The sequence below is a fragment of the Pseudomonas mangiferae genome, from assembly GCF_007109405.1.
In the GTDB taxonomy this organism is placed as follows: Bacteria; Pseudomonadota; Gammaproteobacteria; order Pseudomonadales; family Pseudomonadaceae; genus Pseudomonas_T; species Pseudomonas_T mangiferae.
Genome location: NZ_VJOY01000004.1, coordinates 169,178 through 374,715, shown reverse-complemented (window position 1 = coordinate 374,715; position 205,538 = coordinate 169,178). Strand labels below are relative to the sequence as shown.

At 66.2% G+C, this 205,538-nt stretch carries 203 protein-coding genes, 3 tRNA genes and 3 pseudogenes (1 of these 209 cut by a window edge); 86 read left to right on the top strand and 123 right to left on the bottom strand.

Annotated features, from left to right (window positions below; all coding sequences use genetic code 11):
* Both FM069_RS07975 and FM069_RS07970 read left to right on the top strand, forming a co-directional pair.
* Positions 1–606: DODA-type extradiol aromatic ring-opening family dioxygenase (locus tag FM069_RS07975; protein ID WP_143487761.1), on the top strand; the 606-nt coding region annotated here is incomplete at its 5' end.
* An 84-nt stretch (positions 607–690) separates the two neighbouring features.
* Positions 691–1,800: a bifunctional transcriptional activator/DNA repair enzyme AdaA gene (locus FM069_RS07970; RefSeq protein ID WP_143487760.1), complete on the top strand. Its 1,110-nt coding sequence runs from the start codon at positions 691–693 to the stop codon at positions 1,798–1,800.
* Positions 1,801–2,025: 225 nt separating this feature from the next.
* Here the strand turns inward: FM069_RS07970 and rimO are convergent, their stop codons facing one another.
* Positions 2,026–3,351 carry a 30S ribosomal protein S12 methylthiotransferase RimO gene (rimO, locus tag FM069_RS07965; RefSeq protein WP_143487759.1) on the bottom strand — a complete coding sequence of 442 codons (1,326 nt, stop codon included), beginning with the start codon at positions 3,349–3,351 and terminating at the stop codon, positions 2,026–2,028.
* A 207-nt stretch (positions 3,352–3,558) separates the two neighbouring features.
* On the opposite strand from rimO, the gene FM069_RS07960 reads away from it, so the two are divergent.
* Positions 3,559–5,457 (top strand): potassium transporter Kup, encoded by a 1,899-nt coding sequence (locus tag FM069_RS07960; protein WP_143487758.1) that lies wholly within the window; start codon positions 3,559–3,561, stop codon positions 5,455–5,457.
* Positions 5,458–5,546: 89 nt separating this feature from the next.
* On the opposite strand, the gene FM069_RS07955 is transcribed toward FM069_RS07960, so the two are convergent.
* The 4 genes from FM069_RS07955 to FM069_RS07940 form a co-directional block, all read right to left on the bottom strand.
* A complete protein-coding gene (locus tag FM069_RS07955) occupies positions 5,547–6,821 on the bottom strand; it encodes a virulence factor family protein (protein WP_143487757.1) in 1,275 nt (424 codons plus the stop codon).
* A complete protein-coding gene (gene mprF, locus FM069_RS07950; RefSeq protein WP_143487756.1) occupies positions 6,821–9,475 on the bottom strand; it encodes a bifunctional lysylphosphatidylglycerol flippase/synthetase MprF in 2,655 nt (884 codons plus the stop codon). The genes FM069_RS07955 and mprF overlap by 1 nt, the downstream gene beginning before the upstream one ends.
* A 194-nt stretch (positions 9,476–9,669) precedes the next feature.
* Positions 9,670–9,906, bottom strand: coding sequence for a glutaredoxin family protein (locus tag FM069_RS07945; protein WP_143487755.1), 237 nt, complete (start codon positions 9,904–9,906; stop codon positions 9,670–9,672).
* Between the two features lie 45 nt (positions 9,907–9,951).
* Entirely contained in the window at positions 9,952–11,100 is a 1,149-nt protein-coding gene (locus FM069_RS07940) for a DUF5610 domain-containing protein (RefSeq protein WP_143487754.1), read from the bottom strand.
* A gap of 777 nt (positions 11,101–11,877) precedes the next feature.
* Between FM069_RS07940 and FM069_RS07935 the strand changes: the two genes are divergently transcribed.
* From FM069_RS07935 to FM069_RS07920, 4 genes are all read left to right on the top strand, one after another.
* A complete protein-coding gene (locus FM069_RS07935; RefSeq protein WP_143487753.1) occupies positions 11,878–13,479 on the top strand; it encodes a M28 family metallopeptidase in 1,602 nt (533 codons plus the stop codon).
* A 259-nt stretch (positions 13,480–13,738) separates the two neighbouring features.
* The gene (locus FM069_RS07930) at positions 13,739–13,978 is read left to right on the top strand and encodes a zinc ribbon domain-containing protein (RefSeq protein ID WP_143487752.1); all 240 of its coding nucleotides are present in this window, start codon (positions 13,739–13,741) and stop codon (positions 13,976–13,978) included.
* 103 nt (positions 13,979–14,081) lie between these two features.
* Positions 14,082–14,759, top strand: a complete 678-nt coding sequence (locus FM069_RS07925) for an XRE family transcriptional regulator (RefSeq protein WP_143487751.1) — start codon at positions 14,082–14,084, stop codon at positions 14,757–14,759.
* Between the two features lie 548 nt (positions 14,760–15,307).
* Positions 15,308–15,982, top strand: a complete 675-nt coding sequence (locus tag FM069_RS07920) for a polysaccharide lyase family 7 protein (RefSeq protein ID WP_143487750.1) — start codon at positions 15,308–15,310, stop codon at positions 15,980–15,982.
* A gap of 932 nt (positions 15,983–16,914) precedes the next feature.
* Here FM069_RS07920 and FM069_RS07915 read toward each other — a convergent pair.
* From FM069_RS07915 to FM069_RS07890, 6 genes are all read right to left on the bottom strand, one after another.
* Positions 16,915–17,634 carry a hypothetical protein gene (locus FM069_RS07915; protein WP_143487749.1) on the bottom strand — a complete coding sequence of 240 codons (720 nt, stop codon included), beginning with the start codon at positions 17,632–17,634 and terminating at the stop codon, positions 16,915–16,917.
* Between the two features lie 10 nt (positions 17,635–17,644).
* The gene (locus FM069_RS07910; protein ID WP_143487748.1) at positions 17,645–18,310 is read right to left on the bottom strand and encodes a hypothetical protein; all 666 of its coding nucleotides are present in this window, start codon (positions 18,308–18,310) and stop codon (positions 17,645–17,647) included.
* Positions 18,311–18,467: 157 nt separating this feature from the next.
* Positions 18,468–19,418, bottom strand: a complete 951-nt coding sequence (locus FM069_RS07905; protein ID WP_143487747.1) for an ImmA/IrrE family metallo-endopeptidase — start codon at positions 19,416–19,418, stop codon at positions 18,468–18,470.
* Position 19,419: 1 nt separating this feature from the next.
* Positions 19,420–19,731: a hypothetical protein gene (locus FM069_RS07900; protein ID WP_143487746.1), complete on the bottom strand. Its 312-nt coding sequence runs from the start codon at positions 19,729–19,731 to the stop codon at positions 19,420–19,422.
* A 7-nt stretch (positions 19,732–19,738) separates the two neighbouring features.
* On the bottom strand, positions 19,739–19,975 hold the full coding sequence (locus FM069_RS22265) for a colicin E3/pyocin S6 family cytotoxin (protein WP_143487745.1): 237 nt from the start codon (positions 19,973–19,975) through the stop codon (positions 19,739–19,741).
* A gap of 308 nt (positions 19,976–20,283) precedes the next feature.
* Entirely contained in the window at positions 20,284–20,556 is a 273-nt protein-coding gene (locus FM069_RS07890) for a DNA-binding protein (protein WP_143487744.1), read from the bottom strand.
* A 120-nt stretch (positions 20,557–20,676) separates the two neighbouring features.
* On the opposite strand from FM069_RS07890, the gene FM069_RS07885 reads away from it, so the two are divergent.
* From FM069_RS07885 to FM069_RS07825, 14 genes are all read left to right on the top strand, one after another.
* Positions 20,677–20,892, top strand: coding sequence for a DNA-binding protein (locus FM069_RS07885; protein ID WP_143487743.1), 216 nt, complete (start codon positions 20,677–20,679; stop codon positions 20,890–20,892).
* 2 nt (positions 20,893–20,894) lie between these two features.
* Positions 20,895–21,119 carry a DNA-binding protein gene (locus FM069_RS07880; protein WP_143487773.1) on the top strand — a complete coding sequence of 75 codons (225 nt, stop codon included), beginning with the start codon at positions 20,895–20,897 and terminating at the stop codon, positions 21,117–21,119.
* Positions 21,120–21,422: 303 nt separating this feature from the next.
* Positions 21,423–21,734: a lysogeny maintenance protein PflM gene (gene pflM / locus FM069_RS22260; protein ID WP_178106683.1), complete on the top strand. Its 312-nt coding sequence runs from the start codon at positions 21,423–21,425 to the stop codon at positions 21,732–21,734.
* A 7-nt stretch (positions 21,735–21,741) separates the two neighbouring features.
* Entirely contained in the window at positions 21,742–22,386 is a 645-nt protein-coding gene (locus FM069_RS07875; protein WP_143487742.1) for a DNA cytosine methyltransferase, read from the top strand.
* Positions 22,383–22,586, top strand: coding sequence for a hypothetical protein (locus FM069_RS07870; protein WP_143487741.1), 204 nt, complete (start codon positions 22,383–22,385; stop codon positions 22,584–22,586). Before FM069_RS07875 ends, FM069_RS07870 begins: the two co-directional genes overlap by 4 nt.
* 610 nt (positions 22,587–23,196) lie before the next feature.
* Positions 23,197–23,577: a DNA-binding protein gene (locus FM069_RS07860; RefSeq protein ID WP_143487739.1), complete on the top strand. Its 381-nt coding sequence runs from the start codon at positions 23,197–23,199 to the stop codon at positions 23,575–23,577.
* Between the two features lie 140 nt (positions 23,578–23,717).
* Entirely contained in the window at positions 23,718–23,843 is a 126-nt protein-coding gene (locus FM069_RS22035; protein WP_267904178.1) for a hypothetical protein, read from the top strand.
* Positions 23,844–23,846: 3 nt separating this feature from the next.
* The gene (locus FM069_RS07855) at positions 23,847–24,149 is read left to right on the top strand and encodes a hypothetical protein (protein ID WP_233282000.1); all 303 of its coding nucleotides are present in this window, start codon (positions 23,847–23,849) and stop codon (positions 24,147–24,149) included.
* Between the two features lie 70 nt (positions 24,150–24,219).
* The gene (locus tag FM069_RS07850) at positions 24,220–25,680 is read left to right on the top strand and encodes a hypothetical protein (RefSeq protein WP_143487738.1); all 1,461 of its coding nucleotides are present in this window, start codon (positions 24,220–24,222) and stop codon (positions 25,678–25,680) included.
* Positions 25,680–26,027, top strand: a complete 348-nt coding sequence (locus FM069_RS07845) for a hypothetical protein (protein ID WP_143487737.1) — start codon at positions 25,680–25,682, stop codon at positions 26,025–26,027. The genes FM069_RS07850 and FM069_RS07845 overlap by 1 nt, the downstream gene beginning before the upstream one ends.
* A 9-nt stretch (positions 26,028–26,036) precedes the next feature.
* Positions 26,037–27,152, top strand: coding sequence for a zonular occludens toxin domain-containing protein (locus FM069_RS07840; protein WP_143487736.1), 1,116 nt, complete (start codon positions 26,037–26,039; stop codon positions 27,150–27,152).
* 11 nt (positions 27,153–27,163) lie between these two features.
* Positions 27,164–28,519 (top strand): type II secretion system protein GspD, encoded by a 1,356-nt coding sequence (locus tag FM069_RS07835; RefSeq protein WP_143487735.1) that lies wholly within the window; start codon positions 27,164–27,166, stop codon positions 28,517–28,519.
* 106 nt (positions 28,520–28,625) lie between these two features.
* Positions 28,626–29,903 (top strand): hypothetical protein, encoded by a 1,278-nt coding sequence (locus tag FM069_RS07830; protein WP_143487734.1) that lies wholly within the window; start codon positions 28,626–28,628, stop codon positions 29,901–29,903.
* Positions 29,903–30,916: a phage integrase gene (locus FM069_RS07825; protein ID WP_143487733.1), complete on the top strand. Its 1,014-nt coding sequence runs from the start codon at positions 29,903–29,905 to the stop codon at positions 30,914–30,916. The genes FM069_RS07830 and FM069_RS07825 overlap by 1 nt, the downstream gene beginning before the upstream one ends.
* A 52-nt stretch (positions 30,917–30,968) precedes the next feature.
* On the opposite strand, the gene FM069_RS07820 is transcribed toward FM069_RS07825, so the two are convergent.
* From FM069_RS07820 to dapA, 5 genes are all read right to left on the bottom strand, one after another.
* A tRNA-Ser gene (locus tag FM069_RS07820) sits at positions 30,969–31,058 on the bottom strand.
* 85 nt (positions 31,059–31,143) lie between these two features.
* Positions 31,144–31,854, bottom strand: coding sequence for a phosphoribosylaminoimidazolesuccinocarboxamide synthase (purC, locus tag FM069_RS07815; RefSeq protein WP_143487732.1), 711 nt, complete (start codon positions 31,852–31,854; stop codon positions 31,144–31,146).
* Between the two features lie 29 nt (positions 31,855–31,883).
* Positions 31,884–32,642 (bottom strand): MBL fold metallo-hydrolase, encoded by a 759-nt coding sequence (locus tag FM069_RS07810; protein WP_143487731.1) that lies wholly within the window; start codon positions 32,640–32,642, stop codon positions 31,884–31,886.
* The gene (gene bamC, locus FM069_RS07805) at positions 32,643–33,761 is read right to left on the bottom strand and encodes an outer membrane protein assembly factor BamC (protein ID WP_143487730.1); all 1,119 of its coding nucleotides are present in this window, start codon (positions 33,759–33,761) and stop codon (positions 32,643–32,645) included.
* A 17-nt stretch (positions 33,762–33,778) separates the two neighbouring features.
* Positions 33,779–34,657, bottom strand: coding sequence for a 4-hydroxy-tetrahydrodipicolinate synthase (gene dapA / locus FM069_RS07800; protein ID WP_143487729.1), 879 nt, complete (start codon positions 34,655–34,657; stop codon positions 33,779–33,781).
* A gap of 167 nt (positions 34,658–34,824) precedes the next feature.
* On the opposite strand from dapA, the gene FM069_RS07795 reads away from it, so the two are divergent.
* Together FM069_RS07795 and FM069_RS07790 are read left to right on the top strand one after the other, a co-directional pair.
* Entirely contained in the window at positions 34,825–35,382 is a 558-nt protein-coding gene (locus FM069_RS07795; protein WP_143487728.1) for a glycine cleavage system protein R, read from the top strand.
* A 10-nt stretch (positions 35,383–35,392) separates the two neighbouring features.
* Positions 35,393–35,878: a peroxiredoxin gene (locus FM069_RS07790; protein ID WP_143487727.1), complete on the top strand. Its 486-nt coding sequence runs from the start codon at positions 35,393–35,395 to the stop codon at positions 35,876–35,878.
* A 4-nt stretch (positions 35,879–35,882) separates the two neighbouring features.
* Here the strand turns inward: FM069_RS07790 and FM069_RS07785 are convergent, their stop codons facing one another.
* Together FM069_RS07785 and FM069_RS07780 are read right to left on the bottom strand one after the other, a co-directional pair.
* Positions 35,883–36,956, bottom strand: coding sequence for an AI-2E family transporter (locus FM069_RS07785; RefSeq protein ID WP_143487726.1), 1,074 nt, complete (start codon positions 36,954–36,956; stop codon positions 35,883–35,885).
* 47 nt (positions 36,957–37,003) lie between these two features.
* Positions 37,004–37,246, bottom strand: a complete 243-nt coding sequence (locus FM069_RS07780; protein ID WP_143487725.1) for a sulfurtransferase TusA family protein — start codon at positions 37,244–37,246, stop codon at positions 37,004–37,006.
* A 110-nt stretch (positions 37,247–37,356) separates the two neighbouring features.
* On the opposite strand from FM069_RS07780, the gene FM069_RS07775 reads away from it, so the two are divergent.
* Complete coding sequence (locus FM069_RS07775; protein WP_143487724.1) at positions 37,357–38,796, top strand: M48 family metalloprotease; 1,440 nt, start codon at positions 37,357–37,359, stop codon at positions 38,794–38,796.
* Positions 38,797–38,890: 94 nt separating this feature from the next.
* Here FM069_RS07775 and nadA read toward each other — a convergent pair whose 3' ends face one another.
* The 16 genes and pseudogenes from nadA to aspS all read right to left on the bottom strand — a co-directional run bounded on the left by nadA (position 38,891) and on the right by aspS (position 52,107).
* A complete protein-coding gene (gene nadA / locus FM069_RS07770; protein ID WP_143487723.1) occupies positions 38,891–39,949 on the bottom strand; it encodes a quinolinate synthase NadA in 1,059 nt (352 codons plus the stop codon).
* A 107-nt stretch (positions 39,950–40,056) separates the two neighbouring features.
* Positions 40,057–40,132, bottom strand: a tRNA-Lys gene (locus tag FM069_RS07765).
* A 56-nt stretch (positions 40,133–40,188) separates the two neighbouring features.
* A complete protein-coding gene (gene queC, locus FM069_RS07760) occupies positions 40,189–40,863 on the bottom strand; it encodes a 7-cyano-7-deazaguanine synthase QueC (protein ID WP_143487722.1) in 675 nt (224 codons plus the stop codon).
* Positions 40,864–40,874: 11 nt separating this feature from the next.
* Positions 40,875–41,522, bottom strand: a complete 648-nt coding sequence (gene queE / locus FM069_RS07755; RefSeq protein WP_143487721.1) for a 7-carboxy-7-deazaguanine synthase QueE — start codon at positions 41,520–41,522, stop codon at positions 40,875–40,877.
* A 137-nt stretch (positions 41,523–41,659) separates the two neighbouring features.
* Complete coding sequence (gene ybgF, locus FM069_RS07750) at positions 41,660–42,481, bottom strand: tol-pal system protein YbgF (RefSeq protein ID WP_143487720.1); 822 nt, start codon at positions 42,479–42,481, stop codon at positions 41,660–41,662.
* 6 nt (positions 42,482–42,487) lie between these two features.
* Positions 42,488–42,994, bottom strand: coding sequence for a peptidoglycan-associated lipoprotein Pal (gene pal, locus FM069_RS07745; RefSeq protein WP_143487719.1), 507 nt, complete (start codon positions 42,992–42,994; stop codon positions 42,488–42,490).
* A gap of 58 nt (positions 42,995–43,052) precedes the next feature.
* Entirely contained in the window at positions 43,053–44,351 is a 1,299-nt protein-coding gene (gene tolB, locus FM069_RS07740) for a Tol-Pal system beta propeller repeat protein TolB (protein ID WP_143487718.1), read from the bottom strand.
* Complete coding sequence (tolA, locus tag FM069_RS07735; RefSeq protein ID WP_143487717.1) at positions 44,348–45,427, bottom strand: cell envelope integrity protein TolA; 1,080 nt, start codon at positions 45,425–45,427, stop codon at positions 44,348–44,350. The genes tolB and tolA overlap by 4 nt, the downstream gene beginning before the upstream one ends.
* The gene (gene tolR, locus FM069_RS07730) at positions 45,427–45,879 is read right to left on the bottom strand and encodes a protein TolR (protein ID WP_143487716.1); all 453 of its coding nucleotides are present in this window, start codon (positions 45,877–45,879) and stop codon (positions 45,427–45,429) included. Before tolR ends, tolA begins: the two co-directional genes overlap by 1 nt.
* A gap of 53 nt (positions 45,880–45,932) precedes the next feature.
* The gene (gene tolQ / locus FM069_RS07725) at positions 45,933–46,628 is read right to left on the bottom strand and encodes a protein TolQ (protein ID WP_143487715.1); all 696 of its coding nucleotides are present in this window, start codon (positions 46,626–46,628) and stop codon (positions 45,933–45,935) included.
* Positions 46,579–47,104 (bottom strand): annotated as a pseudogene (ybgC, locus tag FM069_RS07720) (tol-pal system-associated acyl-CoA thioesterase). The gene tolQ and the pseudogene ybgC overlap by 50 nt, the downstream one beginning before the upstream one ends.
* Before the next feature lie 50 nt (positions 47,105–47,154).
* Entirely contained in the window at positions 47,155–48,207 is a 1,053-nt protein-coding gene (gene ruvB, locus FM069_RS07715) for a Holliday junction branch migration DNA helicase RuvB (RefSeq protein ID WP_143487713.1), read from the bottom strand.
* A 53-nt stretch (positions 48,208–48,260) separates the two neighbouring features.
* Positions 48,261–48,866: a Holliday junction branch migration protein RuvA gene (ruvA, locus tag FM069_RS07710; RefSeq protein WP_143487712.1), complete on the bottom strand. Its 606-nt coding sequence runs from the start codon at positions 48,864–48,866 to the stop codon at positions 48,261–48,263.
* Between the two features lie 19 nt (positions 48,867–48,885).
* Positions 48,886–49,410 (bottom strand): crossover junction endodeoxyribonuclease RuvC, encoded by a 525-nt coding sequence (ruvC, locus tag FM069_RS07705; RefSeq protein WP_143487711.1) that lies wholly within the window; start codon positions 49,408–49,410, stop codon positions 48,886–48,888.
* 118 nt (positions 49,411–49,528) lie between these two features.
* Positions 49,529–50,275 (bottom strand): YebC/PmpR family DNA-binding transcriptional regulator, encoded by a 747-nt coding sequence (locus FM069_RS07700; protein WP_143487710.1) that lies wholly within the window; start codon positions 50,273–50,275, stop codon positions 49,529–49,531.
* Positions 50,276–50,331: 56 nt separating this feature from the next.
* Positions 50,332–52,107: an aspartate--tRNA ligase gene (gene aspS, locus FM069_RS07695; protein WP_143487771.1), complete on the bottom strand. Its 1,776-nt coding sequence runs from the start codon at positions 52,105–52,107 to the stop codon at positions 50,332–50,334.
* Positions 52,108–52,535: 428 nt separating this feature from the next.
* Between aspS and FM069_RS07690 the strand changes: the two genes are divergently transcribed.
* The 3 genes and pseudogenes from FM069_RS07690 to FM069_RS21580 all read left to right on the top strand — a co-directional run bounded on the left by FM069_RS07690 (position 52,536) and on the right by FM069_RS21580 (position 53,805).
* Complete coding sequence (locus FM069_RS07690) at positions 52,536–53,006, top strand: Dps family protein (RefSeq protein WP_143487709.1); 471 nt, start codon at positions 52,536–52,538, stop codon at positions 53,004–53,006.
* Between the two features lie 211 nt (positions 53,007–53,217).
* A pseudogene (locus tag FM069_RS22140) lies at positions 53,218–53,478 on the top strand (cold shock domain-containing protein membrane protein); the annotation flags it as partial.
* 105 nt (positions 53,479–53,583) lie between these two features.
* Complete coding sequence (locus FM069_RS21580) at positions 53,584–53,805, top strand: cold-shock protein (RefSeq protein WP_178106690.1); 222 nt, start codon at positions 53,584–53,586, stop codon at positions 53,803–53,805.
* 49 nt (positions 53,806–53,854) lie between these two features.
* Here the strand turns inward: FM069_RS21580 and FM069_RS07680 are convergent, their stop codons facing one another.
* Positions 53,855–54,061, bottom strand: a complete 207-nt coding sequence (locus FM069_RS07680) for a SlyX family protein (RefSeq protein ID WP_143487707.1) — start codon at positions 54,059–54,061, stop codon at positions 53,855–53,857.
* 5 nt (positions 54,062–54,066) lie between these two features.
* Positions 54,067–54,492 carry an HIT family protein gene (locus tag FM069_RS07675; protein WP_143487706.1) on the bottom strand — a complete coding sequence of 142 codons (426 nt, stop codon included), beginning with the start codon at positions 54,490–54,492 and terminating at the stop codon, positions 54,067–54,069.
* 720 nt (positions 54,493–55,212) lie between these two features.
* Here FM069_RS07675 and FM069_RS07670 point away from each other — a divergent pair.
* The 3 genes from FM069_RS07670 (at position 55,213) to FM069_RS07660 (ending at position 59,641) form a co-directional block, all read left to right on the top strand.
* Positions 55,213–56,478: an OprD family porin gene (locus FM069_RS07670; RefSeq protein WP_143487705.1), complete on the top strand. Its 1,266-nt coding sequence runs from the start codon at positions 55,213–55,215 to the stop codon at positions 56,476–56,478.
* Positions 56,479–56,961: 483 nt separating this feature from the next.
* Positions 56,962–58,677, top strand: a complete 1,716-nt coding sequence (locus FM069_RS07665) for a proline--tRNA ligase (RefSeq protein ID WP_143487704.1) — start codon at positions 56,962–56,964, stop codon at positions 58,675–58,677.
* 10 nt (positions 58,678–58,687) lie between these two features.
* The gene (locus tag FM069_RS07660) at positions 58,688–59,641 is read left to right on the top strand and encodes a hypothetical protein (protein WP_143487703.1); all 954 of its coding nucleotides are present in this window, start codon (positions 58,688–58,690) and stop codon (positions 59,639–59,641) included.
* Between the two features lie 14 nt (positions 59,642–59,655).
* Here the strand turns inward: FM069_RS07660 and FM069_RS07655 are convergent, their stop codons facing one another.
* Positions 59,656–59,931: an acylphosphatase gene (locus FM069_RS07655; RefSeq protein ID WP_143487702.1), complete on the bottom strand. Its 276-nt coding sequence runs from the start codon at positions 59,929–59,931 to the stop codon at positions 59,656–59,658.
* A gap of 5 nt (positions 59,932–59,936) precedes the next feature.
* On the bottom strand, positions 59,937–60,416 hold the full coding sequence (locus tag FM069_RS07650; protein WP_143487701.1) for a TlpA disulfide reductase family protein: 480 nt from the start codon (positions 60,414–60,416) through the stop codon (positions 59,937–59,939).
* A gap of 30 nt (positions 60,417–60,446) precedes the next feature.
* Here FM069_RS07650 and FM069_RS07645 point away from each other — a divergent pair, with 30 nt between their 5' ends.
* The gene (locus tag FM069_RS07645; RefSeq protein ID WP_407681564.1) at positions 60,447–61,883 is read left to right on the top strand and encodes a PilZ domain-containing protein; all 1,437 of its coding nucleotides are present in this window, start codon (positions 60,447–60,449) and stop codon (positions 61,881–61,883) included.
* A gap of 110 nt (positions 61,884–61,993) precedes the next feature.
* Positions 61,994–62,386: a hypothetical protein gene (locus tag FM069_RS07640; protein ID WP_143487699.1), complete on the top strand. Its 393-nt coding sequence runs from the start codon at positions 61,994–61,996 to the stop codon at positions 62,384–62,386.
* A 48-nt stretch (positions 62,387–62,434) separates the two neighbouring features.
* Here FM069_RS07640 and FM069_RS07635 read toward each other — a convergent pair whose 3' ends face one another.
* Entirely contained in the window at positions 62,435–62,620 is a 186-nt protein-coding gene (locus tag FM069_RS07635) for a hypothetical protein (RefSeq protein WP_143487698.1), read from the bottom strand.
* 162 nt (positions 62,621–62,782) lie between these two features.
* Positions 62,783–64,012: a YihY family inner membrane protein gene (locus tag FM069_RS07630; RefSeq protein WP_143487697.1), complete on the bottom strand. Its 1,230-nt coding sequence runs from the start codon at positions 64,010–64,012 to the stop codon at positions 62,783–62,785.
* A gap of 108 nt (positions 64,013–64,120) precedes the next feature.
* Here FM069_RS07630 and arsC point away from each other — a divergent pair, with 108 nt between their 5' ends.
* Genes arsC through FM069_RS07615 form a run of 3 tightly spaced genes read left to right on the top strand, consistent with a single transcriptional unit; the run spans position 64,121 to position 65,482 of the window.
* Entirely contained in the window at positions 64,121–64,474 is a 354-nt protein-coding gene (gene arsC / locus FM069_RS07625) for an arsenate reductase (glutaredoxin) (RefSeq protein ID WP_143487696.1), read from the top strand.
* Positions 64,471–65,079 carry an NAD(P)H:quinone oxidoreductase gene (wrbA, locus tag FM069_RS07620; RefSeq protein WP_143487695.1) on the top strand — a complete coding sequence of 203 codons (609 nt, stop codon included), beginning with the start codon at positions 64,471–64,473 and terminating at the stop codon, positions 65,077–65,079. Before arsC ends, wrbA begins: the two co-directional genes overlap by 4 nt.
* Positions 65,072–65,482 carry a DUF2069 domain-containing protein gene (locus FM069_RS07615; RefSeq protein WP_143487694.1) on the top strand — a complete coding sequence of 137 codons (411 nt, stop codon included), beginning with the start codon at positions 65,072–65,074 and terminating at the stop codon, positions 65,480–65,482. The genes wrbA and FM069_RS07615 overlap by 8 nt, the downstream gene beginning before the upstream one ends.
* A 22-nt stretch (positions 65,483–65,504) precedes the next feature.
* Here FM069_RS07615 and hda read toward each other — a convergent pair whose 3' ends face one another.
* Positions 65,505–66,209 (bottom strand): DnaA regulatory inactivator Hda, encoded by a 705-nt coding sequence (gene hda, locus FM069_RS07610; RefSeq protein ID WP_143487693.1) that lies wholly within the window; start codon positions 66,207–66,209, stop codon positions 65,505–65,507.
* Between the two features lie 227 nt (positions 66,210–66,436).
* On the opposite strand from hda, the gene modA reads away from it, so the two are divergent.
* From modA to modC, 3 genes are read left to right on the top strand one after another with little or no spacing between them, the layout of a single operon-like run.
* Positions 66,437–67,192 carry a molybdate ABC transporter substrate-binding protein gene (modA, locus tag FM069_RS07605; RefSeq protein ID WP_143487692.1) on the top strand — a complete coding sequence of 252 codons (756 nt, stop codon included), beginning with the start codon at positions 66,437–66,439 and terminating at the stop codon, positions 67,190–67,192.
* Positions 67,193–67,197: 5 nt separating this feature from the next.
* Complete coding sequence (gene modB, locus FM069_RS07600; protein ID WP_143487691.1) at positions 67,198–67,878, top strand: molybdate ABC transporter permease subunit; 681 nt, start codon at positions 67,198–67,200, stop codon at positions 67,876–67,878.
* A gap of 1 nt (position 67,879) precedes the next feature.
* A complete protein-coding gene (modC, locus tag FM069_RS07595; RefSeq protein WP_143487690.1) occupies positions 67,880–68,965 on the top strand; it encodes a molybdenum ABC transporter ATP-binding protein in 1,086 nt (361 codons plus the stop codon).
* 49 nt (positions 68,966–69,014) lie between these two features.
* Here modC and FM069_RS07590 read toward each other — a convergent pair whose 3' ends face one another.
* From FM069_RS07590 to zwf, 3 genes are read right to left on the bottom strand one after another with little or no spacing between them, the layout of a single operon-like run.
* On the bottom strand, positions 69,015–69,674 hold the full coding sequence (locus FM069_RS07590) for a bifunctional 4-hydroxy-2-oxoglutarate aldolase/2-dehydro-3-deoxy-phosphogluconate aldolase (protein WP_143487689.1): 660 nt from the start codon (positions 69,672–69,674) through the stop codon (positions 69,015–69,017).
* Complete coding sequence (gene pgl, locus FM069_RS07585) at positions 69,671–70,408, bottom strand: 6-phosphogluconolactonase (protein WP_143487688.1); 738 nt, start codon at positions 70,406–70,408, stop codon at positions 69,671–69,673. The genes FM069_RS07590 and pgl overlap by 4 nt, the downstream gene beginning before the upstream one ends.
* Positions 70,395–71,867 (bottom strand): glucose-6-phosphate dehydrogenase, encoded by a 1,473-nt coding sequence (gene zwf, locus FM069_RS07580; RefSeq protein WP_143487687.1) that lies wholly within the window; start codon positions 71,865–71,867, stop codon positions 70,395–70,397. Before zwf ends, pgl begins: the two co-directional genes overlap by 14 nt.
* A 181-nt stretch (positions 71,868–72,048) precedes the next feature.
* Here zwf and hexR point away from each other — a divergent pair, with 181 nt between their 5' ends.
* Positions 72,049–72,906 carry a transcriptional regulator HexR gene (gene hexR / locus FM069_RS07575; protein WP_143487686.1) on the top strand — a complete coding sequence of 286 codons (858 nt, stop codon included), beginning with the start codon at positions 72,049–72,051 and terminating at the stop codon, positions 72,904–72,906.
* A gap of 70 nt (positions 72,907–72,976) precedes the next feature.
* Here the strand turns inward: hexR and FM069_RS07570 are convergent, their stop codons facing one another.
* The 3 genes from FM069_RS07570 to edd form a co-directional block, all read right to left on the bottom strand.
* Positions 72,977–73,768, bottom strand: a complete 792-nt coding sequence (locus tag FM069_RS07570; RefSeq protein ID WP_407681566.1) for an aldose epimerase family protein — start codon at positions 73,766–73,768, stop codon at positions 72,977–72,979.
* A 192-nt stretch (positions 73,769–73,960) separates the two neighbouring features.
* Positions 73,961–74,959: a glucokinase gene (locus tag FM069_RS07565; RefSeq protein ID WP_143487685.1), complete on the bottom strand. Its 999-nt coding sequence runs from the start codon at positions 74,957–74,959 to the stop codon at positions 73,961–73,963.
* Between the two features lie 76 nt (positions 74,960–75,035).
* Positions 75,036–76,862: a phosphogluconate dehydratase gene (gene edd / locus FM069_RS07560; protein WP_143487684.1), complete on the bottom strand. Its 1,827-nt coding sequence runs from the start codon at positions 76,860–76,862 to the stop codon at positions 75,036–75,038.
* 118 nt (positions 76,863–76,980) lie between these two features.
* Between edd and gap the strand changes: the two genes are divergently transcribed.
* Positions 76,981–77,985 (top strand): type I glyceraldehyde-3-phosphate dehydrogenase, encoded by a 1,005-nt coding sequence (gene gap, locus FM069_RS07555; protein ID WP_143487683.1) that lies wholly within the window; start codon positions 76,981–76,983, stop codon positions 77,983–77,985.
* Between the two features lie 3 nt (positions 77,986–77,988).
* Here gap and FM069_RS07550 read toward each other — a convergent pair whose 3' ends face one another.
* Entirely contained in the window at positions 77,989–79,107 is a 1,119-nt protein-coding gene (locus tag FM069_RS07550; protein WP_143487682.1) for an AI-2E family transporter, read from the bottom strand.
* Between the two features lie 42 nt (positions 79,108–79,149).
* Positions 79,150–80,169 (bottom strand): DUF2066 domain-containing protein, encoded by a 1,020-nt coding sequence (locus tag FM069_RS07545; RefSeq protein ID WP_143487681.1) that lies wholly within the window; start codon positions 80,167–80,169, stop codon positions 79,150–79,152.
* 182 nt (positions 80,170–80,351) lie between these two features.
* Here FM069_RS07545 and purM point away from each other — a divergent pair, with 182 nt between their 5' ends.
* Genes purM through FM069_RS07530 form a run of 3 tightly spaced genes read left to right on the top strand, consistent with a single transcriptional unit; the run spans position 80,352 to position 82,800 of the window.
* Positions 80,352–81,413 (top strand): phosphoribosylformylglycinamidine cyclo-ligase, encoded by a 1,062-nt coding sequence (gene purM / locus FM069_RS07540; RefSeq protein WP_178106689.1) that lies wholly within the window; start codon positions 80,352–80,354, stop codon positions 81,411–81,413.
* Positions 81,413–82,063, top strand: coding sequence for a phosphoribosylglycinamide formyltransferase (gene purN / locus FM069_RS07535; RefSeq protein ID WP_143487679.1), 651 nt, complete (start codon positions 81,413–81,415; stop codon positions 82,061–82,063). The genes purM and purN overlap by 1 nt, the downstream gene beginning before the upstream one ends.
* An 11-nt stretch (positions 82,064–82,074) precedes the next feature.
* On the top strand, positions 82,075–82,800 hold the full coding sequence (locus tag FM069_RS07530) for a DUF3108 domain-containing protein (protein WP_143487678.1): 726 nt from the start codon (positions 82,075–82,077) through the stop codon (positions 82,798–82,800).
* Positions 82,801–82,860: 60 nt separating this feature from the next.
* On the opposite strand, the gene FM069_RS07525 is transcribed toward FM069_RS07530, so the two are convergent.
* Positions 82,861–83,400: a DUF2058 domain-containing protein gene (locus tag FM069_RS07525; RefSeq protein ID WP_143487677.1), complete on the bottom strand. Its 540-nt coding sequence runs from the start codon at positions 83,398–83,400 to the stop codon at positions 82,861–82,863.
* Between the two features lie 162 nt (positions 83,401–83,562).
* Between FM069_RS07525 and FM069_RS07520 the strand changes: the two genes are divergently transcribed.
* Positions 83,563–84,498, top strand: a complete 936-nt coding sequence (locus FM069_RS07520; RefSeq protein WP_143487676.1) for an aspartyl/asparaginyl beta-hydroxylase domain-containing protein — start codon at positions 83,563–83,565, stop codon at positions 84,496–84,498.
* Positions 84,499–84,501: 3 nt separating this feature from the next.
* Here the strand turns inward: FM069_RS07520 and mazG are convergent, their stop codons facing one another.
* The 4 genes from mazG to cysM form a co-directional block, all read right to left on the bottom strand.
* Complete coding sequence (mazG, locus tag FM069_RS07515) at positions 84,502–85,332, bottom strand: nucleoside triphosphate pyrophosphohydrolase (protein ID WP_143487675.1); 831 nt, start codon at positions 85,330–85,332, stop codon at positions 84,502–84,504.
* Positions 85,333–85,387: 55 nt separating this feature from the next.
* Positions 85,388–87,631 carry a GTP diphosphokinase gene (gene relA, locus FM069_RS07510; protein ID WP_143487674.1) on the bottom strand — a complete coding sequence of 748 codons (2,244 nt, stop codon included), beginning with the start codon at positions 87,629–87,631 and terminating at the stop codon, positions 85,388–85,390.
* Between the two features lie 134 nt (positions 87,632–87,765).
* A complete protein-coding gene (rlmD, locus tag FM069_RS07505; protein ID WP_143487673.1) occupies positions 87,766–89,118 on the bottom strand; it encodes a 23S rRNA (uracil(1939)-C(5))-methyltransferase RlmD in 1,353 nt (450 codons plus the stop codon).
* Between the two features lie 70 nt (positions 89,119–89,188).
* On the bottom strand, positions 89,189–90,094 hold the full coding sequence (cysM, locus tag FM069_RS07500; protein WP_143487672.1) for a cysteine synthase CysM: 906 nt from the start codon (positions 90,092–90,094) through the stop codon (positions 89,189–89,191).
* A 253-nt stretch (positions 90,095–90,347) separates the two neighbouring features.
* On the opposite strand from cysM, the gene FM069_RS07495 reads away from it, so the two are divergent.
* The 4 genes from FM069_RS07495 to FM069_RS07480 all read left to right on the top strand — a co-directional run bounded on the left by FM069_RS07495 (position 90,348) and on the right by FM069_RS07480 (position 95,200).
* Entirely contained in the window at positions 90,348–93,104 is a 2,757-nt protein-coding gene (locus tag FM069_RS07495; protein WP_143487671.1) for a response regulator, read from the top strand.
* 61 nt (positions 93,105–93,165) lie between these two features.
* Positions 93,166–94,155, top strand: a complete 990-nt coding sequence (locus FM069_RS07490) for a 2-hydroxyacid dehydrogenase (RefSeq protein WP_143487670.1) — start codon at positions 93,166–93,168, stop codon at positions 94,153–94,155.
* A gap of 200 nt (positions 94,156–94,355) precedes the next feature.
* Positions 94,356–94,796, top strand: a complete 441-nt coding sequence (locus tag FM069_RS07485) for a hypothetical protein (protein ID WP_143487669.1) — start codon at positions 94,356–94,358, stop codon at positions 94,794–94,796.
* A complete protein-coding gene (locus tag FM069_RS07480; protein WP_143487668.1) occupies positions 94,793–95,200 on the top strand; it encodes an META domain-containing protein in 408 nt (135 codons plus the stop codon). Before FM069_RS07485 ends, FM069_RS07480 begins: the two co-directional genes overlap by 4 nt.
* 3 nt (positions 95,201–95,203) lie before the next feature.
* Here the strand turns inward: FM069_RS07480 and dinB are convergent, their stop codons facing one another.
* Complete coding sequence (gene dinB / locus FM069_RS07475; RefSeq protein WP_143487667.1) at positions 95,204–96,262, bottom strand: DNA polymerase IV; 1,059 nt, start codon at positions 96,260–96,262, stop codon at positions 95,204–95,206.
* A 168-nt stretch (positions 96,263–96,430) separates the two neighbouring features.
* Entirely contained in the window at positions 96,431–96,970 is a 540-nt protein-coding gene (locus FM069_RS07470; RefSeq protein WP_143487666.1) for an MAPEG family protein, read from the bottom strand.
* 130 nt (positions 96,971–97,100) lie between these two features.
* Between FM069_RS07470 and FM069_RS07465 the strand changes: the two genes are divergently transcribed.
* From FM069_RS07465 to FM069_RS07450, 4 genes are all read left to right on the top strand, one after another.
* Positions 97,101–97,400 carry a hypothetical protein gene (locus tag FM069_RS07465; protein ID WP_143487665.1) on the top strand — a complete coding sequence of 100 codons (300 nt, stop codon included), beginning with the start codon at positions 97,101–97,103 and terminating at the stop codon, positions 97,398–97,400.
* Between the two features lie 199 nt (positions 97,401–97,599).
* Complete coding sequence (locus FM069_RS07460; protein ID WP_233281998.1) at positions 97,600–98,016, top strand: response regulator; 417 nt, start codon at positions 97,600–97,602, stop codon at positions 98,014–98,016.
* Positions 98,017–98,133: 117 nt separating this feature from the next.
* Positions 98,134–98,367: a DUF3203 family protein gene (locus tag FM069_RS07455; protein ID WP_143487663.1), complete on the top strand. Its 234-nt coding sequence runs from the start codon at positions 98,134–98,136 to the stop codon at positions 98,365–98,367.
* Between the two features lie 104 nt (positions 98,368–98,471).
* Positions 98,472–98,548: transfer RNA gene (locus tag FM069_RS07450), tRNA-Met, on the top strand.
* A gap of 341 nt (positions 98,549–98,889) precedes the next feature.
* Here FM069_RS07450 and moaE read toward each other — a convergent pair.
* The 4 genes from moaE to FM069_RS07430 all read right to left on the bottom strand — a co-directional run bounded on the left by moaE (position 98,890) and on the right by FM069_RS07430 (position 101,719).
* Positions 98,890–99,345, bottom strand: a complete 456-nt coding sequence (moaE, locus tag FM069_RS07445; RefSeq protein ID WP_143487662.1) for a molybdopterin synthase catalytic subunit MoaE — start codon at positions 99,343–99,345, stop codon at positions 98,890–98,892.
* A 1-nt stretch (position 99,346) separates the two neighbouring features.
* Complete coding sequence (locus FM069_RS07440; protein WP_143487661.1) at positions 99,347–99,595, bottom strand: MoaD/ThiS family protein; 249 nt, start codon at positions 99,593–99,595, stop codon at positions 99,347–99,349.
* Complete coding sequence (moaC, locus tag FM069_RS07435) at positions 99,592–100,068, bottom strand: cyclic pyranopterin monophosphate synthase MoaC (protein WP_143487660.1); 477 nt, start codon at positions 100,066–100,068, stop codon at positions 99,592–99,594. The genes FM069_RS07440 and moaC overlap by 4 nt, the downstream gene beginning before the upstream one ends.
* A gap of 259 nt (positions 100,069–100,327) precedes the next feature.
* A complete protein-coding gene (locus FM069_RS07430; protein ID WP_143487659.1) occupies positions 100,328–101,719 on the bottom strand; it encodes a PhoH family protein in 1,392 nt (463 codons plus the stop codon).
* A gap of 581 nt (positions 101,720–102,300) precedes the next feature.
* Between FM069_RS07430 and yaaA the strand changes: the two genes are divergently transcribed.
* The 16 genes from yaaA (at position 102,301) to FM069_RS07350 (ending at position 122,393) form a co-directional block, all read left to right on the top strand.
* On the top strand, positions 102,301–103,077 hold the full coding sequence (yaaA, locus tag FM069_RS07425; RefSeq protein WP_143487658.1) for a peroxide stress protein YaaA: 777 nt from the start codon (positions 102,301–102,303) through the stop codon (positions 103,075–103,077).
* A gap of 623 nt (positions 103,078–103,700) precedes the next feature.
* Positions 103,701–105,011 (top strand): GDP-mannose 6-dehydrogenase, encoded by a 1,311-nt coding sequence (gene algD / locus FM069_RS07420; protein ID WP_143487657.1) that lies wholly within the window; start codon positions 103,701–103,703, stop codon positions 105,009–105,011.
* Between the two features lie 82 nt (positions 105,012–105,093).
* Positions 105,094–106,575 carry a mannuronan synthase gene (gene alg8, locus FM069_RS07415; RefSeq protein WP_143487656.1) on the top strand — a complete coding sequence of 494 codons (1,482 nt, stop codon included), beginning with the start codon at positions 105,094–105,096 and terminating at the stop codon, positions 106,573–106,575.
* A 28-nt stretch (positions 106,576–106,603) separates the two neighbouring features.
* A complete protein-coding gene (locus FM069_RS07410; RefSeq protein WP_143487655.1) occupies positions 106,604–107,764 on the top strand; it encodes a PilZ domain-containing protein in 1,161 nt (386 codons plus the stop codon).
* 13 nt (positions 107,765–107,777) lie between these two features.
* Positions 107,778–109,172, top strand: a complete 1,395-nt coding sequence (gene algK, locus FM069_RS07405) for an alginate biosynthesis TPR repeat lipoprotein AlgK (protein ID WP_143487654.1) — start codon at positions 107,778–107,780, stop codon at positions 109,170–109,172.
* A gap of 8 nt (positions 109,173–109,180) precedes the next feature.
* Positions 109,181–110,629, top strand: a complete 1,449-nt coding sequence (locus FM069_RS07400) for an alginate export family protein (RefSeq protein ID WP_143487653.1) — start codon at positions 109,181–109,183, stop codon at positions 110,627–110,629.
* Between the two features lie 29 nt (positions 110,630–110,658).
* Positions 110,659–112,218, top strand: a complete 1,560-nt coding sequence (gene algG, locus FM069_RS07395) for a mannuronan 5-epimerase AlgG (protein WP_143487652.1) — start codon at positions 110,659–110,661, stop codon at positions 112,216–112,218.
* Between the two features lie 15 nt (positions 112,219–112,233).
* Positions 112,234–113,691: an alginate O-acetyltransferase gene (locus tag FM069_RS07390; RefSeq protein ID WP_143487651.1), complete on the top strand. Its 1,458-nt coding sequence runs from the start codon at positions 112,234–112,236 to the stop codon at positions 113,689–113,691.
* An 11-nt stretch (positions 113,692–113,702) separates the two neighbouring features.
* A complete protein-coding gene (locus tag FM069_RS07385) occupies positions 113,703–114,848 on the top strand; it encodes a mannuronate-specific alginate lyase (protein WP_143487650.1) in 1,146 nt (381 codons plus the stop codon).
* Between the two features lie 128 nt (positions 114,849–114,976).
* Complete coding sequence (locus FM069_RS07380) at positions 114,977–116,530, top strand: MBOAT family O-acyltransferase (RefSeq protein ID WP_143487649.1); 1,554 nt, start codon at positions 114,977–114,979, stop codon at positions 116,528–116,530.
* A gap of 10 nt (positions 116,531–116,540) precedes the next feature.
* Positions 116,541–117,707, top strand: coding sequence for an alginate O-acetyltransferase (locus FM069_RS07375; RefSeq protein ID WP_143487648.1), 1,167 nt, complete (start codon positions 116,541–116,543; stop codon positions 117,705–117,707).
* Positions 117,708–117,750: 43 nt separating this feature from the next.
* Entirely contained in the window at positions 117,751–118,407 is a 657-nt protein-coding gene (locus FM069_RS07370; protein ID WP_143487647.1) for an alginate O-acetyltransferase AlgF, read from the top strand.
* Between the two features lie 81 nt (positions 118,408–118,488).
* Positions 118,489–119,952, top strand: a complete 1,464-nt coding sequence (locus FM069_RS07365) for a mannose-1-phosphate guanylyltransferase/mannose-6-phosphate isomerase (protein WP_143487646.1) — start codon at positions 118,489–118,491, stop codon at positions 119,950–119,952.
* Between the two features lie 274 nt (positions 119,953–120,226).
* Positions 120,227–120,694, top strand: coding sequence for a multidrug transporter (locus FM069_RS07360; RefSeq protein ID WP_143487645.1), 468 nt, complete (start codon positions 120,227–120,229; stop codon positions 120,692–120,694).
* Between the two features lie 33 nt (positions 120,695–120,727).
* A complete protein-coding gene (locus FM069_RS07355) occupies positions 120,728–121,108 on the top strand; it encodes a hypothetical protein (RefSeq protein WP_143487644.1) in 381 nt (126 codons plus the stop codon).
* Between the two features lie 124 nt (positions 121,109–121,232).
* The gene (locus tag FM069_RS07350; RefSeq protein ID WP_143487643.1) at positions 121,233–122,393 is read left to right on the top strand and encodes an AAA family ATPase; all 1,161 of its coding nucleotides are present in this window, start codon (positions 121,233–121,235) and stop codon (positions 122,391–122,393) included.
* Between the two features lie 31 nt (positions 122,394–122,424).
* On the opposite strand, the gene FM069_RS07345 is transcribed toward FM069_RS07350, so the two are convergent.
* The 4 genes from FM069_RS07345 to FM069_RS07330 form a co-directional block, all read right to left on the bottom strand.
* On the bottom strand, positions 122,425–122,715 hold the full coding sequence (locus FM069_RS07345) for a DUF3509 domain-containing protein (protein ID WP_143487642.1): 291 nt from the start codon (positions 122,713–122,715) through the stop codon (positions 122,425–122,427).
* A gap of 198 nt (positions 122,716–122,913) precedes the next feature.
* On the bottom strand, positions 122,914–123,234 hold the full coding sequence (locus tag FM069_RS07340) for a DUF3325 domain-containing protein (RefSeq protein ID WP_143487641.1): 321 nt from the start codon (positions 123,232–123,234) through the stop codon (positions 122,914–122,916).
* Positions 123,234–124,766 carry a PepSY-associated TM helix domain-containing protein gene (locus FM069_RS07335; RefSeq protein WP_143487640.1) on the bottom strand — a complete coding sequence of 511 codons (1,533 nt, stop codon included), beginning with the start codon at positions 124,764–124,766 and terminating at the stop codon, positions 123,234–123,236. The genes FM069_RS07340 and FM069_RS07335 overlap by 1 nt, the downstream gene beginning before the upstream one ends.
* Entirely contained in the window at positions 124,763–125,056 is a 294-nt protein-coding gene (locus FM069_RS07330; RefSeq protein WP_143487639.1) for a DUF3649 domain-containing protein, read from the bottom strand. Before FM069_RS07330 ends, FM069_RS07335 begins: the two co-directional genes overlap by 4 nt.
* A 540-nt stretch (positions 125,057–125,596) precedes the next feature.
* On the opposite strand from FM069_RS07330, the gene FM069_RS07325 reads away from it, so the two are divergent.
* Entirely contained in the window at positions 125,597–125,929 is a 333-nt protein-coding gene (locus FM069_RS07325; RefSeq protein WP_143487638.1) for a DUF3509 domain-containing protein, read from the top strand.
* 45 nt (positions 125,930–125,974) lie between these two features.
* Here FM069_RS07325 and FM069_RS07320 read toward each other — a convergent pair whose 3' ends face one another.
* Entirely contained in the window at positions 125,975–126,454 is a 480-nt protein-coding gene (locus FM069_RS07320) for a phosphate-starvation-inducible protein PsiE (protein ID WP_143487637.1), read from the bottom strand.
* 468 nt (positions 126,455–126,922) lie between these two features.
* Between FM069_RS07320 and FM069_RS07315 the strand changes: the two genes are divergently transcribed.
* Complete coding sequence (locus FM069_RS07315) at positions 126,923–127,195, top strand: YebG family protein (protein WP_143487636.1); 273 nt, start codon at positions 126,923–126,925, stop codon at positions 127,193–127,195.
* Between the two features lie 7 nt (positions 127,196–127,202).
* On the opposite strand, the gene FM069_RS07310 is transcribed toward FM069_RS07315, so the two are convergent.
* Together FM069_RS07310 and FM069_RS07305 are read right to left on the bottom strand one after the other, a co-directional pair.
* Positions 127,203–130,265, bottom strand: a complete 3,063-nt coding sequence (locus tag FM069_RS07310) for an efflux RND transporter permease subunit (RefSeq protein ID WP_143487635.1) — start codon at positions 130,263–130,265, stop codon at positions 127,203–127,205.
* Positions 130,266–130,269: 4 nt separating this feature from the next.
* Positions 130,270–131,370, bottom strand: coding sequence for an efflux RND transporter periplasmic adaptor subunit (locus FM069_RS07305; RefSeq protein WP_143487634.1), 1,101 nt, complete (start codon positions 131,368–131,370; stop codon positions 130,270–130,272).
* Positions 131,371–131,459: 89 nt separating this feature from the next.
* On the opposite strand from FM069_RS07305, the gene FM069_RS07300 reads away from it, so the two are divergent.
* Positions 131,460–132,098, top strand: coding sequence for a TetR/AcrR family transcriptional regulator (locus FM069_RS07300; RefSeq protein WP_143487633.1), 639 nt, complete (start codon positions 131,460–131,462; stop codon positions 132,096–132,098).
* Positions 132,099–132,108: 10 nt separating this feature from the next.
* On the opposite strand, the gene FM069_RS07295 is transcribed toward FM069_RS07300, so the two are convergent.
* The 8 genes from FM069_RS07295 to ppc form a co-directional block, all read right to left on the bottom strand.
* The gene (locus tag FM069_RS07295) at positions 132,109–132,894 is read right to left on the bottom strand and encodes a class I SAM-dependent methyltransferase (RefSeq protein WP_143487632.1); all 786 of its coding nucleotides are present in this window, start codon (positions 132,892–132,894) and stop codon (positions 132,109–132,111) included.
* A 59-nt stretch (positions 132,895–132,953) separates the two neighbouring features.
* Positions 132,954–133,613 carry an extensin-like domain-containing protein gene (locus FM069_RS07290; protein WP_233282004.1) on the bottom strand — a complete coding sequence of 220 codons (660 nt, stop codon included), beginning with the start codon at positions 133,611–133,613 and terminating at the stop codon, positions 132,954–132,956.
* A gap of 37 nt (positions 133,614–133,650) precedes the next feature.
* Complete coding sequence (locus FM069_RS07285; RefSeq protein WP_143487630.1) at positions 133,651–134,478, bottom strand: isocitrate lyase/PEP mutase family protein; 828 nt, start codon at positions 134,476–134,478, stop codon at positions 133,651–133,653.
* A 76-nt stretch (positions 134,479–134,554) separates the two neighbouring features.
* The gene (locus FM069_RS07280; RefSeq protein WP_143487629.1) at positions 134,555–135,412 is read right to left on the bottom strand and encodes a DUF72 domain-containing protein; all 858 of its coding nucleotides are present in this window, start codon (positions 135,410–135,412) and stop codon (positions 134,555–134,557) included.
* Entirely contained in the window at positions 135,412–135,768 is a 357-nt protein-coding gene (locus tag FM069_RS07275) for a hypothetical protein (RefSeq protein ID WP_143487628.1), read from the bottom strand. Before FM069_RS07275 ends, FM069_RS07280 begins: the two co-directional genes overlap by 1 nt.
* A gap of 98 nt (positions 135,769–135,866) precedes the next feature.
* Positions 135,867–136,538, bottom strand: coding sequence for a tRNA (adenosine(37)-N6)-threonylcarbamoyltransferase complex dimerization subunit type 1 TsaB (tsaB, locus tag FM069_RS07270; RefSeq protein WP_143487627.1), 672 nt, complete (start codon positions 136,536–136,538; stop codon positions 135,867–135,869).
* Between the two features lie 123 nt (positions 136,539–136,661).
* Positions 136,662–137,309 (bottom strand): adenylate kinase, encoded by a 648-nt coding sequence (gene adk, locus FM069_RS07265; protein WP_143487626.1) that lies wholly within the window; start codon positions 137,307–137,309, stop codon positions 136,662–136,664.
* A gap of 155 nt (positions 137,310–137,464) precedes the next feature.
* Positions 137,465–140,101, bottom strand: a complete 2,637-nt coding sequence (gene ppc / locus FM069_RS07260; RefSeq protein WP_143487625.1) for a phosphoenolpyruvate carboxylase — start codon at positions 140,099–140,101, stop codon at positions 137,465–137,467.
* A gap of 306 nt (positions 140,102–140,407) precedes the next feature.
* On the opposite strand from ppc, the gene FM069_RS07255 reads away from it, so the two are divergent.
* Together FM069_RS07255 and FM069_RS07250 are read left to right on the top strand one after the other, a co-directional pair.
* Positions 140,408–140,827, top strand: coding sequence for a DUF4398 domain-containing protein (locus tag FM069_RS07255; RefSeq protein ID WP_143487624.1), 420 nt, complete (start codon positions 140,408–140,410; stop codon positions 140,825–140,827).
* 44 nt (positions 140,828–140,871) lie between these two features.
* Positions 140,872–141,669, top strand: coding sequence for an OmpA family protein (locus tag FM069_RS07250; protein WP_143487623.1), 798 nt, complete (start codon positions 140,872–140,874; stop codon positions 141,667–141,669).
* 61 nt (positions 141,670–141,730) lie between these two features.
* Here the strand turns inward: FM069_RS07250 and FM069_RS07245 are convergent, their stop codons facing one another.
* From FM069_RS07245 to prfB, 7 genes are all read right to left on the bottom strand, one after another.
* Positions 141,731–142,234: an O-acetyl-ADP-ribose deacetylase gene (locus FM069_RS07245; protein WP_143487622.1), complete on the bottom strand. Its 504-nt coding sequence runs from the start codon at positions 142,232–142,234 to the stop codon at positions 141,731–141,733.
* A gap of 5 nt (positions 142,235–142,239) precedes the next feature.
* Positions 142,240–142,563, bottom strand: a complete 324-nt coding sequence (locus FM069_RS07240; RefSeq protein ID WP_143487621.1) for a hypothetical protein — start codon at positions 142,561–142,563, stop codon at positions 142,240–142,242.
* Entirely contained in the window at positions 142,560–143,501 is a 942-nt protein-coding gene (locus FM069_RS07235; protein ID WP_143487620.1) for an alpha/beta hydrolase, read from the bottom strand. Before FM069_RS07235 ends, FM069_RS07240 begins: the two co-directional genes overlap by 4 nt.
* A gap of 9 nt (positions 143,502–143,510) precedes the next feature.
* The gene (locus tag FM069_RS07230; RefSeq protein ID WP_143487619.1) at positions 143,511–144,806 is read right to left on the bottom strand and encodes a flavohemoglobin expression-modulating QEGLA motif protein; all 1,296 of its coding nucleotides are present in this window, start codon (positions 144,804–144,806) and stop codon (positions 143,511–143,513) included.
* Between the two features lie 139 nt (positions 144,807–144,945).
* Positions 144,946–145,659, bottom strand: a complete 714-nt coding sequence (locus FM069_RS07225; protein WP_143487618.1) for a TetR/AcrR family transcriptional regulator — start codon at positions 145,657–145,659, stop codon at positions 144,946–144,948.
* A 345-nt stretch (positions 145,660–146,004) separates the two neighbouring features.
* A complete protein-coding gene (lysS, locus tag FM069_RS07220; protein ID WP_143487617.1) occupies positions 146,005–147,507 on the bottom strand; it encodes a lysine--tRNA ligase in 1,503 nt (500 codons plus the stop codon).
* Between the two features lie 98 nt (positions 147,508–147,605).
* Positions 147,606–148,701, bottom strand: a protein-coding gene (prfB, locus tag FM069_RS07215; protein WP_143487616.1) for a peptide chain release factor 2 whose coding sequence is annotated in 2 segments (ribosomal slippage) — positions 147,606–148,628 and positions 148,630–148,701 — 1,095 coding nt in all. Because the reading frame shifts where the segments join, the coding sequence is not laid out codon by codon here.
* Between the two features lie 154 nt (positions 148,702–148,855).
* On the opposite strand from prfB, the gene FM069_RS07210 reads away from it, so the two are divergent.
* Positions 148,856–150,481, top strand: a complete 1,626-nt coding sequence (locus tag FM069_RS07210) for a diguanylate cyclase domain-containing protein (protein ID WP_143487615.1) — start codon at positions 148,856–148,858, stop codon at positions 150,479–150,481.
* Between the two features lie 295 nt (positions 150,482–150,776).
* On the opposite strand, the gene FM069_RS07205 is transcribed toward FM069_RS07210, so the two are convergent.
* The 3 genes from FM069_RS07205 to FM069_RS07195 all read right to left on the bottom strand — a co-directional run bounded on the left by FM069_RS07205 (position 150,777) and on the right by FM069_RS07195 (position 154,890).
* Positions 150,777–152,282, bottom strand: a complete 1,506-nt coding sequence (locus tag FM069_RS07205; RefSeq protein ID WP_143487614.1) for a M4 family metallopeptidase — start codon at positions 152,280–152,282, stop codon at positions 150,777–150,779.
* 319 nt (positions 152,283–152,601) lie between these two features.
* Positions 152,602–154,317: a single-stranded-DNA-specific exonuclease RecJ gene (recJ, locus tag FM069_RS07200; protein WP_143487613.1), complete on the bottom strand. Its 1,716-nt coding sequence runs from the start codon at positions 154,315–154,317 to the stop codon at positions 152,602–152,604.
* Positions 154,318–154,350: 33 nt separating this feature from the next.
* On the bottom strand, positions 154,351–154,890 hold the full coding sequence (locus tag FM069_RS07195; protein WP_143487612.1) for a YaeQ family protein: 540 nt from the start codon (positions 154,888–154,890) through the stop codon (positions 154,351–154,353).
* Positions 154,891–155,049: 159 nt separating this feature from the next.
* Here FM069_RS07195 and tsaA point away from each other — a divergent pair, with 159 nt between their 5' ends.
* Positions 155,050–155,742, top strand: coding sequence for a tRNA (N6-threonylcarbamoyladenosine(37)-N6)-methyltransferase TrmO (tsaA, locus tag FM069_RS07190; RefSeq protein WP_143487611.1), 693 nt, complete (start codon positions 155,050–155,052; stop codon positions 155,740–155,742).
* Between the two features lie 72 nt (positions 155,743–155,814).
* On the opposite strand, the gene fpr is transcribed toward tsaA, so the two are convergent.
* Positions 155,815–156,591 (bottom strand): ferredoxin-NADP reductase, encoded by a 777-nt coding sequence (gene fpr / locus FM069_RS07185; RefSeq protein ID WP_143487610.1) that lies wholly within the window; start codon positions 156,589–156,591, stop codon positions 155,815–155,817.
* Positions 156,592–156,705: 114 nt separating this feature from the next.
* Between fpr and FM069_RS07180 the strand changes: the two genes are divergently transcribed.
* Entirely contained in the window at positions 156,706–157,632 is a 927-nt protein-coding gene (locus FM069_RS07180; RefSeq protein ID WP_143487609.1) for a LysR family transcriptional regulator, read from the top strand.
* Between the two features lie 16 nt (positions 157,633–157,648).
* On the opposite strand, the gene FM069_RS07175 is transcribed toward FM069_RS07180, so the two are convergent.
* Both FM069_RS07175 and erdR read right to left on the bottom strand, forming a co-directional pair.
* Positions 157,649–158,014: a diacylglycerol kinase gene (locus FM069_RS07175; protein WP_143487608.1), complete on the bottom strand. Its 366-nt coding sequence runs from the start codon at positions 158,012–158,014 to the stop codon at positions 157,649–157,651.
* A 50-nt stretch (positions 158,015–158,064) separates the two neighbouring features.
* Positions 158,065–158,721 carry a response regulator transcription factor ErdR gene (gene erdR / locus FM069_RS07170; protein ID WP_143487607.1) on the bottom strand — a complete coding sequence of 219 codons (657 nt, stop codon included), beginning with the start codon at positions 158,719–158,721 and terminating at the stop codon, positions 158,065–158,067.
* A 120-nt stretch (positions 158,722–158,841) separates the two neighbouring features.
* Here erdR and FM069_RS07165 point away from each other — a divergent pair, with 120 nt between their 5' ends.
* Positions 158,842–159,726, top strand: coding sequence for a DMT family transporter (locus tag FM069_RS07165; protein ID WP_143487606.1), 885 nt, complete (start codon positions 158,842–158,844; stop codon positions 159,724–159,726).
* A gap of 329 nt (positions 159,727–160,055) precedes the next feature.
* Here the strand turns inward: FM069_RS07165 and FM069_RS07160 are convergent, their stop codons facing one another.
* Complete coding sequence (locus FM069_RS07160) at positions 160,056–160,769, bottom strand: tRNA-uridine aminocarboxypropyltransferase (protein WP_143487605.1); 714 nt, start codon at positions 160,767–160,769, stop codon at positions 160,056–160,058.
* A gap of 221 nt (positions 160,770–160,990) precedes the next feature.
* Here FM069_RS07160 and FM069_RS07155 point away from each other — a divergent pair, with 221 nt between their 5' ends.
* The gene (locus FM069_RS07155) at positions 160,991–161,392 is read left to right on the top strand and encodes a quorum-sensing-regulated virulence factor family protein (RefSeq protein WP_143487604.1); all 402 of its coding nucleotides are present in this window, start codon (positions 160,991–160,993) and stop codon (positions 161,390–161,392) included.
* 157 nt (positions 161,393–161,549) lie between these two features.
* Positions 161,550–162,629, top strand: coding sequence for an LOG family protein (locus tag FM069_RS07150; RefSeq protein WP_143487603.1), 1,080 nt, complete (start codon positions 161,550–161,552; stop codon positions 162,627–162,629).
* A 42-nt stretch (positions 162,630–162,671) separates the two neighbouring features.
* On the opposite strand, the gene recX is transcribed toward FM069_RS07150, so the two are convergent.
* The 3 genes from recX to FM069_RS07135 all read right to left on the bottom strand — a co-directional run bounded on the left by recX (position 162,672) and on the right by FM069_RS07135 (position 164,804).
* Positions 162,672–163,142 carry a recombination regulator RecX gene (recX, locus tag FM069_RS07145; protein WP_143487602.1) on the bottom strand — a complete coding sequence of 157 codons (471 nt, stop codon included), beginning with the start codon at positions 163,140–163,142 and terminating at the stop codon, positions 162,672–162,674.
* 5 nt (positions 163,143–163,147) lie between these two features.
* Positions 163,148–164,206 (bottom strand): recombinase RecA, encoded by a 1,059-nt coding sequence (recA, locus tag FM069_RS07140; RefSeq protein ID WP_143487601.1) that lies wholly within the window; start codon positions 164,204–164,206, stop codon positions 163,148–163,150.
* 85 nt (positions 164,207–164,291) lie between these two features.
* On the bottom strand, positions 164,292–164,804 hold the full coding sequence (locus FM069_RS07135; protein ID WP_143487600.1) for a CinA family protein: 513 nt from the start codon (positions 164,802–164,804) through the stop codon (positions 164,292–164,294).
* Positions 164,805–164,931: 127 nt separating this feature from the next.
* On the opposite strand from FM069_RS07135, the gene FM069_RS07130 reads away from it, so the two are divergent.
* On the top strand, positions 164,932–165,117 hold the full coding sequence (locus tag FM069_RS07130; RefSeq protein ID WP_143487599.1) for a hypothetical protein: 186 nt from the start codon (positions 164,932–164,934) through the stop codon (positions 165,115–165,117).
* Between the two features lie 22 nt (positions 165,118–165,139).
* Here the strand turns inward: FM069_RS07130 and FM069_RS07125 are convergent, their stop codons facing one another.
* Together FM069_RS07125 and ligD are read right to left on the bottom strand one after the other, a co-directional pair.
* Complete coding sequence (locus FM069_RS07125; RefSeq protein WP_143487598.1) at positions 165,140–165,637, bottom strand: hypothetical protein; 498 nt, start codon at positions 165,635–165,637, stop codon at positions 165,140–165,142.
* A gap of 521 nt (positions 165,638–166,158) precedes the next feature.
* A complete protein-coding gene (gene ligD / locus FM069_RS07120) occupies positions 166,159–168,843 on the bottom strand; it encodes a DNA ligase D (protein WP_143487597.1) in 2,685 nt (894 codons plus the stop codon).
* A gap of 125 nt (positions 168,844–168,968) precedes the next feature.
* Between ligD and FM069_RS07115 the strand changes: the two genes are divergently transcribed.
* On the top strand, positions 168,969–169,223 hold the full coding sequence (locus FM069_RS07115; protein WP_143487596.1) for a hypothetical protein: 255 nt from the start codon (positions 168,969–168,971) through the stop codon (positions 169,221–169,223).
* A gap of 115 nt (positions 169,224–169,338) precedes the next feature.
* Here FM069_RS07115 and FM069_RS07110 read toward each other — a convergent pair.
* Both FM069_RS07110 and FM069_RS07105 read right to left on the bottom strand, forming a co-directional pair.
* Positions 169,339–169,479: pseudogene (locus FM069_RS07110) on the bottom strand (general stress protein); the annotation flags it as partial.
* Between the two features lie 223 nt (positions 169,480–169,702).
* Positions 169,703–170,077: a DUF3509 domain-containing protein gene (locus tag FM069_RS07105; RefSeq protein WP_143487594.1), complete on the bottom strand. Its 375-nt coding sequence runs from the start codon at positions 170,075–170,077 to the stop codon at positions 169,703–169,705.
* Between the two features lie 268 nt (positions 170,078–170,345).
* Here FM069_RS07105 and FM069_RS07100 point away from each other — a divergent pair, with 268 nt between their 5' ends.
* The 4 genes from FM069_RS07100 (at position 170,346) to fdxA (ending at position 174,648) form a co-directional block, all read left to right on the top strand.
* Entirely contained in the window at positions 170,346–170,846 is a 501-nt protein-coding gene (locus FM069_RS07100; protein ID WP_143487593.1) for a hypothetical protein, read from the top strand.
* Positions 170,847–170,855: 9 nt separating this feature from the next.
* Complete coding sequence (locus FM069_RS07095) at positions 170,856–171,299, top strand: DUF421 domain-containing protein (protein WP_143487592.1); 444 nt, start codon at positions 170,856–170,858, stop codon at positions 171,297–171,299.
* 319 nt (positions 171,300–171,618) lie between these two features.
* Positions 171,619–174,186, top strand: a complete 2,568-nt coding sequence (gene mutS, locus FM069_RS07090) for a DNA mismatch repair protein MutS (protein ID WP_143487591.1) — start codon at positions 171,619–171,621, stop codon at positions 174,184–174,186.
* 138 nt (positions 174,187–174,324) lie between these two features.
* On the top strand, positions 174,325–174,648 hold the full coding sequence (gene fdxA, locus FM069_RS07085) for a ferredoxin FdxA (RefSeq protein WP_143487590.1): 324 nt from the start codon (positions 174,325–174,327) through the stop codon (positions 174,646–174,648).
* Positions 174,649–175,149: 501 nt separating this feature from the next.
* Here fdxA and rpoS read toward each other — a convergent pair.
* The 8 genes from rpoS to FM069_RS07045 form a co-directional block, all read right to left on the bottom strand.
* Positions 175,150–176,148, bottom strand: coding sequence for an RNA polymerase sigma factor RpoS (rpoS, locus tag FM069_RS07080; protein WP_143487589.1), 999 nt, complete (start codon positions 176,146–176,148; stop codon positions 175,150–175,152).
* 101 nt (positions 176,149–176,249) lie between these two features.
* Positions 176,250–177,155 carry a peptidoglycan DD-metalloendopeptidase family protein gene (locus tag FM069_RS07075; RefSeq protein WP_143487588.1) on the bottom strand — a complete coding sequence of 302 codons (906 nt, stop codon included), beginning with the start codon at positions 177,153–177,155 and terminating at the stop codon, positions 176,250–176,252.
* 100 nt (positions 177,156–177,255) lie between these two features.
* Positions 177,256–177,891, bottom strand: a complete 636-nt coding sequence (locus tag FM069_RS07070) for a protein-L-isoaspartate(D-aspartate) O-methyltransferase (RefSeq protein WP_178106686.1) — start codon at positions 177,889–177,891, stop codon at positions 177,256–177,258.
* A gap of 41 nt (positions 177,892–177,932) precedes the next feature.
* Positions 177,933–178,682 carry a 5'/3'-nucleotidase SurE gene (gene surE, locus FM069_RS07065; RefSeq protein WP_143487586.1) on the bottom strand — a complete coding sequence of 250 codons (750 nt, stop codon included), beginning with the start codon at positions 178,680–178,682 and terminating at the stop codon, positions 177,933–177,935.
* Positions 178,670–179,728 carry a tRNA pseudouridine(13) synthase TruD gene (gene truD, locus FM069_RS07060; RefSeq protein ID WP_143487585.1) on the bottom strand — a complete coding sequence of 353 codons (1,059 nt, stop codon included), beginning with the start codon at positions 179,726–179,728 and terminating at the stop codon, positions 178,670–178,672. The genes surE and truD overlap by 13 nt, the downstream gene beginning before the upstream one ends.
* Positions 179,725–180,198, bottom strand: a complete 474-nt coding sequence (gene ispF / locus FM069_RS07055) for a 2-C-methyl-D-erythritol 2,4-cyclodiphosphate synthase (RefSeq protein WP_143487584.1) — start codon at positions 180,196–180,198, stop codon at positions 179,725–179,727. Before ispF ends, truD begins: the two co-directional genes overlap by 4 nt.
* A 150-nt stretch (positions 180,199–180,348) precedes the next feature.
* Positions 180,349–181,194, bottom strand: coding sequence for an S-formylglutathione hydrolase (gene fghA, locus FM069_RS07050; protein WP_143487583.1), 846 nt, complete (start codon positions 181,192–181,194; stop codon positions 180,349–180,351).
* Positions 181,195–181,290: 96 nt separating this feature from the next.
* A complete protein-coding gene (locus FM069_RS07045; RefSeq protein WP_143487582.1) occupies positions 181,291–182,403 on the bottom strand; it encodes an S-(hydroxymethyl)glutathione dehydrogenase/class III alcohol dehydrogenase in 1,113 nt (370 codons plus the stop codon).
* Positions 182,404–182,526: 123 nt separating this feature from the next.
* Between FM069_RS07045 and FM069_RS07040 the strand changes: the two genes are divergently transcribed.
* Positions 182,527–183,420 carry a LysR substrate-binding domain-containing protein gene (locus tag FM069_RS07040; RefSeq protein WP_143487581.1) on the top strand — a complete coding sequence of 298 codons (894 nt, stop codon included), beginning with the start codon at positions 182,527–182,529 and terminating at the stop codon, positions 183,418–183,420.
* A 10-nt stretch (positions 183,421–183,430) separates the two neighbouring features.
* Here the strand turns inward: FM069_RS07040 and ispD are convergent, their stop codons facing one another.
* From ispD to uppS, 19 genes are all read right to left on the bottom strand, one after another.
* The gene (gene ispD / locus FM069_RS07035; RefSeq protein WP_143487580.1) at positions 183,431–184,147 is read right to left on the bottom strand and encodes a 2-C-methyl-D-erythritol 4-phosphate cytidylyltransferase; all 717 of its coding nucleotides are present in this window, start codon (positions 184,145–184,147) and stop codon (positions 183,431–183,433) included.
* Positions 184,144–184,422, bottom strand: coding sequence for a cell division protein FtsB (ftsB, locus tag FM069_RS07030; RefSeq protein ID WP_143487579.1), 279 nt, complete (start codon positions 184,420–184,422; stop codon positions 184,144–184,146). The genes ispD and ftsB overlap by 4 nt, the downstream gene beginning before the upstream one ends.
* Positions 184,423–184,551: 129 nt before the next feature.
* On the bottom strand, positions 184,552–185,841 hold the full coding sequence (gene eno / locus FM069_RS07025) for a phosphopyruvate hydratase (protein WP_143487578.1): 1,290 nt from the start codon (positions 185,839–185,841) through the stop codon (positions 184,552–184,554).
* Positions 185,842–185,985: 144 nt separating this feature from the next.
* The gene (kdsA, locus tag FM069_RS07020; protein WP_143487577.1) at positions 185,986–186,831 is read right to left on the bottom strand and encodes a 3-deoxy-8-phosphooctulonate synthase; all 846 of its coding nucleotides are present in this window, start codon (positions 186,829–186,831) and stop codon (positions 185,986–185,988) included.
* On the bottom strand, positions 186,828–188,459 hold the full coding sequence (locus FM069_RS07015; protein WP_143487576.1) for a CTP synthase: 1,632 nt from the start codon (positions 188,457–188,459) through the stop codon (positions 186,828–186,830). The genes kdsA and FM069_RS07015 overlap by 4 nt, the downstream gene beginning before the upstream one ends.
* A gap of 179 nt (positions 188,460–188,638) precedes the next feature.
* Complete coding sequence (tilS, locus tag FM069_RS07010; protein WP_143487575.1) at positions 188,639–189,946, bottom strand: tRNA lysidine(34) synthetase TilS; 1,308 nt, start codon at positions 189,944–189,946, stop codon at positions 188,639–188,641.
* A gap of 52 nt (positions 189,947–189,998) precedes the next feature.
* The gene (locus tag FM069_RS07005) at positions 189,999–190,949 is read right to left on the bottom strand and encodes an acetyl-CoA carboxylase carboxyltransferase subunit alpha (RefSeq protein ID WP_143487574.1); all 951 of its coding nucleotides are present in this window, start codon (positions 190,947–190,949) and stop codon (positions 189,999–190,001) included.
* Positions 190,950–191,108: 159 nt separating this feature from the next.
* On the bottom strand, positions 191,109–194,630 hold the full coding sequence (gene dnaE / locus FM069_RS07000) for a DNA polymerase III subunit alpha (protein WP_143487573.1): 3,522 nt from the start codon (positions 194,628–194,630) through the stop codon (positions 191,109–191,111).
* Positions 194,631–194,729: 99 nt separating this feature from the next.
* Positions 194,730–195,392 (bottom strand): ribonuclease HII, encoded by a 663-nt coding sequence (gene rnhB, locus FM069_RS06995; RefSeq protein WP_143487572.1) that lies wholly within the window; start codon positions 195,390–195,392, stop codon positions 194,730–194,732.
* On the bottom strand, positions 195,392–196,525 hold the full coding sequence (lpxB, locus tag FM069_RS06990; RefSeq protein ID WP_143487571.1) for a lipid-A-disaccharide synthase: 1,134 nt from the start codon (positions 196,523–196,525) through the stop codon (positions 195,392–195,394). The genes rnhB and lpxB overlap by 1 nt, the downstream gene beginning before the upstream one ends.
* A gap of 3 nt (positions 196,526–196,528) precedes the next feature.
* Positions 196,529–197,305 (bottom strand): acyl-ACP--UDP-N-acetylglucosamine O-acyltransferase, encoded by a 777-nt coding sequence (gene lpxA / locus FM069_RS06985; RefSeq protein WP_143487570.1) that lies wholly within the window; start codon positions 197,303–197,305, stop codon positions 196,529–196,531.
* The gene (gene fabZ, locus FM069_RS06980; protein ID WP_143487569.1) at positions 197,302–197,742 is read right to left on the bottom strand and encodes a 3-hydroxyacyl-ACP dehydratase FabZ; all 441 of its coding nucleotides are present in this window, start codon (positions 197,740–197,742) and stop codon (positions 197,302–197,304) included. Before fabZ ends, lpxA begins: the two co-directional genes overlap by 4 nt.
* A 129-nt stretch (positions 197,743–197,871) precedes the next feature.
* Positions 197,872–198,930: a UDP-3-O-(3-hydroxymyristoyl)glucosamine N-acyltransferase gene (lpxD, locus tag FM069_RS06975; protein ID WP_143487568.1), complete on the bottom strand. Its 1,059-nt coding sequence runs from the start codon at positions 198,928–198,930 to the stop codon at positions 197,872–197,874.
* A gap of 2 nt (positions 198,931–198,932) precedes the next feature.
* A complete protein-coding gene (locus FM069_RS06970) occupies positions 198,933–199,436 on the bottom strand; it encodes an OmpH family outer membrane protein (protein ID WP_143487567.1) in 504 nt (167 codons plus the stop codon).
* Between the two features lie 48 nt (positions 199,437–199,484).
* Entirely contained in the window at positions 199,485–201,872 is a 2,388-nt protein-coding gene (gene bamA, locus FM069_RS06965; RefSeq protein ID WP_143487566.1) for an outer membrane protein assembly factor BamA, read from the bottom strand.
* 73 nt (positions 201,873–201,945) lie between these two features.
* A complete protein-coding gene (rseP, locus tag FM069_RS06960; RefSeq protein WP_143487565.1) occupies positions 201,946–203,298 on the bottom strand; it encodes a sigma E protease regulator RseP in 1,353 nt (450 codons plus the stop codon).
* A 25-nt stretch (positions 203,299–203,323) separates the two neighbouring features.
* Positions 203,324–204,514 carry a 1-deoxy-D-xylulose-5-phosphate reductoisomerase gene (ispC, locus tag FM069_RS06955; RefSeq protein ID WP_143487564.1) on the bottom strand — a complete coding sequence of 397 codons (1,191 nt, stop codon included), beginning with the start codon at positions 204,512–204,514 and terminating at the stop codon, positions 203,324–203,326.
* On the bottom strand, positions 204,511–205,326 hold the full coding sequence (locus FM069_RS06950; RefSeq protein ID WP_143487563.1) for a phosphatidate cytidylyltransferase: 816 nt from the start codon (positions 205,324–205,326) through the stop codon (positions 204,511–204,513). The genes ispC and FM069_RS06950 overlap by 4 nt, the downstream gene beginning before the upstream one ends.
* Positions 205,320–205,538: the end of a polyprenyl diphosphate synthase gene (gene uppS / locus FM069_RS06945; protein WP_143487562.1), read on the bottom strand. Its footprint extends 546 nt past the window's final position; only the last 219 of its 765 coding nucleotides appear in the window; its start codon lies off the right edge, out of view; it ends in the stop codon at positions 205,320–205,322. The genes FM069_RS06950 and uppS overlap by 7 nt, the downstream gene beginning before the upstream one ends.

Sequence of the window (205,538 nt, the reverse complement as noted above, 5' to 3'; positions counted from 1 at the left end):
CACCCGCACCCGCCCACCTGGCATGACTTCCACGGCTTTCCCGCGCCGCTCTACGCGGTGGACTACCCCGCGCCCGGCGAACCGGCTCTGGCGGCCCGCATCGCCAGCGTGCTGGAGAAGGCGGGCCTGCCGGCGACCCTCGACCCGGAGCGGCCGCGGGACCACGGCGTCTGGGTGCCGCTGTCGCTGATGTACCCCGACGCGGACATCCCGGTGCTGCAATTGTCCCTGCCCACCGCCTTCGGCCCGACCCTGCAGACCCGCATCGGCCAGGCCCTGGGCGCCTTGCGCAAGGAGGGCTTCCTGCTGGTGGGCTCCGGCAGCATCACCCACAACCTGGGCGAGCTGGACTGGCGGGCCGGGCCGGAGGTGGTGGAGCCCTGGGCGCGGGCGTTCCGCGACTGGATCGTCGAGCGGCTGCAGGCCGACGACGAGGCGGCCCTCCACGACTACCGGCAACGCGCGCCCCAGGCCCGCCGCGCCCATCCCCGGGACGAACACCTGCTGCCGCTGTTCTTCGCCCGCGGCGCCGGTGGCCGCTTTGGCGTGGCGCACCAGGGCTTCACCCTGGGCGCCCTGGGCATGGACATCTACCGCTTCGACTGAGCCGGAAAATCCGTGCCCGAAAAGCGGCGGCCCTCGCCCTCGAAATCCTCTACGCTGCCGGCAACCGCTACCGGAGCGTTGCCCATGCTGTTCGACCTGCCCGACGACGACGTGCTGTACCAGGCGCTGCTGACCCGCGATCCGGCCTACGACGGCTTCGCCTACGTGGGTGTCAGCAGCACCGGAGTGTTCTGCCGCCTGACCTGCAGCGCGCGCAAGCCGAAGCGCGAGAACGTGACCTTCTTCGACTCCATCGCGGCCGCGCTGGAAGCCGGCTTTCGGCCGTGCAAGCGCTGCACGCCGCTGGCCCTGCCGGGCGAACAGGACCCGCTGGTGCAGGACCTGCTGGCGGCCCTGGACGCCGAGCCGGAACGGCGCTGGTCCGAGGACGACCTGGTGGCGCGTAAGCTCGATCCCTCCACGGTGCGCCGGACCTTCAAGCGCCAGTTCGGCCTCACCTTCCTGGAAATGGCCCGCCTGCGCCGCCTCGGCCGCGGCCTGGACCGGCTGGCGGCCGGCGAACGGGTCATCCAGGCGCAGATGGAAGCGAGCTTCGCGTCCGGCAGCGGTTTCCGCGCCGCCATCGCCCGTCACCTCGGCACCACCCCGAGCCAGGTACACCGCCGCGCGCTGCTGCGGGCGGATTGGCTGGAAACCCCCATCGGCGCAATGCTGGCGGTGGCCGACGAGCACGGCCTGCACCTGCTGGAGTTCGTCGATCGCCCGGCGCTGCCCGGGGAGCTGACACGCCTCAAGGCGCGCACCGACTCGGAAATCGTCATGGGTCGCACCCCGCCCCTGGACCGGATCGAGGCCGAGCTGGCGGACTATTTCGCCGGGCGCTCGCTGCATTTCGCCACGCCCCTGATGGAGGCCGGCTCGGTCTTCACCCGGCGGGTCTGGGACGCCCTGCGGGAGGTGCCGGCGGGGGAAACCTGCAGCTATGCCGCCCTGGCGGTGAGCGTGGGCCAACCCTCGGCGACCCGAGCGGTGGCCCGCGCCAACGGCGCCAACCAGATCGCCATCGTGATTCCCTGCCACCGGGTGATCGGCTCGGATGGCTCCCTCACCGGCTACGGGGGCGGGCTCTGGCGCAAGCGCTGGCTGATCGAGCACGAACGGCGCCAGGTCGTCGCCGCGACCCATGGCGACGCGCCGCCCGTACCCGAAGCCGGCCAGGCGAGCGCCAGCTAGAGCGGCGGGCAGCCGGAAGATCGACAGGGCTGGAGGCTGCCCAGGACGTCGCAGCACTCGCCAGATGGCGGGTTGGCGTAACGGCAGTCAGTCTAAACACGGGTCCACCCGCGGCGGCTTTCCTCCATGGCCGACGGCCAAGGTGCCGAGGGGCAGCCAATCAGCAGGCTGGCGAGAACCGATCCCCAGGAAGCGCCGGCCCGCGCAGGGTCGACGCGGAGGGCCTCAGACCACCTCGGCCCAGAGGTCGTACTCGTCGGCATCGGTGATGCGCACGCGGATGCGGTCGCCGGGCTTGACGTCGCGGGTATCAATGAACACGTTGCCGTCGATTTCCGGGGCGTCCGCGTGGGAGCGGCCCACGGCGCCCTGCTCGTCCACCTCGTCGATCAGCACGTCCACCTCGCGGCCGATCTTCAACTGCAGGCGCTCGGCGGAGATGGCCTGCTGGTGGGCCATGAAGCGCTCCCAGCGGTCCTGCTTGACGTCGTCGGGTACCGGGTCGAGGCCCAGTTCGTTGGCCGGCGCGCCGTCCACCGGCGAATACTGGAAGCAGCCGACACGGTCCAGCTGGGCCTCGGTGAGCCAGTCCAGCAGGTACTGGAAGTCTTCCTCGGTCTCGCCGGGGAAGCCGACGATGAAGGTGGAGCGGATGGTCAGCTCCGGGCAGAGCTCCCGCCACTTCTTGATCCGCGCCAGGGTCTTGTCCTCGAAGGCCGGGCGCTTCATGGCCTTGAGCACCTTCGGGCTGGCGTGCTGGAACGGGATGTCCAGGTAGGGCAGCAGCTTGCCCGCAGCCATCAGCGGGATCACGTCATCCACGTTCGGGTAGGGATAGACGTAGTGCAGGCGCACCCACACGCCCATGCTGGACAGGGCCTCGCACAGCTCCAGCATGCGGGTCTTCACCGGCTGGCCGTTCCAGAAGTCGGTCTTGTACTTCAGGTCCACGCCGTAGGCGCTGGTGTCCTGGGAAATCACCAGCAGCTCCTTGACGCCCGCCTTGACCAGCCGCTCGGCCTCGCCCAGCACACTGCCCACCGGGCGGCTGACCAGCTTGCCGCGCATGGAGGGGATGATGCAGAAGCTGCAGGAATGGTTGCAGCCCTCGGAAATCTTCAGGTAGGCGTAGTGCCGCGGGGTCAGCTTGACCCCCTGGGGCGGGACCAGGTCCACCAGCGGGTTGTGCTCGGCGCGTGGCGGGACCACCTCGTGCACCGCGGTCACCACCTGCTCGTACTGCTGCGGCCCGGTGACCGCCAGCACGCTGGGGTGGACGTCGCGGATGGAGCCCTCCTCCACCCCCATGCAGCCGGTGACGATGACCTTGCCGTTCTCGGCGATGGCCTCGCCAATCACTTCCAACGATTCGGCTTTGGCGCTGTCGATGAATCCACAGGTATTGACCACCACCACGTCGGCGTCCTGGTAGGTGGGCACGACCTCGTAGCCCTCCATGCGCAGCTGGGTGAGGATGCGCTCGGAGTCCACCAGGGCCTTGGGGCAACCCAGTGAAACGAAGCCGACTTTCGGCGTGGATACGGTGGACATGGCTAACCTCGGACGGGCGCTCAGACGGCGCCTCTGATCAAAAAGTGCGCAATTCTAGCGGCAGCTCGGCGGCTTGACCAGCCTTCCGGTTGCCGTCGGGACGGCTAGGCTGGAAAGGTCGAAACTGCGACATCGCGTCCTCGGGTACTTGCCTGGGCAGGGCGGCTGGCAGAGGATGCGCCACATTTTTCAAGCAGGATGGGTTGCATGAGCGAAATCGCCGCAGAACCGGCCCGGCAGCACGGACAAGCGTCCTCCATGGGCCTGCTGGTGGCCACCATCGGCGTGGTGTATGGCGACATCGGCACCAGCCCGCTGTACACCCTCAAGGAAGTGTTCGCCGGGCACTACGGCGTGCAAGCCAACCACGATGGCGTGCTGGGCATCCTCTCGCTGATCTTCTGGTCGCTGATCTGGGTGGTGTCGATCAAATACGTGCTGTTCATCCTGCGCGCCGACAACCAGGGCGAAGGCGGGGTGATCGCCCTGACCGCCCTCGCCCGCCGCGCCGCGCTGCCCTACCCGCGGTTGAAGACGGTGTTGGTGCTGCTGGGGCTGTTCGGCGCCGCGCTGTTCTACGGCGACAGCATGATCACCCCGGCCATCTCCGTGCTGTCGGCGGTGGAGGGCCTGGAAATCGCCTTCGACGGCCTCGGTCACTGGGTGGTGCCCCTGGCGCTGATCCTGCTGGTGGGGCTGTTCCTGCTGCAGAAGCGCGGCACCGCCCAGATCGGCATCGTCTTCGGGCCGGTGATGGTGCTCTGGTTCAGCGTACTGGGGGTGCTGGGGGTCTATGGCATCCTGCAGCGCCCGGAGGTGCTCAAGGCGCTCAACCCCTATTGGGGCGTGCATTTCTTCATCGTCCACCCGGCCATCGGCCTGGCGATCCTGGGCGCCGTGGTGCTGGCGCTGACCGGCGCCGAGGCGCTGTACGCGGACATGGGCCACTTCGGCCGCAAGCCGGTGGCCCGCGCCTGGTTCGGCCTGGTGCTGCCGGGCCTGGTGCTCAACTATTTCGGCCAGGGAGCGCTGTTGCTGGAGAACCCCGAGGCGGCCCGCAACCCGTTCTACCTCTTGGCGCCGTCCTGGGCGCTGCTGCCCCTGGTGGCCCTGTCGACCCTGGCCACGGTGATCGCCTCCCAGGCGGTGATATCCGGCGCGTTCTCCATCACCCAGCAGGCGATCCAGCTGGGCTACGTGCCGCGCATGCACATCCAGCACACCTCAAGCCACGAGCAGGGGCAGATCTACATCGGCACGGTGAACTGGGCACTGATGGTGGGCGTGGTACTGCTGGTGCTGGGCTTCGAATCCTCCGGCGCCCTGGCCTCGGCCTATGGCGTGGCAGTGACCGGCACCATGCTGATCACCACCTTGCTGGTGACCGCCGTGATGCTGCTGCTGTGGAAGACGCCGCTGTGGCTGGCAATCCCGGTGCTGGTGGGTTTCCTGCTGGTGGACAGCCTGTTCTTCGCCGCCAACGTGCCGAAGATCATCGAGGGCGGCGCGTTCCCGGTGGTGGCGGGCATCGCGCTGTTCGCCCTGATGACCACCTGGAAGCGCGGCCGGCAGATCCTCATGGAGCGCCTGGACGAAAGCGCGCTGCCGTTGCCGCTGTTCATCAACAGCATCCGCAGCCAGCCGCCCCACCGCGTGCAGGGCACCGCGGTGTTCCTCACCGCGCGCCCGGACGCCGTCCCCCACGCGCTGCTGCACAACCTGCTGCACAACCAGGTGCTGCACGAGCAGGTGGTGCTGCTCACCGTGGTCAGCGAGGACCAGCCCCGGGTGCCGCCGGAGCGGCGCTTCGAGGTGGATGCCTATGGCGATGGCTTCTTTCGCGTGCTGCTGCACTTCGGCTTCATCGAGGAGCCGGATGTGCCCGCGGCCCTGGCCCTCTGTCACCTGAGCGAACTGGATTTCAGCCCCATGCGCACCACCTACTTCCTCAGCCGGGAAACGGTGATCCCCACCAAGCGAATGGGCATGGCGCGCTGGCGCGAGGCGCTGTTCGCCTTCCTGCTGAAGAATGCCAACAGCAACCTGCGCTACTTCAAGCTGCCGCTAAACCGGGTGATCGAGCTGGGCACCCAGGTGGAGTTCTGACGTCGAGGCGAAAGCTCATTCGAACGCGCGAGGTCGAGGTAGGCGCGCTGTGAGCGCCCCGTCCTGCGGGCATTAACAGAAACGCGCCCTCAGGCGCGTTTCTGCCGTTTCAGGATCGCCTGGACCAAGCGCTTGGCCAGGGCCGGATAATCCTCGTCGTAGTGATGCCCGCCGGGCAGCCGCAGGTTCTCGCCCTTCGATTCGGGCAGAGTGCAGCCGCTGTCGTCGGCCTCCTCCTCGCCATAGATGCACAGCAGCTTGTCGGTGGGCAACTTGGCCAGCTCCGGCCCCACCGGCGCCTCCTCCCCGGCCTTGCCCAGCCAGCCCTGCACCCTGATCTCGAAGCTCAGGCTGCGCTCCATGGACATCAGGAACACACCATCCACCTGATTTCGGTCGGTGTCCGGCAGCTCCCCGTAAATGGAAGGAAGCACGTTGGCGCCGAAGGAAAAGCCCATCAGCACGAAGCGCTTGGCGCCCCATTTCTCCCGGTAGATGTGCATCAGATGGGAGAGGTCGGCGGCGGATTGCTGCGCGGTCTTGTGCTGCCAGTAGTAGCGCAGGGTGTCCACACCCACCACCGGGTAGCCCAGCTCGGCCATCTGCGCCGCCACGTCACGGTCCAGGTCGCGCCAGCCGCCGTCGCCGGAGTAGAACAGGGTTACGGTGTCGCTGGCCTTGCCCGGCGGGGCCGGAACCTCCACCACCGGGATCGTCTCGCCGGTGCCTTGCAGCAGGCGCTGCAGTTCGCTGTCCAGCAGGGCCGGCAGCGCGGTGTCGTAGTCGGCGATCAGCGTTTCCGCATTGGAGACGTCCCGGGCGAAACGGGCGCTGTCATCGTCCGGGCTGTCGTTCCAGGCCACGCTCCAGCGCCCGTGACTCGCCTGGGTGGGCAGGGGTTGCGGGCAGTCCGGGTGGTCGACGGCGAAATCCACTGACAGCGCCCGGGCCTTGTCGCTGCCCTGCCCCGCCAGCCAGCGCCAGGCCAGCGCCGCGCCGGGCCCGCTGCCGGCCACCAGGGTCGGTTCGCCGTCCAGGTGTTGGCGCAGGGTGCCCAGCCGCGCGGCCTGGGCCGCGCAGTCGCCGTCGCGGGTCTCCACCTGCAGCACCTCGGCACCCGCGGTATCCGCCAGAGCCAGCAACTGGCCTTCGTTAAGACCCTGCCCGGCCGGCACCGCCACCAGCACCCGCTCGCCGCGGGCGGTACCGGGTATGGCGTGTACCGCCGGGCTGCCGTCTTCCAGGGTCAGGGGCTCCACCCGGCTCTTGGGCGGTGGGCGCAGCCAGAGGTACAGGGCGGCCACCAGCACGATCAGGACCAGCAGCACCAGCAGGCCAAGCCCGCGACGTTTGAACGAGGGCATCAGCGTTTCACCAGTCCGGTCAGGCCGCCGGCGATCAGGGCGGCGGTGTCGGCCAGCGCCAGCAACGGATCGAGTCCGGCGGGCACGGCCATGTAGCGGGGCTCCCAGTCGGGCTGGAACTTGTCCTTGAAGCGCCGTAGCCCCTGGAAGTTGTAGAACTGCTCGCCGCGCCGGAACACCAGGGCACCGAGTCGCTGCGGCAGCGGCGCGCCGCGGCGTGGCTGCAGGCCGGCCAGGGGCACCATGCCGAGGCTGAAGTAGGCGTGGCCGCGGGCCTTGAAGTGCAGGATCAGGCCGAGCATGAGGAACTCCATGGTCAGCTTCGGCGCGTCCGGGTGCACCCGCATCAGGTCCAGGCTGGCCATTTCCAGGCTTTCGGTTTCCAGCAGGTTGGCAAAGGCCACCGGCTTGCCCTGGTCATGCACCACGGCGATGCGGAAGTGCTGCAGGTAGGCCGGGTCGAAGCGGCCGAGGGAGAAGCCTTTTTCCCGTACCTGCTTGCCCAGCATCCAGGCGTCGGAAATGCGCTTCAGCTCGTCCAGGGGCGCGGCTCCGGGCTCGTAGAATTCCAGGCTCAGGCCGTCCCGCTGGCCGCGGTTCCAAGTGTAGCGCAGGTCCTTCTTGCCCTTGCTCTCCAGGTCGAAGCGGCTCAAGTCGACGCAGGCCTCCTCGCCCAGTTTGAGGGCAGTGAGGCCGATGTCCATGTAGAACGGCAGGTTCTCCGCCCGCACCTGATAGAACACCGGGCGCGCGTGGTAGCGATCGCAGAGGTCGCGGAACTGCCAGATCAGCTCGGCACGCTGGATCGGCGGGCCCACCGGGTCGAACAGCGACACCAGGCTACGCCCGCGCCGGGCGAACATCAGGAAGGCCTCGTCCTGGGGATGGAACAGCAGGGCCTTGTCGCCGGTGAGCACCAGGCCGCCATCCGGTTGCTCCGAGCGGCGGACGATGGCGGCGGCGCGCTGCAGCTCGTCGGCGGTAGGCGGGTGAATTGTCGGCGGGGCCGGACGCAGCAGCCAGATCAGCGCAATGCCGGCCAGCAGCAGGCCGCTGGCGAGGGTGGCACGCAGGGTGCGGGGTGCCTCGGCGTCCACCGCGAACTGCCACCACAGCTCGTGGCTGTAGGGCACGTCCTGGTAGGCGAAGAACATCAGCCAGATCGCCGCCGCCAGCACGCAGACGCTGGCCACCAGGTTGAACGGCGAGAACGGCATCTCCAGCAATCGACTGGGGCGATAGAAGGCCCGCCGGAATACTGCCAGCAGCGCAGCCGTGAGGATCAGCAGGCTCGCCTCTTCCCAGTCGAAGCCCTTGAGCAGGGACAGCCCGGCGCCGGCCAGCAGCAACACCACGGTGAGTACCCAGGCCGCCGACAGGCGCCGGCGCAGGCCGTGGGCCAGCAACAGGCAGAGCACGCCGATCAGGCTGGCGGCCAGGTGCGAGGCCTCGATCAACTTGCTGGGGATGAGGAAGCTCAGGTGCTCCAGGCGCATGTCCGCGGCGGGGGTGGCCCCCGAGAACAGCAGCACCACCCCGGAGAGGAACACCAGCAGCGCCAGCACCGGCGCCGCCAGGCCCGAGGCCACCCGGAATGCCCGTCGCCCCGTGGAGAAGAAGAACCGCTGCCCTTCGTGGGCCAGCAGCAGCAGGCAGCCTAGCACCAGAGGCAGGCCCACGTAGATCAGCCGGTAGAGCAGCAGCGCCGCCGCCAGGGGCGCCGCACCGATCTGCCCGGCGAAGGCCGCCAGCAGCACCGCTTCGAACACTCCGACACCGCCCGGTACGTGGCTCAGCACCCCGGCGGCCAGGGCCAGCAGGTACACCAGGAGGAACGCCCCCAGGGGCGGCGCCTCGGGCAGCAGCAGGTAGAGCACCATGGCGGCGGCGCACACATCCACCAGGGTAATGAGCAGTTGCAGGGCCGCCAGGCGCAGGCCCGGCAGCCGCACCAGGCGGCGGCCGCCCCGCACGTCGACGCAGCCAGGCACCGCCACGTCCGGCTGGCGGCGACGTGCCAGGTACGCCACCAGCAGGCCGATCGGTACCAGCACGGCCAGGGCCAGCACAGCCACCAGCCCCGCCGGCAGCTTCAGGGCATGGGCGGCATCCGGCAGGTCGCTGAGGGCCGCCAGGGCCGCCAGGGGCGGCAGGGCGCAACCCAGGGACAGGCTGGCGAACAGGGTCATCCGCGCGATGTCCCCCGCGCCCAGGCCCTCGCGGCCATACAGGCGATAGCGCACCGAGCCACCGGACAGCAGCGACAGCCCCACGGCGTTGCCCACGGCGAAGGCGCAGAAGCCGCCCAGGGCCAGGCGCCCAGGCGGCAAGGTCACGCCCGCATACCGGCTGGCGGACCATTCGTAGCCCAGCAGGCTGATGAAACCGATAGCAGTGGCCACCAGCGCGCCCACCAAGCTGCTGCGCGGCACGTCCAGCATGGCGCTGCGCAGGCTGTCCGGGTCCAGTTCATGGAGCAGGTGCCAGCAGGCCAGCAGGCCCACGGTGAACAGCAGCACCGTCAGCACCAGGCCGAACGTCTGCCGGTAGGCGCTGATCCGCTCCAGCCAGCGCAGCCGCTTCGGCTGCTCCACCAGCGGGATGTCCAGGGTGGGGACGACGGGGATGTCGGAGGACGGTGAATCGACGTGCATCAAGGCACCTCTTGCTGATCGCACTTCAGAGTAGGCAGCCGGCCGCCAGCTTTCCAAGGTGCGCGGATTCGATTGGGGACTTTTCGTGGAATACGCTCAGGCTTCGACGTTTCAGGCGCGGGAACGCTCACTCGACATGAAGGCGGCTGAAACAAGAAAGCCACTCGGGCGAGTGGCTCTGGGACGATTGCTCATCAGCATAGAAAGTGGGCGATCCGGGCGGTATCGAACGGCCAGTCCAGCACGGCGTCAGTATCCGCGCGGCGCAGGACGGGAATGCGGGTGCCGTAGGCATCCACCCAGTCGGCACGCTCAACGATATCCACGACCTCCACCTGCAGGCCCTGGCTGACCAGGGGCATCAGCTCGGCTTCGGCCTGCTCGCACAAATGACAACCGAGGGTGCCGAACAGCTGGCATTCCGGCAGCATCGCCCTGCGCTCCTATGCACTGTGAGGCGCGCAGTCTAGCACGCGTCAGGAGAGCACCGCCGCCGGCTTGCCGGTGTCGTGGGCGACCAGTTTCTGCAGGCCGTCGAGCAGGGTGGTGTTGAGTTTTTCCGCCTTGTCCCGCTGGGCATCGTCCAGTTGGTCGTTCAGGCCGAAACCGCCCTTGAGCAGGTCCTGGAGCATGGACTTGCCGTCGGTAGCCACCTGGTTCGCCGAACCCAGGGCATCCAGCAGGCTCTGGGCATAGTCCCGCAGGGTGCCGTTCATGGCACTGGCCGCGCCGCCCTGGGCACCACCCTGCTGGGCCACTTCGCTGTAGGCATCGGTGGCCTGGCGCATGCGGGTCTGGGTGAGGTTGAGGGACATGGAGGCCAGCTGGGTGCCATCCAGGTCCAGGCTGACGGCCTTGTCGAAGGCACCGGCGAGATCGCCGGAGAAGAACTTGCCGGACAGGTCCTGGACCTTGTCCAGCAGGTCGGTCAGCGAGGCTTTCTCCTCGTCGTTCAGGTCACCCTCGACACTTACCTTCCAGGCGCCGATCTGCAACTGACCACTGCTACTCGCGCTGACACCGCTCGAACCATCGCTCACCGACCCGCTCTTCGACCAATCGGCCGAGGCCTGGGCGATGGAGATCTTCAACTTGTCGCCTTCCTTGGTGGTGACCTCCAGGTCGAAGGTCTGGGCAGTGGCGCTGCTGCGCTCGCTGTAGGCGGTGGACAGCGAGGCGCTGTCAGGCTTGGCGGCGGGCGTGCCGCCATAGGTCTTGTCCAGCTTGTCCAGGCCCGCGGTGATCTTGTCGTAGGTGGCATCCACATCCGAGGCGATCTGTCCGGTCAGTACGCCCATTCCCTTGAGGATCTTGCGAGCCTCGGCAAAGCCTTTCTCGATCCCCTCCCGGGCCTGGGAAAGCAGCTTCTCCATTTTTTCGGTGTCGGCGCCGGACGCCGCTTCGCTCTTCAGGCGCCCCTCGATGAACCCCAGCAGGCGGTCGGACACCTTGTCCGGGGTGTAGTCGTCGCGATTGGCGGACAGCGAAGCCGGGTCCATGCCCAGCTTGCTGGCGAGACGGTTGGCCAGGGCGCTCTGGGCGTCTGCGCTGTTCCTCACCGTGGGTTGCGAGGAGAAGGTCTGGCGCGCCGCGTTGTTCAACAAGGGGGAGGTCAAAGCAGCCATGAGCGTAATCCCTGAGCGAAGTCAATATGAGCGGTTGACGGCAGCCCAGGACAAAAGTTGAGCAGGGATGGGATTGCACGGACAAACGGAGCCGAGCAGGACACCCAAGCGGATGAATGGTGCCGATATGGCCGGGGTGAAACGCTTTTTCTCACCCCGTTATGCCGAAACGAACTTGTCAAAATCCATCCGTCTCGTTCTAGCCCTAGCGGTTTCGCATAATCCACAGAAGCTGTGGATAACCTCGTGGAAAACGTGGTGGGAAATCGCTGCACCCCCGCTGTTCAGAGGGCTTCAGACAAATCGTTCATTTTTTAATCAGTTTAAAATTAACTTATTTTTCAATAACTTATAAGTCAATAGCGCAATGCATGGGGGTTATGCCAGAAAAACTTAGCTGTTGGGGGAGCACGTCTGGCGATTGTGCACAAGTTTTCCGTTCGTCAAGTCCTGATCGCGCCAGAAATAGCCGCACGAAGCGTAAAAACAGCGGCGTCGCGGCGTGTATACCTCCTCCATTCTGTCTGCTCGCAAGCTCGCTCAAATCACCTCGAAAGGCCCGGATCTAGGAGGAAGGGACAGCGCCTCGATCCGAAGTGCCGCTTCGCTGCTCAGCCGAAACATGCAATCCATCGCAAATACGAACAAACCCCGCGCGGTTTTCATCGCCGCGTCTACGCTCGTTCCCGTCCGGATGACGCAGTAAAGGACTATGCGGGGCAGCGGCCACAAGCCAACCCCATGAGAAAGGCCTCCATATAAGGATTGGAGATAACAATGACAAAGCACGTGAATCACGCACGACTCGCTGTCAGTTCCCTCGCACTCGCCCTCAGTACTTCGGCCCTGGCCGCGCCCCTCAAACCCAGTGACCTGCTGAACGAATTCTGGAGCCCGGCCCGGGCCAACCCGTTCGAATGCAGCCTGGGCATCCTCAACGCCACCCCGATGGGACTGCCCCGCTGCATGCAGGGCGCCCGGATCAGCCAGCACCTGCAGAACCTGCAGGACATTGCCAAGGCCCATGACGGTAACCGCGCCGCCGGCCTGCCGGGCTACCAGTCCTCCGTGGACTACGTGAAGGACACCCTGCAACGGGCCGGCTACGTGGTCAAAATCCAGCCGTTCCCCTTCACCTCCTTCTACCCGAAGGGTCCGGGCCAGCTGAGCGCCACCGCGCCCTCGAAGGTCAGCTACGAATGGGAAAAGGACTTCAACTACCTCTCCCAGACCGACGCGGGTAACGTCACCGCCAAGGTGGTCCCGGTCGATATTTCCCTGGGCGCCGGCAACACCTCCACCAGCGGCTGCGAGGCGGAAGACTTCGCCGCGTTCCCGGCCGGTTCCATCGCACTGATCCAGCGCGGCACCTGCACCTACCAGCAGAAGGCCGAGAACGCCGCGGCTGCCGGCGCGGTTGGCGTGGTGGTGTTCAACCAGGGCGACAGCGACGACCGCAAGGGCCTGCTCAATGCCACCCTGGGCGACAGCTACAAGGGCGGCATCCCGGTGGTCTTCGCCACTTACGACAACGGGGTGGCCTGGTCCCAGACCGCGGGCCTCACGCTCAACCTAGTGGTCGACGTGATCCGCGAGAAGACCCAGACCTTCAACGTCATCGCCGAAACCCGCACCGGCAACCCGAACAACGTGGTCATGGTCGGTGGTCACCTGGACTCCGTCCCGGAAGGCCCCGGCATCAACGACAACGGCTCGGGCAGCGCGGCGATCCTCGAACTGGCCCTGCAGATGCGCAAGACCTACCCGGTGAACAAGGTGCGCTTCGCCTGGTGGGGCGCCGAGGAATCCGGCCTGGTGGGGTCCACCTACTACGTCAACCAGCTGAGCGACGCCGAACGCGCGAAGATCAAGACCTACCTGAACTTCGACATGATCGGCTCGCCCAACTTCGCCTACTTCATCTATGACGGCGACGGCTCGGTCTATGACCTGAAGGGCCCGCCGGGCTCTGGCGCCGTCGAGAAGCTGTTCGAGAAGTACTACCGCCTGCGTGGCCTGGAATCCGAGGGCGACGCCATCACCTTCCGCTCCGACTACGCCGAGTTCTTCCGGCAAGGCATCGCCTTCGGTGGCCTGTTCAGCGGCGCCGAAGTGGTGAAGACGCCGGACCAGGCGGCCAAGTACGGCGGCGAAGCCGGCAAGGCGTTCGACGAGTGCTACCACCAGGCCTGCGACAACATGAGCAACATCAACAACGAGGCCCTGGAAATCAACGGCGACGCCATCGCCTTCGTCACCAGCTGGCTGGCCCTGTCCACCAAGGTGATCGACGACGAGATCGCCGCGTCGAAACCGAAGGCCAAGCTGGCTCCGGAAGTCCAGGACATCACCCACTGGGGCGACCACTGGATCAAGTAAGCGCCTGAACAGGCCTGGAGGTCGCTCCCTCCTCCAGGCCTGGCGATCCCCCGCAAGGACGCGCCCCCGGGACCTGGGGGATGAAAGCCCCGACGCACGCGTCGGGGCTTTTTTCATGGCTGATGCCCACGACTGGCCCGGATCAGAGAACGGATTGAGAACAGCCACACAGAACGGCGTCCTTCGGACGCAACGAAGCGGTGACGCCGCCCGCGCTTTCGGTCTCAATGCAGACTCCCTCGACGAAAAGTACATGCCCATGAGCTTGATCGACTGCGCCGAGTGCAAGACCCCGATCTCCGACAAGGCGATCGCCTGCCCGAAATACGGCTACCCCCTCAATCCCCCGTCGGGCCGGCCCTTCAGCGAAAAGAACATCGGCCAGATCGCCGGCGCCACCGGCATTTGGCTCACCGCCCCATGGGTCGCCCGTATGGTGGTCGGGGTAGTGACGGTGATCGTCCTGGGCGCGGTGGGCATCGCCTACATCCTGCGCTGAAACAGCACCGCAGCCTTCAGCGCGCAGCCTGACGCCTCCCAGGTTCAAACAGGAATCGCACAGACGGTTGCCAGGCCGGGAGTCCGCTTATAGATTGCGCGGCATGGAAACCCTCAAAGACCGGATGCGACTGGCCAGGAAACACGCTGGCCTGCTGCAGAAAGACCTGGCGCTGCGCGTCGGCATCTCCCAGCCGCTGATCTCCCAGATCGAAAAAGGCGAGAATCGGAACAGCGTCCACCTGCTGAAGATCGCCGACGCGTGTGGCGTGGATCCGCTCTGGCTGGCCGAGGGCAAGGGGGAAATGCGCCCCCAGCCGCTACCTTCCACCCCAGACACCCTTGAGGACGACCGTTTCGTGGAAGTGCCCCAGCTCACGGCGAAAGCCGCCGCGGGCCTGGGCGAGGAAAACCCCCATGTGGAAACGCTCGGCACCCTCGCCTTCAAGAAAGCCTGGATCAAGCGCAAGGGCCTGAAAGCCGAAGACCTTCAGGTGATCTTCGCGTCCGGCCTGAGCATGCTCCCCACCCTCCAGGAATGGGATGCACTGCTGGTGGACCGATCCGCCAGGCAGCTCAAGCATGACCGGATCTTTGCCTTCCTCACCGTCGAGCACGAAACCATCGTGAAGCGCGCCATCCGGCACGGCGACACGTGGTACCTGCGCAGCGACAACGTAGACAAGAGCATCCGTGCCCATCAGGACGTCGCATTGGTCGTGGACGGTGTCCAGCGTTACGAGGTGATCGGCCAGGTGCTCTGGCGCGGCGGGGATTTGTAAGGCCAGGCAATAATTGGCTACACGCCGGCCATGTGCATGACGTGAACCTGTAACGCTGGCTCATTCTGGGACGGGAGCTTCTGCCCGGCTTCGAACCTTACCCGGCCGTTTGGGGTATCGAGCCTGAAACATCGCCGTCCTGCTCCAGCCAATAGCCCTCGCCCCGAGGCACACTCCATTGACGCAGTCATTTGCTCTTAAGGCTCCAGCGAAGCCACTACTTCTGTTTTTCTGATAGCCGCAGCCGGTACACGAAAGCGTATTGACTCAAAATATAAGTATGCTTATATTCTCTCAATGCGGTTCCATTCTTTCAACCTGTAGCTGCCCATACGCTCTTTAACAAACCAGTCCGATGTATTCCGTAATCCAGCCGCTACGCCTCGCCGGAGTCTTCTATCCGCGCTGATTCATCCATCACCTTTCAACCGGTGCCCTCTTTCTACAGCCGTCATCCCGATGCCCATTCACGAGTGGTCATCGGGATGTAGGCCTGCATCACCCAAACGGCCATAGAAGGCCATCAATCCAGAAGTTAGGAGTTGGAAATGCCCGTAAATATCAGCGCCCTCACCCTGTCCGTACCCGCCCCCGCCTCGCCCACCGATCCAGAAGCCGTCCTGGTCTCCGGTGCCGAAGCCCTCGCGAAGTATCCGGACTTCGTAGCCGCCCTGCCGGACGGCTCCGTTCGCCTCTTCGCCCCCACCAAGGCGGCCACCACCGAAAGTGTCAAGCGCACTCGCTGCGAGTGGCGGGAAAACGAATACTGGACCCTCGACAGCGCCCCCGATCATTGGAGCAAGCAGGAAATGATGCTGACCAAGATCAACAGCGCCGGGCGCGTGGTCATCGCCCAGGCCCACGTCAAGAACAGCAACCGTCCGTTGCTCAAGGTCTTCTGGGACAAAGGCGACGTGATCATGGGCTACCGCCTGGTGTTCAACCAGAAAGACCCGGAAAACGTCACATTGCTGAGCGGCGTGAAGTTGAATCAGAAGTTCGAAGTGGTCGTACACCTGAGCTCCTCTGGTGCCCTGACCGTTCGGCCTTCGATCAACGGCAAAGGCAAGGCAAGCGTCGAACTGCAACTGGATCCCTCCTGGACCAAACAAAAACTGGTCTTCCACGGCGGTATCTACAACCAGATAGACTACGACGCCCACACCCCGGTCGATGAAGGCACCATCAGCATCATCGATCGGCTCACCCTCGCTCACGAATGACGTGAGCTGACCCAGCACGGACGAGTCCTGTGGCTAGCGCAGCCAGACCAGACGCATCCGGGGCAGCGCCCGGCGTCCGTTGCTCTCATCTACACGTCACCGCCCTGCGGTTCGCCCCAAGGTGGCGATACGTACTTGCCAAGCTGGCAGACTCACCATCTATGAAACTCTGTTTCCAGCCGCTCACCACGCCAATAAAGCTTCGGCAGTACCGAAGCGCTTTTTGCGTTCGAGAATTGAGTCAATGAGAAAGGGATAGGGAGGGTGCCCAAAGCAAAATATTCATTTGGCGACCACCCATTGGCTGCGCTGGATATCGCCACCATGGCTTTACCTCTCGCCTGAAGTAGATCGACCACCCCAATAAGTGGCATATGAACAGCAGCCAGGAAATCTTTGCAGTGTGGGGATGGCCGGATAAAAATGCACTTTAAGGAAAGAGTGAGTGCTATTCCAAATCTCCAACCGCTTACCTTGCCAGACCAGAAGAATCAACGGTTGTTAATTCAGCCGGCACGTTGCATCGCGAACCGGTCGGTAGACCATCGCTAATTAAGCGATCTCGAGAGGTGTCAGCTTACGTGAGCGGCTCACCAGCTCGGTCCTACTGGTTATCCATGGTGAAGAAACACTATGGCCGCTGGATACCGACTAAAGCGGAGCATGGCGAAAATGGCGGGGGTTTGACCGGTATGGAACGGCCTACAAAACACGTACTTGGTCTAATTACTCTGCCTGAAACGACGAAGCCCCTGAAAACTCTATGAGCATCAAGGGCTTCGACATTTCGCGTTATGGCGGGGAGATAGGGATTTGAACCTGTTTTCAATATGCCCATTACGGGTCAATGCGTAGCATTGCTGGCTTTTTCTTGTTCAAGAAGATCATTTCGGCACTATCGATTTCATTACTTTCGACACTTTTTCGACATCTTACGATTTAGTTTTCAATTGTTCTGCCAGCTCTAATATCTCAATGTGGTAATGATATTTTGACATAGAGAAACGAAGAGCAATTACACCTGCAAAAATACCCACAAAAAATGCCAGTATTAAAGTTATGCTTATATTGGCAATTCCAGCTTTAAAACCTAAAACAAAAATCTTAAATATAGATATATTGTATTTCTCAAGGAGTTGGTAAATGTCTAACATTTTCCCTATGGCGGCCATAATAGCAATACTGCTACTGCTCCCTAAAAATACTGCCGCTCTGCGATCCATATTTTTTAGCTTGGATGCAATCAAATTTTTCGCCAACCCAATGTGTAATTCGCTATAATAATTTGCCACATGCTTTGCGTAGGCAATATCTTTTGTAGCCTCATCTTTAAAACGTCTAAGTGCAGAGCCCTTGTTATTAACAGCATTGAATACAGCGGTAACTATTTCTAAGCCCCAAGCCAGGACAAAGAAAACATTAAGAAGCAAATACAACAAAAAAACCAAAAGTTCAGTTATATCCCCAGGGACTAAACCGAAAATGTATCGCGCTACCAAAAAGCACAGCAAAAATAAGAAAGATAAAATTGAAAACCACATGAATCCTTTAGCGCTATCATTAAGAGTTGACTCTATTCCAGTCTTCTTTTCTACAAAATTATAGCGTTTGTATCTACTTAACTCTTCTAACAAATCTCTCACTTTTTCCATATATGACCTATTAGGGGGTTAAACTTCCAGCCCCGCACGCAGCGGAATAAGATTTACAAAGCCTTGCAAGGTAAACCTTCGCTCCTTTTCTACAATCTCTATATTCTATAGAGCCATATTTATAATCGCCTTTGCACACACTGGAAAGATCGACTCGACCGTTGATTTCCGTCCAGTGGAAAAGGCCATGGCGAGCCTTCTTATGATCTGCACTTTCCCATATCCAGTTTCCCTCATGCGTGGCACGGCGAAACTGCTGCTTGGATATTGGTAGTTCAGCAGAAGAAAAGAATCGCTTTGGTGGGGGCTGAATAGTATTTATGGCCGTCTTAGGCGTGTAATTCTGGTCGTTAAAGACGGTTTGTCGTTGTACTTTTTTTATATTAACTTGCGTGACCTCCTGATCCCAACTTATTAATACTTGGACAGGCTCTTGAGAATAGGTCGGCTGACCAATCCTCGAAGCAGGTACTTGAGCAGATATTTGCGAGAAAGGCTGATTTTCACTATTGAAAACTGGTTGTCCGGCAAATCGGAATGCTTGTTTTATTTTAGTGATATCTATGATGATAGGTTTCGCATATAGCGCCACTAGCCACCAAGTAAGTATTGAGCCCAGAATTAGAGTCAAGATCACTCGCCAAACTCCATTGGAGTTTCTGCGACGCAAATACATAGGCATGTCATCCTTTTCAGCCCTCAAGTTTAGTCATCCTTAAAGTATTGGAAAAATCACTCTTTTAAAATTTGCGCTGCACTCTTGGCTTTCTACTAGCTCATTATTTACTAGGAAAAACCAAAAAATAAATCAGCTAAAGTCTATATGGACTTAGTTAGGTTTTCTTTTGGTCCCGTTTGAATAGCTCTTTAACACGTTTAACAACGTATTGTTTGAACAGAGGGTGACCTACGAGATTTGATAAATCATCTTTTGTGCTGAAGGAATTTATTACAGAGCCGCAAGCATGTTTTTCGTCAAGATGATCTGCTTTACGAAAAGCGGCAGCCATCGTAGAGTTTACGTTTATAAGTTTCGTAGTCATGCCCAAGTCGCTAAGAATTTCTTGAATAATTTCCCGCCACGACCTGTCATCTACTTCTTGAATTTCATCTCCGACAAATACCCATGCGGCATAATTTTGATCTCCTAAAGAAAATTCATAGAAATTATGTTCGGCTTGAAAAATTTTATCAGTATAGACGCTACAAGTATCAAGAATTGACGGATAGGGCGCGGATGAAGTTCGATGCTTTGTTACTGCATAGCCATCCTCATTAATTCGAGCGCATATAATCGAATCTTGAATTGTTGAAAAAATCTTAATAAGCGCAGCATCTCTGGACGCCCCAGACACTTTAATCACACTTTTAAGAAAAAAAGAGAAATCTTTTTCTTTACCATAGCAATCTTTAATCCAAGCAGCTGGCATTAATAGCTCCGCAGCAAAGCGGTTTGCTTCTTGCTCCATTCGTTCATATTCGAACGCATACTCTCCTTTTTTATTTTCCAAATGTGATACGACTGTACCTGTATGCCAAGGTATTATGATATGCCCTAACTCGTGAGCCAAGGTAAACTTACGTCGAGTTGCCGGAGACTCAATGTTTATATATATGGTAGGGCGTTCGGCACTACCAATTCCAACTGTGACGCCGTCGGCTTTAAACGGAAATACAACTTGTTTAATATCACCATAATCACTGGCCAATTTCTCCAGATCATAAGGAGGGTTAAGTTTATGTCTGAGAAGAGTTCTAGCGGCTAGTTTTTCCTCTGGAAACATACTAGAGCTTTCCAATTTTCTCAAGCCACTTTTTCATTTGCGCGGCTTCGCGAGGCTTTGAAGCTCGTGCCGCCATTTTAATACGATCACATTCTAATTCCTGCGCAAGAGTTCTTTGATTGCGGTGAGCGGATACAATCCATGGGAGGATTGATGGTGAAGTCATCCACGCAGAATATTCATCAACAGTCATGCCAAGAAACTCATTGAGTTCAAGGTCTTGACCCTCAACTCCTTCAGACCATGCTTCTACAGCATCATCAATTTCATCTGCAAAAGCATCCCCACTCAAACATTTCTCAATGAAATTCATATATACCTCACTTGAGATCTATCCTACGCCCACGTACGGGAGGCTTAATAAAATCTCCATTAACAGCATCTATTACGCCGAGATGAATGCCTCTGCAGTTAAAAACCTCAATCTCGCCATGCAACGAATCCCAAGTGTAGTATATGTTTTCTTCGGGATCCACATAAACCTGTCTAGTTCCATAGACATGGGACTTTTTTAATTTATCCAAGTAACAGGGTCTCGGCTTTGAAACTCCTCCCATACAAATTATTCTCCATTATTTCTTATTAACTTCTCTACATGAGATTTATTTTACTGGTTTCTGTTTCTATGAAGTTGAGGGTATTCCACGCACCCATGGACAAGTTTTGTTATTTCCTCATTATTGGCTTCTTTTATCGTAAGCATGACGTCTTTTTCTCTTTTTTCGCATTCTTGTTGTGTCTGAAACCTACTCACTTCCAAAATATTTTCCGCGCCTGCATGACCTATATAGAATATCCATTCCATCACTATCCTACTCCTTTCCTTTTCGGGCATACCAACGTCTAGCTACTTCTATAGTTATTGCTATCCCGTGCTTTGACTGATCAAGTTTCGGTTGGCTTCAACATAATCGGGGCTGACCTGTCCCTTATCTGGCATGACCTCCCCGGTCATTAGCCACCAGCGATATTGGGGATATAGCCTCCCTAGAAGCTCTACTTCTTCCGCGCCAACGCGCGCTCTGCCCCGCTTGATGCTCTGCCAGCGCACATAGTCTTTGCTGTTCACCTCTGCCAACTCTTTAAGGCTGGTCGCGTTCAGCAATTGATGCGCCCTATCGGCAATGCCTTGAGCCATTAAAAAATACCATTATGGATTATTGCCATATCTTACCTTTATGGATATTATCCATATGGACTATATCCACCTGGCAGCTTCAATTGCCTCGAATATTGACACGAATAGGCACGGAGCAACATGGGACTTGAGCAGCTAGACCCCGCCAAGCTGATTGGCCCGCAACAGGACGTTGAAACCATCGAAACCTGGGCAGACCGCAACGGCGTGACCTACGACACCGCCCGCGCCTGGGCTATGAGGGGCGTACTACCCACCGTAAAGCTCGGCAAACGCCGCATGGTCAACAGCGCAATGCTCCGTCACTGGCTGCTGGATCAGGAATGGACGGCATGACCATGGAAGTCGAGGAAATCAAGCTCACCGCAAAAGATCTGCTCGCGCCCCCACCGGTGATGCCCTGGCGGGAGTTCGCCGACTGGATTCGCATGGGAAACAGCCACGACATCGTGTGGGGCTGGATTCGTAACGGCTATATCCCCTCTCACAAGGTCGGCAAACACGTGATGGTGAACGTGGCGCTGTTCACGCGGGATCTGCTGGAAAAGGAGTGGATGGCATGACTAGCGACATTCTCCGTGGACTGCTTCACCAGCTCACCACACTCCGCACGAGCAAGCCTTCCCTAAGCGAAAAGGAAGCCGACCTGTATCTGTACCGCGCGGCCTATTTCGAAGGCTATCTGGCCGTTCTGCGGGATCAAGGGCTGATCACTTGGGACGAATGGGACCGCTTGTTCGATCTCCGGTCGAACCTGGGCTTACGCATAGGCGATCCGTTCCCCTCATGCGCTAACGCGGGTCCTGTCATGCCTGTCAGCGTGCGGATGGAACGCGCAAAAAAGCCTCAAGCGGTGGAGCCGGCGCATGAACCTGTCGAGCTACCTGCGGCTGACCCATGCGAGCAACTGCCAGTGCAGCGTGTGCTGGTCTCACCGTTCCATGTCCTCACCTGCCTCTTCGGGAAGCCGGCCCCCCGGCCCAACCGGGCACTTTTCACCCGACTGCACCCCAGCTGGGCGCCCGTTCTTCAAAGACGGCAAATGGTGGTGCAAGCCCGCCAGCTGCGTCTGCCGCTTGGGCTTACGAAAGTCCCGTGCGCCTTACTGGACGGTGATCGAGGACCGCGGCACGCCCGTTCCCTTCGTACCGATCCGCGAACCGTTCGAACTGGAGTGACCGCAGCATGAGCCAACCTACTGCACTTGTGGCCTGTGAATTCTCCGGCCGTGTACGCGACGCCCTGACAGCCGTGGGGTTCTACGCAGTGAGTTGTGATTTGCTGCCGTCAGAAACCGATGGGGAGCATATCCAGGGCGACGTCCTCGAAGTGCTCGATTGGGGCTGGGATCTGCTGATTGCCCATCCACCCTGTACGGATCTGGCCGTTTCGGGTGCTCGGCACTTTCCCGCCAAGATCGCGGATGGTCGGCAACAGCGTGCTCTTGAATTTGTCCGGCAGCTGATGGCTGCGCCTGTTCCCTACAAGGCCCTGGAAAATCCGAAGTCGATCATTTCGACGCAGATACGCAAGCCGGATCAGATCATCCAGCCCTGGATGTTCGGTCATGGCGAGCGCAAGGAAACCCATTTCTGGCTTGAGAACCTGCCGAAGCTTCAATCGACCAATATCGTCGAAGGTCGCGCTCCTGTAGTGCATTACATGGGGTCCGGCCCTGATCGCTGGCGTAATCGGTCCCGGACTTATCAGGGGGTTGCGGATGCAATTGCGCAGCAGTGGGGCGGCCATGTGAAAGAGGCCCTTGGAAAGTCCCGCCGTGCTGTGTGTTTGCTCAAGGCAGGTACTTGCCTCCAGGAGGTCAGGCCATGACATGGCTGTCGCCTCGTATCCTGGACGTCTTCCTGGTCAGCATGAGTGCTTCGTGCTTTGCGGATGCGTCCGCTCTGGCCACATGCAGCCTCACTGGGTGCGACCTGGCTCTGATGCTTGGCGTGGTGCTCTACATGCTGGCACGTGCGTTGTTCTGGTTTTCCTGGAATCTCCTGTTGCTGGAGGACGACACCCAATGACCCGGACACACAAGGCCCTGCGCTGGCTGGGGTTCTGGCTGGTCTACGGCGCGATTCTCCAATGGGTCGTGCCCCTGATTCGGTTCGCCGATGAAGTCGCGGAAGTGTCGCTGCTCCTGGGCGTCCTCACGGGCGCTCTGCTGATGAACGCCTCCATCGGACTGCTCTGGCTGATGATCCCTAAGGACCACCCCAAGCCCGCCCGACCCGGGCCCGCGCCCCCCGCCAAGGCTGAACCGGTCAGGGGCCGCGCTCCCGGCTTGTCCGAATGCGCTTCACCGTTCGGACAAACGGAAGCACGGGCGAAGCGCACCCTTGACCCACCCCGACCCGAAACAGCCTCAGCTAGGGAGTGTGGGGCAGCTCTCCCGCCCCGCGCTCCCGACGCCTCGCGGGCGAGAGTGGGATGACAAGGGCAACGCCCTTGGTGTTAACAGCCCCGCCGATGCACTCGGGGCAATGGTGAAACCGCAGTAGCAAGACTCACGTAGCAATACCCAACCGCCGAACTTCACGAACTGGCCACTTAACCGGCACGGCCCTTTGCACGCCTAAAAACGGCCCAGCACGTCATGAACGGCAACTAAACGCGCAACTAAGAGGACGCACCATGTTGTTTGATATTCCGGCTGCTAAAGCCACCTTGGAAGTGCTGGTCGTACAAACCGACTTCTATACCAAGAAAGACACCGGCGAGATTTTCGCCAGCCTGCAAGGCTTCTCGCCGATCCCGAAAGGCTCGAAAGAACGCCCCAATGCCCGGGGCTTCGAATTCACCGGATACGCCTGCGATCCCTCCGTATTGGAGGAAATCGACTTCGCTAACGGCCCGGTGAAGATGAAGTTTGAAACCGCCGTGCGCCCCACCCGCGACCAATACGGCCGCATCGAAAACAAACAAGTGATCGTCGCCGTGGTGCATGAGTCCAGCGCCCCGCGCCCGGCTGCGAGTACCGCACCGAACAAGCCGGCCGACAAGGTCAACGGCTAACCACGGCCGCCAAGGGAGCGCGATATGAGCACCTATTTGGCGAACGTCACCCTGGGCGATGTGTTCGCCCTCCAGCTCATTCTCGGCATGGTGCAGTGCGCCGTGCTGGGCATGATCCACGGCCACCAGAGGTAAGCGTCATGGCATTTCCCTGGGAGTTCTATAGCGCCATCGCCGGTGTGTTCGTGGGCTGCGCCGGGTTCGGGATCGCCTTCGGGCAATTCCGCCTCGGCATCAAAGAAATCGTCGACTCAACCGGAGCTTAATCCATGAAAACCACCCAACTGGCAATTCTGCCTTCCACCTCCAGCGTCGCGACTCCGGCCGGTAAAGCCGGGGGCCAATCCGTTGGCAAACACCTGTCCCTGGCATCCGTACTGGCTTTGGGCGCGGTCTCCGTGAACGCCCACGCTGCGTTCTCTGTGCCGTCCGAAGTGATTCAGGTCTTCACCGACCTGGGCGCGGCTGTCGGCACCCTGATGGCGGCCGCCGCTATGCTGTTCGGCCTGATCCGTGGCGGTACTGCCATCTTCAAAATCGCCAGCAAGTTCTTCGGCGCTGCCGGCGCGTAACACCCTGGGCCCGGCTGCGCACTTGCGCGCCGGGCTTTCTTTTGCCTGAGATTCGCGAGGCATGTTCTCCATGCGCGCCCTACTTCTTGCACTGCTGCTGGCTGCTGCCGGCAACGCCTTTGCCGAACCCTATACGTGGCTCTTCGGCAGCCAGCGTTTCGGTTCGGCTCAAGCCGCCTGCCAAGCCTGGTTCGACTCGTTTCCCCAGGGCCCGGAATACCACCTCGGTGTTTTCGTTAATGAGGCTCGGGCCGACTGCCTGAGCCTGTTGGGCAACATGGGCCAGAACGCGAGTGCCGTGGTTTATCGCTCGGGTGACTCCTGCCCGGAAAAGACCACCTACAACCCCAGCACCGGAGCTTGCGACCCGGACAAGCAAGCCTGTGAAGTCGGAATGACCGGGCTGTTCCGAAGTACCAATGCACCCATTCTGACGATCAACGGCCGCAATATCGTGGCGTCCACGCCGCCGACCGGGTGCAAAGCCACCTGTGAATACGTGGCGGATTCTTCCAAGCCCACCAGTTGCTACCGCACACCAGGCAGTGACACGGAAGGCTTCTGCAATTACAGCTTGAAAAGCACGGGTAATAACTGCGCGGCCGACTCCAATAACCCTGGCGGCGTAGGCCCGTCCCTGAACGATGCGCCGCCCCCGCCTGACACCCAGGAACCGCCCTCCGATCCCAAAGACCCCGGGTGCGGTCCTGGCTATTCGTGGTCCGGTACGACCTGCGTCAAGACACCCACCGACCCGAATAACCCGAACCCGAACAATCCCAACCCGAACGAACCGCCCAAAGACCCTGGTGATGGTTCGGGGAACGGCAATGGGAACGGCAACGGTAATGGCTCGGGTAACGGAAACGGGAATGGCAACGGGGACGGGTCCGGGAATGGAAACGGCAACGGCAACGGCTCGGGCGACGGCAATGGGGACGGCTCGGGCAATGGCAACGGTAACTGCAACCCCGCGACCGACCCGAACAAGTGCCAGGGCTCGTCGGTAGGCGGTGAGTCCTGCGATGCCCAGCTGGCCTGCACCGGAGACGCCATCACCTGCGCGATCCTCCGCCAGGAAAAGGCGCAGCGCTGCCTCGCCGACAAGATGTTCGGCGAGGACAAGAACACCGATCTGGAAAGCCTCGGCCGGGGCTTCGGTGACAAAGTACAGGAAGGCTTCGCGGACGGTGCCGACACCTATGCCGAGGGCGAAGGGGAAGCGCTAACGGAAACCCTGGGGCAGGCCGACGACAAGCTGGAAGAGGTTTTCGGCAAAGACGGCAGGGGGCTCGATAAGCACAACGTCCTCGACAAGATCATGCCCAAAGCATCCAGCTGTTCCGACATTAAGGTGTCGTTCAACTTCCGTGGCAAGACCTTCAACATCAATTTGCCGGTTTGTGAGCTGTCCCGGATGCGGGCCATCTTGGAATACGTGCTGTACGCGCTGACCGGTATCTACCTGTGGGACATGCTGGTCACGATTGCTGCAACGCCCATGGGAACCGCTAGAAGGGGGCGCCGCTGATGCCTTTCATTCTCGGTTTCCTGTTCCGGGGCCTCGTTGCCTTCTTCGGCAGCATGATCCCCAAAGCGGTAGCGACTTTGTTCGCCATCAAGGCCACCGATCGCATCGTGGACTTCGCCAAGAAGCTCGCGCTGATCGCCGCCATCATGTTGCTGATTGGTCTGGAAATTAAGGCGATCAATGAAGCCATCGCCTTACTGAAAGTCACCGTGCCCGACGAATACACGAAGCTCGGGGCGATGTTCTACCCATCCAACCTGCCGACCTGTGCGTCGATCATTACCGCCGCCAGCCTCTTGCGGATTTTCCTCGTCTGGAAAATCCGCGTCATGGAATATTTCGTCTGAGGGTGCCCCATGGCCGTCTACATCGTGACCGGCAAGCTGGGCGCCGGTAAGACCCTGCTCGCTGTCCAGAAAATTCAGGAATACCTAAAGCAAGGCCGTCCAGTGGCGGTGAACATTGATGTGCGCATGGAAAAGCTCTGCCGGCCGGGCAATCGGTATTCCCGCGTGGTGCGCCTGCCGGATCTGCCCACCGCTGATGATCTGCTCGGCCTGGGCTATGGCTGCGAGCAGTACGACGAAGAGAAATTCGGCGGCATCTTCCTTGACGAAGCCGGCGTGTGGCTCAACTCCCGGGACTGGAACCAGGGCGGCCGTACCGACCTGCTGAAGTTCTTCCTGCACCTGCGCAAACGCCGCTGGGACCTCTGGCTACTGGTGCAGAACGTCGGCGTCATCGACAAGCAAATCCGCGAGTCCATCGCCGAGTTCGTTGTCTACCTGACCCGCTGGGACCGGGTGAAAATTCCGCTGGTCACGCCCATCGGCCGCATGCTGACCCTGGGCATCTGGAAAGGCCGCCTGCCCAAATGGCATTACGCCCTGGTGAAGTACGGGGCCAAGGCCAACGCCCTCAAGGCGGATGAGTGGTACTTCAGCGGCAAGACTTTCTACAGTTTTTACGACACCACGCAGGAATACGACTCCGGCTATGACAAGGGGGCGTATTCGCTGCTGCCCCCGGGCTACCTGCGCCCTCGCTGGCCGGTCTCTCCGCGAACCTGGGGCTTTCTCATGCGTACCACCCGCATCTTCTTCAAGCGCACTCGCGTCATCAACGCCTTCCTCCTGGGCCTAAGCGTCGCCGGGGTGCTGGTGGGGCTGTTCATCTGGCTGGTGCCCATCGAACAGGTGCCGGTGGCCAGCGTCGGCGCCGAGCACACCGCCGCGCCCGCCGCCGAAGCACTCCAGGCGCCGCCCAAGCCCAAGCTCGCCGAGGAATTCGCCGGCCTGCGCGTGTCGGCCTTCCTGCAAGTCCCCGAAGGCCAGCGCTACGTGTTCAAGACCGCCGACGGTCGCCGCCTGACCACGGCCGACCTGGAAGCTCGCGGGATCATTGTGCAGTCGCTTTCGCCCTCCCAAGCGTTCCTGATCCGGGGCGCTGACTACCTGTCCATCTACCGCTGAAGGTGCCCGTGATGCTCCGTCCTCTTGCCGGCCTGCTCGCCCTGGGCCTGACCCTGCAACCGGTGCACGCCACCGAAGCGATCCAGATTGCCGACGGTACCCTGTTCGATTTCGTCGACTGGGCCTCGGCGCACCTGGGCAAGTCCCTGGTGGTAGGTGCTGATATCCGCGCCGCGCCTCTGACCATCTATGCGCAGTACGACTCGCCGGCCCAGCTGGAAGCGCTGGTCAATCAAGCGGTGCGCTCGGCCGGGTTCTACCTGAACAGCGATGCCAAGACCTTGCAGATCACCGCCCAACCGCCTGCGCCTGCGGCCGTGCCCTTCCAGACCGAGGTGATCCAGCTGCAACACCTGCAATCCGACTTCGCTTATCAGGCCGTGCGCGACGTGCTGACTGCCCGCCCCCAGGCCGAAGCGCCCGGCCAGCAGACTCCCACCGCGGCTGCCAGCCAGAACCAGGCCATGGTCACGCCCTCGCCCACCTCCAACGCGCTGATCGTCACCGCCAGCGCCGAGCAGATTGCCGTGATCCGCAAGGTGGTACAGGAAATCGACCGACCACGGCGCCAGGTGCTGATCACGGCGGTGGTCGCCGAGCTGGCCGACGATGACTTCGAATCCCTGGGCCTGAACGTCTCGGCCAAGAACGGCCGGTTCTCCCTGGGTGGTGTTTCCGTGGGCAAGGTGGACCGTTCCGACCTGGGCTTCTCGCTCACCTTCGACGGGCCGACCCTGGGCGCCTTCTTCCAGGCGGTGAAGTCCACCGGGCATAACCGCATTCTCTCAACCCCGCAGTTGCTCACCCTCAACCGCGAGGAAGCCAGCATCGTCGTTGGCCAGAACGTTCCGTTCATCACCGGGACCACCACCTCGGGCGCCACGCCAGCGAACAACCCGTACCAGACCATCACCCGCCAAGACGTAGGCGTCACCTTGCAGGTGACACCCTTCATCACCCCGTCCGGGGCTATTGAGCTGTCCATCAAGCAGGACGCCTCCAGCGTCTCCGGCGACAAGACCGCTGCCGACATCATCACCAACACCCGGCGCATCGCCACCAAGGTGCAGCTCGACAACGGCTCCGGGGTGCTCCTGGGCGGCCTGCGCTCGCAACAAACCGACCGCACTGCCACCCGGGTGCCACTGCTCTCGGATATCCCCGTGGTGGGCCACCTGTTTCGCTTCGACTCCGAACGCGCCAAGGCCACCAACCTCGTCGTGATGCTTTCCGCGCGGATCTTCGACCCCGCCGGGCAGAAGGCGCCGGTATTCATCGACCCCGCCTCCACCCACCCCCTCCAGCTCCCGGATTACTCGGTTTCCGACGAGAAAACAGGTCGGGCTGCGGGAATCGGGCGGCTTTGATCGCAGAGCGAGGCCGCCCGATTTCCGCGGACCGGGCGGACGTCCCTGTAGCACGTCTTACAACCCGCTTTTGAATTCGTCGTTTTTGGACATTAGGAGTGAATACATGAAAAAGGCAGTCGATCAGGTGCGGCTGGACCCGCTCACTGGTCTTGAGGATCGTTACGGGCGTCTGTTCGTCGATCCGGGTACGGCCAAGCTCACCGATTTGTCATCGGTGCGGCTGCTGGGCTGCCGGGTCGATACGGTCCGCCAGCTCTACCGGGGGCGTATCCGCCCTGACGTGATGCTCAAGCTGGAGCAAGGCGGCATCGTCGAGTTCGCCGGCCATGAATGGCATGCAGGCCGCGTGGGCCGCGACTCCGGCTACCAGTTCAAACTACAGAACGCCGACCTGGGCTTCGTGCTGCTGCTGAAGAACTTCAACGTGAAAATCGATGTGATCGGCCCGCACCTGAAAATCGAGGTCAGCCCCCACGCGATCCAGTCGTGCACGCCTGAGGTTCTGCAAGGCTGGTTGGATCGTTTCGCCAGCGAAGCCCTGGAGCACGTCGAGGCGAACCAGTGCGCCGTGCACCTTGCCCTGGATGTGCAGGGCTGGAAGCCGCCTGCGGATCTGATCGACCGCCTGCTGTGCCGTGCCCGCACGCGCCGCGACTTGTCCGGCATCAAGGAAGTGCACTATGACGGGGAAGCGGTCAGCTATGGCCGGGGCCAGTCCTTCCTGTTCGGCTCCGCAGCCGGTATCCAGCTCGCCATCTACGACAAGACCCTCCAGGCGTACAGCATCGACAAGCTGGACTACTGGAAGGCCCGTTGGGCTGAACTGGACAACCCGTTCGATCCGGCCGACTCCATGAACTACGACCCGGACGCGCCCGTCTGGCGGGTGGAGCTGCGCTTCCACCACACCATCGTCCAGCAGTTCGCTGACGGCTCGGAAGTCGCGGGCCAGACCCTGGATAGCTGCACCTTCGTCGAGCTGGCGCCGCATCTAGACGGCCTGTTTCAGTACGGTTTGGAGTCCTTCCGCCTGCCGTCGAGCAAGGGCGTTTTTGATGCCTTCTGGACCCTCATGCGGCAGGACGTGCGGGTCAGCGTACCGGTCGAATCCCTGGCCGAGCAGACCTACTACAAGCGCCACTACAAGACCTCGCGCGGCTTCTCCGGCAAGAACGTCGAACTGTTCCTGGGCAATTTCGTCAGCCTGCTGGCGCGGGAGCGAACCAGCGCGGAAAAGGCGTTCGCCAGCCTCCAGACGTGGGAGTGCTGGCCAGCCATCCGCGACCACTACGCCGATAAGGACATGGGCGAGCGGGACATCTACCGCCATATCCAGAACCTCTTGCGGGACCGCATCGTCCGCTGGGGGCGAGCCGTCTAATGGCGATCACGCAACTACCTGACGGCCGCTGGAAAGTCGATGTGGAGCCCATCAAGGGCAAGCGCTTCCGCAAGACCTTCAAGACCAAGGGCGAAGCCCAGCGCTTCGAAGCGACCTGCCGCGCCAAGTGCATCCACACGCCTGATTGGTCACCCAAGCCCAAGGACCGTCGGCGCCTTTCCGAACTGATTACCCGCTGGGCGGCGCTGCATGGTCACACCCTGGCGGATGGCGATGCACGGCGGCGCCTGCTGATGGACATGGCTAAGGGGCTGGGCGATCCGGTTGCGATCCGCATGACCGGCGATGTGTATGCCGATTACCGGGCTCGTCTCTTGGAAGCCGGCAATAACCCCAAGACGGTGAACAACCGCCTGGGCTACCTGCGTTCGGTCTTCAACGTGCTGTACCAGCTCGGCGATATCGACTACGCCAACCCGCTCGCCAGGGTTCGGCCGCTTCGCCTTCAGGAAAAGGAACTGACTTACCTGACAGACGAACAGGTCGACCTGCTATTCGAGGTCATCCATAACCGCTGCAAGGTGCCGCATGTGGCGATGGTCGCCATGATCTGTCTGGCCACCGGTGCACGTTGGGGCGAAGCGCAGGCGCTCACGCCTGAGCGGGTCCGATCAGGCATGGTGTCCTACGTGAACACCAAGGGAAAACGGGTTCGGTCGATTCCGGTGGACCCGGTTCTCGAAGAACGGATCAGGGACCATTTCAAGCGGCACGGGCTGTTCTCCAACTGCCTGAACAGCTTTCACAAGTCGCTGACCGCTACAGGCATCGTTCTGCCGCCTGGGCAGTCTTCCCATGTTCTTCGGCACACGTTCGCCAGCCGCTTCGTCATGAACGGCGGGAATATCCTGACGCTGCAAAAGATTCTCGGGCACACGTCGCTGGCGATGACGATGCGCTATGCGCACCTGGCGCCGGAGCATCTGCGGGACGCGGTGAGGTTGGGTCCGGTGGCCGACTTTCGACAGTTCTTCGACACATGGCCGGCCTAGAAAGCAAAAGCCCCCGAAACTCTAGGAATTTCAGGGGCTTAGGGAATCATTATGGCGGGGAGATAGGGATTTGAACCCTAGGTGCCATTGCTGACACAACGGATTTCGAATCCGTCCCGTTCGGCCACTCCGGCATCTCCCCGGGGCGGCGCGCATGATAACAGCTGGCGCCGCGGCGGTGAACCCATCAGGCGAATTTTTCGCGTGGTTTCAGGCTGTTGCGGGGTTCAGAGCGGTACACCCAGGCGCACCGCCACTTCCTCGTAGGCTTCGATGACGTCGCCCAGGCCTTGGCGGAAGCGGTCCTTGTCCATTTTCTTGCGGGTTTCCTTGTCCCACAGGCGGCAGCCGTCGGGACTGAACTCGTCGCCCAGGACGATCTCGCCATGGAACAGCCCGAACTCCAGCTTGAAATCCACCAGCAGCAGGCCCGCATCGCTGAAGAGCGCGGACAACACCTCGTTGACCTTGACCGACAGCGCTTTCATGCGCGCCAGTTGCTCGGCGTTGGCCCAGCCGAAGGAGATCACGTGGGACTCGTTGATGAAGGGGTCGCCCAAGGCGTCGTTCTTCAGGAACAGTTCGAAGGTCGGCGGCACCAGCTCGCGGCCTTCTTCGATGCCCAGGCGGCGCACCAGGCTGCCGGCTGTGTAATTGCGTACCACGCACTCCACCGGGATCATCTCGAGCTTCTTCACCAGGCACTCGGTGTCCGACAGCAGGCGGTCGAACTGAGTCGGCACGCCAGCCGCTTCCAGCTTCTCCATGATGAAGGCGTTGAACTTGTTGTTCACCGCACCCTTGCGTTCGAGCTGCTCGACTTTCTTGCCGTCGAAGGCCGAGGTGTCGTTGCGGAACAGGAGGACCAGGCGATCGGCATCATCGGTGGCATACACCGACTTGGCCTTGCCGCGGTAGAGTTCTGCGCGTTTTTCCATGATGGGCTCCGCTTGCTGGAAGGTGGGGCTCAGGCGATCTCGCGCCAGTCCAGCCCCGAATCTTGATCGGCCACCTGCAACCAGTCGGGGTCGCACCCGAGGGTCTCGGTGAAGGCCTGCCGGGCCAGGTGTGGCAGGTTGTTCTTTTCGCTCAGGTGGGCCAGGACCAGGTGCTGCAGGCGCTTCCAACCGGCCTCTTTAACCAGCAGGGCGGCCTGGCGATTGTTCATGTGGCCATGGCTGCCGCCCACCCGCACCTTGAGGAAATACGGATAAGGCCCGCTGGCGAGCATGTCGCTGTCGTGGTTTGCCTCCATCACCAGGGCATCCAGGTCGCTGTAGCGCTCCACCACCCCTGGCGTGCTGGAGCCCAGGTCGGTGAGCAGGCCCAGCCGGCGGCGCCCATCGGAAAACACGAACTGCGTCGGCTCGCGGGCGTCGTGGGCCACGGATACCACATCGATCAGCAGGTCACGTAGGGCCATCGGTCGACCGGCCTGGAGCAGCCCGGCCGGGGGCAGAGGCTTGCGCAGGCCACGGGCGGTGCCGTCGCTCATGTACACCGGGATGCTGTAGCGCCGAGCCAGCAGTTCGGCGCCGTTGCAGTGATCGGAATGCTCGTGGGTGAGCAGGATCGCGCTCAGCTGGCAGGGGCTGCGGTTCAGCCGCGCCAGCCGGCGCTCGATCTCGCGCAAGGTAAAGCCACAGTCCACCAGCAGGCGGGTGGTGCCATGCTCGATCAGCGTCGCGTTGCCACGGCTGCCGCTGCCCAGGATGGCGAAGCGCACTTAACCGAGGTTTTCCTGGATCAGGCTGAGCACCCGGCGGGCCACGTCATCAGGCGCCACGGTGTTGATGTCCTTCTCGACGCTGACCTGCACACTGTCGCCCACATTGGTCAGGCGGACCTGGTAACGCTCGGCGCGGGCGTCAATCTCTTCCTTGGTGGGCTTGCTGCCCCACATGCGACCGAAGAAGCCCGGTTCGTCGGTCTTCTTCTCGGCGCCTTCGGCCAGGTTGATGTAGTAGATGCCGAGGCTGCGGTTGAGGTCGTCGACCCGCACGTTGCCCTGCTCCAGGGCCCGGCTGACGCTGGACCAGGCGCGATCGAAGTCGGCCCCCAGGTTGAGCACCGGGTTGCCGTTGCCATCCTCGGTCAGGGAGACGCGGCTGGGCGCATCGAAGTCGCGGGCGGCCAGCAGGGAGACGGAGCCGCCCTGCTCGGCACCGCGGGACAGGGTGGCGATGAGTTCGTCGAGCAGCGCGGATTCCAGGCTGGAACTGCTGGACTGCTTCGGCCAGCCCGCATCGGCGGTGCTGCCGGCAGGACGGTCGGTGGTCAGCAGGTAGATTTCGCTGGTGTTGCGCTGCACGCCCGGCTCGATACGCACATGAACGCGCACTTCGCTGTCCGGGGAAAGTCCGGAGACACGACCGCCGAAGCGGCGCGCCAGGGGCACCGACAGGCGATCGAGGGATTGCCAGTCGGTGCTGAACTCGCCGGTCTGGGGACGCTCGTCGACGATGCGGAAACCGCCGTCCTCGAAGAACTGGCGGACGCCTGGCCAGGCTTCGGCGGGCACCCGTTGGGCCACGACCCAGCGCGTGTCGCCGCTTTTCTGCAGGCTGAAGTCGCTCGCTTCGCCGCGGACCGACAGGGCCTGCGGGCGCGGCACGTCATACTCGCGATCCTGAGGCAGCGAGGCGACGTTGTTGGGGATCGGCAACAGCTCGTCGAGCCGCTTGGCGTCGACGCCTTCCGGGACCTGCATGGGTGCGGTCTGCCGGGAGGCCTGGTAGTCGTTGCTGCGGTCGCGGAAATAGCCTTCGTCGCCCCACAGCCAGGCACAGCCGCCGGTGCTGGAAAGGACGAGGGCGAGCGCGGAGAGTCCGGCCAGTCGCTTCATTCAGTGGTAAACCTCAATTAAGCCAGGACGCCGGACTGGCGCAGGGCCTGCCGCACGGTCTCGTGACAGCGCGGGCTCAGCCAGGTCAGGGGCAGGCGGATGCCGTCGGGGATCAGGCCCATCTCGTGCAGCGCCCATTTGACGGGAATCGGGTTGGATTCGATGAACAGCGCCTTGTGCAGCGGAAGCAGGCGGTCGTTGATGGCGCGGGCCGCGGCGGCGTCGCCGGCCATGGCAGCCTTGCACAGGTCGCTCATGGCGCGCGGCGCCACGTTGGCGGTCACCGAGATGTTGCCCTTGCCGCCCATCAGCATCAGCTCGACGGCCGTGGCGTCGTCACCGGAGTAGACGAGGAAATCGCGCTCGACCCGGTCGAGGATCTCTTGGGCACGCTGCAGGTCGCCGGTGGCTTCCTTGATACCGACGATGTTGGCCACCTTGGCCAGGCGCTCGACGGTCTCCGGCAGCATGTCGCAAGCGGTGCGGCCCGGTACGTTGTAGAGAATCTGGGGAATCGCCACGGCTTCGGCGATGTGCCGGAAGTGCTGGTAGAGCCCTTCCTGGGTCGGCTTGTTGTAGTAGGGGGTCACCAGCAGGCAGGCATCGGCGCCGACCCGCTTGGCTTCGGTGGAGAGCTCGACCGACTCGCGGGTGGAGTTGCCACCGGTCCCGGCGATCACCGGGATGCGCCCGGCGACCTGGTCCACCACGCGGCGGATGACCTCCACGTGCTCGGTCACTTCCAGGGTGGCGGATTCGCCCGTGGTGCCGACCGCGACGATGGCATCGGTACCCTCCTGGAGGTGGAAGTCCACCAGCTTGCCCAGGCTGTCCCAATCGAGACCGCCCTGTGCGTCCAGAGGCGTCACCAGCGCCACCATACTGCCCGCAATCATGCAACCGCTCCTGCCGGGTGAAAAAGAGCCGTAATGGTACTGGCGCCACCTGTCCAGCACAAGCTGAGCGCGGGTGCTCAAGCATTCCCCTGGCCGGCGCTTTTCGCTAACCTTCCGCCTTCTTCGACAGTCGCTCGGTCGATCCTCTTCGCTTTTAGGAATGCTGCATGTCCACCCCTCCCGTTCGTGAACAATTCCTCGTCATCAGCGCGCTCGGCACCGACCCGATGGAGCTCACCAGCTCGATCTGCCGCGCCAGCCAGGAGAACCGTTGCGCACTGGTCAGCAGCCGACTGACCCGCCACGGCGAATACAGCGCGCTGACGTTGCAGGTGGGAGGCAGTTGGGATGGTCTGGCGCGTCTGGAGGCGGGCCTGCCGAGCCTGGCCAAGCGCCAGGGTTTCACGGTCAGCGTGACCCGCAGCAGCGCGATGGAGCCGCGTCCCCAGGCTTTGCCCTACGTCGCCTACATCAGCGCGGCGTTCCGCCCGGACATCCTCAACGAACTGTGCCAGTTCTTCGCCGACCACCGGGTGGAGCTGGAGAGCCTGACCTACGACACCTACCAGGCGCCCCAGACCGGCAGCACCATGCTCAACGCGACCCTCACGGTGATCCTGCCGGCGGGTACCCAGATCGGCTGGCTGCGCGACCAGTTCCTCGACTTCGCCGACGCCCTCAACCTCGACGCCCTGATCGAACCCTGGCGTCCCCAGCATCAATAAGGATTGCAGCATGGCGATCGCCCTGGACCAGCCGGTAGACGACTTCGAAGCCCAGGCCACGGGTGGCCCGGTGCGCCTCTCGGCGCTGCGCGGCAAGCAGGTGGTGCTGTACTTCTACCCCAAGGACAACACCCCGGGCTGCACCACCCAGGGCCAGGGCTTCCGTGATCGTCACGACGACTTCCTGGCGGCCGACACCGTGGTGCTCGGGGTATCCCGCGACAGCCTCAAGACCCACGAGAACTTCAAGGCCAAGCAGGGCTTCCCGTTCGAGCTGATCACCGACAAGGACGAAGCGCTCTGCCAGCTGTTCGACGTGATCAAGCTGAAGAAGCTCTACGGCAAGGAATACCTGGGCGTCGACCGCAGCACCTTCCTGATCGACCGCGAAGGCGTCTTGCGCCAGGCCTGGCGCGGGGTCAAGGTGCCCGGCCACGTGGACGCGGTGTTGGCCGCCGCCCAGGCCCTATCCCGGGCGGCCCTTTCCCGGGCCTGATGCCTCAGACGGGAGCCGGCGGCGGTAGCGACTCGGGGCGCGGCCAGGCGTCCAGTAGCGCCTTGCAGAGGGTGGCCAGGGGAATGGCGAAGAATACGCCCCAGAATCCCCACAGGCCGCCAAACAGCAGCACGGCGCAGATGATCGCCACCGGATGCAGGCTCACCGCCTCGGAGAACAGCAGCGGCACCAGCACGTTGCCGTCCAGCGCCTGGATCACCCCGTACACCACCATCAGGTAGATGAACTGGTCGCTCCAGCCCCACTGGAACAGCGCGATCAGCGCCACCGGCACCGTCACCACCACGGCGCCGATGTAGGGCACCACGACCGACAAGCCCACCAGCAGCGCCAGCAGCGCTGCGTAGTTGAGCCCGAGCCAGAGGAAGGCCACGTAGGTCACCCCGCCGCAGATGACGATCTCGATGACCTTGCCGCGGATGTAGTTGGCGATCTGCCGGTTCATTTCCACCCAGACCTGGGTCATCAGCCGGCGCCGACGCGGCAGGTAGCCGCCCAGCCAGCCGCCGATGAGCTGGCGGTCCTTGAGGAAGAAGAACACCAGGATCGGCACCAGCACCAGGTAGATCATGATGTTGACCAGCAGCGGCAGGCTGGACAGGGAGAAGGTCAGGGCCCATTGGCCGAACTTGCCGATCTCGCCCCGGGCCGCCTCGATGGCCTGAAGCACCTGCTCGTCGGTGACCAGGTGCGGGTAGCGCTCCGGCAGCACCAGCAACAGCGATTGCCACTCGCCCAGCATCCGCGGCAATTCGTTGAACAGGGTGATCAACTGCTGCCAGAGCAAGGGCAGCAGCACCAGCAGGCCCACCGCCAGCAGGCCGATGAACAGCACGTAGACCAGCCACACGGCCGCCTGCTCGTGCAGGTGCAGGCGCTCCAGCTGGTTGACCAGGCCCTGCATGAGGAACGCCAGCACCAGCCCGGCCAGCACCGGGGCAAGCATGCCGCCCAAGGTAAGGATCGCGGCGAACCCGAGGATCAGCAGCAGCGCCAGCACCACCGCTTCCTCGTCGGAGAAGTAGCGCCGCACCCAGTCTTGAAGCACCTTGAACATCGGGAATCCTTGAGAACGATCGGAAGGCGGGCAGCGCCGCCATGGGGTCAGCCCTTGCGCAGCCAGTAGCGGAACACCCCGCCCTCCTCCTCCTCGTGCTCCAGCACGTGGCCGGCCAGCCGGGCGAAGGCGGCGAAGTCGCGACGTGAACCGGCGTCGGTCGCGGTGACCTTGAGCAAGGCGCCGCGGGGCAGGCGGTTGAGTTCGAGCTTCGCCTTCAGCAGTGGCATCGGGCATTTCAGGCCGCTGGTGTCCAGCTCGACGTCAGGGGTGAGGGCCGTGTCGGTCATGGGCTCGATTCTCCGGGAAGTCGGCTAGGATACCCAAGCCGGCGCGGCCCTGGCCAGTTGGACGGGGCGCCCGCTACAGTAACGACTTTCCGCCAAGGGCCTTCCCTCGCATGAATCTCCTGCGTCCCACCCTGCTGTCGCTCGCCTGCCTGCTCGCCTCGCCCGCTCTGGTCGCCGACGACCTGCCGTCCCTGGGCGACGCCAGCTCAGCCATCGTCTCGCAGGAGCAGGAGCACCAGCTCGGCAGGGCCTGGCTGAGTATGCTGCGCAACCAGGTCCCGCAACTGTCGGACCCGCAGCTCAAGGACTTCGTGGAAAGCAGCGTCTACCGTCTGGCGGAAACCAGCCAACTGCAGGACCGGCGCCTGGAGTTCATCCTGCTCAACAGCTCGCAGATCAACGCCTTCGCCGCCCCCGGGGGCATCGTCGGGGTCAACGGCGGCCTGTTCCTCTATGCCCAGACCGAGGCGGAGTACGCCGCGGTGCTCGCCCACGAACTGGCCCACTTGTCCCAGCGCCATTTCGCCCGCGGGGTGGAAGCGCAGCAGCGCATGCAGATCCCGCTGATGGCAGCCATGCTGGCGGGCATCGTCGCCGCCGCGGCAGGCGCAGGGGACGCCGGCATCGCCGCGATCGCCTCCAGCCAGGCGGCGGCGATCCAGGAACAACGGCGCTTTTCCCGGCAGAACGAGCAGGAGGCCGACCGTATCGGCCTGATCAACCTGGAGAAGGCCGGCTACGATCCGCAGGCCATGCCCAGTATGTTCGAGCGGTTGATGCGCCAGTATCGCTACGACGCCAAGCCGCCGGAATTCCTCCTCACCCACCCGGTGACGGAATCGCGGATCGCCGACACGCGTAACCGCGCCGAGCAGATCAAGCAGCCCGGCGGCAAGGAGGACACCCTGCGCTACCAGCTGATGCGGGCGCGGGTGCAGCTGATCTACGAGGAAACCCCGGGCATCGCCGCCAAGCGCTTCCGCGCCATGCTGGACGAAAATCCCAAGCTGGACGCCGCCCGCTACGGCCTGGCCATCGCCAAGATCAAGGCCGGCCAGCTGAACGAAGCCCGCGACGCACTGCAGGAATTGCTGGCCAAGGCTCCGGACGAAATCACCTACAACCTGGCCCAGGTGGAGCTGGACATCACCGCCAACCGGCTGCCGGACGCCAAGGCGCGCGTCGACCGGCTGCTGACCCTCTATCCCAATAGCTACCCGTTGAAGCAGGCCCGCACCGACCTGCTGGTGAAGATGAGCCAGCCACAGCAGGCGGAGAAGACCCTGAACGACCTGCTGCAGAGCCGCCCCAACGACCCCGATGTCTGGTACCAGGTTGCTGAGGTGCGTGGCCTGGCAGGCAATACCATCGGCTTGCACCAGGCCCGCGCGGAGTACTTCGCATTGGTGGGCGATTACGACCAGGCCATCGAGCAGTTGGATTTCGCCAAGCGCCGCGCAGGCGGCAACTTCCCCCTCGCCTCGCGCATCGACGCCCGGCAAAAGGACCTGATCAACGAGCAGCGGATGGTCAAGGGCATGCTGCGCTAAGGCTGATCGGGTGCGAGCGGGGCTCCTGGCAGCGGCCCCGTCGGATGATCCACCTGCATTCGGGGAAGGCGCGAGAAAGCCTCGCGCCTTTTTCCTAGGCGTTACCGGCCAACTTGAGACGAGCCGCCTGGGTGAAGTCCAGCATGCGCTTGAGCGGGCGGACCGCCCGGGGAATCAGCGCCGGGTCCACGAGGATCTCGTCGCGGCCTTCCCGCAGGCAGAGCAGGGTTCGCTCCAGGGTATTCATCGCCATCCACGGGCAGTGGGCGCAACTGCGGCAGGCGGCGCCGTTGCCGGCCGTGGGCGCCTCGACGAATTCCTTGTCCGGACAGAGCTGTTGCATCTTGTAGAAGATGCCGCGGTCGGTGGCGACGATGAATCGTCGGTTGGGCAGGGTCTGCGCCGCTTTGATCAGTTGGCTGGTGGAACCCACCGCATCAGCCAGGGCGATCACCGCCTCTGGCGACTCCGGGTGCACCAGGACCGCGGCATCCGGGTACAGCGCCTTCATGTCTTCGAGTTGTTTCGCCTTGAACTCCTCGTGGACGATGCAGGCTCCATCCCATAACAGCATGTCCGCCCCGGTCTCGCGCTGGATGTAGCGACCCAGGTGCTGGTCGGGCCCCCAGAGGATGGTTTCGCCGTTGTCCATCAGACCTTCCACGATTTCCAGCGCGCAGCTGGAGGTCACCACCCAGTCCGCACGCGCCTTCACCGCCGCCGAGGTGTTGGCGTAGACCACCACGGTCCGTTCCGGATGCTGGTCGCAGAAGGCCGAGAATGCGTCGACGGGGCAACCCAGGTCCAGGGAGCAGGTGGCCTCCTGGGTCGGCATGAGGATGCGTTTTTCGGGATTGAGGATCTTCGCGGTCTCGCCCATGAACCGCACCCCCGCCACCACCACCGTGGTCGCCGAGTGTTGGTTGCCGAAGCGGGCCATCTCCAGGGAGTCGGAAACGCATCCCCCGGTCTCCTCCGCCAGCGCCTGGATCACCGGGTCGCAGTAATAGTGGGCGACCAGCACGGCGTCGCGTCGCTCGAGTTCTTCGGCGATCTCGGCCCGGTAGCGGGCTTCTTCTTCGGCGGATAACGGCTTGGGTTGCTTGGCAGCCAGGTGCGCCTGGACGAGGAGGCGCTCGGAAATCTGCGTCATGGTTCTCAGGACCTGCATCACGGGGCGGCGAGTATATCACCCTGCAAACCGTGGGCCTGATCGTGAACCGAGGGGGAGATGAAGCGAGGTGGCGCGAGGGGGGAAGGTGGTGGGTCGTGTAGGATTCGAACCTACGACCAATTGGTTAAAAGCCAACTGCTCTACCAACTGAGCTAACGACCCAACGCCGCGCATGATACTGATTTATTTCATAAAATCAACATCCCGCAGCAACTTTTTTATCGATAGGGGGTGGGATCGGCCACGCCGGCCTCCTTGAACCCCGCCGCGCGGAGCCGGCAACTGTCGCATTTGCCGCAGGCGCGGCCTTCCCAATCGGCCTGGTAGCAGGAGACGGTCAAGGAGAAATCCACCCCCGCCCGCGCACCCACCTCGATGATTTCCGCCTTGCCCATGTATTGCAGCGGCGCCTGGATGCGGAAGCCACGGCCCTCCACCCCCAGCTTGGTGGCCAGGTTGGCCAGCCGCTCGAAGCCTTCGATGAAGGCCGGACGGCAGTCCGGGTAGCCCGAATAATCCACAGCGTTCACACCGATGAAGATGTCATGGGCACCCAGCACTTCCGCCCAGCCCAGGGCGAGGGACAGGAAGACCGTGTTGCGCGCGGGTACATAGGTGACGGGAATGCCATCGGTGGGGCCCTCCGGCACGCTGATGCGGGTATCGGTCAGCGCCGAACCACCGATGCCGTCCAGGTCGAGGCCGATCACCTTGTGGGTCACCGCTCCCAGTTGCTGCGCGACCCGCTCGGCGGCACGCAGCTCGGCCCGGTGGCGCTGGCCGTAATCGAAGCTCAGGGTGTAGCAGGCATAACCCTCAGCCCGGGCGAGCGCCACGACGGTGGCCGAGTCGAGTCCGCCGGAGAGCAGGATCACCGCTTTCTTTTCATTCATGTCTCGTTACCTCAACGACCGGGCTGGTCGTTCCAGAGAAGCTTGTGCAACTGCACCTGCAGGCGTACCGGCAGGTTGTCGGTGATGATCCAGTCGGCCAGGGCCGCCGCCTCGACCTGCCGATGGCTCGGCGAGAACAGCACCTCGCCGGCACGCTCGTGCAGGCGATAGCGGATCAGGTGGGAAACCGCCCAGTCATAGTCGTCACGGGAGCAGATGACGAACTTCACCTGGTCGCGGGACGTCAGGCAGTCGAGGTTGTCCAGGCGGTTGCGCGCGGACTCCGCCGAGCCGGGCGTCTTCAGGTCCACCACTCGGCTGACCCGCGGATCCACCGGCGTGATGTCCAGAGCGCCACTGGTCTCCAGCGAGACCTCGTAGCCGGCCTCGCAGAGCGCTTCGAGCAGGGGAATGCAATTAGGCTGGGCCAGCGGTTCGCCCCCCGTGACGCACACGTAGCGAGGCTTGTAGCGCGCCACCTCGGCGAGGATCGCCGCGAGGGTCATGGGCTGGCCGCCGCTGAAGGCATAGGCGGTGTCGCAATACTGACAGCGCAGGGGGCAGCCGGTCAGGCGCACGAACACGGTCGGCAGGCCGACGGTCCGTGTTTCCCCCTGCAACGAGAAAAAGATCTCGGTGATACGCAGGGTACGTTGCATATGAGCCACGGGCGTGACGGCTAAACAGGCCATCCGCCTCCGTTGCGAAAAGAAAGGGCTTTCGGCGATCGATTCGCCAAAAGACAAAGCCCGCGATGGCGGGCTCTATCGGGGTCGGATTCTAGCGTCAGAGACGGTCAGGGTAAACGCTGGATATCACGCTGGGCCAATTGGGCAGCGGAGCTGCCGGGGTACTGGGCGATGACCTGGCGCAGGATGCCCTTGGCCTTGTTGGTATCGCCAAGGCGCTGCTCGACATCGGCGAGCTTGTACAGCGAATCCGGCACCTTGGGATGGCTCGGATAGTTCTGGCTGACCTTGGCGAACGCCTGAGCCGCACCCTGCAGGTCGCCCTTGGTCAGATTGACCTCGCCCAGCCAGTACTGCGCATTGCCCGCATATTGGCTGTTGGGGTACTTGCGCAGGAAGGCGGTGAAGGCCTGGCTGGCCTTGTCGAAGTCCTTGGCCTTGATCAGGTCGAAAGCCGCTTCGTAGTAAAGCTTTTCCTTGGCCGGGTCACCTGGCTCGCCACCCGAGGCGGGTGGTTGCTGGCTGGCACCCGCAGGCGGAGTCGGCACACCACCGGCGTTGATCGCCCCATCGGCCGCTGCGGCACCGCCCGAGGCGGAGCCCGCTGCACCGCTGCTCAAGCGCTGGTCGAGGTCCTGGTAACGCTCCAGGCCTTCCTGCTTGAGCCGCTGAATTTCGTATTGCTGCTCTTCTACCATGCCGTGCAGTTTCGCGACTTCTTGTTGCATCTGTTGCAGTTGCATGAACAGCTCGCCCTGCGCCGAAGCCGGGGCCGAAGCCCCGGCCGCGGCGTAGGTGCCGGTCGTGCCATAACCCGCGGGAGGGTAATTGCCGTTGCCGGAATTACCCTCTACCACCGGAACCTCTGCCACCGCCGCGAACGGCAGGGCGAGGGCCAATACAGTCAAAGCACGACGGCACTTACGCATGGCTTATTACTTGCGCAGTTCTACGCGGCGGTTCTGGGCCCAGGACTGCTCGTCGTTACCAGTGGCAACCGGACGCTCTTCGCCATAGGAAACCAGTTCCAGCTGCGCCGGGGAAACGCCCTGCAGAACCAGGTAGCGTTGAACGGCATTGGCACGACGTTCACCCAGAGCCATGTTGTACTCGCGGGTACCACGCTCGTCGGTGTGGCCTTCCAGAACGACGCGAGCGCCGCTGCCTTTCAGGTCCTTGGCGTGTACGTCCAGAGCGCGCATGGCTTCCGGCTTCAGGTCGGAGCTGTCGTACTCGAAGTAGAACGTGGTGATAGCGCGCAGAGCGGCTTCGTCGCTCAGGCTGCCGTCAACCGAACCACTGTTCATGCCGGACGAGGAACCCGCGTTCGGGTCCATGCCAGCGCCAGCGCCGCTATCGTCGCCGCCTTTGGAGGAGCAACCTACAGCGACGGCCATCGCCAGAGCCAGAGCAGCAAACTTGCCGAATTTCAGCATTTCCATGATGTAACTCCTAGTGAACCCCAGGTGTGTGTTTAAGTATTGAGAGTTGGCAACCGCATCAGTTCAAGTAAGGCGACCATGAAGGCTCACGGACCTCACCTTGGGCGGCAGGCACCGGAATTCTCACGCGCCCGTTTGTGGACACGAGCATCAGAACTCCTCTGCCTTGCTGGCGGGTGGCGTAGATTAGCATGGTGCCGTTGGGCGCAACAGTGGGCGACTCGTCCAGACTGGTGTCGGACAAGACCTTCAAGCCACCGCGCTGAAGATCCTGCGCAGCAACTTTGAAGTTGGTGAAACCATCCTGACGATGAATCATCACGAGGGTTTTTTCATCAGCGGAAAGTTTCGGGTTGGCGTTGTAGTTACCCTGGAACGTCACACGTTCCACCGAACCACTGGCAATGTTCATTTTATAGATCTGCGGTTTGCCGGCCCGGTCCGAAGTGAAATAGATGGTTTGCCCATCTTTACCCCAGAACGGTTCGGTATCGATCGCATAATGGTTGGTCACGCGCTGAAGTTGACGCGAACCGACATCCATTACATAGATTTCCGGGTTTCCATCTTTCGAGAGGACAAAGGCCAGGCGGTTGCCATCCGGCGACCACGCCGGTGCTCCGTTAAGCCCTTCGAAGTTGGTGATCTGCTCGCGGCGGCCGGTATCCACGTATTGGATGAAGATACGCGGGCGTTTCTGCTCGAAGGACACATAGGCGATGCGACGGCCATCCGGCGCATAGCGCGGCGAAAGGATCGGCTCGCGGGATTGCAGCAGGGTCACGGCGCGAGCGCCGTCATAGTCGGAGCGCTGCAGGGTGTAGCGGGTGTTGTTCACCCCGAAGCGTTCGGCCGTCACGTACAGCAGCTTGGTGGAGAACGCGCCTTTGATACCGGTCAGTTTCTCGAATGACTGGTCCGCCACGTGGTGGGCCATGTCGCGCAGTTGATCAGTACCACCACTGACCGAGCCGGTCATGACCTGTTGCTCGGTGGTGACGTTGAACAGCGCGAACTGCACCTGCAGGCGACCGCCCGCCGGAACCACGCTGCCCACCAGCACGTACTGGGCGCCCAGCGCTTTCCAGTCGCGGTAGATCACTTCGCTGGCCTGGGACGGCATGCTGATCATGTTCTGCCGGGGAATCGGCTCGAAGAAGCCGGAGTTGCGCAGGTCGTTGCCGATGATCTCGGCCATGTCGTCCGGCAACACCGTGCCGCCCTGCCAGGCGAACGGCACCACGGCGATGGGCGTGGCGCGGTCGGTGCCCTTGGTGATCACCAAGGGATCGGCCGCTTGAACGGCCCCTGTGAGCATGAACATGCCCAGCAGAACGATACGAATCAGGGTATTCACAGGCCTAAATCCTCCGGTTTGAAGACCATCCGCCGCTGCCGATAGAGGGAATCGAACTGCGCACGGGTCAGTTGTTGCATCTCCGGGATGCGACCCACGTTACGTACCGCCGCGACGGCGGAATTATCGAAGGGCACATCGCCACTGGAACGGGTGACGCTCGCATTGGTGATGGTGCCGTCCGGCAACATCTGGATCAGCACCTCGACACTCATGCCATTGCGCGCCGAGGGCGGGCGTCGCCATTCCTGGCTCACCAGGCTGACGATCAGGTCATCGAGGCTACCCGCGACCTGGTCGCCCACTTCGTCGGCCAGGGTCTGCTCGTTCTGCACGTCTTCCGACAACAGATCGGCCAGCGCCGCCGCCTTCTTGTCCTCGGTCGCCTTGCGGCGCGCATTCTCAGCGGCCTTTTTCTTCGCCAGCTCGGCCGCGGTTTTCTTCCTGGCTTCCTCGACGGCCTTCTTCTTCGCCGCATCGGCAGCCGCTTTCTTCTTGGCGTCCTCGGCGGCTTTCTTGGCGTCCTCGGCCTTCTTCGCCTCGGCTGCCTTCTTGGCGTCTTCGGCCGCTTTCTGCTTGGCCTCTTCCTCAGCCTTCTTCTTGGCGATGTCGGCCTGCTGCTTCTGTTCGTCGGCCTTCTTCTGCTCGTCGGCCTTCTTGGCGTCCGCCGCAGCCTTCGCCGCATCCTCGGCTTTCTTCGCCTCGGCTGCCTTGGCATCGGCCTCCGCCTTGGCGTCCTGGGCCTTTCGAGCTTCCTCGGCTTTCTTTTGTTCCGCCGCCTTGGCCGCCGCTACCTTCTGTTCTTCGGCCTTCTTCTCTTCGACCTGGTCAGTCTCGTACTGGGGCGCAGACGTCTTCTTCGCCTCGCCGGCAATCTTCTTGTTGGTCTGGGTGGTGGCCTGGCTCTGGGATTTGAGCTGGTACAGGGTCGCCTGCACGATGGGCTTGGCCGGCGGCAGCTCGGGCGTCATGGCGAAGCTGACGAACAGCATGGCGAAGATCAGCACGTGCAGCGCGATCGCCCAGAGTGCCGGCCAGAAGTAACTTTCCGATGAGGAACGCACGCGCGTCTGCATCAGGGCGCCTCGGTGATCAATCCGACGTTGCCCACGCCGGCCTGCTGCAGGCCACCCATGGCCGCCATGACCGCGCCGTAGTCGACCGCCTTGTCACCGCGGATGAAGACCTGCACCTGCTTACCCTGGCGCCGGCTCTCGCCCATGATGGCGGTCACCGCCTTAGTCATTTCCGGCAAGGTGAGGGCCTTGTTGGTCTGCTTCTGGGTATCCACTTCGCTGCCCAGGTTCCAGTAGTAGGTCTTGTCGGCCTTGATGGAAATGGTCAGCACCTGCTTGTCGTTGTCCTGAGGCAACGCCTCGCTGCTCACCTTGGGCAGGTCCACCTTCACGCCCTGGTTGAGCATCGGCGCGGTCACCATGAAGATCACCAGCAGCACCAGCATCACGTCGATGTAAGGCACCACGTTCATTTCGGCGACCGGCTTGCGTCTTTGGCGAATTCTGGCCATCACTTAAAACCTATCGAAAGAGTCTGCATCACAGGGTCGGCGCATCCGCGACCTCATTCCTCGCTGGTATGGACCTTGCGGTGCAGGATCGCCTGGAACTCGTCGGCGAAGGTGTAGTAGCGGCCGATCAGCGTCTCGCTGCGGGCGGCGAAGCGGTTGTAGGCGATCACCGCAGGGATCGCGGCGAACAGGCCGATCGCGGTGGCGATCAGGGCCTCGGCGATGCCCGGCGCCACCGTGGCGAGGGTCGCCTGTTGCACCTGGGCGAGGCCACGGAAGGAGTTCATGATCCCCCACACGGTGCCGAACAGGCCGACGTAGGGGCTGGTGGAGCCGACCGTGGCGAGGAACGGAAGGCTCTGCTCGAGCTTCTCTTCTTCCCGGGAAATCGCCACGCGCATGGCGCGGGCCACGCCGTCCATGACCGCGTCCGGGTCAACACCGGCCTGTTGGCGCAGCCGCGAGAACTCCTTGAATCCGGCCCGGAAGATCTGTTCGACGCCGGAATCCGGGTCGGGGTTGCTGCCCGCCTGGCGGTACAACTTGGACAGGTCGATCCCCGACCAGAAGCGCTCCTCGAAATTGTCCAGCGCCTTCTTCGCAGCCCGCAGCATGGTGCTGCGCTGGAAGATCAGGACCCATGACGTGATGGAGGCGGCCACCAGCGCGAGCATGACCAGTTGCACCACGATGCTGGCGTTACTGATCAGGCTCCACATGGAGGTATGGTCGACGGCATTGGCTTCCACGCTTAATCTCCTGCAGGGGACGGTACCCGTCCGGTTGGATCAGGTCCGGTCAGAGCCAGTCCGGCGAAAGCCGAACGCAAGGCGTCGGGTAGGGACCGGGGTTTCAAACTGTCGGCGCGTACGCAAGCCACCAGGAACTGCCCTTCGCAGAGCAGCGCACCATCCGGTTGCCGCCGGACCTGCTGGCGAAAACGCAGGCTGGCCCGGTTCAATTCGATCAATTCGGCGGAGACCGCCAGTTCGTCGTCCAGCCGCGCCGGCGCATGGTAGCGGGCCTCGCTCGAATGCACGACGAAGAGCAGGTTCTCTTCCGCCAACCGCGACTGGATGAAACCCAGCTCTCGCAGTCGCTCGGTCCGAGCCCGCTCCATGAATTTGAGGTAATTGACGTAGTAGACGATGCCGCCGGCATCGGTGTCCTCGTAGTACACGCGACACCGGTAGGCGTGCGGCTGTGCCTCGTTTTGCGCGCGCATACTCTAGTGCTTACTCCCGAGCTTGCCAATTGGTGGACGGCGCTTTTCCACTATGCGTCACCCGGGGAGAACAGATCGGGGGGCGGCACCTCGCCCAGGCGTGCAGGGGTGTTCAGCCCGAAATGCAGGTAGGCATGACGGGTCACCACCCGGCCACGGGGGGTACGCATGATGTAGCCCTGCTGGATCAGGTAGGGCTCCAGTACGTCCTCGATGGTATGGCGCTCCTCGCTGATGGCGGCCGCCAGGCTGTCGACTCCTACCGGGCCGCCGTCGAACTTCTCGATCAGGGTCAGCAGCAGGCGCCGGTCCTGGTGATCGAAACCCCGCTCGTCCACGTCCAGCAGGTTGAGCGCCAGGTCGGCGATGGGCCGCGTGATGTGACCCTCGCCGCGAATCTCGGCATAGTCCCGCACCCGGCGCAGCAGGCGGTTGGCGATGCGCGGCGTGCCACGAGCACGGCGGGCGATCTCGAACGCACCCTCGGCCTCGATCGGCAGGCCGAGGATGCCGGCCGAGCGGCTGACGATGGTGGCGAGGTCAGTGACGTTGTAGAACTCAAGGCGCTGGACGATCCCGAAGCGATCGCGCAGCGGGTTGGTAAGCATGCCGGCGCGGGTGGTGGCGCCCACCAGGGTGAACGGCGGCAGGTCCAGCTTGATCGAACGGGCCGCGGGCCCCTCACCGATCATGATGTCCAGCTGGAAATCCTCCATCGCCGGGTACAGCACTTCCTCGACGATGGGGGACAGGCGATGGATTTCGTCGACGAACAGCACGTCGCCGGCTTCCAGGTTGGTCAGCAGCGCGGCGAGGTCGCCGGGTCGTTCGAGGACCGGACCGGACGTGCTCTTGATGGAGACGCCCATTTCCTGGGCGATGATGTTGGCCAGGGTGGTCTTGCCCAAGCCGGGAGGACCGAAGATCAGGGTGTGGTCGAGGGCTTCCTGGCGGCGTCTGGCGGCGCGGATGAACAGGTCCATCTGCTCGCGCACGTTGGGCTGGCCGATGTAGTCGGCCAGGCTCAGCGGCCGGATGGCGCGGTCGAGCTGTTCCTCGCGGTCGCGACTGGTGGCGGCTATCAGGCGATCGGCTTCGATCATGAGGGTCCGCCCATCAGGGTAACGTCCATCCACATACCTTCGTCATCAGGCTTTCAGACCATCCCCTTGAGGGCGCGACGGATCAGTTCCTCGCTGCCCAGGTCTTCCTCCAGCACGGCGGCGACCGCCCGGCTGGCTTCCTGAGGCTTGAATCCCAGGGAAATCAATGCGCTGACCGCATCTTGCTCCGCGCTTGAGACTGCCGCGCCGGCGCGGGGTTCAACCACGAGGGGGGCGATCGCCGGCATGCTCTCCCACGCCTTGAAGCGATCCTTGAGCTCCACCAGCAGCCGCTCGGCGGTCTTTTTGCCTACACCGGGGATGCGCACCAGGGTGGACGTGTCCTGGGACTGGACACAGCGCACCAGCTCGTCCACCTCCAGGCCGGACATCAGCGCCAGGGCCAGCTTCGGACCGACCCCATTGAGACGGATCAGCTCGCGAAACAGTTCACGCTCACGCTTCTCGAAGAACCCGTAGAGCAGGTGGGCGTCTTCCCGCACCACCAGGTGGGTGTGCAGGGTCACCGGCTCGCCGAGGCCGGGCAGCCGGTAAAGGGTGGTCATCGGCACTTCCAGCTCGTAGCCGACGCCGTTGACGTCGAGGATCAAATGCGGCGGTTGCTTTTCCGCCAGGGTGCCGCGCAGACGTCCGATCACGGGGTTCGACTCTTCTCGTTCACAGCCGCAGGCGACCGCCGCGCCGCTTGGCGGTGGCCAGGCCATGGGGAATCAGGGATTGGCGGTGATGGGCATGGCACATGGCGATGGCCAGTGCGTCCGACGCATCCACCTGGGGTTTCTGGGTGAGCTTGAGCAGGTGCATGACCATCGCCAGCACCTGCTGCTTGTCGGCGCCGCCGGTCCCGGCGACCGCTTGCTTCACCTGAGTGGCGGTGTACTCGGCGATCTCCAGGCCCTCTTCGGCGCCGGCCAGCAGGGCCGCGCCCCGGGCCTGCCCCAGCTTCAGGGCGGAGTCCGCGTTGCGCGCCATGAACACCTGCTCGATGCCCATGGTCACCGGGCCATAGGTCTGGATCACTTCCCGCACGCCGCGGTAGACGATCTGCAGGCGCTCATGGAGGACGCCGTTGCCGGTGCGGATACACCCGGACGCCACGTACTCACAGCCCCGGCTGGTGGCGCGCACCACCCCGTAGCCGGTGATCCGCGAGCCCGGGTCGATGCCCAGCACCAGGGTCATGCCGTGACCTCCGAAGCGGCCGGCGCAAGGCGGGGAAACGTTCTGTCTATCGATGCCTTCATGACTGCCGCTACCCTGCCCCTATCGCAGAAACGCCGGAGCGAGCCCCGGCGTTCCTTCAACCCAGCTGGGCCATCACCTCGTCCGGAATATCCGCGTTGGAGTAGACGTTCTGGACGTCGTCCAGGTCCTCCAGCATGTCGATCATCTTCAGCACTTTCTGGGCGGTTTCCAGATCGAGGGTGGCGGTAGTGGACGGGATCATGGTGACCTCCGCCTCGTCGCCCTTGAAACCCGCGGCGGTCAGCGCCTCGTTGACGGAGATGAAGTCGGCGAAGCTGGTGAACACTTCCACCGAGCCGTCCTCGTTGCTCACCACGTCATCGGCGCCGGCCTCCAGGGCCGCTTCCATCAGCGCGTCCTCGTTGACGCCAGGGGCGAAGCTGATCTGTCCCTTGCGTTCGAACAGGTAGGCCACCGAGCCGTCGGTACCCAGGTTGCCGCCGCACTTGCTGAAGGCGTGGCGCACTTCGGCCGCGGTGCGGTTGCGGTTGTCGGTCATCGCCTCGACGATGACCGCCACGCCGCTGGGTGCATAGCCTTCATAGGTCAGCTCGACCATGTTGTCGGCTTCCCCGGAACCCACGCCCCGGGCGACGGCGCGATCGATGGTGTCGCGGGTCATGTTGGCGGTGAGCGCCTTGTCCACCGCCAGGCGCAGGCGCGGGTTGTCGGCCGGAATGCCCCCGCCCTGCCGGGCGGCGACGGTCAGTTCGCGGATCAGCTTGGTGAAGATCTTGCCTTTCTTGGCGTCCTGACGTTCTTTGCGGTGCTTGATGTTGGCCCACTTGGAATGACCAGCCATAACTCACTCCGTATACGTTGAAGCGACGGCGCTCCGGCGCCGCCGGGATTGATCGATCACTCGGCCTTCTGCTGCTCGCGCAGGCGGATGTGCAGTTCGCGCAGCGCCTTGCCGTCCACGGTCCCCGGCGCCTGGGTCATGACATCGCCCGCGCTCTGGGTTTTCGGGAAGGCGATGACTTCGCGGATCGAAGCGGCGCCGGTCATCAGCATCACCAGGCGGTCAAGGCCGAAGGCCAGGCCACCATGGGGCGGCGCGCCGTACTTGAGGGCATCGAGGAGGAAGCCGAACTTCTCTTCCTGCTCCGCGTCGTCGATGCCCAGCACGCGAAACACCGCCTGCTGCATGGACTTGTCGTGGATCCGGATGGAGCCACCGCCCAGTTCGGTGCCGTTGAGCACCATGTCGTAGGCGCGGGACAGGGCCGTCGCCGGGTTGGCCTCCAGTTCCTGGGGGCTGCACTTGGGCGAGGTGAACGGGTGGTGCAGCGACGTCAGGCTGCCATCGTCGTTCTCCTCGAACATCGGGAAGTCCACGACCCACATCGGCGCCCACTCCTTGGTGAGCAGGTTGAGGTCATGGCCCACCTTGATACGCAGCGCACCCAAGGCGTCGCAGACGACCTTGGCCTTGTCGGCGCCGAAGAACACGATGTCGCCGTCGACCGCGCCAACGCGGTCGAGGATCGTGTTGAGGTTCGGCTCGGCGATGTTCTTGACGATGGGCGACTGCAGGCCTTCCACGCCTTTGGCGCGCTCGTTGACCTTGATGTAGGCCAGGCCCTTGGCGCCGTAGATGCCGACGAACTTGGTGTAGTCGTCGATCTGTTTGCGCGGCATGCTCGCGCCGCCCGGTACACGCAGGGCGGCGACGCGGCCTTTCGGATCGTTGGCCGGACCGGAGAACACCTTGAATTCCACGTCCTTGAGCTGGTCGGCGACGTCCACCAGCTCCAGCGGGATGCGCAGGTCAGGCTTGTCCGAACCGTAGCGACGCATGGCCTCTTCGAAGGGCATGTGGGGGAATTCGTCGAACTCGACGTTCAGCACGTCCTTGAACAGCTGGCGCACCATCTTCTCGGTAATCTGGATGATGTCGCTTTCGTCGAGGAAGCTGGTCTCGATGTCGATCTGGGTGAATTCCGGCTGGCGGTCGGCCCGCAGGTCTTCGTCGCGGAAGCACTTGGCGATCTGGTAGTAGCGATCGAAGCCGGCCACCATCAGCAATTGCTTGAACAGCTGGGGCGATTGCGGCAGGGCGAAGAAATGACCCGGGTAGGTACGGCTCGGCACCAGGTAATCCCGCGCACCTTCCGGAGTCGGACGGCCGAGGATCGGCGTCTCCACATCGAGGAAGCCATTCTCGTCCAGGTAGCGGCGGATGCTGCTGGTGATGCGCGCGCGCAGCTTCAGCTTGGCGGCCATCTCCGGGCGACGCAGGTCGATGAAGCGATAGCGCAGGCGAGTCTCCTCGCCCACGTCGGAATACTCGTCCAGGGGGAACGGCGGGGTTTCGGCTTGGTTCAGTACTTCCAGTTCGTAGCCCAGCACCTCGATGGCGCCGGACGCCATGTTGGCATTGCGCGCACCTTCAGGACGCAGGCGTACCTTGCCGGTGACCTTCACCACGTATTCACTGCGCACGCGGTCGGCCTTGGCGAAGGTCTCGACGCGATCCGGATCGAACACGACTTGGGCCAGGCCCTCCCGGTCGCGCACGTCGAGGAAGATCACCCCGCCATGGTCGCGGCGGCGGTGAACCCATCCGCAAAGGGTGACTTCCTGGCCATCCAGGGTCTCGTTCAACTGGCCGCAATAGTGGCTGCGCATCATGGTGGTCTTCACTTCCCTCAAGTCTTGATTCGTTCCACCGGCCGTTACGGGCGGCGAGCCGCGGGCGGACGCCCCTGCAGCGAATACCACCGGCACGACGGGACCGGACGGCGGAGCGTCGGGGACCCCTTCCTGCCGGGCAGGGCCGGCGGCAAAGCGCGGGATTATATATGGTTCGCCTGCAAGAATCAGCCGCGCCGAGGCGGGCCGAGCGTTCCGCCACGCCCTCTGATCGACTGAACGGCGGCGTCCAGGGCGAGTCTGTCCGGAGGATTGCCCGTCGGGCCGACCCGGGTCGCCGGCCAGCGCTTCATTGTTTTTCCCCATTGCGCTCATTGACGCCACGCAGGGCGAAGCGCCAGCACGCTATGGTAGGCTTTTTTCCAGTTCGGAGCTGACGCTCCGCATCACCTCAGAGGAGATACGGCATGGAAATCAATATCGGCATCTCGGAACAGGATCGTGCAGCCATCGCGGAAGGGTTGTCGCGCCTGCTCGCGGACACCTACACCCTCTACCTGAAGACCCACAACTTCCACTGGAACGTGACAGGGCCGATGTTCAACACCCTGCATACCATGTTCGAGACTCAGTACACCGAACTGGCGGTCGCCGTGGACGACATCGCCGAGCGCATTCGCGCCCTGGGCTTCCCGGCACCCGGCACCTACGCCGCCTATGCCCGCCTTTCCTCCATCAAGGAAGAAGAAGGCGTCCCGGAGGCCAAGGCCATGATCACCCAGTTGGTCCAAGGCCAGGAAGCGGTGGTTCGCACGGCGCGGGGCATCTTCCCGCTGCTGGACAAGGTGAGCGACGAGCCCACCGCCGACTTGCTGACCCAGCGCATGCAGGTGCACGAGAAGACCGCCTGGATGCTGCGCAGCCTGCTCAGCGCCTGACCGTCCACCAGCAAGGCCCGCGATGCGGGCCTTGCTCTTCTGCATCCCTTCTCACCCCCACCGATACGCTAAGCGGCTGATTTGTGAAGCCTCTGCCTTTGCTGTTAAATACGCCCCGGTATTTCTGACCGCCCTTCTTCCTGCGGCTCAGGCCTAGGCCGGGCATCCGGCTTTTCCATCGCGTATCGTTCCCAAGGTGAGTCCATTGAACATGTTGAAGATCGTCCATCTCTTGACGGGCGCCGTCGCCCTGCTGCTGTCCTTCATACCCAGCCTGCGTAGCGAGGCGCTGCCGTACCTGCAGCAACCCGATGCGCTGTACCTGGCCTTCTGCGGCATGCTGAACCTGCTGCTGGCACCGATCGTTCCGATCTGGGCCAAGGGCACCCACCGCCAGTTGCAGATAGTGGTATCTGCCCTGCTGGTGATCGCCGTCGCGGTACAGACGCTGATCCTGCTGGCGCCCCTGCCGACCGTCGGCGTCGTGCCGAGCCTGGTGGCGGTCTTCGTCGCCGTGGCGCTGCACCTGCTGCTCAACCTGCGCAAGGTCACCCTGGCGCCGCCGCTGCCCCAGGACATGACTAACCGCGAGACCGGTACGGTCAAGTGGTTCAACACCTCCAAAGGCTTCGGTTTCATCTCCCGCGACAGCGGCGATGACATCTTCGTGCACTTCCGCGCCATCCGCGGCGAAGGTCATCGCGTTCTGGTGGAGGGCCAGCGGGTCGAGTTCTCGGTAATGCAACGGGACAAGGGCCTGCAGGCCGAAGACGTGATCGCGGCGCCACCCCGGCGCTGAACGATCTGAAAAAAGCCCGCCATCCGGCGGGCTTTTTCTTTCCCTTCTATTAATAGTGGGGTGGCGGTACGTCGTCCTGGGGATCGCCCAGTTGCCCGGCCAGCTCGTCCTGGCGCTTGATCAGCGCGTTCACCTGCAGTTGCAGGCGATCCAGCACACGCTGCTGTTGCACCAGCACGTCGTTCAACGTCTGGAGGGTGTCGTCCTGGAAAGCCAGCCGGCTCTCCAGGTCGGCGATGCGTTCGTCAGGCTGCATGTCTTTCACTCCTCGAGAAAACCTGGCCGCTCGGCAAAAGCCTGGCGCAGGCGTTCGCGCCAAACCGACGCCGCCCCGGCCTCATAGGGCTGGGCCGGCAAGCGTCCCCAGACCGGTCCGGGCCAGGCCGGATCGCCGCCGTGACGGGCGATCACATGCATGTGCAACTGGCCCACGACATTTCCCAGGGTGGCGACATTCATTTTCTCGGCCCCGCACAGCGCCTTGAGGGTCTCGGCCACTCGAGTGGTTTCCTCCCACAGTTGCCGCTGCTCTTCAGGCGCCAGGTCGAAGAGTTCGCTGACGCCAGGCCGCCTGGGCACCAGGATGAGCCAGGGGTACTGGGCGTCGTTCATCAGCAGCAACCGCGACAGCGGCAGGTCGCCGACCGGCAGGGTGTCGCGTTCCAGGCGCGGGTCCAGGGCAAACATGACGTTTCTCCAACAACATCGATTGAAAGGAGTGTTGCCTGCGCAACACCTCGGTGGGATAGAGAATACCTGTTTCGACCAGCATCGATCCGCCCAACCTTAATGAGAAAAATAATCATTAATATAAATCCGCGGTCAGCGCACCATTTTCGAACAGAGCGTTACCAGCCGGCACAATTACGGTTACATCCGAAGCCTGTAAAAGCGGGCTCGTTGCATTAACGGTAACAAAAGACCAAGTGGCGGCCTTTAGCCCGCATACCGATAAAGGGAATGTATCGGGCAATACAACCTGGTTCCTGCGCCCAAGCCACGCCGCTACGTGCTGTTCATCCCCTCCGCCTCCATCCCGGTGACTTTGTGCACGGTTGTTGCTTAGTCATCACCAAGCGCACCTCTCCTCCTCGCCAGGGCCCGTGCCGTCTACGCTTCCGGTGGTTGACAGAAGTTCCGGAATCCGTTTAATGCACCCTCGCTCGGCATGGATAAGAAGTAGTCGCCAGACCGAAACCCGTAGTATTGAAGGGATGCAGGAAAACCTTCGAATATGCGACATGTGTCATTTGCTGCTGCGACACCTCTGTGAAGAATTCGTATGGAATAGGTTTCAACTATCGCCGACCTTGTCCGCGTGCTATAAGTTAGCGCCGACACAAAAAGAAAGAGCCGCACAACCCCAATAAAGGCGGCACGAATCTTCAAACCCAAGGAGCAATCACAATGCAAGTGATGAAGTGGAGCATTATTGCCCTCGCTGTAGCAGCGGGTACCTCTCAAATGGCCGTCGCCGCCGGCCAAGCCGACTCCAAAGGCTTCGTCGAAGACAGCAGCTTCACCGTTCTGAACCGCATCCTCTACATGAACCGCGATTTCCGGAACGGCGGCACCAACACCAACGCCGTCACCGGCAAGACCAACGGTTATCGCGAAGAAACCGGCCTGGGCATCCGCGCACTCTATGAGTCCGGTTTCACCCAAGGCATCGTCGGTTTCGGTCTGGACGCCCACAGCCTGACCAGCGTCAAGCTGGACAGCGGCAAAGGTCGCTATGGCAACGGCCTGTTCGCCCAGGACAGCGAAGGCGCCGGCCAGGACACCCAGAGCGAACTGGGTGGCGCGGTCAAGCTCCGCTTCTCCAACACCGTGCTGAAGTACGGTAACCAGTTCGTCGCTTCCCCGGTGTTCGCGACCGACGACAGCCGCATCCTCCCGGAAGTGGCCACCGGTACACTGATCACCAGCAACGAAATCGAAGGCCTGGAAATCATCGCCGGTCACTTCAGCGGCATGAGCAGCCAGATCCACACCGCTCATGACGACATGGGTCTGAAATCCGCCGACATCGTCGGTGCGACCTACGCGTTCAACGAGAACTTCAGCGCCGCCGTCCACGCGTCCGACGTCGAAGACTACTGGAAGAAGCAGTACGTCAACCTGAACTTCAACCAGCCGCTGTCCGATGAGCAGGCGTTGAACTTCGACTTCAACTTCTACAACTCCGACGACGAAGGCAAGAAACTCGCCGGCGACGTCGACAACCGCATCTGGAGCCTGGCGGCTGCCTACAGCCTGGGCGCCCACAAGTTCACCGTGGCTCACCAGCGCTCCACCGGCGACACCGGCTACCTGTACGGCATCGACGGCGGCGGCACCGTGTACCTGGCCAACTCCGTGCAGTACTCCGACTTCAACGGCAAGGACGAGCGCTCCTGGCAGGCCCGCTACGACATCAACATGGCCTCCTACGGCGTTCCGGGCCTGAGCTTCATGACCCGTTACGTGTACGGCGACAACATCGACGTCGGTACCGGTTCGGATGCCAAGGAACGCGAGCTGAACATCGAAGCCAAGTACGTGCTGCAGGACGGCCCGGCCAAGGACCTGTCCTTCCGCGTGCGTAACTCGATCTACCGTGCGGATAGCTCCTACGGTGGCGACGTGAACGACCTGCGTCTGATCGTCGAGTACCCGCTGGAAATCCTGTAAGACCCAGCGGTAAAAAGCTCCAAGCGCGCGAAAAGCCCGGCCCATGCCGGGCTTTTTGTTTCCCGCCATCATGCAAATCCGGGGCTGGGTTCCAGTCACGCGACTCACTGCGGGGAATCGATCGCATGACGGGAGCGATTTGGAAATGCGCGCCTGCGACCGGCCCTGTTGGCCGCGGAAGAGGCGCTGTCCGGGCGCAAACACCCCGCTCCGGCACCGCGACGTAGCGACGCACATGCACCGTTCTGTTACCAGTCAGGCAGAACACCGCCCGACAGACCGGAAGACACCTCCTTTACGACGCATCAAACGCCATCGCCCGGGCCATGGGGTGGGCAGGCGTCGAGCGGATCAAGACTCCGATTGCCCAGCTCGCTCCTCCGCCTTTGCAGCGTCGGACCCCAGGTCAGCGATCCTGTACGACGCTGTATGAGCGCCGTACAATGCCGGGCCATCACCCTCGCAACGACATAACGGCCCACCATGCGCACCAGCCAGTATCTGCTCTCGACCCTCAAAGAAACGCCTTCCGACGCCGTGGTCATCAGCCATCAACTGCTGCTGCGCGCCGGGATGATCCGCAAGCTCGCGTCGGGGCTGTATACCTGGTTGCCGATGGGGCTGCGTTCGCTGCGCAAGGTAGAAGCGATCGTTCGCGAGGAAATGAATGCCATCGGCGCCCTGGAAGTGCTGATGCCGGCCATCCAGCCGGGCGAGCTGTGGCAGGAATCCGGTCGCTGGGAGCAGTACGGGCCCGAGCTGCTGCGCTTGAAGGACCGTCACGACCGCGAGTTCTGCGTCGGCCCCACCCACGAGGAAGTGGTGACCGACCTGGCGCGCAACGAGCTGAACAGCTACAAGCAGCTGCCCCTCAGCGTCTACCAGATCCAGACCAAGTTCCGTGACGAGATCCGCCCGCGCTTCGGCCTGATGCGCGGCCGCGAGTTCATCATGAAGGACGCCTACTCCTTCCACCTGAATCAGGAATCCCTGCAGAAGACCTACGACGACATGTACGGCGCCTACAGCCGGATCTTCAGCCGCCTCGGCCTGGATTTCCGCCCCGTACAGGCCGACAACGGCTCCATCGGCGGCAGCGGCTCCCACGAATTCCACGTGCTCGCCCAATCCGGAGAGGACGACATCGTGTTCAGCGATGGCTCCGACTACGCGGCCAACATCGAGAAGGCCGAAGCCATGCCCCGGGAAACCGCGCGTGCCGCGGCCACCGAGGAGCTGCGCCTGGTGGAGACACCGGATACCAAGACCATTGCCGACCTGGTGGAGAAATTCGGCGTTCCGGTGGAGAAGACCGTCAAGACCCTGGTGGTCCGCGGCAGCGAAGCCGGCACCCTGGTAGCGCTGGTGGTGCGCGGCGATCACGAGCTGAACGAGATCAAGGCTGCCAACCTGGCCCAGGTCGCCAGCCCCCTGGAATTCGCCAGCGAAGCCGAGCTGCGCCAGGCCATCGGTGCCGGCGCCGGTTCCCTGGGCCCGCTGAACATGCCGCTGCCCTGCGTCATCGACCGCTCGGTGGCGTTCATGAGCGACTTCGCCGTCGGTGCCAACATCGACGACAAGCATTACTTCGGGGTGAACTGGGAGCGCGACCTGCCGCTGCCCGAAACCGCCGACCTGCGCAACGTGGTGGCCGGCGACCCCAGCCCCGATGGCAAGGGCACCCTGCTGATCCGCCGCGGCATCGAGGTGGGGCACATCTTCCAGTTGGGCACCAAGTACAGCGAGGCGATGAACCTCAACGTGCTGGGCGAACAGGGCAAGCCGGTGACCCTCACCATGGGCTGCTACGGCATCGGCGTCTCCCGCGTCGTGGCCGCGGCCATCGAGCAGAACCACGACGAACGCGGCATCATCTGGCCGGACGCGTTGGCGCCCTTCCAGATCGCCCTGATCCCGCTCCGCTATGAAACCGACGCGGTGCGCGAAGCCACCGATGCGCTGTATGCGCAACTCACCGCCGCCGGCTACGACGTGCTGCTGGATGACCGCGACAAGAAGACCAGCCCGGGCATCAAGTTCGCCGACATGGAGCTGATCGGCATTCCGCATCGCCTGGTGATCAGCGACCGCGGCCTGGCCGAAGGCCAGCTGGAATACAAGCACCGTCGCGATACCGAAGCCCAGTCCGTGCCGGTGAACGACATCCTGGCCTTCCTCGCCGCCCGCACAGGTCGCTGATCGAACAGACATGTACACGCGAAGCTCCCTCCGCCTCGCCGGCGCCGCCTTGGGCGGCGTCCTGCTCTGCGGCTGCGCCAACCACCTGCCCCAGCGCAGCGAACACGAAGAACGCACCGAACGCAAACTGCTGGGCCATAGCCTGCAGATCGACGTGGGCGCGCCCCAGGTGCTGGAGTTGCCGCAGCGCCGGGTACGCATCAACGAGCAGAAAACCTTCGAGGTGACCGACTTCGAGGTCACTCGCCGCTACGACCGCTACACCCCCTACCAACCCTGGCGCGAACTCTACGAAGTTCCCCTCGGGGCGGTCGCGGTGGTGGCGGGCGTGGGCGCCAACGTGCTCAACGTCGTGCTGCTGGGCAATCTGCCGGACAGCGTCACCAAGGACTGGATCAGCTACGGCTTCGCCGGGCTCAACCCGTTCATGAACGTCGAATCCAACGGCCGCTCCCAGCAGAATCTGGCGGAGCTGCAGGAAAAACAGCTGGACAAGCGCATGGAGTATTCCAGCCTGCCCTGGGCGGAGCGTCCGGTCACGGTGAAGGCGGGCAACCAGGCGTACGAGCTGCTCACCGACCGCCAGGGCATCCTGCGCCTCAACCTGCTGGATGGTCCGTTCGCCGAGCAGGACGTGAGCCGGGTGCGCAGCCTGGGGTTGAGCGTCGAGGATCCCCAGGACAACACCCGCGCCGATGCGCTGCTGACCGTCAGCCCTTCGCTGCGGGGCAAGCTGCTGGAAGCCCACGGGCTGATCTTCGATGACCTGGAAGACGACGACGTGGCCCACTGGGTGCATCGGGTCAAGCGCCTGTCGGAACTGGGCCTGGAAGAAGAAGCCAGCGAGCTGGAGCAGAGCCTGATCGAACTGACCCGCAACGATCCGGAGCTGCAGCAGCAGTTCCTGCGGTCCCTGCGCAAGGACGCCGGCCGCCTGGCCGTCGACCCGGGCCAGAGCGACTGAGCCCGCGTGCGTCGTCAGCGACGCACGCCGAACCCGGCCATTCCCTCCGGCTGGCAAGGCGCCAGCCGTGCCTCCTCCACCTCCGCCGCCGGCGGGCCCTGGGTCAACCAGTCGGCCAGCCGCGCCACCTCGGGTTTCTGCCCTTCCAGCCAGACTTCCACCCGGCCGTCCTCGCGGTTGCGCACCCAGCCCTGCACGCCGAGACGCTCGGCCTCGCGCAGGGTCGCCTCGCGAAAGCCGACACCTTGGACTTTGCCACTGACGAAGCCGTGCAAGCCGATTCGATTCATGCGGTTCACTCCGTGTCGTGACGCAGCGCCGCCAGCTTGGCGGTGAGGCCGGCGGCGGTCTGCTCGCCCAGCAGGCGTTCCCGCAGGCGGCCCTTGTCGTCGATGAGGTAGGTCACCGGCAATGCCTCGCTGCGAGGCAGTTCGAAGCGCGGTGCGGGGTCCTGGGCGAGGACGGTGAAGCGGATGCCCAACTGCTCGGCGGCCTCCTTCAATTGCACATCCTGCAGGCCATCGAAGTTCACGCCGAAGACCTCCACGCCATGGCCCGCCTGCTGCTCGGCGAACGCATTGAGTTCGGGAATCTCGGTGCGGCAGGGGGCGCACCAGCCCGCCCAGTAATTGATCACCAGCCACTGGCCTTCGAGCCGTTCAGCCGGTACCTTTCGCCCATGCTGGTCGACGCCGGCGTCGTCCGTGCAGCCGCCCAGGAACAGCCCCGCCCCCACCATGAACGCCGCCAAGACTGACCGGAGCCGGATTTCCATGCCTTCGTTCCTCGTACCTGCGGGGTGGACGTGATGCCGGACGCGACCGTCCTGGACGTGTCGACGATCGGTGGCGAAGACGGCACGGTGCTGGTGCGCCTCGCCGAGGTGCTCGCCGAAGCGCGCGCCCTGCCCTGGGAAACCGCGCTGCAGCGCTGCCTGGGCCTGCTGCGCCGGCTCAATCGCAGCGAGCTGACCTTACTCGAAAGGCAGCGGGCGCTGCAAAGCTTCAGCGAAGCGTTCCGCTTCTACGGCAACGATCATCCCGGCGTCGGCGCCCCGCCCCCGGCCTTCCTGCCGTTCTGCGAGGACCTGGCCCGCGGCTTCAAGCGCCTGCTGCTGCAGATCCTCGACAGTGGCCGCGCCTCCCGCCCGCACCTGGCCTGGTGCCTGTACATGGCGGAGCACTTCGTCGTGCAGGCCCTGCTCCGCCACTACCAGCGCTATCAGGAGCCGCCCGCCTCGCTGTGGCGCGACGCCCACCGGCTCTACGCCCTGGCCGACCACCACGGGTGCCTGGACGAACCCATCGCCGCGGCCTTCTCGCCGACGCCGGCGGACAGCGTGCGCGGGCTCTACCAGCAGATCCTGCTGTTCGCCCTGAGCAGCCCGTTCCACCTCACCGAATGCGAAGGACCCCGGCTGTTCGGCGCGCTAGCGCCCCTGGCCCACCTGGCGCGCCTGCTGCCTTGGGACGAGGAGGACGACAGCGAAGGAATCCTGGTGGACCTGGACCAGGACCGGCCCTGGCTGACCGCCGAGCAAGCGATGCCGACAGACCTGGAGCAGCCGGGCGACGGCGCTCCCAGACCCAGTCTGTTCCGCTTCGAGCCCGGCGCCCTGCTGATCGCCCTGGACGAGCCCGCTCCGCTGCAAAGCGAAGCCGAGCATGCACTTCTGGAGCGGGTGCGTTCCCATTGGTCCGGCCGCCACCAGCGTCGCCACCCGCGGGCGGACCACGGCGCGGAATGCGCGCTGGTGGTGGGGCTGACGGGCATCCATGCGCGCCTCCAGGGCGAGGCCATTGCGCCCTCCCAGGTACGGATGCTGGACACCAGTTCCGGCGGCGCGCGCCTGCTCTGCCCCGCTGCGCTGGGAGAGACCGTACCGGTAGGCCAGCTCGCCCTGCTGCTCTCCGCCAGCGGCACGCCAACCCTGGCCCTGGTGCGCTGGCGGCACGTCAACGCCCTGGGGCTGCACCTGGGGTTGCGCTACCTCAAGGGCCTGCCGCGACCGGTCTGGGTGCGTCGGGTGCCCAGTGCCCAGCCGCATCCGGCGGTGCTGCAGAGCACGCCGGCGCCCGGTGCCGGCTGGCACCACGGCCTGTGGCTGCTCAAGAACCAGTTCGTCGAAGGGGAAAGCCTCTGGCTGCAACTGGCCAGCGTCGGCAACCAGGCGACCCTGGTATTGCCCCGGGCCAATCTGGACACCCTGCAGGTGGCTCGGTACCCGTTGCGTCTGGCCTGATACCCGGATTTGCGAGGCGGGTCACACCCGGTCGGGCATACGCCACAGTTCGTCGGGGACGGCCTGTTTATAATCCCCGCTCCCCTGTTCTCACCTCGATTGGAACCTGCATGGCTACTGCACACGACAAGCTGGTCGGCCCGGTACCCGCGCGAATCATCGACGCGGCCCGCCCGATCGTCACGCCCCGGGACGGGCGGGTGGCGGACTTCAATGTCGCGGCCTGGCTGCAACTGCCGGGCCTGAGCGACCTGCCGGTATCGCTGACCCTCAGCTACCGCGACGGCGATCGGCGCCGCGAAGTCCCGGTGGACCACGGTCGCCTCAACGGCCACGGCAAGATCCTGCTTTCCGGCATCGCCCGCCTGCCGGTGCGCCTCAAGCTGGAAGACGTGCAGGTACGGCTGAAGAGCGCGGTGCAGGTCTACAGCCTGATCGTCGAGGAACTCTTCGTGCAGGCCGTGGAGCAGGTGGAAGGCGATAGCCGCCACGCCCTGGCCTGACTCGCCCCGCCAATAAAAAAAGCCCACTGCAATGCGGGCTTTTTCGTTTCAGCGTACGGCGGCGGGCCCGGTGCCGGTGTCGGGTAACCGGCCTTGCTCTTCGGTCTCGTCCGGGCCCGGTACCAGGGACTCCGGCCAGCGAGCGAACTCCAGGCCGGTGATGCGGTTCAGGCGCTCGAGCGCCTCGTGCGGATCGCGCTCGTGCAAGTGAATGACTTTCTTGGTAACGCTCATGGTTCTATCCCCAGCCAGGCGCTGCTTACTAGCAGTGTGACAGCAAGCCTGCCGGGGAATTGCCAGAAGTGTGCCAGGCCATGGCGGCCGGGTTTTCGGCGAAGGGACGACCCCCTTCACGCCGCCGCAAGGCGACGGCCTGCCGCAAACTGACTTTTTTCGTCACTCCTGGCCGGTGTGCAGCCAGCTGGCCAGGCTGCCGCCGAACAGGCTGGCCTGCTCGTTCTGCAGCAACTCCAGCGCATGGCGCAGCGCCGGGTACCAACTCTCGTCGAGGCCTTGCAGGGTCGCCGGCAGGTGCTGCGGCCGCGGCAACGGCCAGGGGCTGTGGGCCAGCAGCTGATGCAGGCTGTAGTGGTTGAGATCGCGGCACAGCACCCAGCTGTCGCCGCCGGTGCGGCAAACCAGCCGCTGGCTTTCCAGGAAGTCCAGCACCTCGCGCCACTCTTCATCGGGCAGCAGCCAACCGGCCCGCTGCACGTCCAGGTGCCGCACGCTCAGGCCCTTCTGCTGGCGCACGTGGAACACCCGCAGGATGCCCAGCGCCACCACCAGCCGCGGCAGCGCCTGGCGCCGCCAGTGGGGCGAGGTGCCCAGGTTGCACACCAGCTCTGCGCCGAACAGCACGATCAGCCAGGACAGGTAGATCCACAGCAGGAACAGCGGCACGGTGGCGAACGCGCCGTAGATCAGCTGGTAGCCGGGAAACAGGCTCACGTAGAGGCCGAACAGCGTCTTGGCCGCCTCGAACAGCACCGAGGTGAACAACGCGCCGAGGAATGCATGCTTGAGCGGCACCCGGGCGTTGGGCACCGAGGCGTAGATCAGGGTGAAGGCCGCCACACTGGACACCAGCGGCATGTAGCCGAGCAGGGTCTTGGCGCCGATCAGCGCGTTGGGGCCGGACAGCAGGGACAGCGAGGTGATGTAGGTGCTGGCGGCGAAGCCGGCCCCCAGCAGCAGCGGCCCCAGGCTGAGGATCGCCCAGTACAGCAGGAAGCTGGACACCCCGCGGCGCACCTGGCGGACCCGCCAGATGGTGTTGAAGGCCTTTTCGATGGTCACCAGCATCATGAACGCGGTGGCGGCCAGGAGCAGTACGCCGACCCAGGTCAGCTGGCGCGCCTGGACGACGAACGCCGAGAGGTATTCCTGCACCGTCTCACCGGTGGAGGGCACGAAGTTGCGGAAGATGAAGTGCTGGATGTCCAGCCCCACGCCCTGGAAGGCCGGGATGGCCGAGAGCATGGCGAAGGTGACGGTCATGGTGGGCACCACGGCGAACAGCGTGGTGTAGGTCAGCGCCGCGGCGCTCTGGGCGCCCCGGTCGGCGAAGAAGCGCAGCACCAGGAAGCGCCAGAATTCCACGATGTCTTGCAAGCGTTGCGGCATGCCGGTTCCTTGGAGACGGAAAGGCGGCGCGGCGGGGCGCCGAAATGGCCGGCGAGCGTCCGGACGCGGTTAGAATAGCCGCCCCCCTTCCGCCGGTGCGACCCCGACATGACCGAACCGACCCTCTACCACAACCCGCGCTGCTCGAAATCCCGGGCGGCGCTCGACCTGCTGGAAGCGCGCGGCGTGACGCCACGGGTGGTGCGCTACCTGGAAACGCCGCCGGATGCCGACACGCTGAAGGCGTTGCTGGCCAAACTGGGCATCGGCGCCCGCCAGCTGCTGCGCACCGGCGAGGAGGACTACCAGACCCTCGGCCTCGCCGACCCGGCCCTCGGCGACGCCGAGCTGATCGCCGCCATGGCGGCGCATCCCAAGCTGATCGAGCGCCCGATCCTGGTGGTGGGCGACCGCGCGGTGATCGGCCGTCCGCCGGAGAACGTCTTGGAGATTCTCCCGTGAGCGCCGGCTACATCCTCGTCCTTTATTACAGCCGCCATGGCGCCACCGCCGAAATGGCCCGGCAGATCGCCCGGGGCGTCGAGCAGGGCGGCCTGGAAGCACGCCTGCGGACCGTGCCACCGGTGTCCACCGAATGCGAAGCGGTGGCCCCGACGATCCCGTCGGAAGGTGCCCCCTACGCCAGCCTGGACGACCTCAAGGGCTGCGCCGGCCTCGCCCTCGGCAGCCCGACCCGCTTCGGCAACATGGCGGCACCGCTGAAGTACTTCCTCGACGGCACCCTCGGCCTGTGGTTGACCGGCGAGCTGGTGGGCAAGCCGGCCGGCGTGTTCACGTCCACCTCCAGCCTGCATGGCGGCCAGGAAACCACCCTGCTGTCGATGCTGCTGCCGCTGCTGCACCACGGCATGCTGGTCACCGGCCTGCCCTACAGCGAGTCGGCGCTGCTGGACACCCAGGGCGGCGGCACCCCTTATGGGGCCAGCCACCACGCCGGAGCCGACGGCAAGCGCGCACTGGACCCTCATGAGACTGCCCTCTGCCGCGCACTGGGCCTGCGCCTGGCACGCACCGCCCACCGCCTGGAGGACCGTGCCCATGGCTAGGAAACCCAAGCCGCTGCCGAGCCTGGACTGGTTGCGGCCGCGCCTGCGCGTGACCCGCGCCCTGGTGCTGATCGCCTTCTTCGGCCTCGCGGCGCTCTTGCTGGGCTGGAACCTGTTCTACGCAGACCTGCACGGCGCCCGTACCTGGGTCGTGCTGTGCGTGCAGCTGCTGCCCCTGCTGCTGGTAGCGCCCGGCCTGCTGATGGCCCATGTACGCACCTACGCCTGGGCGTGCTTCCTGATCAACCTGTACTTCATCCAGGGCGTGCTGGCGGCCTTCGATCCGACGCGCCGGGTGTTCGGCTGGCTGGAGCTGTCGTTCAGCGTGGTGGTGTTCTGCGCCGCCCTGCTGTACACCCGCTGGCGCTTCCAGTACGAGCGCAAGCGCGCCGGCGAGGCCTGAACCAGGGGCGCGCGATGCGCCCCTACCAGCCGAGGGTTTCCTTGAGGAAGGGGATGGTGAGGCGCCGCTGCGCCTGCAGCGACGCCTGGTCCAGGCGTTCCAGCAGCTCGAACAGGGCGCTCATGCTGCGGGCGCCGCGGGTGAGGATGAACCGCCCGACCTCGTCGGTCAGGTGCAGCCCGCGCCGCGATGCGCGCAGTTGCAGGGCCCGCAGCTTGTCCTCGTCGGACAGCGCCTGGAGCTGGAACACCAGGGCCAGCGTCAGCCGCGACTGCAGGTCCGGCAGGGCGACGCCCAGTTCCCGCGGGGCGCGGTCGGCCGCCAGCAGCAGGCGGCGGCCGGCGTCCCGCAGGCGGTTGAACAGATGGAACAGCGCCTCTTCCCACTCGCGATGGCCGGCCACCGCGTCCAGGTCGTCGAGGCATACCAGCTCGCACTGCTCCAGGTTGTCCAGCAAGTCCGGGCCGTGCTGCACCACGTCGTGCAGCGGCAGGTAGACCGCCGGCTCGCCGCGCTGCTCGAACCGCAGGCAGGCCGCCTGCAGCAGGTGGCTGCGCCCGACGCCCTCGCCGCCCCATAGGTAGATCAGGCTCTCCGTCCAGCCGGCATCCTCCCCGCACAGCCGCTCGACGTAGCCGAGGGCCGCCGCGTTGGCACCCGGGTAGTAATTGGCGAAGGTGGCGTCATCGCGCAGACGCACGCCGAGGGGAAGCTGGATCGGTTTCATGCTTGGCGGCCGGGGCCGACTCGGCGGACTGTAGGAAGGCAAAGTCTATACTCCCGCGACGACCCCGTAAAACGACAGGCTAACGCATGAAAATCAAGGGGTTGCGACACAAGCGCAATCGGCCGGACGGTGATCGGCGCAGCCTGGCGTAGCCGGACGGCGAAGCGGCGCTATATAGTCCGTGCCATAGCGCCACCAGCCGGTGGTCTTTCACCAGGAGTTGCCCGATGAGCCGTCGCCTTCTTTCCCTGCTGGCCCTCGCCAGTGCCTTCGCCACTGCCCAGGGCGTTCGCGCCGATGACGTCCAGGTGGCGGTCGCCGCCAACTTCACCGCGCCCATGCAGGCCATCGCCGAAGGCTTCCAGAAGAAGACCGGCCACACCGTGGTGGCCGCCTACGGCGCCACCGGCCAGTTCTACGCGCAGATCCAGAACGGCGCGCCCTTCGAGGTGTTCCTCTCCGCCGACGACACCACCCCGGCCAAGCTGGAGCAGGAAGGCAAGACCGTTGCCGGCTCGCGCTTCACCTATGCCATCGGCACCCTCGCCCTGTGGTCGGCGAAACCCGGCTACGTGGACGACAAGGGCGATGTCTTGAAGAAGGGCGGCTTCCAGCACCTGTCCATCGCCAACCCGAAGACCGCGCCCTACGGCCTGGCCGCCACCCAGGTGATGGACAAGCTGGGCCTGACCCAGGCGCTGGCCGGAAAACTGGTGGAAGGGCAGAACATCACTCAGGCCTATCAGTTCGTTTCCACCGGCAACGCCGAACTGGGCTTCGTCGCTTTGTCGCAGATCTACAAGGACGGCAAGGTCACCGACGGCTCCGCCTGGATCGTCCCGTCCTCGCTCCACGAGCCGATCCGCCAGGACGCGGTGATCCTCGACAAAGGCAAGGACAACAAGGCCGCCCAGGCCCTGGTGGACTACCTCAAGAGCCCCGAGGCCACGGCCCTGATCGAACGCTTCGGCTACGCCCACTGACCGGCATGCCGCTGTCCGCCGCTGACCTCACGGCCATCCGCCTGACCCTGGAGCTGGCCACCCTCACCACACTCCTGCTGTTGCTGCTGGGGATGCCGCTGGCCTGGTGGCTGGCGCGTACCCGCTCCCGGCTGAAGGGGGTGGTCGGCGCGGTGGTGGCCCTGCCCCTGGTGCTGCCCCCGACGGTGATCGGCTTCTACCTGCTGCTGAGCATGGGGCCCAACGGCGCCATCGGCGGGCTGACCCAGGCCCTCGGCCTGGGCACCCTGCCCTTCAGCTTCGCCGGCCTGGTGGTGGGCTCCCTGGTGTACTCCCTGCCGTTCGTGGTGCAGCCCCTGCAGAATGCCTTCGAGGCGGTGGGCGACGGGCCGCTGGAGGCCGCGGCTACCCTGCGCGCCAGCCCGTGGGACCGGTTCTTCAGCGTGGTGCTGCCCCTGGCGCGACCCGGCGTGGTCACCGCGGCCATCCTCGGCTTCGCCCACACCGTGGGGGAGTTCGGCGTGGTACTGATGATCGGCGGCAACATCCCCGGCAAGACCCGGGTGGTCTCGGTGCAGCTGTTCGACCACGTGGAGGCCATGGAGTACGCCCAGGCCCACTGGCTCGCCGGCGGCATGCTGCTGTTCTCCTTCCTGATCCTGCTGGCGCTGTATGGCCGCCGGCAGCACCGCCCGCGCTGGAGCTGAGATGAGCGACGTCATCGAGGCCCGGCTGCGGGTCGCCTACCCCGGTTTCTCCCTGGACACCGAGCTGCGCCTGCCGGGCCGCGGCGTCACCGCGCTGTTCGGCGCCTCGGGCTCCGGCAAGACCACCTGGCTGCGCTGCGTCGCCGGCCTGGAGCGCGGCTGCCGCGGCGTCCTCCAGGTGGGTGGGGAGACCTGGCAGGACGATGGCCGTGGCCTTTTCGTACCGGCTCACCGCCGGCCCCTGGGCTACGTGTTCCAGGACGCCCGGCTGTTCGAGCACCTCGACGTGCGCGGCAACCTGCTGTACGGCTTCAAGCGCGTCGCCGCGGCCCAGCGCCGGGTCGGCCTGGAGCAGGCGGTCGAACTGCTGGGGCTCGGCGCCCTGCTGGAGCGGCGGCCGGCGCACCTGTCCGGCGGCGAGCGCCAGCGGGTGGGCATCGCCCGCGCCCTGCTCAGCGCGCCCCGGGTGCTGTTGATGGACGAACCCCTGGCGGCCCTGGACCACCGGCGCAAGCAGGACATCCTGCCGTACCTGGAGCGCCTGCACGACGAGCTGGACATCCCGGTTCTCTACGTCAGCCACGCGCCGGACGAAGTGGCACGGCTGGCGGACCACCTGGTGGTGCTGGAAGCGGGACGGGTGATCGCCAGCGGCCCCCTGCAGGACACCCTGGCCCGCCTGGACCTGTCCCTGGCGCTGGACGCGGATGCCGGGGTGGTGGTGGAAGGCCGCGCCGGTGCCCATGACGCCGACTACGGGCTGCTGCGGCTGGAGCTGCCGGGCGCGCTGCACCTGAAGGTGGCCCATGACGCGATGGCGCCGGGGCGCCCGCTGCGTTGCCGGGTGCTGGCCCGGGACGTCAGCCTGAGCCTGGAGGAGCCGCGGGATACCAGCATCCTCAACCGCCTGCCGGTGCGGGTGGTGGACGAAGCGCCGGCGGAGCAGCCTGCCCATGTGCTGGTCCGCCTGGATGCCGCCGGGACGCCCCTGCTGGCCCGGATCACCCGCTACTCCCGGGACCGGCTGGAGGTGCACCCGGGGAAAGCCCTGTGGGCCCAGGTGAAAGCGGTGGCGGTACTGGCTTGACCGCGATAGCCGGCCCCGCCCGCTCGACACACTGCCGGCCCGGACGCATTCAGCCCGATCGGGCCTCGTCCACCAGGCGCAGCGCCTCGGCGCTCAGGCGTTCGACCCGGGCCCAGTCGCCATGGGCCAGGGCATCCGCCGGCAGCATCCAGCTGCCTCCGACGCACATCACGTTGTCCAGGGCCAGGTAGTCCTTGAGGTTGCCCGGCCCTACCCCGCCTGTGGGGCAGAACCGCGCGTCGGCGAAGGGGCCGGAAAAGGCCCTCAAGGCCTCGGCGCCCCCGCAGACGCTGGCTGGAAACAGCTTGAAGCGGCGATAGCCGAAGCGGTAGGCGAGCATGATGTCGGACGCGTTGGCCACCCCCGGCAGCAGCGGCACCGGGCTGTCCAGGCCGAGGCGCAGCAGTTCCTCGGTGCACCCGGGGGTCACGATGAACTGCGCACCCGCATCCACCGCCTGGGCCCAGGTCTGCGGGTCCAGCACCGTGCCGACGCCGACGCACAGGCCCGGTCGCTGTGCCCGCAGCTGGCGGATGGCGCCGAGCCCGTGGGGCCCGCGCAGGGTGACTTCCAGGGTCCGTAGGCCACCGGCCGCCAGGGCGTCGGCCAGGGGCAGCACGTCGGCATCCCGGGGAATGGTGATCACCGGGAGGATGCGCGCGCGGGTGCCGAGTTCGTCGATCCGCGCAACGGTCTGCTCGGGGGTCATGATGGCGCTACCTCCTGTGCCGACGGGCACCAGTGGATCGTGAGCGGCGGCCGCAGGAACGCCAGGATCGGCCAGCGCAACGGGTCGCCACCGGCCAGGGCGGCGGCCAGTACGTCGCGCTTGGCCTGGCCCTCCAGGGCCAGGTGCATGCGCGGCGCGCGGGCGAGAAACGCACGGGTCAGGCTCAGGCGGGCATGGGGTACCTGGGGCGCCCACATGGCCACGCAACGCCGGGAGCCCTCTTCGGCCAGGGCCTCGGCCAGGCCGGGGGTGCCAGGGAACAGTGAGGCGGTGTGGCCGTCGGTGCCCATGCCCAGCACCACCACGTCCGGAGCGGGCAAGCCTGCCAAGTCGGCCTCGACCACGCCGGCCGCCGCCTCCAGGCTGCCCGCCGCGCGGTACAGCCCGTGGAAGGTGGCCCGGGAGGCCACTCCCTGCAGCAGGTGCCGGCGCACCAGGCCGGCGTTGCTTTCCGCCTGGTCCTCGGGCACCCAGCGCTCGTCCACCAGGCCGATGCGCACCCTCGACCAGTCGAGCGGCTGCCCCGCCAGCGCCTCGAAGAACGCCACCGGGCTGCGCCCGCCGGAGACCAGCAGGCACGCCTGGCCCTGGCGGGCGAGCGCCTCGTCCAGTTCCCGCGCGACCCGCTCGGCCAGCTGCGCAGCCTGTTGGTCAGGTCCCGGATAGTCCTGCCAGGCCACCCCGGTGGGCAATGCCGGCTCAGAGATCGTCATACCAGCTCCTTCCGTCCCGGGCGATCAGCGCCACCGCGGCGCCCGGCCCCCAGCTGCCGGCCGGGTAGGCCCGCGGCGCATCGCCCAGTTGCTCCCAACCGGCGCTCAGCTGGTCGCACCATTTCCAGGCGTGCTCCACCTCGTCGCGGCGCACGAACAGGTTCTGATTGCCCTGCATCACCTCCAGCAACAGGCGCTCGTAGGCGTCCGGCACCCGCTCGGTGTGGAAGGTCTCGGAGAAATTCAGCAGCAGCGGCACGGTGCGCAGCCGCATGCCCTTGCCCAGCCCCTGGTCCTTGGTCATCACATGCAGGGTGATGCCTTCGTCCGGCTGCAGGCGGATGATCAGCCGGTTGCTCAGCAACGGCCGCTGTTCCGGCGCGAACAGGTAGTGGGGAGGTTCCTTGAAGTGGACGATGATCTGCGAAAGCTTCTGCGGCATGCGCTTGCCGGTGCGCAGGTAGAACGGCACCCCGGCCCAGCGCCAGTTGCGAATGTCCACCCGCAGGGCGACGAAGGTCTCGGTGGTGCTGGCGCGGTTGGCCTTGGCTTCCTCCAGGTAACCGGGCACCGCCTTGCCGTTGCTGTAGCCGGCACTGTATTGGCCGCGCACCACCCGGGCGGCGAGCTGTTCGGAGGAGATCGGTTCGAGGGCCTTGAGCACCTTCACTTTCTCGTCGCGGATGCTGTCCGCCACCAGGTCGCTGGGTGGGTCCATGGCGATCAGGCAGAGCAGTTGCAGCAAATGGTTCTGCACCATGTCGCGGAGCTGGCCGGCCTGGTCGAAATAGCCCCAGCGGCCCTCGATCCCCACCTTTTCCGCCACGGTGATCTCCACGTGGCTGATGTGGTTCTGGTTCCACTGGGTCTCGAACAGGCTGTTGGCGAAGCGCAGGGCGATGAGGTTCTGCACCGTCTCCTTGCCCAGGTAATGGTCAATGCGGTAGATGCGGCTCTCCGGGAAGCAACAGGCCACGGCATCGTTGATCAACCGCGACGACTCCAGGTCGTGGCCGATGGGCTTCTCCAGCACCACCCGGGTACGGTCGCCGAGGCCAGCGTCCACCAGGTGCTGGCAGATGGCGCCGTACACCGAGGCGGGCGTGGCGAAGTACGCCACCAGGGGCAGGTCGCCGGCGGCCAGGTCGCTCAGGGTGCGGTAGGCGTCCGCCTGGCTGAAATCGAAGCTCAGGAAGGCCAGCCGGCCGCGGAAGCGCTCCCACACGTCGGGCGCCCATTCCTCGCTGGCCAGGTGCTCCTGCAGGCGCGTCTCGATCAGCGCGAAGTGGGCCTCGGCGTCCATCCCCTCCTCCCGGGCCAGGGCCAGGATGCGGGTATCGGCGTGAAGCAGGCGGGCGCTCTCCAGGCGGTACAGGGCGGGAATCAGCTTGCGCAGCGCGAGGTCGCCGGACGCGCCGAACAGGGCAAGCACACAAGGCGCTATGAACAGATTGGGCATATAGTTACCAACAATAGAGGGAGAGTCATCGGCTCTTCTCGCCATCGATTAAGGCAAAAATGTAGTAAAAAAACAACATTACTGCCTGAATCACGAGGTTGGTCCGTCCGGGCCATGACGTTAGGATAGCCCGCCGCCGTTTCTGTCCAGGGCGGGCCGAGCCGTACCTGCCGAGGAAACGATGAATAACCTGCTGGAACAGATCCAGGCGCGCCTGGAACAGATGAACAAAGCCGAGCGCAAGGTGGCCGAAGTGATCCTCGCCCGGCCGCAGCAGGCCACCCGCCTGAGCATCGCTGCCCTGGCCCAGGCGGCCCAGGTCAGCGAGCCGACGGTGAACCGCTTCTGCCGGGCCTTCGGCGTCAGCGGTTACCCGGAACTGAAGATCCAGCTGGCCCAGAGCCTGGCCAGCGGCGCGGCCTACGTCAGCCAGGCGGTGGAGCCCGACGACAGCGCCGAGGCCTACACACGGAAGATCTTCAGCAGCACCATCGCCGCCCTGGACAGCGCACGCCAGGTGATCGCACCCCAACGCATCGAGCGGGCGGTGGACCTGCTGAGCCAGGCGCGCCAGGTGCACTTCTGCGGCCTCGGCGCCTCCGCCGCGGTGGCCCTGGACGCCCAGCACAAGTTCTTCCGCTTCAACCTGGCCGCCAGCGCCCAGAGCGACGTGCTGATGCAACGCATGCTGGCGGCCGCCGCCCATACCGGCGACCTGTTTGTGATGATTTCCTACACCGGCCGCACCCGCGACCTGGTGGACGTGGCGCGCCTGGCCCGGGAGAACGGCGCCTCGGTGCTGGCCATGAGCGTCGCCAATTCCCCCCTGGCCAAGGCCAGCACCCTGTGCCTGGATCTGCCCCTGAGGGAAGACACCGACCTCTACATGCCCATGAGTTCTCGGATCGTCCAGCTCGCCCTGCTGGACGTGCTGGCCGCCGGCGTGACCCTGCGCCGTGGCGTGGACCACCAGCCCCACCTGCGCAAGATCAAAGAAAGCCTGCTGCCGACCCGCTACCCACCAGACGAGCCGGCCTGAGGCCATGTAGCGGGCGCAATGCGTCTGGTCCCAGCGAAGGCCGCCCGCCCCACCCCGTCGACGATCCCGACTAACTCAACGCCGCCCGCAGCCCCAGACGCACCCGTTCGCCGGGCGCGACGCTCAGGCCGCCGGGCCGGTAGGCCGCGGCGCCCACGCAAAGGAAGCGCTCGGCGTCGCCGCTCTCCAGCTGATCCAGGGCCCGGCTGCCCGGGTGCCAGACCAGGGTGCTGGCCCCGCCGGTCTTGTCGATGCGCAGGCGCCGCTGCCAGCCGCCGTCTTCCAGGATCAGCGAACCGGGCTGGTGGATCACCTGCTTGGCCGCCCCGCTGGGCCGCCAAGGGCTGGCCAGGGGATGCCCGGCGCTCAGGTCCACGCCTTGTAGCGACGTGCGGCTCAGGGCGCCGACCCGCCAGTAGGGCTGCAAGGCGCAACTGAACAGGCAGTCGCCGTCTTCCTCGTGGTAGCTGCACAGGTCCAGCTCGAAGCCGCGGCCCAGGCGCACGTCGAGGCGCAGGTGCCAGTCCTCCAGGTCCAGCTGCCAGGTCAGCGCCACCTTGAAGTCGTCGGCGTGGAGGTCCGCCAGGCGCCATTCCAGTAGCCGCGCCCAGCCATGCCGGGGTGCCTGGCGATCGAGGGGATGGCTGTCGAACCAGGGCCAGCAGACCACCACGCCGCCGCGGATCGCCACCGAACTGGGCCATTGCCCGGCGCACCAGAGCAGCGGACGCTCGCCCTGGGGCTGGAAGTGCAGGAGCTGCGCGCCCTGGCGGCTGAACACCGCCTGGCACAGGGGATGGTCGATCAACAGCAGGTCGCGGCGCTGGAAGCGCACCCAGTCGAACGGGCGCTTGCCGCCCATGGCGTGGAAGAAGCGCTGCAACGGATGGTCATGCACGCTGGACGGGGCGAGGCCGGCGCGTCTGCGCGTCCGGGCGGACGGGTCGTCGATCATGGAAGCCTGCGGGTCGGCGGGTGCAGGGCGCACACCGGTGGAAAGGCCGGATTGTCCACCGAAACGGCACTGGCGGCCACCGCTACGCCAAGATGCCGCTCAGGCGTGCCGCGCCAGCGCCTGCTCCAGGGCGATGCCAGCGCCGTACAACCCCGGATGCTCGGCCGTCATTACCCACACCGGCACCTCGGCCAGGTAGGCGCCGCTGGTCTTGCCGCGGGCGGCGAAGGCCTCGGCAAAACCGCTGCGCTGGAAGCGCTCCAGGAAGCGCGGCACGATCCCGCCGGTGACGTACACCCCGCCCAGGGCGCCGAGGGTCAGCACCGCGTTGCCGGCCACCCGCGCCAGCCAGTGGAAGAAGTGCTCCAGCACGGCGTCTGCCTGGGCATCGCCGGCCAGCGCCAGGGCCCCTACGTCCTCCGCGCGGGTGGCGCGGGGCGGCGTACCGTCCAGCGCGCAGCTCAGCTCGTAGAGGGTCTGCAGGCCGCTGCCGCACAGCACCCGCTCGGCGGAGACGTGGCCGTGCCGCTCGCGCAGTGCCTGCCAGAGCAGAAAGTCCCGTTCACTGGTCACCGGCAGGTCCACGTGGCCGCCCTCGCAGGGCAGCACCGCCCAGCGGCCCGCCTCCAGGGGCAGCAGGGCCCCGACCCCTAGGCCGGTGCCCGGCCCGATGATCAGCCGAGCGCGATCCGGCTGGGCGATCCCGGGGCGCACCTGAACCAAGTGTTCGGGCCCCAGGCGCGAGGCGGCCCAGGCCATGGTGGTGAAGTCGTTGACCAGCAGCAGGTGACGCAGGCCCAGCTCGGCGCAGAAGGCCTGGCGGTTGATGGTCCAGTGGTTGTTGGTGAAGCGGAAGTCCGCGGCGCCCACCGGGCCGGCGCAGGCCAGGCATACCGCGCTTACCGCGGAGACCGGCACGCCGGTGCGCTGCAGGTAGTCCAGCACCGCCTGCTCGGGGCGGGCGTAGTCGGCGCAGGCCAGCACCTGCACGGCCTGGGGGCGCTCGTCGCGCCACAGGGCGAAGCGGGCATTGGTACCGCCGATGTCGCCTACCAGGGTCACCCCGGTGGGCGGGGCTGCAACGGGGTCTTCGTTCATGGATCGGATCGCGGGTTCGGGGAGGCCGCCCGGCCGCGACGGGGCGTCGCGCCGGTCCTGGCATGTTGAGCGCGGATCAGCGCAAGGCGTTCAATGTGGCGCTGAAGCTGCAGGCGCCCTCTTCCGCGCTGCTCATGGCACCGCGCATGAAGGCGAACAGCTCGCGGCCGAAGCCGATGCCCGGGTCGGTCGGCGGCGCGGCCGGGATACGGGCCTCCCATTCCGCCGGGTCCACCAGCACCTTCAGCTCGCCCTTCACCCCGTCGACCCGCACCCGGTCGCCGTCGCGAATCCGCGCCAGCGGGCCGCCCTTGAGGGCCTCGGGGCTGAGGTGGATGGCCGAGGGCACCTTACCGGACGCGCCGGACATGCGCCCGTCGGTGACCAGTGCCACCTTGAAGCCACGGTCCTGCAGCACGCCGAGGAAGGGCGTCAGCTTGTGCAGTTCCGGCATGCCGTTGGCGGCGGGCCCCTGGAAGCGCACCACGGCGACGAAGTCCCGCTCCAGCTCGCCGGCCTTGAATGCCTCCGCCAGCTGCGTCTGGTCGTGGAAGACCCGGGCCGGCGCCTCCACCACCTGGTGCTCCGGCGCCACCGCCGACACCTTCATCACGCCCCGGCCAAGGTTGCCTTCCATCACCCGCAGGCCACCCTCGTGAGAGAACGGGTTGGACACCGGTCGCAGGATGGCCTCGTCGAGGCTGCCCACCGGGCCGTCGCGCCAGGCCAGTTGGCCGTCCTGCAGCACGGGCTCCTGGGTGTAGCGGTGCAGGCCGCGCCCCACCACGGTGTTGACGTCCTCGTGGAGCAGTTCGCCCTCCAGCAACTGGCGGATCAGGTAGGCGGTGCCGCCGGCGGCCTGGAACTGGTTGATGTCGGCCTGGCCGTTGGGGTAGATGCGCGCCAGGGTCGGCACCACCGCCGACAGGTCGGCCATGTCCTGCCAGGTGAGCTGGATGCCGGCGGACTGGGCCACCGCTACCCAGTGCAGGGTGTGATTGGTGGAGCCGCCGGTGGCCAGCAGCATCACCACGGCGTTGACCAGGGCCCGCTCGTCGACGATCTCCGCCAGGGGCCGGTACTCGCCGTTCTCCGGCGTCGAGCGGCACAGCTGGCGGGTCGCCTCGCGGGTCAGTTCGTCCCGCAGGGGCAGGTCCGGGTTGACGAAGGAGGCCCCCGGCAGGTGCAGGCCCATCACTTCCATCAGCATCTGGTTGGTGTTCGCCGTGCCGTAGAAGGTGCAGGTGCCGGGGCTGTGGTAGGACTTCATCTCCGACTCAAGCAGTTCCTCGCGGCTGGCTTTTCCCTCGGCGAAGCGCTGGCGCACGGCGGCCTTTTCCTTGTTGGAGAGCCCGGTGGGCATCGGCCCGCCGGGGACGAAGACGATCGGCAGGTGGCCGAAGCGCAGCGCGCCGATCAGCAGACCGGGGACGATCTTGTCGCAGATGCCCAGGCACAGCGCGGCGTCGAACATGTTGTGGGACAGGGCGATGGCGGTGCCCATGGCGATCACGTCGCGGCTCGCCAGGGACAGCTCCATGCCCGGCTCGCCCTGGGTCACACCGTCGCACATGGCCGGCACACCGCCGGCGAACTGGGCGGTGCAGCCCATCTCGTGGGCCGCCGCCTTGATCACCGCGGGGAAGCGCTCGTAGGGCTGGTGGGCGGACAGCATGTCGTTGTAGGCCGAGACGATGCCCAGATTGGCCTGGTTCATCAGCCGCAGGCGCTGCTTGTCGCCCTCGCCGCAGCCGGCGACACCGTGGGCGAAGTTGCCACAGGGCAGCGTGCCACGGTGCGGGCCCCGGCTGCCGGCAGCCTGCACTAGCTCCAGGTAGCGCTGCCGGGTCGCCTCGCTGCGGAGCTGGATGCGACGGGTGACTTCGAGGACTCGCGGATTCATGGCTATTCTCACGGACGGAGTGGATGTAGTTTTTATAACAAAAAATTCAGACAAAACCTCGGTAGATAGCCCATGCTTACCGACAAATAGTTATGGTAACCAACAAAGGAACGTCTTCATGGCCATTCGTCTCGCCATCAACGGCTTCGGCCGGGTCGGTCGCAACGTCCTGCGCGCCCTGCACGAGCATCCCCAGCGCGACCAGCTGGAGATCGTCGCCATCAACGACCTCGGCGACGCGCGGATCAATGCCCACCTCCTGAAATACGACAGCGTCCACGGCATCTTCCCCGCCGAGGTGCGCCATGACGAGGAGGCGCTGTGGGTCGATGGCACGCGCATCGCCATCACCGCCGAGCAGGACCCCGCGCAACTGCCCTGGAAAAGTCTAGACGTCGATATCGTCCTGGAGTGCACCGGACGTTTCACCCAGCGCGACAAGGCGGCCGCCCACCTGCAGGCGGGTGCGAAGAAGGTGCTGATCTCGGCCCCCGGCAAGGGCGCCGATGCCACGGTGGTCTACGGGGTCAACGACGACGTGCTGCGCCAGTCCCAGCAGGTCGTCTCCAACGCCTCCTGCACCACCAACTGCCTGGCACCGGTGGTCCAGGTGCTGCAGCGGGAACTGGGCATCGAGAGCGGGCTGATGACCACCATCCACGCCTACACCAACGACCAGAACCTGTCGGACGTCTACCACAAGGACATCTACCGGGCACGCTCGGCGACCCAGTCGATGATCCCCACCAAGACCGGCGCGGCCGAAGCGGTGGGTCTGGTGCTGCCGGACCTGGCGGGTAAACTCACCGGCCTGGCGGTGCGGGTGCCGCTGATCAACGTGTCCTTGGTGGACCTGACGGTGCTGGTGCAGCGCGATACCAGCGTCGAAGAGGTCAACCAGCTGTTCCGCGCCGCCACCGAGGGTTCGGCCACCTTCGGCTACAACGACGCGCCCCTGGTGTCCTGCGATTTCAACCACGACCCTCGCTCGTCCATCTTCGACGCCAACCACACCAAGGTCAGCGGCCGGATGGTCAAGGTCATGGCCTGGTACGACAACGAGTGGGCGTTCTCCTGGCGCATGCTGGACACCAGCCTGGCCTGGTGGAACGCCGCGCCCTGATCGTCAGGACGCCGGATCGTCGGGCGGCGGGGACGGGATGACCGTCACCGGCTCGACGACGGCGCCCGCGGCGTAGGTGTCGGAACGCTTGTACAGGGCGTGGACATGGCGCAGCAGCACCATGATCACTGCCGCCACCGGCAGCGCCAGCAATACGCCGGTGAAACCGAACAGCTGGCCGCCGGCCAGCACGGCGAAGATCACCGCCACCGGGTGCAGGCCGATGCGGTCGCCCACCAGCAGCGGGGTCAGCAGCATGCCTTCCAGGGCCTGGCCGACGCCGAACACCGCCATCACCCCCAGCATCGGGTACAGTTCGAAGCCGCCATGCTGGAACAGCACCGCAACGATGGCCGAGCCGAATCCCACCACGAAGCCCATGTAGGGCACGATGCTCGCCAGCCCCGCCAGCACGCCGATCAGCAACCCCAGGTCGAGGCCGACGACCATCAGCCCCACCGCATAGATCGCCCCCAGGGCCAGCATCACCAGCAACTGGCCACGGATGAACGCCCCCAGCACCTCGTGGCATTCCCCGGCCAGCCCCACTACCTGCTGCTCGCGGCTGCGCGGCAGCAGGCCCTGCAGCTTGGCCATCATCAGGTCCCAGTCCCGCAGCAGGTAAAAGCACACCACCGGGATCAGCAGCAGGTTGCCCAGCCACGCCAGCAGGGCCAGCCCCGAGGCCGTGGCCTGGCTGAGCACCACGCTGACGATGTCGGTGGTCTGGTCCAGGTGGGAGGACAGCGCGGTCTTGAGCCGGTCGAAGCGCCAGAACCCCTCGGCCAGGCCGAAGCGGGCCTGCACCCAGGGCAGCGCCACGTGCTGCAGCCAGTCCAGCATCTGCGGCAGCATCTGGTAGAGCTTCACCAACTGCTTGCCGAGCATCGGCACCAGCACCACCAGCAGGACCAGCCAGAGCGCGGTGAACAGGGCGAACACCGCCACCACGCCCCAGGTGCGGGACAGGCCGGCGCGCTCCAGGCGGTCCACCAGCGGGTCGCCCAGGTAGGCCAGCAGCATCGCCACCAGGAACGGCGAGAGGATCGGCGAGATCAGGTAGATCAGCCAGCCGGCGAACAGCAGGCCGGCCAGCCACAGCCAACGACGGGAATCGGACATGGAGCGCGTCCTCGAAAAAAGGGGCGGGGGCGGAGGCTGGCTTCAGCGGAAGCGCAGCACCCCGTCGTTGGCGGCCGGAGCCGGAGCGGGCTGGCCCTCGGCGGGGGCGGGTGCCGGCTCGCCGGTGACCTCCTGCAGGTGCGCCAGGGCCAGCTGCGCGCGCAGCTGTTCGACGGTGGCGGTAACCCGGTAGCGCAGGCGGTCGCCGTCCACCTGCAGCAGGCGCCCACCCAAGGGGGTCAGCAGACGCTCCAGCTCGGCGTAGCGGCTCAGGTCGACGCCCTGCACCTCCACGGTGAGGTCGCTGCCGGCGCCTGGCGCGGTGACGAAACGCGGCGCCAGCCGCTCGGCCACTGCCAGCATCACTGCATCCGCCACGGCCGCCGGGTTGGCGCCCTCGGCGCTGCCCTGCTCGGCACTTTCCCCCAGCCACAGCCGCCATTGGGCGTGCCAGGCACCGTTTTCCTCGCGGGCATGGACCGCCAACAGGGCATCCGCGGCATAGCGCTCGGAGACCGGCCGCAAGGCGTCCGGCTGGGCGGCTTCCAGGGCCTCGGGGGTCGCCACCAGTTGTTCGCTGAGGTCCGCCAGCGGCAGCCGCAGCGGCAGGCCACGGTAATCGCCCGCCGTGCGCAGCGCGCCGCCGGCCTCCTGGCCATCGCCCACCAGGGTGGCGCCGTCGGCGTTCTCGTTGAGCCACCAGACCAGCAGGCTCGGGCGGTTGGCGCCCCACAGCGGCAGCCCGGCCTGGCGCAGGCTGCGGTCGGTGCTGACCGGGTCGAACTCCACCACCAGGGCGTCGCCCTCGTAGGCGTACTGGCCGATGACCTGCTGGGGGTCCTTGCGCAACCCGGCCAGGGCCGGGTTCTCCGCCGCCTTGCGGTCGCCGGTCAGACGCACCAGCAGCGCGTCGAGGGCACGCGCCAGGCCCTGGTCGCGGGCCTCGGGCTGTTGGCTGGAGACGGGCTCGCGCACCTGGTAGAGGGTGGTGACGTTCTCGGCCAGGGCCGACAGGCTGGACAGCGACAGGCTCAGGACAAGCAGGCGGGCGATGGCGCGCATGGGACTCTCGCAGTTCGACGGCGAAAAAGGCTTATACCTTAAACAGCCGCCCGGCAGGCGGCAACCGAACGCCCATGGGCCGGGGCCGCCGCGATGGCCGCTCACCGGCAAGCCTGATAAAATCCGCCGCCTTCGCAGACCGGCGGACACGCCGCCGACCCGACTTTCCTTCAAGGGCCTGGATCATGAGCAAGCAACCCTCCCTCAGCTACAAGGACGCCGGTGTCGACATCGACGCCGGCGAAGCGCTGGTCGAGCGCATCAAGGGCGTGGCCAAGCGCACCGCGCGCCCCGAGGTGATGGGCGGGCTGGGCGGGTTCGGCGCCCTCTGCGAGATTCCCGCCGGCTACAAGCAGCCGGTGCTGGTCTCCGGCACCGACGGGGTCGGCACCAAGCTGCGCCTGGCCCTGAACCTGAACAAACACGACAGCATCGGCCAGGACCTGGTGGCCATGTGCGTCAACGACCTGGTGGTGTGCGGCGCCGAGCCGCTGTTCTTCCTCGACTACTACGCCACCGGCAAGCTCAACGTCGACGTGGCCGCCACCGTGGTCACCGGGATCGGCGCCGGCTGCGAGCTGGCCGGCTGCTCCCTGGTGGGCGGCGAGACCGCCGAGATGCCCGGCATGTACGAGGGCGAGGACTACGACCTGGCCGGCTTCTGCGTCGGCGTGGTGGAAAAGGCCGAGATCATCGACGGTTCGAAAGTGGTGGCCGGCGACGCCCTGATCGCCCTGCCCTCCTCCGGCCCCCACTCCAACGGCTACTCGCTGATCCGCAAGATCATCGAGGTGTCTGGTGCCGACATCGAAGCCACCGACCTGGATGGCAAGAAACTGACAGACCTGCTGATGGCGCCGACCCGCATCTACGTCAAGCCGCTGCTGCAGCTGATCAAGCGCACCGGCGCGGTCAAGGCCATGGCCCACATCACCGGCGGCGGCCTGCTGGACAACATCCCGCGCGTGCTGCCCGACGGCGCCCAGGCGCTGATCGACGTGGCCAGCTGGGAGCGCCCGGCGGTGTTCGACTGGCTGCAGGCCCAGGGCAACGTCGACGAGCACGAGATGCACCGCGTGCTCAACTGCGGTGTCGGCATGGTCATCTGCGTCGCCCAGCAGGACGTCGAGGCGGCGCTCCAGGCCCTGCGCGAAGCAGGCGAGCAGCCTTGGGTGATCGGTCGCATCGGCGAGGCCGCCGACGACGCGCCGCGCGTCGTGCTGAACAACCTGAAAGGCCGCTGATGGCGACACCCTGCAATGTGGTGGTGCTGATCTCCGGCGGCGGCAGCAACCTGCAGGCGCTGATGGACAGCATCGGCACCGGCGACGTGCCCGCCCGCATCACGGCCGTGCTCTCCAACCGTGCCGATGCCTACGGCCTGCGCCGCGCTGAACAGGCCGGCATCGAGACCGTGGTGCTGGACCACAAGGCCTACGAGGGCCGCGAGGCCTTCGATGCGGCGCTGATCCAGGCCATCGACGCCCGCGGCGCCGACCTGGTGGTGCTGGCCGGCTTCATGCGCATCCTCAGCGCCGGCTTCGTCCGCCACTACGAAGGCCGCCTGCTGAACATCCATCCGTCGTTGCTGCCCAAGCACAAGGGCCTGCACACCCACCAGCGCGTGCTGGAGGCAGGCGAGGCCGAACACGGCTGCAGCGTGCACTTCGTCACCGAGGAACTCGATGGGGGGCCCTTGGTCGTACAGGCGGTGATCCCGGTCCGGCCGGACGACACCCCGGAAAGCCTCGCCCAACGCGTTCACGTGCAGGAACACCTCATCTATCCGCTGGCCGTGCGCTGGTTCGCCGAAGGCCGCTTGCGCCTCGGCGTCGCCGGTGCCGAACTGGACGGTGAACCGCTACCGGCCAGCGGCCGGTCGATTCGTCATTAGGAGACTCGCCAATGCGTCGTGCCTTGCTCTTGCTCCTCGCCTGCTTCGCCCTGCCCGTGGTGGCAGCGGAACCGGCCGAGCCCAAACCCTTCACCGCCAGCTACACCGCGGACTGGAAGCAGGTGCCGTTCAGCGGCACCGCCGGCCGCAGCCTGAAGAAGCTCGACGACGGGCGCTGGCAGCTGGATTTCGAAGCCTCCATGCTGGTGGCCAGCCTCAGCGAAGTGAGCAGCTTCCGCATGGAGAAAGGCGTCTTCCTGCCGCAGAACTACCGCCTCAACCGCAATGGCCTGGGCAAGGGCAAGCAGGTCGAGCTGGACTTCGACTGGAGCCAGAAGCAAGTCATCGGCAATGACCGCGGCGAACCGGTGCGGCAACTGCTCAACCGCGGCCTGCTGGACAAGTCTACCTACCAGATGGCCCTGCAGCACGACGTGGCCGCCGGCAAGAAGAGCATGAGCTACCAGGTGATCGACGGCGAAGACATCGAGACCTACGACTTCCGCGTCCTCGGCGAGGAGCGGGTCGACACCCAGGCCGGCACCGTGGACGCCATCAAGGTGGAGCGGGTCCGCGACCCGACCCAGAGCTCCCGCAAGACCGTGCTGTGGTTCGCCAAGGACTGGGACTTCCTGCTGGTGCGCCTGCACCAGGTGGAGAAGGACGGCAAGGAGTACCAGATCATGCTCAAGGAGGGCACGGTGGGCGGCAGGAAGGTGGTGGGCGCCGCCTCCTGATCCCACCCCTCATGAAAAAAGCCGGGCTAGCCCGGCTTTTTTTCGTCTGCGATCAGCGGCTTACCACATGAGGTCGTCGGGGACCTTGTAGGCGGCGTAGGGGTCGTCGGCATCCGGCTCTTCGGTGGAGGTGTTGAGCAGCACCACGCGACGCGGGTCGCGTTCCTGGATCTTCAGCGCCGCATCGCGCGGGATGACCTCGTAGCCGCCGCCATGGCGCACGATGGCCAGGGAGCCGCGGCTCAATTTGTCGCGCATCAGGGCGTTCACCGAGAGGCGCTTGACCTTCTTCTCGTCGACGAAGTTGTAGTAGTCCTCGGTGGTCAGCTTCGGCAGGCGGCTGCTCTCGATCAGTTGCTTGACCTGGGCGATCCGCGCCTTCTGGTCGGCCTTTTCCTGCTGCTGGCGATTCAGCTCCTGGTCCCGCGCGGCCTTTTCCGCGCGCGCCTGCAAGGCGGCCTGGCGCTGGGTATCGTCCTTCTCCACCTGGTTCTTGTGCTCCAGGCGCTGCTGCTTCTGTTTCTGCTTGGTGGCCTGCTTGGCCTGCTTCTCGTTGACCAGGCCGGCTTTCAGCAGCTGGTCGCGCAATGACATGCTCATCGTTAACGAATCATCCGGCATCCAGGGTGAGGGGTTCGTCGAATCGGGTTCGTCGACGGTCGACCATCCTCCGGCTTGCGCCGTCGATGCGCAAGACCCGGTGGACATCCCGGCCCCTGGCGGCGACACTTCGCCTCCTCCCGCACCACCCTCGGTAGCCCCATGACCGCTTCACTCGCCGCCAAGCTTTCCCTCGTCGGGCTGTTCGTCGCCAGCGTGCTGTTCGTGCACCTGCGCGGGCGCGCCCGCCTGCCGTTCCTGCGCCAGCTGGTGAACTACTCGGCGCTGTTCGCGCCCTACAACTCGCTGATGTACCTGTTCTCCGCCACGCCGTCCCGGCCGTACCTGGAGCGCCGTGACTTTCCCGAGCTGGACCTGCTGCGCGACAACTGGGAAACCATCCGCGACGAGGCCATGCAGTTGTTCGACGAGGGCTACATCCGCGCGGCGCTGCACGACAACGAGGCGGGCTTCGGTTCGTTCTTCAAGAAAGGCTGGAAACGGTTCTACCTGACCTGGTACGACGGCGCACTGCCCTCGGCCCAGCGCCTGTGCCCGAAGACCGTGGCGCTGCTGGAGCAGATCCCCCGGGTGAAGGGCGCGATGTTCACCCTGCTGCCCGGCCCCGGTCACCTGAACCCCCACCGCGACCCCTTCGCCGGCTCGCTGCGCTATCACCTGGGCCTCGCCACCCCCAACTCCGACGCCTGCCGCATCTACGTGGATGGCCAGCCCTACGCCTGGCGCGACGGCGAGGACGTGATGTTCGACGAGACCTACGTGCACTGGGTGAAGAACGAGACCGAGGTGACCCGGGTCATCCTGTTCTGCGACGTGGAGCGGCCGCTGCCGGAGCCGATTCGCACGATCAACCGCTGGATCAGTGGCGTGCTGGGCCGGGCCACCGCGCCGCAGAACGTCGAGGGCGAACGGGTCGGCGCGATCAACCGGGCCTACGGCGGCTTCAAGCGCTTCGGCAACCTGATCGGCAGCCAGGTGAAGCGTTTCAAGCGGCGCTCGCCCCGGGCCTACAAAATCCTCAAGCCCATCCTGGCGGTCGCCCTGCTGACCCTGCTCGGCTGGTGGATCGTTCGCTGAGCCTCAGCAGGTCGGGGCGCCGCGCTCCTGGCGCTTCGCCTCGACCCACAGGGCCTCCAGTTCGTCCAGTTCGCAACGCTCCACGGCCCGACCCTCGCGCCGCAGGCTGTCCTCGATGAAGCGGAAGCGCCGCTCGAACTTGCGGCTGGCGGCCCGCAGCGCTGCCTCTGGCTCCACCGCCAGGTGGCGTGCCAGGTTCACCACGACGAACAGCAGGTCGCCCACTTCGTCTTCGATGTCCGCCTGGTGATTGCGGCTCATCGCCTCCAGCACCTCTTCCAACTCCCCGCGCACCGCGTCCACCACCGGCAGGGCGTCCGGCCAGTCGAAGCCGACCTGGGCGGCGCGTTTCTGCAGCTTCGCCGCGCGACTCAGGGCCGGCAGCGCGGTGGGCACGTCGTCCAGCAGCGACAACTGCTCCGGGGCCGCCGCCTTTTCCGCCCGCTCCTCCGCCTTCAGGTCCTCCCAGCGCCGCTTCACCGCTGCCTCGTCCAGGCGCGGGGCATCCGGGGCGCCGTACAGGTCGCCGTCGGGGAATACGTGGGGATGGCGGCGGACCAGCTTGCGGGTGATGGCGTCCACCACCGTGGCGAACTCGAAGCGCCCCTCCTCCCGGGCCAGCTGGCTGTAGTAGACGACCTGGAACAGCAGGTCGCCCAGCTCGCCGGGCAGGTGGTCGAAGTCGCCCCGCTCGATGGCATCGGCGACCTCGTAGGCCTCTTCCAGGGTATGGGGGACGATGCTGGCGTAGTCCTGCTTGAGGTCCCAGGGACAGCCGTGCTGCGGGTCGCGCAAGCGCGCCATCAGGTGCAGGAGGTCGTCGAGTCGGTACATGGCGAGGTCCTGTGGAAGGAAGGCGCCGGGCACGGGGGTGCCCGGCGGGAGACGGTCAGGCGGCGCGGTTGCGCCGCGCTTCGATGACATTGGGCAACTGGGCGATGCGCGCCAGCAGGCGGCCGAGGGCGTCGAGGCCGGGAATCTCGATGGTCAGCAGCATCGAGGCGGTGTTGTCGTCCTTGTTGGACCGGGTGTTGACCGCCAGGACGTTGATCCGGTCGTTGAGCAACACCTGGGAAACGTCCCGCAGCAGACCGGAGCGATCGAAGGCGCGGACGACGATGTCCACCGGGTAGGTCTGCACCGGCACCGGTCCCCAGTTCACCTGGATGATCCGTTCCGGCTCGCGGGCCTCCAGCTGCAGCACCGAGGCGCAGTCCTGGCGGTGGATGCTGACGCCGCGGCCCTGAGTGATGTAGCCGACGATGGGATCGCCGGGCAGCGGCTGGCAGCAGCCGGCCATCTGCGTGAGCAGGTTGCCGACGCCCTGGATCTGGATGTCGCCGCGCTTGCCATGGCCGACCTTGCTGGGCTTGCGCGGGATCAGCTCCAACTGCTCGTTGCCGCGCTCCGGCTCCACCAGGGACTGGGCGTAGCCCACCACATGGGCCAGGCGCAGGTCGCCGGCGCCGAGGGCGGCGAACATGTCGTCGGCGGTCTTGTAGTTGGCCTTCTCCGCGACCTTCTCGAAGTCCACCGGCGGCAACGCCAGGCGCGCCAGTTCGCGCTCCAGCATGGCCTTGCCGGCGGCGACGTTCTGGTCCCGGGCCTGCAGCTTGAACCAGTGGACGATCTTCGCCCGGGCACGGGACGTGGTGATGTAGCCCAGGTTGGGGTTGAGCCAGTCGCGGCTGGGGGCGCCCTGCTTGCCGGTGATGATCTCCACCTGCTCGCCGGTCTGCAGGCTGTAGTTGAGGGGCACGATGCGCCCGTTGATCTTGGCACCCCGGCAGTTGTGGCCGATCTCGGTATGGACCCGGTAGGCGAAGTCCAGGGGCGTCGCCCCCTTGGGCAGGTCGATGGCGTGGCCATCGGGAGTGAACACATAAACCCGGTCGGGCTCTATGTCGACCCGCAACTGGTCGGCCAGGCCGCCGATGTCGCCCAGCTCCTCGTGCCATTCGAGGACCTGGCGCAGCCAGGAAATCTTCTCTTCGTAGTGGTTGGAGCTGGCCTTGACGTCGGTGCCCTTGTAGCGCCAGTGGGCGCAGACCCCCAGCTCGGCCTCCTCGTGCATGGAATAGGTGCGGATCTGCACCTCCAGCACCTTGCCGTCGGGGCCGATCACCGCGGTGTGCAGGGAGCGGTAGCCGTTTTCCTTGGGGTTGGCGATGTAGTCGTCGAATTCCTTGGGGATGTGCCGCCACAGGGTGTGCACGATGCCCAGAGCGGTGTAGCAATCCCGCACCTCCGGCACCAGCACGCGCACCGCGCGCACGTCGTAGATCTGGCTGAATTCCAGGCCCTTGCGCTGCATCTTCCGCCAGATGGAATAGATGTGCTTGGCGCGGCCGCTGATGTCGGCCTTGATGCCGGTGGCGGTGAGTTCGTCGCGCAGCTGCTGCATGACCGTGGCGATGTACTGCTCGCGGTCCAGGCGGCGCTCGTGCAGCAGCTTGGCGATCTGCTTGTACTGGTCCGGCTCCAGGTAGCGGAAGGACAGGTCCTCCAGCTCCCACTTGATGTGGCCGATGCCCAGCCGGTGGGCCAGGGGCGCGTAGATGTCGAACACTTCCCGGGCGACCCGGTGGCGCTTCTCGTCGTCGGCATTCTTCACCGCGCGGATCGCGGAGGTGCGCTCGGCCAGCTTGATCAGCGCCACCCGCACGTCGTCGACCATCGCCACCAGCATCTTGCGCAGGTTCTCCACCTGCACCTGGGTGCCCAGCACCAGGGTCTGCCGCGGGCTCAGGCTGGTGCTGATGGCGGCCATGCGCAGCACGCCCTCCACCAGCTTGGCCACCACCGGGCCGAAGCGCTGCTGCACCGTGGCCAGGGGAATCTTGCCCTCGCGCACGCCGCGGTATACCACCGCGGCCACCAGGGAATCCTGGTCGAGCTTGAGGTCGGCGAGGATCTCGGCGATTTCCAGCCCGAAGTGGAAGCTGCTGCCGCCCTCGACCCAGGCATGCTGCGCCGGGTTGTCCGGCTGCTCGGCTTCGCGGGCGAATTCGCACGCCTCCCTGAGCGCCGCCCGGTCGAGCACCGGGTCGAGGCCGCAGACGTGGTCGAGCCACGCGTCGAGGTTGATGCTGCCGTCGTGGTTGACCGGCTGGTTCGCTCTCACCTGTACCATCTGAACACCTTCCCTACGGCATGCGCCAGACATGCCGAACGTACGCCAGCCTTCTCCGGGCCGGTCGGATTGACATCAGAGGGCGCGATTCCCTTGCACCCTTGTGACACCGAATGTGTCACTCGCCGGTCGGGTCAACCCGCCCGGCGCACGAACAAGGCCATGGCTTCGGCATGGGCCGTCTGCGGGAACATGTCGAGCAGTCCCGCACGCACCAGGCGAAAGCCCTGCCGCACCAGTTCCGCGGCGTCCCGGGCCAGGGTCGCCGGGTTGCAGGACACGTACAGCACCCGCTGCGCGCCCAGCCGTTCCATCTGTTGCACCACCTCGAAAGCACCGTCCCGGGGCGGGTCCAGCAGCACCGCGTCGAAGCCGCCGGCAGCCCAGGGCATTTCGGCAAGCGCCTTCGACAGGTCGGCCTGGTAAAAGTGCAGGTTGCCCAGGCCGTTCGCCGCAGCGTTCTCCCGGGCCCTCGCCACCATCGTGTCCACGCCCTCCACCGCCACCACCTCGCGGGCTTCCCGCGCCAGCGGCAGGGCGAAATTGCCCAGGCCGCAGAACAGGTCCAGCACCCGCTCGCCGGGCTGGACCGCCAGCCAGGCCAGCGCCTGCTCCACCATCGCCTGGTTGATCCCGGCGTTCACCTGCACGAAATCACCGGGCCGGTATTGCAGCGACAGCGTTCCCAAAAAGTAGCCCAAGCGCGTGCCGGGCCGGTCGGCTGCCGGCTCGCCGGTACCCTGCAGCCAGAGCTGGGCGTCATGCGCCGCGCAGAAGGCCCGCAGCCGGTCCAGGTCCGCCGTCCCCAGGGGCGCGGTATGCCGCAGCAGCACGGCCTGGGCATCGCCGTCGAACAGCTCGACGTGGCCCACGGCCTGGGGCTTGTCCAGGCTGCGCAACACCGCCGGTAACGCTTCGGCCAGTGTTTGCAAGGGACGTACCAGCACCGGGCATTCTTCAATGGAGACGATGGCCTGGCTGGCGGCGGCGCGGAACCCCACGTCCAGGCGGTTCGCCTTGGCATCCCAGCGCACCGCCAGGCGGGCGCGGCGCCGGTAGCCGAATTCCGGCCCGCTCAGGGGCGCAGCCCACTCGTCGGGCTCCAGCCGGGCGACCCGGGCGAGTTGGTCGGCCAGGCTCTGCTGCTTCAGGGCCAGTTGGTCGGCGTGGGGCAGGTGCTGCAGGGTGCAGCCGCCGCAGACCCGGGCATGCCGGCAGGGCTCGGGACGGCGGGGCTCGCGGGCTTCCAGCAGGCGTTCGAGGCGCGCCTCCACCACCTGGGCGCGGGCGCCCAGCACCCGGGCCTCGACCCGCTCGCCCGGCAGGGCGCCAGCGACAAACCAGGTGCGGCCGCCCTCGTGGGCAATGCCGCGGCCGTCCGGCGCCAGGCGCTCGACCGACAGCACCTGCTTCTTGCCCACGGGAAGCGCGGGAGCGCGGGCGCCGCCACTGGGCTGGAAGCGCAGCCCGGCGTTACGTTTGGCCATCGATGCGAACACTCATGTGAAGCGGCTCCCGCGCGGGGAGCGGTCGACGGGCGTCCTCGGACGCCCGGTTTCAATCCTCGGGCTGATCGTAGATCCCGGTGGACAGGTAGCGGTCGCCGCGGTCGCAGATGATTGCCACCATCACCGCGTTTTCCACCTCCCGGGACAGCCGCAGCATCGCCGCCACCGCGCCGCCGGAGGACACGCCGCAGAAGATGCCTTCCTCACGGGCCAGCCGGCGCATGGTGTCTTCGGCCTCGCGCTGGGCCATGTCGATGACCCGGTCCACCCGCTCGGCCTGGTAGATGCTCGGCAGGTACTCCTGGGGCCAGCGACGGATGCCGGGGATCGCGGCGCCTTCCTGGGGCTGCAGGCCGACGATCTGGATCGCCGGGTTCTGCTCCTTGAGGTAACGCGACACCCCCATGATGGTGCCGGTGGTGCCCATGGAGCTGACGAAATGGGTGACGCTGCCGCCGGTCTGGCGCCAGATCTCCGGGCCAGTGCCGTGGTAGTGGGCTTCCGGGTTGTCGCCGTTGGCGAACTGGTCGAGCACCTTGCCCTGGCCGCTGGACTGCATGGACAGCGCCAGGTCCCGAGCACCCTCCATGCCCTCGTCCTTGCTCACCACGATCAGCTCGGCGCCGTAGGCGGTCATCGCCGCCTTGCGCTCGGCGCTCATGTTGTCCGGCATGATCAGCACCATGCGGTAGCCCTTGATGGCCGCCGCCATGGCCAGGGCGATCCCGGTGTTCCCGGAAGTCGCCTCGATCAGGGTGTCGCCGGGCTGGATCGCCCCGCGGTTTTCGGCCCGGGTGATCATCGACAGGGCCGGGCGGTCCTTCACCGAGCCGGCCGGGTTGTTGCCCTCCAGCTTCACCAGCAGGGTGTTGGACGTGTCGCCGGGCAGGCGTTGCAGGCGCACCAGCGGCGTGTTGCCGATGCAGTCGGCGATGGTCGGATACTGCAGGGTCATGGTGGGCTCACGATCCGGGCGACTGAAAAAGGGCGCCCATGATACCGGCAAACCCGGCGGGTCCATATTGCATCGCGTTGTCTGCTTATTTCATAAGGAAATAACGGACCGGCGAAACGACGGCGGAGACGACTGCAGCGCCGGTATTTCGCCCCGTGGCGACGGCCGGTTCCCGGAAAGCCAACGGCGCGGCGACTCACCTTCGACGAATGGTTACACTGCGGACATCTTTACAGGGCAAGGAGAAGCGCCAGTGTTCCAGGATCTCGGCATCAAGGGCCGCGTGCTGCTTCTCACCCTGTTGCCCACCACCCTACTGGCGCTGGTCCTGGGCGGTTACTTCACCTGGATGCAGCTGAGCGACATGCAGACCCAGCTGCTGCAGCGCGGCGAGATGATCGCCGAACAGCTGGCGCCCCTGGCCGCGCCGTCCCTCGCCAGCAAGGACGGCGTGCTGCTGGAGCGCATCGCCAACCGAGCCCTGGACCAGCCGGACGTACGCGCGGTGAGCTTCCTCGACACCGAGCGGCGGCGCCTCTCCTACGCCGGGCCGAGCATGCTCAACCAGGTCCCCAGCGGGGACGGCAACCACGTCGCCCTGATCAGCAGCGCCGACGCCACGCGCTTCCTGCTGCCGGTATTCGGCCGCCATCGCTCCCTGTCCCTGGACGACGATTCCGACGCCGACCAACTGCTGGGTTGGGTGGAACTGGAGCTGTCCCACCAGGGCACCCTGCTGCGGGGCTACCGCAGCCTGTTCGCCAGCCTGCTGCTGATCGCCACGGGGCTGGCGGTCACGGCGCTGCTGGCGGTGCGCATGGCCCGCTCCATCAACGAACCGCTGTGGCAGATCAAGCTGGGCGTGGCGCAGTTGAAAGAGGGCCGCCTGGAAACCCGCCTGCCGGCCCTGGGCAGCCACGAACTGGACGAAGTCGCCAGCGGCATCAACCGCATGGCCGAGGCGCTGCAGAGCGCCCAGGAAGAACTGCAACACAACATCGACCAGGCCACCGAAGACGTGCGGCAGAACCTGGAGACCATCGAGATCCAGAACATCGAGCTGGACCTGGCACGCAAGGAGGCCCTGGAAGCGAGTCGGGTGAAGTCGGAATTCCTCGCCAACATGAGCCACGAAATCCGTACGCCCCTCAACGGCATCCTCGGCTTCACCAACCTGCTGATGAAGAGCGAGCTGAGTCCGCGCCAGCAGGACTACCTGTCCACCATCGGCAAGTCCGCCGACAGCCTGCTGGGCATCATCAACGAAATCCTCGACTTCTCGAAGATCGAGGCCGGCAAGCTGGTGCTGGAAAGCATCCCGTTCAACCTGCGCGACCTGATCCAGGAAACCCTCACCATCCTCGCCCCGGCCGCCCACGACAAGCAGCTGGAGCTGGTCAGCCTGATCTACCGCGACACCCCGCTGCAGTTGGTGGGCGACCCGCTGCGCCTGAAGCAGGTGCTGACCAACCTGGTGAGCAACGCCATCAAGTTCACCCGCGAAGGCACCATCGCCGTGCGCGCCATGCTGGAAGACGAGAGCAACGACGGCCGCGCGGCCCTGCGCATCAGCGTGCAGGACAGCGGCATCGGCCTGAGCGACGAAGACCTGCGGGCGCTGTTCCAGGCCTTCAGCCAGGCGGACAACTCGCTGTCGCGGCAGGCCGGCGGCACCGGGCTGGGGCTGGTCATCTCCAAGCGCCTGATCGAGCAGATGGGCGGCGAGATCGGCGTGTCCAGCACGCCGGGGGAAGGCTCGGAGTTCTGGATCAGCGTGACGCTACCCCGGGCCCGGGACGACGCCGACGACCTGCCGCGGGCGCCACTCACGGGCCGGCGCGTGGCTCTGCTGGAAAAACACGAGCTGGCGCGCCAGTCCCTGCAGCACCAATTGGAAGACTGCGGCCTGGAGGTGCTCCAGGCGGCGAGCCTGGAAGGCCTGCTGGATGCGGTGACCGGCGCCCGCCACAGCGGCCGGCCCATCGACCTGGCGGTACTGGGCGTCACCACACAGGACCAGCCGCCGGAAAGCCTGCGGGAGCGCATCTGGGACCTGGACCGGCTCGGCTGCAAGTGCCTGGTGCTGTGCCCTACCACCGAGCAGTCGATGTTCCATGGCGTGCTGCCGGACGGCAACAGCCAGTTGCAGTCCAAGCCGGTCTGCACCCGCAAGTTGCAGCGGGCCCTGGCCGACCTGATCAGCCCGCGCCTGCCCAGGCCCGACCCCGCGCCCCTGGTCACCAGCAGCCGGGCGCCGCGCCTGCTGTGCGTGGACGACAACCCGGCCAACCTGCTGCTGGTGCAGACCCTACTGGGGGACATGGGCGCCCAGGTGCTGGCGGTGGATAGCGGCCACAGGGCCCTGGAAGTGGTGCAGGAAGAGCGTTTCGACCTGGTGCTGATGGACGTGCAGATGCCCGGCATGGACGGGCGCCAGGCCACCGAGGCGATCCGCCAGTGGGAAGAGCGCCAGGAAAAGGAACCGGTCCCCATCGTCGCCCTCACCGCCCACGCTCTGGCCAACGAGAAGCGCGCCCTGCTGCAGAGCGGCATGGACGACTACCTCACCAAGCCCATCAATGAACGCCAACTGGCCCAGGTGGTGCTCAAGTGGACGGGGCTGTCCCTGCACCAGCAGGGCCAGGAGCGCGCCCCGGAGGCCCCGCCAGCGCCGGAGCTGAGCGTGCTGGACGCCGACGAGGGCCTGCGCCTGGCGGCCGGCAAGCCGGACCTGGCCGCGGACATGTTGAACATGCTGCTGGCCTCCCTGGACAGCGACCGCGAGGCGATCCGCCAGGCCCGGGACGGCGAGGACCGGGTGGCGCTGATCGAGCGCGTCCACCGCCTGCACGGCGCCACCCGCTATTGCGGCGTGCCGCAGCTGCGGGCCGCCTGCCAGCGCAGCGAGACCCTGCTCAAGCAGGAAGACCCGGGCGCCGGACGCGCCCTCGATGACCTGGATGCGGCCATCCTGCGCCTGGCCGAGCAGGCCCGCGCCTCGGCGGCCTGAACGGCGCCCACCGCATCCGGGCCCGCCCCCACTCCATCGACGCGACAAGGAGACCCGCGCCATGCGCATCATGCTGTTCAGCAGCCAACGCTACGACCAGGAAAGTTTCGGTGCCGCCAATGCCGAACGGCGCTTCGACCTGACCTTCCAGGACACCCGCCTCGACCTGGACACCGCGCCCCTGGCCGAGGGCTGTGAGGTGGTCTGCGCCTTCATCAACGACGACCTCGGCGCGCCGGTGCTGGAGCGCCTCGCCGCCGGCGGCACCCGGCTGGTCGCCCTGCGCTCGGCGGGCTACAACCATGTCGACCTGCTGGCCGCCGCACGCCTCGGCCTGGATGTGGTACGGGTGCCCGCCTATTCCCCTTACGCGGTGGCCGAACACGCCGTGGGGCTGATCCTGGCGCTGTCGCGGCGCCTCTACCGGGCTTACAACCGAACCCGCGACGGTGACTTCAGCCTGCACGGGCTGATCGGCTTCGACCTGCGCGGCAAGACCGTGGGCGTGGTGGGCACCGGGCAGATCGGCGCGGTATTCGCGCGGATCATGAGTGGCTTCGGCTGCCAGGTGCTGGCCCACGACCCGTTTCCCCAGCCCGACCTGGAAGCCCTGGGGGTGCGCTACGTGGACCAGGACCAGTTGTTCGCCCGCGCCGACATCGTCAGCCTGCACTGCCCGCTGCTGCCGGACACCCGCCACCTGATCGACGCCGAGACCCTGCAGCGCATGAAGCCGGGGGTGATGCTCATCAACACCAGCCGCGGCGCGCTGGTGGACACCCCGGCGCTGATCGAGGCGCTGAAGAGCGGGCGCCTGGGCTACCTCGGCCTGGACGTGTACGAAGAGGAAGCCCGGCTGTTCTTCGAGGACCGCTCTGATCTGCCGCTGCAGGACGACGTGCTGGCCCGCCTGCTGACCTTCCCCAACGTCATCATCACCGCGCACCAGGCGTTCCTCACCCGCGAAGCCCTGCAGGCCATCGCCGCCACGACCCTGGAGAACGTCGCCGCCTGGTCAGCCGGCGACGTGCGCAACCGGGTCGAGGCCTAGTGCCTCGACGGTGCGATCCGGCGGGGCCTGTCGTCGCGGTCGGCAAATCCGCCCTCGGCACCACCGCCGGCAGCCCGTACACTGGCGACTGTCTCCGGGCGACCGGCCGCCAGGCCCGCCGCCCCGTTCATGCCGGACACGGACGAGCGTTCGTCCCCGTCGCGGCACCACCGCCGGCCCGCCGGCGTTCAGGAAGCGTCATGGTCGAACACGATTTCCGCTACACCCTGCTCAACCCTTCCCACACCCTCAACGAATGCCGCGCCCTGGCGCCGGGCCGCTATCAGGTCACCGGCAGCGGCGGTTCGATCCAGGTGGGCGATGCCCTGCTGGTCACCCTCAAGGGCAGCCGCGACCTGCACATGCGCCTGCAGGTGGAGAAGGTCCGGCACCTGATCAACCCGCCCGGCCAGTGGCTGGCGGTGGCCAAGGGCCCGGCGTTCCGCGAGCTGGCGATCCACCGCTGGGAAGTCCACTGCGACGGTTGCGGCAAGGCCCTGGACCTGGAGTTCGCCGTGGACGCCAGCCTTGGCGAACCCGCCCGGCGCCCCGCCGCCGAGGCGCGCCTGCAGGAACTGGGCTGGGCCGCCCAGGCCGGCCGTCACCTCTGCCCGACCTGCCGCCAGGAGAGCACGCCATGAACCGCCCCCTTGCCGCCGCCCTGCTGGGCACGTTGCTGGCCGGCTGCGCCAGCGAGCCGCCCACCCGGCTCGAACGGGAAGTCGTCTACCAGGTGCAATGGATCGACGAACGCCCGCTGCTGGAACGCAGCCACCTGACCCTCACCCTGGGGGACGACGGCCGTGCCTACGGCACCGCGGGCTGCAACCACTGGTTCGCCCCGTACCAGCTGGAGGGCGAGCGCCTGCGGTTCAGCCAGGTGGGCAGCACCCGCAAGCTCTGCGCGGAGCCGCTGATGGAGCAAGAGCAACGCTTCCTCGATGCCCTGGGTCGGGTGGAGCGCTGGGATGCCTCGCCGCTGGATCAACTGCGGTTGTGGCCCGCCCAGGGCAAGCCCATCCGCCTCGACCCCGAGCGCAGCTGAGGCTCAGTCGAACAGCTCGAGCTGTTCGTGGCGCCCGCGCAGGTCGATCAGGCGCACGCCGATGCCGATCAGCCGCACCGGCTTGTCACCCCGGGCGAAGGCGGCGCCCAGCAGGAGCCGGTAGCTCTCCAGGTCGAGGCCGGCGCCCGCCTGCTCCAGGGTGGTCTGGGTGAAGTCGTGAAACTTCAGTTTGACGAAGGGCTTGTCCGCCCGGTAGCTGCTGTCCAGGCGCGCCCGCCGCTGGTTCAGGGTCTCGTACAGCTCCGGTAGTTGCGCCAGGCACGCCGACAGGTTCGGCAGATCCTGTTCGTAGGTGTTCTCCACGCTCACCGACTGCCGACGGCTGTCCACCTGGACCGGGCGCTCGTCGAGGCCCCGGGCCAGGTTCCACAGCCGTTCGCCGAAGCTGCCGAATTCCCGCAGCAGCGCCCGCTTGTCCCAGTCCCGCAGGTCCGCGCAGGTGCGGATGCCCTGGCGCCCCAGCTTGTCGGCGGTGACCTTGCCGACCCCGTGGAGCTTGTTCACCGGCAGGGCGGCGACGAAGGCGTCCACCTCGTCCGGCTTGATCACGAACAGGCCGTTGGGCTTGCGCCAGTCGCTGGCGATCTTGGCCAGGAACTTGTTGGGCGCCACCCCCGCCGACACGGTGATCTGCAGCGCCTCCCAGACCCGGCGGCGGATGTCCTGGGCGATGCGGGTGGCGCTTCCGGCAAAATGCGGGGTGGCGGTGACGTCGAGGAACGCTTCGTCCAGGGACAGCGGCTCGATCACCTCGGTGTAGTCGCGGAAGATGCCCTGCACGTCCCGCGACACCGCCTTGTACACCTCCATCCGCGGCCGCACGATCAGCAGGTCCGGGCACAGCTTGAGGGCATGGCGCGAGGACATGGCCGAACGCACCCCGTAGGCCCGCGCCTCGTAGTTGCAGGTGGCGATCACCCCGCGCCGCTCGGCCGCCCCGCCCACTGCCAGCGGCCGGTTCGCCAGGCGCGGGTCGTCGCGCATTTCGATGGCGGCGTAGAAGCAGTCGCAGTCGATGTGGATGATCTTTCGCTGAGTCATGGCGCCCCGGACGGATCGCCGGCGACCCGAACGACGGGCCGGCGCGGCGCGAGCGGCCATCATAGCCGGTGCGCCCCGTCGCAGCGACGGCGCAAGGCTCGGCACGCCGCACGTCCTTCCGGCAAGAGCCTTTCACCGGCAGGCCCGGCTCCAGGGGCAGGCGCGACCTCAGGCGAGCCCAAGCCCCTGCAGCCCCCGGCGCCCTACCACCAGCAGCAGGAGCAATACGCTGGGGTAGAAGGTCAGGGCGAACCCCAGGGCGCGGTGCCCGGCACCGGCGGCGTAGCCGCGCCAGAACAGAACCCGCCCCAGGAGGAACAGCAGCACCGCCACCGGCACGGCGCCCTGCCAGTGTGCCGGCATGCTTGCCGCCCACACCCCATGGGTGCCAACGGCCAGGACGGCTTGCTCCAGGGTGTTCTGCAGCAGGGCCTGGTAGCGGCGCACCCGATCCGTGCCAGCCGCAAGGCCGCTGCCCTCGATGTCCTCCGGCGTAAAAAAGCGATGGCGGGCGACCCAGGCGATGTTGCCGGCCACGCACGCCATCACCAGGATGTCCCACGCCAACGCATGCCCCAGCTCGTCTCCCAGCGCAGGCAACACCGCCTGAGGGGGCCACATAATGACCGCGCCCACCGCCAGCAGGGAGATTCCCAGCGCCTGCAACATGCCGCGCAGGACGCCTCGCTGTACCTCGCTCAGCCTCATGCTTCTTTCCCTCCGAGATAGGCTTGGCAGCCTGGAAGACGCGCATTCCATTCGTCCAGCGCAATGGTCTGCTCCGACAGGCGGCATCGATAAGCGTGAAACTGGTTCGCGACCTTCTGTCAAAACAGCCATGAACGTTTCGAACTCACATGATCAGCGCTTCGCCGCTTTCCGCTTCGTGACCCACGGTCTCTCGTTGGCCGAGCATATTCATGTGCGCATCGAACCCACCGGCGGCACCATGGTTGAGATGGTGCTGTACAAGAAGGACAAGACCCTGCGTTTCCTGGTCCCCCAGGTGAAACTCAATGACGCGGTGGAGTTGCGCCGGGTGATTCTGAAGATGAGCCAGGCGCCAGACATCGACGACGATTATCAACCCACCCTGAGCAAGATCACCGAACCGCCGATCAACGACCCGGTGTTCTGACCCCGCCTTTCCCTCTTCCCACTCACCCCGCTCGCCGTTTCCAGGAAACTAAACAGGCGCCGGGGGCTCCTAGGTTCTGTCCGACAATCCCCCTCCGTGTTCATCGACCCTGCCGATGGACGATGAGGGCGGTCGCCGCTTCCGATTTGCCGCTGATGGCGCCCCGCCGCAGCCACCTTCCTCCCCAGGGGTTATACCTTTGAACAACGACGCCACCCGCCTTCACGACACCCACCTGCCCGCCGCCGCTCCGGAACGCACCCTGCTGGTAGTGGAGGACGACGCCAGCATCCGCATGCTGCTGGTGGAGATGCTGGGAGAGCTGGGCTACCGGATCGTCGAGAGCGCCAACGCCTTCGAAGCGTTGCAGGTCCTGGAAAGCGACGACCCCATCCACCTGATGATTACCGACATCGGCATGCGTGGCATGAACGGCATGGTACTGGCGGAGACCGCGCGCCAGCTGCGCCAGGACCTGCCGGTACTGTTCATCACCGGCCACGCCCATGACGGCGACATCGTCAACCGGCAGTTCGGCAATGGCACCGAGATCATCTTCAAGCCGTTCAACCTGGACACCCTGGCGGAAAAGCTGCGCGGCATGCTCAGGCGCTGATCGGCCGTACCTCTCTGCCTCGCAGGGGTTTGAACTCCTCACCCGCCGCCGCTTCTCACTAAGAGACAAGCCCCGCCTTTCTGGCCGGGTGCCATAACAACGAAGCGGAGAAGCCTCATGAACGTGATAATCGACGCCCCCAGCGATACCTGCACCTTCGTGACCGATGACGTGCGGCACACCGGCACGCTGTCCACCCTGGTGGTCACCACCGATCCGGAACGCCGTATGTCCGTGGTGGACGTACAGGGCACCCGGATCCACATCAGCGAACAGGACGCGCAGCAACTGATCGGCGCCGGCGCCAAAGACGATCGCTTCAACGTGGTCACGGACGATCCGGATAGCTGACACCCGGTCAGCGCCTCTCGTTCGGTAAATGTCTGATGAGAAATCAGTTTTTGCAGAAAAGTGTTGACGTGAGTTTTTTTGGCGCTAGAATGCCGACCCACAGACGCGGGATGGAGCAGTCTGGTAGCTCGTCGGGCTCATAACCCGAAGGTCGTCGGTTCAAATCCGGCTCCCGCAACCAACCCTGTTGGCTCGTTCTCGAACCAACGCAGAAAGACCCGCCTAGTGCGGGTTTTTTTGTGCCTGCCGATTCGTATCGCCCTGTCGTGAGGCGGAATCGAAGGCCATGACTGTACGGGGTGTTGCAGTCATCCTCGCCCAGTACGCCATTGCCGCCAGGCGCTTCCTCGTATAAGTCGCACAGCCATCCGAGCGGCGCTGCCCGCAACGGCCTGTCACGGCGTGGCCCCTTTCCAAATTGCACGCGCGCGCTTCGTTTGAGGCGGCGCCCGGTGTCGTGCCGGCTCCTCTACACAGGGCGAGCGCTTGGATTGGACTCGCCCACACCGCCTGTTTTCGACCTCAGCGCTCCCGCCAGCGCTGGGCAGCGTCTAGGTCACTGGCCCGCCCTTCCACCCACCGCGCCCCGTCCGGCGTGGTTTCCTTCTTCCAGAACGGCGCCCGGGTCTTCAACTGGTCCATGATGAACGCGCAGGCCTCGAAGGCCGCCTGGCGATGGGCACTGGCGACGCCGACGAACACGATGGGCTCGCCCGGCTGCAGCGCGCCGACCCGGTGCAGCACCTCGACCCGCAGCAGGGGCCAGCGTTGTTGCGCGTCGTCGGCGATGGCCCCCAGGGCCTTCTCCGTCATGCCGGGATAATGCTCGAGGAACAGCCCGGAGACGTCCCGGCCGTCGTTGAAATCACGGACATAGCCGACGAACCCCACCACCGCGCCGATTCCCACCTGGGCGGCATGCAGGGCGTTCAGTTCGGCCCCGGGATCGAAGGCGGCGGGCTGGACGCGGATGGTCATGTCAGCCTCCGGTCACAGTAGGGAAGAAGGCAATCTCGTCGCCCTCCGCCAGGGCCGTGTCCAGGGCGCACAGTTCCTGGTTGCGCGCGCACATCAGGTTGGCGTCGGCCAGTACCTCCCAGGCGCCGCCACGGGCCAACAGGCGCCGACGGACATCGTCCAGGCAGCGCCAGCCCGGCTCCCAGGCCAGTTGTTCGCCGTCCAGCCCCAAGGCCTCGCGGTAGCGGGCGAAATACTGCACGCGGATCATGCGCCCTCCTCCGCCTGGTAGTCGCCGCTCTTGCCGCCGCGTTTCTCCAGCACTCGAATGCCTTCGATGACCATGCCCCGGTCCACCGCCTTGCACATGTCGTACAGCGTCAGCGCGGCAACGCTGGCGGCGGTGAGGGCCTCCATCTCAACGCCGGTCTGCCCGGCCAGCTTGCAGCGGGCGACGATGCGCACACGGTCTTCGCCATCGGCCTCCAGCTCCACGCGGATGCCGGTGAGCAGCAGCGGGTGGCACAGGGGGATCAGGTCGTGGGTCTTCTTCGCCGCCTGGATGCCGGCGATACGGGCCACGGCGAACACGTCTCCCTTGGGATGGCCGCCCTGCTGGATCAGCCTGAGGGTCTCCGGCCGCATGCGCACCCGGGCTTCCGCCACGGCCTCGCGGGAAGTGGTCGCCTTGTCGGTGACGTCGACCATGTTGGCACGGCCTTGGGAATCGAGATGGGTCAGCACAGCTATCCTCCGCGCGGGCTGGAACGCCCGTCCGGGGATTGTATACAGGCCGCTCGGCCTGCGCCCAGCGAAGGGATTCGTGGCATGCCGAGTGCCCGCTCGACGAGGCACTTTCCCCGATAGGCCCCTTGCGAAACGAGAAGACACCGGCTCCGATGCCCAGGGGTCCGCCCAGGACGAGGGCGCTCGGACCCTCGGCAGCCGGCGCGCTGGAAAAAACGGGGCGCCACCGAGAACGACGGGCAGCGCCCCAAACCCGCTACATGTGAGCCTCAGCGTATTCCGCCAGCACCGAGCGCGGCACGCCCTGCAGGGTCACATGGACCCCGTGGGGGAAGTCCTTGAAGCGCTCGGTGAGGTAGGTCAACCCGGAGCTGGGTGCCGACAGGTAAGGCGTGTCGATCTGCGCCAGGTTACCCAGGCAGATCACCTTCGACCCGCTGCCCGCCCGGGTGATGATGGTCTTCATCTGGTGCGGCGTGAGGTTCTGGCACTCGTCGATGAGGATCAGGCTCTGCTGGAAGCTGCGCCCGCGGATGTAGTTGAGGGATTTGAACTGCAGGGGGACCTTCTGCAGGATGTAGTCGACGCTGCCATGGGTATTTTCGTCATCCATGTGCAGCGCCTCCAGGTTGTCGGTGATGGCGCCCAGCCAGGGCTCCATTTTCTCCGCCTCGGTGCCCGGCAGGAAGCCGATGTCCTGGTCCAGCCCCTGCACGCTGCGGGTGGCGATGATGCGCCGGTAGCGCTTGCTGACCATGGTCTGCTCGATGGCCGCGGCCAGGGCCAGAATGGTCTTGCCGGACCCCGCCGCGCCGGTCAGGTTGACCAGGTGGATGTCCGGGTCCAGCAGCGCGAAAAGCGCCAGCGCCTGGTAGATGTCCCGCGGCCGCAGGCCCCAGGCCTCCTGGTGCAGCAGTGGCTCCTGGTGCAGGTCGAGGATCAGCAGTTCGCTGTCGCGGATGCCCTTCACCCAGCCGACGAACCCCTGGTTGTCGATGATGAACTCGTTGAGGTGAATCGCCGGCAGGTTGTCGGTGAGCTGCACCCGGTGCCAGGTCCGGCCCAGGTCCTGGCGCGTCTCCACCTTGGCGACCCGCTCCCAGAACGAGCCGCTCAGGGCATGGTAGCCCCGGGACAACAGGCTGACGTCGTCCACCAGCTGATCGGTGTGGTAGTCCTCCGCGGCGATCCCGCAGGCACGCGCCTTCAGGCGCATGTTGATGTCCTTGGTCACCAGCACCACGCGCTCGCCGGGAAAGCGGCTGCGCAGTTCCACCAGCTGGTTGATGATCTTGTTGTCGTTGAGGTGCTCCGGCAGCCAGGTGATGGGTTCGGCGCGCTTGCTCATGAGGATGGACAGGCTGCCGCAGGGGCCGCTCTTGCCGCGCTGGATCGGCACGCCCTGCTCGACGTTCTCCGGCTCGGCCTCCCCCAGGACCTGATCGATCAGGCGGATCGCCTGACGGCACTCGGCGGCGACGCTGTGCTTGGACGACTTGAGGGCATCGAGTTCTTCCAGCACGGTCATCGGGATGGCGACATGGTGCTCCTGGAAATTCAGCAAGGCGTTGGGGTCGTGGATCAGAACGTTGGTGTCGAGCACGTACAGCGTGGGCTGGGTGGATCTGGCGCGTCCTTGATCGTCCATACGAGGTCACCTTCTTATAGGAGCTGGCGACGGAATGCCGGACGGCGCTCCGCCACGCGGTGTTCCCGGCGGGAGGCGGATACCCGGCGGGTCACGAGACGGCACGAGCTCCAAAGGGACGCTTCGTTGCCGGCGCTTGAACCGGACAGCACGGAGGCGGCAGGGCCGCTTCCTGTCTGCAGGTTTCAGCGGTCTCGCTCTGGTAATACAGTAAAAAAGATGACGAAAAAAAGTAATTTTTGTCGGGGTCGCGGTTTTTTTATCGGTACGACGAATCACCTTGGCGCCCACCGGCGCGACGGCTAGGGTTAGGAGTCGTATCGACTTGGTTTCGCAGCGGGCGCTCACGCGCCGCCCGCCCGATGCTTCGCCCCTCCTTCCGTTCCCGCCTTGCCTGGCCTCACGCCAACGCCAACCGTCTCTTGGCCCCGCACGCGCTTCCCAGCGTTCCGCCAGGACAGGCGCTCGCGCAGCCCCTGGCCATCAGGCCCTGCCCCAAGCATGTGTGCCCCGGCTTTTTTCTGCGATAGCCGGGCGTTAGCGCCTACAATCGCCCGCAACGATTTGCTGGAGACCGCTCGATGCTGATGGTGATTTCCCCCGCCAAGACCCTCGACTACGACACCCCGCCGACCACCGCCCGCCACACCCTCCCCGAGCATCTGGACGTCGCCGCCGAGCTGGTGGAGCAGTTACGCGGCCTAACACCGGCGCAACTGGGCGAGCTGATGCACCTCTCCGACAAGCTGGCCGGCCTGAATGCCGCCCGCTACGGCAGCTGGACCCGGGCCTTCACGCCGGACAACGCCAAGCAGGCGCTGCTGGCCTTCAAGGGCGACGTCTACACCGGCATGCAGGCCGACACCTTCGACGAAGCCGACCTGGACTTCGCCCAGCGCCACCTGCGAATCCTCTCCGGCCTCTATGGCGTGCTGCGGCCCCTCGACCTGATGCAGCCGTACCGCCTGGAAATGGGTACGCGCCTGGCCACGCCCCGGGGCAAGGACCTTTACGGGTTCTGGGACGACCGCATCACCCGCTGGATCGACGAAGCGGTGAGCGAACAAGGCGACGGCGTGCTGCTCAACCTCGCGTCCAACGAATACTTCGGGGCGATCCGCCGTGGCTCGCTGAACGCCCGGGTGATCGATACGGAATTCCGCGACCGCAAGGGCGACCAGTACAAGATCGTCAGCTTCTTCGCCAAGAAGGCCCGCGGCCTGATGGCGCGTTTCGTGATCCGCGAGCGGCTCACCGATCCGGAGGGCCTGAAGGCCTTCGACCTGGACGGTTACCGCTACGCCGCCGAACGCTCTTCCCCGCAGAAACTGGTATTCCTGCGCGACACACACGCATGATTCGTTAGTTGCCCGACAACTTCCAACTCTCCCCTTATTACGCATTCCGGGAGGGATGCGTAGTTCCTTTATATATTGTCCTACAGTCCGGCACATGAACTTGCCGGATAATGGCCTTATCACATCACCCTCTTCTTAGTCTGTTTGGAGACTAAGTTCCCGCTGATATCAAACCGCAACCATGCAGGCGAATCACAAAAACTGTGCGCCAATGCAAAAACAGGACGAACGGTTTGAACTAACGTTTTTCAGCAGACTCCTAAAGCCCGGAACGAGATTACTTCGCGCTTTCATTGTTGGGTGATTTCAAACTGCCTTTATATTCGAAGTTACATTCGAGGACGTTTGTCAGACTAAGGAAAGCAAACTGCAACCTAGGAGAAACATTGGAAAACTGACCTTTCGATCCAGAATTCCCGGGACAGAGCCCTCCGCTCTCTCCGCGCAACATTCTAAGGGCACGCGTTAATTACAAGCCCACTCAGGTACTTTAATTCAAGTGCCCCACTATTCCTCATGCCTGCGCCTGCCAACTTATTACGCCAATAAGTTTGCCGGGCTGAACGGATGTGGCCGTTAAACGCCACTTAATTTCAAGAGTACCAACGGAAGAGGTGAATGCGATGCGTATCAGCATCTTTGGTCTGGGCTATGTCGGTGCCGTATGCGCCGGTTGTCTGTCGGCACGCGGTCACGATGTCGTGGGCGTGGATATTTCCGCGAACAAGATCGATCTGATCAATCAAGGTAAATCGCCGATCGTCGAACCCGGCCTGGAAGAACTCCTGCAACAGGGGCTTCGCACCGGCAAACTGCGTGGCACCACCGATGTGGCCGCCGCAGTCCGCGACACCGATGTTTCGTTCATCTGCGTCGGCACTCCCAGCAAGAAGAACGGCGACCTGGACCTGGATTACATCGAGTCGGTCTGCCGCGAGATCGGCTTCGTCCTGCGCGACAAGCAGGAACGCCACACCGTGGTAGTGCGCAGCACCGTCCTGCCGGGTACCGCGAAGAACGTGGTGATTCCGATCCTCGAGGATTGCTCCGGCAAGCGCGCCGGCATCGACTTCGGCGTGGCGGTGAACCCCGAGTTCCTCCGCGAAAGCACCGCGATCAACGACTACGACTACCCGCCGATGACCGTCATCGGGGAGTCCGATACCGCGGCCGGTGACGTGCTGGCGGCCATCTACAGCGAACTCGACGCGCCGATCATCCGCAAGGAGATCGAAGTGGCCGAGATGATCAAGTACACCTGCAACGTCTGGCACGCCACCAAGGTCACCTTCGCCAACGAGATCGGCAACATCGCCAAGGCGGTGGGGGTCGACGGCCGCGAAGTGATGGACGTGATCTGCCAGGACCACAAGCTCAACCTGTCCAAGTACTACATGCGCCCCGGCTTCGCCTTCGGCGGCTCCTGCCTGCCCAAGGACGTGCGTGCCCTGACCTACCGCGCCGGCCAGCTGGACGTGGAATCGCCCCTGCTGGGCTCGTTGATGCGCAGCAACTCGGCCCAGGTGCAGAAGGCCTTCGACATCATCTCCAGCCACGAGAAACGCAAGGTTGCCCTGCTCGGCCTGAGCTTCAAGGCCGGCACCGACGACCTGCGCGAAAGCCCCCTGGTGGAGTTGGCGGAAATGCTCATCGGCAAGGGCTTCGACCTGAGCATCTACGACCGCAACGTGGAATACGCACGGGTCTACGGCGCCAACAAGGACTACATCGAATCGAAGATCCCCCATGTCTCCTCGCTGCTCAACAGCGACCTGACCAAGGTGATCGACGACGCCGACATCATCGTGCTGGGCAACAGCGACGAGCAATTCGCCTCGCTGGCCCACGACGCGCCGCACGGCAAGCAGATCGTCGACCTGGTGGGCTTCATGCCGCGCGCCTCCATCCAGGGCGCCGAAGGCATCTGCTGGTAACCCAGGCTTCCCGCCTTTAGCCGAACGTCCGGGCGCGCCCTCGCGGCGCGCCCGGTTTCGGACGAACACGACGGATACGGTTATGCACACGCTGAAGTCCGGCCTCAACGAGGCTGCAGGTTGGCTGTTCTATCTCATCTTGCTGATGCTGCTGGCGCTTGCGCTGCCCCGGACGATCTTCGACCCGGACTCGAAGAACTTCATCTTCCTGATCGGCATCGTCGGCATCTGGCGCTATTCCATGGGGGCCATGCACTTCCTGCGCGGGACCCTGTTCCTCTACGTCGTCTACCCCTATTACCGGCGCAAGCTGCGCAAGCTCGGCTCGGCCGCGGACCCGTCCCAGGTGTTCCTGCTGGTCACCAGCTTCCGCATCGACGCCCTGACCACGTCCATGGTGTATCGCTCGGTGATCCAGGAAGCGATCGCCTGCGGCTACCCGACCACCGTGGTCTGCTCCATCGTCGAGCTGTCCGACGAACTCCTGATCAAGAGCCAGTGGAGCAAGCTGAACCCGCCGGAACGGGTCAAGCTGGACTTCGTGCGCATCCCCGGCACCGGCAAGCGCGACGGCCTGGCCTACGGCTTCCGCGCCATCTCCCGGCAGCTGCCGAACGCCGACGCGGTGGTGGCGGTGGTCGACGGCGACACCGTGCTGGCCGAGGGCGTGGTGAAGAAAACCGTGCCCTGGTTCAAGCTGTTCCCCAACGTGGGCGGCCTGACCACCAACGAATTCTGCGAAGTGCGCGGCAGCTACATCATGAGCGAGTGGCACAAGCTGCGTTTCGCCCAGCGCCACATCAACATGTGCTCCATGGCCCTGTCCAAGCGCGTGCTGACCATGACCGGGCGCATGTCGGTGTTCCGCGCCTCGGTGGTCACCGACCCGGAATTCATCACCGACGTCGAAAGCGACTTCCTCGAGCACTGGCGCCTGGGTCGCTTCCAGTTCCTCACCGGCGACGACAAGTCCAGCTGGTTCAGCCTGATGCGCCTGGGCTACGACACCTTCTACGTGCCCGATGCCGCCATCAACACCGTGGAGCACCCGCCGGAGAAGAGCTTCATCAAGGCCAGCCGCAAGCTGATGTTCCGCTGGTACGGCAACAACCTGCGGCAGAACTCCCGGGCCCTGCGCCTGGGGCCGAAGCGCATGGGCTGGTTCACCACCCTGGTGCTGTTCGACCAGCGCGTGTCGATGTGGACCTGCCTGCTGGGCCTGGCGGTGGCGATCATCGCCAGCTTCAAGTACAGCCTGGCGTTCCTGCTGATGTACCTGCTGTGGATCGGCATCACCCGCCTGATCCTCACCCTGCTGCTGAGCGTGTCGGGCCACCGCATCGGGCCGGCCTACCCGCTGATTCTCTATTACAACCAGATCGTCGGCGCGCTGGTGAAGATCTACGTCTTCTTCCGCCTCGACCAGCAGTCCTGGACCCGCCAGAACACCAAGCTCGACCGTGGACTGGCCAGCTTCACCCAGCGTTTCAACACCTGGTCTTCCCGTGCCATGACCTTTTCCGCATCCAGCGTCTTCATCGCCGCGCTGCTGGCGCTGGTGTGAGCCATAACTCGAACAGGAACCCCAAACCATGAACACAGCCGTCAACGTCAACGTGGTGCACGAAGCCGAAGCCCAGCGCCAGCATGCCCGGGTACGCATCCCGGCCAAGGTGGTCTACCCCGGCGCCAACCGCGAGCCCATCGAGCGCACCATCCGCGACCTGTCCGCCGGTGGCTTCAGCTTCGACATGGGCAAGCTGGAAGCCCGGGTCGGCGAATTCCACCAGGGCCGCCTGCAGTTCCTGCTGGACGGCATGGAGCTGGGGGTCGACGTTGAATTCCAGGTGCGCGCCGTGGACACCGCCAACGGCCGCGCCGGCTGCCAGTTCCACAACCTGCGCCCGCGGGAGATCGCCACCCTGCGCTACCTGATCAGCGCCCACCTGAGCGGTGAGATGGTCAGCGTCGGCGACCTGCTCAACACCCTGCAGCGGGAAAACTTCACCAAGCCGCGTAAGCATGCCGGGGGCGGCATGGACGCCTTCGGCCGGTTCCGCGCGGTGGGCTTCAGCCTCGGTATCTTCGTGGTCGGCGTGGCGGCCTTCGCCTACATCCTCAAGTCGGTCTACGGCCTGTACTTCGTCACTCACGCCGAATCGGCCCAGGTCAGCGTGCCGGGCATGCAGGTCACCATGCCGCGGGAAGGCACCGTGCAGAGCCTGGTGCCCATGGGCGGCATCGTCGAGAAGGGCGCACCCATCGCCTCCTTCTCCGCCACCATGCTGGAAATGCTCAAGGGCCACCTGACCGAGGAGCAGCTGGACCCGGACAACGTCGAGCAGCTGTTCGGCCGGCAGATGAAAGGCACCCTCACCAGCCCCTGCACCTGCAAGGTGAGCCAGCAGCTGGTCGCCGATGGCCAGTTCGCCAGCAAGGGCGCGGTGATCTTCGACCTGGTGCCCCAGGACGTGCAGCCCACCGTGGAGGCGCGCTTCGCCTACACCGACTTCGCCCAGGCCACCCCGGGCACCCGGGTCAGCTTCCAGGTGGCCGGCGAGGACGAGCCGCGCTACGGCAAGATCGCCAGCACCAACCTGCAGAACGGCGGCCTGTCCTCGGACATCCGCGTGGTGATCCAGCCGGAAACCGCCCTGGACAACGGCCTCGCCGGCCAGCCGGTGGAAGTGCGCATCGACCACGGCCCGTCCCTCGGCTGGATGGTCAACAAGGCACTGGCTGCGGCGCGCTGAGGGAGACTGGCCAGTGATCGACACTCGACCCCGCCTGCTCCTGCTCGCCGTGGCCATCGGCCTGGCCGGCTGCAGCGGCCTGCCCGACCAGCGCCTGGCCAACGAGGCGCTCAAGCGTGGCGACACCGCCACCGCCGAGCGCAACTACCGCCAGCTCGCCGACCTCGGCTACGTCAACGCCCAGGTCGGCCTGGCCGACCTGCAGGTGGCCAGTGGCGACCCGGAGCAACTGCGCGAAGCCGAACGCACCTACCGCCGCGCCCTGGACGAATCGCCCCGGGCCAAGGCCCGCCTGGGCCGGCTGCTGGCGGCCAAGCCCGGCGCCAGCGCCGACGAGCGCCGCGAGGCCGGTCAGCTGCTGGAAGCCTCCTTCGCCGAAGGCGAGCAGAACAGCCTGATGCCCCTGGTGATGCTCTATATGCAGTACCCGCAGGACTTCCCGGGCCTCGACGTGCAGGCGCGCATCTCCGCCTGGCGCGCCGCCGGCTACGCCCAGGCCGACCTGGCCCAGGTGGTGTACTACCGGACCCAGGGCACCTACGACCAGCACCTGGGCGAGATCGAAGGCATCTGCGAGAAGGCTCTGAGCCAGGCGGACGTCTGCTACCTCGAACTGGCCACCGTCTACCAGAAGCGCGCCAAGTCCGACGACGCCCAGGCCGTGGAGAAGCGCGACGCCCTGCTGGAACGCATGATGGCCGGCTACCGCAGCGGCAACGTGCCGGCCCAGCGGGTGGACTCGGTGGCGATGGTGCTGGCCGACGCCGAGATCGGCAAGCCGGACGAGAACACCGCGCAGAAGCTCCTGGAAGAGATCGCCCCCCAGTACCCGGCGTCCTGGGTCAGCCTGGCCCGGTTGCTCTACGAGTACCCGGCCCTGGGCGACACCGACAAGATGATGGAGTACCTGGACAAGGGCCGCGCCGCCGCGCAGCCGCGCGCCGAGCTGCTGCTGGGCAAGCTCTACTACGAAGGCAAGCTGGTGCCCCAGGACCCGCAGAAGGCGGTCGAGCACCTGCTCAAGGCGGCGCCCACCGAGCCCAACGCCAACTACTTCCTGGGCCAGATCTACATGCGCGGCTTCCTCGGCGACATCGATCCCCAGAAGGCCCTGGACTACCTGCTGACCGCCGCCCGCGCCGGCATGGTCAACGCCGACTTCGCCCTGGCGCAGCTGTTCTCCCAGGGCAAGGGCTTCGTGCCCAACCCGGTCAACGCCTATGTCTTCAGCCAGCTGGCGTTGCCGAAGAACACGCCCCAGTCCCTCGAACTGGCGCAGCAGATCGACCAGCAGCTGCCGCCCGCGGACCGCCCCCGGGCCGAAACCCTGCTGCGCGAAGAGCGGCAGCTGCGCGGTAACGCGTGGCAGACCTCGCCCGCGCTGCAAGCCATGCAGACACAGCAGTAGGACGCACGATGACTCTGAAACATTGGATCGGCACCGGCCTCGGCCTCGGCATCTCGCTCCTGGCGAGCACCCCGCTGCAGGCGGCGAATGCGCCCGACAAGAACTTCGGCCTGGACCTCAAGTTCACCGGTCAGTCCGAGGACGACCGTGACCTGGGCACCCGCGACGGCGGCGACGTGAACGGCTTCGGTATCGACCTGCGGCCGTGGATCTTCGGCCAGCGTGGCCAGTGGAGCGCCTTCGCCATGGGCCAGGCGGTCGCCGCCACCGACATCGTCGAGACCGACACCATCGAGTCCGGCGACATCGAGGCCGACTCGGACCAGGGCGACAGCCGCGAGCCGGACAAGAGCTACCTGGCCATGCGCGAGTTCTGGGTCGACTACGCCGGCCTGACCCCCTACCCCGGCGAGCACCTGCGCTTCGGCCGCCAGCGCCTGCGCAGCCAGGAAGGCACCTGGTGGGACACCAACATCGAGGCGCTTAACTGGACCTTCGACACCACCCTGCTGCGGGCCAACCTGGGCGCCGCCGAGCGTTTCAGCGACTACCGCACCGACCTGGACGAACTCTCGCCCCGGGACAAGGACCGCCAGCACCTGTTCGGCAGCGTGGGCACCCAGTGGTCCCCGGGCCACTGGGTCGGCATGAAGCTCCACCACAGCCACGACAGCGGCAGCCTGCCGCGGGTCGGCGAGCAGGTCGACGAGCTGAGCAAGACCTACACCGGCGACCTCACCTGGCTCGGCCTGGAAGCCGACGGTGACTTCTTCAACACCCGCTCGCGCCAGCCCCTCAACTACTGGGCGCAGCTCACCTGGCTCACCGGCCAGACCGACGCCATCAGCCAGGGCGTGGTGGACGACCGCCGGGTCGCCACCGGCCGCCACGATGGCGACGTCGATGCCTGGGCGGTGGATCTGGGCCTGCGCTGGAACATCGACGACCAGTGGAAGGTCGGCGGCGCCTACGCCCGTGGCAGCGGCGGCGGCGACGAGGACAAGTCCAAGCAGTTCGTGCAGACCGGCCTGGAGAGCAACCGCTCCAGCTTCACCGGCGTCGAGTCGCGCCTGCACCGCTTCGGCGAGGCGTTCCGCGGCGAGCTGAGCAACCTGCAGGTCGCCACCGCGTTCGGTTCCTGGAAGCTGCGCGAGGACTACGACGCCAGCCTGGTCTACCACCGCTTCTGGCGCCTCGACGGCGACCAGGACGTGGGCGCCAGCGGCATCAACGCCCCGCTGCAGGACGGCGACAAGGACCTGGGCCAGGAAGTCGACCTGGTGGTGACCAAGTACTTCAAGCAGGGCCTGCTGCCGGCCTCCATGAGCCAGCACTTCGACGACAGCTCGGCCCTGGTGCGTTTCCGCGGCGGTGTGTTCAAGCCGGGCGACGCCTACGGCAGCCAGGCGGACTCGCTGATGCACCGTGCCTTCGTCGATCTCATCTGGCGCTTCTGATGCGTCCGTCGCCCAAGGGAGGAACCGCGATGAAACCTCGCATCGGTAATGGCCTGCTGTACGGCGGCCTGCTGCTCGGCGCCCTGACCCTGGTGCCCCAGAGCCAGGCGGACGAAGTGGCCAAGGAACTCAAGCCGGCGAAGAACTACACGGTGACCAGCGCCCCCACCGAGGAGCTGGAAATACCGCCGCCGGTCCTGCCCGACCTGAGCGGCTACACCCGCGCGGCCGCCCTGGCGAAGATTCCCCAGCACCAGGGGCAAGGCCGCATCGCGGTGCGGCGCATGCTCCAGCAGGACGCCCTGAAGGACTTCATCGGCGGCGACGAGCGCCTGCGCGAGTGGGTGACCCGCCAGCACGGCATGCCCCAGGCGATCTTCATCGAGGGCGGCCGGGTGAGCCTGGCCGACCTCGCCCGCCAGCTGCCCAAGGAGCAGTTCGCCGAGAGCGAGCCCGGGGTGTTCATCGCCCGCCTGCCGGTGGTGGTGGCCCAGGGCGCGACTCTGGTGGTGGACAAGCAGGTCAAGGAATTCCGCCTGTCCCAGGAGCGCGGCGCGTTCCTGGTCAACGACGGCCTGCTGTTCCTGGTGGACACCAAGCTGACCGGCTGGCGCGAGGGCGACAACGCCACGGCGACATTCCGCCGGCCCGACGAGTTCCGGCCGTTCCTGGTGTCCTGGGGCGGCAGCCAGCTGTACATCGTCGACAGCCAGGTGGCCAGCCTCGGCTACAGCAACAGCAAGTCCTACGGCGTCAGCGTCACCCAGTACACCCCCGGCATGCACGAGCGCCTCAAGCGCCCGGCACCCACCGGCTGGCTGCTGGGCTCGGAGTTCGTCGACATCTGGTACGGCTTCTACTGCTACGAAGCGGCCAACGTGGTGATCAAGGGCAACACCTACCGCGACAACGTCGTCTACGGCATCGATCCCCACGACCGCTCCCACGGGCTGATCATCGCCGACAACACCGTCTACGGCACCAAGAAGAAGCACGGGATCATCATCTCCCGTGAGGTCAACGACAGCTGGATCATCAACAACCGGTCCTATGACAACAAGCTCTCGGGCATCGTCATCGACCGCAACAGCGTCAACAATCTGGTGGCCTACAACGAGGTGTACCGCAACCACGCCGACGGCATCACCCTCTACGAGAGCCCCAACAACCTGCTGTGGGGCAACCAGATCTTCAACAACACCCGCCACGGCATCCGCGTACGCAACAGCGTGAATATCCGCCTGTACGAGAACGTCGCCGCGGCCAACCAACTGACGGGCATCTACGGCCACATCAAGGACCTGTCCGACACCGACCGGGACATCCGCCTCGACCCCTTCGACACCGAGGTCTCGATGATCGTGGTCGGCGGCAAGCTCGCCGCCAACGGCTCCTCGCCGCTGGCCATCGACTCGCCGCTCAGCGTGGAGCTGTACCGGGTGGAAATGCTGGCGCCGACCAAGAGCTCCGGCATCAGCTTCGCCGGGGTGCTCGGCGACAACCAGGAACAGATTCTCGACATGATGGTGCGCCGCAAGCAGGCGGTGCTCATCGACCCCATAGACAGCCAGGTCGAAATGCAGGACTGAGGAGCCGGAACACCTATGCACGCATTTTTCCTCAAACGCCTCGCCGCTTCGGTATCCGGCGCAGCCCTGGGTGCGACCCTCGGCGCCGGTCTGCTGGCAGCCAGCAGCGGAGTGCACGCCGAGCCGGTCTACCAGGTGCAGCGCACCGGGCCGCTGTGCGCCACCGCCCAGGACCCGAACGTCTACAACACCAAGTACCTGAGCTTCTTCGCCAGCCTGGTGCAGGCCCAGGGCGACTGGCTGTTCCGGACCCGCTACGACCTGCGTACCGACTTCGGCACTACCCCCTACGGCTACAGCGAGTTCAAGCGCCTGCGCGATGCCCTCAAGCGCAAGGGCGTCGAGCTGATGGTGGTCTACCAGCCGACCCGCGGCCTGGTGAACCGGGAGAAGCTCACCCCGGAAGAGAAGCAGAAATTCAACTACGACCTGGCCCGCAAGAACTACCTGAAGACGGTCGAGGACTTCCGCAAGACCGGCATCTGGGTCACCGACCTGTCGCCGCTGTTCGACGAGAAGAACGTCGACACCGCCTACTACTTCCAGGCCGACCACCACTGGACGCCCATGGGCGCGGACCGCACCGCCAAGCTGGTGGCCGAGACCCTCAAGCAGGTGCCGGGCTTCTCCGACATCCCGAAGAAGGAGTTCGCCAGCAAGCGGACCGGCCTGCTGCCCAAGGCCGGCACCCTGCACAAGACCGCCGCCCAGCTGTGCGGCACCAGCTACCCGATCCAGTACGTCGACCGCTACGAGACCGAGCCGGTGGGCGAGGCCAGCGGCGACAGCCTGTTCGGCGACGACTCCGATCCGCAGATCACCCTGGTGGGCACCAGTAACAGCGGCCCGGCCTACAACTTCGGCGGCTTCCTCGAACAGCACACCGGCGCCCAAGTGCTGAACATGGCGGTCAGCGGCGGCGGCTTCGACAGCGCCATCCTGCAGTACATGACCAGCAAGGAATTCCACGACCACCCGCCGAAGATCCTCATCTGGGAATTCGCCACCCACTACGACATGGCGCAGAAGAGCTTCTACCGCCAGGCGGTGCCGCTGGTGGACAACGGCTGCGTCGGCCGCGAGGCGACCCTGAAGAACAAGGTCACCCTGCGCAAGGGCGGCCCCACCGAAGTTCTGGTGAACGGCAAGGGCCAGAACAAGGTGCTGGACCTGCGCGGCGGCGACTACCAGGTGGACCTGACCTTCAGCGACCCCACCGTGCACGAGGCCAAGGCCACCATCTGGTACCTCAACGGCCGCCGCGAGAACTTCAAGATCGAGCAGAGCGACCGGGTCGACACCGGGGGCCGCTACGTCTTCGAGCTGCGCAACGACGAGGACTGGGTCGACCTGAACATGCTGGCCCTGGAGATCGAGGGGCCGGAGGACGCCTCCCCCAGCCTCAGCGTCCAGGCCACCCTCTGCAAACGCCCTGACGCCGGCAGCCACGCGCTGACCGCCCAGGCCGAGTGAGGAGAACCATCATGCGCACCGCCATCCCCCTGCTGCTCCCCTGCCTGTTCGGCGGCCTGCTCTGGGCCGGCTCGGCCTCCGCCGGGCTGGTGCCGCCCACCGGCTACTACCACAAGGTGGACGTCCGGGCGGAGAAGAAGGCCGGTGAGAAGGCGGAGAAGCTGGCCACCCAGGCCTGCCCCTCCGCACCCAAGCCCTACACCGGCAAGCTGGAGTTCCGCAGCAAGTACGAAGGCTCCGACAAGGCCCGGGCGACCCTCAACACCAAGGCCGAGAAGGCCTTCCGCGACGAGACCCAGGACATCACCCAACTGGAGCGTGGCGTCAGCAAGATGGTCACCCAGTACATGCGCACCGGCGACACCCAGCAGCTGGATTGCGGGCTGCAGTGGATGGGCGAATGGGCCCAGGCCGGCGCATTGCTGAGCAGCGACTTCAACCACACCGGCATGTCCATGCGCAAATGGGCCCTGGGCACCCTGTCCTCGTCCTACCTGCGCCTGAAGTATTCCGAGTCGCAGCCCCTGGCCAGCCGCCAACAGCAGGCCACGCTCATCGAGGGCTGGTTCGCCAAGCTCGCCGACCAAGTGGTGCAGGACTGGGGCGACCTGCCCCTGAAGAAGGTCAACAACCACAGCTACTGGGCGGCCTGGTCGGTGATGGCCACCTCCGTGGTGCTGGACCGCCGCGACCTGTTCGACTGGTCGGTGCAGCAGTTCCGCACCGCCGCCGCCCAAGTGGACACCGACGGCTACCTGCCCAACGAACTCAAGCGCCGCCAGCGCGCCCTCGCCTACCACAACTACGCCCTGCCGCCCCTGGTGATGATCGCCGCGTTCGCCCAGGCCAACGGCGTCGACCTGCGCGGCGAGAACCACGAGGCGCTCAAGCGCCTCGCCGAGCGGGTCATCGAGGGCGTCGAGGACCAGGACGACTTCGACAAGAAGGCCGGCCAGGACCAGGACATGGACGACCTGAAGATCAAGAACAAATACGCCTGGCTGGAGCCCTACTGCACCCTCTACGCCTGCAGCGACGACTTCCGCGCGCGCAAGCGCGCCATGGAACCCTTCAATTCGTTCCGCCTGGGCGGCGCCGTCACCCAGGTGTTCGAGTCGGCGGACGCGAAGAAGGACGCGAAGAAGAAGGACGGCTGATCCGGCCGCCCCGAACGGGGCGGTCCCCTGACCGCGCACAGACGCGGCGGGACGAACTCTTGCGTGACCCGGGGAGAAAACGGCGGGCCTGAAGGCCCGGTAACTTGGCGTTTAATGGAGAAACGCGGATGGTCTTTTCATCCAACGTGTTCCTGTTCCTGTTCCTGCCGATCTTTCTCGGCTTGTACTACTTGAGCGGAACCCGCTACCGCAACCTGCTGCTGCTGGTGGCCAGCTACATTTTCTACGCCTGGTGGCGCATCGATTTCCTCGGCCTGTTCGCCGCGGTGACCCTGTACAACTACTGGATCGGGCTACGCATCGGCGCCGCCGGCGTGCGCAGCAAGACCGGCCAGCGCTGGCTGCTGGCCGGCGTGGTGGTCGACCTCTGCGTGCTGGGCTACTTCAAGTACGCCAACTTCGGGGTGGACAGCTTCAACGTGCTGGTCAGCCACTTCGGCGTCGAGCCGTTCATCATCACCCACATCCTGTTGCCGATCGGGATCTCGTTCTACATCTTCGAGTCCATCAGCTACATCATCGACGTGTACCGCGGCGACACCCCGGCCACCCGCAACCTGATCGACTTCGCGGCCTTCGTGGCGATCTTCCCGCACCTCATCGCCGGCCCGGTGCTGCGCTTCCGCGACCTGGTGGACCAGTTCAACCACCGCACCCACACCCTGGAGAAGTTCTCCGAGGGTTGCACCCGCTTCATGCAGGGCTTCATCAAGAAGGTGTTCATCGCCGACAGCATCGCGCCCATCGCCGACCACTGTTTCGCGCTGTCCGACCCCACCACCGGCGACGCCTGGCTGGGGGCCCTGGCCTACACCGCGCAGCTGTATTTCGATTTCTCCGGCTACAGCGACATGGCCATCGGCCTTGGCCTGATGATGGGCTTCCGCTTCATGGAGAACTTCAACCAGCCCTACATCAGCCAGTCCATCACCGAGTTCTGGCGGCGCTGGCACATCAGCCTGTCCACTTGGCTGCGGGACTACCTGTACATCAGCCTGGGCGGCAACCGCGGCAGCACCTTCCAGACCTACCGCAACCTGTTCCTGACCATGCTGCTGGGCGGCCTGTGGCACGGCGCCAACTTCACTTTCATCATCTGGGGCGCCTGGCACGGCGCCTGGCTGGCCATCGAGCGCGCCCTGGGCGTCGACGCCGCGCCCAAGCGCCTGCGCCCCTGGCGCTGGGCCTTCACCTTCCTGCTGGTGGTGGTGGGCTGGGTGATCTTCCGCGCCGAGAACGTCCACGTGGCCCTGCGCATGTACAGCGCCATGTTCAGCTTCGGCGACTGGCACCTGTCCGAGCTGAACAGTGCCCAGCTCACCAGTCTGCAGGTGGCCACCCTGGCCCTGGCCTATGGCGTGATGGCGGTGTGCGGCGTGCTGCAGTTCTACTCCCGCCCCCTCACCGGCGCGCCCAAGGCCCGCGCCACCGACGTGGAAGCCAATGGCCCGGCCACCGCCCAGCCGCGCACGCCGCGGGAAGTGGACGCCGACCCGGCGGCCATCGCCTACGCCCCCAGCGGCGCCCTGGTCTACCAGCAGGCCTGGATTTCCCAGTTGCCGGTCCTGGCGACCCGCGTCGCCCTGCTCCTGTTGTTCGCCGCCTCGGTGCTGAAGCTGTCGGCGCAAAGCTTCTCGCCCTTCCTCTACTTCCAGTTCTGAGGTGTCGATCATGAGCAGAACCCAGCACCTGATCTACGTCGTGGCCTTCTCCGCCCTGCTGCTGGCGCTGAGCCTGTGGTCCCTGAAGGGGCTCTACGGCTTCTCCCCGGCCGAGGGCACCAGCGTCCTGGACGGCAAACTCGCCCAGGCGGTGGAGAAGCACTACGACGCGGAATTCCCGGTGAAGCGCTTCGGCACCAACGTCTGGGCCGCGGTGGACTACACCCTGTTCGGCGAAGGCCGCCCCGGCGTGCTGATCGGCGAGAAAGGCTGGCTGTACTCCGACGAGGAGTTCAAGCCGGTGGCCGACGCCGCCAGCCACCAGCGGGACAACCTCGCGCTGATCCAGGGCGTGCGCGACGAGTTGGCCAAGCGCGACATCCAGCTGGTGATGGCGATCATCCCGGCGAAGACCCGCCTGTACCCGGAATACGCCGGCGACAACCGCCCCACCGAGCAGTACCGCAGCCTCTACCAGCAGTTCCGCGGCACCGTGCGCGGCGCCGGCATCCTCGCCCCCGACCTGCTCGGCCCGCTGGAAGAGGCCAAGAAGCAGGGCGAGGTGTTCCTGCGCACCGACACCCACTGGACGCCCCTGGGTGCCGAAGTGGCGGCCCGCGAGCTGAGCGAGAGCGTGCAGCAAGCGGTATCGCTGCGCGGCACGCCGCAGCGGTTCGTCACCGAGGCGGTGGCGGTGCAGACCCACAAGGGCGACCTCACCACCTTCCTGCCCATGGACCCGCTGTTCGACGAGCTGATGCCCGCCCAGGAACAGCTGCAGCAGCGCGAGACCCGCGCCGCGGACGACGCCGCCAGCGGCGACGACGCGCTGTTCGCCGAGGCCGAGATCCCGGTGGCCCTGGTGGGCACCAGCTACAGCGCCAACCCCAAGTGGAATTTCGCCGGCGCCCTGCGCCAGTCGCTGCAGCGCGACCTGAGCAACCACGCCGAGGACGGCCACGGGCCGATCCTGCCGATGCTCAAGTACCTGCAGAGCGACGAGATCAAGGACAACCCGCCGCAACTGGTGATCTGGGAATTCCCCGAGCGCTACCTGCCCATGGCCTACGACCTGAGCGGGTTCGACCCGGCCTGGATCGCCCAGCTGAAGGCCGGTGCAGGCAACGAACGTCTGGTCAGCAACCTGACCGGCAAGGCTGGCACACCCGCACGGTGATGCCCTTACGCAGGGCTGAAGCCCACAACATGGAGATGCACAGATGACACTGAAGACTCGCCCCCTCGCCAAACGACTGCTCGCCCCCGCCGGCGCCCTGCTGATCGGCCTGATGTCCGTTCATGCCCAGGGCGGCGAAGGCGGCCTCTACGGCCCCACCGCGCCCAAGGGCTCGGCCTTCGTCCGCGCCTACAACGCGGGCAACAGCGAGCTGAGCGTCAACGTCGGCAACACCACCCTCAACGACGTCGGCCCCCTGGGCTCCAGCGACTTCAAGTTCCTCCCGGCCGGCAGCTACAGCGCCAAGGTCGGCAGCCAGACCCTGCCGGTGAAGCTCGACGCCGACCAGTACTACACCCTGGTGGACCAGCCGGGCGCGGCCCCGCGCCTGGTGGAAGACCCGCCCTACAAGAACAAGCAGAAGGCCCTGGTGCGGGTGCAGAACCTCACCGACAGCAAGCTGACCCTGAAGACCGCCGACGGCAAGACCGCCGTGGTGGACGGTGTGGCGCCCCAGGCCCGCGGCGAGCGTGAAATCAACCCGGTGAAGGTCGGGCTGGCGCTGTACGAGGGCGACCGCAAGGTCAGCGACCTGAAACCGGTCACCCTGCAACGCGGCGAAGTGGTCTGCCTGTATGTCACCAGCAGCGGCGGCAAGCTCTCCCCGGTCTGGGTGAAACGCCCGGCCGCCGAGGGCTGACAGCGAACGCCCGGCCCCCCGGCCGGGCACTGATAGTGCACAGCGCCGCGCGTCGCGCGGCCTCATTCAGGGAGAAGCAGCATGATTCCAGTGATCCTTTCCGGCGGCAGCGGTTCGCGCCTCTGGCCCCTTTCGCGCAAACAGTTTCCCAAGCAGTTCCTCGCCCTCACCGGCGACCAGACTCTGTTCCAGCAGACCCTGCAGCGCCTGAACGTCGAAGGCATGCAGCCGCCGGTGCTGGTGGCCAACCAGGAACACCGCTTCATCGTCCAGGAGCAGCTCGACCAGCTGGAGCTGAAGGCGCAGATGCTGTTGTTCGAGCCGTTCGGCCGCAACACCGCGCCGGCGGTGGCCATCGCCGCCATGCAGCTGATGGCCGAAGGCCGCGACGAACTGATGCTGGTCCTGCCGGCCGACCACGTGCTGGACGACCAAGGCGCCCTGCACCAGGCCCTGGAGCTGGCTGCCCAGGCCGCCGAGCGGGGCGAGCTGGTGCTGTTCGGCGTCCCGGCCCGCAAGCCGGAGACCGGCTATGGCTACATCCGCGCCCGCGACGGCGTCGAAGGTCTGCCGGAAGGCGTCAGCCGGGTCGAGCGCTTCGTCGAGAAACCCGATGCCGAGCGCGCTGCCGAGTACGTGGCTTCCGGCGACTACTTCTGGAACAGCGGCATGTTCATGTTCCGCGCCAGCCGCTTCCTCGACGAGCTCAAGCGCCACGACGCCGACATCTACGACAACTGCCTGCTGGCCCTGGAGCGCAGCAGCCACACCGACAACCAGATCAGCATCGACCCGGCCACCTTCGCCTGCTGCCCGGACAACTCCATCGACTACGCGGTAATGGAGAAGACCGAGCGCGCCTGCGTGGTGCCCCTCACCGCCGGCTGGAACGACGTCGGCAGTTGGTCGTCCATCTGGGAAGTGCACGACAAGGACGAGGACGGCAACGTCACCAAGGGCGACGTGATGGTCCACAACAGCCGCAACTGCCTGGTCCATGGCAACGGCAAGCTGGTCTCGGTGATCGGCCTGGACGATATCGTCGTGGTGGAGACCAAGGACGCCATGATGGTGGCCCACAAGGACCACGTGCAGGACGTCAAGAAGATGGTCAACGAGCTGGACAAGGAAGGCCGTCCGGAGACCCAGAACCACTGCGCCGTGTACCGTCCGTGGGGCTCCTACGACTCGGTGGACATGGGCGGCCGCTTCCAGGTCAAGCACATCACCGTCAAGCCGGGCGCGCAGCTGTCCCTGCAGATGCACCACCACCGCGCCGAGCACTGGATCGTGGTCTCCGGCACCGCCCAGGTGACCTGCGACGACCGCACCTTCCTGCTCACCGAGAACCAGTCGACCTACATCCCGATGACGGCGGTGCACCGCCTGACCAACCCCGGCAAGATCCCGCTGGAAATCATCGAGGTGCAGTCCGGCAGCTACCTGGGCGAGGACGACATCGAGCGCCTGGAAGACGTCTACGGCCGCAGCAGCTCCGACACCCCGGAGCCGACCCGCGTGCCGACCCCCGCCGCCTCCCGCTGAGGCCTGCGCCGGCCCGGCAGCGCGCAGCCGCGCGAGGCCGGCCGCGGCGACTCCACCCCGCGCCCGCCTCTCCCCCATCGAGGCATCGCGACCGTCGTACCAGCGGCGGTTGCGGGGCGTCCAGCGTCCCCATCCCTTTCGCATCGCACGCCGGTGGCAACGCCGCGGCAGGCCTGTGCTCCCGTCCCGGCTCGACGGCCGGTGCCACAGCCCCTAGGATGAACGACCCGTTTCCACGAGGTCGCGCCATGCCGTCCCGCTCCCCGTCCCGCCCATGCTGATCGGCCCGCTGCTGGCCATCACCTGGCTGATCCTGCTGCTGCGCTACCCGGGCAAGGCGCTGCCGATCTCCCTGGCCGCGGTGGCCGGGATCGCCCTGGTGGCGACCTGGGTCCTCTGGGAGGAGCGCCAGGAGCACGCGCACCTGGCCCAGCTGGACATCCGCCTGGCCTATGCCGCGCCGCCCCGCTGCCCGGCCGATCGACCCCTGCTGATGCAGGTGCGCAACGGCAGCGCCGAGTCGCTGGTGGAATTGGGCTGGCGGGTCGGCGCGTTCCGCCCCGGCGACGACCTGGACCTGGCCGAGACACCCTACGATGCGCCCCACTACCTCGGGCCCGGCGCCCTGCGCGCCGGCGAGGCCTGGGACGACTGCCTGCCGCTGCCGCCGCTGCGCCCGGGCTACCGGGCATCCAGCCTGGAATACCGCGCCGAGCGCCTGCGGGCGCGCTTCGCCGACTGACCCCTCCCCTGTTCCCTTCGCCGGAGATCCGCCATGCCTAGCGACGCCCCACCCGCCCTCGCCCGCTACGCCTTCGCCGGGGTGATCGCGGCGGTCCTGGCGAACCTGCTGCTGCGCGCCTTCGTGCGGGTGGGCGGGGTGTTCGCCACCGTGTTCATCGCCACCCTGGTGGCAGCCGGACTGGCGTTCGGCTTCCGCCTGCTGGAGCACAGGGCACCCCATCCCGGCGAGCGCTGGCGAATCGTGCTGCTCTACGGCGTCGTGCTGGGGGTGCTATACCTGGCCCTGCTGGGGCTGATGCGCCTGCAGGAAGCCCCGGGCCCCATGGGCACCCTGCTGTTCGTCCTGCACTACCTCTGCTACCCGCTGCTGGCCTACGCCTGCCTGTCGCCGCGGCTGTTTCCCCGCCCGTGAGCGGTACAGGCAAGCGGGCGCCGGCCTGTCGGCCCAGCGCCCGCTTTCATCGTCGCGGCGCTCACTCGACCGTCGCTGACGCGGCATTCCCTGTGCTCCATCCCGCTTCCCAGGAACCCGCTCCATGCTGAATGCCCTGGCCGTCGGCAACTACCGCTCCATCAACCGCCTGGTGCTGCCGCTGGAACGGCTCAACGTCATCACCGGGCCCAACGGCAGCGGCAAGTCCAACCTCTATCGCGCCCTGCGCCTGCTGGCGGAAACCGCCCAGGGCGGCGTGGTCAACGCGCTGGCCCGGGAAGGCGGCCTGGAGTCCACGTTCTGGGCCGGGCCCGAGCAGCTGTCGCGGCGCATGCGCGATGCCGACGTGCCGGTCCAGGGCGGGCCGCGCCGGGAAAGCCTGCGGCTGCGCCTGGGGTTCGCCGGGGAGGACTTCGGCTACGCCATCGCCCTGGGGCTGCCGGAGCCCTCCAGTTCGGCCTTCGCCCTCGACCCCCAGGTGAAGCACGAGGCCATCTGGGCCGGACCGCTGTGCCGGCCGGCGGCGTTGCTGGTGGAACGCGACGGGCCGCTGGTGCGCCTTCGGGAAGGCCGCGACTGGCGGGTACAGGCGCAGCACCTGCCGGCCTTCGACAGCCTGTTCGACCAGGTAGGCAACGACCCGGCCTGCCCGGAGGTCTTCGCCTTGCGGGAGCGCCTGCGCGGCTGGCGTTTCTACGATCATTTCCGCAGCGACCCCGACGCCCCGGCACGCCAACCGCAGCTGGGCACCCGCACGCCGGTGCTGCACCACGACGGCCGCGACCTGGCGGCCGCCCTGCAGACCATCCGCGAGATCGGCGACCGCGCGGCCCTGGATGCCGCGGTGAGCGACGCCTTCCCCGGGGCGCGCCTGCACATCGACCGGCAGGCCGGCGGACGTTTCGCCGTGGAGCTGCACCAGCACGGCCTGCTGCGCCCGCTGAAGGCCGCCGAGCTGTCGGACGGCACCCTGCGCTACCTGCTGCTGGTGGCGGCGCTGCTGACGCCGCGGCCGCCGTCGCTGATGGTCCTCAACGAGCCGGAGACCAGCCTGCACCCGGACCTGCTGCCGGCCCTGGGGCGCCTGATCATCGCCGCCTCGGCCCACACCCAGGTGTGGGTGGTCTCCCATGCCAGCCGGCTGATCGCCACCCTCGCCGAGCACCCGGGCTGCAACACCCTGCGCCTGGACAAGGTGCTGGGCGAAACCCAGGTCCCGGACCTGGGCGCCCTGGATGGCCCGCCCTGGCGCTGGCCGGACTGAGCGGAAGGCGGCCCGCGGCGCCCTGCGCGCCTCAGGCGCGGCGGGGCGCCGCCGGGCTTTCGTTGGCTGCGGGCCGGCTGAGCTCGTCCAGGCAGGACAGGCCGTCGCCGCGGTCGATGGCCAGGCCGAAGCGGATGCTCTGGACCACCCGCTGCAACTGGTGCTCGTCGCCCATCTGCTCGCCGGAGAGGGCACGCCGGGCGACGGCCCCGCTGTCGTCGTAGAGGGTCAGGGTGATGCTGCCGTCGAGGCGTTCGACGCTGAAATGCACGCGCAGCTCATCCTTGAACGAGTCGCTGACGTACTTGAAGGGATTGTCCATGGCGTGGCACCTGCGGGTTTCCTGCGACGGATGACCAGCAAGGCCGGGGCCAGGTTCGGGGTGACGCGGTCGCGAGGTCGCATTCGGTGCCGGTCAGGTCGGTTCCAGCCGGCCGTGCGCCCTTTCGGGGCACGGGCGCCCTGTTACAGACACCGCCGGCGCCCCGTCGCGGGGCGCATGTGTGCGGCAGCTTGGGGTTCAGCCCAGGTGAGTCAGCGCGCTGCTCACCAGCAGCAGCCCGGCCAGGGGCATGGCCCAGCGCTGCCGCCAGGCGAGGGTCAGTACCAGGGCCAGGGTGGCGAGCATCAGCAGCGCCAGCCAGAACAGGATGCCCAGCTCGACGTCGGCGTCGCGGATGCACAGCGCCAGGGACAGCGCCATCAACGGCAACGCGACGAGCCGCAACAGCTGGCGGCGCAGCGGCGAGGGCTCGCCGGTGAACAGCGCCTTGTGGTGCCGGTTCATCGCCAGGCACAGGGCGAGCACGGCGAGGTAGGCGAACGCGAAAGCCGTCAGCATCAGGCGCCCTCCCCCAGTGCATCGCGGCGTGCACGGCGCGGCGCCGGCACGGCAGCAGGACGCCGGCGGGCCAGCAGGCCACAGGCCAGGCCGACCACCAGCAGGGCCAGGTCGATGGCCGCCAGGGCCCAGTCGCCCCGGGGCAGGCTGGCCAGCAGGCTGTTGCCCGGGGTGAGCAACAGGTTCAGCAGCGGCAGGCCCAGGGCCAGCAGCGATCCCAGCGCCAGCATCCGCCGGTCATTGCCGAGGCGGTGGCGGCGCCACACCACCCAGGCCGCCACCAGGGCCCAGGCGCCGAAGAACACCAGGGTCTCGGCCCGGCCACGGTGCACCAGCTGTGCCGGCAACAGGCGGTTGCCGTAGAGCAGCGCCAGGCTCGCCAGGGGCAGGCCACCCACCACCGCGCCGTTCAGCGCCCGCACCAGCACCAGGCCGCGTCCGCCCCGCGCCTCGCGCTTGCTCACCCAGACCCGCAGGCCGCCCACCAGCATGGCGCAGCCGGCCAGGCCCAGCAGCAGGTAGCAGAAGCGCACGAAGTGGCCGCCGAACTGAGCCATGTGCAGGCCGCTCAGCCAGGTGTAGACGTAATAGCCGCCGGCGTAGGGCGTCTGCTCGTGGAGCAGTTCGCCGCTGGCGGCGTCGTAGGCTAGAGTCCACTGATAGTCGGAGACCCGGGTGCGGCCCTCGCGGCGGAATTCCACCACCGCGGCCTCGTCGGCCGGGTGTTCCACGCTGATCCAGCCGGGCTGCGCGCCGCCCCAACGGGTCTGGGCGTCCGCCAGCAACGCATCGAGGGACGCCGCCGGGGCCGCCGGGCGATGGGTTTCCTCGCGATGGAACAGGCTCATGGCGTCGCCATAGAAGGCCATGGCGTCGCCCCGGTAGGCGGTCTGCACCCCCGCCGGCATGTACAGCGAGACGAAGATGGCCAGGCCGGTGTAGGCGATCATCAGGTGGAACGGCAGGCCCGTGACGCCGAACAGGTTGTGGGCGTCCAGCCAGGCGCGCTGGCCATTGGCGCCGGGTCGCAGGGTGAAGAAATCCTTGAAGATGCGCCGGTGGATGATGATCCCGCTGACCAGCGCCACCAGCATGAACATCGCCGCCATCCCCACGATATACAGGCCCGGCGTGCCGGCGTTCAGGTCGTAGTGCAGGCTGAAGAAGAACGCGCCGCCGACGGTTTCCTGCAGCGGCGCGCCGCTCACCGGGTCGAGGGCGAAGCTCTGGAACTCGCCTTCGTCGGCGGGCACGTAGCCGGCCCACCAGAACGGTTGCCGCGGCGCCGGCCCGTGGATGTACAGCGCATGGGCATCCGGCGCCTTGCTCAGCAGCCAGTCGCGTACCTGGTCGAGGCTGAGGGACGAGGCAGCCGTGGCCTCGGCGGCGACCGGCAGGTCCGGGCGCATCCAGCGCTCCAGCTCCTTGTCGAAGCAGGCCAGGCTGCCGGCGAAGAAGATCACGAACAGCAGCCAGGAAGGCAGCAGCCCGCCCCAGGTGTGCAGCCCTGCCATGGCGCGCCGCAGGTTCATGGGCGCACCGCGTAGTCGCCGGCCAGCCAGGTGGCCAGCCCCAGCAGGATGCCCATCCCCAGCAAAACGATCCAGGCGCGGGCGGCGCTGCGGGCGGCGAAGACATAGATCACCGCCGCGGTGTACACGGCGAAGCACAGCAGGCTGGCCACCGCGACCCGGTCGGCGCGGGCCATGGGCAGGAAGGTGGAGAGGAAGGCGGTGCTGGCGTAGGACAGCCCGTAACCACCGAGGACGGCGGCGGACACCCGCGAGGCGGTGCCCCAGGCGGGCGAAGAGTTCTGACTCATGGCGGTTTCCGAATGCAGGACGGACGACACGGCATCCGCGCCAGCCGGGAGCCGCTCGCGGACGCGACATGTTCTCATTCGCGGCCATCGCCGTGCCAGCCTTTACTGCCAGGGGCTGACTACTGGCTGTGACCATATGTTTCCGCACCAACCCCGGACACCCGGTCGATCCGTGCCTGGGCTCGGTCAAGGTAGCCCGTTCATCCGGATCAGGGGGTTTAATAGAGCTTCGCCTCGACCGTCTCTTCCGTACTTGTAAAGGAACGAGGTCGACGCCCTTACCAGGGGCGGCAAGTAATGACGGCCGACGAGAGCCGGCCAAGGCCCGACCGCTCGTCAGCCGCATGTGCGTTCCAGGCCCTTGCAGCAAAGCCGACACAATCGGCTCGGATACTATCGGCCATGGCATATCCAGGACGTTCGCCATACCCCGCCCCGGCCGAGGCTGCGACATTTCGCCACGCGGTAGCTCGACCGGCGGCACGAACCGGACCGGCATTGCCCGGTCCATCCAGAACATGTTTTTGCAGGACGCAGGCGATGTACAACCCATTCCAACTGCTTACCGAAGCATTCCAGGAACACTACCGGGTCAATTTCAGCCTGGAGAGCATGGACGGCGACATCAAGATGACCCTGGCCGACGACCGGGGCGTGGTCGCCCGCCGGCTGATCAAGGCCGCTCAGCGCAACGATCCCCGCCGGCTGCGCCGGGTCATCGACAGCGTGCGCGACGCCATTGCCCAGAGCGAAGGCCACGTCAGCCCCGAGCCGCTCCTGGCCATCAGCCACGGCGGCCAGCTGACGCCGCGCGCGGTACGCCAACCCGGACGGGTCAGCGGCCGCGGCGTCGCCCTCGCGGTAGGCATCTGACCGACCCGCTCGCGGCGCCCGCCCGGTACGCCGCGAGTCGTCCTCTTACTGCTTGCCTCCCTCCGTCGACGGAGCCACCGCCTTGCGCGCCTCCCCGGGCGCCGCAGGAAAGCGCGACGACGCGTAGCGCACCACCAGCACCGCCAGGGCCAGCAGCAGGATAGCCCCTGACACATACAGCACGCTGGCGTCAGGGCGATTGTGGTGGGAGACGTCGGAGATCAGCAGGCGGGTCAGCGCGGTGATCGCCACATAGATGAGGAAGCGTACCGGCATGTGGTTGGTCTTGAAGTAGATCCCCACCATGGCACCCAGCTCGAGGTAGATGAACAGCAGCAGGATGTCATCCACGCTGATGTGCCCGGTCTCCACCATGCCGAGGAACGCCAGCACCGCCGCCCAGGCGGTGATCCCGCCGATGGCGAACAGCGCCAGGTAGTGGAAGGTCTCCACCAGCAGATTGCCCAGCGACTCGGCGAGCCCATGGACGTTTTCCCGCAGGGCTTCCGCCCAGTCGATCTTCATCGCGCCACTCCTTACAACGGCCGACGGGTTGTCGGTTCGCCCATCATGCAGAAGCCACGCCAGCCGCGTGGCCGGTGCGTCACCACGACGCAGACCGGTGTGCAAAGGCTGCAGAGCGGGCCGCAGGGCGATAACGCGAGCGCTCCTGCCTGATCGGTCTCGCTGCGTGTCGAGCCGGTCGCGCGTCGCCCTGCAGAACCCTGGCTTGGGCAACTCCTGTCCAGCCCCCGATAACACCGCCCCAAAAAGCCTTTGAACATCCATTCTGCGCATGCTGGATGACAACCAGGTCACCAAGAGCGGGTCTGGAACGAGGCTGTCGAGACCGCCACGGTCGATGAACTCGATCCAGCCCCTTCTGCAGGTGACCCGTGTCATCCATCGACTAGCCTTGGCAGACCTGCCCCAGGCAGGGCATACTGTTCATCCATACAGCTAACGCTACAGCCCGAAAGGATGAGGTGATGAATGGCCGTCGAAGTGGTGTACCGCAGCAGCCGCGATCCGGAGCGTTTGTTCATGGATAAGGCGGAGGCCGACCGTTACGACAAGATGCTCGAACTGGCGGAAACCCTGGCCTCGGTACTGCACCGGGCGGTGCCGTCCCTCAGCGAGCAGCAGGTGGAGGAGCTGGGCATCTTCATGGCGAAGAACCGCGACACCTTCGCCCGGGCCTTCAAGAACCAGCCGGATGCCCTGAGCGAGCTGGGCGACGGCGAGGCTGCCCCCGCCGCCGACTAGCGCTTTCTCAGGCTGCGCGGCGTACCCGGAACCAGGCGGCGTACAGCGCCGGCAGGAACAGCAGGGTCAGCGCCGTAGCGACGATCAGCCCACCCATGATCGCCACCGCCATCGGCCCGAAGAACACGCTGCGGGACAGCGGGATCATCGCCAGCACCGCCGCCAGGGCGGTCAGCACGATGGGGCGGAAGCGCCGCACGGTGGCCTCGACCACCGCGTTCCAGCGATCCAGCCCGGCCGCCACGTCCTGCTCGATCTGGTCCACCAGGATCACCGAATTGCGCATGATCATCCCCGCCAGGGCGATGGTGCCGAGCATCGCCACGAAGCCGAATGGCTGGCGGAACACCAGCAGGAACAGGGTCACGCCGATCAGCCCCAGGGGCGCGGTGAGGAAGACCATGGCCGCCCGGGAAAAGCTGCGCAACTGCACCATCAGCAGGCTTATCACCACCACCAGGAACAGCGGCATGCCGGCGTTCACCGAGCGCTGGCCGCGGGCCGAGTCTTCCACCGTGCCGCCCACTTCCAGCAGGTAGCCGCTGGGCAGCTCGGCGCGGATCGGCGCCAGGGTAGGCTCGATCTGCCCCACCAGGGTGGCCGGCTGGGCGGTGCCGTAGATGTCGGCGCGCACGGTGACCGTGGGCAGGCGGTTGCGGTGCCAGATCACCCCTTCCTCGAAGCCGTACTCTAGGGTGGCGATCTGCGACAGCGGCACGCTGCGGCCATGGGAGGTGGGCACCGCCAGGCTGGGCAGCTCCGCCAGAGACTGGCGCTCGTGGGCGGCGCCGCGCAGGAGGATCTCGATCAGTTCGTTGTCCTCCCGGTACTGGTTGACGCTGGCGCCGGACAACGAGCCCTGCAGGAAGCGCGACAGCTCGGCGGTGGTCACCCCCAGGGCCCGGGCGCGGTCCTGGTCGACGTTCAGCCGGACGATCTTGCTGGGCTCCTCCCAGTCCAGGTGGACGCTCACCACCTGGGGGTTCGCCGCCACCTTGGCGGCCACCCGGCGCGCCAGGGCCCGCACTTCATCGATGTGTTCGCCGCTCACCCGGAACTGCACCGGGTAGCCCACCGGCGGCCCGTTCTCCAGGCGCGAGACCCGGCTGCGCAGCGCCGGGAAGCGCTCGTCCAGGGTGTCGATCAGCCACCGGCGCACCGCCTCGCGGTCCTCGATGCTGGTCGTCAGCACCACGAACTGGGCGAAGCTGGGAGCCGGCAGTTGCTGGTCCAGGGGCAGGTAGAAGCGCGGCGAGCCGGTGCCGACGTAGGCGGTGTAGTTCTCGATGCCGGGGTGCGCCTGCAGCAGGGTCTCCAGGCGCCGGGCCTCGTCTTCCGTGGCCCGCAGGGAGGCGCCTTCCGCCAGCTTGAGGTCCACCATCAGCTCCAGGCGGCTGGAGGCCGGGAAGAACTGCTGGGGCACGAAGCGGAACAGCATCAGCGCGCCGACGAACAGCGCCAGGGTCAGCACGATCACCGTCTTGCGGTGCCCCACGCACCAGCCCACCAGGCTGCGCACACGGCGGTAGAACGGCGTGGCGTAGGGGTCGTGGGTGCCGTCGCCATGGGCCTGGCGGTGCCGGGCGGCGAGGTCCGGCAGCAGCCGGTCGCCGAGGAACGGCACGAACATCACCGCCGCAATCCACGACATCAGCAAGGCGATGGTCACCACCTGGAAGATCGAGCGGGTGTATTCGCCGGTGCTGGACTGCGCGGTGGCGATGGGCAGGAAGCCGGCGGCGGTGATCAGGGTGCCGGTGAGCATCGGGAAGGCGGTACTGCTCCAGGCGTAGCTGGCCGCCTTCAGCCGGCTCAACCCCTGCTCCATCTTGATGGCCATCATCTCCACCGCGATGATCGCGTCGTCCACCAGCAGCCCCAGGGCCAGCACCAGGGCACCCAGGGAAATCTTGTGCAGGCCGATGCCGAAATAGGCCATGGCGGCGAAGGTCATGGCCAGCACCAGGGGGATCGACAGTGCCACCACCAGCCCGGTACGCAGCCCCAGGGAGAAGAAACTCACCAGCAGCACGATCACCAGGGCCTCGGTAAGCACCCGGATGAACTCGCCCACCCCGGTCTTCACCGCCGCCGGCTGGTCGGACACCTTGCGCAGCTGCATACCCGCCGGCAGCGTGTCCTGCAGGCGAGCGAACTCATGCTCCAGGGCCTTGCCCAGGGCGAGGATGTCGCCACCGTCCTTCATGGACACGGCCAGGCCCAGGGCATCCTCGCTCATGAAGCGCATGCGCGGTGCCGGCGGGTCGTTGAAGCCGCGCTGCACGGTGGCCACGTCCCCCAGGCGGAAGGTGCGGTCGCCCACCCGGATGGGGAAAGCGCGGATGTCCTCCACGGAGTCGAAACGCCCACTGACCCGCAACTGCACCCGGTCGCTGGCAGTCTCGAAGAAGCCCGCCGCGGACACCGCGTTCTGCGCCTCCAGGGCCTCCTGCACGGCGGCCAGGGGCACGCCCAGGGTGGCCGCCTTGACGTTTGAAAGCTCGATCCAGATCTTCTCGTCCTGCAACCCCAGCAGGTCCACCTTGCCCACGTCCGGGACCCGCTGCAGCTGCAGTTGCAGGCGGTCCGCGTAGTCCTTGAGCACGGCATAGTCGAAGCCGGCGCCGGTGAGGGCGTAGATGTTGCCGAAGGTGGTGCCGAACTCGTCGTTGTAGAACGGCCCCTGGATGTTCGGCGGCAGGGCATGGCGGATATCGGCCACCTTCTTGCGCACCTGGTACCAGAGGTCGGGGATTTCCGTCGACCGCATGGAATCGCGGGCGAGGAAGGTCACCTGGGATTCACCGGGCCGGGAGAAGGAGACGATGCGATCGTAGTCGCCGGTCTCCATCAGCTTCTTCTCGATGCGCTCGGTGACCTGGCGCGCCACCTCTTCGGCGGTGGCGCCGGGCCAGAGGGTGCGGATCACCATGGCCTTGAAGGTGAACGGCGGGTCCTCGCTCTGCCCCAGGCGGCCATAGGCGAGGGCGCCGACGATGCCCATCAGCAGCATGAGGTAAAGGACGATCTGGCGGTTCTTCAGCGCCCACTCGGACAGGTTGAAGCCCATCGCCCTACTCCTTCGCCGCCAGTTGCACGGCCCGGTTGTCCCGGTCCACCGGGCGCACCGCCTGGGCCTCCCGCAGCACCTGCACGCCAGCCGCGACGATCCAGTCGTCCGGCTTCAGCCCGTCCAGCACCGGCACCCGCTCCTCGCCGTAGGCGCCGACCCGCACCGGCGCCCGGTGCAGGGTGGCGTCCGCCTGGACCACCCAGACGTACGGCTCACCCTTCTCCGCGGCCAGGGCCGAGAGGGGGACCGACAGCACCCCGTCGCCCTCGGCCTGCAGGAACACCCGGGCGCTCTGGCCCGGCTCGGCGCCGATGCCGCCGTCACCGAAGGCCACCCGGGCGGCGAAGGTCCGCGATTGCGCATCGGCGCTGGGGGACAGCTCCCGCAGGTGCGCGGCGAAGCGTTGCCCGGGTCGCGACCAGAGCTCCACCACCACCGCCTGGCCGACCCGGAAACGCCCCACGGCGTGCTCGGGAATGGCGATGGACACCTCCCGCTCGCCGTCCACCGCCAGGGTGAATACCGTCTGCCCGGCGGCCACCACCTGGCCCGCCTCCAGGTTCCGGCTGGCGATCACCCCGTCCCGCGGCGCCCGCAGCACCGCATAGCCGGCCTGGTTGCCGGCCACGTTGTACTCGGCGCGCAGCTGGTTGAGCCGCGCCTCGCCGGCGAGGTACTGGTTTTCCACGGTGTCGTACTGGGAGTGGCTGATCATCTGCCGGTCCAGCAGCTTGCGGTAGCGCTCGCGCTCGGCGCGGGCCAGGCGCAGGTTGGCCTCGGCGGCGGTCAGCTGGGCGCGGCTGGCGTCCAGCTGCAGGCCCACGTCCTGGGGATCGAGGGCCGCCAGGGGCTGGTCCTTCTTCACCCGGTCGCCCACCTCCACCAGCCGCCGGGCCACCTTGCCGCCGATGCGGAACGCCAGCTCCGGCTCGAAGCGCGCCCGCACCTCGCCCGAAAAGCTCTCCACGGCGTCGGCGGCAGGTTGCGGATGGACCACCAGCACCGGGCGCGGGGCCTGGGTGACGGGTTCGGGTTCGCTGCAGGCGACGAGCAGCAGGGACACAGCCAGGGACAGCGCGACGCGCGGGGCATGCCGGATCATGACGAATGACCTTTCGCAGGGTGCGGTTGGAGTACTTATACTGGCCGGCATACTAAAATTAGCGAACTGACCAGTCCAGTATTAAGACGATGTCCGAGACAAAGAAAACAACCGGCAGCGGTCCCGGTCGCCCCAAGGACTTGGTCAAGCGCCAGGCGATCCTCGAGGCGGCCAAGCAGCTGTTCCTGCGCAACGGCTACGACGGCAGCAGCATGGACGCCATCGCCGCCCGCGCCGGCGTCTCCAAACTGACCGTGTACAGTCATTTCACCGACAAGGAGACGCTGTTTTCCGAGGCGGTGAAGGCCAAGTGCGAAGAGCAGCTGCCCGACCTGATCTTCGCGCTGCCACCGGGCGTGCCGGCGGACCAGGTGCTGCGCAACATCGGCCAGCGCTTCCTGCAATTGATCGACGACCCCGAGTCGCTGCAACTGCACCGGCTGATGATCGCCATGGCGAGCCAGGACCCGACCCTGGCGCGGCTGTTCTTCGAGGCGGGGCCGCAGCGGGTGCTGGACGTGCTGGCGCGGCTGCTGCTGGCCATGGACCATGCCGAGTTGCTGCGCGTCAAGCAGCCGGCCCGCGCCGCCGAGCATTTCCTCTGCCTGCTCAAGGGTGCCCACCACTTCCGCCTGCTGCTGGGATGCAGCGATGCCTTGGACGCCGCGAGCGCGGCGGAACACCTGGACGACGTGGTGGGGTTGTTCGTCCGCGCCTACCGCCCCTGAGGGCCCGGGCTCAAGGCTTGTCCAAGGCCTTCTTCGGGTAGATGTCGTAGCGGCTGGACTTGCCTTCCAGGGCGTAGCCCGGCTTGGGCCCGTCGATGCACGGCGCCTTGCGCGGGCGCTTGACCACCACCCGGTGGCTGGCCAGCGCCAGGGCCGCGGCCAGCAGCGCCGGCGCATCCGGGTCGTCGCCCACCAGGGGGCGGAACAGACGCATCTCCTTCTTCACCAGGGCGCTCTTGTCCCGGTGGGGGAACATCGGGTCCAGGTGAATCACCTGGGGCACCGGCGCGTCCCACGCGGCCATCAGGGCTACCGCGTCGCCGGTCCGCAGGTGCATGCGCGCGGCGATCGGCGCCACCTCGGCGTCCCGGGCGGCCCGCGACAGGCCGTCTTCCAGCAGGGCAGCGATCAGCGGCTGGCGCTCCACCAGGGTCACTTCGCACCCCAGGGAGGCCAGGACGAAGGCGTCCTTGCCAAGCCCGGCGGTGGCATCCAGCACCTGCGGGCGAATGCCGGGCTGCAACCCCACCGCCTTGGCGATCATCTGGCCGCTGCCGCCGCCATACAGGCGCCGGTGGGCGGTGGCGCCGGCGACGAAGTCCACCCGCACCGGCCCCGGAGCGCCGGGGCCCAGCTCCACCAGCTGCAAGCCCTCCTCCCCCAGTTGCAGGGCGAAGTCCGCCTCGCCATCCAGGGGCAAACCGAGGCGCAGGGCCCAGGCCCGCAGGGCCGCTTCATGGACGGGAGCGAGGGCGTCGGCGCGGATGCGCAGGGTGGCGGGATCGGGATCGTGCATCGCTGGGGGGGACTCGTCGGAACGTGGGCGGCATTCTGCCAGAGCGGCCGGCGCGGCGCTCACCGGCACAGGCGCATCAGGCCCATGTCCACGTGGAAGTGGTCGCGGTGCGCCGCGTTGTAGTCCGGCCCGAGGGTGATGTTGAAGCGGCTGCAGGCCGCCTGGTGCACCGCCCGCAGGAAGCGCGCCTCGTCGCCGTCGCCGCGCCAGTCCCTGGCGACGCTGATGCGGCGGCCATCCCGCAGGCGGAAGCCGGCGATGTCCAGGGCATTGGCCGAGGCGTGCTGGCTGCGCCAGCGGCTGTTGGCGATGTTCCGGCAGGCGAAGCTGCCCAGGTGCTCGACCCGCGCCACCGGCTGGCCGAACGCCGCCTGGGCCGCGGGTTGCAGGCCATGCACCTCGAACAGCGCGTAGGCGGCCGCCAGCGGGCAGGTGGCGAGGAAGCTGCTGCTGAAGGTGGCACTGGAGGCCATGACCCGGACGCTGTTGCGTACCGGGCAGTCCGCGGCGGGGGTGGAGTCGGCCATGGGCTGGTAGCGCAGCGGCGACGTCCGCAGGACCTGGGCACACAGCTCGCGGTCGTCCTGCAGGCGCCATAGCTTGTAGCCGGTCAGCCAGTTGGGCGTCTCGCGGATGTCCAGGGGTGCCCAGGGATTCCAGCGGCCGGGAACCTGCCAGCCGGGCACCGCCAGGCCGATGCCGAGCGCCCCCACCAGCATGCCCAGGGGCACCGCATGGCGCAGCTTCATGGGCGATTCAGGTGCGGAACAGGTCGTTGATGCGGTCGAAGGGCATGGCGTCGGCCAGGGCGTCGAGGCGCCCTTCGCGCAGCGCGCCGGCCGCGGCGAAGAAGGCGCCGTAGGCCGCCCGCGCCAGGTTGGAGCCGAGGCTCACCCGCTTCACCCCGAGGGCCGCCAGCTCGTCCAGGCCCAGGCGCAGGGACGGCGAGCCCACCAGCACGTTCACCGGGCGCGGCGCCACGGCCCGCACTACCGCGTCGATCTCTTCCCGGCTCGTCAGCCCCGGTGCGTAGAGCACGTCCGCGCCGGCGTTGGCATAGGCCTCCAGGCGGCGAAGGGTATCCGCCAGGTCGGCGCGGCCATGCAGGTAGTTCTCCGCCCGGGCCGCCAGGGTGAAGGGGAACGGCAGCGCACGGGCGGCCGCCACCGCCGCGCGGATTCGTGCCACCGCCTGCTCCAGCGGGTAGATGGGCTGGTCGGCGCGGCCGCTGGCATCCTCGATCGAGCCGCCCACCAGGCCGATGTCCGCCGCCAACCGTATGGTCTCGGCGCAGGCCTCGGGCGCGTCGCCATAACCGTTCTCCAGGTCCGCCGCCACCGGCAGCGGCGTGGCCTCAACGATGGCCCGGGCGTTATCCACGGTTTCCAGGCGGCTCACCGCGCCCTCAGCATCCCGCCGGCCCAGGGCGAAGGCCAAGCCGGCGCTGGTGGTGGCCAGGGCCTCGAAGCCCAGGGCGGCGAGCATCTTCGCCGAGCCGGCGTCCCAGGGGTTGGGCAGCACCAGCAGGCCTTCGCGCTGGTGCAGGTCGCGAAACGCCACGCCACGTTCGTATTGGGTCGACATCCTGGAGCCTCCTGGTGAATCGGACAGGCCTGCACGGTAGCGCAGCGACCGGGCCGCGGCCAGCGAGGCGGTACGTTCAGAGCAGGCCCAGTTGCTCCATGGGCGGCTCCACCAGCTCCAGCAACGGCGGCAGGCCCGGGAGGCGTTCGCCGAGGGCGGCATGGAAGGCCTTGGCCTGGGCCGCCGCCAGGTGGTTGTCCGGGGTGTGCAGGAAAACGAAGGGGGTCAGGCCCTGCTCGATCCAGTCCGCCACCTTGTCCAGCCAATCCCCGAGGTAGGCTGCATTGGCCTCCAGGCTCGGGCCGCCGATGAAGCGCACCTGGGGGCTGTCGCTGAACGCCGCGGGGCGGATGGGCAGGCGGGGCTTGCGGGACTGGGCGTGGCGTACCGCCGGGGTGTCCTCGGTGCAGGCGAAAAGCGCGCGGGAATCCAGGCAGATGCGCTCGACGCCCCGATCCCGCAGGAGGCGATTGAGCATCCGTTCTTCATCGCCCTTGGCGAAGAACGCGGCGTGGCGCACCTCCACGGCGATGCGCCGATGCCCGAAGGCATCCAACCAGGCGACCAGTTCCGCCAGGCGCGGCGGGCCGAAGCTGGCCGGCAGTTGCAACCAGAGGGGGGCGACCCGCTCGCCAAGGGGCGCCAGCAGGTCGAGGAAGTCGCGAGTCTCGCCAAGCCGCTCCCGCAGGTCGCCCTCGTGGCTGATGTCCCGGGGCAGCTTGGCGCAGAAGCGGAAACCCGCCGGCATCACCTCGGCCCAGCGTCGCACCACCTCGGGTGAGGGGCGCGCATAGAAGGTGGTGTTGCCCTCGACGGCGTTGAACACCTGGACGTAGTGGGCCAGGGTTTCCGAGGCGCTCAGGTGATCGGGGTAGAAGGTGCCGCGCCAGGCGGGCTCGTTCCAGGACGGGCAGCCCAGGTAGTACGGCAGCATCAGGCGTAAAGGTCGAGGCCCAGCACTTCCTGGCTGTCGACGTCGTCGAGCAGGCGCGCGGTGGTGTCGTAGCTGGCCAGCGCCTGGGCGGCGCGGTTGCTGAGGGAACGCGAGTTGGCAGAACCGCCCAGGTATTCCTGGACGCGCACCGGCAGGCTGTCGCTGCTGGCGTTGCCGGCCTGGACCCGACGAATCTGCGGGGTGCTTTCCAGGCCCTGGGTGGTGGACGGCGTGGCCGGCTGCTCGCGGCGTGCTTCTTCCTCGCGCTGGACCTCGCGATAGGGCGTGACCGCGGTTCCCGGTCGGGAGCCGCGGTCGAGCGGGTAGGAAGAAGAGGCGTAGCCGTCGATGCGCATGGATCAGAAGCTCGGCGTGGATGGGGCAAATTTAGCGAGGCGCCGGGGGCTTGGCAATCGGCCGGAGGCGCGCGCGGGAAACGGGCTGACGGAAGGTGTCACGGGGTCTTCTTCGGGGTGGCCACATTGTCCCGCAGGTACACCGGCTGGGCCTCGTCGGCGGCCACCGCCTCGCCTCGCGCCCAGGCGAAACGTGCCAGGGTCAGCAGGTCCTCGGCGTGGGGCAGCGCGTCGGCCTGGCAGGCGGCTACCACTGGCAGACGCCCGGCGAAGGTGCCCCAGCCGGTGCCGGCGCCGAACCACTCGTCACCGTCCGGCAACCCGGCCTGTTCCGGCGGCAGCACCGCCTCGCGGCCCAGGGGGCGCATCTCCTCGCCGTCCAGGCGGAAGCAGCCCCAGTAGACCTCGTCCATCCGGGCGTCGATGGCCGCCGCCACCTGCCGAGCGCCGTGTTCGCGCCAGGCGCGCTGGGCCAGGCAGGCCAGGTTGGACACCGGCAGGACCGGCCGCTCCAGGGCGAACGCCAGGCCCTGCACCACGCCCACGGCGATGCGCACGCCGGTGAAGGCGCCGGGCCCCCGACCGAAGGCGATGCCGTCCACCTGGTTCAACGCCAGCCCCGCCTGCTCCAGCAGCGTCTGCACCATGGGCAGCAGGCGCTGGGCGTGCATGCGCGGGATCACCTCGTAGTGACTGAGCACCCGGCCGTCGTGCAGCAGGGCGACCGAGCAGGCTTCGGTGGCGGTATCCAGGGCCAGCAGCGTGGTCATCGAGGGAGTCCGGCGGTCAAAAAGGCCGGCGATTGTAGCAGGTCGGAACAGGCGGGAAGGAAGCGGTGCGGCGGGAGGGGCCGTCCGGCCTGGAGCGAGTGGCCGGACGGTGAAAGGCGAGGATCAGCGGAGAGCGTCGAAGACTTTCGCGGTGATCTCTTCCACGCTGCCGACGCCGGCCACGCGGGTGTAGGTCGGGGTGCCGCGGTCGGCGGCCAGGTGCTGGTAGAAATCCACCAGCGGCTTGGTCTGGGAGTGGTAGACCGACAGGCGATGGCGGATGGTGCCTTCCTGGTCGTCTTCGCGCTGCACCAGCGGTTCGCCGGAAACATCGTCGACATCGGCCACCTTCGGCGGGTTGTAGACGGTGTGGTACACGCGGCCGGAGGCCGGGTGCACGCGGCGACCGGCGATGCGCGAGACGATTTCTTCGTCATCGACGGCGATTTCCACCACGTGGTCGAGAGTCACCCCGGCGTGCTCCAGGGCTTCGGCCTGGGGAATGGTGCGCGGGAAGCCGTCAAACAGGAAGCCGTTGGCGCAATCCGGCTGGGCGATGCGTTCCTTGACCAGGCCGATGATCAGGTCATCGGAAACCAGCCCGCCGCTGTCCATTACACCCTTGACCTCCAAGCCCAGGGGGGAACCGGCCTTGATCGCTGCGCGGAGCATGTCGCCCGTGGAGATTTGCGGAATAGCGAATTTCTCGGTGATGAAGCGAGCCTGGGTACCTTTGCCGGCACCGGGCGCCCCCAGCAGAATCACGCGCATCGATGTGCTCCTCAAGATAGGTAGAAACGTCGGATTCGCCTCGTGGGGCCAATCTCACTATTCGTCGTTGGCGTCGTCGAACGGCCAAAAGGCTGACCAAGATACACAGCGCACCCACCCCGCACAAGACGCCGAAAGTCGGAGCGCAGGGCCTGTCAACCGGTGTTGCGAAGGCCTGCGGCGATCCCCGCCACGCTCACCAGTAACGCCTGTTCCAGAGGGCTTTCTGCGGTCTCGCCAGCCTGTCTGGAACGGGCCAGAAGCTCCATCTGGAGCAGGTGCAACGGGTCAAGGTAGATGTTGCGTACCTCGATGGACTCGCGGGTTTCCGGACTGTGGCCGAGCAGCTCCGACTGATCGGTCAGCGTCAGCACATCCGCGCGCACCTGCGACAATAGGCCGCGCAACTGCGCCCCGAGCGGTCGCAATTCAGTCTCCACCAGGCGCTCGTCATACAGCTCGGCGATGGCGACCTCGGCCTTGGCCAGCACCATCTCCAGCATGTCGATGCGGGTACGGAAGAACGGCCAGCGGTCGCGCATGGTGCGCAGCAGGTCGTCCTCGCCGCGTTCGCCGGCCTGCTCCAGCGCCCGTTCCCAGCCCAGCCAGGCCGGCAGCATCAGCCGGGTCTGTGTCCAGGCGAAAATCCAGGGGATCGCCCGCAGGCTTTCCACGCCGCCGGCGCGCCGCTTGGCCGGGCGGCTGCCCAGGGGCAGGCGACCCAGTTCCTGCTCCGGGGTGGCCTGGCGGAAATAGGCGACGAAGCGCGGGTGCTCGCGGACGATCTCCCGGTAGCCGGCCAGGCCATCCGCCGCCAGCCGGTCCATTTCCTCACGCCAGGCAGGCTCCGGGGTCGGCGGCGGTTGCAAGGTCGCCTCCAGCACCGCGGCCAGGTAGAGCGCCAGGTTCTGCTCGGCGATGGCCGGCAGGCCGAACTTGAAGCGGATCATTTCTCCCTGCTCGGTGGTGCGGAAGCGACCATTCACCGAGCCCGGCGGCTGGGACAGGATGGCCGCATGGGCCGGGCCGCCGCCCCGCCCGACAGTGCCGCCGCGGCCATGGAACAGCAGCAGCTCCACGCCGTGGCGCTTGCAGATCTCCACCAGGGTTTCCTGGGCGCGGTACTGGGCCCAGGCCGCGGCGGTGGTGCCGGCATCCTTGGCCGAGTCGGAGTAGCCGATCATTACCTCCTGAGGCCCGTACAGCCGCTCCCGGTAGCCCGGCAGCGCCAACAGGCCGTCCACCACCGGGCCGGCATTGTCCAGGTCGGTGAGGGTCTCGAACAGCGGCACCACCCGCATGGGCCGGCGCAGCCCGGTCTCCTTGAGCAGCAGTTGTACCGCCAGCACATCGGAAGGCGCGGCGGCCATGGAAATCACATAGGACCCAAGGGACGCGGCCGGCGCCTCGGCGATCACCCGGCAGGTGGCGAGCACCTCGGCGGTTTCCTTGGCAGGGGCGTAGTCCGGCGGCAGCAGTGGCCGGCGATTGTCCAGCTCGGCCGAGAGGAAGCGCACGCGTTCCGCCTCCGGCCAGTCCTCGTAGCGCCCCAGGTCCAGGTACTCGGTGATCTCGCTAAGGGCGGCGCTGTGGCGGCTGGCTTCCTGGCGGATGTCCAGGCGCACCAGGAACAGGCCGAAGGTGGTCGCCCGGCGCAGGCAGTCCAGCAGCGCACCATCGGCCACCACGCCCATGCCGCAGGCATGCAGCGACCGGTGGCAGCACTCCAAGGGCTCGATCAGGTCGCGGTTGTCCAGCAGCACCTCGGGGCCTGGCGGCACCGTGTCGTGCAGGGCGGTCTCGGCCCAGGCGCGGGTGGCCCGCAGGCGGTCCCGGAGCGCCTTGAGCAGGGCCCGGTAGGGTTCGGGGTGCACGCCCACCCGGACCCGCATCTCGTCACTGGCCTGGTGCATGGACAGGTCGGCGGCCAGGCGGTCCACATCCCGCAGGAACAGGTCGGCGGCCATCCAGCGCGCCAGCAGCAGCACCTCGCGGCTGGCCACCGCCGTGACGTTGGGGTTGCCGTCGCGATCGCCGCCCATCCACGAGGCGATGCGCAGCGGCGCGGCATCCAGGGGCAACCGCTGGCCGGTGTGCTGGAACAGCACTGCATCGGCGCGACGCAGCATGTTGGGCACCGCTTCCCAGAGGGAATGCTCGATCACCGCGAAGCCCCACTTGGCTTCGTCCACCGCCGTGGGCCGGCGATGACGGATTTCCTCGGTGTGCCAGGCCTCGGCGATCAGCCGCTGCAGGCGCCGGCGCCCGTCGCCGCGCTCGGCTTCGGTGAGGTCGCGGTGATCGAGGCGACCCAGCGCCTCGGCGATGGCATCGTACTTCTGGATCAGGGTGCGGCGTGCCACCTCGGTGGGGTGGGCAGTGAGCACCAGCTCGACGTCCAGGCGGGCGAACTGGCTGGCCAGTTCCTCGCCACCGAGGCCGGTTTCCCGCAGGCGCCCCAGCAGTTCGCCCAGCACCCGGTTCTCGAAAGGCTCCGCCTCGCCGGGGCGGCGCCGACGGATGTGGTGGTACTGCTCGGCGATGTTGGCCAGGTTGAGGAACTGGTTGAACGCACGGGTGACCGGCAGCAGCTCATCTTCGCCGAGGCCGGCGAGGCTGTCGGTGAGGGCTTGGTGCCCGGCCTCCGAGCCCTGGCGCGCGGCCTTGGCGGCCTTGCGGATGCGCTCGATCTTGTCGAGAAACTCGTCGCCGTATTGCAGGCGCATGGTCTCGCCGAGCAGTTCGCCCAGCAGGTGTACGTCCTCGCGCAGACGTGCGTCGATTTCCCTCATTGGCGGCATCTCCTTGCGGCTCGCTCTGTTGAGAGTCCCCCGGCGCCATGAAGTTACACCGGGAATACAGCCTCCGGCGTTCGCTCCACGCCACAGTCACCGCTGCCTCGGCGTCATCGTGCGAAAACTTTGAACATTTGCAAACGACGGCCGGTCACACCCCATAACACGAGGCCAGCGGCCGGAAAATCCCCCAGTCGCGCCTAAAGACGGCGAAAAATCCACCAAATGAAACGAACATGGTGGATACGGTTCGCCACGGACCTGCAACGGCTTGAGCCGCCAGTGTTTCAGGAAAATCCCCCAATGGAGCCGATACCCATGAAGACCTTCGCCCTGTCCCCCTCCTCGCTTCGTGGCTTCAACGTCACCGCCCTCGCCCTGGGCAGCAGCGTGCTGCTGGCCGGTTGCGCCGGCAACCCACCCACCGAGCAGTTCGCCGTGACCAATACCGTGGTGAAGAGCGCCGTGAGCGCCGGCGCCACCGAGTACGCCCCGGTTGAAATGAAGAGTGCCCAGGACAAGCTGAACCAGGCGGAAATGCAGATGCACGACAAGCACTATGACGAAGCGCGCCGCCTCGCCGAACAGGCCGAGTGGGATGCCCGCGTCGCCGAGCGCAAGGCCCAGGCCGTGAAGGCGGAGAAAGCGGTGCAGGATGCCCAGCAAGGCGTGCAGCAACTGCGTGAGGAAGGTAGCCGGGCCCCGATCATCATCAATAACTGATCCCGCCCGAATTCCACGATATTTCCGAAAAAGGACGATTCCTCATGAATAAGTTCATCGCCATTCCCGTACTGTCCGCTCTCAGCCTGGCCATGGTGGCCTGCGCCTCCAAGCCCAACCCGAACCTGGAACAGGCCCGCAGCAACTACTCGACCTTGCAGAGCCAGCCCCAGGCCAACAGCCTCGCCGCCCTGGAAACCAAGGAAGCCGGCGACATGCTGAACCGCGCCGAGCAGGCCTATCGCGACAAGCAGGACGCCTCCCACGTGGACCAGCTGGCCTACCTGACCAACCAGCGCGTGCAGGTCGCCCAGGAAACCATCCGTCTGCGTACCGCCGAGTCCGACCTGCGTAATGCTGCGTCCCAGCGTACCCAGGCTCAGCTGGATGCGCGCACCCAGCAGATGAACATCCTGAAGAACGAGCTGCAGAACCTGAAGCCGCAGCAGACCGACCGCGGTTCGGTGATCACCCTGGGTGACATGCTGTTCGAGGTGGACCGCGCCGAACTGAAGCGCAGCGGCCTGGCCAACGTGCAGCAATTGGCCACCTTCCTCAACCAGCACCCCGAGCGCCTGGTCGTGGTGGAAGGCTTCACCGACAGCACTGGCACCGTCGAGCACAACCTGCGCCTGTCCCAGGCCCGTGCCGACTCGGTCCGTCGCGCCCTGGTGTCCATGGGTGTCTCGCCGCAGCGCATCACCACCCAGGGCTTCGGCAAGGACTACCCGGTGGCCGACAACGCCACGGCCAGCAACCGCGCCCTCAACCGTCGCGTGGAAGTGACCGTGTCCAACGGTCCGGAGCCGGTGGCTCCGCGCGGCCCGCGCGTCCTGCAATAAGCCGGACACGCAACGAAAAAGCCCCGCCATGGCGGGGCTTTTTCATGGCTGGCGGTTCGTGTCAGGCGGACAGCAGGCGCCGATACAGCGCGGCCATGTCCGCCGAGAACGCCACCAGGGTCGCCCGCTGCAGGGAGCTGCCCTCGGGACGCGGCGCCCTGAGGACGCGAATCGCGATGGCGGCGGCCGCCTCCAGGGGGTAGCCGTAGATGCCGCAACTGATGGCAGGAAAAGCAATGCTGGCCAGACCGTTCTGCTCCGCCAGGGCCAGGCTGTTGTGGTAGCAGGCGTCCAGCAGCGCCGGCTCGCCATGGGTACCGCCCCGCCAGACAGGCCCCACCGTGTGGATGACGTGCCGCGCCAGCAGGCCGAAGCCAGGGGTGATCCGCGCCTCGCCGGTGGGGCACCCACCCAGCGTGCGGCAATGCTCCAGCAAGGCCGGGCCGGCCGCGCGGTGTATGGCGCCGTCCACCCCGCCGCCGCCCAGCAGCGACTCGTTGGCGGCGTTGACGATGGCGTCCACGTCGAGCCGCATGATGTCGCCCTGCTGAACGTCGATCTCCATGGTGCTCACTGCTCCGCTTGCGGGGTTTCCTGGCCGAGGCAGCGCACGGCGCGCTTGCGGTTGTCCACCAGCACGCCGGACAGGCCCTTCTGGGTGGTGTCGAACAGCACCAGCACGCCGTCGATGCACTGGGCGCCCTGGTCGGCCGGTTGCAGGGACAGCTTGGTGTCCTCGCCGGGGATCGACTTGAGCATGGTGAACTCCGCCAGCAGCAGCGCATCCTCCTCCTTGGCGAAGTGCAGGTAGCCGTAGTACCAGAGCACCAGGACGGTGCCGATGATGCTGCAGATGCCGGTGACGATCAGCGGAAGGGGGTTGCGTTCGCTCATTGGGGGCTCTCGGGGTTCGGGACTTCAGCCAGCCGACGCAGGCCGACGAACCCGCGCGGGTCGTCGAGGTAGCGCAGCATCACCTCGCGCCAGACCGGGTCGGCGAAGGTCTGCACATGACCGCCCCGGGTCGGCTGGAACACCCGCGGCGGCGGCGCAGCTTGATACAAGCGCACGCCATTGGAAAGGGGCACGATGTCGTCATCCAGGCTGTGGTAGATCAGCATCGGCAGGCCGGCCAGGCGCGGCATGGCGTCCAGCGCCCGCTCGCCGTCCGGCACCAGCCAGGACAGCGGCACCTGCAACGGCCAGGTCAGCCAGGCCCCGGCCAGGGTGTTGCGCGCCACCTCGCGGTAGCTGGCGGGCACGCCGTCCAGCACCAGGGCATGCAGCGCCTGGCGCCGCGCCGGGTGTTCGGCCAGGTAGTGGATTGCCAGCGCCCCGCCGATGCTCTGCCCCAGCACCACCAGCGGCTTGCCACTCGCCTCGGGCGATTGCCGCAGCCAGTCGAAAGCGGCGTCCAGGTCCTGGTACACCGCCGGCAGGGACGGGCTGCCCTCGGACAGCCCGTAGCCGCGGTAGTCCAGCATCAGGACCTGATAGCCCGCCTCCGGCAGCCAGTAGCTGCCCCCCAGGTGCATCGACAGGTTGCCGCCGTTGCCGTGCAGGTGCAGCACGGTCCCTTTCGGTTCGACGCCCGCCTTGGCCGGCAGCCACCAGCCATGCAGGCGCGTGCCGTCGGTGGCGGTCAGGTAGACGTCGCGGTACATCAGGTGCGCCCGCTGGGGAGTGAACGGCAGGCCCGGCTGGGGGTAGAACAGCAGCGAACTGCAGCCCTGCACGCAGCCCACGGTCACCAATAGCGCCAGCCAGCGGAAACGGCGCACGGCCCGAACGAGGACGGCGGCAGCGACGAGGAAGCGGGGAAACAGCGGCATGGAGTCGGCTCAGAGGATGTTCGCGTAGTCCGCCTCGATGCGGTCCAGGCTCAGGTGATTGAGGAAGTTGGAGAAGCACATCCAGGCGGACAGCGCGTTGAGGTCGCGGAACTGCGGCGGCAGGTACTTCGGCGGCACCACCAGGCCTTCGTCCACCAGTTGGCGCAGGGTGCGCATGTCCTCCAGGGTGGTCTTGCCGCAGAACAGCAGCGGGATCTGCTCCAGCTTGCCCTTGCGCACCGCCAGTTGGATGTAGTTGTAGATCATGATGAAACCCTTCAGGTAGGACAGGTCCTTGGTGAAGGGCAGGCCGTCCGGAGCAGACCCGCGGAATACGCGGCTGGCGTTGCCGTAGGCATCCTCCAGGTTGTAGCCCTGGTCGAGGAAGAACCGGTGCACGTCGAGGAAGTCCGCGCCCTCCTCCGCCATGTGGATGGCCCGGGTGCGGTTGGTCAGCTTGCGCAGGCGCGACGGGTAGGAGGCGAAGGCGATCACCTCCATGAGGATCGCCAGGCCTTCCTGGGTAACGGTGGACGACGGCGGCCCCTTGGAGAGGAAGGTGCAGATGGGCTGGTTGAGGCCGTTGAGGGTGGTCCCCACGTGCACCAGCCCCTCGTGCACCTCCAGGGCGCGCACGTCCCGCTCGTTGAACAGCGCGTCGGCGCGCACCTTGATGTAGTCGGCCCCGGCGGCGGCGTCGGCGACGATGCCGTCGGACTCGAAGACGCGGATCGCCCCCTCCCCCTCGCCGAACACCTGGCCCAGGCGCTCCCGCAGCAGGGCCACGGCATCGCTGGCGTTGAGGGTCTTGGGTTCGTCCTTCAGGTCGCCGCGGCCATCGATGTTGTTCAGGTAGTCGGAGAGCATCAGCCCCAGGTCGGCCAGGGTCGGGTCGCCGGCGTGGAAGGCGTCGGAGGCCGCCCCGTAGAGCTCCTGGGAGATCAGGCCGAAGTCCGCGGTGCCGCGGGCCTCCAGCATGCGGATGACCATGCGGTATTCCTTGCACATGCGCCGCATGATGCCGCCGACCGGGTTGAACTGGCCGAGCTGGCGGGTGATGTCCCGCTCGATGTTCTGGAATTCCAGCTTCTTCGCCACGGGGTCGAAGGCCAGGGGACGGCTCTCGTAGTAGGCGCGGTCCACCGGCGGCAGGCGCCGGCCGCCGCCTTCGAGGAAGGTGCTGCGCACCCCTTCGTCCCACTTCACGGCGTCCAGCACGCGGATCGGCGTCTGCGCCAGGACGATGCGATCGGAGAGATCGCGGATGATCTGGTGATACGGTCGGCTCGTGGTGCTAAGGGTCATCGGTACCTCGTGTTCGGACAGGGACGACGCCACGCTCGCGGGAGCGCTCCGGCCAGGGCCGCCCGAATGCACGTCGAGCCCGGTGAAACGGCCCGTTCTTCAACGGCGCCTCGCCGGGCCCGGGCGGTCTTCGTACAGCCTAGAGCCCCATCACCAGATAAAGGTAGCGCTTGAACACCGCCCGCATGCGATCGAGGTCCGGATTGTCCGCGCCGTCCAGCAGGCCCTGATATTCCATGCGCAGGATGAGGGCGGTCAATATCTGGGCGTCCTGGGCCGGCTCGGCGGAGCCGATGATGCGGAAGAACTGGTCGACGCCGCGGTAGAGGATGCGCCGGTGCGCCTCGGCCAGTTCCCGCAGCGCCGGGTTGAGCAACGCCTCCTGGCGGAAGGCCTGCTCGGCCAGGAGCATCTCGCGGTTCTCCCGGAGCTGGCCGGTGACGTAGCCGATGGCCATTTCCACCATGTTCTCGGCCTGCCGGCGGCGGGAGGCGCGGTCGCCCGAGGCGGCCGCCTCGAACACCTTGAGATCGTCCTCCATGTTCGCCCAGAAGGCGCCGAGCATCTCCGCGCTGCGCTCGACGAACTGGGCGAAGGTGTCGGTGATGAGGTCGTTGATGTCCTTGAAATAATACGTGGTGGCCGACAGCGGCACCGCCGCCTCGGCGGCCACCGCCCGGTGGCGCACGGCCCGCACGCCGTCGCGCACGATGATCCGCATGGCGGCGTCGAGGATCGCCTGGCGGCGCTGCTCGCTGCCCTGGCGGCTGGCTTTACGGCCCTGATACTTCACGCTCTCGGCGACCGCGCCGGCGACCCGCGCCGCGCTCTCGTGATAGGACTTCTCGGTCAAGACACGTACTCCTGGAAACGACGCGCCGATCGGGCGCTGGCCAGGCCCGGGGCGACGATACGGAATGCCGGCGCTCCGGGCGGCCAGCCCCGCGTGGGACCGGTCGCCGCGGACTGCCGCCGCAGGGGCGCTACCCGCGTAGCGCCTCGTCAAAGTGCCATTATCACTGCTTGAACCAAAGATGCGACCTAAACCTGCCGGAACGGTCAGACCGAAGGTCGTATGGCAAGTGCCGGCAGAGCGTGATCCAGCCGACCGGCGCTCCGGTTCCGCGGCGAATGGTCGCAGTGCCAGAAACGACGAGACCGCCTCGAAGGGCGGTCTCGTGGACAGCGTGCCGCGGGGTTACAGCGGGCGCATGTGGGGGAACAGGATGACGTCGCGGATCGACGGCGAATCGGTCAGCAGCATCACCAGGCGGTCGATGCCGATGCCCTCGCCAGCGGTGGGCGGCATGCCGTATTCCAGAGCGGCGACGAAGTCCGCGTCGAAGTGCATGGCCTCGTCGTCGCCAGCGTCCTTGTCGCGGACCTGGGCGTGGAAGCGCTCGGCCTGGTCCTCGGCATCGTTCAGCTCGGAATAGGCGTTGGCGATCTCGCGGCCGCCGATGAACAGCTCGAAGCGGTCGGTGACGCTGGGATCGTCGTCGCTGCGACGGGCCAGGGGCGAGACTTCGAACGGGTAGCGGGTGATGAAGGTGGGCTGCTCCAGCCGGTGCTCCACCAGTTCCTCGAAGATCATGGTCTGCAGCTTGCCCAGGCCCTCGAAGCCCTTCACGTCGGCACCGGCCTTCTTCGCCAGGGCGCGGGCCTTGTCCAGGTCGCGCAGGTCGTCGGCGCTGATCTCCGGGTTGTACTGGAGGATCGAGTCGAACACGGAGAGCCGGGCGAACGGTTCGCCGAAGTGGAACACCTTGTCGCCGTAGGGCACGTCGGTGCTGCCCAGCACGCTCATGGCCAACTCGCGGAACAGTTCCTCGGTGAGGTCCATGTTGTCTTCGTAGTCGGCGTAGGCCTGGTAGAACTCCAGCATGGTGAATTCGGGGTTGTGCCGGGTCGAGACGCCTTCGTTGCGGAAGTTGCGGTTGATCTCGAAGACCTTCTCGAAGCCGCCCACCACCAGCCGCTTGAGGTACAGCTCCGGCGCGATGCGCAGGAACATGGGCATGTCCAGGGCGTTATGGAAGGTCTCGAAGGGCTTGGCCGCGGCGCCGCCGGGAATGGTCTGCAGCATCGGCGTTTCCACTTCGAGGAAGTCCCGCTCGGCGAGGAAACGGCGGATGTGGGCGATCACCTGGGAGCGCACGCGGAAGGTCCGGCGCACCTCGTCGTTGACGATCAGGTCGACGTAGCGCTGGCGGTAGCGCTGCTCGGTGTCGGTGAGGCCGTGGAACTTGTCCGGCAGCGGTCGCAGGGACTTGGTCAGCAACTGCACGCGGTCCATGTGCACGTACAGGTCGCCCTTGCCGGAACGCGCCAGGCTGCCTTCGGCGGCGATGATGTCGCCCAGATCCCAGTGCTTGACCGCTTCCAGGGTCTCGGCCGGCAGGCCCTTGCGGTCCACGTAGAGCTGGATGCGCCCGGTCATGTCCTGGATCACCATGAACGCGCCGCGGTTGAGCATCAGGCGCCCGGCCACCTTGACCTTGATCCCCGCGCCTTCCAGCTCTTCCTTGCTCTTGCCTTCGTAGCGCGTCTGCAGGTCCTGGCAGTAGCTGTCGCGGCGGAAGTCGTTGGGGAAGACGTTCGGCTGGGTGTCGCGCAGCCCGGTGAGCTTTTCCTTGCGCTGGGCGATCAGCTTGTTCTCTTCCTCGTGCAGGGCGTGCTCGTTCAGCGGTTGTTCGCTCATGGTCGTGGATTTCCGTCAGGGGTGCGCGGGAAAGGCACCGGGTTCAAGCGGTGGAACCACGCGCCGCCCGGACAGGCGGTGCGCGGCGAAGGGCGTGGCTAGAGCTCCTGTTTCAGGCTGGCTTCGAGGTATTCGTCCAGGTCGCCGTCCAGCACCTTGTCGCAGTCGCTGCGCTCGACGCCGGTGCGCAGGTCCTTGATGCGGGACTGGTCCAGCACGTAGGAGCGGATCTGGTGACCCCAGCCGATGTCGGACTTGGAGTCCTCCAGGGCCTGGGACGCGGCGTTGCGTTTCTGCATCTCCTGCTCGTACAACTTGGCCCGCAGCATCTTCATGGCGGTGTCCTTGTTGGCGTGCTGGGAGCGCTCGTTCTGGCACGCCACCACGGTGTTGGTAGGCACGTGGGTGATGCGCACCGCGGAGTCGGTGGTGTTCACGTGCTGGCCGCCGGCACCGGAGGAGCGGTAGGTGTCGATGCGCAGGTCCGCCGGGTTGATCTCGATTTCGATGTTGTCGTCGATCTCGGGCGACACGAACACCGCGGTGAACGAGGTGTGGCGGCGGTTGCCGGAGTCGAACGGGCTCTTGCGCACCAGCCGGTGCACGCCGATCTCGGTACGCAGCCAGCCGAAGGCGTACTCGCCCTTGATGTGCACGGTGGCGCCCTTGATGCCGGCGACCTCGCCCTCGGACAGCTCGATGATGGTGGCGTCGAAGCCGTGCTTGTCGGCCCAGCGCAGGTACATGCGCAGCAGCATGTTGCCCCAGTCCTGAGCCTCGGTGCCGCCGGAGCCGGCCTGGATGTCCAGGTAGCAGTTGTTGGCGTCCATCTCGCCGCTGAACATGCGGCGGAATTCCAGCTTCTCGAGGATATCCCGCAGGCGCTCGACCTCGGTGGCGACGTCGTTCACCGCGCCCTCGTCGTTCTCCTCGACGGCCATGTCCAGCAGGTCGCGGGAATCGCTCAGGCCGCCGCTCAGGTCATCGAGGGTCTCGACGATCTGCGCCAGGGACGCGCGTTCGCGGCCGAGGTTCTGGGCGTATTCGGGGTTGTTCCAGACGTTGGGGTCTTCGAGTTCGCGGTTTACTTCGACGAGACGATCATGCTTCTGATCGTAGTCAAAGATACCCCCGAATGGTCTGGGTGCGCTCGGACAGATCCTTGATGGCGTTGAGGATCGGATTGATTTCCATGGTGTCGTCACTCACAGGCTAAACTTCGGAAAAGCCTGCGAGTATACCTAAGTCGGCCTTACCTGGCAGCCCGCCCTGCGGCATACTGGCCGTCTCTTTCGGGCTACAGGGGATGTGCCGATCTGCCTCGCTAGACAAGAGACCGCCCGCCCCCATGCTCTCATCCCACAGCCTACGCACCCGCTTCGCTCTGTTCATCGCGCTGTTGGCCGTCACCCTCTGCACCGTCCTGGGCAGCACCATCTACCACGACTCCAGCACCCGTATCCGCAAAGCGGTGGGCCGGCAGTTGGCGGACCTTTCCTACCAGATGGTCGAGCGCCTGGACCGCGACATGGCCAACCGGGCGCGCATGCTGGATGTGCTGGGCTCCCTGAACGCCCTGCGTGACCCGAAGGACCCGCAGCAGATTCGCGTGCTGCTGGACCGCATGAAGACCCAGTTCAAGTCCGTGGCCTGGACCGGCTACATGGACCCCAGCGGCCAGGTGCTGGCCTCCACCGATGGCCTGTTGCAGGGCGCCAACATCGCCCAGCGGCCGGTCTTCAGCGAGGGGCTCAAAGGTCGCTTCGTCGGCGACGTGCACGAGGCCGTGCTGCTGGCCAAGCTGCTGCCCAACCCCACCGGCGAGGCGATGAAGTTCGTCGACATCAGCCTGCCCATCACCGGCACGGACGAGCGCACCATCGTCGGTGTGCTGGGCACCCACCTGTCCTGGGCCTGGGCCGAGGAAGTGCGCACCTCCCTGATGCTGCCCCAGCAGGACCGCGACGAGGTGGAGTTCTTCGTGCTGGCCAAGGACGGCACGGTCCTGCTCGGCCCGCGGGAGAGCATTGGCCAGGACCTGGACCTGCCGGTGGTGAACAAGCCCACCGACACCGGCTGGGCGGTGCAGGCATGGCCGGACCAGCGCGACTACCTGACCGCCTATGCCCGCAGCCAGGGCAACGGCGACTACCAGGGCCTCGGCTGGGTGGTGGTGGCCCGCCAGCCCCTGGACGTGGCCTATGCACCGGCCTACGAGATGCGCCGGGATACCCTCAAGTGGGGCGCGATCCTGGCCCTGCTCTGCGGCTTCGTCGGCTGGCTGGTGGCGGCGCTCTACACCCGGCCGCTGCGGGACATCGCCCAGGCCGCCGACCGCATCAGCTCCGGGCAGATCGCGGTGATCCCCGAAGTCGGCGGCAGCAGCGAAATTCATTCCCTCAGCCGCTCCATCCGCAACATGGTGGAGAACCTCACCCAGCAGGAGTACCAGCTGGGGGAAATGGAAAGCCTGGCGCACCACGATGCGCTCACCGGCCTGCCGAACCGCAACGCCCTGGGCAAGTACCTGCGCTATGCCCAGCAACGCAATCGGTCGGAGCAGGACTGCCTGGCCCTGCTCTACGTCGACCTGGACGGCTTCAAGCCGGTGAACGACCGCTATGGCCACGCCGCCGGCGACCTGCTGCTCAAGGAGGTGGCCGTGCGCCTGCGCGGGTGCCTGCGGGAAGGCGACCTGGTGGCGCGCCTGGGTGGCGACGAGTTCGTCATGGCGCTGCAGGTGCACCGGGAACATGCCCGCCCCCAGAGCGCCCAGATCGCCTCGCGGGTGCTGAACAGCCTGCGGGAGCCGGTGGTCCTGGCGGAAGGCGTGGTCACGGTCGGCTGCAGCATTGGCGGCGCCCTGTGGCCGCAGGACAGCTTCGAGATGAGCGCGGTGATGGAACTGGCCGACCAGGCCCTGTACCGCGCCAAGGCCGCCGGGCGCAACCGTGCCGAGTTCCACGGCGACTGAACCCTCCTTATATAAGGAAGGGGATCGGTTACTGGCCGGGCGATCCGCCGCCTGTCCCGGCAGAATCGGCCGGGAAGGTTCGACGATGCCATTTCGGCCGACGTTCTTAAGCTCTTTGTCACGGGACTCGCGGCCACGCTTGGCCAGTGCCGCCCACTGGTGACGCAGGCCTCGCCCGTTCGGCCAACTCAGGCCAGCCTATCCTGCCCGCGTCTTCACACCCGCGCGCTTGCCAACTTTTCCCCCACAACGAAAAACGGGCCCTTGCGGGCCCGTTCGTCGATGCCGACTCTGCTTACAGCGCAGCGTTCGGGCAGGTGACGCCGACTTGCTGGAACGCGCTGACCACATCAGCCGAACCGTAGCTGCGGTTCTGGGCGGACTTGATCACACCGCACGCGCCCTGGTTGAAGGTGGAGTTCTCGGTCCAGTAGAAGCGGTTGGCATCCAGGAACACTTCGAAGGCCTTGCGGGTGTTCCAGCCGGTCTTGTGGGCCAGCAGATAGAACGCCTTGTTGTACACGCCGCTGGACAGGTGCACGTCGAGGCCGCTGCGGTACTTCGAGGCATGCTCGATGGAACGGCCGTCGCGGGACGGGGAGTCCATGTAGCGCAGCGCGCCACTGCCCTTGAAGATGTCCGCGCCCACTTGCCAGTCGTTGCGACCGTTACGCATGAAGTACTCGGCTGCCTCGCCGGCCATGTCGGAGAAGGCCTCGTTCATGCCGCCCGACTGGCCGTCGTAGACCAGGCCGGAGTTCTGCTCGGTGAAGCCGTGGCTGATCTCGTGAGCCGTCACGTCCAGCGCCACCAGCGGGTAGAAGCGGCTGGCGCCGTCACCGAAGTTCATGGAGCTGCCGTCCCAGAACGCGTTCTCGTAGTTGCTGCCGTAGTGGACGTGCATGTACAGCTTCTGGCTGATGGGGCGCAGGCCGCCGAACCAGCCCTTGTACATGTTGAACACGACGTTGCCGAAGTAGTGGGCGTCGTTGAGGGGCGAGTAGGCGCCGTTGGTTTGCTTGTAGTCGTTGTACGGGCAGGAGAACTTGAACGGGGTATTGAGCGAGGTGTTCTCGCTGCCGTTCAGGTTGACGGTGATCACGTCACCGCTGTTCATCTTGCAATCCTTGGTCACGATCAGGGGACCGTAGTCGGTGCCGTATACGTAACGACCGGTCTTCTGGTTGCCGCCGGGACCGCTGGCCTCGGCATGGTTCAGGCCTTCCCACTGCTCCAGCACCGAGCCGCTGTTGGCGTCGATGATGAAGAACGGACGGCTCGGCTCGTTGCCGGGAATGAAATAGGACACGACGTAGGCCAGCTGGGCGACATTCTCGCTGTTCAGGCGGACCACCAGGTCGGCCTTGTCGTTCAGGGTGGTGCGGCCCTGGGCCTTCAGGCTTTTGGCCTGACCCAGCACCTGCTCCTTGGACAAGGTGGCCTTGGTACCTGCGACCAGGTCGGCGCCGATGTTGGCGACGTAACGGCCGCTGCGGGACGGCTCGGCCAGGGACTTGGCGTTGCCGCCACCGCTGACTTCGGTGATCGCTTCGCCCCACACGGGCACGCCGTTGTAATACTGCTTGTAGCGGGTGACGAGTTTGTTCCCCACGGCGCCGTAGCGCTGGACTTTCAGATCAGTTGCTCCGGCTCCGAGCTCAGCGCGCAGGTCGGAGGTACCGGCCACGGTGGTGCGCTTGCTGTTGAGTTGGGAAACATCGATCAGGTCGGCCGCGAAAGAAACGGCCGGAAGGGTGAAGGAGGCCAGAACAAAAGCCTTTAGTGCGAAATTCCTCTTCATCGACATGCTTCTCCTGATTATTGGAGCCGGAGGATATCTTCGGCTTCCATTTCCGCCTCCTTTTGGGTTGTGGCGGAATTCCTTAGCCCGGGCTGTTTATCGCGACCTTGCGCAGCCCTGGCCTCATGGAGAGGAATGTATAGACATGCGTTTTTCGACAAGCAAAGCAAATCAACGAGAAAGACACATCCTCGAAACAAAACCAACCGAAAGTTAGGGATGGCAAGCTGGACCGCCCATTACTCTGCCAGCAGCGCCATTCGCCGGCCGGAAACACGCGAGCCAGAGCGGTTTTTCTTGGAGCTTCGGTACGTTTTCTTCAGCGGGGCGCCAGGTGGGTCACCATCAACTGCACGCTTTCCTGGCCGCGGTACTCGTTCAGGTCCAGCCGGTAGGCCATCTCCGCCCAGCGCACCGTCGGGTCCGGCCACAGCTCGCGGTCGACGTTGAAGGCGATGCCGTCCACGGTCAGGCGACCGCACTCGCTCTTGAGCACCAGCTTCAGGTGGCGCTCGCCCACCAGCCGCTGCTGCACCAGCTGGAACACGCCATGGAACAGCGGCTCGGGGAAATGCTGGCCCCAGGGCCCGGCATGCCGCAGGGAACGGGCCAGCTCCAGGTGGAACTCCTCCACCCCCAGCACGCCGTCGGTGAGCAGGCGGCCGTTCAGGTCCCCTTCCACCAGGTGGCGTCTCACCTCCGCATCGAAGGCGGCGGCGAAGGCGCCGAAGTGCTCCAGGGGCAGGGTCAGGCCGGCGGCCATGGCATGGCCGCCGAACTTGCTGATCAGCCCGGGATGGCGGGCGGCCACGGCGTCCAGGGCATCGCGGATGTGGAAGCCCTGCACCGAGCGGGCCGAGCCCTTGAGCACGCCGGGGTCCGCCTCGGCGAAGGCGATGGTGGGCCGGTGGTAGCGATCCTTCAGGCGCGACGCGAGGATGCCGATCACGCCCTGGTGCCAGTCGGCCTCGAACACGCAAAGCCCGAAGGGCAGGCCGTCCACCGGCAGTTCCTTGAGCTGGGCCAGGGCCTCGCGCTGCATACCCTGCTCGATGACCTTGCGGTCCTGGTTCAGCTGGTCCAGTTGCACCGCCATATCCCGCGCCAGGGCTTCGTCCTCGCAAAGCAGGCATTCGATGCCCAGGGCCATGTCGTCCAGCCGGCCGGCGGCATTCAGCCGCGGGCCGAGGATGAACCCGAGGTCGGTGGAGGTGATCCGCTGGGGATCGCGGCCCGCCACGTCCAGCAGCGCCCGCAGGCCCGGCCGGGCGCGGCCGGCGCGGATGCGCGCCAGGCCCTGGTGGACCAGGATGCGGTTGTTGGTGTCCAGGGGCACCACGTCGGCGACGCTGCCCAGGGCCACCAGGTCCAGCAGCTCGGCGAGATTGGGCTCCGCCGTGCCGGTTCGGGTGAACCAGCCGTTCTCCCGCAGCCGCGCCCGCAGCGCCAGCAGCACGTAGAAGATCACCCCGACGCCGGCCATCGCCTTGCTGGGGAAGGTACAGCCGTGCTGGTTGGGGTTGACGATGGCGTCGGCATCGGGCAATTCCGCGCCGGGCAGGTGATGATCGGTGACCAGCACCCGTAACCCCGCGGCCTTGGCCGCGGCCACCCCGTCGACGCTGGAGATGCCGTTGTCCACGGTGACCAGCAACTGCGGCTGCCGCTGCAGGGCCACGGCGACGATTTCCGGGGTCAGGCCGTAGCCGTACTCGAAGCGGTTGGGCACCAGGTAGTCCACCTGGGCCGCGCCCAGCTGGCGCAGACCCAGCACCGCGACGCTGCTGGCCGTGGCACCGTCGGCGTCGAAGTCACCCACCACCAGGATGCGTTCGCGCCGCTCCAGCGCCGAGACCAGCAGGTCCACCGCCGCCTCGATGCCCTTGAGCTGGGCGTAGGGGATCAGCCGCGCCAACCCCTTGTCCAGTTCGGCGGCAGAACGCACCCCGCGGGAGGCGTACAGGCGGGTCAGCAGCGGCGGCAGGTCGCCCAGGTCGGGCAAGGCATCGGGTAACGGGCGGCTTTCGATACGCATCGGTTCGCTCGGGTGAGGCGGAAGGACGGCGACTCAGCGTTCGCCGAGCAGCCACTCCAGCGGAATCTCGTGTTGGCCACGGTCATCGGTGACGAACAACGTACCTTCGCTGATCATTACGCTCCAGTTGATGCTACGGGGCAGGTCCCGGGCCAGTTCACTCAAGGCTTCCTGGGCCACGCCGACCACGCTGAGGTTCTTCAGGGTCTTGACCCCGTCGAGCGCCTTGGCGCTCCAGACCCGCAGGTTGCCATAGGCGACCACGCTGACCCGCTCGGTCCGCCGCGAACACCAGGTCATGCGCTCGGCATCCGGCTGGCCCACCTCGATCCAGTGCAGGACCCGCCCATCCAGGCTCTTTTCCCACAGCGCCGGTTCGTCGACGTCGGACAGGCCGCGGCCGAAGGCCAGCTGTTCGTCGTACCAGAGCGCATAAGCCAGCAGGCGCACGGCCAGACGCTCCTCGGTTTCCGAGGGGTGGCGGGCGACGGTGAAGCGCAGGTTCTCGTACACCCCGCGGTCCAGGTCGGTGAGGTTCAGTTCGACTTTGTAGGGCGTGGCTTGCAGAGCCATGGGCGATTCGGTCCGGGGATCAAAAGGCCGCAAGTCTAGCGCGAAAGCGTGACCGACACGAACGCGCCCGGGCAGCGCCGACGAAGCGGGCGGCGCGACGCTGCCGGGAACGGCGGGCCTTCGGGTACCATGGCGACCCCTTCCCGTCGCGTACCGCCCATGAGCCATTCGGTCACCCCCGTCGGCGTCGTCCGTTCCTGCTTCAAGGAGAAGTTCGCCATTCCCCGCCAGCCGCACCTGGCGCCAGCCGCCCGCGGCGTGCTGGAGCTGCTGCCGCCCTTCGACCAGGCAGGCGCGGTGGACGGCCTGGAGCAGGTCAGCCACGTCTGGCTGCTGTTCCTCTTCCACCAGGCGCTGGAAGACACACCGCGGCTCAAGGTGCGCCCGCCCCGGCTGGGAGGCAATCGCTCGCTGGGGGTGTTCGCGACCCGCTCCACCCATCGCCCCAACGGCATCGGCCAGTCAGTGGTGCGCCTGGAGCGGGTCGAGCCGGGGCGCCTCTGGCTGTCGGGCCTGGACCTGCTGGACGGCACGCCGGTCCTCGACATCAAGCCCTACGTGCCCTACGCCGACCGCGTCGAGGGTGCGGTGAACCGCATCGGCGCCGATGCGCCGCCCGCGATTCCGGTGGAGTGGGACGGACCGGCCCTGGACGCGGCGACGGTCCATGGCCAGCGGCTGGCGGAGCCGCTGGTGGCGCTCGTCGAGCAGTGCCTGGCCCAGGACCCGAAGCCCGCCTATCAGGTCCCGCCCCCGGAACGGCGGTACGGCGTGCGCCTGTGGGACGTGGATGTGCACTGGCATTACCCCGAGCCCGGGCGAATCCGGGTGCTGGACGTGGTACGCGCCTGACGCCCGGCGCCCGGTCAGCGGTCCGGAAACGACGAGGCCCGCTGAAGCGGGCCTCATTGCCAACCGGGCGGGTTACTTCTCGACGAAGGCCCGCTCGATCAGGTAGTCGCCCGGCTCGCCCATGCGCGCGGAGATCTTCAGGCCGAAGCTGTCCAGCACGGCACTGGTCTCGTCCAGCATGCTCGGGCTGCCGCAGATCATCGCGCGGTCGTCCTGCGGGTTGATGGGCGGCAGGCCGATGTCGCTGAACAGCTTGCCGCTGCGCATCAGGTCGGTCAGGCGGCCCTGGTTCTCGAACGGCTCGCGGGTGACGGTGGGGTAATAGATCAGCTTTTCCTTCACCGCGTCGCCGAAGAACTCGTTGTTCGGCAGCTCCTCGGTGATGAAGGTGCGGTAGGCCACTTCGTTCACGTAGCGCACGCCGTGGACCAGGATCACCTTGTCGAAGCGCTCGTAGGTTTCCGGGTCCTGGATCACGCTCATGAACGGCGCGAGGCCGGTGCCGGTGCTCAGCAGGTACAGGTGCTTGCCGGGCAGCAGGTCGCCGAGGATCAGGGTCCCGGTGGGCTTGCGGCTGACGATCAGCTCGTCGCCCACCTTCAGATGCTGCAGGCGCGAGGTCAGCGGGCCGTCCTGCACCTTGATGCTGAAGAACTCCAGGTGTTCTTCGTAGTTGGGACTGGCGATGGAGTAGGCACGCAGCAGCGGACGCCCTTCCGCCTCCAGGCCGATCATGACGAACTGGCCGTTCTCGAAACGCAGCCCGGGGTCGCGGGTGACCCTGAAACTGAACAGGGTGTCGTTCCAGTGGTGAACGCTGAGGACGCGCTCGGTGGCCAGCTTGCTCATGGTGCGGGTACTCCTGAAATGACCGTATACCGGGCAGAATTGCGCGGCATTCTAGTGGCGGTCACAATATCTGTTAAGTGGATTATCAAGATATAGCTAATAGGTTATATAGATATGCGCTTCACCCTACGTCAGCTCCAGGTGTTCGTCGCGGTAGCCCAGCAGGAAAGCGTGTCGCGCGCGGCCGTGTCGCTGTCCCTATCGCAGTCCGCCGCCAGCACCTCCCTCACCGAGCTGGAACGTCAGACCGGTTGCCGGCTGTTCGATCGCGCCGGCAAGCGCCTGAGCCTCAACGCCCTCGGCCGCCAGGTGCTGCCCCAGGCCATGGCGCTGCTTGAGCAGGCCCGGGAGATCGAGGACCTGCTCAGTGGCAAGAGTGGTTTCGGCTCCCTGGCGGTGGGCGCGACCCTGACCATCGGCAACTACCTGGCGACCCTGCTGATCGGCACCTTCATGCAACGCCACCCCGAGTGCAAGGTGAGCCTGCACGTGCAGAACACGGCGAACATTGTCCAGCAGGTGGCCCATTACGACATTGACCTGGGTCTGATCGAAGGCGACTGCCAGCACCCCGACCTGGACGTGCAGCCTTGGGTGGAAGACGAACTGGTGGTGTTCTGCGCGCCGGGTCACCCCCTCGCCCAGCACGGCCGCGCCACCCTGAAGGAGCTGATGGAGGAAGCCTGGATCCTGCGGGAGCTGGGCTCCGGTACCCGCCGCACCTTCGATCGGGCCCTGGGGCGCTACCCCCTCGGCCTCAACGTCCGCCTGGAGCTGGAACACACCGAGGCGATCAAGCGAGCGGTGGAGTCGGGCCTGGGGATCAGCTGCATCTCGCGCCTGGCGCTACGGGACGCCTTCCGCCGCGGCAGCCTGGTGCCCCTGGAGACACCGGAGCTGGACCTGCGCCGGCAGTTCTACTTCATCTGGCACCGGCAGAAATACCAGACCGCAGCCATGCGCGAGTTCCTCGAGGCCTGTCGGGCGCTGACCGCCGGGGTCGAGCGCAGCGACGAGATCGTCCTGCCGAACATTGCCTGACCGGCGACGGGAACGCTCAGCCGAACAGGATGGTGCCCCAGACCGCACCGATCAGCAGCAGGGCCACGAACTGCGCGGCGCTGCCCATGTCCTTGGCGTCCTTGGACAACGGGTGGCGCTCCAGGGAAATCCGATCCACCACCGCCTCGATAGCCGAGTTGAACAGCTCGACGATGAGTGCAAGCAGGCAGACGGCGATCATCAGCGCCCGCTCGCCGCGGGACACCTCGAAGCAGAACGCCAGGGGAATCAGCACCACCGCCAGCAATACCAACTGGCGGAAGGCGGCCTCGCCGCGGTAGGCGGCGCTCAGGCCGTCCAGGGAATAGCCGGTGGCGTTGAGGATGCGTTTGAGTCCGGAATGACCTTTGTAGGGGGACATGACACCTGCACAGGGAAGGGACGCCGGCGCGACCGGTCGTCGTAAGGAAATCAGGCGGACGCGGCCGGGATCGACTCCAGCTGCTGCAGCATCAGCGCCGCCTGGGTCCGGGTACGCACGCCGAGCTTGCGGAAGATGGCCGTGACATGGGCCTTCACGGTCGCCTCGGAGACGCTCAACTCATACGCGATCTGCTTATTCAGCAGGCCCTCGCAGACCATGGTCAGCACCCGGAACTGCTGCGGCGTCAGGCTCGACAGGCCGGCGCTGGCGGCCCGTGCCTCGGCGGATACCACCGCCTCGCTGCGAGCCTGGGGCGGCCACCAGACGTCTCCGTCCAGCACTGCGCGCACCGCCGCCTGAATGACTTCCAGGGAACTGGACTTGGGGATGAAACCGCTGGCGCCGAATTCCCGGGAGCGGGCGACCACCGCCATTTCCTCCTGGGCGGACACCATCACCACCGGGATCTGCGGGTACTGCCCGCGTAGCAGCACCAGGCCGGAGAAGCCGTAAGCGCCGGGCATGTTCAGGTCCAGCAGGACCAGGTCCCAGGCGGCATTCTCTTCCAGGCGCTGTTCCAGTTCGGCGATGCTGGCGGCTTCCACCAGGCGTGCCTCGGGCCCCAGGCCGAGACTCAGCGCCTGTTGCAAGGCGCTGCGGAACAGCGGGTGGTCGTCGGCGATGAGGATTTCGTAGGCGGCCATGAGCGATGTCCTTGTTCTTCTTGGGGCCTTGGCGGCGCCCAGCATGCCGAGCCCGGCCGGGGTGGTCAAGCGCACGGCTTTGCGGCAAAGTTTCGGCTTTTTGCCCTCCGAGGACCGCCCATGCGAACCCAGGCCCTGCGTGCCGACCTGCTGATGCTGATCACTGCCGCCATCTGGGGCTCGGCCTTCGTTGCACAACGCCTGGGGATGGATGCCATCGGCCCCTTCCTCTATACCGGCCTGCGCTTCAGCCTGGCGACCCTGGTGCTGCTGCCGCTGATCCTGTACCGCAAGGCCGGCGAGCCCGCCGCCCCCGTGCACCGGGGCCTGCTGACCGGCGGCGTGCTGATGGGGCTGGCCCTGTCCCTGGGCATCAACCTGCAGCAGGTGGGCCTGCTGTTCACCAGCGTGACCAACTCCGGGTTCATCACCGGGCTCTACGTGATCGTGGTGCCACTGCTGGGCCTGGTCATCGGCCATCGTGCCGGCCTCGGTATCTGGCTGGGTGCGATGCTGGCGGTGGTCGGCATGTTCCTGCTCAGCGTCGGCGAAAACTTTCAGGTGGCGTCCGGCGACTGGCTACAGCTGGCGGGCGCTTTCGTCTGGGGCGTTCACGTGCTGCTGGTCGGGTTTTACGCCAGCCGGTACGACCCGCTGCGCCTGGCCCTGCTGCAATTCGCCACCTGCGCGGTGGTCAGCCTGACCCTGGCGCTGTGCCTGGAGCCCTTCCACCTCGACGCGATCCTCTCCGCCGCCCCGGCCATCCTCTATGGCGGGCTGTTCGGCGTGGCCATCGGCTTCACCTTGCAAGTGATCGCCCAGAAGCATGCCATCGCCTCCCACGCAGCCATCATCCTGTCCCTGGAGGCGGTATTCGCCGCCATCGCCGGCGCAGTGATGCTCAGCGAGTCCTTGCACCTGCGCGGCTACTTCGGTTGCGCCCTGATGTTCGGCGGCATGCTGGTGGCGCAGCTGTGGCCGCAGAAGGCAGCGCGCCCGGCTTGACGGTCATCGCCCTTTGCAAGCGGCTGAAGGCGCACAACCCGCTTGCCGCAAGAAGATCGCTGGCGAAATAGAGGCAACACGGCGAGGGCTGTGCTTACGCCAGCAGCGGCGTCCCGAACTGCTTTATCGAACGCAGACGCATCTCGTGTACACCCACGCAGTCGAAGACCGATTCCGAGCGGTATTGGCGGTGCGGGTCGCCAGCGTCCACTCGAACGCCTCACCTTTGATCGTGAGGCGTCGATGAACGTCCGGTAATGGCCATTGGGCCGGGCTCTCCTGGTTCAGACAAGGCCACTGCCAGGCACGCTTCGCGCCGATCCCCGGCGTCAGAGAAAGGCCCGCAGTGCCCGGTGCGCCGGGCTCTCCTCGTCCAGGGGCAGCGCGTGCTTGGCACCCAGGTAGCGTTCGGTGAAGACGTCCAGGTAGCGGCCCAGGGCGTCCGACGCCAGGGTGTCGCCGGCCAGTTCCAGGCACAGTGCGGCGACCTCGGCGGTACACAGGTGCTCGTCGCGGGTCGAGCGACGCAGGCGGTAGCGGGACAGCTGCTCCGGCTGCAGGCTGAGCACCGGGAAAGCCTCCAGGTACGGGCTCTTGCGGAACATCTTGCGCGCTTCGCTCCAGGTGGCATCCAGGAGGATGAACAGGGGCCGCTTGCCCGGAGCGGGCAGCAGGTGATCCACCACCAGGCGCTCGGGCGCGACGTATTCGCCGGGGAACACGACGTAGGGTTGCCATCGGGGGTCGGCCAGCAGCACCGGTAGCGCGGGGTCCACCTCGGTGCGCGCCCAGCCGAAGGCGGCGGTTTCCTCCACCACGTCGGCGATGAGCCAACCGGTGTTGGTGGGCTTCATGGGCTCGGCGTCGTACATCAGCAGGCACATCCCGGCCTCGGTGGGTACGCGCGGCGTCCACTGGCACAGGCAATAGCCCGGCTGCAGGCGGCAGCGTTCGCAGCGGGGCGCCCGGGAGCCGCGGGCGACGAACGGGCGGGTCGCACGCGCCAGCCGTGCCGCCCGCAACCGGGCCACGGCATGGCTCATGGGGCGGCCCGCCGTGAGGGACGCTCGGGAGCGGGCAGGAGCAACGGGCGCGACAGGTACACGGCGGCTATCCGGGAAAAAGGCGCGGCAGTCTACCAGAAGGTCTCGACGTCACTTTCGACAGCGCGGTCATTCGCGCGAGAATGCCGGTCTTGCCGCCCGCGGCGAACCGGACCCCACCCGTCCGGTCAAAGCGGACTTACCTTCGCCTGGAGAGCTCCATGCCCCGTCTCACCACCCTGATCGTCTGCTGCGCCCTGCCCTTCGGCCTGCAGGCCGCCTCGCTCAAGGACTACGAACTGACCCAGATGCTGGACAAGGTCGCCAAGGAAAGCAGCGTCGGCACCCCGCGGGCGATCAACGAAGACATCCTCGACCAGGGTTACACGGTGTCCGGCAACGAGCTGGTCGACCACCTGAGCGTTCGCGAGGCTCATGCGATGCAGATGCGCAGCAACCCGGACACGGTACGCAGCCAACTGGCCGCCAGCGTCTGCCGCAACGGCGGCTTCCGCCAGCTACTCGCCCGCGGCGCGACCCTGCGCTACGAGTTCACCGAGTACAAGAGCAACCGCCCCGTCACCACCGAACGCTTCACCAAGGCGGACTGCGGTCTGAAATAACCTGCCGGCGCCCGGCTCTGTCGCGGTCGCCTCCAGCGCCCGCGCCGCTCCTCCCAACCGCGCCGTTGGGGACTGGTCCGGAACGTCTGCAACGGGGCCGTGCCGGAACTCCAGCTATCGGGTACGCTCAGGGTGTGGTTCGAGAAAGGAGAACACCATGCCCCATCAGCCAGACGATTATCTGGAAAGGCACTTCAAGAGCAGCGGTATCGATCTCGCGCAGAAAGTCGACGAACTGCTCAATCTCACCGTCCCCACTGGCAGTCTCAACGGCCCCCTCTATCGCGACATGCTGGTGACCGTCGTCCGGATGGCCCAGGCGGACCGCAATCGCTGGGATGCGAAGATCCTCCTGCAGACCCTGAAGGAAATGGAGCACGCCTTCAGCGTGCTGGAAAAATTCAAGCGTCGGCGCAAGGTGACCGTGTTCGGCTCGGCCCGTACGCCGGTCGAGCACCCGGTCTACGCCCTGGCCCGGCAACTGGGCGAGGCGCTGGCCAAGCGCGACCTGATGGTCATCACCGGCGCCGGCGGCGGCATCATGGCGGCGGCCCACGAAGGCGCCGGTCTGGACAATAGCCTGGGCCTGAACATCACCCTGCCCTTCGAGCAGCATGCCAACGCCACGGTAGAGGGCACCGACAACCTGCTCTCGTTCCACTTCTTCTTCGTGCGCAAGCTGTTCTTCGTCAAGGAAGCGGATGCGCTGGTGCTCTGCCCCGGCGGCTTCGGCACCCTCGACGAGGCATTGGAGGTGCTGACGCTCATCCAGACCGGCAAGAGCCCCCTGGTGCCGGTGGTGCTGCTGGATGAGGCCAACGGCAGCTTCTGGGAGGATGCGCTGGGCTTCATGCGTCGCCAGCTCGAGGAAAACCGCTACATCCTGCCGAGCGACCTCAAGCTGGTGCGGCTGGTGAACAGCGCCGAGGCGGCGGCCGAAGAAATCAGCCAGTTCTACCGCAACTTCCACTCCAGTCGCTGGCTGAAGAACAACTTCATCATTCGCATGAACCATGCCCTGAGCGAGACCGCCATGTCCGCCCTCGAGGCGGACTTCGGCGACCTGTGCCTGAACACCGGTTTCACGCAGCAGGCCTATGACGAAGCGGACAAGGAAGAGTCGGAATTCTCCGAACTGACGCGCCTGGTGTTCGCCTTCAACGGCCGTGACCATGGTCGCCTTCGCGAGCTGTACGACTTCATCAACCTGCCGGAACACTGGGCGAACCCCGCCTGACCGTCCCTGCCAGGCCATGCGCTACGCGCATGGCCCACGGGATCAGGTGTCGTCCGCTCCCCTGCCTCGCAAGACCCGCCCGATCATGTCCATCGGATAGCCTCGATAGGCCAGGAAGCGCCCCTGCTGGGCGCGCTGCCGCGCATCCTGGGGCACGCATCCGGCGAAACGACGCTGCCAAAGGTCGAGCAAATGGGCGTACCAGTCGATGTCCGCCTCCTTCAACGCCTGCTCTACCGCCTCCCGAGCCAGACCCCGCTGGCCCAGTTCTTCGCGAATGCGCAACGGCCCATGCCCACCGCGGGCACGGCTGGCGATGAAGCTTTCCAGGTAACGGGACTCGCTGAGCAGGCCTTCTTCGGCGAGGCGGTCCAGCGCGGTGTCGATGAGCACGTCAGGCGCGCCGCGACGGTGCAGCTTTCGCGCCAGCTCGACACGCCCATGCTCGCGGCGGGCGAGCAGGTCCATCGCCGCGCGGCGGACGGCGGCCGGGTTATCCAGCTCGGCCGCCACGAAGGTCAGAGGTCAACGTCAGCCAGGTTATCGCCAGCGGGAGCCGTCGCTGCGCTCTTGCTCGCGTTGGCGTTGTTGTTACCCAGCAGCTTCTCGCGAATGCCCTTCTCCAAGGCGCCCGCGACTTCCGGGTTGTCCTCGAGGTACTTGGCGGAGTTGGCCTTGCCCTGGCCGATCTTGCTGCCCTGGTAGCTGTACCAGGCGCCGGATTTCTCCAGCAGGCCGAGCTGCACGCCCAGGTCGATGATTTCGCCGTTCCGGTAGATGCCCTTGCCGTAGAGAATCTGGAATTCCGCCTGGCGGAAAGGAGGCGACACCTTGTTCTTCACCACCTTCACCCGGGTCTCGCTGCCCACCACTTCCTCGCCTTCCTTCACCGCGCCGGTACGGCGGATGTCCAGGCGCACCGAGGCGTAGAACTTAAGGGCGTTACCACCGGTGGTGGTTTCCGGGCTGCCGAACATCACACCGATCTTCATGCGAATCTGGTTGATGAAGATGACCAGGCAGTTGGCGTTTTTGATGTTGCCGGTGATCTTGCGCAGCGCCTGGGACATCAGACGGGCCTGCAGACCGACGTGCATGTCACCCATCTCGCCTTCGATCTCGGCCTTGGGCACCAGGGCGGCGACCGAGTCGACGATGATCACGTCAACGGCATTGGAACGCACCAGCATGTCGGTGATTTCCAGCGCCTGCTCGCCGGTATCCGGCTGGGAGACCAGCAGGTCATCGACGTTCACTCCCAGCTTGCCGGCATAGTCGGGGTCCAGGGCGTGCTCGGCGTCGACGAAGGCGCAGGTGGCGCCCTGTTTCTGGGCCTCGGCGATCACCGAGAGGGTCATGGTGGTCTTGCCCGAGGATTCCGGGCCATAGATTTCGACGATCCGCCCCTTGGGCAGACCGCCGATGCCGAGGGCGATGTCCAGACCCAGGGAGCCCGTGGAGATGGCCGGGATCGCCTGGCGCTCATGGTCGCCCATGCGCATGACGGCGCCCTTGCCGAATTGACGTTCGATCTGACCCAAGGCAGCAGCCAATGCGCGCTTCTTGTTGTCGTCCATTTAAGTCCTCTCGTGTTCAAGGGGCCTGGCGGCCGTCGATACCTGTATAAGTAGACAGTATTATTCCACAGGAGTTTGTCCGCGCCTACCCCCGGGTCGGGTTTTCCCCTGCCGTCAATCGGACCAGCCCGTCCAGGGCGGTGACCACCGTCTGCTGGCGGATCGCCTGGCGATCGCCCTGGAAATGGCACAGCCGGGTATCGACCTGATCACCCGCCGCCCAGGCGATCCAGACCGTGCCCACCGGCTTCTCGGGCGTACCGCCCCCCGGCCCGGCGATGCCGCTGACCGCCACCGCGTAGTGGGCGCCGCTGTGGCGTTGGGCGCCTCGCACCATGGCGTCCACCACTTCGGCACTGACCGCGCCCACCTGTTCGAACAGCTGCGGATCGACCTGCAACTGCGCGGTCTTCTGGCCATTGGAGTACGTCACGTAGCCGGCTTCGAACCAGGTGGAGCTGCCGGCGATGCGGGTGATGGCCTCGGCGATCCCGCCACCGGTACAGGACTCTGCGGTGGTCACCTGTTTACCTTGCTGGACCAGGCAATCACCCAGGCACAAGGCGAGCCGTGTGGTTCTTTCGTCGTGCGTCGTCATTCCCGCGCTCCAGCCGTCAACCGGTGCCCACGGTACCGCAGGGCATCGCCATTGCCCAGGCGAGGCCTGCTGAACTTTGCCGGTGCCCGGGGTTTCTATCGCCTACACCCCTTGATGAGGAGCGACCATGAGCGAGCGCAACCCTGCCCACACGGACGACAAGACCAGCGTCACCGAAAAGATCGTCCGCCCCGACCCCGCCACCGAGACGATCGACAAGGTCATCACGCCGGAGTCGCTACGCAAGAAGGAAGCGGAAAACGAAAAACTGGAGCGCAAGGTCAACGAAGCGGAGCGCGTGCTGAACAAATGAACCCGGCCGGTGGCCAGCAGGATCAGCGCCCGCCCAGCATTGTGGGATGCTGTTGCTGGCACGCCGCTTCCTGGGCACTACGAGGCGCGACTGACTGCTTGGACAATTCCAGCCCAGCGCCAATCGTCATCAACAGGAACAGATAGGGCGCCAGGACCAGCAGCGTGCCCCGGATGGACGCCGCGCTTCCGTACAGCACCCGGGATCGCCACAAGGCCTTCTGCCCACGGGCGGGATAACGGCCCTGGGCGAGTACCGCCAGGCCTTGGCGCACGGTCATCACCGCGACCACCAGGCTCCCGAAGATCGGCACCCCCACGAAGAAGCCCGCCCAGAACACCGCTGCGCTGGAGCGCTCCGGGTTCAGGCAGTCGGCATGATTCAGGTAGAAGTTCAGCCAAGGCAGCACCCAGACCTTGAAGCCGATGTAGAAGGCGCTGGCGACGCAGACATAGAGCAACAGCAGACGACAGCGCTCGGAAGACGAATAGCGCTCGGCGTAGATTTCCGGTTCGCTCACGGTTCCGCGCTCCCGAGAGGACGGCTGGCGTGACCGGGTATGTGAGGTAGGCGGGGGAAAAGCGCGCCGAGGTAGCGCGTGTGTTCGAGGCAGTCCATGCACCCTCCCTGGTTCGACTGCCGACTTTAGCACTTCGTCCCCCCGCCCGCGAAAGTCCGCGTGCGACGAATAGCCACCCTTCGCGACTAGTGGCTGCGGTTCTCCTGCCCTTGGGAGTCGTCGTTTGGAGCGTTCCGGTGGTCCGCCTTCGGCGTTGCCGGCTGCTCCTGGCGACCTTGATCGACGCCTCCGCTGCCCCCGCTGCCAGGCGCGCCGGTACCAGTCCCCGACTCATCCCCGGACCCCGGGTTGGTGCCGGTGCCGGCGCCGTTGACGGTGTTGCCGCTTCCCGTGCTGGTGCCAGGCCTTCGGCGCCCGGCGCCGGCGTGACGTTGGCGGCCAGGGCGTGGGCCGATACGAGAAGCGTGACGGCGAGGATGGTCAATGGACGGCGGTACATGTCGAGTCTCCTGTCGAAAAGGTCAGCGGGTCTTCAGACCCATGCGCGCGCGCATGTCCGCGGTGATGCTCTGACGCACACTGCGCAGCTCCGCCCAGGGATCGTCGTCGCCTAGCGTTTCCAGACGCGCCAGCACGGTGCGGATGTCCCAGGCACTGGCCCCCTTGATCTCGGTCAGCTCTTCCCTGTGGATCGGCACGGATACCGGCAGCCCCTCCCGTGCGCGGGCCGAGTAGGGCGACACGGTGCTCGCTCCGCGGGTGTTGCGCAGGTAGTCGATGAAGATGCGACCGACCCGGTTCTTCGGCCCCGACGTGGCCGAGAAGCGATCCGGCATCAGCCGCGCCAGATGCTGGGCAATGGCCTGGCTGAACGCTTTAATCGGTTCCCAACCCAGGCGACGGGTCAGCGGTACTACTACGTGCATGCCCTTGCCGCCGCTGGTCTTGATGAACGCACGCAGGCCCAGCTCGTCCAGCAGGGTCAGGGTCAGCTGGGTCGCCTCCACCATGGCCTTCCAGGGCAACGCCGGGTCGGGGTCCAGATCGAGGACGAAGCGGTCGGGCTTTTCCAGCTTCGGCACGGTGGCATTCCAGGTATGCAGCTCGAGAGTCCCCATCTGCGCTGCCCCCACTAGGGCTTCGGCGGATTCGATGACCATGAGGGGCGGGTGCTCGGGCTCGTAGGCAGGGTCCAGCTGAGTGATATAGGGGATGCTCAAGCGGGCCGCGTGCTTCTGGAAGAACAGCTCGCCGCCGATGCCTTCCGGTCCCCGTACCAGGGCCACTGGACGATCCTCGAGCCAGGGCAGTGCCCAGGGTGCGATTCGCCCGTAGTACTCCGCCAGGTCTCGCTTGGTGAAGCCGGAGGACTCATCGATGATCCGCTCGGGGTGGGTGATTCTGACCTTGCCCGCCACCGGCGTGGCGGCCTGCTTGGCGGCGGACCGACGGGTGGGCTTGGCGTGCACCGGCTGCTCTCCTTGGGCGATGGCCTGCTTTTTTTGGTTATCGGTAGAAGTGGAGCCGGCTACCGCCTTGGGGCGCCTGGCGACCGTCTCCGTTGTATCTTGGCGTGACTCGACCGCTTCCACTGGCACGGGCCGCTCCTGGCTGATCGCCTTCGCCGGCTTGTCGTTGCGCAACCCGTGGAACACCGCCTGACGCACGATGCCTTCGCGGGTCATCTCGGCGAACGCCACTTCGCACATCAGGGTCGGCTCCAGCCAGTGCACGCCGCGGGCCTGGTAGCCCTTGGGCGCATTCGCGGCGGCCGGCGTCTCGCGTTGCAGGGGCTGAAGTTTCTCCAGCAGATTCTTCAGGGTGACGGCATTGAAGCCGGTGCCCACCTTGCCGGCGAAGCGCAGCTCCCGGGAGTCCGAGTCGTGCAGCCCCAGCAGGAGCGCACCGATGGCGCTGCGCGTTCCCTTGGGATCGCTGTAGCCGACGATCACGAATTCCTGCCGCTGCTTGCACTTGAGCTTGATCCAGTCCGCGCTGCGCTTCGACGAGTAGGGGCTGCCCAGGCGCTTGCCGATCAGACCCTCCAGCTTCATCCGGCAGGCGTTGGCGAGAACCTTCTCCGGCGCCTCGTCGAAGGAGGTGGAATAACGCAACAGTGGGCTTCGGTTGTCCTTCAACAGCGCGTCCAGGGCGGCCCGGCGCTGCTCCACGGGCACATCGCGCAGATCCGTGCCATTGAGATAGGGAACGTCGAACAGGTAATAGGCGATACGCCCGCTGTGCGAATCCTCGAAGGCGTTCTGCAGCGCCTGGAAATCCGGATTGCCCTGGGCATTGGTCACCACCATCTCACCATCCAGCCACGCCGACTCCACCCCCAGCGCGCGGAGCGCCTCGACCTGGCGCGGCATGCGGGCGGTCCAGTCGTTGCCGTTGCGGGTGAACAGGCGGATGTCATCCCCGTCCACCCGGGCGAGGATGCGGTACCCGTCGAACTTGATTTCGTACGACCAATCGCCCTCCGGTATGGCGTCCACCAGGGTGGCCAACTGGGGCGTGAAGACATCCGGCAAGGCGCGCGACTCACCACCCTCGACCACCGCCTGGGCGGGCTTTCGCGTATCGGCAGCCGTCTTGCGGTTTTTTCGAGCCGGCGTCTTTGCCGCGGGTTTCGGCTTCGAGGGCAGGGTGCGGTCGCTGAGGACGCTATCGGGCCGGTCTTCGAGAATGTCGTAATCCTGTGCGGCCCGTGCCTGCTCGTCGTGGGACTTGATCAGGAACCACTGGGTCTTCCGGCCCTCCAGGTGGGTACGTACCAGGTTCCACAGGCCATTGAGCTTTTCGCCGTGCAGCTCGAACTTGAGACGGCCCTTGGCATATCCCTCAATCGGGTCGCCCTGGGGCACCCAGATGCCCCGGTCCCAGACGATCACGTCGCCCGCCCCGTAGTGGCCTTCCGGGATATGCCCTTCGAAGCCGGCGTAGTCCAGAGGATGATCCTCCACCTGGATCGCCAGCCGGCGCACCTTGGGGTCCAGGCAGGGGCCTTTCGGGATCGCCCAGCTTTTCAGCGTGCCCTGCAACTCCAGGCGGAAATCGTAGTGCAGGTGGCTGGCGTCATGCTTCTGGATGCAGAACTGCAGGGCGTGCGCGCCGGCCTGGCGGCCACGGGAGCGTTTTCCACTCGGTTCGGGGGTCGCCAAAAAGTCCCGTTTGCGGGCGTATTCATCCAGTGCTGTGGCCATTTCGCAGCTCCTTCGGTTCGCTAGGCAATAGAACCGGCGGCCAGCGCAAGGGTTCAGCGGTATCCGGCCTGAACGGCCGGACGGCCGTGCGCATCCAATCCCTGGGTTCCTATTGGATGTGCGTCATGGATTTCATCGATCTACTACAGTGGCCAGCCATGCTGGTGACCATCGTTTCCGCCTGGCTGGTGGGCTCGCTGAGGCCCCGTCGGCGCCTGATAGGCTTCTGGAGCTTCCTGGTCAGCAACACGCTGTGGATCGCCTGGGGCTGGCATGACGACGCGTATGCGCTGATCGTGCTGCAGGTGTGCCTGGCGGTCTCCAACGTGCGCGGCATCCTGAAAAACGATACGGCGACCCAGGCGTCATCGGCAGCCTGAAGAGGGGCCATGGCGGGGACGTACTAGAAGAAGGGTGGGGGTAAGGCAGGGAAATCGAGAGAGGTTTTTGGGCGGCATCGCATGAGCGATGCCTGCCTGACAAGGGAGCGACCCCTTAGTGCTTGCCGCCTTTGCGGCCGGCTTCGGACGCCTTTTCACGATCGTTGGCGAAGTTGCCGCTATTGGACTGGCCACCCTTGCGACCGGCTTCGGAAGCCTTCTGGCGGTCGTTCGCGAAGTTGCCGGAGTTGCCTTGGTTGCTGTTAGCCATGATGGTTTCTCCTGTATGGCGAGGCGGTGTTGCCTCTTAAAGTGGGAGGTCGTGGCCAGCGGGATAGTTTCCTTCGCCTCGACGAGCGGTCCAGCCGTTCGGCCGCTTCATCCAGGCATAAAAAAACTCGGCACGAAGGCCGAGTATCAACGGAAGGAGCAGATCACCCGAGGGCAGGACGCTATGAAAAGCCCCTGCCCTCGAATTCTCAATGCACGACAGGCTGGCTCGCGGCCGCTGTCTTCTGGCGCAGTGCGGGGAAGCGGGTTTGCAGGCGATCGATGCGACGGCTGCTATAGGCGCCTGCGTTGGCCGGCACGTAGGTCGGCAGGTGGGTACGAACCTGGCTCTGCAGGCCGTCGATGGCCGGCACCTCGCCCGCTTCCTGGTGGAGGTCGCGGCGAATCGCGCTGATGACCCACTCGGTACGCATCTGCAGCCCGGATTGCGGCGACGGCACCACGCGCTGGATGGTGCCAGCCTCGTTCATCAAGGTGAGCAGCACGGACCCATCGGGACGCTTGGTGGCAGAAACGGTGTACTGAGGGAAGGCAGCTTCGATTTCGTGGAGGTTGACAGTCATGGAGGGCTCTCCCTGGGTTTCTAAACGGTTGCCCTGAGGGAGCAGGCTTCGTGCCAACCTTGTCACATTGCCGGAAGCCCCGGTTCATGGGGCCTCCAGCAAATCGTCATTTTTTCTAGACGTGCAGTTTGCAGGAACGGAACTTTTCCATGATTGCAGAATGCACGATGCCGAAGGGCGATACTCCGAATCATTGAACCCACCCGAGCAGCCTCTCCTCCAAGCTGGACTTCCCTCATGCCCAGCCTCCTTTCGGACAGGTTCAACGATGGACGAACACGACGAAATGCGGAGTCGTACCTATCCCGTCAAGGAAGACATGGCGTTCCAGCGGCGGATGTGGACGGTCGAACGCGTGGGCCGCTACGGGCTCTGTCTGCTGCTGCTCCTGACCCTGGCCGGGCTATTTTCCCGGGGGCCGTTGAGCTGGGCCACGCTGGAGCTGACCCACGCGACGCTTGAATACGACCGTTTCCTGCGCAACGGCAGCCACACTGACGTCACTCTCGACCTGCATGCGCCCGGGGCCACCCGAACCGTCGCCGTGCTCGGCGGTGAGGCCCTGGATGCGATCAGCCTGGAAAGCATCCAACCCCAGGCGGAAAGCATGCGCACCGTCAGGGATGGCCTGGAGCTGACCTTTCGCGCCGACGACACCGGCCATACCCGGGCCCATCTTTCCCTGGGCGTGAACGGGCTCGGCCTGCAGCGAGCCTATCTGCGCGTGGGTGACGACACCGTCCCCTTCTGGATCTTCATCTTTCCCTGAGGGCCGCCCATGGATGCCGTCTTCCGCGCCACCGCCATCTACCTGGTCCTGATGATCCTGTTCAAGGTGGCGGGCAGGCGCTCCCTGTCCGACCTGACCACCTTCGACCTGGTGCTGCTGATGATCATCGGCGAGGCCACCCAGCAGGCGCTGCTGGGGGATGACTTTTCCGTCACCAACTCGATCCTGGTGATCGGCACGCTGATCGCCATCGACATCGGCTTCTCGCTGCTGAAGAACCGCTCTGCCCGCATCGACCGGCTAATCGACGGTTCGCCCACCATCGTCATCGAGAACGGCCGCGTGCTGGAGACTCGCCTGCGCCGCTGCCGCCTGCGGCTCGACGAGATCATGGAGATCGCCCGGGAGAGCCAGGGGCTGGAAACCGTGCAGCAGATCAAGTTCGCCATCATCGAGCGCAACGGCAAGATTTCCATCATTCCGTCCGACTGACGCCGTTGGTCACGACACCCGCGAAGCGCCACGAACTTTTGTCACGCCGGCGCCCTCAACCGAACGTACTCCCTTGAGAAGTCCTTCGGCTGCCGCGACCCGGCAGCTTTTTTTTGGCTCGCGTTTTGGTGGGGTGAGCCATGAATTGGGAGGCACACGGTTCACTATTGGCGGCCACAAGCAGATGAAGCTGCAAAGCCTGCGAGATACAGTTCTGAGGGTGATGCACAGATAGGGGTATCAACGATGAGAGAGGAAAACGGGTAAAGTATTAGACAACCCCTCGTTATCTAATAGACAAAATCCTCTAAGTCATTGAATGGAAAGCCTTTCCGAACACACCCCGATGATGCAGCAGTACTGGAGGCTAAAGAATCAGCATCCGGACCAGTTGATGTTCTACCGCATGGGCGACTTCTACGAGATCTTCTATGAGGATGCGAAGAAGGCGGCCAAGCTGCTGGACATCACCCTGACCGCCAGGGGCCAGTCCGCCGGCAAGGCGATCCCCATGTGCGGCATCCCCCACCACTCCGTGGAGGGCTACCTGGCCAAGCTGGTGAAGCTGGGCGAATCCGTGGTGATCTGCGAGCAGATCGGCGACCCGGCCACCAGCAAGGGGCCGGTGGAGCGCCAAGTGGTGCGCATCATCACGCCCGGCACCATCAGCGACGAAGCCTTGCTGGACGAACGCCGCGATAACCTGCTGGCGGCGGTGCTCGGAGACGAGCGGCTGTTCGGCCTGGCCGTGCTGGACATCACCAGCGGGCGCTTCAGCGTGCAGGAGATCAAGGGCTGGGAGAACCTGCTGGCCGAGCTGGAGCGGCTGAATCCGGCGGAGCTGCTGATCCCCGACGACTGGCCCCAAGGCCTGCCGGCGGAGAAGCGCCGCGGCGCACGGCGCCGGCCGATCTGGGACTTCGATCGCGACAGCGCCCACAAGAGCCTCTGCCAACAGTTCGCCACCCAGGACCTCAAAGGCTTCGGCTGCCATGAGCTGACCCTGGCCATCGGCTCCGCCGGCTGCCTGCTGGGCTACGCCAAGGAAACCCAGCGCACCGCCCTGCCCCACCTGCGCAGCCTGCGCCACGAGCGGCTCGACGACACGGTGATCCTCGACGGCGCCAGCCGGCGCAACCTGGAACTGGACACCAACTTGGCCGGTGGCCGCGAGAACACCCTGCAGTCGGTCGTGGACCGCTGCCAGACCGCCATGGGCAGCCGCCTGCTGGGACGCTGGCTGAATCGCCCGCTACGGGACCGGGCCGTGCTGGAAAACCGTCAGGCCGCCATCGCCTGCCTACTGGACCGCTACCGCTTCGAAACCCTGCAACCACAGTTGAAGGACATCGGCGACGTCGAGCGCATCCTGGCGCGCATCGGGCTGCGCAATGCGCGCCCCCGGGATCTGGCCCGGCTGCGCGATGCCCTCGCCGCCCTGCCGGCGCTGCAGGACTCCCTGAAGGCCCTGGAAGCGCCGCACCTGGCGAGCCTTGCGGAGAATATCCGCGAATACCCGGAGCTGGCGGACCTGCTGCAACGGGCGATCATCGACAACCCGCCGGCGGTAATCCGCGACGGCGGCGTCCTGAAGACCGGCTACGACGTCGAGCTGGACGAACTGCTGTCCCTCAGCGAGAACGCCGGCCAGTTCCTCATGGACCTGGAGGCGCGGGAGAAGGCGCGCACCGGCCTGCCGAACCTCAAGGTGGGCTACAACCGCATCCACGGCTATTACATCGAACTGCCAAGGGTGCAAGCGGAGCAGGCACCGGCCGACTACATCCGCCGGCAGACGCTGAAAGGGGCGGAACGCTTCATCACGCCCGAGCTGAAGACCTTCGAGGACAAGGCGCTTTCGGCCAAGAGCCGCGCCCTGGCCCGGGAAAAGATGCTCTACGAGGCGCTGCTGGAACGGCTCATCGAGCACCTGGCGCCCCTGCAGGACACCGCAGCCGCCCTGGCAGAACTGGATGTGCTGGCCAACCTGGCCGAGCGCGCCCTGAACCTGGACCTCAACCGCCCACGGTTCGTAGAAGAACCCAGCCTGTGCATCCGCCAAGGCCGGCACCCGGTGGTAGAGCAGGTGCTGGACACGCCCTTCGTGGCCAACGACCTCAGCCTCGACGACGACACCCGGATGCTCATCATCACCGGCCCGAACATGGGGGGTAAGTCCACCTTCATGCGGCAGACCGCGCTGATCGTGCTGCTGGCCCACATCGGCAGCTTCGTGCCGGCGGCTGCCTGCGAGCTTTCCCTGGTGGACCGCATCTTCACCCGTATCGGCTCCAGCGACGACCTCGCCGGTGGCCGCTCCACCTTCATGGTGGAGATGAGCGAGACCGCCAACATCCTGCACAACGCCAGCGAGCACAGCCTGGTGCTGATGGACGAAGTGGGGCGCGGTACCAGCACCTTCGACGGCCTGTCCCTCGCCTGGGCCGCCGCCGAACAGCTGGCGCGCCTGCGGGCTTACACCCTGTTCGCCACCCATTACTTCGAGCTGACGGTCCTGCCGGAGAGCGAGCCGCAGGTGGCCAACGTGCACCTCAACGCCACCGAGCACAACGACCGGATCGTTTTCCTCCACCATGTGCTGCCGGGGCCGGCCAGCCAGAGCTACGGCCTGGCAGTGGCGCAACTGGCCGGCGTGCCGGGCCGAGTGATCGAGCGCGCCCGCGAGCACCTGGCGCGCCTGGAGACCACCAGCCTGCCCCACGAGCCGCCCCGGTCTGAGCCGGGACGCCCGGCCGCCCCGATGCAGGCGGACCTGTTCGCCGCGTTGCCGCACCCCATTCTCGACGAGCTGTCGCGCCTGGAGCCCGACGAATTGACGCCGCGCAACGCATTGGAGTTGTTATATGCATGGAAGGCGCGAATCTAACGCCGGCCAGGCCCAAGCTGTTAGAATCGCGCGCGCTCTGGTAAGCCTGGCGTAGACCGACACCGGACGCAGCCGACTTTGCCATGGAGGCATTTTCACGAATGGGCCTCCAAGCCGCCGCCTGAAGAGAGATTAGCTATGACCTTCGTCGTCACCGACAACTGCATCAAGTGCAAATACACCGACTGCGTGGAAGTCTGCCCGGTGGACTGCTTCTACGAAGGCCCGAACTTCCTGGTCATCCATCCCGACGAGTGCATCGATTGCGCCTTGTGCGAACCGGAATGCCCCGCCCAGGCGATCTTTTCCGAGGACGAGGTCCCGGACAATCAGCAGGAATTCATCGAACTCAACCGCGACCTGGCCGAGGTATGGCCGAACATCACGGAGAAGAAGGATTCGCTGCCGGATGCCGAAGAGTGGGACGGTGTGAAGGACAAGCTGAAACATCTCGAGCGCTAAGTCTCTCGCACTCAGAAAAAGCCCGCCCTGCGCGGGCTTTTCATTTTTCGCGGGCAAAAAAAGGGGCGGAGTTACCCGCCCACTCTTTTGTCCCTACTCCTTGTTTTCCCTTTCATCATCCTGATGAGTCGCATCCTGCGACGTCCTGACCGGATTCCTTTCCGGTTGCGTCATTCCCTGTACGCAGGAGTGATATTAATGATCCAGGCGGGCCGGACAAGAGCGGTTTTTCCAGGCCATGCACGACACCCTGCTCGAATGTATAAAATAAAACATTTTATAAACAAAGACTTAGCTTGATTCGCTGATTATTCGGGCTCCAAACTCTGCTGTTTTCGACCCTTCTCCTACAACACCTGTAAGTGAAGACTTACAGATCGAGGCGCAAAGGCGGAGAACCATTCTTATTAGCGGCTTCGCTGCTGGTGCAGGGGAAGCCTGGAATCGCCCAAAAAAGAAAACCCGGCCTAGGCCGGGTTTTCTTTTTACTAGCACGCTTCGCTACTGGAACAGCGAATCGCTGGACAGACCATTCTTCTCGAGAATCTCGCGCAGGCGTTTGAGCGCCTCCACCTGAATCTGCCTCACGCGCTCACGAGTTAGACCGATTTCCTGACCGACTTCTTCCAGGGTGCAGCTTTCATGGCCGCGCAGGCCGAAGCGCCGGACCACAACCTCCCGCTGCTTGTCGGTAAGTTCCGACAGCCACTGGTCGATGCTCTGGCTGAGATCGTCATCCTGCAGCAACTCGCAGGGATCGGTAGGCCGGTCGTCCGTCAGGGTATCCAGCAGGGTCTTGTCCGAGTCTGGGCCGAGGGAGACATCCACCGAGGTAACCCGCTCGTTGAGGCCCAGCATCCGCTTGACCTCCTCGACCGGCTTCTCCAGCAGGTGGGCGATTTCCTCCGCGGACGGCTCATGGTCGAGCTTCTGGGTCAGCTCCCGCGCGGCGCGCAGGTAGACATTGAGCTCCTTGACCACATGGATGGGCAACCGGATGGTCCGGGTCTGGTTCATGATCGCCCGTTCGATGGTCTGGCGAATCCACCAGGTGGCGTAGGTGGAGAAGCGGAAACCGCGCTCCGGGTCGAATTTCTCCACGGCGCGGATCAGACCCAGGTTGCCTTCCTCGATCAGGTCGAGCAGCGACAGCCCACGGTTGACGTAGCGCCGGGCGATCTTCACCACCAGCCGCAGGTTGCTTTCGATCATGCGCTTGCGACCCGCCGGATCGCCCTTCTGCGCCAGGCGCGCGAAGTGCACTTCTTCTTCGGGGGTCAGGAGGGGGGAAAAGCCGATTTCGTTGAGGTAGAGCTGGGTCGCGTCGAGTGCGCGCGTGTAATCGATGTACTTGTGCTGCTTGAGCGAGTTGGCGCCCTTGGATTTGGTTGCCGGAGGAAACGCTTCCTCATTCAATACCTCGTCCATGACGATATCGGGCTCCATGAGGAGCATCTCATCGTCGACGTCAAACTCCGGCGCTTCTTTGTTGAGTGCCATTGTTATTGTCCCGTGCTGAGTTCGACAACAAGCCCGGTGGGAGCCTTATCCTTGGTTCCCCTGAGCCAGTCCTCCCACGCGGGTGACGGCTGAGCCGCGGGTCAGCGACGCGGCAGATATTGCAAAGGATCTACAGGTTTGCCCTGGCGGCGAATCTCGAAATGAAGTTTCACCCGGTCGGCTCCCGTGGATCCCATTTCGGCAATGGTCTGCCCGGCCTTGACCTGCTGTCCCTCCTTCACCAGCAGCCTGCGGTTGTGACCGTAGGCGCTCACGTAGGTATCGCTGTGCTTGATGATGATCAGTTCGCCGTAGCCCCGCAAACCACTTCCGGCGTACACCACCGTCCCATCCGACGCAGCTAAAACAGGCTGTCCTAATTCCCCGGCGATATCAATGCCTTTATTCAAACTTCCGTTTGAGGAGAAACGACCGATCAGCAGGCCCCCCGCCGGCCATGCCCAACCGCTCGCCGAACGCGCGCCGGGACTGGCCGGAACGGGGGTCGGCGCGGTCGTGGCAGAGGGGGACGAGGGGCTCGGCGGCAGCGGAACGGTGGTCACCGTGACGGTGGACGTGGAGGTCTTCGGCGAGCCGCTGGTGGTAGTGGTGGAAGTGGTGGAAGTGGAGCGTGGAACCGGTGCCGGCGTGGTCGGAGCGGCGGTCGCCACACGAGTATCGGATGCAGGCCCATTGCCGAAGCGGATGTGCTGCCCCGGACGGATCACGTAGGGCGGCGGAATCCGGTTGAAGGCGGCCAGTTCCTTCCAGTCCCAGCCATAACGGAACGCGATGGAATAGAGGGTTTCACCCCGCTGCACCAGGTGCTGGCCGGTGGTGATGGGCGTGCGCTTCTGCACCGGGTTGCCATTGCGGTCCACGACCTGGACGCCATCGCGCGGCGTGCTGCTGCAGCCGACCAGCAGGCCACTCAGTATGAGGGCCGACAACAGGGGGAACCCGGGCGTGCCGATAAGAATGCTCTGCCGAATAGCCGTCAGGCCCACGCCTCTCCCCTTTTATTGTCTGGAATGCATCTATTCTGCCGGAAAACCGCCGCCTCACCAGCGACGGTCAGCGATCTAGACCGCAACCCGGGCAAAAATCTCAGGCCAATGGGCCATTGCGCAGCGGAACGAAGCGAACCGCGTCCAGCAGGTGCCGGGAAAAGCCGTTTTCTTCGCGCACGATCAACATCAGTTGCTGGACATCGCCGGCGCCCACCGGGATCACCAGGCGCCCGCCGGGGGCCAGCTGGTCCAGCAAGGCCTGGGGCACTTCGGTGGCGGCGGCGGTGACCAGGATGCCGTTGTAGGGCGCCAGCGCCGGCCAGCCCTCCCAGCCATCGCCCCAGCGGAAGACCACGTTGCGCAGTTTCAGCTCGACCAGGCGTTCCTTGGCGCGGTCCTGCAGGCTCTGGATCCGCTCGACGGAAAAGACACGCTCCACCAATTGGGCGAGGACCGCGGTCTGGTAGCCGGACCCGGTACCGATCTCCATCACCTTGTCCAGCGGACCGCCCGCCAGCAGCAGCTCGGTCATGCGCCCGACAATGTAGGGCTGGGAAATGGTCTGGTTATGGCCGATGGGCAGCGCGGTGTCTTCGTAGGCACGGTGCGCCAATGCCTCGTCGACGAACAGGTGGCGGGGAGTCCGGCGGATCACCTCCAGCACCCGGGCGTTGGACAGCCCTTCGTCGTAGAGACGCTCGATCAGACGCTCGCGGGTCCGTTGCGACGTCATGCCGATGCCGCCGCGCAGCAAATGGTCCTTTTCACGCGCCATCAAAGCAGGCCCTCCAGCCAGCCATCGAGGCTGGGAAACGCCTCGTTGAACGTACGATCCAGTTTCAGCGGGGTCACCGACACGTAGCCCTGCAGCACCGCATGGAAGTCGGTGCCGGGGCCGGCATCGTCGGCGTCGCCAGCGGCGGCGATCCAGTAGCCACGCTTGCCCCGCGGGTTCACCAGGGTGGCCGGCTGGGCGGCCCGGGCGCGGTGGCCGAGGCGGGTCAGCTGGATGCCTTGGATGTTCTCGAGCGGCAGGTTCGGCACGTTGATGTTGAGCACCGTGCGCGGTGGCAGATCCAGGCGTTCGTGGGCCGCTACCAGCCGCCGGGCGAAATAGGCGGCGGTGGCCAGGTTGTCGCTCTGCCGCGACAGCAGCGAGAAGGCAAACGCCGTGCGCCCGAGGAAACGCCCCTCCAGGGCGGCGGCGACGGTGCCTGAATAGAGCACGTCATCCCCCAGGTTCGCCCCCAGGTTGATCCCCGCCACCACCATGTCAGGCGCCGGGTCCAGCAGGCCGTTGATGCCCAGGTGCACGCAATCGGTCGGCGTGCCGTCTACACCGATGAAGCCGTTGGGCAGGTGATGGGGGTACAACGGACGGTCGAGGGTGAGCGAACTGCTGGCGCCGCTCCGGTCCTGGTCCGGGGCGATCACCACGCAGTCGTGGTCCGTGGCCAGCGCGTCGTAAAGCGCGGCGAGGCCGGGTGCAGTCACCCCGTCGTCGTTGGCGATCAGAATACGCATGGGTTGTCCATCGACTCGGCCGGCAGCAGTTCCACGAGTTCGCGCACCATCATGGTGGCGAAACAACCGGCCGGCAGGACGAATTCCAGTTGCAGAACATCGAGCCCGGGATAATGCCACGTCAGCCTGCCGATGGGGAGGCGCAGAATGCGCCGTTCCTGCTCGAGCCCGGCGTTGGCCAGCCAGGCGGCCAGGGCGGGCTCGGCCCCGGCCAGCGCCTGCTCCAGCCCTTGGGCGACGCCGCCGGCCGGGGACGCGCCCTGGCCCCACAGCGGCCCCGTGGGGTGCAGGTCCAGCTCCGCCAGGCGCGGGTCGACGCACTCGGCCTCGCCAGCCATGAAGAAGCTGCGGCTGTCAGTGAACGCCAGCAGGTCGCCTACCAAGGCGCGATCCCACGTGCCGGCCGCGACCCGCTCCGCCAGCACCCGGTTGAACAGGTAGCTGCGGGCGGTGGAAAGCAGTCGCGAGCGCTGGTTGCGCGGGACGGGCAGCTCGCCCCGTTCGGCGAACGAACGGGCGTCGTGGAGGTTGCCGCCCTGGAAGCCGAAGCGCTGCAGGCCGAAATAGTTGGGCACGCCCTCGGCGGCGATGCGCTGCAGGCGGGCGTCCAGCGCCGCGTGGTCACCCTGCAGCCCGGTCAGGCGCAGGGTGAAGCCGTTGGCGGAATGGGCACCACGCTGCAGCTTCCGCCCGTGGCGGGTGCGCTGGAGGATACGCAACTGGTCGTCCTCAGCTGCATCCAGGACAGGATCGGCCTTGCCCGGCAGGTGCAGGCTGAACCACTGGCGGGTGAGGGCCTGGCGGTCCTTCAGGCCCGCGTAGCTGACGGTACGCAACGGCACGCCGGCGGCCCGGGCCAGGCGACGGGCCGCCTCCTCGGTATTCAGCTCGCGCTTCTCGACCCACAGCCAGAGATGCTCGCCGCTGCCGCTTAGGGGAATGTCCAGGACCTCATCCACCTGGAAGTCCTCGGCACTGGCCTTGAGCACGGCACGCGCCACCGGTGCGCCGTGGGCCCGGGGGCCGAGCAGTTGGTCCTCGGTCATGCCGGCAACAGCAGGGCCACCGCATGCACGGCGATGCCCTCCTCGCGCCCAGTGAAGCCCAGCCGCTCGGTGGTGGTGGCCTTGACGTTGACCTGGCCCAGCTCGACCGCCAGGTCGGCGGCGATATGGCCGCGCATGGTCTCGATGTGAGGCGCCATCTTCGGCGCCTGGGCGACGATGGTGGCGTCGACGTTGCCGACCCGCCAGCCACCGGCGGAGATCAAGCCGACCACATGACGCAGCAGGGCGCGGCTGTCGGCCCCCTTGAAGGTGGGGTCGGTGTCGGGGAAGTGCTTGCCGATGTCGCCCAGCGCGGCGGCGCCCAGCAGGGCGTCGGCGAGCGCGTGGAGCAGCACGTCGCCGTCGGAATGGGCGATGAGCCCGTACTTATGGGGGATCCGCACACCGCCGAGGGTGATGAAATCGCCCTCGCCGAAACGGTGCACGTCATAGCCGTGGCCGATACGCATGGTCAGAGACGCCCTGGAAAGACAGCCGGGGATTCTAACCGAAAGGCCCCGTCGCTGCGGACAAAGCGTCTGGCCCGTGCCCGCGCCCATCGGAACCCCATCCATGGGAAAGGGCGCCGCAGCGCCCCTTTCTCAATGACCAGGCTCGCGTCAGCCGCGCAAAGCCTCGGCGTGATGCCGGAGGTGGTCGTCGATGAAGCTGGCGATGAAGTGGTAGCTGTGGTCGTAGCCGGGCTGCAAGCGCAGGGTCAGCGGGTGGCCGGCGGCCTGGGCTGCGGCCTCCAGGGCGCGGGGCTTGAGCTGGGTCTCGAGGAAGTCGTCGCGATCGCCCTGGTCCACCAGGAGCGGCAGCCGCTCCCGGGCATCGGCGATCAGCGCGCAGGCGTCCCATTCCCGCCAGCGGGCGCGATCATCCCCCAGGTAGCGGGAGAACGCCTTCTCGCCCCAGGGGCATTCGAGGGGATTGGCGATGGGCGCGAAGGCCGAGACCGAGCGGTAGCGACCGGGGTTCTTCAGGGCGCATACCAGGGCGCCGTGCCCCCCCATGGAATGGCCGGCGATGCCGCGGCGGTCAGAGACTGGGAAGTGTGCCTCGATCAGCGCCGGCAACTCGTGCACCACGTAGTCGTACATGCGGTAGTGGCGCGCCCAGGGCTCCTGGGTGGCGTTGAGGTAGAACCCGGCGCCGAGGCCGAAGTCCCAGGCGCCTTCGGGGTCATCCGGCACGCCATCGCCCCGGGGGCTGGTGTCCGGGGCGACGATGATCAGCCCCAGTTCGGCGGCCAGGCGCTGGGCGCCGGCCTTCTGCATGAAGTTCTCGTCGGTGCAGGTCAGGCCCGACAGCCAGTAGAGCACCGGCAGCTTTTCGCCCTGCTCGGCCTGGGGTGGCAGATACACGGCGAACACCATGTCGCAGTTGAGGGCGCTGGCGCGGTGGCGGTAGCGCTTGTGCCAGCCGCCAAAGCTCTTGTTGCTGGAAACGATTTCCAAGGTCATGGGCAAGGCTCTCGCGTAGGGTGGAAACCGCAAAGCGTTTTCCACCGACCGATACCGGTGGGCGAGCCGTCCGGGACGGCGTCATCCACCTTCGGATCAGAAGTGGATGACGGTGCGGATGCTCTTGCCGTCGTGCATCAGGTCGAACGCCTCGTTGATGCGCTCCAGGCCCATGGTGTGGGTGATGAAGGTGTCCAGCGGGATCTCGCCCTGCTGGGCTTTCTCCACGTAGCTGGGCAGCTCGGTGCGCCCCTTCACGCCGCCGAACGCCGAGCCGCGCCAGACCCGGCCGGTGACCAGCTGGAACGGCCGGGTGCTGATTTCCGTACCAGCCGGCGCCACGCCGATGATGGTGGATTCGCCCCAGCCCTTATGGCAGCACTCCAGGGCGGCGCGCATCAGTTGCACGTTGCCCACGCATTCGAAGCTGTAATCCACGCCCCCGTCGGTCAGTTCGACGATGACGTCCTGGATCGGCTTGTCGTGGTCCTTCGGGTTGACGAAGTCGGTGGCACCCAGCTCCCGGGCCACGTCGAACTTGGCCGGGTTGATGTCGATGGCGATGATGCGCGAAGCCTTGGCCATGCGAGCGCCGATGATCGCCGCGAGGCCGATGCCGCCCAGGCCGAAGATCGCCACGCTGGCGCCCTCCTCCACCTTGGCGGTGTTGAGCACGGCACCGATGCCGGTGGTCACGCCGCACCCCAGCAGGCAGACCTTTTCCAGGGGCGCGTCCTGCGGAATCTTCGCCAGGGAGATTTCCGGCAGCACGGTGTACTCGGAGAAGGTGGAGCAGCCCATGTAGTGGTAGATCGGCTGGCCCTGGTAGGAGAACCGGGTGGTGCCGTCGGGCATCAGGCCCTTGCCCTGGGTGGCGCGTACCTTCTGGCAGAGGTTGGTCTTACCCGACTTGCAGAATTTGCACGCGCGGCACTCGGCGGTGTACAGCGGGATCACGTGGTCGCCCACCTGCAGGGAGGTGACGCCCTCACCCACCGCCTCGACGATGCCTCCACCCTCGTGACCCAGAATGGCCGGGAACACGCCTTCGGAGTCGGCCCCCGACAGGGTATAGGCGTCGGTGTGGCAGACGCCGGTGGCGACAATCCGCACCAGCACCTCGCCGGCCTTCGGCGGCGCCACGTCCACTTCGACGATCTGCAGAGGTTGGTTCGGCTCGAAGGCGACGGCGGCGCGGGACTTGATCATGGTGGGGCGTCTCCAAAGGGTTTCTCGATGGGCAGGCAGTGTAGATCATTGCCGCTTGACGAATAATCGCGCGCCCTGCAAAACATTGCTGCCATACGGGGATAATCAGCGCCGAGGTGCACCATGGGCTGGGAAGGGCTGGACGAATTCGTCGCGGTGGCGGAGACCGGCCGTTTCGGCGCCGGTGCCGAGCGGCTGGGGTTGTCGTCGTCCCATGTGAGCCGGCAGATCGCGCGACTGGAAGAGCGCCTGCAGACCCGGCTGTTCTACCGCAGCACCCGCCGGGTCACCCTCACCGAGGCCGGGCAGACGTTCCTCCAGCACTGCCAGCGGCTCATCGACGCCCGCGAGGAAGCCATGCGCGCCATCGGCGACTTGGCCGGCGAGCCCAAGGGGTTGCTGCGGATGACGTGCGCGGTGGCCTACGGCGAGCGGTTCGTGGTGCCCCTGGTGAACGCCTTCATGGCCGAACACCCGCAGCTGCGAGTGGACATCGAATTGAGCAACCGCCCGCTGGACCTGCTCCAGGAAAACCTGGACCTGGCCATTCGCCTGGGCCGGCTGCCGGACTCCCGGCTGGTGGCCACGCGACTGGCGCCGCGGGCGATGTTCCTCTGCGCATCGCCCGCTTACCTGGCACGCTACGGTCGCCCCCACAGCCTGTCGGAACTAGCGCGGCACAACTGCCTGGTGGGCAGCAGCGACCACTGGACCTTCGCCCAAGGCGACCGGGAGACGTCGATCAGGGTGCAGGGCAACTGGCGCTGCAACAGCGGCCAGGCGGTGCTGGATGCCGCGCTGCGAGGATTCGGCCTGTGCCAGCTGCCCGACTACTATGTGCTGGAGCACCTGCGCAGCGGCGAACTGGTCTCCCTGCTGGAGCCGCACCGGCCGCCTCACACCGCGGTCTGGGCGCTCTACCCGCAGCAGCGGCACCTGTCGCCGAAGGTGCGGCAACTGGTGGACTGGCTGAAGCAGGGATTGGCGCAGCGCCCGGAGTACCGCGGCAGCGCATGAGGTACGCGCCTCAGCGCTTGCCGGCCCAGCGCTGGCGCAACCAGTCCAGGTCTTCCGGGCGGGTGACCTTGAGGTTGTCGGCGCGACCTTCCACCAGTCGCGGCGACTGGCCCGCCCACTCCAGGGCCGAAGCCTCGTCGGTGATCGCCACGTCCGCCACCAGGGCGTCGGCCAGGGCACGGTGCAGGGCGCCGTGGCGGAACATCTGCGGGGTGAAGGCCTGCCAGATCACGGCGCGGTCCACGGTTTCCCGCACCCGGCCATCCGCGCCGGCCCGCTTGAGGGTGTCCCGCGCGGGAACGGCCAGCAGCCCGCCCACGGGGTCGTCGGCCAGTTCCATCAGCAGGTGGTCCAGGTCGAAACGGGACAGGTTCGGGCGGGCGGCGTCGTGCACCAGCACCCAGTCGTCCTCGCGGGCACCGCGCTCGGCCAGGCGCAGCAGGCCGGACAGCACCGAATCCGCCCGCTGCTCGCCACCGTCCGCCACCTGGATGCGCGGGTCGGTGGCGCAGCGCAGCCGAGGCCAGTAGGGATCGTCGGCGGCGAGGCAGACCACCAGGCCCTTCAGGGCCGGATGATCGAGGAAACAGTCGAGGGTATGTTCCAGCAGGGTGCGCCCGGCCAGTTCGAGGTATTGCTTGGGACGGTCAGCGCGCATCCGCGTGCCGATGCCGGCCGCCGGGATCACCACCCAGAAGGCGGGCCCCTGGTAGGACGCGTCACTCATTCCGCCAGCTGGTAGAGGGTTTCGCCCTCTTTGACCATACCCAGTTCGTGGCGGGCGCGCTCCTCGACTGTCTCGGTGCCTTTTTTCAGCTCCAGCACCTCCGCCTCGAGGATGCGGTTGCGCTCCAGCAGGCGCTCGTTCTCGCCCTTCTGGTCGGAGATCTGCTGCTTGAGGTCAGTGACCTGGGCAAGGCTGCCGTCACCCACCCACAGGCGATACTGCAACCCTGCCAGCAGCAGGATCAGCACGACGAACAACCAGTAGGGACTACGCATGGGTCGGAAGCAGCATGGGCAAGGTCAAGGAACGTCCGGTTTCGTGAGCGGAGCGCCGGCCGGCGCCGGGGCGAGGTGGCCCCATGAAAAAGGGGCGACTCGCGCCGCCCCTCTTTTACCACGCGCGTATCAGCCGCGGAACTCCGCGCGGCCGCGGTACGGGGCTTTTCCGCCCAGCTGCTCTTCGATGCGCAGCAGCTGGTTGTACTTGGATACCCGGTCGGAGCGGCACAGCGAACCGGTCTTGATCTGGCCGGCAGCGGTGCCCACCGCCAGGTCGGCGATGGTGCTGTCCTCGGTCTCGCCGGACCGGTGGGAGATCACCGCGGTGTAGCCGGCGGCCTTGGCCATCTGGATGGCTTCCAGGGTCTCGGTGAGCGAGCCGATCTGGTTGAACTTGATCAGGATCGAGTTACCGATGCCCTTCTCGATGCCTTCCTTGAGGATCTTGGTGTTGGTGACGAACAGGTCGTCGCCTACCAGTTGGACCTTGGCGCCCACCTTGTCGGTGAGGATCTTCCAGCCCGCCCAGTCGGACTCGTCCAGGCCATCTTCGATGGAGATGATCGGGAAGCGCTCGGTCAGGCCCTTCAGGTAGTCGGCGAAGCCTTCGGCGTCGAACGACTTGCCCTCGCCGGACAGGTTGTAGGCGCTGCCTTCGTAGAACTCGGAGGCCGCGCAGTCCAGGGCCAGGGTCACGTCGGTACCCAGCGAATAACCGGCCTTCTCGACGGCCTCGGCGATGGCGCCCAGGGCCTCTTCGTTGGAGGCCAGGTTCGGCGCGAAGCCGCCTTCGTCGCCTACCGCGGTGCTCAGGCCACGGGCCTTCAGCACGGCCTTGAGGTGGTGGAAGATCTCCGCCCCCATGCGCAGGGCATCGGCGAAGGTCTTGGCGCCCACCGGCTGGACCATGAATTCCTGGATGTCGACATTGTTGTCGGCGTGTTCGCCGCCGTTGATGATGTTCATCATCGGCACCGGCATGGAGTACTGGCCGGGCGTGCCGTTGAGATTGGCGATGTGGGCGTAGAGCGGCAGGTCCTGGTCCTGGGCGGCGGCCTTGGCGGCGGCCAGGGACACGGCGAGGATGGCGTTGGCGCCCAGCTTGGCCTTGTTCTCGGTGCCGTCGAGTTCGATCATCGCGCGGTCCAGGGCCTTCTGGTCGACCGGGTCCTTGCCCAGCAGCAAGTCACGGATCGGACCGTTGACGTTGGCGACCGCTTTGAGCACGCCCTTGCCCAGGTAGCGGGCCTTGTCGCCGTCGCGCAGTTCCAGGGCTTCGCGGGACCCGGTGGAGGCGCCGGAGGGCGCACAGGCGCTGCCGACGATACCGTTGTCCAGGATCACATCGGCTTCCACGGTGGGGTTGCCGCGGGAGTCGAGAACCTCACGACCCTTGATGTCGACGATCTTTGCCATTCTTGTTAGCACTCCAGATATTGACGAAAACACGGCGGTCCGATTGCAGACCGACGGCGCGGGCGCGTCGGGCAGGCCCCTCGCCGAAGGCGGCCCGGCGGGGCCGGGCGGGTTCGTGCGGCACTGTACCGGAGAACGCCCGATTCAGGCAGTCTCGATCGGCGGAAAGCTCTTCACCAGGTCGTCCAGGCGCTTGAGCTGGTCGAGGAAGGCTTCCAGCTTGTCCAGGCGCAGGGCGCACGGGCCGTCGCAGCGAGCGTGCTCCGGGTCCGGGTGGGCTTCGAGGAACAGGCCCGCCAGCCCCTGGCTCATGCCGGCCTTGGCCAGGTCGGTGACCTGGGCGCGACGGCCGCCGGCGGAATCCGCGCGTCCGCCGGGCATCTGCAGAGCGTGGGTCACGTCGAAGAACACCGGGTAGCCGAACTGCTTCATGATGCCGAAGCCGAGCATGTCCACCACCAGGTTGTTGTAGCCGAAGCTGGAGCCGCGCTCGCAGAGAACCAGGCGATCGTTACCGGCCTCCTCGCACTTGGCGAGGATGTGCTTCATCTCCTGGGGCGCGAGGAACTGGGCCTTCTTGATGTTGATCACCGCGCCGGTCTTGGCCATGGCCACCACCAGGTCGGTCTGCCGCGACAGGAAGGCCGGCAACTGGATGATGTCGCAGACCTCCGCAACCGGCTGGGCCTGGTGGGGCTCGTGGACGTCGGTGATCACCGGGACGCCGAAGGCCTTCTTCACCTCTTCGAAGATCCTCATCCCCTCATCGAGGCCCGGACCGCGGAAGGAGGTGATGGACGAACGGTTGGCCTTGTCGAAGCTGGCCTTGAACACGTAAGGGATGCCGAGCTTGTCAGTGACCCGCACGTATTCCTCGCAGACCTTCAGCGCCATGTCCCGGGATTCCAAGACGTTCATTCCGCCGAACAGCACGAAGGGCTTGTCGTTGGCGATCTCGATGTCGCCGACGCGAACGGTTTTCTGGGTCATGCCTTGCGCGCCTTCTGGGCCAGGGCCGCGTTGACGAAGCCGCTGAACAGCGGGTGGCCGTCACGGGGCGTGGAGGTGAATTCCGGGTGGAACTGGCAGGCGACGAACCACGGATGGTCCTGGCTCTCCACCACTTCCACCAGCGCGCCGTCGGAGGAGCGGCCGGTGACCTTGAGGCCAGCGTCGATCAGCTGCGGCAGCAGGTTGTTGTTCACCTCGTAGCGGTGGCGATGGCGCTCGACGATCACGTCCTTGCCATAGCAGGCGTGCACCTGGGAGTTGCCCTCCAGGCGGCAGTCCTGGGCGCCCAGGCGCATGGTGCCGCCCAGGTCGGAGGCTTCGCTGCGAAGCTCGGTGGTGCCGGCGGCGTCCTGCCATTCGGCGATCAGGCCGACCACCGGGTGGCCGCTGGACTTGTCGAACTCGGTGGAGTTGGCGTCGGTCCAGCCCATCACGTTGCGGGCGAACTCGATCACCGCCACCTGCATGCCCAGGCAGATGCCCAGGTAGGGGATGCGGTTCTCCCGGGCGTACTGCACGGTGCTGATCTTGCCCTCCACGCCGCGCAGGCCGAAACCGCCCGGTACGAGGATCGCATCGACGTCCTCCAGGAGGCCGGTGCCCTGGTTCTCGATGTCTTCCGAATCGATATAGCGCAGGTTCACCTTGGTGCGGTTCTGGATGCCGGCGTGGCTCATGGCCTCGATCAGCGATTTGTAGGCATCCAGCAGCTCCATGTACTTGCCGACCATGGCGATGGTGACTTCCCGCTCCGGGTTCAGCTTGGCATCCACCACGCGGTCCCACTCGGACAGGTCGGCACCGCCGCACTGCAGGCCGAAACGCTCGACGACGAAGTCGTCCAGGCCTTGGGCGTGCAGCACCGAGGGAATGCGGTAGATGGTGTCCACGTCTTCAAGGGCGATCACCGCGCGCTCTTCGACGTTGGTGAACAGGGCGATCTTGCGCCGCGAGGACAGGTCGATCTCGTGGTCGGAACGGCAGATCAGCACGTCCGGCTGCAGGCCGATGGAGCGCAGCTCCTTCACCGAGTGCTGGGTGGGCTTGGTCTTGGTCTCGCCAGCGGTGGCGATGTAGGGCACCAGGGTCAGGTGCATGAGCATGGCGCGCTTGGCGCCCACTTCCACCCGCAGCTGGCGGATCGCCTCGAGGAACGGCTGCGACTCGATGTCGCCCACGGTGCCGCCGATCTCCACCATGGCCACGTCGGCGTCGCCGGCGCCCTTGATGATGCGTCGCTTGATCTCGTCGGTGATGTGGGGGATCACCTGGATGGTGGCGCCGAGGTAGTCGCCCCGCCGCTCGCGGCGCAGCACGTCCTCGTAGACGCGACCGGTGGTGAAGTTGTTGTTCTGGGTCATGGTGGTGCGGATGAACCGCTCGTAATGGCCCAGGTCGAGGTCGGTCTCGGCGCCGTCGTGGGTGACGAACACCTCGCCGTGCTGGAACGGGCTCATGGTGCCCGGATCGACGTTGATGTAAGGGTCCAGCTTGAGCATCGTGACCTTCAGGCCCCGCGCCTCCAGGATGGCCGCCAATGAAGCCGAGGCGATGCCTTTCCCCAATGAAGAAACAACACCGCCCGTGACGAAGATGTAGCGCGTCATGAAAAACCCTAGAAGTCTGCGTTTGGGCGGCTGGCGCCGCCAGGAAGCCGAGTCGGGCCTGGGCCCTGTACGGGCGAGGTCGTTGACGTCGCCGGCAATGCACGCCGCTGCGGGGTCCGAGGGATCCGCAGAAGCGCTAGTAAGACGGGAGCGTAGTCTACCCGCAAAGCCCCCTCAGCTCAAACCGTATCGCCCGGTGGCGGCGTCCAGCGCAGCGCAGCGTCCACGCCGGCCGGACGGTCCAGCCCGGGCAGGTTGGCCACGGCCCGGGGCTCGCCGTCGCAATAGAGCAGCGGCAAACGGCCGCGCGCGAAGCCCGGCACACCGGCTTCGTTGAGCAGGCGCTTGAGGTCGCGGTGGCCACGCCCCGGCAGCGCCAACTGCTCGCCGCCCGCCCGGTAGCGTACCGTCCAGTCCCCTGGGGGCGGCGTGCCTTGCCAGGTCAGGACGCCGTTGCCCGGCAGCGCCAGGGACGCCTCGCCCACCGGCCAGGCGGGCGGGTGGGGTGGCGGGCGCAACCAGTCGCCCGACAGCCACCACAGGTGCCCGTCGGCGCGATGCAGTTCGCCTCGCGCCAGCCGCCACACCGGCGTGGCATCGGCCTTGGCGTCCCGCAGGGTTTCCCAGCCGACCCAATGGTCCAGGTCCGGCAAGGGTGTAAAGGCGGCCAGCCAGGCGCGCAGGGCATTGCGCTGGCGCGCCGGCGACAAGCGCGCCAGGGGCGCCAGGGCCAGGGACGGCAAACCCAGCCAGGGCCAGCGCGCGCCGGGCTCGGCAGCGCCCACGTCGAGGGCCGCCAGGTCCTCCAGCAACGACTCCGCTTCCCGCAGGTGAGCAGCGCTGCGGGCCAGGTTCGCCGCCGCCTGGGGCCAGCGCCCGTGCAGGCTAGGGAGGATGTCATGGCGCAAGTGGTTGCGAGCCAGATGAGTGTCGCGGTTGGATGGGTCATCCACCCAATCCAGCCCCAGCGCTCGGGCATGGCGCTCCAGTTCGGCCCGGCCGACGCCCAGCAAGGGACGCACCAGCCAGCCCTGGCCGAGGCGGCGCTGCACCGGCATGCCCGCCAGCCCGCGCACACCGGCGCCCCGTAGCAGCCTGAACAGCAGGGTCTCGGCCTGGTCGTCCCGGTGGTGGGCGGTGAACAGCACGTCACCCTGGGAACAGGCGGCCTCGAAAGCACCGTAGCGAGCAGTGCGCGCCGCCTGCTCGAGACTGGCCCCCGCATCCACCCGGACCGACACGCAGTCCAGCGGAACGTCCAGGGTGGCGCACAGCGCACGACAGTGCGCGGGCCACGAGGCCGCTGCGGCCTGCAGGCCATGCTCGACATGCAGGGCCCGGAGCGGCGGGTGACGGTCCCGCTGCGGATGACGGGCGAGCAGGTGCAGCAACACGCTGGAATCCAGCCCGCCGCTGAGCGCCACGCACCAGCCGCTTGCCTGGCGCCAAGGGGCCAGGGCTGCGTCGAGACGCTGCAGGAGGGTCATGGCGGAAGGGAAACGGGGCCGCGCGGAAGGGGAAGGCGGCCCCGAACGGCGCTTACAGCGCGCCGTAGCTCATCAGGCGCTCGTAGCGACGTGTCAGCAGCGCGTCCATGTCGAGGCCCCGCAGGTGGTCGAGCTGGCTGATCAGTTCCTTGCCCAGGGCCTCGGCCATGGCCGCGGGGTCGCGGTGGGCGCCGCCCAGGGGCTCCTCGATCACCTTGTCGACGATGCCCAGGCCCTTCAGGCGCTCGGCGGTGATGCCCATGGCCTCGGCGGCATCGGCGGCCTTCTCGGCGGTCTTCCAGAGGATCGAGGCGCAGCCCTCCGGGGAGATCACCGAATAGGTGGAGTACTGCAGCATGTTCAGGCTGTCGCAGACGCCGATGGCCAGGGCGCCGCCGGAGCCGCCCTCGCCGATCACCGTGGCGATCACCGGGGTCTTCAGGCGGGCCATGACCCGCAGGTTCCAGGCGATCGCCTCACTCTGGTTGCGTTCTTCGGCGTCGATGCCGGGGTAGGCGCCCGGGGTGTCGATGAAGGTGAGGATCGGCAGCTTGAAACGCTCGGCCATTTCCATCAGGCGGCAGGCCTTGCGGTAGCCCTCGGGGCGCGGCATGCCGAAATTGCGGCGGACCTTCTCGCGGACCTCGCGGCCCTTCTGGTGGCCGATGACCATCACCGGCTCGCCGTCCAGGCGCGCCACGCCGCCGACAATGGCGGCATCGTCGGAGAAATGCCGGTCGCCATGGAGTTCATCGAACTCGGTGAACAGGTGGGACAGGTAGTCGAGGGTGTACGGACGCTTGGGGTGCCGGGCGAGCTGGGCGATCTGCCAGCTGGACAGGTTGCCGAAGATGCTTTCGGTGAGCGACTTGCTCTTGTCCTGCAGGCGGGCGATCTCGTCGCTGATGTTCAGGGCGTTGTCGTTGCCGACCAGGCGCAACTCTTCGATCTTGGCTTGCAGGTCGGCGATCGGCTGTTCGAAATCGAGGAAATTCGGGTTCATAGGCTTCCGTCGTGCGCGTGGGGCCAGGCGGCTGGGTCCATTCGACGCCCTACCTTACGGGATCGGGCGACCGGGGTCGAGCCGACGCGGGACCGGCCGGCCGCCTCGGTGTGTGGGGCGGGCCGGGCGGCGGCGGAAGACGAATCCCGGCCTGTCGCGTCAGCGGTAGTGGAGGAAGACGTTGTCCCGTCCGAACTGGTCACGCAGCGCCTGGATCAGGCTGTCCGCGGGGTCCACTCGCCAGGTTTCGCCGAACTGCAGCAGCGCGCGGGCCTCGTCGCCCCGGTACTCCAGGGTGATCGGGCAGCCGCCGCGGTGGCGGCCGATCAGTTCGCCCAGCCAGCGCAGCCGGTCGCCCTGCAGGGCCTGGTTGTCCAGCTTCATGCGCAGGCTGTCGGCGAGGCCGGTGCGCGCCTCCTCCAGGCTCATGACGCGCTTGGCGCGCAGGCGCAGACCGCCGGAGAAGTCGTCCTGACTGACCTCGCCCTCGATCACCACCAGGGCGTCGGTCTGCAACAGCGCCTGGGCCGCGCTGAACGCCTCGGCGAACAGCGAGGCCTCGATGCGGCCGGAGCGGTCGTCGAGGGTGACGAAGCCCATCTTGTCGCCCTTCTTGTTCTTCATCACCCGCAGGTTGACGATCAGCCCGGCCACCGTCTGGGTGTCCCGCGCCGGCTTCAGCTCGACGATCCGTTGCCGGGCGAACCGCCGCACCTCACCCTCGTACTCGTCGATGGGGTGCCCGGTGAGGTAGAGGCCGAGGGTGTCCTTCTCGCCCTTGAGGCGTTCCTTGAGGGACAGTTCGCGCACCGAGCGGTGGTTGCCGTAGACGTCTGCCTCCGGCTCGGCGAACAGTCCGCCGAACAGGTCCATGTGGCCGCTGTCCTGGCTGCGGGCAGTCTGCTCCGCGGCGGCGATGGCCTCTTCCATGGCCGCCAGCAGCACGGCGCGGTTGAGGTCGACGCTGGCCTGGTAGGCCTTCAGCTCGTCCTGGTAGTAGGGCCCCATGCGATCCAGGGCGCCGGAGCGGATCAGCGCCTCCAGGGTGCGCTTGTTGATGCGCTTGAGGTCGACCCGGCCGCAGAAGTCGAACAGGTCCTTGAACGGCCCGCCCTGAGTCCGGCATTCGGTGATCGCTTCCACCGGTCCCTCGCCCACGCCTTTGATGGCACCCAGGCCGTAGACGATGCGGCCATCGTCGTTGACGGTGAACTTGAATTCCGAGGTGTTGACGTCCGGCGCGTCGATGCGCAGCTTCATGTGCCGGCATTCCTCGATGAGGATCACCACCTTGTCGGTGTTGTGCATGTCCGCGGAGAGCACCGCGGCCATGAACGGCGCCGGGAAGTGGGCCTTCAGCCAGGCGGTCTGGTAGGAGACCAGGCCATAGGCCGCCGAGTGGGACTTGTTGAAGCCGTAGCCGGCGAATTTTTCCACCAGGTCGAAGATGTTGCCCGCCAGGTCGGCGTCGATGCCGTTGTTGGCGCAGCCCTCGATGAAGCCGCCACGCTGCTTGGCCATTTCCTCGGGCTTCTTCTTGCCCATGGCACGGCGCAGCATGTCGGCGCCACCGAGGGTGTAGCCGGCCATCACCTGGGCGATCTGCATCACCTGTTCCTGATAGAGGATGATGCCGTAGGTGGGCGCCAGCACCGGCTTGAGGCCCTCGTACTGGTAGTCGGGGTGCGGGTAGGCCAGTTCGGCGCGGCCGTGCTTGCGGTTGATGAAGTCGTCCACCATGCCCGACTGCAGCGGGCCCGGGCGGAACAGCGCCACCAGGGCGATGAGGTCCTCCAGGCAGTCCGGCTTGAGCTTCTTGATCAGCTCCTTCATGCCGCGGGATTCCAGCTGGAACACCGCGGTGGTCTCGGCCTTCTGCAGCAGCGAGTAGGTGGGCTTGTCGTCCAGGGGGATGAAGTCGATGTTCACCGGCTCCAGGCCCTTCTTGGCCTGCTCCCGGTTGATGGTCTCCATGGCCCACTTGATGATGGTCAGGGTCCGCAGGCCGAGGAAGTCGAACTTCACCAGGCCGGCCTGCTCGACGTCGTCCTTGTCGAACTGGGTCACCAGGCCACCGCCCTCCTCGTCGCAGGCGATGGGCGAGAAATCCGTGAGCTTGGTGGGGGCGATCACCACGCCCCCGGCGTGCTTGCCGGTGCCGCGGGTGATGCCTTCCAGCTTCAGCGCCATGTCCCAGATCTCCCGGGCGTCCTCGTCAGTGGCGAGGAAATCCCGGAGCATCTCTTCCTGCTCGTAGGCCTTGTCGAGGGTCATGCCGACTTCGAAGGGAATCATCTTCGACAGGCGGTCGGCGAGACCGTAGGACTTGCCCTGCACCCGGGCCACGTCGCGCACCACCGCCTTGGCCGCCATGGTGCCGAAGGTGATGATCTGGCTCACCGCGTTGCGCCCGTAGGCCTCGGCCACGTAGTCGATCACCCGGTCGCGGCCGTCCATGCAGAAGTCGACGTCGAAGTCGGGCATGGAGATCCGCTCGGGGTTGAGGAACCGCTCGAACAGCAGGTCGTAGGCCAGCGGGTCGAGGTCGGTGATCTTCAGGACGTAGGCCACCAGGCTGCCGGCGCCCGAGCCCCGGCCGGGCCCGACCGGCACGTCGTTGTTCTTCGCCCACTTGATGAAGTCCATCACGATGAGGAAGTAACCGGGGAAACCCATCTGGATGATGATGTCCAGCTCGAAATTCAGCCGGTCGAGGTAGACCTGGCGCTTCTCGTCGTAGTCCGGGGTGTCCGTGGGCAGCAGCACCGCGAGACGGTCGTCCAGGCCCTCGAAGGACACCTTGCGCAGGTAGTCGTCGATGGTCATGCCCGCGGGGATCGGGAAATTGGGCAGGAAGTATTTGCCCAGCTGCACTTCGATGTTGCAGCGCTTGGCGATCTCCACGGTGTTTTCCAGCGCCTCGGGCAGGTCGCTGAACAGATCCGCCATTTCCTCGGCGGTCTTCAGGTACTGCTGGTCCGAGTAGTTGCGCGGCCGGCGCGGGTCGTCCAGGGTACGGCCTTCGCCGATGCAGACCCGGGTCTCGTGGGCCTCGAAGTCCTCCTGCTTGAGGAAGCGCACGTCGTTGGTGGCCACCAGGGGCGTGGCGGTGCGGCTCGCCAGGTCCACCGCCGCATGCAGGTGCTCCTCGTCGTTGACCCGCGAGGTGCGCTGCACTTCCAGGTAGAAGCGCCCGGGGAACACCTCGCGCCACTCCATCAGCAACGCCTCGGCCAGGGCCGGCTCGCCGTCCAGCAGGGCGTGGCCCACCTCCCCTTCCTTGGCGCCGGACAGGGCGATCAGGCCTTCGGCGGCCTGCTTCACCCACTCCCGCTCGATGATCACCTCGCCATTGCGCTGGCCCTCGACGAAACCGCGGGAGACCAGCTCGGTGAGGTTGCGGTAGCCCTTGGCGTTCATCGCCAGCAGGGTCATGCGGGTCAGCGGGCCATCTTCGGTGCGGCTCGCCAGCCACAGGTCGGCGCCGCAAAGGGGCTTGATGCCGGCGCCCATGGCGCTCTTGTAGAACTTCACCAGGGAGCACATGTTGCCCTGGTCGGTCACCGCCACCGCCGGCATCTTCAGCCCGGCCACCGCCTTCACCAGGGGTTTGACCCGGACCAGGCCATCGACCAGGGAGTATTCGGTGTGCAGGCGAAGGTGGACGAAGGAAGCGGACATGCGGAAACCCTTTGCGCGGCGAAGACGACGCGGGATTGTACCGGCCCGGTTGGCAAAGCTACAGGTTGGCGATCGGTCCGCCGCCCGTGCGGTGTCCCGTCAGAGGATCGGCAGCGGCGTGCCCGGGGGCAGCGGATCGAGGGCGGTGCCGAGTCCCGCCCGGGCGAACAGCAGCGCGGCCTCGCGCACCGGGGCGAAGGAATGGCGGTGGATCGGGGTGGGGCCGAGGCGCTTCAGGGCGTCCAAGTGCTGCGGGGTGGAGTAGCCCTTGTGGGCGGCCATGCCGTAGTCCGGGTAGAGGCCGTCCATCTCGCCCATCTCCCGGTCGCGGCTGACCTTGGCGAGGATCGAGGCGGCGGCGATGGCCGGAATCTGGCTGTCGCCCTTGATCACCGGGGCGCTGGGCACCGCCAGGCGTGGGCAACGGTTGCCATCGATGAGGGCCAGGCGCGGCAGCACGCTGAGCCCTTCCACCGCCCGCTGCATGGCCAACATGGTGGCGTGGAGGATGTTCAGGCTGTCGATCTCGTGGACCTCGGCGCGGCCGACGCACCAGGCCAGGGCCTTCTCGCGAATTTCGTGGTACAGCGCCTCGCGACGGGCCTCGCTGAGCAGCTTCGAGTCGTTGAGCCCCTTGATCGGCCGGCCTGGATCGAGGATCACCGCGGCGGTCACCACCGGGCCGCACAGCGGGCCGCGGCCCACTTCGTCGACGCCGGCGACGAGTTCTTCCACCAGGGCGAAATCCAGGCCCATCTGCATCAGGGTTCTCCAATCAGGTTCAGCACCGCGTCCGCCGCCTGGACGGAGGCGTCGCGGCGCAGGGCGCGGTGGATGGCGTCGAACGCCTCGGTCTGCCGCTCCGGCTCGTCGAGCAAGGGTAGCAGGGTCCGCGCCAGGGCGTCGGGGGTGGCCGCGTCCTGGATCAGTTCCGGCACCAGCACGCGCCCGGCCAGCAAGTTCGGCAGCGACACGTAGGGACTTTTCACCAGGCGCTTGAGCAGGCGGAAGGTCAGTGGCGCCATGCGGTAGGCCACCACCATCGGCCGCTTGTGCAGCAACGCCTCCAGGGTCGCCGTGCCGGAGGCGATGAGCACCCCGTCGCAGGCCGCCAGGGCGTCGTGGGAACGGCCATCCAGCAGGGTCACTGGCAGGTCGCGACCCGCCAGCAGCGCCTCCAGCTGCACTCGCCGCGCCGGGCTGGCGCAGGGCAGCACGAAACGCAGCCCCGGGCGCTGGGCCAGCAGGCGTTCGGCGGTGTCGAGGAACAGGCCGCCCAGGCGACTCACTTCCCCGCCCCGGCTGCCCGGCAGCAGGGCGACCACTTCGCCGACCTCGGGCAGGCCAAGGCGCTGGCGCGCCGCCCGGCGGTCCACGTCCAGGGGAATGGTGTCCGCCAGCGGATGGCCGACGAAGCGCACCGGCACCTGGTGCTCGTCGTAGAAACGCGCCTCGAAGGGGAACAGCGTGAGCATCAGGTCGCAGGCTTCGCGGATCTTCAGCACTCGCTTCTGCCGCCAGGCCCACACCGACGGGCTGACGTAGTGCACCGTGCGCAGGCCGGCGCGGCGCAGGCCCAGTTCCAGGTCGAGGTTGAAATCCGGGGCATCGATGCCGATCACCACGTCGGGGCGCTCGGCGATCAACCGGCGACGCAGGCGCCGACGGCGCAGCAGCAACTCCGGCAGGCGGCCCAGGACTTCCACGAGGCCCATCACGGCCAGGCGCTCCTGGGGGAAATGGGACACCAGCCCTTCGGCTTCCATCAGCGGCCCGCCGACGCCGGTGAAGACGATGTCGGGGTGGCGTGCCTTGAGTGCTCGGATCAGCCCGGCCCCCAGCAGATCACCGGATGCCTCGCCGGCGATCAGTGCGATGCGCAATGCCCTGCCCATGGGTCAGCGGGTGATGCCCCGGGTGGAAGACTGGATCGAGTCGCGGAAGACCGCGACTTCGGGGAACTGCAGGGCGGCCTCGGCCAGTTCGGCCAGGGCCTGCTCCACCATCAGCCCCTGGCGGTAGACCACCTTGTAGGCGCGGCGCAGGGCATGGATCGCCTCGGCGGAGAAACCGCGGCGGCGCATGCCCTCGAAATTCATGCTGCGGGCTTCGGCCGGGTTGCCGAAGACGGTGACGTAGGCCGGCACGTCCTTGCCGATGGCGGTGCCCATGCCGGAAAAACTGTGGGCACCGATGCGGCAGAACTGGTGCACCAGGGTGAAGCCCGAGAGGATCGCCCAGTCGTCCACGTGGACATGGCCGGCCAGGGCGGTGTTGTTGACCAGGATGCAGTGGTTGGCGATGACGCTGTCGTGGCCGATGTGCACGTAGGCCATGAACAGGTTGTGGTCGCCGATGGTGGTTTCCGCGCGGTCCTGCACGGTGCCGCGGTGGATGGTCACGCCTTCGCGGATGACGTTATGGTCACCGATCACCAGGCGGGTCGCTTCACCCTTGTACTTCAGGTCCGGCGTATCTTCCCCCACCGAAGAGAATTGATAGATCCGGTTGTGGCGGCCGATGCGGGTCGGGCCTTTGACGATGACATGAGGGCCGATCACCGTGCCTTCGCCGATTTCGACGTCGGGACCGATGATCGACCAGGGACCGACCTGAACGCCATCCGCCAGCCGTGCCGACGGATCGATGATGGCGCGAGGGTCGATCAAACTCATAGTTTGCGTTCCGCACAGATGATTTCGGCCGAGCACACTTCCTTGCCGTCGACGCTGGCCTGGCATTCGAACTTCCAGATGCTGCGCTTCACGCTGACGAAGGTGGCTTCAAGGATCAACTGGTCGCCCGGCAGCACCGGCTGGCGGAAGCGCAGCTTGTCCGAGCCTACGAAGTAATAGAGCGTGCCATCGGCAGGTTTCACGTCGAGCATCTTGAAGCCGAGGATTCCCGCCGCCTGGGCCATCGCCTCGATGATCAGCACGCCGGGCATGATGGGGTGCTCCGGGAAGTGCCCATTGAAGAACGGCTCGTTGATGCTGACATTCTTGTAGGCCCGAATGCGCTTGCCTTCGACGTCGAGGTCGACTACCCGATCCACCAGCAGGAAAGGATAGCGGTGCGGCAGGTATTCGCGAATCTCGTTGATGTCCATCATGTGCGGGGAAGCCTGTATAGAAAGATAGAAACGCGCGGTGCACGGGGCATGGCGCGTCAGAACGTAGCGAAGCGGCTCCGCTACGAACGGTCCTGGGCGGTTCGGCGCAGGCCGAAGCCAAACGGGGAATCAGGCATCAGATGAGACGTCCCCCTCCGAGGTCACGGCGGCCAGGCGTTTTTCCACCTGTTGCAGGCGTTTCGCCATGTCGTCCAACTGCCGGATGCGCGCCGCGCTCTTCCGCCACTCCGCCGCCGGCTGCATGGCGGTGCCGGACGAATAGGCGCCCGGCTCGCTGATGGAGCGGGTGACCATGGTCATGCCGGTGACGAAGACGTTGTCGCACAGCTCGATGTGGCCCACCAGGCCGACGCCGCCCGCCAGCATGCAGTGGCGGCCGATCTTGGTGCTGCCGGAAATGCCCACGCAGGCGGCCATGGCGGTGTGGTCGCCGATCTGCACGTTGTGGGCGATCATGATCTGGTTGTCCAGCTTCACGCCGTTGCCGATGACGGTGTCCGCCAGGGCGCCGCGGTCGATGGTGGTATTGGCACCGATCTCGACGTCGTCGCCGATGCTCACGCCGCCGATCTGGGCGATCTTCTGCCAGACGCCTTTCTCATTGGCGAAGCCGAAGCCTTCGCCACCGATCACCGCGCCGGACTGGATCACCACGCGGCGGCCGATGGTGACGTCGTGGTAGAGGGTGACCCGGGGCGCCAGCCAGCCACCCTCGCCGATCCGGCTGCGGGCGCCAATCACGCAATGGGCGCCTAGGGTAACGTTCGCCTCGATGCGGGCGCCGGCTTCGATCACCGCATAGGCGCCGATGCTGGCGCTGGCGTCGACCCAGGCGTCGGCCGCGATGACCGCGGTGGGATGCACGCCGGGCACCGGACGCGGCGTGCGGTCAAACAGGTGCGACAGCTCGGCGTAGGCGCGGTAGGGGCTTTCCACCACCAGGGCTGCGCCGTCGTAGGCGTCGGCATCGGCGGCGGTCAGCAGCACGGCGGCGGCGCGGGTCTCCGCCAGGTACTTGCGGTACTGGGGGTTGGCCAGGAAGGACAACTGACCAGGGCCGGCCTCCTGCAGGGTGGCGAGCCCGTCGATGGGCGTCGCCGCCTCACCGCGCAGGCTGCCGCCGAGGCGTTCGGCCAACTGACCGAGGGTGAAGACCATGGGGCTCATGCTCAGCGCAGCTGGTTCATGCGCTCGATGACTTGGCGGGTGATGTCGTATTGCGGCTTGACGTCGACCACGGCGCCGCGCTCCAGGACCAGGTCATAGGAGCCCTTCTGCAGGACCTCTTCGACGGCCTTGTCCAGCTTCGGCTTGAGCTGTTTGAGCATGTCGCGGTCGGACACCGCCTTGGCTTCGTTCAGCTCTTTGGACTGGAACTGGAAGTCACGGGCCTTCTGCTTGAATTCGAGCTCGAGGCGCTCGCGCTCGGCCTGGGGCAGCTTGTCACCGCCCTTCACGACGCGGTCCTGCAGGCGCTTGGCGTCGCTCTCCAAGGTCTTCAGCTTGTTCAGCTGCGGACCGAATTTCTTCTCCGCGTCCACGGCGTATTTCTTCGCCGCATCCGACTCCAGGAGCGCCATCTGGTAGTTCAGCACGGCGATCTTCATCTCGGCGAAGGCCGGAGTCGCCAGCAAGGCGCCGCCGAGCAGAACGAGTTGGGTCAACTTACTCACAATGGCACTCCTGCAACACAAGCGGTTGTCTGCAACAAAGTCCGAGGATCAGAAGGTCTGGCCCAGGGAGAACTGGAAGATCTGGGTGTCGCCGTCGTCCGGTTTGCGGATCGGCATGCCCAGGCTGAAGCTCAGCGGGCCGAGCGCGGTGATCCAGGTCAGGCCGACACCCACGGAACTGGCCATGTCGCCGAAGTTTACGCTGCTGCAATCCTTGGAACCGGACGGGCAGCTGGTATCGAAGACGTTACCCACGTCCCAGAACAGCACGGTGCGCAACTGGCGCTGGTCCTTGACGAAGGGCAGCGGGAACAGCAGCTCCACGCCACCCTGGACCAGCACGTTGCCACCGAAGGCCAGGGCATCCTGGTCGGGGTCGGTGCATCGGCCGCGGGAATCGCACTGGCCCGAGGGCAGTTGCTGGCCGTTCCTATACGCCTTGCTGGGCGTGCTGCGCGGGCCCAGGGTGCTGTCCTTGAAGCCTCGCACCGAGTTGAAGCCGCCGGCGTAGTAGTGCTCGTAGAACGGCAGCTCGGAGGTGGAGCCGAAGCTGTCGCCGTAGCCCAGCTCGGTGTGGAAGCGCAGGGCCGTGTTCTGGCTCAGCGGGGCGAAGATCTGGCCGCGGTAGTCCAGCTTGTAGAACGACAGGTCGCTGCCCGGGATGGTGGTCTCGAACACCAGGCTTTGGGAATGACCACGGGTCGCCAGCACGCCCTTGTTCAGGGTCGATTCCGACCAGCCAGCCGAGGCCTTGAAGTTCAGGTAGGTGTCGCCCTCGTTATCGATGAAATCGTAGATTTCCTGCACCGTGTAGCGACCGGTGTCGATATTGTCCTGCTGGGCGCTGAGACCGAAGGTGAGGCGCGACGTCTCGCTGATGGGGTAGCCGACGTTGACCCCGGCGCCCAGGCTGTTGACCGAGTAGCTGGAGATATCGACATCGAGGTCGTCGTAGTCGGTCTTGCGGTAGAAGGCGTTGTAGCCAAGGCTCACGCCGTCGACGGTCCAGTAGGGGTCGACGAAGCTGAAGTTGTAGCGGCTCTGGTACTCGCTGCGGGTCAGGCCGATGCTGACCTTGTTGCCGGTCCCGAGGAAGTTGTTCTGGCTGATAGAGCCACCCAGGATCAGGCCGGCGCTCTGGGCGAAGCCGACGCTGGCGGTGATGGAGCCGGACGGCTGCTCCTCGACGCTGTAGTTGACGTCCACCTGGTCGTCGGAGCCGGGCACCTGCGGGGTCTCGACGTTGACTTCCTTGAAGAAGCCCAGGCGCTCCAGGCGGGTCTTCGACTGGTCGATCAGGTAGGTGGAGGCCCAGCCACCTTCCATCTGGCGCATCTCGCGGCGCAGCACCTCGTCCTCGGTCTTGGTGTTGCCGCGGAAGTTGATGCGGTTGACGTAGGCCCGCTTGCCCGGGTCGACGACGAAGGTCAGGGAGACGGTCTTGTCGTCGTCATGGGGCTCCGGCACGCCGTTCACGTTGGCGAAGGTATAACCCTCGTTGCCCAGGCGGCGGGTGATCAGCTCGGACGTGGTGGTCATCACCTTGCGGGAGAACACCTGGCCGGGCTGGGCCAGCAGCAGTGCCTTGACCTCGTCCTCGGGGACCTTCAGGTCGCCGGAGAGCTTCACGTCGCGGATGGTGTATTTCTCGCCCTCGGCCACGTTCACGGTGATGTAGACGTGCTTCTTGTCGGGCGTGATAGACACCTGGGTAGAGGAGATGTCCATGTTGATGTAGCCGCGGTCCAGGTAGTAGGAGCGCAGACGCTCCAGGTCACCGGACAGCTTCTCGCGGGCGTACTTGTCGTCGTTCTTGAAGAACGACAGCCAGTTGCTGGTCTTCAGTTCGAAGAGGCTGGCGAGCTCGTCGTCGGAGAACACCGTGTTGCCCACCACGTTGATGTGCTGGATGGAGGCCACGGTGCCTTCGTTGATCTTGATCTTCAGCGCGACGCGGTTGCGCGGCTGGGGAATCACCTCGGCGTCGATCTCGGCAGAGTAGCGGCCCTGGGCCACGTACTGACGCTGCAGCTCGTTGCGCACGCCTTCCAGGGTCGCTCGCTGGAAGATCTCGCCCTCGGCGAGGCCGGACTGGTTGAGGCCCTTGAGCAGGTCCTCGCTGGAGATCGCCTTGTTGCCGTCGATCTCGATGCTGGAAATCGAGGGCCGCTCGACCACGTTGATGACCAGGACGTTGCCGTCGCGGCCGAGCTGGATGTCCTGGAAGAAGCCGGTCTTGAACAACGAGCGGGTCGCCTCGACCAGGCGATGGTCGTCGGCCTGCTCGCCGACGTTGAGCGGCAGCGCGCCGAACACGCTGCCCGCCGATACCCGTTGCAGGCCGTTGACACGGATGTCGGTGATGGTGAAAGAGTCGGCGTGAACCTCAGAGATCATGAGTGCGGCAAGCACCGCAGGTAGCAGCAGGCGTTTCATGAGGTCCTTTTTTCCAACGGATGATAAGGAGTCCGCCGACAACGGCGCGGCGGACCCGGAATACGGTGTCGCGTTATAAACGGCTCAAGTCGTTGACCAGGGCGAGCAACATCACCCCGATGACCAGACTGATGCCGATCTGCACACCCCAGGCCTGCACTCGCTCCGATACAGGACGGCCACGCGCCCACTCGACCAGATAGAACAGCAGGTGCCCCCCATCCAGAACGGGGATCGGCAGAAGATTGAGCACCCCCAGGCTGATGCTCAGGTAGGCGAGGAAATTCAGGAAGTCCCCCACGCCCGACTGGGCCGAAGCGCCCGCCACTTTAGCAATGGTTATCGGCCCGCTCAAGTTTTTTACCGAGAGCTGACCCAGCAGCATTTTCTTCAGGGAATCCAGGCTCAGCACGCTCATTTGCCACGTGCGGGACAGCGCCTCGCCGAAGCCGTCGAGGGCACCAAAGCGGATTTCGCGGAGCATGTCGGCCGGCCATTCGATGGCCTGGGGACCGGCGCCGAGGTAGCCGCTGCGGGCCTTGCCCTCGCCCCGGGCGGCCAGGGTGACGGGGACATCCAGGCGCTGGCCGTCCCGCTCGAGGGTCAGGGTGATCGCCGCGTCGGGCCGCGCCCGCAACCAGTCGACCATGCGTTGCCAGTCGTCCACTGCCTCGCCATCCAGGGCGACGATGCGGTCGCCGGCGCGCAGCCCGGCCTTGCTGGCCGGCGCATCGGGCGCCACTTCGCCCAGCACCGGCGGGATCTGCGGACGCCACGGGCGGATGCCCAGAGCGCCCAGGGGGTCGGGCTCTTCTTCGCCCTTGAGCCAGTCCGTCACCGGCACACGATGGGTGGTTTCCACGCTGGAACCCTTGTCCAGCGTGATGAAGTCCAGGGAACCGGTCTCGCCCAGGCGGCGCACCAGTTGCAGGTTGACCGCCGACCAGCCCCGGGTGTGGTCGCCGTTCACCGCCACTACTTCCTGGCCGGATGCCAGGCCGGCCAGGGCCGCCGGGCTGTCCGGCTGTACGTCGCCGATGACCGGGCGCACCTGCTGGCTGCCGAGCATGGCCAGGATCCAGAAAAAGAAGATGGCCAGCAGGAAGTTAGCGATCGGCCCAGCGGCGACGATGGCAATGCGCTGACCCACCGGCTTGCGGTTGAAGGCCTGGTCAAGCAGCTCAGGCGCTACGTCCGCCTCGCGTTCGTCGAGCATCTTCACGTAGCCGCCTAGGGGAATCGCGGCCACGGCGAACTCCGTCCCTTGGCGATCGCGCCAGTGCAGCAACGGCTTGCCGAAACCCACCGAGAAGCGCAGCACCTTGACCCCGCACCGTCGGGCCACCCAGAAGTGCCCGAACTCGTGGAAGGTCACCAGCACGCCGAGGGCGATCAGGGTGCCCAGAATGGTGTAAAGCATGCTCATCGCAATCCTCCGAACGACGGTTCGCCTAGCAGGCGTAGCGCGTCAACCAGGCTCGCGCCTCGACACGTGCGCGGGTATCGGCCGCCATCACCGCATCGAGATCGGCCACCGGCTGCACCGCGTCGCGGGCCAAAACGTGCTCGATCATACCCGCGATTTCATTGAAGCGAATGCGCCGTTCGAGAAACGCCGCCACCGCCAGCTCATTGGCGGCGTTCAGGCAGGCCGGCGCGCTGCCGCCGGCTTCGGCCGCCTGGCGCGCCAGGCGCAGGCACGGGAAACGCTGCTCGTCGGGGGCCTGGAAGTCCAGCCGGCCGATGGCGAAGAGGTCCAGCGGCGCGACTCCGGAATCGATGCGCCGCGGCCAGGCCAGGGCATGGCTGATGGGGGTGCGCATGTCCGGATTGCCCAGCTGGGCCAGCACCGAGCCGTCCACGTAGTCCACCAGGGAGTGGATCACGCTCTGCGGATGGATCACCACCTCGACCCGCTCGGGCGGCGCGTCGAACAGCCAGCAGGCCTCGATCAGTTCCAGACCCTTGTTCATCATGCTGGCGGAATCCACCGAGATCTTTCGCCCCATGGACCAGTTGGGATGGGCACAGGCCTGCTCGGGGGTGACGTGCGCCAGGTCGGCCGCCGGTGTCTCGCGGAACGGGCCGCCGGAGGCGGTCAGCAGGATGCGTCGCACCCCGACCCGCTGCAGCCCCTGGCCATAGTCGCCCGGCAGGCACTGGAAGATGGCGTTGTGTTCGCTGTCGATGGGCAGTAGCACCGCACCGTGGCGCCGGACCGCCTGCATGAACAGCGCGCCGGACATCACCAGCGCTTCCTTGTTGGCCAGCAGCACGCGCTTGCCCGCTTCCACCGCCGCCAGGGTAGGTCGTAGGCCGGCGGCGCCGACGATGGCGGCCATCACGGCGTCCGCCTCTGGGTGGGCCGCCACTTCGCAGAGGCCGGCCTCCCCTGCCAGAACCCGGGTATCCAGGCCGGCGTCCTGCAGACGCGCCTGCAGATGGCGCGCCTGGGCCGCCTCGGGCACCACGGCAAAACGCGGGCGGTGGGTCTGGCAGAGGGTTTCGAGTTCTTTCAGCCGGCTGAAGCCGGTAAGGGCGAAGGCCTGGTAATCCCGCGGATGGCGGGCGATCACATCCAGTGTGCTGAGGCCGATGGAGCCGGTGGCGCCAAGAACGGTGATCTGTTGGGGTCGACTCACAACGTACCCCAGCCGGCGCTCCACAGGAGCGTGGCGTACACCGGAATCGCCGCGGTCAGGCTGTCGATACGATCCAGCACGCCGCCATGGCCGGGCAGCAGATTGCTGCTGTCCTTCACCCCGGCGCGTCGCTTGAACATGCTTTCGGTCAGGTCGCCGACTACCGAGATGAGCACCACGGCGGCGGCACCCATCAGGCCGAGCAGAAACTCGCCAGGCGTCCAGCCCCGGTAGAGCCCCACCGCCGCCGTGAGCAGCAGACTCACCAGCAGTCCACCCAGCAGGCCTTCCCAGCTCTTGCCGGGGCTCACCGCAGGCGCCAGCTTGCGCTTGCCGAACGCGCGGCCGCAGAAGTAGGCGCCGATGTCGGCAGCCCATACCAGCACCATCACCGTCAGGATCAGCCCGTTGGCCAGCGGCCACTGCTTGAGCAGGACCAAACCCTGCCAGGCCGGCAACAGGATCAGCAGGCCGATCAACAGCTTGCCCGGCAGACCGCCCCAGTAGCGGCTGCTGTCGGGGTAGCCCAGCACCAGGGCGATCGCCACCAGCCACCAGGCGACACCGGCCAGCAGCGCCCACGGCGCCAGGGCCGGCGTGGCATGCAGCCCCCAGAGCCCCAGCGCCACCACGGCGGCATAGGCGATGCGCCCGGGCTGAGCCGGCAGGCCGGCCAGGCGCGCCCATTCCCAGGCGCCCAGCACCACCACCGCCCCGATGAACAGGGCGAAGGCATCGCCCTGCAGCCAGAAGAACCCCGCCAGTGCGATGGGCAGCAGGATCAGGGCGGTGATGATCCGTTGTTTCAGCATTGGGCGCGCGCCTCCGCTTCGATCTGTTCGCTGGTCTTGCCGAAGCGCCGCTGGCGCACGGCGAAGTCCGCCAGGGCCTTGCGCATGGCGTCGTGCTTGAAGTCCGGCCAGTACAGGTCGGAGAAATACAGCTCGGCGTAGGCCAGCTGCCAGAGCAGGAAATTGCTGATGCGGTGCTCGCCACCAGTGCGGATGCACAGGTCGGGCAATGG

What these genes read in the sequence shown, in the direction of transcription:
- FM069_RS07970 (WP_143487760.1), top strand. Translation starts at nt 691, where the DNA reads ATGCTGTTCGACCTGCCCGACGACGACGTGCTGTACCAGGCGCTGCTG.
- rimO (WP_143487759.1), bottom strand. Translation starts at nt 3,351, where the DNA reads ATGTCCACCGTATCCACGCCGAAAGTCGGCTTCGTTTCACTGGGTTGC.
- FM069_RS07960 (WP_143487758.1), top strand. Translation starts at nt 3,559, where the DNA reads ATGAGCGAAATCGCCGCAGAACCGGCCCGGCAGCACGGACAAGCGTCC.
- FM069_RS07955 (WP_143487757.1), bottom strand. Translation starts at nt 6,821, where the DNA reads ATGCCCTCGTTCAAACGTCGCGGGCTTGGCCTGCTGGTGCTGCTGGTC.
- mprF (WP_143487756.1), bottom strand. Translation starts at nt 9,475, where the DNA reads ATGCACGTCGATTCACCGTCCTCCGACATCCCCGTCGTCCCCACCCTG.
- FM069_RS07945 (WP_143487755.1), bottom strand. Translation starts at nt 9,906, where the DNA reads ATGCTGCCGGAATGCCAGCTGTTCGGCACCCTCGGTTGTCATTTGTGC.
- FM069_RS07940 (WP_143487754.1), bottom strand. Translation starts at nt 11,100, where the DNA reads ATGGCTGCTTTGACCTCCCCCTTGTTGAACAACGCGGCGCGCCAGACC.
- FM069_RS07935 (WP_143487753.1), top strand. Translation starts at nt 11,878, where the DNA reads ATGACAAAGCACGTGAATCACGCACGACTCGCTGTCAGTTCCCTCGCA.
- FM069_RS07930 (WP_143487752.1), top strand. Translation starts at nt 13,739, where the DNA reads ATGAGCTTGATCGACTGCGCCGAGTGCAAGACCCCGATCTCCGACAAG.
- FM069_RS07925 (WP_143487751.1), top strand. Translation starts at nt 14,082, where the DNA reads ATGGAAACCCTCAAAGACCGGATGCGACTGGCCAGGAAACACGCTGGC.
- FM069_RS07920 (WP_143487750.1), top strand. Translation starts at nt 15,308, where the DNA reads ATGCCCGTAAATATCAGCGCCCTCACCCTGTCCGTACCCGCCCCCGCC.
- FM069_RS07915 (WP_143487749.1), bottom strand. Translation starts at nt 17,634, where the DNA reads ATGGAAAAAGTGAGAGATTTGTTAGAAGAGTTAAGTAGATACAAACGC.
- FM069_RS07910 (WP_143487748.1), bottom strand. Translation starts at nt 18,310, where the DNA reads ATGTATTTGCGTCGCAGAAACTCCAATGGAGTTTGGCGAGTGATCTTG.
- FM069_RS07905 (WP_143487747.1), bottom strand. Translation starts at nt 19,418, where the DNA reads ATGTTTCCAGAGGAAAAACTAGCCGCTAGAACTCTTCTCAGACATAAA.
- FM069_RS07900 (WP_143487746.1), bottom strand. Translation starts at nt 19,731, where the DNA reads ATGAATTTCATTGAGAAATGTTTGAGTGGGGATGCTTTTGCAGATGAA.
- FM069_RS22265 (WP_143487745.1), bottom strand. Translation starts at nt 19,975, where the DNA reads ATGGGAGGAGTTTCAAAGCCGAGACCCTGTTACTTGGATAAATTAAAA.
- FM069_RS07890 (WP_143487744.1), bottom strand. Translation starts at nt 20,556, where the DNA reads ATGGCTCAAGGCATTGCCGATAGGGCGCATCAATTGCTGAACGCGACC.
- FM069_RS07885 (WP_143487743.1), top strand. Translation starts at nt 20,677, where the DNA reads ATGGGACTTGAGCAGCTAGACCCCGCCAAGCTGATTGGCCCGCAACAG.
- FM069_RS07880 (WP_143487773.1), top strand. Translation starts at nt 20,895, where the DNA reads ATGGAAGTCGAGGAAATCAAGCTCACCGCAAAAGATCTGCTCGCGCCC.
- pflM (WP_178106683.1), top strand. Translation starts at nt 21,423, where the DNA reads ATGAACCTGTCGAGCTACCTGCGGCTGACCCATGCGAGCAACTGCCAG.
- FM069_RS07875 (WP_143487742.1), top strand. Translation starts at nt 21,742, where the DNA reads ATGAGCCAACCTACTGCACTTGTGGCCTGTGAATTCTCCGGCCGTGTA.
- FM069_RS07870 (WP_143487741.1), top strand. Translation starts at nt 22,383, where the DNA reads ATGACATGGCTGTCGCCTCGTATCCTGGACGTCTTCCTGGTCAGCATG.
- FM069_RS07860 (WP_143487739.1), top strand. Translation starts at nt 23,197, where the DNA reads ATGTTGTTTGATATTCCGGCTGCTAAAGCCACCTTGGAAGTGCTGGTC.
- FM069_RS22035 (WP_267904178.1), top strand. Translation starts at nt 23,718, where the DNA reads ATGGCATTTCCCTGGGAGTTCTATAGCGCCATCGCCGGTGTGTTCGTG.
- FM069_RS07855 (WP_233282000.1), top strand. Translation starts at nt 23,847, where the DNA reads ATGAAAACCACCCAACTGGCAATTCTGCCTTCCACCTCCAGCGTCGCG.
- FM069_RS07850 (WP_143487738.1), top strand. Translation starts at nt 24,220, where the DNA reads ATGCGCGCCCTACTTCTTGCACTGCTGCTGGCTGCTGCCGGCAACGCC.
- FM069_RS07845 (WP_143487737.1), top strand. Translation starts at nt 25,680, where the DNA reads ATGCCTTTCATTCTCGGTTTCCTGTTCCGGGGCCTCGTTGCCTTCTTC.
- FM069_RS07840 (WP_143487736.1), top strand. Translation starts at nt 26,037, where the DNA reads ATGGCCGTCTACATCGTGACCGGCAAGCTGGGCGCCGGTAAGACCCTG.
- FM069_RS07835 (WP_143487735.1), top strand. Translation starts at nt 27,164, where the DNA reads ATGCTCCGTCCTCTTGCCGGCCTGCTCGCCCTGGGCCTGACCCTGCAA.
- FM069_RS07830 (WP_143487734.1), top strand. Translation starts at nt 28,626, where the DNA reads ATGAAAAAGGCAGTCGATCAGGTGCGGCTGGACCCGCTCACTGGTCTT.
- FM069_RS07825 (WP_143487733.1), top strand. Translation starts at nt 29,903, where the DNA reads ATGGCGATCACGCAACTACCTGACGGCCGCTGGAAAGTCGATGTGGAG.
- purC (WP_143487732.1), bottom strand. Translation starts at nt 31,854, where the DNA reads ATGGAAAAACGCGCAGAACTCTACCGCGGCAAGGCCAAGTCGGTGTAT.
- bamC (WP_143487730.1), bottom strand. Translation starts at nt 33,761, where the DNA reads ATGAAGCGACTGGCCGGACTCTCCGCGCTCGCCCTCGTCCTTTCCAGC.
- dapA (WP_143487729.1), bottom strand. Translation starts at nt 34,657, where the DNA reads ATGATTGCGGGCAGTATGGTGGCGCTGGTGACGCCTCTGGACGCACAG.
- FM069_RS07795 (WP_143487728.1), top strand. Translation starts at nt 34,825, where the DNA reads ATGTCCACCCCTCCCGTTCGTGAACAATTCCTCGTCATCAGCGCGCTC.
- FM069_RS07790 (WP_143487727.1), top strand. Translation starts at nt 35,393, where the DNA reads ATGGCGATCGCCCTGGACCAGCCGGTAGACGACTTCGAAGCCCAGGCC.
- FM069_RS07785 (WP_143487726.1), bottom strand. Translation starts at nt 36,956, where the DNA reads ATGTTCAAGGTGCTTCAAGACTGGGTGCGGCGCTACTTCTCCGACGAG.
- FM069_RS07780 (WP_143487725.1), bottom strand. Translation starts at nt 37,246, where the DNA reads ATGACCGACACGGCCCTCACCCCTGACGTCGAGCTGGACACCAGCGGC.
- FM069_RS07775 (WP_143487724.1), top strand. Translation starts at nt 37,357, where the DNA reads ATGAATCTCCTGCGTCCCACCCTGCTGTCGCTCGCCTGCCTGCTCGCC.
- nadA (WP_143487723.1), bottom strand. Translation starts at nt 39,949, where the DNA reads ATGACGCAGATTTCCGAGCGCCTCCTCGTCCAGGCGCACCTGGCTGCC.
- queC (WP_143487722.1), bottom strand. Translation starts at nt 40,863, where the DNA reads ATGAATGAAAAGAAAGCGGTGATCCTGCTCTCCGGCGGACTCGACTCG.
- queE (WP_143487721.1), bottom strand. Translation starts at nt 41,522, where the DNA reads ATGCAACGTACCCTGCGTATCACCGAGATCTTTTTCTCGTTGCAGGGG.
- ybgF (WP_143487720.1), bottom strand. Translation starts at nt 42,481, where the DNA reads ATGCGTAAGTGCCGTCGTGCTTTGACTGTATTGGCCCTCGCCCTGCCG.
- pal (WP_143487719.1), bottom strand. Translation starts at nt 42,994, where the DNA reads ATGGAAATGCTGAAATTCGGCAAGTTTGCTGCTCTGGCTCTGGCGATG.
- tolA (WP_143487717.1), bottom strand. Translation starts at nt 45,427, where the DNA reads ATGCAGACGCGCGTGCGTTCCTCATCGGAAAGTTACTTCTGGCCGGCA.
- tolR (WP_143487716.1), bottom strand. Translation starts at nt 45,879, where the DNA reads ATGGCCAGAATTCGCCAAAGACGCAAGCCGGTCGCCGAAATGAACGTG.
- ruvB (WP_143487713.1), bottom strand. Translation starts at nt 48,207, where the DNA reads ATGATCGAAGCCGATCGCCTGATAGCCGCCACCAGTCGCGACCGCGAG.
- ruvC (WP_143487711.1), bottom strand. Translation starts at nt 49,410, where the DNA reads ATGACCCTGGTGCTGGGCATCGACCCGGGCTCGCGGATCACCGGCTAC.
- FM069_RS07700 (WP_143487710.1), bottom strand. Translation starts at nt 50,275, where the DNA reads ATGGCTGGTCATTCCAAGTGGGCCAACATCAAGCACCGCAAAGAACGT.
- aspS (WP_143487771.1), bottom strand. Translation starts at nt 52,107, where the DNA reads ATGATGCGCAGCCACTATTGCGGCCAGTTGAACGAGACCCTGGATGGC.
- FM069_RS07690 (WP_143487709.1), top strand. Translation starts at nt 52,536, where the DNA reads ATGGAAATCAATATCGGCATCTCGGAACAGGATCGTGCAGCCATCGCG.
- FM069_RS21580 (WP_178106690.1), top strand. Translation starts at nt 53,584, where the DNA reads ATGACTAACCGCGAGACCGGTACGGTCAAGTGGTTCAACACCTCCAAA.
- FM069_RS07680 (WP_143487707.1), bottom strand. Translation starts at nt 54,061, where the DNA reads ATGCAGCCTGACGAACGCATCGCCGACCTGGAGAGCCGGCTGGCTTTC.
- FM069_RS07675 (WP_143487706.1), bottom strand. Translation starts at nt 54,492, where the DNA reads ATGTTTGCCCTGGACCCGCGCCTGGAACGCGACACCCTGCCGGTCGGC.
- FM069_RS07670 (WP_143487705.1), top strand. Translation starts at nt 55,213, where the DNA reads ATGCAAGTGATGAAGTGGAGCATTATTGCCCTCGCTGTAGCAGCGGGT.
- FM069_RS07665 (WP_143487704.1), top strand. Translation starts at nt 56,962, where the DNA reads ATGCGCACCAGCCAGTATCTGCTCTCGACCCTCAAAGAAACGCCTTCC.
- FM069_RS07660 (WP_143487703.1), top strand. Translation starts at nt 58,688, where the DNA reads ATGTACACGCGAAGCTCCCTCCGCCTCGCCGGCGCCGCCTTGGGCGGC.
- FM069_RS07655 (WP_143487702.1), bottom strand. Translation starts at nt 59,931, where the DNA reads ATGAATCGAATCGGCTTGCACGGCTTCGTCAGTGGCAAAGTCCAAGGT.
- FM069_RS07650 (WP_143487701.1), bottom strand. Translation starts at nt 60,416, where the DNA reads ATGGAAATCCGGCTCCGGTCAGTCTTGGCGGCGTTCATGGTGGGGGCG.
- FM069_RS07640 (WP_143487699.1), top strand. Translation starts at nt 61,994, where the DNA reads ATGGCTACTGCACACGACAAGCTGGTCGGCCCGGTACCCGCGCGAATC.
- FM069_RS07635 (WP_143487698.1), bottom strand. Translation starts at nt 62,620, where the DNA reads ATGAGCGTTACCAAGAAAGTCATTCACTTGCACGAGCGCGATCCGCAC.
- FM069_RS07630 (WP_143487697.1), bottom strand. Translation starts at nt 64,012, where the DNA reads ATGCCGCAACGCTTGCAAGACATCGTGGAATTCTGGCGCTTCCTGGTG.
- arsC (WP_143487696.1), top strand. Translation starts at nt 64,121, where the DNA reads ATGACCGAACCGACCCTCTACCACAACCCGCGCTGCTCGAAATCCCGG.
- FM069_RS07615 (WP_143487694.1), top strand. Translation starts at nt 65,072, where the DNA reads ATGGCTAGGAAACCCAAGCCGCTGCCGAGCCTGGACTGGTTGCGGCCG.
- hda (WP_143487693.1), bottom strand. Translation starts at nt 66,209, where the DNA reads ATGAAACCGATCCAGCTTCCCCTCGGCGTGCGTCTGCGCGATGACGCC.
- modA (WP_143487692.1), top strand. Translation starts at nt 66,437, where the DNA reads ATGAGCCGTCGCCTTCTTTCCCTGCTGGCCCTCGCCAGTGCCTTCGCC.
- modB (WP_143487691.1), top strand. Translation starts at nt 67,198, where the DNA reads ATGCCGCTGTCCGCCGCTGACCTCACGGCCATCCGCCTGACCCTGGAG.
- modC (WP_143487690.1), top strand. Translation starts at nt 67,880, where the DNA reads ATGAGCGACGTCATCGAGGCCCGGCTGCGGGTCGCCTACCCCGGTTTC.
- FM069_RS07590 (WP_143487689.1), bottom strand. Translation starts at nt 69,674, where the DNA reads ATGACCCCCGAGCAGACCGTTGCGCGGATCGACGAACTCGGCACCCGC.
- pgl (WP_143487688.1), bottom strand. Translation starts at nt 70,408, where the DNA reads ATGACGATCTCTGAGCCGGCATTGCCCACCGGGGTGGCCTGGCAGGAC.
- zwf (WP_143487687.1), bottom strand. Translation starts at nt 71,867, where the DNA reads ATGCCCAATCTGTTCATAGCGCCTTGTGTGCTTGCCCTGTTCGGCGCG.
- hexR (WP_143487686.1), top strand. Translation starts at nt 72,049, where the DNA reads ATGAATAACCTGCTGGAACAGATCCAGGCGCGCCTGGAACAGATGAAC.
- FM069_RS07570 (WP_407681566.1), bottom strand. Translation starts at nt 73,768, where the DNA reads ATGGGCGGCAAGCGCCCGTTCGACTGGGTGCGCTTCCAGCGCCGCGAC.
- FM069_RS07565 (WP_143487685.1), bottom strand. Translation starts at nt 74,959, where the DNA reads ATGAACGAAGACCCCGTTGCAGCCCCGCCCACCGGGGTGACCCTGGTA.
- edd (WP_143487684.1), bottom strand. Translation starts at nt 76,862, where the DNA reads ATGAATCCGCGAGTCCTCGAAGTCACCCGTCGCATCCAGCTCCGCAGC.
- gap (WP_143487683.1), top strand. Translation starts at nt 76,981, where the DNA reads ATGGCCATTCGTCTCGCCATCAACGGCTTCGGCCGGGTCGGTCGCAAC.
- FM069_RS07550 (WP_143487682.1), bottom strand. Translation starts at nt 79,107, where the DNA reads ATGTCCGATTCCCGTCGTTGGCTGTGGCTGGCCGGCCTGCTGTTCGCC.
- FM069_RS07545 (WP_143487681.1), bottom strand. Translation starts at nt 80,169, where the DNA reads ATGCGCGCCATCGCCCGCCTGCTTGTCCTGAGCCTGTCGCTGTCCAGC.
- purN (WP_143487679.1), top strand. Translation starts at nt 81,413, where the DNA reads ATGGCGACACCCTGCAATGTGGTGGTGCTGATCTCCGGCGGCGGCAGC.
- FM069_RS07530 (WP_143487678.1), top strand. Translation starts at nt 82,075, where the DNA reads ATGCGTCGTGCCTTGCTCTTGCTCCTCGCCTGCTTCGCCCTGCCCGTG.
- FM069_RS07525 (WP_143487677.1), bottom strand. Translation starts at nt 83,400, where the DNA reads ATGAGCATGTCATTGCGCGACCAGCTGCTGAAAGCCGGCCTGGTCAAC.
- FM069_RS07520 (WP_143487676.1), top strand. Translation starts at nt 83,563, where the DNA reads ATGACCGCTTCACTCGCCGCCAAGCTTTCCCTCGTCGGGCTGTTCGTC.
- mazG (WP_143487675.1), bottom strand. Translation starts at nt 85,332, where the DNA reads ATGTACCGACTCGACGACCTCCTGCACCTGATGGCGCGCTTGCGCGAC.
- relA (WP_143487674.1), bottom strand. Translation starts at nt 87,631, where the DNA reads ATGGTACAGGTGAGAGCGAACCAGCCGGTCAACCACGACGGCAGCATC.
- rlmD (WP_143487673.1), bottom strand. Translation starts at nt 89,118, where the DNA reads ATGGCCAAACGTAACGCCGGGCTGCGCTTCCAGCCCAGTGGCGGCGCC.
- cysM (WP_143487672.1), bottom strand. Translation starts at nt 90,094, where the DNA reads ATGACCCTGCAGTATCCGACCATCGCCGACTGCATCGGCAACACGCCG.
- FM069_RS07490 (WP_143487670.1), top strand. Translation starts at nt 93,166, where the DNA reads ATGCGCATCATGCTGTTCAGCAGCCAACGCTACGACCAGGAAAGTTTC.
- FM069_RS07485 (WP_143487669.1), top strand. Translation starts at nt 94,356, where the DNA reads ATGGTCGAACACGATTTCCGCTACACCCTGCTCAACCCTTCCCACACC.
- FM069_RS07480 (WP_143487668.1), top strand. Translation starts at nt 94,793, where the DNA reads ATGAACCGCCCCCTTGCCGCCGCCCTGCTGGGCACGTTGCTGGCCGGC.
- dinB (WP_143487667.1), bottom strand. Translation starts at nt 96,262, where the DNA reads ATGACTCAGCGAAAGATCATCCACATCGACTGCGACTGCTTCTACGCC.
- FM069_RS07470 (WP_143487666.1), bottom strand. Translation starts at nt 96,970, where the DNA reads ATGAGGCTGAGCGAGGTACAGCGAGGCGTCCTGCGCGGCATGTTGCAG.
- FM069_RS07465 (WP_143487665.1), top strand. Translation starts at nt 97,101, where the DNA reads ATGAACGTTTCGAACTCACATGATCAGCGCTTCGCCGCTTTCCGCTTC.
- FM069_RS07455 (WP_143487663.1), top strand. Translation starts at nt 98,134, where the DNA reads ATGAACGTGATAATCGACGCCCCCAGCGATACCTGCACCTTCGTGACC.
- moaE (WP_143487662.1), bottom strand. Translation starts at nt 99,345, where the DNA reads ATGACCATCCGCGTCCAGCCCGCCGCCTTCGATCCCGGGGCCGAACTG.
- FM069_RS07440 (WP_143487661.1), bottom strand. Translation starts at nt 99,595, where the DNA reads ATGATCCGCGTGCAGTATTTCGCCCGCTACCGCGAGGCCTTGGGGCTG.
- FM069_RS07430 (WP_143487659.1), bottom strand. Translation starts at nt 101,719, where the DNA reads ATGGACGATCAAGGACGCGCCAGATCCACCCAGCCCACGCTGTACGTG.
- yaaA (WP_143487658.1), top strand. Translation starts at nt 102,301, where the DNA reads ATGCTGATGGTGATTTCCCCCGCCAAGACCCTCGACTACGACACCCCG.
- algD (WP_143487657.1), top strand. Translation starts at nt 103,701, where the DNA reads ATGCGTATCAGCATCTTTGGTCTGGGCTATGTCGGTGCCGTATGCGCC.
- alg8 (WP_143487656.1), top strand. Translation starts at nt 105,094, where the DNA reads ATGCACACGCTGAAGTCCGGCCTCAACGAGGCTGCAGGTTGGCTGTTC.
- FM069_RS07410 (WP_143487655.1), top strand. Translation starts at nt 106,604, where the DNA reads ATGAACACAGCCGTCAACGTCAACGTGGTGCACGAAGCCGAAGCCCAG.
- FM069_RS07400 (WP_143487653.1), top strand. Translation starts at nt 109,181, where the DNA reads ATGACTCTGAAACATTGGATCGGCACCGGCCTCGGCCTCGGCATCTCG.
- algG (WP_143487652.1), top strand. Translation starts at nt 110,659, where the DNA reads ATGAAACCTCGCATCGGTAATGGCCTGCTGTACGGCGGCCTGCTGCTC.
- FM069_RS07390 (WP_143487651.1), top strand. Translation starts at nt 112,234, where the DNA reads ATGCACGCATTTTTCCTCAAACGCCTCGCCGCTTCGGTATCCGGCGCA.
- FM069_RS07385 (WP_143487650.1), top strand. Translation starts at nt 113,703, where the DNA reads ATGCGCACCGCCATCCCCCTGCTGCTCCCCTGCCTGTTCGGCGGCCTG.
- FM069_RS07380 (WP_143487649.1), top strand. Translation starts at nt 114,977, where the DNA reads ATGGTCTTTTCATCCAACGTGTTCCTGTTCCTGTTCCTGCCGATCTTT.
- FM069_RS07375 (WP_143487648.1), top strand. Translation starts at nt 116,541, where the DNA reads ATGAGCAGAACCCAGCACCTGATCTACGTCGTGGCCTTCTCCGCCCTG.
- FM069_RS07370 (WP_143487647.1), top strand. Translation starts at nt 117,751, where the DNA reads ATGACACTGAAGACTCGCCCCCTCGCCAAACGACTGCTCGCCCCCGCC.
- FM069_RS07365 (WP_143487646.1), top strand. Translation starts at nt 118,489, where the DNA reads ATGATTCCAGTGATCCTTTCCGGCGGCAGCGGTTCGCGCCTCTGGCCC.
- FM069_RS07360 (WP_143487645.1), top strand. Translation starts at nt 120,227, where the DNA reads ATGCTGATCGGCCCGCTGCTGGCCATCACCTGGCTGATCCTGCTGCTG.
- FM069_RS07355 (WP_143487644.1), top strand. Translation starts at nt 120,728, where the DNA reads ATGCCTAGCGACGCCCCACCCGCCCTCGCCCGCTACGCCTTCGCCGGG.
- FM069_RS07350 (WP_143487643.1), top strand. Translation starts at nt 121,233, where the DNA reads ATGCTGAATGCCCTGGCCGTCGGCAACTACCGCTCCATCAACCGCCTG.
- FM069_RS07345 (WP_143487642.1), bottom strand. Translation starts at nt 122,715, where the DNA reads ATGGACAATCCCTTCAAGTACGTCAGCGACTCGTTCAAGGATGAGCTG.
- FM069_RS07340 (WP_143487641.1), bottom strand. Translation starts at nt 123,234, where the DNA reads ATGCTGACGGCTTTCGCGTTCGCCTACCTCGCCGTGCTCGCCCTGTGC.
- FM069_RS07335 (WP_143487640.1), bottom strand. Translation starts at nt 124,766, where the DNA reads ATGAACCTGCGGCGCGCCATGGCAGGGCTGCACACCTGGGGCGGGCTG.
- FM069_RS07330 (WP_143487639.1), bottom strand. Translation starts at nt 125,056, where the DNA reads ATGAGTCAGAACTCTTCGCCCGCCTGGGGCACCGCCTCGCGGGTGTCC.
- FM069_RS07325 (WP_143487638.1), top strand. Translation starts at nt 125,597, where the DNA reads ATGTACAACCCATTCCAACTGCTTACCGAAGCATTCCAGGAACACTAC.
- FM069_RS07320 (WP_143487637.1), bottom strand. Translation starts at nt 126,454, where the DNA reads ATGAAGATCGACTGGGCGGAAGCCCTGCGGGAAAACGTCCATGGGCTC.
- FM069_RS07315 (WP_143487636.1), top strand. Translation starts at nt 126,923, where the DNA reads ATGGCCGTCGAAGTGGTGTACCGCAGCAGCCGCGATCCGGAGCGTTTG.
- FM069_RS07310 (WP_143487635.1), bottom strand. Translation starts at nt 130,265, where the DNA reads ATGGGCTTCAACCTGTCCGAGTGGGCGCTGAAGAACCGCCAGATCGTC.
- FM069_RS07305 (WP_143487634.1), bottom strand. Translation starts at nt 131,370, where the DNA reads ATGATCCGGCATGCCCCGCGCGTCGCGCTGTCCCTGGCTGTGTCCCTG.
- FM069_RS07300 (WP_143487633.1), top strand. Translation starts at nt 131,460, where the DNA reads ATGTCCGAGACAAAGAAAACAACCGGCAGCGGTCCCGGTCGCCCCAAG.
- FM069_RS07295 (WP_143487632.1), bottom strand. Translation starts at nt 132,894, where the DNA reads ATGCACGATCCCGATCCCGCCACCCTGCGCATCCGCGCCGACGCCCTC.
- FM069_RS07290 (WP_233282004.1), bottom strand. Translation starts at nt 133,613, where the DNA reads ATGCTGGTGGGGGCGCTCGGCATCGGCCTGGCGGTGCCCGGCTGGCAG.
- FM069_RS07285 (WP_143487630.1), bottom strand. Translation starts at nt 134,478, where the DNA reads ATGTCGACCCAATACGAACGTGGCGTGGCGTTTCGCGACCTGCACCAG.
- FM069_RS07280 (WP_143487629.1), bottom strand. Translation starts at nt 135,412, where the DNA reads ATGCTGCCGTACTACCTGGGCTGCCCGTCCTGGAACGAGCCCGCCTGG.
- FM069_RS07275 (WP_143487628.1), bottom strand. Translation starts at nt 135,768, where the DNA reads ATGCGCATCGACGGCTACGCCTCTTCTTCCTACCCGCTCGACCGCGGC.
- tsaB (WP_143487627.1), bottom strand. Translation starts at nt 136,538, where the DNA reads ATGACCACGCTGCTGGCCCTGGATACCGCCACCGAAGCCTGCTCGGTC.
- adk (WP_143487626.1), bottom strand. Translation starts at nt 137,309, where the DNA reads ATGCGCGTGATTCTGCTGGGGGCGCCCGGTGCCGGCAAAGGTACCCAG.
- ppc (WP_143487625.1), bottom strand. Translation starts at nt 140,101, where the DNA reads ATGAGGGAAATCGACGCACGTCTGCGCGAGGACGTACACCTGCTGGGC.
- FM069_RS07255 (WP_143487624.1), top strand. Translation starts at nt 140,408, where the DNA reads ATGGAGCCGATACCCATGAAGACCTTCGCCCTGTCCCCCTCCTCGCTT.
- FM069_RS07250 (WP_143487623.1), top strand. Translation starts at nt 140,872, where the DNA reads ATGAATAAGTTCATCGCCATTCCCGTACTGTCCGCTCTCAGCCTGGCC.
- FM069_RS07245 (WP_143487622.1), bottom strand. Translation starts at nt 142,234, where the DNA reads ATGGAGATCGACGTTCAGCAGGGCGACATCATGCGGCTCGACGTGGAC.
- FM069_RS07240 (WP_143487621.1), bottom strand. Translation starts at nt 142,563, where the DNA reads ATGAGCGAACGCAACCCCCTTCCGCTGATCGTCACCGGCATCTGCAGC.
- FM069_RS07235 (WP_143487620.1), bottom strand. Translation starts at nt 143,501, where the DNA reads ATGCCGCTGTTTCCCCGCTTCCTCGTCGCTGCCGCCGTCCTCGTTCGG.
- FM069_RS07230 (WP_143487619.1), bottom strand. Translation starts at nt 144,806, where the DNA reads ATGACCCTTAGCACCACGAGCCGACCGTATCACCAGATCATCCGCGAT.
- lysS (WP_143487617.1), bottom strand. Translation starts at nt 147,507, where the DNA reads ATGAGCGAACAACCGCTGAACGAGCACGCCCTGCACGAGGAAGAGAAC.
- FM069_RS07210 (WP_143487615.1), top strand. Translation starts at nt 148,856, where the DNA reads ATGCTCTCATCCCACAGCCTACGCACCCGCTTCGCTCTGTTCATCGCG.
- FM069_RS07205 (WP_143487614.1), bottom strand. Translation starts at nt 152,282, where the DNA reads ATGAAGAGGAATTTCGCACTAAAGGCTTTTGTTCTGGCCTCCTTCACC.
- recJ (WP_143487613.1), bottom strand. Translation starts at nt 154,317, where the DNA reads ATGCGTATCGAAAGCCGCCCGTTACCCGATGCCTTGCCCGACCTGGGC.
- FM069_RS07195 (WP_143487612.1), bottom strand. Translation starts at nt 154,890, where the DNA reads ATGGCTCTGCAAGCCACGCCCTACAAAGTCGAACTGAACCTCACCGAC.
- tsaA (WP_143487611.1), top strand. Translation starts at nt 155,050, where the DNA reads ATGAGCCATTCGGTCACCCCCGTCGGCGTCGTCCGTTCCTGCTTCAAG.
- fpr (WP_143487610.1), bottom strand. Translation starts at nt 156,591, where the DNA reads ATGAGCAAGCTGGCCACCGAGCGCGTCCTCAGCGTTCACCACTGGAAC.
- FM069_RS07180 (WP_143487609.1), top strand. Translation starts at nt 156,706, where the DNA reads ATGCGCTTCACCCTACGTCAGCTCCAGGTGTTCGTCGCGGTAGCCCAG.
- FM069_RS07175 (WP_143487608.1), bottom strand. Translation starts at nt 158,014, where the DNA reads ATGTCCCCCTACAAAGGTCATTCCGGACTCAAACGCATCCTCAACGCC.
- erdR (WP_143487607.1), bottom strand. Translation starts at nt 158,721, where the DNA reads ATGGCCGCCTACGAAATCCTCATCGCCGACGACCACCCGCTGTTCCGC.
- FM069_RS07165 (WP_143487606.1), top strand. Translation starts at nt 158,842, where the DNA reads ATGCGAACCCAGGCCCTGCGTGCCGACCTGCTGATGCTGATCACTGCC.
- FM069_RS07160 (WP_143487605.1), bottom strand. Translation starts at nt 160,769, where the DNA reads ATGAGCCATGCCGTGGCCCGGTTGCGGGCGGCACGGCTGGCGCGTGCG.
- FM069_RS07155 (WP_143487604.1), top strand. Translation starts at nt 160,991, where the DNA reads ATGCCCCGTCTCACCACCCTGATCGTCTGCTGCGCCCTGCCCTTCGGC.
- FM069_RS07150 (WP_143487603.1), top strand. Translation starts at nt 161,550, where the DNA reads ATGCCCCATCAGCCAGACGATTATCTGGAAAGGCACTTCAAGAGCAGC.
- recA (WP_143487601.1), bottom strand. Translation starts at nt 164,206, where the DNA reads ATGGACGACAACAAGAAGCGCGCATTGGCTGCTGCCTTGGGTCAGATC.
- FM069_RS07135 (WP_143487600.1), bottom strand. Translation starts at nt 164,804, where the DNA reads ATGACGACGCACGACGAAAGAACCACACGGCTCGCCTTGTGCCTGGGT.
- FM069_RS07130 (WP_143487599.1), top strand. Translation starts at nt 164,932, where the DNA reads ATGAGCGAGCGCAACCCTGCCCACACGGACGACAAGACCAGCGTCACC.
- ligD (WP_143487597.1), bottom strand. Translation starts at nt 168,843, where the DNA reads ATGGCCACAGCACTGGATGAATACGCCCGCAAACGGGACTTTTTGGCG.
- FM069_RS07115 (WP_143487596.1), top strand. Translation starts at nt 168,969, where the DNA reads ATGGATTTCATCGATCTACTACAGTGGCCAGCCATGCTGGTGACCATC.
- FM069_RS07105 (WP_143487594.1), bottom strand. Translation starts at nt 170,077, where the DNA reads ATGACTGTCAACCTCCACGAAATCGAAGCTGCCTTCCCTCAGTACACC.
- FM069_RS07100 (WP_143487593.1), top strand. Translation starts at nt 170,346, where the DNA reads ATGGACGAACACGACGAAATGCGGAGTCGTACCTATCCCGTCAAGGAA.
- FM069_RS07095 (WP_143487592.1), top strand. Translation starts at nt 170,856, where the DNA reads ATGGATGCCGTCTTCCGCGCCACCGCCATCTACCTGGTCCTGATGATC.
- mutS (WP_143487591.1), top strand. Translation starts at nt 171,619, where the DNA reads ATGGAAAGCCTTTCCGAACACACCCCGATGATGCAGCAGTACTGGAGG.
- fdxA (WP_143487590.1), top strand. Translation starts at nt 174,325, where the DNA reads ATGACCTTCGTCGTCACCGACAACTGCATCAAGTGCAAATACACCGAC.
- rpoS (WP_143487589.1), bottom strand. Translation starts at nt 176,148, where the DNA reads ATGGCACTCAACAAAGAAGCGCCGGAGTTTGACGTCGACGATGAGATG.
- FM069_RS07070 (WP_178106686.1), bottom strand. Translation starts at nt 177,891, where the DNA reads ATGACGTCGCAACGGACCCGCGAGCGTCTGATCGAGCGTCTCTACGAC.
- surE (WP_143487586.1), bottom strand. Translation starts at nt 178,682, where the DNA reads ATGCGTATTCTGATCGCCAACGACGACGGGGTGACTGCACCCGGCCTC.
- truD (WP_143487585.1), bottom strand. Translation starts at nt 179,728, where the DNA reads ATGACCGAGGACCAACTGCTCGGCCCCCGGGCCCACGGCGCACCGGTG.
- ispF (WP_143487584.1), bottom strand. Translation starts at nt 180,198, where the DNA reads ATGCGTATCGGCCACGGCTATGACGTGCACCGTTTCGGCGAGGGCGAT.
- fghA (WP_143487583.1), bottom strand. Translation starts at nt 181,194, where the DNA reads ATGACCTTGGAAATCGTTTCCAGCAACAAGAGCTTTGGCGGCTGGCAC.
- FM069_RS07045 (WP_143487582.1), bottom strand. Translation starts at nt 182,403, where the DNA reads ATGATCAAGTCCCGCGCCGCCGTCGCCTTCGAGCCGAACCAACCTCTG.
- FM069_RS07040 (WP_143487581.1), top strand. Translation starts at nt 182,527, where the DNA reads ATGGGCTGGGAAGGGCTGGACGAATTCGTCGCGGTGGCGGAGACCGGC.
- ispD (WP_143487580.1), bottom strand. Translation starts at nt 184,147, where the DNA reads ATGAGTGACGCGTCCTACCAGGGGCCCGCCTTCTGGGTGGTGATCCCG.
- ftsB (WP_143487579.1), bottom strand. Translation starts at nt 184,422, where the DNA reads ATGCGTAGTCCCTACTGGTTGTTCGTCGTGCTGATCCTGCTGCTGGCA.
- eno (WP_143487578.1), bottom strand. Translation starts at nt 185,841, where the DNA reads ATGGCAAAGATCGTCGACATCAAGGGTCGTGAGGTTCTCGACTCCCGC.
- kdsA (WP_143487577.1), bottom strand. Translation starts at nt 186,831, where the DNA reads ATGACCCAGAAAACCGTTCGCGTCGGCGACATCGAGATCGCCAACGAC.
- FM069_RS07015 (WP_143487576.1), bottom strand. Translation starts at nt 188,459, where the DNA reads ATGACGCGCTACATCTTCGTCACGGGCGGTGTTGTTTCTTCATTGGGG.
- tilS (WP_143487575.1), bottom strand. Translation starts at nt 189,946, where the DNA reads ATGACCCTCCTGCAGCGTCTCGACGCAGCCCTGGCCCCTTGGCGCCAG.
- FM069_RS07005 (WP_143487574.1), bottom strand. Translation starts at nt 190,949, where the DNA reads ATGAACCCGAATTTCCTCGATTTCGAACAGCCGATCGCCGACCTGCAA.
- dnaE (WP_143487573.1), bottom strand. Translation starts at nt 194,630, where the DNA reads ATGTCCGCTTCCTTCGTCCACCTTCGCCTGCACACCGAATACTCCCTG.
- rnhB (WP_143487572.1), bottom strand. Translation starts at nt 195,392, where the DNA reads ATGCAGATGGGCCTGGATTTCGCCCTGGTGGAAGAACTCGTCGCCGGC.
- lpxB (WP_143487571.1), bottom strand. Translation starts at nt 196,525, where the DNA reads ATGGGCAGGGCATTGCGCATCGCACTGATCGCCGGCGAGGCATCCGGT.
- lpxA (WP_143487570.1), bottom strand. Translation starts at nt 197,305, where the DNA reads ATGAGTTTGATCGACCCTCGCGCCATCATCGATCCGTCGGCACGGCTG.
- fabZ (WP_143487569.1), bottom strand. Translation starts at nt 197,742, where the DNA reads ATGATGGACATCAACGAGATTCGCGAATACCTGCCGCACCGCTATCCT.
- lpxD (WP_143487568.1), bottom strand. Translation starts at nt 198,930, where the DNA reads ATGAGCCCCATGGTCTTCACCCTCGGTCAGTTGGCCGAACGCCTCGGC.
- bamA (WP_143487566.1), bottom strand. Translation starts at nt 201,872, where the DNA reads ATGAAACGCCTGCTGCTACCTGCGGTGCTTGCCGCACTCATGATCTCT.
- rseP (WP_143487565.1), bottom strand. Translation starts at nt 203,298, where the DNA reads ATGAGCATGCTTTACACCATTCTGGGCACCCTGATCGCCCTCGGCGTG.
- FM069_RS06950 (WP_143487563.1), bottom strand. Translation starts at nt 205,326, where the DNA reads ATGCTGAAACAACGGATCATCACCGCCCTGATCCTGCTGCCCATCGCA.